Raw genomic sequence first — 224,852 nt, forward strand, 5'->3', positions numbered from 1 at the left:
CGGGCGTCGCGACGACAGTTTGCGATTGTGTTCGCGCAAGGGAGACCTTATGTCTTCGGTTCCATGCCGCGCCGGCCTGGCAGGCCGGATACCCACCCACGGGCGTTGTTTCGGGGCTTTGGCGCGAAGGGCCGTCTTTCCAGTTCGATGAATGTTCACACGACAAACAGTGCGCCGCTGATCCTTTCCGGACGCGACGTGACCGCCGTGCTCGGCCCCACCAACACCGGCAAGACCCATCTCGCCATCGAGCGCATGGTGGCGCATTCGTCCGGCGTCATCGGGCTGCCGCTGCGGCTTCTCGCCCGCGAGGTCTACGGCCGCGTCGCCGAGAGGGTGGGAACCGCCAACGTCGCGCTGATCACCGGCGAGGAGAAGATCCAGCCGCCCGGCGCGCGCTACTCCGTCTGCACCGTAGAGGCCATGCCGCGCGAGACCAGCGCCGCCTTCGTGGCCATCGACGAGGTGCAACTGGCCGGCGACCTCGAGCGCGGCCACGTCTTCACCGACCGCATCCTCCATCTGCGAGGGCGGGACGAGACGCTGTTGCTCGGCGCCGCCACCATGGCCGGCATCCTGCAGAAGCTGCTCAAGGGCGTTTCCGTCGTCACCCGGCCGCGCATGTCGCATCTCGCCTATGCGGGATCGAAGAAGATCACCCGACTGCCGCGTCGTTCGGCCATCGTCGCCTTCTCGGCCGATGAGGTCTACGGCATCGCCGAACTGATCCGCCGCCAGCGGGGCGGCGCGGCCGTCGTGCTTGGCGCCTTGTCGCCGCGCACCCGCAACGCGCAGGTCGAGATCTACCAGTCAGGCGACGTCGACTTTCTCGTCGCCACCGACGCGATCGGCATGGGGCTGAACCTCGACGTCGATCATGTCGGCTTCGCCCAGAACCGCAAGTTCGACGGTTTCCAGTACCGGCAGCTCTCCGCCGCCGAACTCGGCCAGATCGCCGGCCGCGCCGGGCGCCACATGCGCGACGGTACCTTCGGGGTCACCGGTCAGGTCGATCCCTTCGACGACGAGCTGGTCGAAAAGATCGAGGGCCACGATTTCGACCCGGTGCGCGTACTGCAGTGGCGCACGGCGCAGTTCGATTTTTCCAGTCTCGATGCGCTCAAGCGCTCCGTCGAGACGCCCGCGCCGGTGGAGGGTCTCACCAAGGCCCTGCCGGCCGTCGACGCGCAGGCGCTGGATCACGTCACGCGCGATGACGACATCCGCGCGCTTGCCGACCATCCCCAACGGGTAGCGCTCTTGTGGGAAGCCTGCGCGCTGCCGGACTATCGCCGCATCGCGCCCGCCCAGCACGCCGACCTGATTGCATCGATCTTTTCCGACCTCGCACGCCGCGGTCATGTCGACGAGACCTACATGGCCGAGCAGGTGCGCCGAGCTGACACGACCGATGGCGACATCGACACCCTGTCGCAGCGCATCGCGCAGATCCGCACCTGGACCTTCGTGTCCCACCGCCCCGGCTGGCTTGCCGATCCGGCACACTGGCAGGAAAAAACGCGTGAGATCGAGGACAGACTTTCCGATGCCCTGCATGAACGGTTGACGAAACGGTTCGTTGACCGCAGGACATCCGTGCTCATGAGGCGCCTGAGAGAAAACACGATGCTTGAGGCTGAAATCAATCCCGCCGGAGAGGTCCTCGTCGAAGGCCACCACGTCGGGGAATTGCAGGGGTTCCGCTTCACCGCCGACCAGTCGGCGGGCGGCGAGGATGCCAAGGCGGTCCGCGCGGCCGCGCAGAAGGCGCTGGCGACCGAATTCGAAAACCGCGCCGAACGCTTCGCGGCCGCCGGCAACGGCGACTTCGCGCTCGGCTCCGACGGCATCCTGCGCTGGATCGGCGCGCCGATCGCGACCCTCGTCGCAGGCGACGACGTTTTGAAGCCGCGGGTCGTGCTCTTCGCCGACGAGCAGCTGACCGGTCCCTCTCGGGACAAGGTCGTCGCCCGCATCGAGCGCTACGCCAACTACCAGATCGAGAGCCTGCTGAAGCCGCTCCTGGATCTCAGGAACGCCGAGCAGCTCTCGGGCATGGCGCGCGGCGTCGCCTTCCGCCTGGTGGAGAACCTCGGCATCATCAATCGGCGCGACATCGCCGACGAGATCAAGGGGCTCGACCAGGAAGCACGCGCCGCGCTGCGCCGGCTCGGCGTCCGCTTCGGCGCCTACCACATCTTCATCCCGTTGCTCCTGAAGCCGGGACCGGCGGGCCTCGTCACCCTTCTGTGGGCGCTCGCCAACGAGGGCAAGGACAAGCCGGGCTTCGGCGACGTGGTCAACGCGCTGGCGACCGGCCGCACTTCGCTTGTGGTCGACGCGACCTATGAGAAGGAGTTCTACCGGCTGGCCGGCTACCGGCTGCTCGGCCGCCGCGCCGTGCGGGTGGATATCCTGGAGCGTCTCGCCGATCTCATCCGTCCGGCGCTGTCCTGGCGTCCGGGCACGGGTAAGCGTCCGGAAGGCGCCTATGACGGCGCCGCTTTCATCGTCACCCCGCCGATGATGTCGATTCTTGGCGCCACCGCCGAGGACATGGAAGAGATCCTGAAGGGCCTCGGTTATCGCGGCGAGCCGAAGCCGGCGGCGGACGTGAAATCACGACTGGAATCGCTTGACGAAGCCGCCCGCAAGGCGGCGGCCGACGAAGCGGCGAAGAAGGAAGCCGATGCCGCGCAGGCGCTTGCCGATGCAGCGACGGCAGCACTTGGCGAAAACGCTGAGGGCCAGCCGCAGAACCTTGGTGAGGCCGCCCAGGCCGCTACCACGGAGACACCGGACAGTACCAGCCCGAAAAGCGACGGCATGGACGCCGCGGCCGAAGCCGCGGCGGCAGCGCTCGGAACCTCCGGCGAAGGCGAACCGCAGAACCTCGGCGAGGCCGCCGCGGAGTCGACATCGGACGCCGATGCATCGAGCGAGTCGCCTTCGGGTGAAGGCAGCCTGAGCGAAACGGCAGCCGCCGCGCTTGGCGAACATGACGAGGGCGAACCGCAGTCGCTCGGAGACGCGGCAGCCGACGCCCAGGCCGACGAGGCCTTCCCGGCGCAGGAGAATGCTCCGGCGACTGACGAGACGGCTGCTCCCGCTTCTCCCGTGCTTTCCGCCGAACCGCCGGAAGCCGTCGCCGCTCAGGCAGCGGAACCCGACCAGCCGGCCACCTCCGAAACCGCCCCCCTCGAAGCCGCCACTTGGGCGCCCGCCCCCGATGCCGCCGCGCCAGTCGCGGGCGTCGCGAGCGAACCGGCCGGCGACCCCGTGGCAGCCTCCGCTTCCGCCGTCGAGGCGCCCACGGAGGAGGTTGAAGAGGAAAAGCCGATCATCCTTTGGCGTCCCGGCCGCTTCGGCGACCGGCAGCGAAACCGCAACGACAATCGCGGGCGCAACCGGCGCAACGACCGCGAGGCCCAACCGGAGCGGCAGAGGCGCGACGGCCAGCCGGATCGGCAAAAGCCCGAGGGCGAGGGCGGCAAGGGCCGTTTCGAGCGCCGCTTCAAGGACAAGCAGGGCAGGGGAAAGCCTGACGGCCGCAACGGCGAGAAAGGCGAACGCCGCCCTGTCTTCCAGCAGAAGCCGCGCGAGGAGCGGCCCGCCAAGATCGACCCGGACTCGCCGTTCGCGAAGCTCGCCGCCTTGCGGGACAAGCTGAAGAAATAGCCTCGGATGGCCGGGCGGGAGCGCCAGCGCATCGACAAGTGGCTGTTTTTTGCGCGTGTCGTGAAGTCGCGTTCGCTGGCCGCCAAGCTGGTGCAGTCCGGCGCGGTCCGCGTCAACCGAGAGAAGATCGCGCAGCCCGCCTTTCCGGTTAAAGTCGGTGACGGGTTGACCATCTCGCTCGAACGCCGCGTGCTCGTCTGGCGCGTGCTCGATACCGGCACCCGCAGGGGACCGGCGGAAGAGGCCCGCACGCTCTATGAGGATCTGGCGCCGCCGACCCCGCGCTCGGACAAAGCGCCGATCGAGCCCGCCCCCGCCGCGGAGCGGGAGGCAGGTGCGGGCCGCCCCACGAAGAAGGAACGCCGGCAGACCGACCGCTGGCGCGAGATGGACTGAGAGGCGCGCCCCTGGCCGTCCTCGGCCGGGGCTGGAAAACCATTCCTCCGGCGGCCGCTCGCGCGGCAAACCGCCCCTTGCGCGGTCTATGCAAAGGGGTTACCTCACCGGAAATTCCGCCGAAAACCGCTCTCGGGACCCTCCGCATGACCTATGTCGTCACCGACAACTGCATCAAGTGCAAGTACATGGACTGCATCGAGGTGTGTCCGGTCGATTGCTTCTACGAAGGCGAAAACATGCTCGTCATCCATCCCGACGAGTGCATCGACTGCGGCGTGTGCGAACCGGAATGCCCCGCCGACGCGATTAAGCCGGACACCGAGCCCGGTCTGGAGAAGTGGCTTCAGGTCAACACCGAGTACGCCGACAAGTGGCCGAACATCACGGCCAAGAAGGAGCCGCCGGCCGACGCCAAGGAGTTCGACGGCGTCGAGGGGAAGTTCGAGAAGTACTTCTCGGCGGAAGCGGGCGAAGGGGACTGACGCCGCGCGTTGACGTTGTGTTCACCATGTCATGAATCTGCCGGAAGGCCCGCTCAGGCGCGCGGACGGGGCTTCGCGCATGCAGCAAGTTGTTGATTCTTGCACATATTTGTGGTACACATCCTCGTCATGCAGGTGATAACACGTCTGTTTGCGGCGCAAACACCCTAATCTTCGAAAGGTGTCAACGGTTTCCGGCCCAAGGCAACTTGGCTCAGGCGGCGAGAACTTGCGTCTGACGTGGCCTTTCCCATCCTCACCGGAAACTGTCTTATCGCGCTTGCTTGGGATCGCGCGGCATTCCGCCGCAGCATGATTGCGGCCGCAAAGAGCCGCTGCCGATAAAAGGAGTTCAGGGCGTATGGCAACCCAGCAGAAAAAGACAGCAGCTCGCAACGGCTTCAAGACCGCGGAGTACATCGTCTATCCGGCGCACGGTGTCGGGCAGATCGTCGCGATCGAGGAGCAGGAAGTTGCGGGTCACAAGCTGGAACTGTTCGTGATCGACTTCCAGAAGGACAAGATGCGCCTGAAGGTCCCGGTCGCCAAGGCCGCTTCCATCGGCATGCGCAAGCTTTCGGAGACAGACTACGTCGACCGAGCGCTCAAGGTCGTGCAGGGCCGCGCCCGCGTGAAGCGCACCATGTGGTCGCGCCGCGCCCAAGAATACGATGCCAAGATCAATTCAGGCGACCTGATCTCGATTTCGGAGGTCGTACGTGATCTCTATCGTGCCGACAACCAGCCGGAGCAGTCCTATTCGGAGCGCCAGCTCTATGAAGCCGCGCTCGACCGGATGGCCCGCGAGATCGCGGCGGTCAACCGCATGTCGGAGACGGAAGCCGTCCGCCTGATCGAGGTCAACCTCAACAAGGGCCCGCGCCGCGGTGTGAAGGCCGACAACGAGGGCGAGCCGGAAGCCGAGCAGGAAGTGGCCGCCTAAGAATCGATCGGGGCAATAAGCCTCGACTGGACCCGGTCTGGAAACAGGCCGGGTCTTTTTCTTGCGGGCAATGCTAATCGCTGGGTAGCCCGGCGTAAGCTACTCTTCCGGCTCGGTCCCGAAGAGCAGCGGGAAACCCATCTTGCGCCCCGCATCCGTCGCTCGGGTCGCCTTGGTTTCGGCGACGTCCTTGGTAAAGACGGCCACCACGCAGGCGCCGCGCCGGTGCGCGGTGATCATCACCTGCTGCGCCTGGTCGGCATTCATCCCGAATTCGGCCTTGAGCACCATCACGACGAATTCGCGCGGCGTGAAGTCGTCGTTGAACAGGATCACCTTGTGCAGGCGCGGCCGTTCGATCTTCGGCTTGACCTTGGTTCGCGATTTGGTGTCGACGTCGTTCATCGCAGGCCCTTGGGCGGACGGCGGAAGAAGAATGGACCGCTTATGCCATGCGCGCTCGGCCGGCGTCCATGAGCAAACCGAAATGGAAGATCACAAATGACGGAAGGTGGTTCGATGGTCCTGCAACGCGTGCTGATCTTTTCGGGCGGTCTCGCCGGGGCAGCGGGCGTCGGCCTGTCCGCCGCCGCAGCCCATGCAGGCGGCGCCAACACCGGCACGGCCGCATCCTTCCTCCTTGCGCACGCGGCGCTCCTCGTCGCGGTCGGGCTCCTGCCGTGGAACGCCGTCTTGCGAATCGGCGCGCTGATCGTGCTCGCGGGCCTCGTCTTTTTCGCGGGCAATCTCCTGATGCGCGATTTCGCCGGCACCCGGCTCTTCCCCATGGCAGCGCCATCGGGCGGCATGCTCATGATCGCCGGCTGGCTCGTCGTGGGGGTAGGCGGTCTGATGGCAACCCGAGCGGAACGGAACCTCCCGTAGATCCGCGCGGCTGCCGCCGGACGAGCGTCAGAACCAGTCCGGCCGCATGGAAAGCGTCGTGTCATCCAGACTGTTGAGCAGTTCGCGCTGCGCCTTCGTCCTGGGAAGTTCGTAGGCGAAGAAGTAGCGGCAGGCGGCAAGCTTGCCGTTCAGGAACGCCGTGTCGGCCGCGCCCGCCTCGAGCTTGCGTGAGGCGACCAACGCCTGCCGCAGCCACATCCACGCGATGACGACGTGCCCGAACATATCGAGGTAGATCGTCGCGTTCGCGAGTCCGAGCCGTGGGTTCTCCGAGGCGGCAACCGCCAGCTTGCGCGTCGTGGCGACCGTCTCCGCCAGATGGTTCGCCAGCGCCTCGGCGTGCAGGGACAGCGCCTCGAAACCGTGCGCCTGCGAGACGTCGGCCATGATGCGCCCGGCCAGTGCCTTGACGCCGGCACCGTTGGCCTGTCCCACCTTGCGGCCGAGCAGGTCGAGCCCCTGGATGCCATGCGTTCCCTCGTGGATCGGGTTCAGCCGGTTGTCCCGGTAGATGCGCTCCAGCGGAAAATCGCGCGTGTAGCCGTAGCCGCCGAGGATCTGGATCGCGTGCTTGTTGGCTTCGAGGCAGAACTCCGAAGGCCACGATTTGGCGACCGGCGTCAGGAGATCGAGCAGGAGCTCGTTCTCGCGCCGCGCGGTCTCGTCGGTTTCGACGCGCAGCGTGTCGACGAGATCGGCGCAATAGAGCCCCAGCGCGAGCGAGCCCTCGACGGCGGCCTTCTGCGCCAGGAGCAGCCGGCGGATGTCGGCATGTTCGATGATCGGCACCTGCGCGCTCGAAGGATCCTTCCCGTCCGGCTGGCGCCCCTGCGGCCGCTCCCGGGCATAGGCGAGCGATGCCTGGTAGCCGGCCGCGCCCAGCGCCGTCGCGCCGAGACCCACACCGATGCGCGCCTCGTTCATCATCTGGAACATGTAGGACAGGCCCTTGTGCGGCTCGCCCAGGAGGTAGCCGACACAGGGACTGTCTTCACCCAGATGCAGGAGTGTGTTGGTGGTGCCGCGGTAGCCCATCTTGTGGTTCAGGCCGGCAAGCGTCACGCCGTTGCGCTCGCCGATCCCTCCCCCCTCCAGAACCTCGTGCTTGGGCACGATGAACAACGATATGCCCTTCACGCCGGCCGGGCCGCCGGGGATCTTGGCCAGCACCAGGTGGACGATGTTCTCGGAGATCTCCTGATCGCCGCCCGATATCCACATCTTCCTGCCGAACAGGCGGTAGGTCCCGTCCTCGGCCGGCTCGGCACGCGTCGTGATGTCGGAGAGCGAGGACCCCGCCTGCGGCTCGGACAGGCACATGGTGCCGAAGAAGCGGCCCTCGATCATGGGCCTCAGGAAGCGCTGCTTCTGTTCGTCCGTGCCGAAGGTGGCGATGAGATTGGCCGCGCCGATGGTGAGGAACGGATAGCCGGAGGTCGAAACGTTTGCGGCCGAGAACATGAAGGCGGTCGCAACCCTCACCGATTCCGGCATCTGCGCTCCGCCCCATTCATGGTCGAACCCCGCGCCAAAGAAGCCCGCCTCGCGGTAGACGGCGAGTGCCGCGCCCACTGCCGGATCCATCTCCACCTCCCCGTCGACGAATTTCGGCTCGTTGCGATCGAGCAGCGCGGCATGCGGGAGGAAGTGCTCGATGGCGATCCGCTCGGCCGTGTCGAGCACGCCGTCGATGGTCTCGCGGTCGTAGTCGGCGTAGCGCGGCATGAATCGCAGCCGCTCCGTCCCGATAACGTCGTGAAGCTGGAACGACAGATCGGCGCGATCGATTGAAATCATTGGAACGTTCCCCGGTTCCTGGAGTTTGAAGCTAAACCGTAGCCGTGTTCGCGCTTCGGGCCGCATCTGGAGCGCAGCTGAATGGCAGCGAGGTTGATCCGGGATGCCGCGCGGAACGTAATGGGTGGTGCAAGCCGTAGCAAGTTCAGGAGCGGGCCATGAACGCCGAACCAGCCGGAAGCTCGATGATCAGCGCAGCCAGGAAGGCGCCGTATCTCGACCGCGTTGAAGAACACGACCTTGCAGTCCGCTGGCGCGACGACCGCGACCAGGAAGCGCTCCACCGGATAACTATGGCGCATATGCGTCTTGTCATCTCCATGGCGGGAAAATTCCGTTACTTCGGCCTTCCAATGAGCGATCTCGTGCAAGAAGGCCATGTCGGCCTTCTGGAAGCCGCCGCACGCTTCGAGCCCGAACGCGACGTGCGGTTCTCGACCTACGCGACCTGGTGGATCCGCGCATCAATGCAGGACCACATCCTGCGAAATTGGTCGATCGTGCGCGGCGGGACGAGTTCCGCCCAGAAGGCGCTGTTCTTCAATCTCCGCCGCCTTCGCGCGCGGCTGGCACAGGGCACCGAGCCGCTGAAGGGTGCTGCGGTCTACCAGGAGATCGCCGATGCGATCGGCGTGTCGGTGGCCGATGTCGCGCTGATGGATTCGCGGCTTTCGGGTCCGGACTCCTCGCTCAATGCCCCGGTGGCCGATGGCGGCGAATCCACCTCCGAGCGCATGGATTTTCTCGTTTCGGAGGATCCGACGCCCGACGAAGTGGTGAGCGCCTCGATCGATGACGAACGACGTACCATGTGGCTGAACCGCGCGCTCGGCGTTCTGAACGACCGAGAACTGCGGATTATCCGCGAACGCCGGCTGCGCGACGAGGGCGCCACGCTGGAGTCGCTGGGTGCGAAGCTCGGCATCTCCAAGGAACGCGTACGCCAGATCGAGAACCGGGCGCTCGAGAAACTCCGGTCGGCGCTCCTGAAGAACAATCCGGAACTCGGCTCCGCGACCGCCTGATATCCGAGATCTCTCAGAGATCGACAGCGCCTACTCGTCGGTGATGATCTTCACCCTGTCGCCGGCCGAAACCGTTCCGCCGGGCGGCAACGCGTTGAGCAGCCGGAACAGGTCGAAGGCACGTCCCACGCCCTTCATGCGCGCTGCCAGCATGCCGAGTGTTTCGCCCGGCTTCACGGTGACCACCCGCACGCGCAGCGGCTTCAGGCTCCGCTTCTCCGCTTCGCTCAGCACCTTGAAACTTGCAAGAACCGATTGAGCCGCCGGCTGCAACGTATTGGCCTGTGCCGGGGCGGCCGTCAGCAGCCTGTAGACCTGTCCTCCGGCGCGGACCACCGCGATGTGGAACTGCCATCCGTCGGCACGCGCCAGGGCGACCGCGGCCTCCTGTCCGTTGACCGACGTCGTTCTGACCGAGCCTGCATCGAGACCGGCCACCCATCCGCTGCGCAGGTAGTTTTCGAGCGTGATGTTGCGGTCGAGCGCCACGCCATCGAAGCGTATGGCGACGTCGCCCGGACCCGCCGCCGTGACCGCGCTCGCGGAATTGTCGATCACGAAGCCTTCGGGCACGGTGAAGGTCACGCCGAGCGTCGGATGCAGGAAGGCGCGGCCGCGCACGTATCCCTCCTCCGGCGTGTCGCCGAACAGCATGCCGTCCACGCCCTCCAGGAAAGAATCGCGGTCGCGCGTACCCACGCCCGGCGCGCCGAATTGGCGGGCATGCCGCTGGGCAAGCTCGATGCGCTGAGGAGCGTTCGGGTGCGAAGCCAGAAAATCGAGGCTCGCATCCGTGGCGCCGCTGACGCTCCTGAAATCCGCGTAGGACGCCATGGACTGAAGGAAACGCGCCGCGGAGAAGGGATCGTAGCCGGCATTGCCGATGGTCTTGATGCCCACCGCATCGGCTTCGAGTTCCTGATTGCGCGAGAACTGCGCCAGCCGCAGCTTGCCGCGAACCACCGCGGCACGGGCGATCTGGCTCTCGCTGAGCACGTCGCTGACCACGCGAGAGGCGAGTTGCTCCTCGGCTTCCTTCTGCTGCCGCTGGACGCCGTGATTCGCCGTGACGTGCCCCATCTCGTGCGCGATGACGGCGGCGAGTTCGGCTGAATCATTGGCGAGCGCCAGAAGGCCGCGCGTGACGTACAGAAACCCGCCCGGCAGCGCGAAGGCGTTCACGTTCGGCGAGTTCAGGATCGTGATCTGGTAGGTCTGGTCGGGATATCCCGCAGCGACGGTGAGGCTGCCGACCACCTTGGCGACCATCCGCTCGAGCTTCGGGTCGGAATATTCCCCGCCGTAGGTGGCGAGAATGCGCGGATGCTGGGCGCGCGCCAGTTCCACCATCCGGTCGTTGCGGGTGACCGAATCGACCGTGACAGGGTTCGCCGAGGGCACGAATGCCTGTTCGCTGATGCCCGGATCCAGGGTCGTGCAGGAGGAGACGAACACCGCCGCGAGGGCAACAAGCAGGGCCCGCGGCAGCTTCCGGATAGAAACCGCCCCGCCCGCACTCTTTCGGTCCTGCGCTGTTGCCTCGTTCAGGACTTTTCCTTTCCGGCCCCGCCGCTCGCGACGACGGCAACCGTGATGGCTGGATATCGCATGGGAACTGGCCGACCGCCCGATTCTCCGCCGCGTCGGTTACCAAATAGCTTCTATTTCAGTGGAGCGGTTTTACGGAAGAAATATGTCTTGATCCGGGCAATTCTTTTTTACCGGCCGCGCGAGCCGGCGCCGAGGTAGCGCCGCAACGCGTCGGACCGCGCCTGCGAGAACATCGCCGCGGTTTCACCGACCTCGCGCACCTGCCCCTCCTCGACGAAGGCGGTCCTGCCGGAAATGCGCAGCGCGTCCTGCGGATCGTGCGTGACCATGATCACCGTCATGCGCGTCCTCGCCTGGAGATCCGTCAGGAGGTCGAGCATCTGCTCGCGCAGGGCCGGGCCGAGCGACGCGAAGGCCTCGTCGAGCAACAGCACCGGCCGGTTGCGCACCAGCACCCGCGCGAGAGCCACGCGCTGGCGCTCGCCGCCCGACAGTTCGCGAGGCAGCCGCAGCGCCTTGTCGCCAAGGCCGACGCCAGCCAGCGCGTCGGCCACGTGCTCGCGGTCCTCCGGCTTGAGGCGCAGCGAGGGAGAGCGGCCGAGACCGACATTCGCCGCGACGTCGAGATGGGCGAAGAGATTGTTCTCCTGAAAGATCATGGAGACGGGCCGGGGGGCCGGCGGCAGCTCCGTCACGTCCGCTCCTCCGATGAAGATGCGCCCCGCAGCCGGCGTCTCAAAGCCGGCGATCAGCGACAGCAGGGTCGATTTGCCCGAGCCGCTCGGCCCCATCACCGCGACGATCTCTCCGGCATCGACCGAAAGATCGAACAGCATCGGCGCGCCACCCGGGTGGCTGAACGCCACCTTCTCCAGCACCACGCCGGCACCCGACCCTTCGTTTCCTCCCCCCGTCATCGCCGCCTGCCGCCCGCCGCCTCGGCGACCATCATCAAGAGAAAGCACAGCATCGCAAGGATGAGAGCGAGACCGGCGGCGTCGGCCGTGCGGTAGCTGCCCATCCGTTGCATGAGCAGGTACGGCAAGGTCTGCACCGCGTCGCTGCCGAAGAGCGCGATGACGCCGAGATCGCCGAGCGAGAGCGCCATGGCGAAGGCGAAGCCGGTCAAAAGCGGGCGCCGGAGCACGGGCCAGTCGACGAGCCGCAGCCGGTCGAAGCCGGCGATGCCGAGCTGCGCGCAGAGCCGGTCGTGCCGGGCCGCCGCCTCGTCATGCGCGGGCCGGATCGCCCGCACCGCGAAGGGGATCGCCATCGCGGCATTGACCGTCACGACCATGACGGGTGCCAGCGCGAAGACGTCCGCGAACCTGCGCACGAGGATGAACCAGCCGGCGCCGATGACGATCGGCGGCACGACGAGGATCAGGCTCGCGCCGCCATCGAGCGCTTTTTCAAGGAAGGATGGATCGGGATGCCGACGCCGCGACGCGAGCCTCTGCCGCGCCGCGACCAACATGGTGGTGAGCGCCACGCACAGCAGCGCCGCCAGCGCCGAGAGCACCAGGCTGGTTGCGAGCGCCTGATGAACCCGCGCCTCGCCCGCCAGGCGCGACAGGTCAGCCTGCAGGCCCGCGGCGACGATCGCAGCGATCGGCCCAGCCACCAGCACCAGCGCCAGGACGACGACCAGCCCGTTGAGAACGGTCTCCACGCTCCCCGGTCTGGCATGGCGGCGGGCGGACACCGACAGCGCGGCATCGCTCGTCATCTCGGCGCCGAGGCGGAACAGCATCGCAAGCACCGCGGCGGTGAGCGCAAGCTGGAGCACCGTCAGCGAAAGCGCGCGCGCCGGATCGAAGTCGAAGCGCAGCGACTGATAGATCGCCACCTCCAGCGTGGTCGCGGCGGGTCCGCCGCCGAGCATCAGGACGATGGTGAAGGAGGTGATGCACAGCATGAAGACGAGGCCGGCAACGCCGGGGAGGCTCGCGCGGATGGCGGGCCATTCGATGAAGCGGAAACGCGGCCAGGCCCCCATGCCGAGCTGACCCGCCAGCCGCCACTGGTCGGCCGGAACCGCGTCGAGCGCCTGCAGGAAGAGCCGCGTCGCGAGCGGCAGGTTGAAGAAGGCGTGCGCCACTAGAATGCCAGACAGGCCGTAGATGCCCGGCCACCGATCGCCTCCAAGCGCAGCGACCAGATCGGCGAAGTATCCCGCGCGTCCGAGCAGCGCCAGCACGCCGAGTGCGGCGACAAGCGCCGGCAGCGCCAGCGGCACGGCAAAGAGGCGCAGCAGCGCGCTTCGGCCCAAGAAGGTCGGATGCCGGGACAAGGCACGCGCCACGATGATCGCCGGCACCACCGAAACCGCCGTCGACAACACCGCCTGCAGCAGCGTGAAGCGGGCGACCCGGAACAGATAGGCGTCGAAGGCCGCGAGCGCGCCTTGCCAGTCGCGGGCGCCTTCGATCAGCAATCCGAGGAAGGCGCCGCCGGCGAGCAGCGCGACGAAGGAGAGCGCCGCGATGCCGAGCGGGATCGTACCCACGCGTGCCACGGCGCTTTCCCGCGCCTCCTCCTCAGTCGCTCATCACCGAGAGCCACTCGTCGACCCAGGCCTTCCGGTTGTCGGCTACCTCCTCGGGGCTGAAGACGAGCGTCTCGTCCGGCTCGACCAGCTTGTCGAAAGCCGGATCGAGCGGCTCCGACGTCTCGCCCGCCGGATACATCCAGTTCGCTTCCGGAATGGCGTCCTGAAAGCCGGGTCCGGTCATGAATTCCATGAACTCCTTCGCCAGCGGATTGTCCGCGCCATGCGCGGTGATCCCCGCCACCTCGACCTGGAGGTAATGCCCCTCCGAGAATTCCGCCGCCTGGTAGCGTTCCGTGTCCTCGGCGATCATGTGGTAGGCCGGCGAGGTCGTGTAGGAAAGCACCATCGGCGCCTCGCCGCTGGTGAAGAGCCCGTAGGCCTCGCTCCAGCCCGGCGTCACCGTCAGCACGCGGTCCTTCAGCTTTCCCCAGGCCTCGCCCGCTCCGTCGCCGTAGACGGCCTTCATCCAGAGAAGCAGACCCAGCCCTGGCGTCGAGGTGCGCGGATCCTGGATGACGATCTTCTGTTCGGGATCGCCCTCGACCAGTTCCTTCAGGCTGGAGGGCGGCGTCTCGATCGCCTGGGTGTCGTAGATCACGGCGAAGTAGCCGTAGTCGAAGGGCAGGAACACATCGTCCGTCCAACCGCCCGGCACGTCGACCTTGGGCGCCTCGACGCCATGAGGCGAAAACAGCCCGATCTCCTTGGCGTCTGCGGTCAGGTTTGTGTCGAGGCCGAGCACGATGTCGGCCTCGGTCTGGTCGCCTTCCAGCTTCATCCGGTTGAGCAGCGCCACGCCGTCCGCGACGGAGACGAATTCGAGATCGCAGCCGCATTCGGCCTCGAAGGCCTTCTCGACCTGCGGCCCCGGCCCCCAGTCGGCGGTGAAGCTCTCGTAGGTGTAGACGGTGAGCGTATCCTTGCCGTACTGCGCGAGGGCGGGAACGGAAGAGACGGAAGCGGCGAGTGCCGCGGCGAAGATTCGGGTGGTCGTGCGCATGGAGCGCCTCCTCTGGTTTCGAAATGAAAGGAATTGAGGCGCCATTTGCGAGCGTCTAATCCCTCCGCCGGTACAAACCGGATCAGGTTCAGCGGGTTGGCAGGGAAAACCCTTCGCCTCTCAGCCGGAAAGTCCAAGGACCTCCGGCACCCCGTTAGAGCGAGCGGGAACTTAAGGCGGGCGGGAGCAGACGGCAAGGCCCTTCGGGCGACGAAGTCCGCCTGCCGGTCCCGAGCGCCGGCCTTCCTTTCCGCATCGGCGGCGTGATAGAGGCGGCGCGCATGAGCAAATTCGTCATCCTTCTCGGCGGCGACCTCGTCCGGACGCCGCGCCTCGACGCCGCGCTGTCCGGCGCCCGGGTGATCGCGGCCGATTCCGGCATCCGGCACGCGACGGCGCTCGGCGTGACGCCGGAGCTGTGGATCGGCGACTTCGATTCCATCGGTGGGATCGACGTCGAGCCCCACGTGGACGTCCCGAGGGACGTCTACCCGCCGGAAAAGGACAGCACCGACGGCGAACTGGCGGCCGACGCGGCGCTCGTGCGCGGAGCAACCTCCCTCGTGCTGGCCGGCGCCTTTGGCGGGCCGCGCGCCGACCACGCCTTCCTCCACATGACCGCCGCCATCAGGCTCGCGGAATCCGGCATGCCGGTCCTTCTGACAAGCGGTCTGGAGGAAGGCATGCCCCTGATGCCCGGACAGCGCGGGTACGATTATGCCGACGGCACGATGTTCAGCATCCTGGCCTTCTCGCCGCTGTCGGGCCTCAGCGTCGAAGGCGCCAAGTGGCCGCTCGACGCCGTCGCGATCGCGTTCGGCTCGTCGCTCATCATGTCGAACGAGGTCCGCGGGAAGCTGCGCATCACCTTGCGCGCCGGCCGCGCCCTGCTGCTCGCCCGCCCCGAAACACACCTCCCGTCCGCAGGTTAGAGCCGCATGGCGCCACCGCTTCTCCGTCTCGACGACATCCGCCTCACCTTCGGCGGCACGCCGCTCTTGGACGGCGCCTCGCTGTCGCTGTCGCCCGGCGAGCGCGTCGCGCTGGTCGGCCGCAACGGTTCGGGCAAGTCGACGCTGCTGAAGATCGCCGCCGGCATGGTCGAGCCGCAGGACGGCGAGGTCTTCAACCAGCCGAGCGCGACGGTCCGATACCTGCGCCAGGCGGCCGACATGGAGGGCTTCGCCACCGTGCGCGCCTATGTCGAGGCGGGGCTGGGACCGGCCGACGATTCCTACCGCGCCACCTACATCCTCGAAAACCTCGGGCTGACCGGCGAGGAGACGCCACAGACGCTTTCCGGTGGCGAAGCCCGACGAGCCGCGCTGGCGCGGGTGCTCGCCCCGCAGCCGGACGTGCTCCTGCTCGACGAGCCGACCAACCATCTCGATCTTTCGGTAATCGAGTGGCTGGAGGAGGAACTGGCACGCACCTCCTCGGCCTTCGTCGTCATCTCGCACGACCGGCGCTTCCTGGAGCGGGTGACCCGCGCCACCGTCTGGCTCGACCGCGGCCAGACCCGCCGCCTCGACAAGGGCTTCGGCCATTTCGAGGAATGGCGCGATCAGGTGCTGGAGGAGGAAGAGCGCGAGCAGCACAAGCTCGGCCGCCAGATCGTGCGAGAGGAGCACTGGCTGCGCTACGGCGTGACCGCGCGGCGCAAGCGCAACATGCGCCGCCTCGGCGACCTCCAGTCGATGCGGGCGAAGTTCCGCAGCCATCGCGGCGCGGAAGGCGTAGCCAAGATGACCGCAAGCGAGGCGGCCGAGAGCGGCAAGCTCGTCATAGAGACGAAAGGCATCTCGAAGCGCTTCGGCGAGCTTGCCATCGTGAACGACTTCTCCACCCGCATCCAGCGCGGCGACCGCATCGGCCTCGTGGGACCGAACGGCGTCGGCAAGACGACGCTGCTGAAGATGTTGACCGGCGAACTCGCGCCAGACAAGGGCAGCGTCCGGCTCGGCGTCAACCTCGAGATCGCGACGCTCGACCAGCGCCGCGCCGCACTCGATCCCGAGGAAACGCTGGCGCACTTCCTGACCGACGGGCGCGGCGAGACGGTGGTCGTCAACGGCGAAGAGCGTCACGTCGTCTCCTACATGAAGGACTTCCTGTTCAAGCCCGAGCAGGCGCGCACGCCGGTGCGCGAACTCTCGGGCGGCGAGAAGGCGCGGCTGCTCCTTGCCCGCGTCCTGTCGCGCCCAGCCAACCTGCTGGTGCTCGACGAGCCGACCAACGACCTCGACATGGAGACGCTCGACCTGTTGCAGGAACTCGTCTCGGGTTTCCCGGGCACCGTGATCCTTGTCAGCCACGACCGCGACTTCCTCGACCGGACGGTCACCAGCACCATCGCGCCGGAGGGCGACGGGCGCTGGGTCGAATATGCCGGCGGATACACCGACCTGCTCGCCCAGCGCGGCAGCGCCCGCTTCGAGCGACGCGGCGGACAGGCCAAGGCGCCGGAGCCGAATTCCTCCGCGGGCGCCAAGCCGGAGGCTCCGGCGAAAGCCGCGTCGAAGAAGCTCTCTTACAAGCAGAAGTTCGCGCTGGAGACCCTGCCGGGGAAGATGGAAACAGCCACCGCCGCCATAGCGAAGCTGGAAGCGAAGCTCGCCGATCCGCAGTTCTTCGCCCGCGACGCGGCGGGGTTCAACAGGATCGCCGGGGAACTCGACAAGGAGCGCGAAGCCCTTTCCGCCATGGAAGAGGAATGGCTGGAGCTGGAGATGCTGCGCGAGGAGATCGAGGGCGGGTAGCGACGGCGCTTCCGTCCGGGCCAAGGCTAAACGAAGAGCGCCCTCGCCTTCTCCACTTCGGCGCTGATGAAGGCCGAGACGATCTGGATGCGGCGGAGCGGCCGCACCGTCTCGTGGTAGACCAGCCAGTAGGCGCGGCGGATCGGCGGCGCGGCGGCGACCGGGACGAGGTCGTCGTGCATGCGCGCGATGAAGGTGTGCAGGATGCCGATACCGGCGCCAGCGCGCACAGCCTCGGTCTGGCCGATAGCCGAAGAGACCTGGAACCGCGCGTCCCAGGCGGGATCGAACTCGGCGGCGTAGTCGAGGCTCGGGCTGACGGTCAGGTCGCCGACATAGCCGACGAGGCGGTGGCGGGTCAGTTCGCCGGGCGAAGACGGGAGCCCGTTCTCCTCCGCGTATGTCCGGGAGGCGAAGAGCCCGAGCGAGTAGTCGACCAGCTTCGCCGCGACGAGCCGGCCTTCGGTCGGGCGCTCGACGGTGATGGCGATGTCGGCCTCCCGCCGCGACAGGGAGAAGGAGCGCGGCACCGGAACGAGCTGGATCGAGAGATCCCGGTGCAATGTCGTGAGTTCGCCAAGCCGCGGCGCGAGGAAGGCGACGCCGAAACCGTCCGGCGCGCCGATGCGCACCGTTCCGGCGATCTCGTCGCCCTCGCCCGCGATCTCGGCGCGCGCGGCGATCATGTCGGCTTCCATTCGCTCGGCGATGACGAAGAACCGCTCGCCGGCCTCGGTGAGTTCGCTGCCCGTCGTCAGCCGCCGGAACAGCTTGGTCTTCAGGCTCTCCTCCAGGGCTGCGACGCGGCGCGACACCGTCGCATGGTTGAGTTCGAGCCGCCGCGCCGCGCCGAGAATCTGGCCGGCCCGCGCCACGGCGAGGAAGACCCTCACGTCGTCCCAGTTCATGCGCGTCGTCCTCCCATCGGGGAAACCTGCCATTTGCGGGAATTGAAGTCCACTCGCCGGCGCGCACTATTTGACGCACAACCGATACGGCGGCGCTCGCATTGCATTCGCGAGCGCAAAGCGGGACACTGCGACAAATCATTCCAAGGGAGCGAAACATGCAGGAAGTCGGCCATTTCATCGGCGGCAAGCACGTCGCCAGCACCAGCGGGCGCAACCAGAACATCATGCAGCCCATGGACGGCAGCGTCCGAGGCACCGTCGCGCTGGGTTCGAAGAAGGAACTGCGCGACGCAGTGGAGAACGCCAAGGCAGCGCAGCCGGCCTGGGCGGCGACCAACCCGCAGCGGCGCGTGCGCGTGCTGATGAAGTTCCTCGAACTGGTGCACAAGGAGTACGATTCGCTCGCTGAACTCCTGGCGCGCGAGCACGGCAAGACGATCGCCGACGCCAAGGGCGACATCCAGCGCGGCCTCGAAGTCGTGGAAGTCTGCGTCGGCGCGCCGCACATGCTGAAGGGCGAATATACCGACGGCGCTGGCCCCGGCATCGACATCTACTCCATGCGCCAGCCGCTCGGCGTGGTCGCCGGCATCACGCCGTTCAACTTCCCCGCCATGATCCCCCTGTGGAAGATCGGCCCGGCGATCGCCAGCGGCAACGCCTTCATCCTGAAGCCGTCGGAGCGCGATCCGGGCGTCCCGATGCGCATCGCCGAACTCTTCCTCGAAGCTGGGCTGCCGGCCGGCATCCTCAACGTCGTCAACGGCGACAAGGAAGTGGTCGACGCCATCCTCGACGATCCCGACATCAAGGCGATCGGCTTCGTCGGATCGACCCCGATCGCGCAGTACATCTATTCGCGCGCCGCGGCGACCGGCAAGCGGGCGCAGTGCTTCGGCGGCGCCAAGAACCACATGATCATCATGCCCGACGCCGACATGGACCAGACGGTCGACGCCCTGATCGGCGCCGGCTACGGCTCGGCCGGTGAGCGCTGCATGGCGGTCTCGGTCGCGGTTCCGGTCGGACAGGAAACCGCAGACCGGCTGGTGGAAAAGCTGATCCCGCGCGTCGAGAGCCTCAAGGTCGGTCCGTCGACCGACAGTTCCGCCGATTTCGGGCCGCTGGTGACCCAGCAGGCGCTGGAGCGCGTGAAGGGCTACGTCGATCTCGGCGTCAAGGAAGGCGCAAAGCTCGTCGTCGACGGCCGCGGCTTCAAGATGCAGGGCTACGAGAACGGCTACTACATGGGTGGCTGCCTCTTCGACGAGGTGACGCCGGACATGCGCATCTACAAGGAAGAGATTTTCGGCCCCGTGCTCTCGGTGGTGCGCGCCAAGACCTACGAGGACGCGCTGAAGCTGCCCAACGAGCATGAGTACGGCAACGGCGTCGCGATCTTCACGCGCGACGGCGATGCCGCGCGCGATTTCGCTTCGCGGGTGCAGGTCGGGATGGTCGGCGTCAACGTGCCGATCCCGGTGCCGATCGCCTACTACACGTTCGGCGGCTGGAAGGGCTCGGCCTTCGGTGATCTGAACCAGCACGGCCCGGACGCTTTCCGCTTCTACACCAAGACCAAGTCTGTCACCGCCCGTTGGCCGAGCGGCATCAAGGACGGCGCGGAGTTCGTCATCCCGACGATGAACTGATCCGGCGGTCGGAAGAGCGGGGCCGGCTCATGCCGGCGGCGGTCATGATCGACCGCCCGCTCGATCTGCCCCTATGAGGTGTCGTTGGGCTTCGGTGTAGTGCCGCCTGGGCGGCAGCCGGAGCCCGGAATGGCGTGCGACCTGAGGCCGGGCCGCTCCCGTTGGCGGTCGAACAGGTCTCCGAGTGGCAATAGAGTGCAGAGCGCAGCGGCCAGCGCGTAGAAGCGCGCGGCGAGCCGCAGCGCATCATCCGGGTCGTTCCCGACCAGCGCGATCGCCTCGATTTCCGAGAGCGGCAAGCCCACCGTCTCGAAGACGTAGTCTTCCGACACCGCCTCCGCGTAGCGCAAGAGGCAAAGCACAAACCAGCGGACCGGCGCGGACCGCGTGGCGGCCTGCTCGGCCATGGCGGCGAAAGAGACGAGCAGCGCAATGACGCGCCGAAGCATCTTTTCATCCACCATTGCCGCCTGCACGTGCATCTCGTGTCCTTCGCTGACCGAGGGGCAGTGTGGCGCGGGTGGCGGGTGCGTGGATGGAATTCGAGGAAGCCGTTGATCCGGCTGGGGTGGGTGCCCGTCCGATCCACGCCGCCTCCCTCCGCTTCGTCATCCTCGGCCGACCGCGCGAAGCGGAGTGAGAGCCGGGGATCCAAGCCTGAGAGGCGGTGGAGGATGAGGTGGCGGAGATCAAGCTGCGGGACCGGGACAGACGCCTCAACCCAAGCGCCGTCCCTCTCCGCTTAGTCATCCTCGGCCGACCGCAGCGAAGCGCAGGTAGAGCCGAGGATCCAGGCCTGAGAGGCAGTCACGGGCGAGGTGGTGGAGAAGGAGGGGTGGTTTCCTGCACCACCTCACGCGGCCGACAAAGATGGCGCTTCCTGCGCCATCTCACGCTGCCGATAGGCTCAGGCATGGATCCCAGGGTCTACGCGACGCCGCTTCGCGGCTGCTCCGCCCTGGGATGACGAAGCTGGGGGGTGACGGCGCTAACCGCTCGCTGCAGGGGAGCGCATGAGGACCGAGGATCAAGCGGCGGGACGGACTAGACGCCGATCCCACGCGCTGCCTCTCTCCGCTTCGAACAGAACTCCGATCGGAGCGACGCCTCCCTCCGCTTCGTCATCCTCGGCCGACCGGAGCGAAGCGGAGGGAGTGCCGAGGATCCAAACCTGAGAACTGGTTACGGGTGAGGTGGAGGAGGGCGAGAGCGATTGCGACGCCTCACGCCGGGCGGCGAGAGCGGCTTCCTGAACCACCTCACGCTCCCGGTACGCTCAGACCTGGATCCTAGGGTCTGCGCGACGCCGCTTCGCGGCTGCTTCGCCCTGGGATGACGAAGGTGGGGTAGCGACGACAACCGTCGGCGTCAGCGGTGGCGCGAGCGTTAGCGTCGCGCCAGCACGTTCATCTCCGACATCGTTCCCGGTCGCCGCCTCGCGTTTCCCGTCGTCATCATTTCGTGAAGGCCGTTGTGGAACCCGTTTGGGCCCTGCGACTTAATTCTCCAATCGCCTGCGGGCGAAGGTTCAAGGAAAAGCCAATCGCGCCTCCGGAAGGAGGCACAACGTCTCGTGCTCGCGAGATGAAGGAGAAGTATTCCCATGGCAAAGCTCCCCGTCACTCTCGCCGCGATCGCCGCAGCCATCACCCTCACTGCAATCCCGATCGCTTCGATGGCCGGCTCCGGCTCCCCGATGGATGGCATTAGCCCGCCGCCGCTGGCGGCTTCCCCGGAGGCGCGGGTGCAGGCGTCGCAGGCGCCGAGCCTCGAACTCTGCGGCAAGCGCGACTCCATGGTTGCCGATCTCGGCCAGCAGTTCCGCGAACAGTCCCTGGCGACGGGCCTCGTGGACGAGAACGCCATGATGGAGATATTCGTGTCGCCATCCGGCACCTGGACGATTTTGGCCACCGGCACGGACGGCATTAGCTGCGTGCTGGCCGTCGGCGAAGGTTTCGAGGCCAATACCCAGATCGCCGGGCTAGGCGTCTGACGTTCTGCGTCAGCGCCGCAGAGCCTCCTCGGCCCGTCGGCGCAGGGTGAGCATCAGCCGGTCGGCCTCCTGGCCGGCTTTTTCCTCGTCTCCGGCCATGATGGCCCGCACCATCGACAGATGGCGGTCGGCCGCCTCTGCGAGGCCGGTTTCGGCCTGATACCGGAACCAGAAGCGGCGGCTATGGCTCTGCAATGGCGCGGCTAGGCGCGACGCGAAGGCATTGTCTGCGCCCAGCGCCAAGGCTTCGTCGAGGCTCTTGTCTGCTTCGAGGAAAGACAGCACGTTGTCCTTGATAACGGCCTTCTGCATCCACAGCGCCGCATTACTGAATTTCTCCGCCGCCTCGCGCGTCGCGTTGCGCGTCGCCGCTCGAGCCAGAAGCACCTCGACGGCGCGGCGGGCGTCGATCACCCTCAGCCAGTCCCCGGGATGAAGCGGCGCCACGGCGACGCCGGCGCGCGGCCTGATCTCCAGAAGACCTTCCCAGGCGAGCCGCTGCATCGCCTCTCGCACCGGCGTGCGACCGAGGCCTAGCCGTTCGATGAGCGCGCCTTCCGTGGTCGTGGAGCCCGGCGCGAGTTCCAGCGTCACAATCATGCGCTCCAGCGCGCGGTAGGCCCGGGCTGCGGCCGGCTCAGCGGCGGTTTCGGGAGGGATCATTGGTCCTGCCACTTGATATATCACTTGCATATCAGGCTTCGGTTGCGATTGACAGGCCCGACTGCTCCAGATATATCACAGATATATCAGAAGGAGAGTGGCCATGTGGGCAGGTGTTTTCCCCGCGGTGACGACGAAGTTCACCGAGAGCGACGAACTGGATCACGCGGAGATGGAGCGCTGCTTCGCGCTGCAGATGGAGGCGGGCTGCGACGGCATCATCGTGGCGGGATCGCTCGGCGAAGGTCCGATGCTGTCGCATGAGGAGAAGCTGGAGGTGCTAAAGACCGCCCGCGGGGTCGCCGGCGGAAAGCCAGTGCTCCTGACCGTCAACGAGCCCGGCACGCGCGAGGCGCGCGCCATGGCGACGAAGGCGGCGGCTGCCGGCGCCGACGGGCTGATGGTCGTGCCGAGCCCGATCTACCACACCAATCCGGAAGAGACCGTCGCCGCGCTTTCGGCGGTCGCGGCCGCGGGCGATCTGCCGGTTATGATCTATTCCAACCGGCTCGCCTACCGGGTGGACGTGACCATCCCGATCATGGAGGAACTGGCGGCCGACGCGCGCTTCGTCGCGGTCAAGGAATCCTCGGACGACATCCGCCGCTCCACCGACATCGTCAACGCATTCGGCGACCGGTTCGACCTCTTCACCGGCGTCGACAACCTCGCCTTCGAGGCGCTGTCGGTGGGCGCGATCGGTTGGGTGGCCGGGCTGGTCACGGCGTTTCCGGCCGAGACGGTGGCGATCTACCGGCTGATGAAGGCGGGGCGCCGCGACGAGGCGCTCGCCATCTACCGCTGGTTCCGGCCGCTGCTCGACCTCGACGTCTCGACCTATCTGGTCCAGAACATCAAGCTGGCGGAAGTCTTCGCCATCGGCACCAACGACCGCGTTCGCATGCCGCGCAAGCCGCTGTCCGGCGAGCGCCGGGCGATGGTGGAAAAGGTAGTCAAGGACGCCATGGCGACGCGCCCGGATCTGCCGAAGCTCTGAAGGTATCAGAAAGGCGCCTAAGGTCCGTGGATGAGCGCTTCAGCCGCACCTGAGGAAGACCACGACGTCATTGTCGTCGGTGCCGGGATCGTCGGCGTGTGCTGCGCGGCGGCGCTGGCCGAAGGCGGCTTTCGTCCACTGGTGATCGACCGCACCGGCATCGTGGAGGAGACGAGTTCCGGCAATGCCGCGGCACTCGCCTTTTCCGACGTGCTGCCGCTGGCGCAGAAAGGCATGATGCGCCATTTGCCGCGCTGGCTTTCCGATCCGCTCGGGCCGCTCTCGATCCCGCCTTCGTACCTGCCGAGCCTCCTGCCCTGGCTCTACCGGTTCTGGCGCGCGGGGCGCGGGTCCGCCTACGAGGGCGCGCTCGCCGCGCAGGCCTCGCTGATGCGGCTCGCCGAGGCCGAGTGGATGGGGCTGATGGAGCGCAGCGGTACGGGGCCGATGCTGCGCGAGGACGGTTCGCTGGAGCTTTACGAGAGCGAGGCGGAGTTTGAGGCGTCGCTGCCCGGCTGGGCCGCGCGCGACCGCTTCGGCATCGCCTACCGCCATGTGAAGCGGGACGGCATCGCGGAAATCCAGCCGGGCCTGTCGCCGCAATTCGTCAAGGGAACCTTCGTGCCGGGATGGAAGACGGTCTCCGATCCGCAGGAACTCGGCAAGGCGATCTGGGCGCATGCGGAGCGGAACGGGGCGCGGTTCCGGAAAGGCGCCGTCGAGAATGTCGGCCAGTCCGGAGAGATGCCGGAGGTCCGTCTCGCCGACGGCCAGTGGCTGCGGGCCGGGCGGATCGTGATCGCCTGCGGAGCCTGGTCGCACCTTCTTGCGCGCGGGCTCGGCGACCGCATCCCGCTGGAGACCGAGCGCGGCTACAACACCACGCTTCCTCCGTATGCCTTCGACCTGAAGCACCAGCTGATCTTTTCCGCGCACGGCTTCGTGGTGACGGCGCTGTCGACCGGCATCCGGATCGGCGGCGCGGTGGAACTGGCGGGCCTGAAGGCGCCGCCGAACCATGCGCGCTCGAAGGCGATGCTTCGCAAGGCGCAGCGCTTCATGCCGTCGCTTAAGACGGAGGGCGGGCGCGAATGGATGGGCTACCGCCCTTCCCTGCCGGATTCGCTGCCGGTGATCGGCCGCGCGGCGGGCGACGAACGCGTCATCTACGCCTTCGGCCACGGGCATCTCGGTCTCACCCAGGCCGCGGCCACCGGACGGCTTGTCCGCGACCTCGCGGCGGGGCAGTCTGCGGCGATCGATCTTTCCCCGTTCAGTCCGCAGAGGTTTTGAGTTTCCGCCATGGCGCGCCATTCCTTCCACTGCATTGACGGGCACACCTGCGGCAATCCCGTCCGCCTCGTGACGGGCGGCGGGCCGCTACTCGACGGTTCGACCATGATGGAGCGGCGGGCGCATTTCCTGGCCGAGTACGACTGGATCCGCACCGGGCTGATGTTCGAACCGCGCGGCCACGACATGATGTCCGGCTCGATCATCTATCCGCCAACGCGCGAGGACTGCGATGTCGCGATCCTCTTCATCGAGACCTCGGGCTGCCTGCCGATGTGCGGGCACGGGACGATCGGAACGGTGACCATGGCGATCGAGCACGGGCTGATCCGGCCGAAGACGCCGGGTGTGCTGCGGCTCGACACGCCGGCAGGTCTCGTGACGGCCGAGTATCGCCAGGAAGGCGAGTACGTCGAGGAAGTGCGCATCACCAACGTGCCGGCCTTCCTGCATTCGGAAGGCCTGGAGGTTGAATGCCCTGACCTCGGCCGGCTGCGGGTGGACGTCGCCTATGGCGGGAACTTCTATGCCATCGTCGAGCAGCAGGAAAACTACCGCGACATGGCGGATCATTCCGCCGGGCAACTGATCGGCTGGAGCCCGGTGCTGCGTGCACGGCTCAACGAGGCCTACCGCTTCGAGCATCCGGAGAACCCGGCGATCTCGGGCCTGTCGCACATCCTGTGGACGGGCGCGCCGACGGTTGAGGGCGCCGACGCGCGCAATGCCGTCTTCTACGGCGACAAGGCGATCGACCGCTCGCCATGCGGCACCGGCACCTCGGCCCGCATGGCGCAGCTTCACGCCAAGGGCAAGCTGAACGCCGGCGACGGCTTCGTGCATGAATCGATCATCGGGTCGCTGTTCAAGGGGCGGATCGAGCGGGAGACGGAGGTCGCGGGCCGACCGGCCATCGTGCCGTCGGTCGGTGGCTGGGCGCGAACGACCGGCTACAACACCATCTTCATCGACGACCGCGATCCGTTTGCCCACGGTTTCGTGGTGCGGTGAATATCTGACGATGCTGATAGACCCAGAGTTATCGTACGCAAGGAAATCCGGGAAGAGCGCCGTTGGCGCAAGGATTTTCCTGTCTGCGACGGAGTGCGCGTGGAACTAGGCAAGGACTTTGCGTTGTGCCAATGCTAGCTTCGAATCTGGCCTAGCCGCGGGAAAGCCGCCACGAGCGGCAGTCGCGGGTCCCCGAAGGTGGACGCAAGGGAACCATTTTTCCCGTTGCAATCCACCTTCGAAGGGATAAGGAACGAAGGGGAACAAAGAAGGGCGCGCCACCGGCGACGCTCCAGGGGAACCACCGACGATGGAATATTTCGTCCAGCAGCTTATCAACGGGCTGACTCTGGGATCGATCTACGGACTGATCGCGATCGGCTACACGATGGTTTACGGCATCATCGGCATGATCAACTTCGCCCATGGCGACATTTTCATGGTCGGGTCGTTCATCGCGCTGGCGACCTTCCTGATCCTGACGACGGTCTTCGGCTTCGTCTTCCTTCCGGTCGTCCTGCTCATCGTGCTGATCGTGGCAATGCTGTTCACCTCCGCATGGGGCTGGACGGTGGAGCGCCTCGCCTACCGACCGCTGCGGGGATCCTTCCGGTTGGCGCCGCTCATCACCGCCATCGGCATGTCAATCGTGCTGCAGAACTTCGTCCAGGTGACGCAGGGCGCCCGCAACAAGCCGATCCCGCCGCAGATCCAGGGCGGCATCACCATCATGGACGGCATGACGGAGAACGGCCGGATGGTGGTGCAGCTCTCCTACATCCAGATGATCATCATCCTGACGACGCTGGTGCTCATGGTCGGCTTCACGCTGCTCATCTCGCGCACGCCGCTCGGCCGCGCGCAGAGAGCCTGCGAGCAGGACCGCAAGATGGCCGCGCTGCTCGGCGTCAACGTCGACCGCACCATCTCGCTCACCTTCGTCATGGGTGCGGCGCTCGCCTCCGTGGCGGGCCTGATGTTCCTGCTGCTCTACGGCGTGATCGACTTCTACATCGGCTTCCTCGCCGGCGTTAAGGCGTTCACCGCCGCGGTGCTGGGCGGCATCGGGTCGCTGCCCGGCGCCATGCTCGGCGGTCTGCTGATCGGCCTCATCGAGGTCTTCTGGTCGGGCTACTTCACCATCGAATACAAGGACGTGGCCGCCTTCTCGATCCTCGCGATCGTGCTGATCTTCCTGCCCTCCGGCCTGCTCGGCAAACCGGAAGTGGAGAAGGTCTGATGGCGGCCGACAGCACGGGCGCGCCGACCTCCGACATGCGTCCGGAGGGTGCGCAGAGGAACCTCGAGGAGCGCGGCAAGGCGCCGCTGATCGTTCCCGGCGACGACCCGAACTCGACCAGGAACTCGGTCAGGGACGCGCTCGTCGCAGCCGCGCTGACCTTCGTGCTCGGCTTCTTCTTCCTCGGCGTGCGGTCCGACATCGCTCCGGGCGGGCTCGCGCTCGAGTTCCGCTGGGGACTGCTCTTCACCGCGGTGGCGATCGTCTTCGTCGGCCGCATGCTCCTGAACGTGCTGGTCTTCCGCACCACGGCCCCGCTGACGGACCGCATGTCGCGGAGCTTCAGCAGCGCAGGGCGAAAGTATTCGGGCGTCGGCACCTGGCTCGGACGGTTCCTCTTCGCCTTCGCGGTCATCCTGCCCTTCTTCTTCACCTATTTCTTTCCTGGTCAGGACCGCCAGTACATCGACCTCGCCATCCTCATCATGACCTACATCATGCTGGGGTGGGGCCTGAACATCGTCGTGGGCCTCGCCGGCCTGCTCGATCTCGGTTATGTCGCCTTCTACGCCGTGGGCGCCTACTCCTTCGCGCTGCTGGCGACCCATTTCGAGTTCATCGGTTTCTGGACGGCGCTGCCGTTGGCCGGCTGTCTCGCGGCATTCTGGGGCATCGTCCTCGGCTTTCCGGTGCTCAGGCTGCGCGGAGACTATCTCGCCATCGTGACGCTCGCCTTCGGCGAGATCATTCGTGTCGTGCTCCTGAACTGGTACGAGTTCACCGGCGGCCCGGACGGCATTTCCGGCATTCCGAAGCCCACGCTGTTCGGCCTGGAGTTCTCGCGCGGCGAGGGCGGTTTCGCCGATTTCTTCGGCTTGGAATACGACAACATCCACCGCTTCATCTTCCTCTACTACATCATCTTCATCCTCGCGATCATCACCAACCTGGTGACCCTGCGGCTGCGCAAACTGCCGGTCGGGCGGGCATGGGAAGCGCTGCGCGAGGACGAGATCGCCTGCCGTTCGCTGGGGATCAACACGACCAACACCAAGCTGACAGCCTTCGCCCTCGGGGCGATGTTCGGCGGCATCGCCGGCTCGTTCTTCGCCACCCGGCAGGGCTTCATATCGCCGGAGAGCTTCACCTTCCTGGAATCGGCGATCATCCTAGCGATCGTGGTGCTGGGCGGGCTCGGCTCCCAGATCGGCGTCGTGATTGCCTCCGTCGTGATGATCGGCGGCATCGAGATGCTGCGCAACCTCGGCTTCCTCAGCAACGTCTTCGGCGCCGGCTTCGATCCGACGCAGTACCGCATGCTGATTTTCGGGCTAGCCATGGTGCTCATCATGGTGTGGAAGCCGCGCGGCCTCGTGTCGACCCGCGAGCCCACGGCCGTACTCAGGGAGAAGAAACGGATCGGCGCCGACATGGTCGCGCAGGGTGAAGGTCACTGATGGTTTCGGCGATGGACAAGACCGCGACGGCCGGCGGCGCACATCGGTGGGATGTCGATCCCGTGCTCACCGTCGAACACCTGACCATGCGCTTCGGCGGCCTCGTTGCCGTCAGCGACCTCTCCTTCAACGTCGGGCGCGGCGACATCACGGCGCTGATCGGGCCCAACGGCGCGGGCAAGACCACCGTCTTCAACTGCGTCACCGGCTTCTACAAGCCGACCGAGGGACGCACGGTGATGCGCCACGGGGCGGGCCTGCAGCAGGACGTCATCGACGAGGTGACCGACAGCGGCCTGCGCTGGAAGCAGGACGCCAACAGCGCCGTCTTCCTGCTCGAGCGCATGCCCGACTTCGAGATCTCGCATCGCGCCAAGGTGGCGCGCACGTTCCAGAACATCCGGCTCTTCGGCGGCATGACGGTGCTGGAGAACCTCCTGGTGGCGCAGCACAATCCGCTGATGAAGGCGTCCGCCTTCACCTTCGGCGGCATCGTGGGCATTCCCGCCTACAAGCGCGCCGAGCGGGAAGCGATCGATCGGGCCGTCTACTGGCTGGAACAGGTCCGCCTGATCGAGCGCGCGGACGATCCCGCCGCCGATTTGCCCTACGGCGACCAGAGGCGCCTCGAGATCGCCCGCGCCATGTGCACGGAACCGCTGCTCCTGTGCCTCGACGAGCCGGCGGCCGGTCTCAATCCGCGCGAATCGCAGGAACTCAACGAACTCCTGAAGTTCATCCGCGAAAACCACGGCACGTCCGTGCTCCTCATCGAGCACGACATGGGCGTGGTCATGGAGATATCGGATCACATCGTGGTGCTGGACTACGGCGTGAAGATTTCCGACGGCGACGCCGACCACGTGAGAAACGACCCGAAGGTGATCGCCGCCTATCTCGGCGTCGACGACGAGGAGGAGATCGATATTCCCGAAGTGCTCCACGATGTGGAGGACGCCGAGGCGCGATCGGGCACCACCCTTCACGACGAGGGAGGCAAGGCATGAGCCCGAGCGAGCCGATGCTGAGCGTCCGCAAGGTCGAGACCTACTACGGCAAGATCGTCGCGCTGCGCGGCGTCGACGTCGACGTCTATCCGGGCGAGATCGTCACCCTGATCGGTGCCAACGGTGCCGGCAAATCGACGCTGATGATGACCATCTGCGGCAGCCCGCAGGCGAGGTCCGGCCAGATCGTCTATGACGGGCAGGACATTACCGCGATGCCGACCCACGAGATCATCCGTCTCGGCATCGCCCAGTCGCCCGAGGGCCGCCGCATCTTCCCGCGCATGACCGTCATGGAGAACCTCCAGATGGGCGCCTCGCTGGTGGCTGACGAGCATTTCGACGGCGACCTGAAGCGCATCTTCGAGCTCTTCCCGCGCCTGAAGGAACGGGCCGGGCAGCGCGGCGGCACGCTTTCGGGCGGCGAGCAGCAGATGCTGGCGATCGCCCGCGCGCTGATGGGCCGCCCCAAGCTGCTTCTCCTGGACGAGCCGTCCCTCGGCCTCGCACCGCTGATCGTCAAGCAGATCTTCGAGGTCATCAAGGAGCTGAACCGCACCGACGGGCTGACGGTGTTCCTCGTCGAGCAGAACGCCTTCCACGCGCTCAAGCTCGCGCATCGGGGCTATGTGATGGTGAACGGCTCCATCACGATGAGCGGAACCGGCGCGGAGCTCCTGAAACGCGAAGAGGTGCGCGCGGCCTATCTCGAAGGCGGGAGGCACTGAGCGGGAACATGGAAAAGGCAAACGGTCTTCTGTGGGAAGTCTCGGCGTGGGAGTTCGTCTTCGTCACGATCATCCTGGCCGGCGCGGCGGCTTTCATGACGGGACGCTCGGCGGCGAACGTCTGGCTGGAGAAGCGACAGCTCGTCGTCTATCTCGTGCTGCTCGCCGCCGCGACGCGGTTCATCCATTTCGCGCTGTTTTCCGGCAGCCTCCTGACCATCTACTATTACGTGATCGATCTCGCGGTCCTGCTCGTCATCGGCTTCGCCGGCATGCGCATGACGCGGTCGAAGCAGATGGCCACGCAATACGGCTTCGCGTTCGACCGCGCAGGACCCTTCGGATGGAAGCGGCGCTGAGCGCGACGGCGGAGCAGCGACCACACGGCTGTTTACGAAGTTCGACCTGAAGCCTTTATTTCGCTCAAGAAGTGGGCTTTTATGTCGGCAAGCGGGAAAGGGAACACCCGCACACAACCGGTCCGGAAAGACCAAACACCCTCACGGCCGGTTCAGGCATTCCTCAGGTGTTTAAGGGAGTTACCATGAAGAAATCACTCTTGGCAGGCGTTGCGCTGACGTTCGCGATGTCTTCCGCCGCCTATGCGGACATCCTCATCGGGACCGCCGGGCCGATGACCGGGCAGTATGCGTCGTTCGGCGCGCAGATGAAGGCGGGCGCCGAGCAGGCCGTCGAGGACATCAACGCGGCCGGCGGCGTCAACGGCGAGATGCTCAAGCTGTTCATCGGCGACGATGCCTGCGATCCCAAGCAGGCCGTGGCCGTGGCCAACCAGGCGGCCGGCGAAGGCGTTGCCTTCATGGCCGGCCACTTCTGCTCGGGTTCCTCGATCCCGGCTTCGGCCGTCTACGCCGAGGAAGGCATCGTCCAGATCTCGCCGGCATCGACCAATCCGAAGTTCACCGACGAGCGTCCGGGCGAAGGCATCTTCCGCGTCTGCGGCCGCGACGACCAGCAGGGCGCTGTCGCCGGCCAGTTCCTGGTCGACAACTTCGCCGACAAGAAGGTCGCGTTCGTCCACGACAAGACCGCCTACGGCAAGGGTCTCGCCGACGCCACCATGGCGGCCTACGAGGCAGCCGGCGGCAAGCCCGCGATGTACGAAGCCTACACCGCCGGTGAAAAGGACTACACCGCGCTGGTCTCCAAGCTGAAGTCGGAAGGCGTCGGCGTTCTCTATGTCGGCGGCTACCACACCGAAGCCGGCCTCATGGCCCGCCAGATGCGCGAGCAGGGCATGGACACCGTGCTGGTGTCGGGCGATGCGCTCGTGACCGACGAGTACTGGGCGATCACCGGCGATGCCGGCGAAGGCACGCTGATGACCTTCTCGCCCGATCCGCGCAAGAACGAGACCGCGGCTCCGCTGGTCGAGAAGTTCCGCGCCAAGGGCATCGAGCCGGAAGGCTACGTGCTCTACACCTACGCCGCGATCCAGGCGTGGGCGGATGCGGTGAAGACCGCCGGTTCGACCGACTTCGAGCCCGTGGTCAAGGCGCTGGACGACGGCACGTTCGAGACCGTGCTCGGCTCGCTCGAGTTCGACGACAAGGGCGACGTGACCCTGCCGGGCTACGTGTTCTACGAGTGGAAGGACGGCAACTACGACTATCTGGTGCAGTAAGCTCCAGACCTAGTCCTTCACTGGATTTCGGGCCCGGCGCAGCGATGCGCCGGGCCTTTTTCTTGCCCGCGGCCTCCGGGATTTCGTTTGCACTGCAGCATTTCCGGGCTAAACATTGGAGTGCCTCATTATTCCCCATTGCGGAGCCGGACTTTGCCGATTTCCAAGATCCTCGTCGCCAACCGTTCCGAAATCGCGATCCGCATCTTCCGGGCAGCCAACGAACTCGACATCCGAACGGTCGCCATCTGGGCGGAGGAGGACAAGTACTCGCTGCACCGGTTCAAGGCGGACGAATCCTATCCGATCGGCCGCGGGCCGCATCTGGCGAAGGACATGGGGCCGATCGAGAGCTACCTGTCGATCGAGGAGGTGATGCGGGTCGCCAAGCTGTCGGGCGCGGACGCGATCCATCCCGGCTACGGACTCCTGTCGGAAAGCCCCGAATTCGCGGAAGCGTGCGCCGAGAACGGCATCGTCTTCATCGGCCCGAAGGCGGAAACGATGCGCCGGCTGGGCAACAAGGTCGCCGCGCGCAACCTTGCCATCGAGATCGGCGTGCCGGTCGTACCGGCGACCGGGCCGCTCCCGGACGATCCCGAAGCCATCAAGGCACTGGCGGCAGACGTGGGATATCCCGTCATGCTCAAGGCTTCCTGGGGTGGCGGCGGCCGCGGCATGCGCTCGATCCGCTCGGAGGCCGACCTCCTGCGAGAGGTGACCGAGGGCAAGCGCGAGGCCAAGGCGGCATTCGGCAAGGACGAGGTCTACCTGGAAAAGCTCATCGAGCGCGCGCGCCACGTCGAAGTGCAGGTGCTGGGCGACACGCACGGAAACGCCGTCCACCTGTTCGAGCGCGATTGCTCCATCCAGCGGCGCAACCAGAAAGTCGTTGAGCGCGCCCCCGCCCCCTACCTCTCGCAGGACCTGCGCGACGAACTCTGCGGCTACGCCCTGAAGCTCGCCAAGGACACGGCCTACATCGGCGCCGGAACGGTCGAGTTCCTCCAGGACGCCGATACCGGGAAGTTCTACTTCATCGAGGTCAACCCGCGCATCCAGGTCGAGCACACGGTCACGGAGGAAGTGACCGGCATCGACATCGTCAAGGCGCAGATCCACATCCTCGACGGCTTCGCCATCGGCACGCCGGAATCGGGCGTTCCCGCGCAGGCCGACATCAAGCTCAACGGCCATGCGCTCCAGTGCCGCATCACCACGGAAGACCCCGAGCAGAACTTCATCCCCGACTACGGCCGCATCACCGCCTATCGAGGCGCGACCGGCTTCGGCATCCGGCTCGACGGCGGCACGGCCTATTCCGGCGCGGTCATCACCCGCTTCTACGATCCGCTGCTGGAGAAGGTGACCGCCTGGGCGCCGACGCCGCAGGAGGCGATCGCCCGCATGGACCGGGCGCTGCGCGAATTCCGCATCCGCGGCGTGGCGACCAACCTGACCTTCCTCGAAGCGATCATCACCCACCCGCAGTTCCGCGACAACAGCTACACGACGCGCTTCATCGACTCCACGCCGGAGCTCTTCAATCAGGTGAAGCGGCGGGACCGCGCGACCAAGCTCCTCAATTATCTCGCCGACGTCACCGTCAACGGCCATCCGGAAGCGCGCGGGCGGCCGCGGCCGAACCCGGACGCAGCGGCCCCCGTCGTGCCCTTCGTCGGCGGCGAGGTTCCCGAGGGCAGCAAGCAGCTGCTCGACCGGCTCGGCCCCGAGAACTTCGCGAAATGGATGCGACTCGAACAGCGGGTCCTCGTCACCGACACGACGATGCGCGACGGCCATCAGTCGCTTCTGGCGACCAGGGTGCGGACCTACGACATCGGCCGCATCGCCGGCGCCTATGCCCGCGCGCTGCCGCAGCTCCTGTCGCTCGAATGCTGGGGCGGCGCCACGTTCGACGTCGCCATGCGCTTCCTCACCGAGGATCCTTGGGAACGGCTGGACAAGGTCCGCAAGGGCGCGCCGAACCTGCTGCTCCAGATGCTGCTCCGAGGCGCCAACGGCGTCGGCTACACGAACTATCCCGATAACGTCGTCCGGCACTTCGTCAAGCAGGCGGCGGCGGGCGGCATCGACCTCTTCCGCGTCTTCGACTGCCTGAACTGGGTCGAGAACATGCGCGTCGCCATGGACGCGGTGATCGAGGAAGGCAAGCTCTGCGAGGCGACGATCTGCTACACGGGCGACATCCTGGACCCCGCCCGGTCGAAGTACGATCTCAAGTACTATGCGGCGCTGGCCAAGGAGCTGGAGGCCGCGGGCGCCCACATCATCGCGGTCAAGGACATGGCGGGGCTCCTGAAGCCGGGCGCCGCGCGGGTCCTCTTCAAGGCGCTGCGCGAGGAGACCGGGCTTCCGATCCATTTCCACACGCACGACACGTCCGGCATTTCCGCCGCCACCGTGCTCGCCGCCATCGAGAGCGGCGTGGACGCGGTCGACACGGCCATGGACGCGCTGTCGGGCGACACCTCGCAGCCCTGCCTCGGCTCGATCGCGGAGGCGCTCAAGGGAAGCGACCGCGATCCGGGGCTCGATCCGGCCTGGATTCGCAGGATCTCCTTCTACTGGGAGGCGGTGCGCAACCAGTACGCCGCCTTCGAGAGCGACCTCAAGGGACCCGCCTCGGAGGTCTACCTGCACGAAATGCCGGGTGGCCAGTTCACCAATCTCAAGGAACAGGCCCGCTCGCTCGGCCTGGAAACGCGGTGGCACGAGGTGGCGCAGGCCTATCACGACGTCAACCTGATGTTCGGCGACATCGTCAAGGTCACGCCGTCGTCCAAGGTGGTCGGCGACATGGCGCTGATGATGGTGAGCCAGGACCTGACGGTGGCCGACGTCGAGAATCCGGCCAAGGACATCGCTTTCCCCGATTCGGTCGTCTCCATGCTGCGCGGCGATCTCGGGCAGTCGCCCGGCGGTTGGCCCGAAGCGTTGCAGAAGAAGGCGCTGAAGGGCGAGAAGCCGATCACGGTGCGGCCCGGCTCGCTGCTGAAGCCGGCCGACCTTCCGGCCGTCCGCGCCGAGGCGGAAGAGAAGCTCGGCCGCGAGATCAGCGAGTTCGAGTTCGCATCGTCGCTCATGTATCCGAAGGTGTTCGCCGATTTCGCCGCCGCGCAGGAGGCGTACGGCCCCGTCAGCGTGCTGCCGACGCCGACCTACTTCTACGGCATGACGCCCGAGGAGGAGATCTTCGTCGACATCGAGCGCGGCAAGACGCTGGTGATCCGCTGCCTCGCCATCGGCGAGCCGGACGAAAAGGGCATGGTGACCGTCTTCTTCGAGCTCAACGGCCAGCCGCGTCGCGTCAAGGTGCCGGACCGTGCTCACGGCGCCTCGAACGGCAAGGCGCGGCGCAAGGCCGAGCCCGGCAACGACCTGCATGTCGGTGCGCCCATGCCGGGCGTCGTCTCGACGCTCGCGATCGCCGCCGGCCAGGAGGTCAAGGCCGGCGACGTGCTCCTGTCGATCGAGGCCATGAAGATGGAGACGGCGCTGCACGCCGAACGCGACGGCAAGATCGCCGAAGTGCTGGTGCACGCCGGGGACCAGATCGACGCCAAGGACCTGCTCGTCGTCTACGCGGAATGAAAAGGGGCCGCGCGAGGCGGCCCCTGATATGCGTCGTTCGAGCGCGGCGGCTCGTCAGCCGTCGATCTGCTGCGCCATGATGGCGATCGCCTTCTGGTAGACCGTGGCCGCGTTCCAGCCTTGGATGGCGCGATAGTTCGGCTGGCCGGGCTGGTAGCCCGCGCCCGCGCGCCAGCCATGGGCGCGCAGGAAATTCGCGGTCGAAGCAAGCGCATCGGCGGTCGAGCCGACGAGATCGATGCGGCCGTTGCCGTCGCCGTCCACCCCGTAGCGCAGGATGCTGCCAGGCAGGAACTGGGTCTGGCCGAGTTCGCCATGCTTGGCGCCGACGGAATTCCCCGACACGACGCCACGGTCCACGAGTTGCAGCGCCGCGATCAGATGTCCGGTGAAGAACTCCGAGCGCCGGCAATCATATGCGAGCGTGGCGGTGGCGGAGATCAGGTTCGTGTCGCCCATGAAGCCACCGAAGGCCGTTTCCATGCCCCAGATGGCGATCAGCGGACCGGCGGGAACGCCGTAGCGAGCCTCGAGATTGGCGAAGAGTTTCGCATTCTGCGCCTTCAGCCGCTTGCCCTTGGCGACGATGGTGGTGGCGCCGCGAACCTGCATGAACTTCTCGAGCGAGTACTTGAAGCTCTTCTGGCCGCGATCGGCGTTGATCGTGCTTTGCGAATAGCGCGCGCCCTGCAACGCCGCCAATCCGCGCTGTCCGACGCCGGCCCTGGCGGCCTCCCCCGCCATCTGTTGTTTCCAGTTGTCGAACCCGGCCGAAGTATTGCCGCAAGTGGCCGCGTGCGCAGTTCCTGTCGCCAGTCCCAGCGCCAGGAGCGCTGCCGCGAAAATTCCGCCTTTCGGCATTTATGCCATCTCCATCTTTCGCAAGATGCACCTGACCGGGACGCGCCCGTCGCAGTGCATCCGATGATAAAACCGGTGCGGAATACTGTTTGCCCATTCCCGCACGTGCGCCAATGGCACACAATCACGTCCAATCTTTGTCATATCGAAACGGGAATGGCGAGATGGGCGATGTCGACGTGGTTATCGTGGGAGCGGGCTCGGCAGGCCTGTCGGCAGCGAAAGCGGTACGGGCCGCAGGGCGGAGTTTCATCGTCGTCGAGGCGATGGACCGGATCGGCGGCCGCGCCTGGACCACGAGCGATGATTTCGGCGTTCCCTTCGACATAGGTTGCGCTTGGCTCCATGCCGGCGACCGCAACCCCTACTACGCGGATGCCCAGGCGGCGAAATGGACGCTCTACCATCACGACATGAACCTCGATCACCTCTACTACGGCAACCGCAAGGCAAGCGAGGAGGAAGAGGCCGAGGTGCGCAAGGCCGATGGCACGCTCTCGCAACTGCTCGAAAGCCATTCTTCCGACGACGACCGGCTGTCTTCGCTCCTGGCGAAGGGGCATGCGGTGCGGGCGGCGGCCACTTTCTCCGGCCCCATGGACTTCGGCAAGGACGACGACGAGATCTCGATCGCCGACTTTCGCGCGGCGGCCGATCTCGATCCGAACTATTTTACCAAAGAAGGATTCGGGGCGCTGGTGGCGCAGTTCGGAGCGGACGTGCCGGTGGAGCTTTCGGCCCCCGTCACGAAAATCCGCTGGGACCTGCCTGGCGTGGCGGTGGAAACCGCCAAGGGCACGATCCGGGCAAAGGCGGCAATCGTGACAGCTTCCCCGGCGGTCCTGGCCTATGAAGAGATCGCGTTCGATCCGGCCCTGCCAGACGCCTACGAGGAAGCATTCTTCGACCTGCCGATGGGCATGCTCACCAAGATCCCGATCGAGATCAAGGACACGCGGCTCGGTTTGGCCGCCTTCGACGACCTGCTCATCGAGCGCCATGCGCGCCATGACATCTTCTTCCTGTGCTTTCCCTTCGACCTCGACCTGATGGTTGGTTTCGTCGGCGGCGATTTCGCCTGGGAGATGTCCGTTGCAGGAGAGGCCGCGGGCGTCGATTTCGTCGTCGACCGGCTTTGCAGCATCTTCGGCAGCGACGTGAAGATGCATGTCGGTCGCTCGATGATGACCAATTGGGGCGCCGAGAAGTATGTCCGCGGCGCCTATGCCGCGGCACGGCCCGGTAAGGCGAAGGCGCGCGAGACGCTGTCGCGGCCCCTCGCCGATCGTATCTGGTTCGCAGGCGAGCACCTGGCCGGACCGCTGATCCAGACGTGCGGCGGCGCGCGGCTGTCGGGCGAGGCGGTGGCGCGCGAGGTTCTGAGGACGCTCGGCTGACGAGTTTTCGCGGCGGGAGGATTGGCGCGGCCCAGATTCAGCGGGGGCCACTCGTCGGCGAAATCATCTCCTCCACGGCGAATTGGCCACACCCGTCTTGCACAGGCGGCGCAGCCGGCGCTATGGTTAACGAATTATGAAGACGAAGCTTACCATCGACATCCGCCGTGCCGAGGAAAAGGACGCCTCGGCGATCGCGGACGTGCATATGGAAGCATGGCTCGGCGCCTATTCAGGCATCATCCCGCATCGCGCCCTGACGAAGATGGTGAACCGGCGCGGCAGCGACTGGTGGCGCAACGCGATTCGTCGCGCCTCGGCCATCCTGGTCGTCGAGATCGGCGACGTGGTGGCCGGCTATGCCACGATGGGCCGCAACCGGGCTCGTGAACTGCCGCAGCAGGGCGAGATCTACGAACTCTATCTCCGGCCGGAGTATCAGGGCGTCGGCCTGGGCACGCGGCTGTTCGACGCCGCGCGCGAAAAGCTCTCCCGCCACGGGCTGAAGGGGCTGGTCGTCTGGGCGCTTGAGGAAAACGACGGCGCGCTATCCTTCTATCAGGGCACCGGCGGCCGCGACGTCGCCGAGGGGATCGAAGTCTTTGACCAGAAGGCTCTCAAGAAGGTCGCCTTCGTCTGGGAATGAGTCCGGCCGCGGACTGACCGCAACCGAAATCCTCCCGTTCGCCAGCTTGCGCTGCACTGCACAAAAGGCTATGCGCCTGCGCATTCCCCTGGAGTTCGCACCATGCGCATAGAAGCCATCTCGATCGGCAACAATCCCCCCGAAGACGTCAACGTCATCATCGAAGTGCCGGTCGGCGGGCAGCCGATCAAGTACGAGATGGACAAGAAGGCCGGAACGCTGATCGTCGACCGCTTCCTCTATACCCCTATGACCTATCCGGGGAACTACGGCTTCGTGCCCCACACGCTGTCGGGCGACGGCGATCCGATCGACGTGCTGGTCTGCAATACGCGCGAACTGATCCCGGGCTGCGTCATCAACGTGCGGCCGATCGGCGTCCTGATCATGGAGGACAATGCAGGCCAGGACGAGAAGGTAATCGCGGTCCCTTCCGCTCATCTGACGCGCCGCTACGAGAAGGTCTTCAACTACACCGACCTGCCGGAGATCACTCTGCAGCAGGTCGAGCACTTCTTTGAGCACTACAAGGATCTGGAGCCCGGCAAATGGGTGAAGATCGGTGGCTGGCACGATGCCGAGACGGCGAAGACCATGATCGTCGAGGCGATCGAGCGGGCGAAGACCGCGGCCTGACCGCGTCGCTCAGTTCGCAGTCCGGTTGAACGAGGGGACCGGCACGGTCCCCTGGTCGATCGTCGGCTGGTCGGCATCGCAGATGAAATCCCGAACCACGTTGTCGGCGATGTAGCGCGCCTTCTCGTTGGCGTTCTCGTTTCCGGTCGCCACCACGTAACCGACCGCGCAGCCCTGTCGCTCGGCGGGCTGTCCGACTTTTGCGACCACGAGGACCTCGATCTGCCCGCCCCCGTCGTCCGGTTCGCTGACGAACCAGCGATGGATGGTGGCGAAGGGCATCCGACGCTCTCCCGCAGTTTCGATGCGCCATTCCACCGTCGGTCCCGTCGAGTTGAAGGCGTCGAAGCTTTCCCAGGCGGGGGCGAGGTCGCCGGCCGGCGGAAAGCCGTAGAAGAGGGATTCCCGGGCGTCGCCGTAATAGAGGAAGATAGGATAGCCCCGGTATCCGTCGCACACCATGTTCGCCCAATCTCCGCCTTCGTCGGGCTCGGCGGCCGCGAAGGTGGTGCATGTCGTTTCCGGATCTAGTTTGGTGTAGGCGCTGACGATGCCGTCCGCTGACGCCGGCAAGACGCCGAGAAACAGGACGGCGAGCGCGGCTGCGTATCCTGCCTCTCGTGCGACCATGAGACGTTCCTCCCTTCCTGCGTTCACGAAGACTATTCGGGAACGGGGACGTTGAGAAGCGGGACCGTCGCTATCTTCCGGATGACGCCGCCAAGGCTCTCAGCTTGCGGACGATATCGCCTTCGTCGCCCGTGACCCTCAGCGTCTTCAGGCGCGCGGTGGCGCCGCTGGCGACCGAGACCTGCCCCTTGGGGATACCCAGCGCATGCGCCAGAAGTTTTTCGAGCGCCTTGTTCGCCGCGCCCTTCTCGGGAGCCGCGCGCACGCGCGCCTTCAGATGGGCACGTCCGTCCGCCGTCTCCTCGACCCCTTCGATCGCGTCGGCGCCGCCGCGCGGCGTCAGCCGGATGAAAACATCCGCGCCGCCGGAGGCTGTTCGGAAGAAATCCGGCAAGGCGCCTCAGATGATGGCCGGGGCCAGGGTCGTCAGAATGAACTGCCGGACGAAGAACAGGATCAGAAGCAGGATGATCGGCGAGATGTCTATGCCGCCGAGATCGGGGAGGATGCGCCGGATTGGCCGCAGCGCCGGTTCGGTGACCCGGAAGAGGAAATCGCCGATCGTCGCGACGAACTGGTTGCGGCCGTTGATCACGTTGAATGCGAAAAGCCAGGAGAAGATCGCGGATGCGATGATCATCCACCAGTAGATGTCGATCGCGAGGACGAGGGTCTGGATAAGCGCAACCATGCCGGTCTCCGATGATTTGCCGTGATGTAGACACTGGGCGGCGTCCGGGCAAGTCCGCAGCCGTTTCCGGACTCTCACTTGCCCCCTTCGGCGCGAGGCTTCGCATTGACTTTTTCGAGAAAAGGGCGCTAGAAGCGGCACGTTTTCGGAGCAGACAATGCGCGGCCTCACCATGGCTCTTCTTTCGTTCGGCGGCACCGGCTGGTTTTCCGGCGGCGGTCGCGCGCGCATCGTTTCCACCACGAAAAAATCCCCGGCCAAAACGACCGTCACCACGGTCTGACCACCCTCGGCCTGCTCGCCCTCTCCCGGGTCCGGCCCGGGGAGAAGCCCGCAAGGCCAGCGGGCGCCATCCAAGCCAGGCAGCGGAGAGGGACAGGAGTTCAAGACATGGGTTTCAAGATCGCAGTCGCCGGCGCGACCGGCAATGTCGGCCGCGAGATGCTCAACATCCTCGAGGAGCGCGGCTTCCCCGCCGACGAGGTGGTGGCGCTCGCCTCCCGCCGCTCGTTCGGCACGGAAGTCTCCTACGGCGACCGGACGCTGAAGGTGAAGACGCTCGACACCTACGACTTTTCCGACACCGACATCTGCCTGATGTCGGCCGGCGGCAACGTCTCCAAGGAGCATTCGCCGCGCATCGGCAGGCAGGGCTGCGTGGTGATCGACAACTCCTCGGCCTGGCGCTACGACCAGGACGTGCCGCTGGTCGTGCCGGAGGTCAATCCGGACGCCATCGACGGCTTCACCCGCAAGAACATCATCGCCAATCCCAACTGCTCGACCGCGCAGCTGGTGGTGGCGCTGAAGCCGCTGCATGACGCCGCCAAGATCACGCGCGTGGTGGTGTCGACCTACCAGTCCGTCTCCGGCGCGGGCAAGGACGGCATGGATGAACTTTTCACCCAGACCCGCGCCGTCTACGTCGCCGATCCGGTGGAATCGAAGAAGTTCACCAAGCGCATCGCCTTCAACGTCATTCCGCACATCGACGTCTTCATGGAGGACGGCTACACCAAGGAAGAGTGGAAGATGATGGCGGAGACGAAGAAGATCCTCGACCCGAAGATCAAGCTCACCGCGACCTGTGTGCGTGTGCCGGTCTTCATCGGCCACTCCGAGGCAGTCAACGTCGAGTTCGAGAGGCCGATCTCCGCCGAGGAGGCACGCGACATCCTGCGCGACGCGCCGGGCTGCCTCGTGATCGACAAGCGCGAGGACGGCGGCTACATCACCCCGCTTGAATCGGCGGGCGAGGACGCGACCTACATCTCGCGCATCCGCGAGGACATCACGGTTGAGAACGGCCTGTCGATGTGGGTGGTCTCGGACAATCTGCGCAAGGGCGCGGCGCTCAACGCCATCCAGATCGCCGAACTCCTGGTCGCGCGCGGACTGATCCAGCCGAAGAAGCAGGCGGCCTGAGAGGGGCGGCGCCGGCTACGGCCTCTCGCAGGTCTCGGTCGCCGCCGCTGCCAACCCCTCGATCTAGCAGATCTACCCGACAGGCACTTTGAGGTTGATTCCTCCACCCAGTCGACCACAAGATTGAACGTCCAACGTATCGTTCTTCTTGGAGGGGGGAAGGATGACGGCCAGCCAATCCGACTCTGTGTTTGTCGACCGCGTCTACGAGGCATCCGTCATTCCGGAGTACTGGCCGCAGGTGCTGCGGGATTTCGCACGGATGGCAGGTGCGCAGGAAGCGGCTCTCCTTGCGACAGACAGCGAGGGTTCGAAACTGGTCGGTTCGTCACCGGCGGTCGACGAACTCGCAGCGAAGGTCTACAGCTATCCTGCGGGAATTGAACGAACCCGTCGCCTCGTCGCCCTTCGTCATGCCGGTTTCGTCACCGATCGCGACGTGTTCACGCAGGAGGAAATCCTGAGCGAACCCATGTTTGCCGACTATCTGATACCGAGCGGCTATGGGCGGGGAATAGCAACGGCGATATGCGTTCCCAACGGAGACACGATCGTCCTCCACGCGGAGGGAAACTATCGGGACGGTCCGTTCGATTCCCGGACGATCCAGGCGCTCGACATACTTCGCCCGCATCTGGCGCGGGCCTCGCTCCTGTCGGCGCGGCTCGGGATAGAGCGGGCGCGCGCCGCGGCGGAAGCGCTCGCGACCATCGGCCTGCCGGCGGCGGTGCTGGGGCGCGGCGGCCGCACGCTGGCCGCCAACGACCTGCTCGTCGCCCTGATGCCGCATGTCGTCCAGGACCGGCCGGCTCGCCTGGCACTTGCCGATCCGAGCGCGGATGCGCTGCTCCGCACGGCCCTCGAAGCCGTCGCTGGATCAGCGGGGCTGGATGCGGTGCAATCCATCCCGATCCGCGGCACCCAGGAGCATCCGCCGGTCATCATCCATCTGATTCCTGTGAGGGGCACGGCGCACGATTTCTTCGCGTCGTCCAGCGCCATCCTGCTGGCGACGCCCGTGGTGCCGAAAGAGGTCCCCGGCGCAAACGTCCTTCAGGCACTCTTCGACCTCACTCCGGCCGAGGCAAAGGTGGCGCAATCCATCGGCAATGGCGAGACGACGGCGAGCATCGCCGCTTCCAGCGGCGCATCGCTTGCCACCGTACGTAACCAGCTTGCCGCCGTGCTCACAAAGTCCGGACTGCACCGGCAGGCCGAACTGGTCGGGTTGCTGCGTGGGATCGGGCTGGATTTCGTCCCCAAGCCCTAGCAGCGGCTCCGCCGGACGGTGCATGGCGGCATCCGCGGGATATCACGCCATCCCCATCCCTGCCGCGTTGCCCTTCGTATCGATGAGGGCCCCACTCGCCGTGAGGAACGCAAAAGGCGGCGAGCCGGATGGCCCGCCGCCCGATATTCTCGACAGCCGTGTTCGTCAGGACGCGGCGGCTTCCTCTGCCGGGGCTTCGCGCTCGGCGGCCAGCTTGGCCGCGGCTTCTTCCTCGGCCTTCTTCAGGAAGGCGGCACGCTCCTGGGCCTTCTTGCCCGGCTCGGCCTTGGTGGGGTTGCTGCGCGCCGGGCGCTTGGCGATGCCGGCCTGATCGAGGAAGCGCAGCACGCGGTCCGTCGGCAGGGCGCCGTGGGAGAGCCAGTGCTTGACGCGCTCCTCGTCGATCTTCACGCGGTCGCCGTCCTTCGGCAGCATCGGGTTCCACGCGCCGACCGTCTCGATGAAACGGCCGTCGCGCGGGCTGCGCACGTCGGCGATGACGATGTGGTAGTAGGGACGCTTCTTGGAGCCCGCGCGGGCCAGTCTGATCTTCAGTGCCATTTCCGTTTCTCCTGATGTCTCACTGATCGTTTGGCCTCGTCGGCCGGTTCTCACGCGCCCGTCGGGGCGCTTTCCTTTTCGCCGCCGCTGGCGGCGGCAATGGCTTCGTGGTGGCGGATCACTTCCTTCACGATGAAGTTCAGGAATTTCTCCGCGAAATCCGGGTCGAGATGAGCATCCTTCGCCAGCCGGCGCAGACGCTCGATCTGCTGCTGCTCGCGGGCCGGATCGGCCGGCGGCAGGCCGTGCTCGGCCTTGAGCACGCCGACAGCCTTGGTGCAGCGGAAACGCTCGGCCAGCATGTGGATCAGCGCCGCGTCGATGTTGTCGATCGAGGCGCGGTAGCCGGCCAGGGTTTCCCTTACGTGCACGGTGTCGGCCGTATCGCTCAACTTCGCCCTCCCGCTCACTTCTTCTTCGGCAGCCCGGGCAGGCCGCCGCCCATGCCGGGCAGACGAGGTCCGCCGGGCAATCCGGGAAGCCCTCCTCCCGGCAGGCCGCCGAGGCCTTTCGGAAGACCGCCGCCGCCCATGCCGGCTGCCTCGGCCTGCTTGCGCAGCTCCTCGAGCTGCCTGGGGTCTATCTTGGAGAGGTCGGGCATCCCGCCCATGCCGGGCATCATGCCGCCGAGGCCCATCTTCTGGGCCATGCCGCCCATCAGGCCGCGCATCATGCCGCCGCCCTTCCCCTTGCCGCCCATGGCCTTCATCATGTCGGCCATCTGGCGGTGCATCTTCAGGAGCTTGTTGATCGCGGCGGCGTCCGTGCCGGAACCGGCGGCGATGCGCTTCTTGCGGCTGTGCTTAAGCAGGTCGGGATTGCCCCGCTCGGCCTTGGTCATCGAGCCTATGATGGCGAGCTGCTGCTTGAACATCTTGTCGTCGAAGCCGGCGGAGGCCATCTGGTCCTTCATCTTGCCCATGCCCGGCATCATTCCCATTATGCCGCCCATGCCGCCCATCGACTGCATCTGCCGAAGCTGATCGGCGAGATCGTTCAGGTCGAACTTGCCCGACTGCATCTTCTTGGCCATCGCCGCGGCCTTTTCCGCGTCGATGGTTTCGGATGCCTTCTCGACCAGCGAGACGATGTCGCCCATGCCGAGGATGCGGTTGGCGATGCGCTTGGGATGGAATTCCTCTAGCGCGTCCATCTTTTCGCCGACGCCGATCAGCTTGACCGGCTTGCCGGTGACGGCGCGCATCGACAGCGCCGCGCCACCGCGCCCGTCGCCGTCCATGCGCGTCAGCACGAGACCGGTGATGCCAACGCGTTCGTCGAAGTTGCGGGCGAGGTTGACGGCGTCCTGGCCGGTCAGCGCGTCGGCGACCAGCAGGATCTCGTGCGGCGACGACACCTTGCGGATGTCGGCCATCTCGACCATCAGCGGCTCGTCGATATGCGTGCGGCCGGCGGTGTCGAGGATGACGACGTCGTGGCCGCCGAGACGTCCTGCCTGGACGGCGCGCTTCGCAATGTCGACCGGCGACTGGCCGGCGACGATCGGCAGCGTGGCGACCTTCACCTGCTCGCCGATCTGGCGCAGCTGCTCCTGGGCGGCGGGGCGGCGCGTGTCGAGCGACGCCATCAGGACCTTCTTGCCCTGGCGATCGGTGAGCCGTTTCGCGATCTTGCCGGTGGTCGTCGTCTTGCCCGAACCCTGCAGGCCGACCATCATGACAACGACGGGCGCCGGCGCGTTGAGGTCGATCGCCTTGCCCTCGTCGCCCAGCATGGCGACCAGTTCGTCATGGACGATCTTGACCACCATCTGGCCGGGCTTGATCGACTTGACCACCGCCGCGCCTACGGCCTTCTCGCGCACCTTTTCGACAAAGGAGCGCACCACTTCCAGCGCCACGTCCGCCTCGAGCAGCGCCCGGCGGACCTCGCGCAGCGCCGCCGAGACGTCCGCTTCGGAGAGCGCTCCGCGGCCGGTCAGTCCGTTCAGGATGGAGCCAAGGCGCTCCTGAAGCGATTCAAACATACATCCACCCCCGACGCTGCCGCGCCTTGGTCAAACCTCTTTCCCGGTCGGGCCTGCGGCCCTCCTCGCCTCTTGTGCGCTCCTGAAGCGATTCGAACATCCGTTTTCCTTCGTCTCTCGCATCGACGTGATGCCAGAGAGGTAGTGGTTCCGCGTCGGCGATGAAACGCCGTGCGAGCACAAAGCCAAAAAGCACCCGGGGGCGCATCGCGCTGCCGGGTGTTGGCCTCCGGGATCGATTTATACCACTTGGGGTCCCGGTCGGCTGCTCGGAGTCAAGGCTCGTCGCTGAAGTCTGGCCGCTCTAGACAGGAAACGGCCGCGCGAGTCAAGGTCCGGATCGCTTCGATGCTTCCGACGGGGGCCTAGGCGCCCTGCAGGAGCCGGCGCACGTAATCCAGCTTCTCGGCCACCTTCGGCGTGATGACGAAGGGGTATAGATCCCTCAGCCCCATGCAGCGGTTGATGCCGTTGACGATCTCCGTCAGCGCCAGCCAGCGCGAGACCACGCCGTCGATGTCGCTGTCGGGATCGGTCTCCCGGACGGCGGGCGCGGCGGCGACGTCCAGCCTGTGCAGCGGGATTCGGAATTCCTCGGCCATCTCCAGCGTGTCGGCGATGTGGAGGTAGTGTGCCCAGGTCTCGGCCCAGTCCTCCCAGGCATGGCTGGCCGCATAGGCCGAGATGTGCCGCTGCTCCCAGTCCGGAGGCGCGGCGTTTTCGTAGTGACGCTGCAATGCCTGCGCATAGTCATCGCGCTCGTCGCCGAAGAGCGCGCGGAAGGCCTCGAGCCTCTCGGGATCGTCGCGCACCAGGCGGTCCCAATAGTAGTGGCCGAGTTCGTGGCGGAAATGGCCGAGAAGCGTGCGGTAATTCTCGCCCATGGCGATGCGCATGCGCTCCCGCTCCGGCGAATCCGCCTCCGCCACGTTGAGCGTGATCAGCCCGTTGTCGTGGCCGGTCAGGATACGTTCGCCTCCCGGACCCGCGCCCTTAGGGTCAGCCAGGAAATCGAAGGCGAGGCCTTCCTCGTCCTCGGGACGCTCCTTGGGCCACACCGGCAGCTCGAATTCCAAAAGCGCGAAGACGACGCGCCGCTTCGCCCGCTCGACGCGGGCCCAGCGGTCACGGTTTTCCGGCACGGAAAGATCGGGGATCGTCCGGTTGAGCGCGCAGGCCCGGCAATAGCCGCCGAAACGCTGGTCGCCCACCCAGTTGCAGGCGCATTCGTCCGCGTTCACGCAGTTGGGGCTTTCCGGACCGACAAGGTCGAAACCCTGCCGTTCCGGCGCGTAGACGACGGAGCTGTTGCAGGCAAGACAGCGCGAGTTCTCGAAATAGAGACGGCTCGCGCACGCGGGGCAGGCGAAGAGTTTCATCAGAAGGATCCGGAAATGCGTGGAGGCGGAGGCAAACGCCGCTCGCGCAACATGGTTCCGGCGATCATTTGGTTGACTTTGTCAAATTGTTATATGACGATGTCAACAAAGAGGCACCCATGGCAAACGACGATCCACGGCACGAGGAAGCCATCGCGCAGGTGCGCGATTTCAACCGCTTCTATACCCGTTTTCTCGGGGCATTGAACGAGGGGCTGCTGAAATCGCCTTACAGCCTGTCGGAAAGCCGCATTCTCTACGAACTCGGCACCCGGGACCGCGTCACCGCCAGCCAGCTTTCGGCGGAGCTTGGCATGGACCCGGCCTATCTCAGCCGCCTCCTGAAGAAACTGCGCGAGGCGGGGCTCGTGCTCGCCGCGGCGAGCGCGGAGGACGGCCGGGCAACGGAACTATCCCTTGCGCCGGCCGGGCGAAAGGCCTTCGAGAGCCTCGATAGCGCTTCGCACGACGAGATCTCGGAGATCCTTGCACCGCTGGGTCCGGACGGGGCCGGAACACTGGTCGGCGCCATGCAGCGCATCCGCGCCGCGCTCGATCCCTCGGCGACGGACAACCCGCCCTACGTCATCCGGCCACACCGGATCGGCGACATCGGCATCATCATTTCCCGTCAGGGCGCGCTCTACGCGCAGGAATACGGCTGGGACGGCACCTTCGAGGGTTTCGTGGCCGAAATCGCCGGCGCGTTTGCCAAATCCCACGATCCAAAGCGCGAGCGCTGCTGGGTGGCGGAGCGGCACGCGGAAGTCGTCGGCTCGGTCTTCCTCGTCGACGCCGGCGGCGGCACGGCCAAGCTGCGCATGCTCTGGGTCGAGCCGTCGACGCGCGGACTGGGCATCGGCGGTCGCCTAGTCGAGGAATGCATCCGCTTCGCGCGCCAGACGGGCTACCAGCGGATGACGCTCTGGACCAACGACATCCTGGTGTCGGCGCGGCGCATCTACGAGAAGGCCGGCTTCCGGCTCGTCGCCGAGGAGCGGCATCACAGCTTCGGCAAGGATCTGGTGGGGCAGAACTGGGAGATGGAGCTATAGGTGACGTTCCCCGGGGCGGCCCGGTCGTCCAGGCGGTTGACCGATATTCACCGCGATGATCGCGTCGTGTGGAACGTAATGGCGTAGCCATCAGGATCGCTGCCCACGAAGAACCTGCCGAACGGACCATCGCTCGGCGGGCTCAGGACCGTCCCGCCGCGCTCGACGATCAGGCCGTGAAGCGCGTTCGCGTCTTCACAGGCGACCCACAACACCATGCCGGTCCCCAAGGGGCCGTTTTCGGGCAGGGGCAGCAACGGTTCGCGCAGTGCCAGGGCAATCGGCTCGGTGGTGAAGACGACAGCGCCGGGCGGGCTCCGGTCTGCTGCGGCAAAGCCGAACACGTCCTTGTAGAACGTGGCGGAGGCCGCTAGGTCACGAACCTGCAACGCGATGAAGGATGCTCCAATCGGTATTGTCATTTTCCGCGCTCCGGCATATTATCAGGTTCCTTATACTTATATCAGGCTCCTTATATGTCAATTCGCAAAATGTCTGCTTCGAGCGGGGAGGGCTGGATCGGCTACAGTCTGAAAATCGCCCAGCATCGCCTGCGGCAACGTCTGGAGGCCGAACTGGCCGGGACGGGCGTTTCCGCGTCGCAGAATGCCGTGCTGCTTGCCATCGGCGACAATCCGCGGATCTCGAATGCGTCCCTGGCGCGCGCGGCATTCGTGACCCCCCAGTCCATGCAGGGCATGCTGGTCACGCTGGAGCGAGACGGGTTCATCGTGCGCACGCCACATCCCGACCATGGGCGGATCATCATGACGGAGCTGACCGACAAAGGCAGTGCGGCGGCACAGGCCGGCATGCTCGCGGCCGAGGCTGTGGAGCGGCAGATGCTCGCCGACCTGACCGGCGAGGAGGCCAGGTTGCTGGGCGACCTCCTGCGACGCTGCGCCGATGCGCTCGAGAGGACGTGATCGATGGCGTTCTGGATGGGTGTCGCATCGGCGCAGCATGCCCGCGGAGGACGCGATGGCGGCTTCGCGCAGCTCGGACACGGCAAGCATATCGCGGTAAAGTCGCTCAGGAAGGGTGACTGGATTGTCTACTACTCCCCACGCGAGGGCATGGGTGAAGGCGAGGTTGTGCAGGCGTTCACCACCATTGGCCGCGTGTCATCGGACGCACCCTATCGCGCCGAGCAGGCAATGAACTTCAATCCCTATCGGGTCGACGTGGACTATCTGAAGGACGCCCGGCCCGCTCCGATCAAGCCGCTTCTGGACAGGCTCCGACTGACCCGCGATCAAGGCGCCCACTGGGGCATGGTACTGCGCGGGCCGAAACACAGGCTCGACGAAGAAGACATGCGACTGATCGCCGAAGCCATGGGCGTTCTGGTGGAGTTCGAGAGTTTCCAGGACTGATATCGCGAAGTTCGCGACGCCCTTCAGATTTCAACGATATGGTCGTCGAGTTCGTTGGGGTTGGTCGCGCCCGGCGGAAAATGCTCGGCGAGCAGCGCGCCGACACTTTCCACCGCGTTCGCAAACCCCTCGCCCAGCCGGTCGCCGCGCGCATCCTCGACGAGGCGGGCGACGATGTCGTTCCAGGTCGACTGGTCGACCTTGTCGTCGATCCCCGAATCCGCGACGACCTCGGCGTAGCGTTCGGCCAGCGAGACGAAGATCAGGACGCCGGTGCGCGCCTGCGTGGCGTGGACGTTGTGGGCGAGGAACTGCCGCGCCGCGTTGTCGTGCGCGCGCCGGTAGCGCAGCCGCGGCGGCACGAGATGCACGCGCAGGTCGGGCACGACCCGCAGCACCAGCAGTGCGGAGGCGAACGCCCCCGCCTGGGCCAGCACCAGCGATACCGGCGCGACCTCCACCCACAACCAGTGCGCGGCGAGGGCGGCGACGAGGCTCGTCGCCAGCATCCCGAGGGTGAGCATAAGCGCCGAGGCGAAGAAATAGTCGTCGCTCCGGCGGGCAAGCACGCAGTAGATCTCGCCCGACGTCTTTGCCTCCGCGATGCGGATGGCCTCGGCGACGCGCTGCCTGTCTTCGGGTGAAAGGCCGGATGTCATCGCCCTGTCCTACCAGCTTCCCGAGGCACCGCCGCCTCCCGACGATCCGCCGCCGCCGGAAAAGCCGCCGCCGCTGCTTCCCGACGACCAGCCCGAACCGGACGAGCCGCCGACCCAGCCGGTACCGGAGCGGCGGCGGCCGCGCGAGCCCGAACCGCCAAAGGTGAACTCCACGCCCAGCCAGCGGTAGCGCCCCGGCCCGATGCGGCGGCCGAACAGGCGCGCGCCGATGGCGAAGATGAAGGAACCGAAGAACAGCGTGCCCCAAATCGCGAAGAAGATGATGACCTCGATCGGGATGCCCTCGTCTTCCTTGCGGTTGCGCTCGGCCCTCGCCTCGAGTTCGGCGGCGTTGCCTTCCAGCACCAGGATGATGTCGTCCACCGCGCGGCTGATGCCGCCGGAAAAATCCCCGGCGCGGAAGGCCGGCACCATCGTGTCCTCGATGATCAGCTTGGAATGAAGGTCGGTCAGCGTGCCTTCGAGGCCGTAGCCGACCTCGATGCGCATCTTGCGGTCGTTGGGCGCGACCAGGAGCAGGATGCCGTTGTCCTCCCCCGCCTGCCCGAGGCCCCAGGCACGAAAAAGGCGGTTCGCGTAAGGTTCGATCGGCTCGCCGTCCAGGCTGCCAATGGTGGCGACGACGATCTGGTCGGACGATTTTTGCTCGAAGGCCTGGAGCTTCTCGACGAGCGCGGCCTCGGTGGCGGGATCGATGATGCCTGCCTGATCGACGACGCGGCCGGTGAGCGCGGGAAGCGCGGCCGCGAACGCCGCGACTGGCAACAGGATGAGGAACGCGACCAGAAGCATGCACGAACAGCGGCCGCGCACCCTCGTCATCGGTCGATTCCCCACCATGGAAAAACCAGGCTAGCCGCTCTTGCCCGTGCCGAAATTCACCTCCGGAACCTCCATCTTGTCTTCCGAGACGGTGAAGTTCTGGAACGGCTCGGCATCGGTGAACCAGAACCAGGTCCAGATCATCGAGGGGAAGGTGCGGAGCGTGGTGTTGTAGACCCGCACCGCCTCGATGTAGTCGCGCCGCGCCACCGCGATGCGGTTTTCGGTGCCTTCGAGTTGCGCCTGCAAGGCGAGAAAGTTCTGGTTCGACTTCAGGTCGGGATAGTTTTCGACCACCGCCAGAAGCCGCGACAGCGCGCCGGTGAGCCCCGCCTGGCTTTCCTGAAAGGCCTGAAAGGCCCGCGGGTCGTCCAGCATCTCGGGCGGCAGCGTGACCTGCGTCGCCTTCGACCGCGCCTCGACGACGGCCTCCAGCACGTCCTTCTCCTGCTGGGCGTAGCCCTTCACCGTCTCGACGAGATTGGGGATCAGGTCCGCCCGGCGCTGATACTGGTTGAGCACCTCGCTCCAGGCGGCCTTCGCCTGCTCTTCCGCCGTCGGGATGGTGTTGAACCCGCAGGCGGACAGGAACGGCGCGATCATCACAAGGAAGAGGAGCGTCCGCACGCGGCCCCCGGCAACGGCGGCCGCGACTGATGATGCTGGCATGGCAGAAATCTCCCGCATTGACGGCGCCAGACTAGCGCCGATCGGGTCCGTTTGGAACGGGTCGGCGCGCCGCCTGCGACGGGAGCGGCAAAAGGCCCGGCCCCGCTTGCGTTTCCTCCCCTTCAACGCACGTCCAACCGCTTGACATTCCGCCGCGCCGAACCGTAAAAGCCGCAATCCGCTGGACGGGGCTGTAGCTCAGCTGGGAGAGCGCGTCGTTCGCAATGACGAGGTCAGGGGTTCGATCCCCCTCAGCTCCACCAACGGCGGTTTTTCCATTCGCAACCTACTGATATCTTTGAATTCACAATTGATTTCGGCCTCCCCGCGCTCGATACTGGTACACAAAAGTGGTACACAAGGGGCTATCCACCGTGCGTTTCAAAGATGCCTACCTCCAGCGGCGTGGGGAGGTCTGGCAGTTCCGCATCCGCGTCCCAACCGATCTGGTCCCCACCCTCGGTAGGCACGAAATCAAGAAATCACTTCGCACCGGCGATAGGTCGCACGCGCGCGAACTGGCCCGGATCGAACTCGTGCGACTGGACGGCGAGTGGGCGAAGTTGCGTCGTTCGTTGAAACCTGTTGCAACGCCGCGCCTCACCGAAGCCGAGGTGCTTCATCTCGCGGCGACGTGGTTTGTGTCCGTCGAGAAGCGCAACGCCGCCACGGGCGGCTCCATGGGGCGCGAGCAGGCTGAGATTGAGATCGGGGACATGAACGCCGACGAGAACCTCGGCACTGCCCTCCACGAAGCCTATGTCGCGGTAACCGGCGCGGCGGGGATCAAGCTGGAGGAAGGGTCGCCGTCACAGCAGCGGCTCCTCGCGGTCCTGCGGCGCGCTATCGTCGAGAGCAACAACCGCCTCGTCGCCCGGCACCATGGGGTCGGCTCGACCTACCGCGATCCGCTGTTTCAGGACCTCTCGGAGGCGACTTCGTTGAAACCTGTTGCAACGAAATCGCTCGAACAGGTAATGGATTTGATTACCTCCGACGCGACGCGGCGGGAGCTTCGCGGCAAGTCGCTGCTTAAGCGCGAGGCCCATTGGCGGGCATTGACGGAGTTCTTCGGGGCCGAAATGCCTCTGTCGCAGATCCGGCGGGAAGATGTCCGCGCCTTCATGGACCTCCTGAAGCGGCTTCCTTCGAACGCGACCAAGCACTATCCGGGGAAGACCTTGCAGCAGGCAGCCGATCTTGCGGAGCGGGCTGGTCTACCTCGGATGTCCAGCGACACCGCGAACGGCTACCTGCGGAGCCTCGGGGCGATCTTCCGCTTTGCCGTGGACGAGGGTTACGTGGAGGCTGATCCGTCTGCCGGCATTATGCTCCCGAAAGCTCCCGGACGAGCGAAGGACAAGCGGTCTCCGTTCGACGTCTCGGATTTGCGGGCCATCTTCTCCGCACCGCTCTACACGGGCGCGGTCAACGACGAAGCGGGCTACGCTCGCCCCGGACCCAATATCGTGCGCAGGGGCCGGTTCTGGGTGCCCATCATCGCGCTGTTCTCCGGCATGCGGATGAATGAAATCTGCCAGCTTACCGTGGACGATTTCGTGGAGGAGGACGGGGTGGTGATCATCTTGATCCGCGAGGACGACGACGATGAGACGAAGCGGGTGAAGACGGAGGCGGGCATCCGCTTCGTACCCGTCCATCCAGAACTGGAGCGCATCGGACTGTTGGCCTTCGTCCAGAACCGCCGCGCGAACGGTCCAAAAGTACCGCTCTTCCCGGACCTGCCGGTGGGGAGCACAGGCTACCGTTCCGATCCGTTCTCCAAGTACTTCAACCGTTTCCGGCACAAGGTAGGGATCACCGACCGCAAGAAGGTCTTCCATTCCTTCCGGCATACCTACCGAGATGCGCTTCGCGAGGCGGATATCTCGGATCAGAAGGTTCGGGCACTCGGCGGCTGGTCCTCATCACGCACCGAGGAGAACTACGGGCGCGGGCTTCGGGCGAGTACGCTGGCTCGCGACATACAGGCGGTGAAGTACGACGGTCTCGATCTGTCGCACCTGCACGTCAAACAACTTAGCTGATCGGCGGAGGCGCCCCCCTCCGTCGGGTCCTATCTTGAGGTGGCTTCCGATTGCCCGTGCGCACGGCCATACCCGGAAAATCAACTACCAGTGGCGCACCAGTTGCATTAAATCGATTTAAAATCGGACGTATGTCGGAGTGGCTGAAATCCGTATGGATGCACGCCCCTGGGTGCGACGAAGAGTCTGTATCAGCCGTTGCCGCCACAGTACGTGTGCGGACGCCGCCAGCGGGGGCCAATCAAGAGGAACCCGCCGTGACTTGCGGGGAGCTCTAGGTCAGCTTCGCGCCCCATCGCGGCCGCTCGTCCGCATATCGCACGTTCCTGAAACCGGACATTCCTAGGCCAGCCCATAGCTGCGTTCGATGCGCGATCCCGAATTGCCGCGGCTAATCAGAAGATTTGGTACGTTATCGTTGAGGTACAATTTCACGAGGCAGGCGCGCAGTGTTAAGAAATGCCCGCAGTTGCAACCCTTAGCCGAAAGGCTGCCTGAAACGGAACGATGGACAAAGGTGTGAACGACGAACAGCCGCATTTCGTGTTCTTCATGGACGACTTTGGAACCCGCACCATGTGCAAACCAGGCGAAGCCCTTCCCATGGAGGCTCATATATTCAGTTTCGGCCTAGGGGGCATCATCGTACAGTCGGACGCAGTCGATGAATTGTCTACAAAGACGAATGACTTCTGCACAAGATGGGACGTGCCCGAACTTCACGGCAATAAGATTCGGTCCGGTAAAGGGAAGTTCGGCTTCCTGAAAACCGATCCCGAGCGACGGGACTCCTTCTTCGCTGACCTCGAGAACCTGATCATTGACGAGCGTATCGTCGCCCATGCCTGCGTAATCTGTCGACCGGGCTATCGTGACAGGTACTACGAAAAGCACGCCGAGGGATCGCGGTGGCAAATGAGTAAAACCGCCTTCGACATTGCCGTCGAGCGTGCTGCGAAGTACGCGAGGCGCTCGGGCTGCGGGCTTTCGATCGCCTACGAGCGGTGTGGCGAAAAGGAGGACCGTCTCATCGAGAGCTATTTTAAGTCGCTTCGGGAGAAAGGGACGGCCTTTGACCGGGACAACTCGGCGAAACATCAGCCGCTCACGCAGGCTGAGCTTCAAGAGTCGTTGATTTCAATATGGCCGGATGGGAAAAGCAACCCGATGCTGCAACTGGCGGATCTCGTCCTGCACCCGCTAGGACACAAACCCACGGGTTTGAAGAACCGCGCATACGATCGCATGTCGGAAGCTGGTCAGCTCATGGACGCGAGAGGCGAAGACGACAAGACCATCGCCGTCAAGTACTCATGCTATGACGAGCCTTACCAAACATGGGAGAACCCCAGAAACACAAAAGGGACCCGCGAGGATCCCTTAAGGCGGTCGGCGTAAAGCCTGACCCCGTGGCATTGCCATGGAGGCAATCTAGGACATGTCTAAAGGATTTTCAAGAGAATTCGCCGACTCACCGCTTCGGCCCTGATCCTGTCGGCGGCAAGGCGCCCCCAGGTCTGATGTTCAGGCAATCCATCCCCTCATCCTAAGACCGTCATTGCATCCAAATAGCAGATCGTCCGGGGTTCTCGTTTCTACGACAGCCTCCCAAGCGCGGTTAGGAAGCGTCGACCTGCGCGATAGATGCCCAGCCTTTGTCAAAGATAAATGTGCCCGACCGGCCGACGGGGTCCTTGATCTTGAGAATGCGGGCGCGCGTTTCATCGTCAGCATGTTCGACGACGTAAAGCCAGTATTGGTCGCCGTGCTGGCGAGCAAACTCAAACTGGACGCTGGACAGGCCGACAGGCCTGTCCTCGAGGCATCCTTTCATGGCCTTGACCTCGACCCAGCGCTCCGGTTCGGCGTTCGCATCCGTCTCAAGAAGGTCAAATCCTTTGTTGCCTGCGGGCGTCGGCTTGAGGCCAGGCTCACGCTTTCTAATGAGAGTGATTGCTTTTGCCTCCAATGCCATGCGTGCGCTGTGATCGAGACCGTCCGGATCGCGTTCTTCTTCATCATCAGGATGGGTCGCTACATAAGACACAAACTTGCGTTCTGCGGGCTTCTGATTGACAGCGGAGCGCTTGTTATCATTTTTGGTCGCATTGCCTCGGTTGGCAGCGCCCTGAGATCGGTTCGCACTTGAGGACGAGTCGCCGCGCGACGACGTGGAACTTGCGTTCTCAGACTCATCATGATCGTCATCATCATGGTGATCATCACCATCATCTTCGTTGTCGTTGTCTTCGCCGTCACCTTCAGCATCTTGATCGTCATCATCATCGCGCTCGCCGTCGTTCTCATCGCCAGCGTCGTCGGCGTCATTGTCGTCTTCCGAATCTTCGTCCTCGGACCCTTGTTCCTCGTCCGAGTCCGTGTCTTCGTATTCGTTGTCGTCAGACACCTCGTCCCGATCATCGTCCTCGTCAGAAAGTGACGCGTCGTCGCTATCCGGGCTGGACGGCTCTTCAACCTTGAGCTTGGCAAGAAGATCAGCTTTGCTGGTAACGCCAAGTTTCTTGAGCATGTCGAGCATGTCCGGCTCGAACCCGGCTTCCTTGGCAAGCTCCTCGACGATTGGCTTTTTGAAGACGATCCTCGACTGTAAAAAGGGATTTGCAGGCCAGCCGAGCGCTTCGAACAGGACGCTTGAGGGCTCGACAAGATCGCCATCTCCGTCAGTGATCCATCGTGAGCGGTTTAGAACCCGGACAAAATGTGCGTCAAAGGACGCCGACCGCCACTGGTGATATTGCCACCGATACGTCCCCGAGAAGACACCCTCGCCGCGGCGGTCCTGAAGCTCGATCAGGGCCTCCCACACAAGCCGCGCCTTCCTCTTGCGGGCTTCCACACTCAGAGAAGGGAATTGCGCAAGTATAGCGTCAAGACCGCGAAGACTTGCATCCTCCGGTGCGCTCTCGAAACTTGCCGCAACCGCGCCTCTCGCAAGTCGCAGCTCATATTTCTGAGTTTCTGTGAGGTTCGACCGGACGGGTACAGGCAGAATGTACCTTGTGGCGCCGCAAGCCTCGAGAAGCTCCCTCACCGACTCGCCGCGCAAGACAGAATCGTCTTCTGTGAGATAGACGCCCGTAATGCCTTCATACAATTCGCTGAGGCGCGCCGTCTTGATGGACACGTCGGGCGGCGCTTTCAGGCTCTCTTCGCGGGTTTTCATGTCGCGGGCACGGACAAACGGTGTCTCTGTCAAAGCCGTTATAAGGCGTAACCTCTGCGTGGCGGAATCCGTCTTGAAGGCCCGGAGAATGCGGGCGATGTCCTCGCCATAAGACTCTTGGTCGGCTTCGCCGTCCTGATAGACCGGCAAGAGGTTTCGGATCACGTCGTCCACCGGATCAGGCGGGGTCAATCCTAGCCATTTGAGGAACTTCGTTGCCTCCGCGCTCCGGCATATGTTTCTCCGGATCGTTGGAAAGCCTGTCTGAATGTCGCTCGGGAAAAACGCCTGCGGCATGTCGTTGACGAAACCCGCCACCTGGCGGCCGTCCTCAAGCCGGACCAGCGCAAGATTGCGCAGGCGCTCTGCCACGACGGGCACCTTATTGAGATACTCATAAAGGCGCACGAGCCACTGATCGGACTGCGCGCGCAGGAAATTTTGCCCGAGGCGCGGCAGAAGACTTTCGGCTGACTGCTCGGAGATGCCGAGTTCGTGGATCAGGTAATGGCGCAGCGCAGGGGTCCGGTCGGCTGTGATGTCTGCGCTGAGCCACCGCACCGGTCCGTCTGCCCTCAGGACATTGCCCAGCTGATCTGCGTCAAAGAGCTCGCGCAGGTCTTGCGTGCGCGCCAGCTGAACGTCCTGCGCTGCGGCATGCTGGCTGTCGCCACAGGGCAGCAGCGGCTCGGTCTGAAGAGCCTCCGCCAAGTGGTCATACATCGGCGCAAGAAGGTTGCCGCTAAAACGCTCCTTCTGAATCGGCAAGGCCTGCAAAGCGTTGACATCGAGCATACGCTCTGAGGCCATCCAGCGAAGGGCCTCGACCAGCAATAGGCTCGCCTCATTGACGAGGTTCCTGTTCCAGGTGTCATGGACCGGGATGTTGTCCCGGCTGGGCGTTGTGCGGAACGGGCCTTGCAGCAGGAAGCCCGTATTGGTGGAGAGGACTGTAGGAAAGAAGACGACCAGCGTTGAATCCGAGAGAGGAACGATTCGCCTCGTGGGTGCCGGCTCGGATGAAAGAGCGAAGGCGAGTTCGACAAAGCCGACATTCTGTCCTTCGTTCGCCACCTCCTTTGAGAAAACAAGCCAATTTTCTTCGATCTCCTCGCCGTCCTGTTGCCCCATGAGCGCGATTTGCCGGATGCCCGGGGCCAGGGTCTTCGGATCGTCCCTAAAATAGAGCCCGGCAGGCTCGCCATCGACTGACCAGGAAATCTCTTTGATATGCCTCAGAAAAAGCAGGGTGCGCGGACCGAGATCCTGCAGGCCTTCGGCAATCTCGGTCTGTGGGTCCTCGACGTCCCCGTTGAGGGGCAGAATGATCTTGGTCTGGCTGGGCTGCCGTTCGACGGGTGCGACCGCTTTCGGCCAGACGAAGGTCTCGATAGCGAAGTCTTCATCGCCGGAATGGATTTCCGGGCGCTTGGTGAACGAATAAACGGACTTGAAGCCGATGCCGAAGCGCCCAATCGACGTGATATCCTTGGTACTCTCATCGATCCCGCAGACACCCTGAACATCGGCGGCATTAAAGGGCTGGCCATGATGGGTGACGACGAGCTGCTCCGCTGAAAGTTCGAAGGTCACGCTGCGATCGCCGGTCCAGCCTGAAGAGCGCCGCCGAAGCGCATCCTCTGCGTTCTGGAGAAGCTCGTAGATGAAATGGGTGAGTTTGTCGTAACGGTCTGCTAGGAGCATCTTGCCGATGCGGCCGATATCCGTGCCGTAGCGCTTGATGTTGTCGGCTCTCAGGGCCGCGTAATCGACGCTCACTTGGCGGCTCCCGCCGCGGCCTTGCCCACAGCGCAGGACCCGCAGAGCCTGGAAAAGTCACAGCGCCCGCACTGGACGGCGTTTGGCGTTGCGGGAAATGCGTTGGAGCGCAGGCCGTTGGCAGCAGATTTCACCTTGCCGACAACGTCAGCAATGAGATCGGCATCGACCGCGCGCGGCTTTCGCGTCTGGGTGTCGAGTTCATAGGTTTCAACAAAGTCTGCGTCTTTGCCAGTCAGTTCGCGGTAGCCCAAGGCATAGATGTGAAGCTGCGCTTCGGTGAGCTCTTCGGCTTGGGCGCGTTCGGTCGATTTCAAATCGACGATGGCAACCGCGTTGGTATCGCGGCGGCGGACAAGGTCGATACGACCGAGAACATTGATCCCGTCCTCGAGCGCCACTTCAATGGATTTTTCGCTGAACTCGATCTTGTCGAACTCAGCCTGCCGGGCCTCGATATATTTCTCGACCGTGCGCTTGGCCGATGCGCGCATCGTGTCGCGCAGGCTTGGATAGGCGAAGGGCACATGGAGATGGCGGTCCACGAGTTCATCCGCGTCGGCGGGCTTGATCGGCACGCCGTCAATCGCGCGCTGATGCAATTCGGCCAGGGCATCGTGCAGAGTTTTCCCGTATCCAAGCGCTTCATCAAGAGGCGCGTTGAACCCATAAAGGGTGCGCATTTTGAACTGATACGGGCACTCGAAGTAGTAGCGGATGTCCGAAAAGGACAGGTTCACATTGGAAATCGAGGCCTTGGAGCGGGGGTCGCCGCGCTCGCGCGCGTCATAGCTTTGCCTCAACCGCTTCACGAATTTCGATTCCAGCACGTCGTGAAAGAAAACCGAAGGATGGACATAGCGGTTGCTGCCAGGGGTTGACGCGGTCGTCATGTGAAGGTGTTTCTGGCTGCGGGTTACTGCCACATAGAAAAGGCGCCGTTCATCGGCTTCCGAGCCCCGGAACCGCCCTTGCCCTGCGACGGCTGCGGAGGGGATGAGGTGCCAGACATTGCGCCCGCCACGCGGGCTTGCCGGAAACTGGTTGCGGACAAGCTGCGGGATAAACACCACGGGCCATTGCAGCCCCTTGGCGCGATGGATGGTCAGGATTTGCACGGCGTCGAAGGACGCTAACTTGTCTTCCGCGCCGCTGGACTGGCCGTAGGCATCCTCGGCCTGGTGCTCGAGGAAGCCCGCAAAGGATTCGTATTTTTGGAGGGGCCGCGAGTGGAAATAGATGCTCTCGAAATCCGAGATGGCCTGGCTGAACTTGCCCAGGTTGTAGAAAACCTGCGGGCCCCGGCCACCAGGGACAAGCTCTTCCTTGAGGCCGATCTCCTCGAGGAATCCCATGAACTGGCGCTGGATGTTGTAGACCGAGAACCGGACATCCTGATCCTCGACCGCCATTTTGGCGCGCGTGGCCTCAGCCGCTGTGATGGCCGCATCGAGCATGCCTTCAGGCACACCGAGATTGGCGGCGCGCCAAGCCTGCACAACGTCGTCCTGCGTGGCGCGGTTGGCCATAAAGTAGAAGAGCAGCCGGGCGGCTTGTCCTTCCGCGGCGTCGAACAAGGTGTCCATGCCCACAGAGACGAAGGGAATGCCCTCGCGCTCGAAAGCGCGCCGGATGGGTGCTCCCATCTTGGTGTAGCGCACGAGGACCGACATGTCCGACCAGGAGATGGGACGTTTGCCCGCCCCCTCCTCAATCATGGTGCCCCTGAGCGCTTTGCAGATCTTGGCGATGTAGTCAGCCTCTTCGTCCGGTGACGTGAACTGCAAGGCGACGATATCGCCCGCCTCGTAGCTCTGCGCGTCGGCGGACTGCATGGCTTTGTCGAGTCGGGAGGCGTTCTTCTCGATCACGAGACGCGCCACGTCGGTGATGCCGGGCGTCGAGCGGAAATTGGCTTCAAGCTTGATGGTGCTGACGGGCGCATAGCGGTCAGCGAAGCTCAGGATGTTGCCGACATCGCTGCCGCGCCACTGATAGATGGTCTGGTCGTCGTCGCCGACCACTTTGACAGCGGCGCCAAGACCATGCAGCTGGCGGACGATGCGCTCCTGGATTGGGTTCACATCCTGATATTCATCGACGATGATGATCTTGATCCGCTGCGCCATGCGGGCGCGCAGGGTTTCGTCCTTCTCGAGCGCCTCGACTGCACATTGAAGTATGGCGGAGTAGTCGAACATGTCGCGCTCGTGCAGGAGGGTTGTGTAGGCCCCAAAGCCCTCGAGAATCGTGGTTCCTTTCAGCGCCTTCCAATCGACCGCCGATTCCCTAAGGATGGACATGGCTTCGATGTAAAGGCGCGTATCGACATATCGCTTGAGTTTTGCGCCCTGGAGGGTTGAGGTGGCGGTGAGGCCGCTTTTCGCGGAGTTGCGATCGACAAAGAGCACCTGCTGCACTTCGTTGAGAACGTCATACTTCAGATATTGCGGCACTTCGGTGCGGAGCAGGTCAAGGCTAAAGCCGTGGATGGTCCCGATATACATTTCCGCCATGCCCGTGAGGCCAGGCAGGCGTTCGCGGCAACGGTCAAGGACGCGCTGCTTGAGTTCAGCCGCAGCCTTTTCAGTGAAGGTGAAGGCCACGATATTGGCAGGCTTCAGACCCATGCCGCCTTCGGCCTGCGGCGTGAGCAATCGCGTGATGTGCTGTGCCACGACTTCGGTCTTGCCTGAGCCGGCGCATGCAATGAGTTGCAGATTTCCACCTGCATGGCCTATGGCGTAGGCTTGTTCGGTTGTAAGCTTCATTTGCTTCGGCCCCTCCGCGGCAATACGGATTGTATATCCGCCACCTCAATATTTTCCCCGAAGAATGGACGATAGCAAATATTCTGCTATGGCCAAAGATTTGCTCTAGGGGCGGGTAGGGAACGACAGCTCTTGCCGCTTGCAGTCCAAAAACGGACGGCCCGGACACGGCCCCAGATGCGCCATTCGGAGCGCTCTGTAGTGCGCTTTTGCCAAGCGGTCCCACAGGACCTTGCCCCATTGAGGCATCGGCGCCTGTTCGTGGTTGCGTCCCACTGAAATCACCTTTGACTTTTGGTACGCACTGTGTCGATATGTCTTAAAGGCTATTGATACAAAGGGAAAAGGGACACTATGGGCGCGATTGTAGGCTACGCGAGGACTTCCACCACGGAGCAGGTCGCGGGGTTTGCGGCACAGCAGCGGATGCTGGAAGCCGCAGGGGTGACGAAGCTGTTTTCGGAGCGCGTCTCATCGGTGGCCGCGCGTCCCGAACTCGACCGCGCTATGGAGTACCTCCGGGAGGGCGATCAGTTCGTGGTGACGAAACTGGACCGGCTGGCGCGGTCCGTCGCCGATCTGGTCCGGATCACCGAGTTGCTCGCGACGAAAGGCGTAGTGCTCAAGATCCTAGACATGAACCTTGACACCTCGACGCCCACCGGCAAGTTGATGCTGAACCTCATCGGCAGCATCGCCCAGTTCGAGCGGGAGCTTATGCTGGAGCGGCAGCGCGAGGGGATCGCGAAGGCTAAAGTCGAGGGCAAGTACAGGGGCCGTGCGCCGACCGCGCGGGCGAAAGCCGACGAGGTCCGTAAGCTGACCGACGACGGTATAGGACCGATGGAGATCGCCCGCCGCCTCGACATCGGACGCTCCTCTGTCTACCGCATTCTGGGCACCTGATGCGCAACTGCTATTTCAGACAGCGATGCCGCGCTCGCCGAGTGTTTCCGGATCCAGAACGGAAACTCAGCCATTTTGCGGAGGAGGTTCGAGATTGCAGTGCAGGCGGTGGCGCGGCGCAAGGACCAACAAGAAACCGCGCCACCGATTGGTTTAGAAGCCGGCGAAAAGCGCCTGAGCTTCTGAGTCTGATCACCACGATATCCGTTAGAAGTCAACAAAGAACGCTTGTAAAAGGCAATGTTGTGATAGCGTGAAAATAAAAATTACGTTGGTGTCGCTACATGTAGCGGCCGAAAGGTAATTTATTCGTACTGAAACTGATATGCATGCACAGATATTTTTGAAACTGGTTGCAACGAAAAATGCGGGCGACTAAATTGGCCGCAAGGAATTCTGGATCTCTATATGTACTCATCATCGTATTCATCTCTGCATCCGAGTTCGGGGTAGTTCTCGCAGTAGTTCTGGTGAGCGACTTCGTAGTCGACCCTTCGCTTGCCACTGGCTGGCTGAGAACTGCGGCTACTGCTTTCAGGGCCTTTCAGGTGCTTCAACCGGGCGGCCTTCAATGTGTCCGAAGCTCTCTCGATCCATATCTCTAATGGCCTGAGCCGCTGGAGCATCCTCGCAGCGTTCTCTATTGCCGGGACACAATGCGGCGCGATGCCTGAGTAGGCCTCCTCTTCAGCATGAGAGCCGACGTGATTTTCAAGGAACTCCTCCCATGGCCGGGTTCCCATTCGGAAATATCGTATGCAGAACTCAAGGGGCGTTTCGGCGGGGCGCATATACTTCCGAAAGAAGTCCTCGGCTTTTTCCCGCTCCGCCTCGTCCCAGTGCTGGTTCCATGGGCGGAAGGCGGCTCCAATATCGTAGCCATTTCTTCCGTCCTTTCCGAAAATCACTTGCTCGTCGGTCCATCCGTCCGTGTGGCGGGCGTAAAGTCGATCATAAGGCTGCTTGGTCTCTTCCGCCCATACGGAGAGCGGCGCGGTCACGTCCTCATAGGTCTTCATGATCGTGCATTTGCGATTGTTCGCCTGCCCCCGCTTGCCCAACCATCTAACCTTGCCCGGTGCATACTCCGTGTCGTGGGGATCGATCCGGTCAAGCGTGCATCCCGGTTCTGGTATCGGGCCAACGATCCGCAGGAAGGAAGCGAAATCAGCGAATTCCGGATGCCACAGCCATCCATTTTTCTTGGCAGTGAACTTCCGGTTTTTGTGTGAGTTGTACTCTGCCGGAAATCGCATTTTTAGGTCTGTCGCGGACAGTGTTTCCACGTCCTTGAGGCACTGCGCCTTCGCTTCCTCACTCGCCTCTAGGACGGGATTTTCTAACTGAAAGGACTTGCGTCCTTTAAGAATGGACCAGTCAGCTAGAAAATTGGAAAACCCATGGAATGCAAGGCACTCAGCCGGGACAAGGCCAGAAAGTACCTCGTCGATGTAATCAAGCCGGATGAGATTGGCCATATGGGCGGATAGGTCCCGAGTAGTCTCGGGACGCGCCCGTCGTGTTATCGGCCCGGAGGAGGTAGCGAGCGGAGGCGGTGCGCTCTTCGACGCTGGAGGCGCGGGGGCAACTGGTTCTACTGGCGGCGCTGACGCGGCCAATTCTCCGAGGCAGCGCATGAACGCGTCGAACTCTTTGTCGGTGGCATCATATCTTGCGTACCGCCCCGGCATATGCTCGTGCAGGGATACGACTTCGCCCCCAATATGACTGTCACCATCGAAAGCTTTGTTGCCGTCGACAGATGGCGCGCGGAATGGGACTACGTTTTCCATAATGTTGGTCCTAGCTGTTGGTGATTTCCTCACCAGCGAGCCGCCTAGCATGCTGCGGCGAGAAAAAACAGCTACTTACGCTCACTGATCCTAGACGACGAAGAAAGAGTACTTTGCCTACGGCTATGGGTGCTGACGCATATCGCGCCGTTGCAACCGGCTTCAAAACTAAGACAGCAATGTCCGCATGAATTTTGGAAAGAATGCTTCGAATATGGTTCTGGAGGCCCGCTTGATTTCACGAAAGAGACTCCGTGGCAGGTCGGGTGAATAAGAGCGAGCGGCGTAGGGACCACGCTGGCGGTTCGCAGAGCCGGTGCTTCTGGTACAAAGTACTCGCCTCATCTTGCTGGCACGGGCAGTTCGTTCATTGGACATGCCATGCTGTCGCAAACTGCCGCCCCTTGAGGTGGGGGTCTTTTCCATGAGTCCCAAAGGCCTAATTCCGCATGGAGAAGGCGAAGGGCGGCGCTCAGGAGATATCGCCAGAAATCTGCCTCAGCCTCGGCGGAAAAGACGTTGACGGCATCGCCACAGTTTGCGGAAGTGGCCCGGAAATCCTTGCTCGTTGCAGTGTCCGGGATCAGCGCCTATGGCACAAATTTGAGGGTGTGATTTTAAGGAGTGTTCGGTTCTCTTCGAAGACGAAGGACGAACATGAACACGAAGTCGCCAGGCGGCAAACGCTCCGCCGAACATTTGGTCAAAGATATCCGTCGTGCGACGCGGCGGCACTTTTCATCGGAAGACAAGATCCAGATCGTTCTTGACGGCCTTCGCGGTGAGGACAGCATCGCCGAGTTGTACCCAAGGAGGGGATCGCCCAAAGCCTCTACTACACTTGGTCGAAGGAATTCCTGGAAGCCGGCAAGCGGCGGCTGGCAGGCGACACGGCCCGAGCTGCGACGAGCGGTGAAGTTCAGGACCTGCGCCGCGAAACCCGCGCGCTGAAGGAGGCGATCGCCGACCTGACGCTGGAGAACCGCCTGCTGAAAAAAGAGCATGATCGCGGATGGGGGCGACGACGAAGGAGATACCCGCATCTGAGAAGCTCGAGATCATCAGGATCGTCGAGCAGTCGCACCTTCCGGCGAAGAAGACGCTGGATCAGCTCGGCATCGCGCGGCGCACCTTCTACCGCTGGTATGACCGCTACGTCGAAGGCGGCCCGGAGGCGCTGGAGGACCGTCCGTCCCGACCGAGCCGCGTCTGGAACCGCATCGGCGCCGAGGTCCAGAGCCAGATCATCGATATGGCGCTGGAACAGTCCGAGCTGTCACCACGTGAGCTGGCGGTGCGCTTCACCGATGAGAAGCGCTACTTCGTGTCCGAAGCCACCGTCTATCGCCTGCTCAAGGCCCATGACCTCATCACCAGCCCGGCCTTCGTCGTCATCAAGGCCGCCGACGAGTTCAGGGACAAGACAACGCGGCCAAACGAGATGTGGCAGACAGACTTCACTTACTTCAAGATCATCGGCTGGGGCTGGGTCTATCTGTCGACCGTGCTCGACGACTTCTCCCGCTACATCATCGCATGGAAGCTGTGCACGACCATGCGCGCCGAGGACGTCACCGACACGCTGGAACTGGCTCTCACGGCTTCCGGCTGCGACAGCGCCAGAGTGCTGCACAAGCCAAAACTGCTCAGCGACAACCGGGCCGTCTTACATCGCGGCCGAACTCGCCGAATGGATCGATGCCAACGGCATGAGCCATGTCCGCGGCGCTCCGCTTCATCCGCAGACCCAGGGCAAGATCGAACGCTGGCATCAGACGCTGAAGAACCGCATCCCTGGAGAACTACTTCCTTCCCGGCGATCTCGAGCGTCAGATCGGCGCCTTCGTGGAACACTACAATCATCGCCGCTACCACGAGAGCCTCGGCAATGTCACGCCGGCCGACGCCTACTTCGGCAGGGCCGCTACCATCATCGAACAACGAGAAAGGGATCAAACGACAGACAATCGAACTACGCCGCTTGCAGCACCGCTCGCCGCGTAACATCAACCCGCAATCGAGGCTGGAACTCCGCTAAATCAAGCCGCCATCTGCGCCAAATGTTCTGACGACGGACAATCGAGCATCATCTGCAGCCCTTGCAACTCAGACCACCTTCCGTCACACTGTAAAACTACGACCTCAAACTGGCGCTGTTCGAGATCGGTTCGTGGAATGATCGACCGCAACCCAGTCATGTCTGCCGCGTCTGACATTGAAGAGCGGCTCCGCAGTACCTTCCGTATAGAAGGGCGTATGTTCGGAGAGATTATCGCCGAACTGCAAAGAAGGTTGCCGGTTTCTATCATCCGCAATTTGCGGCGCATCTCGGAGCTACGCGCTGCTTATGCGCATCTTTCTGATGCGGAACTTCATAAGTTTCAGATGGCTCCCGATTTCAGCGTTAGGATCGCGGAATTTCAAGACGCGGTTCTGGCGGTCCAACTACACCTCAATTCCGCCAGCGAACAAGGGAGGCAGGTTGGAGAACAGACAAACAGGTCATTGCCTGCTCATATTTCGTTTGGGCATCCCAGGATGGAGACAGGTATGTTCTCAGAATGGATAATCCGCCAACCCATCAACAGCATGCCGATCTTGATGAAGAAGCCACTTCACCGGGATTGCTTCGTCGTCTTCACGAACAAGGGAGCACCCCATAGCGTTGCCCCGGTGTCAAATGGATTCGTGGAAGCGCAGGCCAAAAGTTTCTTCTGCGACGGCGCGATCGGAATTGCAAAGGAACTTAGCTATAATGGCCACATCTCTGGGGAACTAAGCTCTTCTGACGGGATCCCGATCGCTATTGGATTCCACGCACACTTCCTTACCATCGGAAATAAGGAAGAGCCCATCCTCGAAATCGCACGCGAAAGCCAAACCATTATGGCCAACCTTTCCAGTGCCATGGACCGCAGCGTGCGAAGATACATCACGCAGACACGGTTCGATGACCTAACGAATAACACTATAATCGACCGCCATGAAGATGGAATCCGGGCGCTGCTTACTGAACCACTAAGGATGTTGCGCACCGTAGAGCTGCATCGTTTCACGTTAACTGAGCTTCAATCCGGAACTCCATCTGTAAAGTCTCAGTCCATGATGGAGTTCGAGAAGAGAAGGCGGAGTGTTGAGGAGGAAGAGGCCGAACGGCTCCGCTCAATACGGCTAGCCCAAGAACGTCAAATGCTTGAAATAGGGCAAGAAGCACGCCTCTCCGAGGCCGAAGTTGAAGCTGCCGTTATCAGCGTTCGTGCGGAGGCGATGCGGAAATCGGGGGAATATTCACTCTCGCAAGATCAGATATTTGAGATTTTCCGCGATCGCCTGAAATATGAAGCTCGAGTTGAGGTTGCCAAGCAGGGACGTGAGCAATGGATTGCGGTAGGTGCTTTAGGCATGCTGGATAGGATCGGCCTCGGTGACTCTAGAGTACGTGTTCTCGAAGAAAAGCTCTTGAGATCAGGCGATAAAGATGAGGAAGACGACGAACGCGAAGCGTTCTGACACCTCACTGTACGACGGTTTTGCAATGGTAATCAAAGTAGAACGGCCTACTGCGGCTCAGCGGCCAAATACCCGTGCCGATATAGTTTTCTGTATCGATGCGACAACCTCTATGAAGCCATGCTTCGAGGCGCTTGTCGCTAATTTAGACACGTTCATCGCTTCCTTACAAACTGAAGCGAGCGTTGATATTCGGCTTCGGCTGGTCGGATTTCGTGACTTGCACGACCCGACTTGCGAATATGGCTGGGACATTCATGAATTCACGGAGAACGTCGCCCAGTTTCGGTCACAACTCAGCAAATTGGAGGCAAAATGCGGGCAGAAATCTAGGGGCGCCGAGAGTTCTCTGGATGCACTTTTTTTCGCCATACATTCTGACTGGCGGAAAAGCAAAACTCATCGAACAATAATATTGATAACCGACGACGATGCATACGACAAACTGCATGCATCACTTTATAATAGGCCAGACAACGGGGTAGAGAGAGTTATACAAGACATTCAGGAGATGAGGCATTCGATGCTTTTCATGGTGTGCCCCCGTTTTGCTATATATCGGCGAATTGCGGACTCCATGGTTTCGGCAGACCGGAAAATCGCCGCCGTTTGGGTTTCCAATAAGGATGGTGAGACCTATCAGGAACTAGCGAATTTAAACTGGGCTTCTTTGCTAAAGATGCTAGGCCAGTCGATATCCAAAACAAGCATTACGGTTACATAAGGAAAATGGATGTTGCGCTGGGTTACCGCCTCCTTCAGCCACACCGGAACGAGAGAATGCAATGATGACGCGGTCTGTGTGCGAAGAATAACCGCGACGAAGCGGCGGTATGGGTTGTTAATCGTGGCCGATGGAGTTGGATCCATTGCCGGGAGTGGTCAGCTCGCGAGGAGAATCTGCGATATTGTCCCCACTTTCGTAGAAAAATATTTACTGTCCCGCTATACCAAGCGAGACATTGCGCCGGGTGAAATCGCGGACCTCGCTCATGCAATAAAGATGGGACTAAATAATACAGATAACCTCGAAATGTTATGCAGTACCTTTGCTTGTGCGATCGTAGGCAGAAGAACGGTAGCTATATATTGGGCGGGTGATAGTCGAATCTACGCATTATACGAAGATGGTAGAGTATTACAGGCTTCTGAAGACGACGTTGACATAAATGGAGCGCTGACACGTTACGTAAAAGGGGACGTCGGTGTTGTAGGGAATCTAAACGGAAGAATTATTACAGCAGATCATTTGCAACTTATTGCTGTTGCTACAGATGGTGTTTATCAGTCTTGCACAAAACAAGAGCTAACGTCTTTTTTATTATATCTGGCTTCGAATCCCGACATTCTTAAAAAGCACTTGGCATCAGATTTCGAGGCTTTCGCTGGTGGAAACATAAGCGACAATGCTACTATGGCGGTTTTGGCCAGTCCCAAGCATACGTTGCGCGTCAAGAGGGCCGCTCATGCACGTCTGCGACAGTTGCTATGAACATTTTGCGTCCCGGCCAAGTCATACACGACACAGTTAGGATTCTTGATTTCCATGGAGGCGGAGGTCAGTCTTTCACCTACATCGGCGAGTACATCGACGCCGGGGTTCCGCAGTGGAAGAAACGTGTCTTCATCAAGCAATACAACGACTTAATCGAAGGCACAGAAGATTACAGCCGAGTTGCAGGTCACTATCAGATGATGCGCGGCCGACTGGCGGAGAAGGCGCACTACCTTTGTCTACCCGATTACATCGCGCCCTTCGAAGGAGCGATAGTAGCACTCTATCCTTATCTTGAGGGCAAGAGCCTTGGAGACTGGATGGCAACTGGTCTCTCGTCGGAGTTGGCCACGAGGTTCGCATTCGGACTTACGACAGCCGTGCGAGCACTGCACGACGCGGGTATAGCGCATCTCGATCTCAAACCGGACAATGTAATAATTGAGCAGAACCTGAAGTCGCGAAAGTTCTTCGTCCATCTGATCGACGTTGATGCGGCGGTGATAGATGGAAAGGGGCTTCGTGAATTTCTGTATGGTTCAGCTGGGTACATGTCTCCTGAACATGCGTCCAAAGCTAGGAGGCATTTGATCGGCCCACCATCAGATATCTATACGTTAGGGATAATGCTGTCGGAACTACTGATCCAGCGCTACCCATTCCCTGCATTCGCTGAAGGCGAGGATGTCATCAAGCAGCGCCCGGCTATTCCGGACAATGTTCTTGATAAGCGGCTGACGGAAACGGTTCGGAGGTGCTTCTGCTTGGACCCGCTCCAACGTCCCCGAGCAGCTGACATTCTTCGTTCTCTGAATGAGAGCCCGGTGCTGAAGACGTACCGCGCGCATAAAGTTGCTTCTCCCAAAGCCCAACCGCCAGATAAATACGAGAGGGCGGGTGGTGCGAAACTGCCCGACAAGCGGACTGTGCCCAAGCTCGGCCGCCAACCCGATACCAGTCCCCAGACGAGGGTCCGTTTCAGACAGCAACAGTTTGACCACAGCTATTATTCGAGTGGTACACTTACACGACGAAATTTTGTAGGCAGTAGCGTTAACAGTAAGGATCAAGGGGGAGAATTATTGTGTATAACCCTGGCGATCGAGGGCAAAAACGTCTACATCCAGAACAGGTCGGAGGGGATTACCATTGCGGTCGGGTATCCGGGTGCACTTCGGAATCTACAAAGAAGCGAGTCCAGTGAGATATACAGCGGATATATACTAGAGATAGGCGGCTCCGGTGAGCCATTATCAATGAGGAAAGTGCATCGGATTCAGATAGAGATCGACTAGAGCACATCCGCGTGAAGGTCAGCCGGTAAGTGCTAAGTGCTGGTTCATGGAAGTGTGCGCTGCGTACAGCGCGTTGACAGCATCCGGCAATTTAATGTCATAGCCGTTGTATTGAGGATGCGAGTGCCTTTGCAAGATCGGTATTCGCTTTATCTAGTGCTGGTCAATCTTCTTCGACTGACAGATAGCGGACAACAACACCCGTCTCGCGCAGAATGCGTAACGCGGCTCTCTTTGCGTCAAGCCGTCAAGCCAACGTACTTCGCCCCTTGGAACAACGAGCCGCGCTATGTTTGACCATGCAATCGCACGTGACGTTGCCCCTGACCTGCCACTGAACTTTCATCCAGTGGCGACTAGAGCCTGGGCCGTTTCTGTTACGCCGTAGGGCGCGGTTAGAGCAACCGGTGGAGACGCGAAGCCCCTATCGACCGAAGCGTCGGAGCCGGTTGCGGCGAGGGTTCCGGCGAAGGCCGCCGCAAGCTGGCAACCTGTCACGTTCTTCCACATGCCTCTGCTACTGCAGGTGTTGAGCTACAACCCCACCTCGCCGACCACTTCCTCATGCGAGTACGTCTTCCGTGCAACCGGTGGAAAACTTCTGCATATCGAGAGGGGGTCTTCTTCACGAGTCCGTAAAGCCCATACCCATCCAGCCGAACGGTAAGGCAGCCCTCAGTTGGTTATCTCCAAAAATTTGAGGTGCTCTCGGTACACATTATCGGTACACAACTCCAGTTCAATAGTACTTATCCTGTTGTTATTATTGGCGTTTGATACGTATGGTTATCTCCCCCTCAGCTCCACCAACGGCGGTATCTCCATTCAGAGCGGGCACCGATGTCTTTTTGATGGCTGTCTCTGCGGGATCGGTTTCCGTCCCGCGCGCTGTCCGCCCATCCACCTTCCGCCACGGGGAGCAAGGGGCGGCGTCAGCCGCCGATGTCGATGTGGGCGGCGGATGCGGGGGCGCAGGTGAGGCAGCACTGGTCACAGACGAGCTCGCGGTCGGGGCCGACGCCATAGGCGGTCGTCTCGTCGCCGAAGCGCCAGGCGCCGTAGCAGATGGTCTCGCCGACGCGGCACTCGATTCGCACCGACTTTTGCTCGCCCTTCTCCAGCATGTAGACCTTGCCGCCGCCCGGCCACTGGCGATCGCCATCGGGCGACGAAAGTTCGGCTGCCACCGCATGCGGCGCGCGGTTGGCGAGATAGAGCGTCAGCTCTTCGGGCTGCGCCGGCAAGGCGAAAAAGAGGGCGATACAAGCAAGGAGGGCGGGGCGAAGCATGGCTGGATTCTGCGCCGTCGGGGCGCGGGGTTCAAGAGGGGCGTGATCCGCCTGCATGCGGCTGCGACGGCGCCGCGTTTCAGGCCGTTTCGACACAGGCGCGTAGCCATTCCTCCAACACCGGCTTGCGGAAGGTACCGGCTTCGAGATTCCGGTAGATAAAGGCGATGACGTCCCCCGGCTCGGCCTCCAGCCGCGCACCGTTCAGGCCGATGAAGATGTCCGTGCAGGCGAACGCGACGCGCTTGTTGCCGTCGACGAAGCCGCGGTTCATGGCAAGGCTTTCCCACAAGGCGGCAGCCTGTTCGACGAGATCGGCGTAGTAGCCGGTTTGTGGGCGCAGTAGCGCGGATTCCACGAGGCCGTGGTCGCGCACGCCTCCCGCACCGCCGAAGAGGCGCAACTGCTCGTCATGGATGTAGAGAGCGTCGTCCAGCGTGAGGTATTCCACCTGCTTCGCCGACCCTTCTACTTCGCGAGCGCCTCGTAGACGCTCGCCCAGCGCCTGGCGCTCTCGCCATGCAGGCGCTCGACCGCCGGATTGATCTTTCCGCGCTGGGCATCGGCCATCCGGCGGAATTCTTCCGGCGACATGACAATAGCAACGTCACGACCCTGGCGCTGTACGCGCACGGGCTCGGCCTGGGCCATGTCGATCAATTCGCCGAAGCGGTTCTTGGCGTCGGTGGCGGTGAAGGTTTTCATAGCGAGAGATTAGCTGAATTGGCTAATTCAGGCAAGGCGAAGCGCCAGATTGTCGACTGAAGCGCGAAGCGCTCTCTCTCCACCATGCTGCTCGCGCCCGTGTGCGGACGAGCCGCTCGTACGCCCGCACCGCCGACCCGGGAAGAGGAAAGGCGCCGAGGCCGGTCTCAGCCATCCCCCATCTTGAGCGCCTCGATGAAGGCGGCCTGGGGGATTTCGACCTTGCCGAACTGGCGCATGCGCTTCTTGCCCTCCTTCTGCTTCTCGAGCAGCTTGCGCTTGCGCGTCACGTCGCCGCCGTAGCACTTGGCGGTGACGTCCTTGCGCAGCGCCGAGATGGTCTCGCGGGCAATGACCTTGCCGCCGATGGCGGCCTGGATCGGGATCTTGAACATGTGCTTGGGGATCAGCTCCTTGAGCTTCTCGCACATGGCGCGGCCGCGCTTTTCGGCGGCCTGGCGGTGGACCAGCATCGAGAGCGCGTCGACCGGCTCGTCGTTGACCAGGATCGACATCTTGACCAGGTCGCCCTCGCGGTAGTCGGTGAGCTGGTAGTCGAAGGAGGCGTAGCCCTTGGAGATCGACTTCAGCCGGTCGTAGAAGTCGAACACGACCTCGTTGAGCGGCAAGTCGTATGTCGCCATGGCGCGCTTGCCGACGTAGGAGAGATCGGCCTGCACGCCGCGCCGTTCCTGGCAGAGCTTCAGGATCGCGCCGAGATAGTCGTCGGGCGTCATGATGGTGGCGCGGATCCACGGCTCCTCGATCGAGGCGATCTTGACCACGTCGGGCATGTCGGCCGGGTTGTGCAGCTCCTTGACCGTGCCGTCGGTCATGGCCAGACGATAGACGACCGAAGGCGCGGTGGCGATGAGGTCGAGGTCGAACTCGCGCTCCAGCCGCTCTTGGATGATTTCGAGATGCAGCAGCCCGAGGAACCCGCAGCGGAAGCCGAAGCCGAGCGCGGCGGAGGTCTCCATCTCGAAGGAGAAGGAAGCGTCGTTCAGGCGCAGCTTGCCCATGGCGGCGCGCAGGTCCTCGAAATCGGCCGCATCGACCGGGAAGAGACCGCAGAAGACCACCGGCTGCGCCGGCTTGAAGCCCGGCAGCATCTCGGGCGTCGGCCGCTTGTCCTCGGTGATGGTGTCGCCGACGCGGGTGTCGGCCACCTCCTTGATCGAGGCCGTGATGAAGCCGATCTCGCCGGGGCCGAGTTCGTCGGTGATGACCATCTTGGGCGTGATGACGCCGACGCGATCGACGGAATACTTCGCGCCGGTTCCCATCATGCGGATGGTCTGGTTCTTCCTGAGCTGCCCATCGATGACGCGCACCAGCACGATGACGCCGAGATAGGCGTCGTACCAGCTGTCGACCAGCATGGCCTTCAGCGGCTTTTGCGAATCGCCCTCCTTGGGCGGCGGAAGCCGCTTGACGATCGCCTCCAGCACCTGGTCGACGCCAAGACCAGTCTTGGCCGAGATCAGCACGGCGTCGGAGGCGTCGAGCCCGATCACCTCTTCGACTTGCTCACGGATGCGGTCGGGCTCGGCGGCGGGCAGGTCGACCTTGTTGAGCACCACGACGATCTCGTGGTCGGCGTCGAGCGCCTGGTAGACGTTGGCGAGCGTCTGCGCCTCAACGCCCTGGCTCGCGTCGACGACCAGCAGCGAGCCCTCGCAGGCGCGCAACGAGCGCGACACCTCGTAGGCGAAGTCGACATGGCCCGGCGTGTCGATAAGGTTCAGGACATAGTGTTCGCCGTCGGCGGCATTGTATTCCAGCCGCACGGTGTTGGCCTTGATGGTGATGCCGCGCTCGCGCTCTATGTCCATCGCGTCGAGCACCTGCTCCTTCATCTCGCGCTCTTCCAGCGATCCGGTCATCTGGATCAGCCGGTCGGCGAGCGTCGACTTGCCGTGGTCGATATGCGCGACGATGGAGAAGTTGCGTATGTTCTTCAGTGGGGTCATGGGGCGGGCATCTAGCAGGCGCGGCGCGCAAGGCAAAGCGGGAAATGGCGCGCCATCCGCCGCTGAATGCCTTCGTGCGCCGGCGCCTGAGGTCCGACGGGGCCGCCCCGGCAGTACCTTGTGGGGCGGCCGACACGATCCCAGCCTGCGTCGACTAGAACGTCAGGATCTCGAAGGCCTCGTAGGTGACTTCGCTGCCGCCGTCGCCGATGTTGCATCCCTTGAAGCCCGGGCGGTACTTGCCAGCGAATTCGGTGCCGGCCGCGCGGCAGATGTAGAGCTTGCGGCCGTCGGCTTCATACCCCCCCTCGATCGCATCGTCGGGCACGTTGCCGCCCCAGGGCAACTTCCAATTGCCGCGGCCGGTCAGGACCTGGAACTGGGTCACCCTCTGCTCCGCGCCGCCATAGCCGATGCTGCAGACGTCGCTCGACGGCAGGACCATCCCCGGGTGGAAACCACCCTGGATGTATGCCCCGCAGACGTAGACGGGCCAGCCGTCGGGCGTCTGGCCGGCTGCTACCAGATGCGGACCCTGCTGCCCCGGCTGGAAGTTGATCCAGCCGTAGCCCGTCGGCGCGCTTGCCTGGGCGACGGGAACCGGGGCGGGCGCAGCGGGAGCCTGCGCGTTCTGGAAGCAAGCATAGGTTCGCTTGGTCATCTGGTTGGAGCCGCTGAGCGAGAAGGTCGAGACTTCGAAACTGCCGCTAGGCAAGGTCAGGCCGAAGCTGACCGAACTGGCGTTGGCAAAGAGATCGAGCAGGCCGTCCGGTTCCGAATTGGAAGAAGAGTAGACCCGCCATTCGCCCGAATAGCCCATCTCGACGAACTGGGATTCGGCGCGGTTGTTGTCGAACCAGATCTCGACCTGGTTGCCCGTTCCATCATCGTTGCTGTGCGCGCTCTTGTAGCCGATCGCGGTCGAGTTGAGCTGGGTGGAGAAGAGCATCCCCGTGCCGGAATTGGCCGACATCGTGGCGTAGCACTCCTCGATCTTGCCGTCATAGGTGTCGCGATAGAGCGTCCATGGGCCGGCCGTGCCGTATTGCGTTGCCTCGGCCTTTGCGGACAGAGGCAACGAGGAGAAAAGGACGGCCGCCCCCAGCAGCCGGAACAACCTCGGGAAGAACATCTGATGACCCAATGTTATGGAGAAGCCACGTCTGATGGCATCGGCCGGGATGACCGACAGCGATTTTTATAGTAAATTTTTTGTGAACTGCCACTGGATTTTCGGCTCTTCCGAAAGCCAATTCAGGTCTTTGTTTCCAGGGCTTCCGAAGGCACCCGCCCCGGCCTGATGCCGCTCGCCGCATACGCCCTTGCCTGTCCCTCCCACCAGAACCATTTGCTCCCGAACGCTGCCGCCGGCAGTTGCGCGAGCGGCTTCGCAACCCCAAAGGGGCGGCCGATGAGATATGTCTGGCTTTCCTTTGGCGTGATCTGTGTCGGGCTCGGCATCGCCGGCGCGGTGCTGCCGCTTCTGCCGGCGACGCCGTTTCTGCTGCTCGCCGCATGGGCGTTCGCCAGGAGTTCGAACCGGTTTCACCGCTGGCTCCTGGGCCACCCGACGCTCGGTCCGCCCATCGTCGCATGGAAGACGCGGGGTGCGATCTCGCGCAGGGCCAAGATGCTCGCGATGGCGTCGCTGGCCGCCAGCCTCGCCATCTCGATCCTGGCGGGAGTATCGGCAACGATCCTGGCGATCCAGCTTGCCGCTCTCGCCGGGGTCGCGACTTTCATCCTCACCCGGCGCGAGGCCTGAGGCCACCGATCTTCTCGCGAAGGCCGGTGACCTGCCGCCCGCCCGCCTCTATTCGACCTGCTCGAACAGCTCCGCAAAGGTCTTCTTGGCCTTGCCGGTCTGCTTGACGGCCTTCGCCGCTTCGAGGTTCGCCGCGGTTCCGACCTGGACCAGAAGCACCATGCCCATGCCGTAATGCGGCATGCACTTGACGCCGTAGATGCCCTCCTCGTCGAGCGTGACCGAGATCTCCTCGTTGGTCTTGCCCTTGAAGGGCTGCGCACCCTCGGGGATCATGCCCTTGATGGTCTCGGCGTTGTGGCCCTTGTCGACGGCCACGAAATGGAGCGTGTCGCCCGGTTCCGCTCGCAGGAAATCCGGCTCGAAGACCATGGCCCCCTTGGCTCCCTTGTTGAGCATTTTGATCTCGTGCTCGGCAGCCTGAACCGCGCCGGCGATGGTCACGGCCGCGCCGACCGCCAGGATTGCAATCAGTCTCTTCATGTTCTCGAGTCCTCTCGTGTCTCAGCGCATGGGCGTGCGCCGCCGGAGGCAGGGCATAGCGAAGAAGCCGCCCGTCGGGTTTGCGCTCGGTCAAATGGCCAAGCTGGTGCGCAAGGAAAGGACAGCGCGGGGGACGAACCATCCCGGCGCGCCTCGCGGCGACGCTTTTCGGCGTGCGGTTCGTGAGCCGGCATTCTATCGTGCGATCCGAATCCCGCCGTCCGCCCCATCCCACGAGGTTCCATTGCCGTCAGGATCGATCATCGAACCCGCCCGCCGGACAGACATCGTTCACGCGACGGACGTGCTCGTCGTCGGTGCCGGCCCCGGCGGGTTGGCAGCAGCTCTGGCGGCAGCGCGGGCCGGAGCGCAGGTGGCGCTCGTGGAGCGCTTTGGCTGCTTCGGCGGCAACATCACCGTGGTGGGTGTGGAGGGTTTTGCCTGGTACCGCCACGAGGCAACCGTCGAGGCGAACGGCATCGGACGCGAGTTCGAGGAGCGCGCCCGGCAAATGGGCGCGGCGGTGCCCGAGAGCCAGTCGCTCAGCTACGAGATCGACAGCGAGGGCTTCAAGCTCGTCGCCGACCGGCTGGTCGAGGAGGCCGGCATCCATCCCATGCTGCACCGAAGCTTCGTCGCGCCCGTCATGGACGGTGACCGGGTGGCCGGGATCATCGTGGAATCCAAGGCGGGGCGCGAGGCGATCATGGCCAAGGTGGTGATCGACGCGACCGGCGATGCTGACGTCGCCCACCGCGCCGGTGCCCCGACCGTGAAGACGCCGGTCGAGGAGATGCAGGCCGCGAGTGTCATGTTCCACCTCGCGGGCGTCGACAAGAAGGCCTTCATGGCCGAGGTGAAGGCCGATCCGCAGACCTACAAGGACTGGTCGACGGGGGAATGGACGGTCGAGACCGACGGTAAGGAGGACGACATGTTCTCGCCCTTCCTCAAAAAGCCGTTCCGCAAGGCGATCGAGGAGGGGCTGATCCCGGCGCATCTCAGCACCATCGCCGGCACCTGGGGCGCCGTGCACGACAGCGGCGAACTGACCTACATGAACCTCGTCCACCTCGCCGGCGTCGACGGGACCGATCCCGACAGCATGACGCGCGGCGAAATTGAAGGCAGGCGGCAGGCCATGCTTGCCGTCGAGGCGCTCCGGCGCTTCATGCCGGGCTGCGACGGCGTCCGGCTGCGCAACTTCGGCATGAGCATCGGCATCAGGGATACGCGCAAGATCGACGCCGTCTACAACTTGACCGAGGCGGATGCGCGCAACCAGGGCCGGTTCGAGGATACGATCGGCATCTATCCGGAGTTCATCGACGGCTACGGCGTGCTGATCCTGCCCACGACCGGGCGCTACATGCACATCCCCTTCCGCGCCATGCTGCCGAAGAAGGTCAAGGGGCTTCTGGTCGCCGGCCGCGCCATCGGCGGCGACCGCATCGCGCATGCCGCGACGCGCAACATGGCCTGCTGCGCCGTGGCCGGACAGGGCGCCGGCGTGGCGGCCGCACTGGCGGTGAAGACGGGCCGCGACGTGGCGGAGGTCGACCTGGCGGCGGTCCAGGCGGAGCTCGAACGCCAGGGCGTCCGGATCCACTGAAGCCCAGGGCACCGGCGGAGCGCGGTCGTTCCACCGCCTTCACGGCTTGCGCCCCGGCGCAGGCGGGGTAAGCTCGGGGCCAGGTTCCGCCCCTTCTCGCAAGCGCCCGTTTTTCAGGAGACCCGCCGTGACGAACATCACCAGACCGCTCTTCGCCGCCATCCTCGCCGCCGCGCTTTCTCCGTTTGCCGCGATCGCGCAAGCGCTGCCCGACCTCGACGGGCGCGACGTGGTGGTGGTGACCGAGAACGCCTACCCGCCGCTGCAGTTCGTCGACCCGAAGACGGGCGAGCAGATCGGCTGGGAGTACGACGCGATGAACGAGATCGCCAAGCGGCTGAATTTCGACGTCAGCTACCAGAACACCAGCTGGGACGCGATGATCCAGGCCGTTTCCGACGGCCAGTACGATCTCGGCATGACGGGCATCACCATCAAGGAAGACCGCAAGGAAAAGGTCGACTTCTCAGACCCCTACATGCGCTCGGAGATGTTCATGCTCGTGCGCGGCGACGAAAACCGCTTCGACGACGCCAAATCCTTCGCGGTCTTCGACAAGGGGCTGGTCGGCGCGCAGGCCGGCACGACGCCGTTCTACGTGGCGGTCTACGACGTCCTGGACGGCGACGAGGCCAATCCGCGCATCAAGCTGTTCGAGACCTTCGGCGCATCGGTGCAGGCGCTGAGGACCGGCGACGTCGACGTGGTGCTGACCGACGGAACGGCCGGGCAGGGCTATGTCGATGCCTCGGACGGCGCCCTGAAGCTGGTCGGCGCGCCGCTCGGGACTGAGGATTTCGGCTTCATCTTCCCCAGGGGATCCGAACTCGTGGCGCCGATCAACGCGGCGATCGCTGCCATGCGCGCCGACGGCACGCTGGACGCCCTGAACCGGAAGTGGTTCCTCGACTACAAGATGGGCGAGTGACGCCGGCCACCGATCCGGCCGCACAGCCGAAGTCCGCCTCCGGCAAGGAGTTTCCCTACTGGCTGGCCGCTGCCACCCTGATCGCGGTGGCGGCCGCCCTGGCCATCGCCGCCAGCGATCTCTATTCGCAGGTCTTCGGCGTGGTGGCGAAAGGCATCGGCATCACGATCTTCGTCACCGTCGTGGGGTTCGCGCTCGCCTGCCTGATCGGCCTCGGGATCGCGCTAATGGCGCTCTCCGGATCGGTCGCGCTGCGGCAGGTCGCGCGCTTCTACGTCGAGATTGTCCGCGGCATTCCGATACTGGTGCTCCTGTTCTGGATCGCCTTCGTCGGCGCACCGGCGCTCGTCGCCGGCTGGAATTTCCTGGCCGCGCCCCTGCACCGGGCAGGCATCGTCGAGCCGCTGATGGTGCGCGACGTGTCTCTCCTGTGGCGCGCGATCATCGCACTGACGATCGGCTATTCGGCGTTCATCGCCGAAGTCTTCCGCGCCGGCATCCAGTCGGTCGACGCAGGGCAGGTCGAGGCCGCCAAGGCGCTCGGCCTCTCGCCGTTCCAGCGGTTCCGGCTGGTGGTGCTGCCGCAGGCGGTCCGCATCATCCTGCCGCCGCTCGGCAACGACTTTGTCGCCATGGTGAAGGACAGTTCGCTGGTCTCGGTACTGGGCGTCGCCGACATCACCCAGATGGGCAAGATCTACGCATCCGGTTCCTTCCGCTTCTTTGAGACCTATTCGATCGTCGCATATGTCTATCTGCTCCTCACCGTCGGCCTGTCGCTGGCACTGCGGGCGCTGGAAAGGCGGCTGCGGCGCGCCCAGGAATTGAAAGGATCGTCATGAACGACAAACGCGCCCTCGATCTCGTCTATGCCGCGAGCACACCGGAAGAACTGGCCGACGCCTATGCCGCCTGGGCGGCAAGCTATGACCGCGAGACGGCGGAACTCGGCTACTGCCTTCCCTTCCTGATCACGAGCTGGGTCACCCGCCACGTCGCGAAGGGCGACGGGCCGTTGCTCGACGTCGGCTGCGGGACCGGCCTGACCGGGCCGTACCTCAAGGCGCTCGGCCATGAGGCCATCGAAGGGCTCGACCTGTCGGCCGACATGCTGCGCATCGCGGAAAGCCGAGGAGCCTATACGGCTCTCAAACAAGCGGAGCTCGGCAAGGACCTCCCGTGGCAGGACGGCCATTTCCGGGCGGTGTTCTCCACCGGCGTCTTCACCGAGGGGCATGCGCCGGCGACCGCGGTCGACGAGATCGTGAGGATCACGAGACCGGGCGGCCACGTCATCCTCACGGTTCGCGACAGCATTCTCGAAACGGCCGGCTTCCTCGCCAGGTTCTCCGACCTGGAAGCGTCGGGGAAGTGGCGCTCCGTCGAGGAGAGCCCGCCGTTCCGCGCCTTCGCCATCGCGGAACCGGAGGTATTGGTGAAGGCATTCGTCTTTCGGGTTTCCTGACCTCCGTCGCTGGCCCTCATTTCGGCATTGGAAGTCCCCGCGAAGTTCGAGGGGATTTCCCCGCGGCCCGGACCGTGCATACTGGCCGCATCTCCGCGATCCTGCCGAAGGCATCCACCGATGATCACGCTCACTGCCACCATCCGCTGCAAGCCAGGAGCGGAAGACGTAGTGCGGGCGGCCCTGGTTGAGGTCGGCGACTTCGCGGCGAAGAACGAGCCGCGCACCCTTTCCTTCTTCGTCACCGCCGGCGACACGCCAGGCGTCTTCGTCACCCACGAGCGCTTCGCGGACCGTGCCGCGATGGAGGCTCACAACGCAGGCGCCGGCTCGAAGGGCTTCTTCGCAGCGACGGAGGGTTTGCTTGCCGGCGTCGACGTCGTTACCGGCTCCGAGATATTTCCCCCGACCTGAGCCTGCCGGGGAACTCGGCGCTTTCCCGGCAATTTGCCTACTCGCGCAGGTTCATGATGCAAGAACTACTCGACGACATCGGCCACACGACATGGCTCCCCTTCTCCGTGATCGCCGGGAGACTGGCCCTGGCCGCTGTCCTCGGAGGCATGGTCGGGTTCGAGCGCGAGTGGCGGGAACGGCCGGCGGGGCTGCGCACGCACATACTGGTCTGCCTCGCCGCGGCGATCGTGGCCATCCTGTCGATCGAAATCACCCATTCCAGCTATTTCGACGGCGAGAACGTCCGCATCGACCCGATCCGCCTGATCGAAGCCGTGACCGCGGGGGTAGCCTTTCTGGCGGCGGGCCTGATTGTCTTTGCGAAAGGCGAGATCCATGGGCTGACCACGGGCGCAGGCATGTGGCTTGCGGGTGCGATCGGGCTTGCCTGCGGGCTCGGATACTGGAGCATCGCGGTCTATGCGACGGTGCTGGCGCTGATCGTTCTCGTGCTTCTGCGCCTGGTGGAGAAGAAGCTCAACATGAAGGAAGAAGGCGACGGCCTCAACGGACCGTCGCGCGGCGAGACGGAGCGGCCGGCGGCCGGGAGCAGGAAGCCCAAGCGCTGACGCGAACCATTTGCTGGCGGCCCCCAATGTTGCTATGTGACGGGCCATGGAAGCACTTTTCGGCGACCCGACCTACAAGCGGTTCGTCCTGCAGGACCGGAAGCGCCTGCCGGCGCGCTTTTTCGCGCGCATCTCGGGACCGCTGAACGCGCGACTTCGTCCCGCCTGACGACGGCGCGATCGCCGCGCCGATTCCCGTTCGATACGCTTCACCGGAACAGTACAATGACCGCACCACGCACGCTCTACGACAAGATATTCGACGACCACGTCGTCGACCGCCAGGAAGACGGTACCTGCCTGCTCTACATCGACCGGCACCTCGTGCACGAGGTGACCAGCCCCCAGGCCTTCGAAGGCCTGCGCATGGCCGGGCGCCAGGTTCGCCACCCCGAAAAGACGCTCGCCGTCGTCGACCACAATGTGCCGACCTCGCCGGACCGCAAGTTCGGCATCAAGAACGAGGAAAGCCGCATCCAGGTCGATGCGCTCGCCACGAACGCCGCCGATTTCGGCATCGAGTATTACGACGCCGCCGACATGCGGCAGGGCATCGTCCACATCATCGGACCCGAGCAGGGCTTCACCCTGCCCGGCATGACGATCGTCTGCGGCGACAGCCACACCTCCACGCATGGCGCCTTCGGGGCGCTGGCGCACGGCATAGGCACGTCCGAGGTGGAGCACGTGCTCGCCACCCAGACGCTGATCCAGAACAAGGCCAAGAACATGCTGGTGCGCGTCGACGGCCAGCTGCCGGAAGGCGTCACCGCCAAGGACATCATCCTGGCCATTATCGGCGAGATCGGCACCGCCGGCGGCACGGGATACGTCATCGAGTATGCCGGCGAGGCGATCCGCTCGCTGTCAATGGAAGGCAGGATGACGGTCTGCAACATGTCGATCGAGGGCGGCGCGCGCGCCGGCTTGATCGCCCCCGACGAGAAGACCTACGAGTACATCAATGGCCGGCCCAAGGCGCCGACCGGCGCCGCCTGGGACATGGCCAAGGCCTATTGGGAAACGTTGAAGACCGACGAAGGCGCGCATTTCGACAAGGTCGTCGTGCTCAACGCGGCGGAACTGCCGCCCGTGGTGACCTGGGGCTCCTCGCCCGAGGACGTGATCTCGGTGACCGGCGTCGTGCCAAACCCCGATGACATCGCGGACGAGAACAAGCGCAACTCGAAGCGCCGCGCCTTGGAATACATGGGCCTCCAGCCGGGCACGAAGATCACCGACATCCAGCTCGACCGGGTCTTCATCGGCTCTTGCACCAACGGCCGCATCGAGGACCTGCGCGCCGCGGCAAAGATCGCCGAAGGCCGCAAGGTCGATCCGCGCGTGGATGCCATGGTCGTGCCGGGCTCCGGCCTGGTGAAGGCGCAGGCGGAGAAGGAGGGTCTCGACCGGATCTTCAAGGATGCCGGTTTCGACTGGCGCGAACCGGGCTGCTCCATGTGCCTGGCCATGAACGACGACCGGCTGAAGCCGCAGGAACGGTGCGCCTCCACCTCTAACCGGAACTTCGAGGGCCGGCAGGGCTTCAAGGGCCGCACCCATCTCGTATCGCCGGCCATGGCGGCCGCCGCCGCGATCGCCGGCCGCTTCGTGGACATCCGCGACTGGAAGTGACGATCAGGCAGGCCGCCATCTCGGCGGCCTCCCGCTTTCTCACGCGCATGATCGGGTTCGTTTTGGCGTCGGCTTTCCTGCCGATCCGTCTGGATGAGGCGGATTAACGAGTTTTTGGTCTCCCTGCCCTATTAGTCCTTACTGATAGGTGTGGGAACCACGATGAGTCAGGCCGGATACATCCTTGCCATCAACATTTTGGTGGCGGGGCTCTTTGCGAGCGCGTTCGCATGGGCGGCAACGTACGAGAAGGTTTCCCGACCTGCCCGCTGGATCGTCGCGGGCTTCCTCCTGGGCATGGCGAGCTTCGGTGCGGAGTGGCTGATCGCAGTCGCAGACGACGCGCGCTTTTTCGTCTTCGCCTCCTTTGCCCTGTCGATCACGGCGTTCGCGCTCTTCGATGCCGGCCTGGCGCGGGCCTACCGCCAGCCGATCCCGTGGACGCTGCTGCTGGGCATCCTCGCCGTTTCGCTGCCGCTGAACCTCGCGATCTACGACATGCCGCGCACGTCGCCCGTGCGCGACGTGCTCTACCAATTTCCGTACTTCCTGATGCAGATGGTCGGCGCCTGGATCGTGGCGCGCGCCAAATCGCCGCGCCCGCTCGACAAGGCGCTGGGCGTGCTGCTCGCGGTCAGCGGACTGCAGTTCCTCGTCAAGCCCTATCTGGCAGTCGCCTTCGGGACCGGTGACCGGCCGCAGGCCTATGTCGACACCTTTTATGCCGTGCTGTCGCAATCGATGGGCGCTGTGCTGATCGTGGCAGTGGGCCTGATGATGCTCGTGATCCTCTTGCGCGACGTTCTGGCCGAGGCAACGGTCAGATCGGAGACGGATCCTCTCACCGGGCTGCTCAACCGGCGTGGCTTTGAGCAGCGGGCGCGGACGATCGCACAGCGCCTGGCGACGCCGAAACTGCCGGCATCCATCGTCATCTGCGACCTCGACCACTTCAAGTCGGTGAACGACCGCTTCGGGCATGCGGTCGGCGACAAGGTGATTTCGGCATTCGCCAAACAGCTGCACGATGCAGTCTCGGAAAACCACATCGCCGGACGAATCGGCGGCGAGGAATTCGCCGTCATCCTGCCCGGTGTCGACGGTGCCTCGGCGCGGCTGTTCGCGGAGGGGATCCGCAGCGCGTTCGCCGCGGCGGCAATCGAGGGGGCGCCAACCGATCTTCGGCCGACGGCCAGCTTCGGCGTCGCGGAGCTCACCCGGACCGATACGCTCTCGGACATGCTGCGCCGCGCCGATCTGGCCCTCTACGAGGCCAAGGACGCCGGACGGGACTGCGTGCGGGTCGCACGTCCCTACTTTTCCGGCGGCTCCGAGGAGCGGCGCGCCCTTCGGGACGGCTGAAAGGTCTGCCTACCCCTACTTCGCCGCGACCTGCGCGTTGCCGGTGGCGAGACCGTAGTCGCGCATCTGGTCGGCGGACAGATAGTAGAGCGAGCGCGGCGGGGTATCGAGCGCATGCAACCAGAGCGCCGCGTCGACGCCCATGGCGGCGAGATGGCGCGAGATGCGCGCGGTGGTCGCCTGCGCGTCGGCCATTGCCTGGGCCGGATTGCCGGGATCGGCGCTGACGGAATAAAACTGGTGCACCCCGACGGCGGCCTTGGCGCTGATCGTCCGGTTCGTTCCGCCAGCGAGGATCAGCGGGCACGAGGAAGCGCACAGTGCGCCGTCCTCGACCGTGGTGGCAAGGCCGCGCTCGCGGATCAGCGTCGCCATTCCGATGGCGTCGTCCAGCGACCCGCCGGGCGAATTCAGCGAGACCGTCTCGACGTATTCGCCGCGCGCGGCGAGTTCGGTTTCGAAACGCGCCTTCGACCCGTTGTCGATGTAGCCCTCGACGGCGAGCACTCCGCCGGGCCGCAAGGTGAACGCAACCGGGGCGCGGAGCGCCGTCTCGTCGGTGGTGAGGTTATCACGTGGGTCGACCGTAAGCGAAGCGCCCTCGCCGCCGCTGACGGTAACCGCTGGGGGCAGCACCGCCGGCGCGGCCAGGTGACTGGTCGGTTCGCTGGAAAACAGCGGCTGGTTGCCCCACAGGTCCTGAAAATCGAAGACCAGCACGCCGATGGCTCCGGCGAGCAATCCGCGGAACGCCCAGCGTATCACTTCGCCCTCGTCGAAACGGGCGAAATAGCGCATCACGGCGTTTCCGCCCCCCGCCTCTCGAGGGATCGCCGGACTGCCGGCCAGGTCTGCGTCTTTGGCGCTCACGGGTCCTGCCTCTTGCGTTCGGAAAAGGGAATGGGAGTGACGTTCTCGCCAGCGGACTGGCGGCTGGGTATCGGCGCGGCGGCCGGCTCTGCCTCGTTTGGAGCCGCCACGGGGGTTTCAGCGGGCGGCGCGACGGCGGCGCGACGCGCCACCAAGGCGTCGTGGAGTTCGAGCGAGCGCAGCATGTCCGCGGCGGTGACCCGGTCGGCATCGGCGAGATGTTCGTCACCGCGCCGGATGGCGCCCTGAACGACGCCCATGATGGCGACGAGCACGCCGGGCAGGAGATCGATCGAGATGGCGCCGGCCCAGCTCGGAATGAAGTCGCCGGCGTAACGCAGCACGGCCTCGGCCGAGGAAAGGGGCACGTAGCGCCGCTCGGCGACCTTGGGCTGGGCTAGGATCTCGGCGGCGGCGTCCGACAGAGCCTTCGACTGCGCATCGACCGAAGCGCGGATCGTGGCCATCACCTGGTCCTGGCGCCCGGCGAGATCGGCGGTGCTGCCGTCGGCGACCGGTGCGATGAACCCGCCGGAAAGGTCCGCCGCGGCGCGCGCGACCGACGGCGCGATCGATGTCTGTTCGAGCGAGGCGATCACGCCGGCAAGCGCCACGGCCTCCTCGGCGAACCGGTCCGAGCGGGGAGCGATGGCGCCCGATTCGGAGACGAGGCCGCGCATGGCGGCCAGCCGTTCCTGGCCCTCTTGGAAGAGTTGCGCGACCTCCTCCTGCGTTGCGCGGATGTTGGCTTCGAGTTCGCGCATCTGCGCCGACATCTGCGTGAGGAGCTGGACGACGCTGCCTGAGCCCGAGGTGCCCGTCAGCGCCCCGGAACTGCGCTCGTCGTCGGCAAGCCGCGCGAATCGCTCTTCCGCGCGCTGGATGTCGGGCAGCAGCGACAGCGCCCCCAACGCATTGGTGTTGGCCTGGTCGAGATCGGCCGTATAGTCCTCCAGCGTCTCGGCGAGATGCTGCTCGACGGCGGCCGAACCCGCCAGTGCCGCGGCGTTGAGCCAGGACGACATGGCGATGATCATCGCCGAACCCAGCGCCATGATGCCGAGCAGCGCCATGCGCGAGGAACCGTCTCGCATCTCCGGCAGGAAACGCATGAGGTAGGTCCAGAAGCCGTAGATGCCGACCGAGACCGCCGCCGAGTAGACGACCGCCGCGAAGAACACGATCGCGGCGGTTCCGTCCAGCAGGCTGCGCACGCCGAGATAAGTGTAGACGCCCGACGCCAGCGCGAGCGTGGCGAGCACGAACCGCGTCATCGTCTCGAGCGACGCGGAGTGGTCCTTCAGGCGGCGGGCTGTCGCGGCGTCACTCATGCGATCTCCGGCTCCGGTTCATCCTTCGTTAACCTTTTCCCCCGGCGAAAAAACGGCGGGAGAGGTGTCGAAAAGAGGGCCGGCGCGGCTCCGTCCTACCGGCAGGGATGCCGCAGGACGGGCACCACGTTGTCGGCCAGCCCGTACATGTAGCTGCGCCCGTGGACGAGCACGCCGGGGGCACGGCACGGCCGCTCGTAACCGTATGCCTCGTCGGCCTCGTCGAGGTAGACGACGTCTGCGCTGCCGGTCCTCGTGTAGGCCGCCAGTTCCTGCGCGAGGTGGCCCTGCCCGACCACGATCCGCTTGTAGCCGCCCGGGCTGCGGATGATCAGGTTGCCAAAGCTGTCGGCGTAGACGTGATCGTGAAGTCCGCCGGCAAGCGCCGCGGTCGACGTCGCGAGGGACCCGGCCGTCGCCGCCAGAACGACGCCGCAAAGTCCGCCGATGATGGTTTTCAGTTTCAAGCGCATGGCTCGTATCCTTTCCTTCCAGGCTTCGAGCCTCCTCGAGCCAGAACTTAACGCTTTCTTAACCAATGTCACCGGGGAAGGTGCCGGATGCCGGCAGGCAATTGACAGACATGGTTAATATCCTCAAAGGAAGCCGGATGACCAAACAGACCGCGACACCACAGCCCGCCGTCGAGATCGCCCTGCTGCGTCTCAACGATGCCCTCGACTTCGCGCCGTTGCTGGCGGCCTATGCCCAGGCGCTGAAGCGCGGTGCGCCGCGCCGGCCCGACCAGTACTACGCGGAATCGCTGTTGCAGGACCGGACGGCCGAGGTGCTCGGCGCGCGCATGAACGGCGAACTCGTCGGCTTCGCCATCTTCACCGACCTGCCCGAGCCGGTGTCGGGCATGCGTTGCGGCGCCTGCGACCACATCTACGTCCACCACGATCACCGCAACAAGGGGATCGCCAAGGCGATGGTGGACGTGCTCGCCGACCAGGCCGAGGAGCGCGGCTGGACGAGGCTCATCCTGAACGCGCCGCGCCAGCCCGAGGACGGCAGGAAGCTCTACGAGCAGATCGCCGCACCCGCCGACTGGACGAGCTACGTCATCCGCTTCGACGGCAAGTAGGTTCGAATGCCTCCCGCTGGGTCAGCCGGCCTGTCCGTTGATTCGGCGGCCGGTTGGCCCCTACTGTCCGCCTCAGATGCCTCGTGATTCGTTCCTGCCCGCCGGTCTTGTCCTGGTGCTTCCCGTGATCCTGTCCTTGTCCGCCTGCGTCGACGGCGGCCCCGGTCGGCCGTCGGTGTCACCGGCGGCGTACACGCCGACGGTGAAGCGCTATCATTGCGAAAACGGCTCGGACGTGGTGATCGAAAACCGCGGGACTTCCGTGGTGGTCACCGACGAGACGGGTCAGCCGGTCGAACTGCCCGCGTCGCCCACCGGCTCGCGCGCCCGCTACGGATCGGGTGCCTATGCACTCGTCCTGGAGGACGGCGAGGCCTTGTGGATGAAGGCAGGCGAGGAGCCGGGCACCTGCCTGCGCTGATATGCGCCCACCCGGCGGACCGTCGGCGACGGAGTGCCCGTCCGGTTCAAACGATTGAAGCGCGGCGGCGATTAAATATCAGGCCGGCCAAGCTTTTTGCGGCTTTGACGCGGTGCGAAAAGCGCTCTAGAAAGCGCCATCCATAGGCCGCTGGCAGAGCATTTTCATGCATCCGGCCGCGCCGTCCGAACTGGGGGAGCCATGAGCAACTCGACAGCCACCCGTCCCGGCATGAAGCCACGTCCGCTCTCGCCGCACCTTTCGATCTACAAGCCGATCCCGACGATGATGATGTCGATCGTGCACCGCATTACTGGCGGCGCGCTCTATTTCGGCATGCTTATGGTCGCGTGGTGGCTGGTAGCCGCGTCGACATCGGAAGACGCTTTCGGCATCGCGCAGGGCGTCATGGGATCCTGGATCGGCATCCTCGTACTGATCGGCTTCACCTGGGCTCTCTGGCACCATCTGCTCGGCGGCATGCGGCATCTTCTCTGGGACACCGGCTACGCGATGGACAAGCACACGGCGACGACGCTCGCCTGGGCGACGCTCGCCGGTTCGCTGGCGCTGACGCTGCTCACCTGGATCGCCGTCTTCGTGATGGGAGCGTGACGATGGCCGACATGCAGACACCGCTGCGCAAGGTTCGCGGCCTCGGTTCGTCCAGGGGCGGAACGGCACATTTCTGGCGCGTGCGCGTCACGTCTGTCGCGCTGGTCCCGCTCAGCCTCTTCGCCATCTGGCTGGTGCTTTCGACATTCGGCTCGGGGTATCTCGAAACCCGAGCGACGCTCGCCCACCCGGTCGTGGCGATCCTGCTCGGACTGTTCGTCGTCATCACGCTCGACCACATGCGGTCGGGCATGGAAGAGATCATCGCCGACTACATCCACGGCGAGGGGCTCAAGCTCGCGCTCCTGATGCTAAATCTCTTCTTCGTTCTCGTCGTCGGCGGAGCCTGCCTTTTCGCTCTGCTCAAGATCGCATTCGGAGGCTGACGCTCCCATGGCCAAGGCAACATCTTCGAACGGCAAGGCCTATACCTTCGTCGATCACAAGTTCGACGTCGTGGTGGTCGGCGCCGGCGGCGCTGGACTGCGTGCCACACTCGGCATGGCCGAGCAGGGGCTGAAGACCGCCTGCATCACCAAGGTCTTCCCGACGCGCTCGCACACGGTGGCCGCGCAGGGCGGCATCGCCGCCTCCCTGCAGAACATGGGCCCCGACCACTGGCAGTGGCACCTCTACGACACCGTGAAGGGCTCCGACTGGCTGGGCGACGTGGACGCCATGGAATACCTCGCCCGCGAGGCGCCAGCCGCCGTCTACGAGCTTGAGCACTACGGCGTGCCGTTCTCGCGCACCGAGGAGGGCAAAATCTACCAGCGGCCCTTCGGCGGCCACATGCAGAACTTCGGCGACGGCCCGCCCGTGCAGCGCACCTGCGCGGCGGCCGACCGCACCGGCCACGCCATCCTGCACACGCTCTACGGCCAATCGATCAAGAACAACGCCCAATTCTTCATCGAGTATTTCGCGCTCGACCTGATCATGACGGACGGGGTCTGCACCGGCGTTGTCGCCTGGAACCTCGACGACGGCACGATCCACCGCTTCGCCGCCAAGATGGTGGTGCTGGCGACAGGCGGCTACGGACGCGCATACTTCTCCGCCACCTCGGCCCATACCTGCACGGGCGACGGCAACGGCATGATCGCGCGTGCCGGACTGCCCCTGCAGGACATGGAATTCGTACAGTTCCACCCGACCGGCATCTACGGCGCCGGCTGCCTGATCACAGAAGGTGCGCGCGGCGAGGGCGGCTATCTCGTCAACTCCGAAGGCGAGCGCTTCATGGAGCGCTATGCGCCCTCGGCCAAGGACCTCGCCTCGCGCGACGTCGTCTCGCGCTGCATGACCATGGAGATCCGCGAGGGCCGCGGCGTGGGCAAGGAGAAGGATCACATCTTCCTGCACCTCGACCACCTGGACCCGGCCGTGCTGCACGAGCGTCTGCCCGGAATCTCCGAATCGGCGAAAATCTTCGCTGGCGTCGACGTGACCAAGGAGCCGATCCCGGTGCTGCCGACGGTGCATTACAACATGGGCGGCATCCCCACCAACTACTGGGGCGAAGTGCTGAACCCGACCGAGGCCGAACCGGACCGGGTCGCGCCGGGCCTGATGGCCGTCGGCGAGGCCGGCTGCGCCTCCGTCCACGGCGCCAACCGCCTCGGCTCCAACTCGCTGATCGACCTCGTCGTCTTCGGCCGCGCCGCCGCGATCCGCGCCGGCGAAGTCGTCGACAGGGCCGCGCCGATCCCTTCGATCGACGAGGCGGCGGTCGACCGGATCATGGAGCGCTTCGACCGCATCCGCCACGCCGACGGCTCCACGCCGACGGCCGTGCTGCGCGAGAAGATGCAGAAGGCGATGCAGGAGGACGCCGCCGTCTTCCGCACCCAGGAGACGCTGGAAAGCGGCTGCGAGCGCATCTCGCAGGTCTGGAGCGAACTCGCCGACCTCAAGGTCACCGACCGCTCGATGATCTGGAACTCCGATCTGGTCGAGACGCTGGAACTCGAGAACCTGATGGCCTGCGCCATCACCACCGTCTACGGCGCGGAGGCCCGCAAGGAGAGCCGCGGCGCGCACGCCCGCGAGGATTTCGACAGCCGCGACGACGTGGACTGGCGCAAGCACACGTTGTCCTGGGTGAACGAGGCGGGCGAGGTGCGGCTCGACTATCGGCCGGTACACACCGACACGATGCTGCCGGAAAGCGACGGCGGCATCAGCCTCGCCAAGATCGCGCCCAAGGCGCGGGTGTACTGAGGAAGGATCATCATGGTCGAACTCACCCTCCCAAAAAACTCCAAGATCAATCCGGGCAAAACCTGGCCGAAGCCGGAAGGCGCGACGAATGTGCGCGAGTACCGGATTTACCGCTGGTCGCCGGACGACGACCAGAACCCGCGCGTCGACACCTATCATGTCGACATGGACGATTGCGGGCCGATGGTGCTAGACGCGCTCCTGTGGATAAAGAACAAGGTCGATCCTACGCTGACCTTGCGCCGCTCCTGCCGCGAGGGCATCTGCGGCTCCTGCGCCATGAACATCGACGGCACCAACACCCTGGCCTGCACCAAGGGCATGGACGAGATCGACGGCGCGGTGAGGGTCTACCCGCTGCCGCACATGCCGGTAGTCAAGGATCTCGTGCCCGACCTCACGGTGCCCTATGCGCAGCTCACGTCGATCGAGCCGTACCTGAAGACCGTCTCGCCCGAGCCGGCCAAGGAGTGGCTGCAGAGCCACGAAGACCGGCAGAAGCTGGACGGGCTCTACGAATGCATCCTGTGCTTCTGCTGCCAGACCTCCTGCCCGAGCTACTGGTGGAACGGCGAGCGCTATCTCGGCCCCGCCGTGCTGCTGCAGGCCTATCGCTGGCTGATCGACAGCCGCGACGAGGCGACCGGAGAGCGGCTGGACAATCTCGAAGATCCCTTCCGGCTTTATCGCTGCCACACGATCATGAACTGCACGCAGGCCTGCCCCAAGGGCCTGAACCCAGCCAAGGCGATCGCCGAGATCAAGAAGATGATGGTGGAACGGGCCGTGTGATGAACCACGTTCTGCCCCCCGACATGGAGGGTGGAGCGGTCGCTGAAATCCAGGACATCCTTGACCGCCTCGCCGCAGATAATGGCGTTGCCATTCCGTTGGCAATCGAGAGTGGCAGCAGGGCCTGGGGGTTTCCGTCGCCGGACAGCGACTACGATTGCCGGTTCGTCTACCTTCGGCCGGCGACGGAAACGTTCACGCTGTTCCCGCGACGCGACGTGATCGAACACCCGCTGTCGAGCCTGATCGACGTCGGCGGCTGGGAGCTTTCGAAAGCGCTTCGTCTTCTCATCCGTGGCAACGCGGTGATCATAGAGTGGCTCACCTCACCATTTGCCTACCGCGAACACCCCGAGTTCCGGGCCGGGTTTCTCGATCTCGCCGAAGACGTTGCCGACAGAAGCCTGGTGGCGCGGCACTACTTCCATCTCGCCGAAGGCCAGTCCGTGCGCTTTTTGGACAATCCGGATGGCGAGGTGGCACTCAAGAAGCTGCTCTATGTCCTCAGGCCCCTCATGGCGCTGAGATGGCTGTCAGCACGACCTGATGCGGCAGTAGCGCCCATGAACTTCGGCTTGCTGTTGGACGGTGTCGATCTTTCCGCGGATGTTCGCCAAGACATCAGTGACCTGCTGGAGCGGAAGCGGACGACGCGCGAACTCGGCACGGGCAAGATACCGGGGTCGATACACGAATTCATCTCCGGCACATTGCGCGATATGGAAGATTTCAGGGAAGCGCCCGCGGAAAAGGACACGGAGGCGGGCGAACGCGCTGCCGACGACTTCTGGCGCAACTGGACAGAACGTCTATCGCCAGCCTGAGCCTCTTGCTCGACGCCTCCGCCTTTGCCACATAACGGCCCATGGACACCCCCGCCTCCGACCTCCCCCTCCTCAACGCCATCGAAGCCCGCGTGCTGGGCTCGCTGATCGAGAAGAAGGAGCTGACGCCGGACGTCTATCCGCTGACGCTCAACGCCATGCTGTCGGCGGCGAACCAGAAGACGGCGCGCGAGCCAGTGATGAGCCTGGACGCAGCCGACATCCACCGCGCCTTCAAGTCGCTGCAGGACAAGGGCCTCGTGCGCCAGGTCTCGGGGTCGCGCGTGGAGCGTTTCGAGCATCTGCTCGGCCAGCGTTTTTCGCTGACGCGCGGCCAGACCTCACTGCTCGGCCTGATGATGCTGCGCGGGCCGCAGACGGCCTACGAACTCCTGTCGCGCAGCGAGCGCATGGCGCGCTACGCGTCGGTCGAGGAGCTCCTGTCCGATATGGACCTCCTGATCGGCCGCAAGTTCCCGCTGGTGCACCTGGTCCCGCGCGGCCCCGGCCAGCGCGAGGACCGCTATGCGCATCTCCTGAGCGGGCCCGTCACCGTGGCGCCGCGGGCAGCCGCCCCGCATTCTCCTTCCGCCCCGCAATCCGAACTCGAAGCCCGCGTCGCCGCCCTCGAAGAGCAGCTTGCCGAACTCAGGGCGCAGGTGGAGGCGCTGTCGGCGGGCCGCTGAAGCCCGGCGGGTATCATCTTCGCGGTTGGCGCGCTAGATTGGCGAACGCCACCAGCCGACGAGCGGATGCGATGCCGGGTCAACAGGTGCGATACGTGAGAAGTTTCGACGGCGCCCAGATCGCCTATGCGGTGAGCGGGAGCGGTCCTCCGGTCGTGCTGATGCCGAGCTGGCTGACCCACCTCGAATACCAGGGTCGGAGCGTGGCCTGGCAGCCATGGCTGGAGGCACTCACATCCCGCCATACGTTGATCCGTTACGATCCGCGCGGCTGCGGCCTGTCCGACCGGGATGTCTCGGACCTCTCCTTCGACGCCTGGGTAAAGGACTTCGCCGCTCTCGCCGACAGGCTGGAACTTCACCACTTTCCCCTCATCGGAGCCTGCCAAGGCGGGGCGGTCGCCATCGACTTTGCCGGAAGGCATCCCGGGCGTGTCAGCCACCTCGTCCTTTATGGCACATACGCGAGGGGGCGGAACCGGCGCTCGTCCATCCCGCTCGAGCCGGAGAAGGCGAAGGTGATGCTCGACATGCTCGAGCTTGGCTGGGGACAGGAGGATTCCGCCTTCATGCGATCCTTTGCTACGCAATTTCAGCCCGAAGGTTCGATGGAGCACCTTCGCTCGTGGTGCGAGCTGCAGCGCCGGGCGACGTCGCCGGCCAATGCCGCGGCACTGACGCGGATCATGTTCGATATCGACGTGAGCGACTCTGCGGCAAGAATTGCCTGTCCGACACTCGTCGCCCATCCCGATCGCGACGCGGTGGCGCCGATCGAAGAAGGGCGGCGGCTCGCGCAGATCATCCCGGACGCCCGTTTTCTCCAGCTGGACAGTCCCAATCACTTCCTGCTTGCCGACGAACCTGCGTGGAGCACGTTCCTTCAGGCACTCGATGATTTCCTACCCGCATCGGACGCAGCGATCGACGATTTCGCACTGACGCCGCGGGAGCGTGGAGTGCTCGACCTTCTTGCCGACGGGCTCGATAATCATGCGATCGGCGGGGAGCTGGGCATCAGCGAAAAGACCGTACGCAATCATGTTACGGCGATCTTCGACAAGCTCGGAGTCACCACCCGGGCACAAGCGATCGTCGTGGCGCGCGAGGCCGGACTAGGGGACAAGCCTGACGCCTCCAGGACCGGAGTCCCCGCCGGGAACCGCCAGACCGGCCGATAACCCGCGCCAGCCGGGACATCCGCCTCATGCGGGGCATGGCGGCGCGGGAATAGAGTCTCTCCTCACGCCGTATCACCGGCCTGCCGGGAGAATCACCATGATCGCGAAGGTCCGCCAGCAACTCTCATCCCCAGCACTCGTCTCATGCGCCATCGCATCCGTCTTGCTGCTCGTCCCTGCCGCCTATGCCGGCGAGGCGGGCCACCACGCCGAAACAATGTCCGTCGAGAGGCTGAAAGTCATCTATCTGGGCTGCGAGGACTCCGCGACGTCGCAGAGACTGGCGGGCGGCGACGCTATGTACTGCTCGACCGTCTACGAGGAACTCAAGGAGCGCGCATTCGACGGCAATTCGAAGAAGATCCGCGAATGGCTCGATAGCCGGTCCGGCACGCGCGGGGCGTACGGTTGACGCCGGTCGTACGCTCACGCAAGCGTGTCACGGCTTGATTTTGAAACGCTGCGCCGCTGGACTATTTCTCCGGAAAATGGAGAAGAAATCGATGTTTCGCAGCCTCGTCGCAGCTTCATTCATCCTCGCCGGCGGGTTGCTTTCGCCCGCCATGGCCCAGCAGACCGAGACCGCCATCTTCGCCGGCGGCTGCTTCTGGTGCGTGGAATCGGATTTCGACAAGGTTCCAGGGGTCGTCTCGACGACATCGGGATATTCCGGCGGGACGCTCGAGAACCCGACCTACCCGAACCATGAAGGCCACCGGGAGGTAGTCCGGATCGAATATGATCCGGCCAGGGTGGACTACGAAACGCTGGTCGACGTCTTCTTCCACACCGTCGACCCGACGGACCCCGGGGGCCAGTTCTGCGACCGCGGACATGCCTACACGACCGCCGTCTACGTGAACGGCGACGGGCAGAAGGCGGCAGCCGAGAAGGCGAAGGCCGATGCGCAGCAGTCGCTTGGCAAGAAGGTCGTGACCCCGATCGAAGCCGCCGGGCCGTTCTGGCCGGCCGAGGGCTACCATCAGGATTACTACAAGAAGAACCCGCTCAAGTATCGCTACTACCGCTTCGCCTGCGGCCGCAACGCGCGCGTCGAGGAGGTGTGGGGCAAGGCGGCGTACGAGGGCGTTCCCTCGCACTGATCCATCCGCTGACGCGATGGCGATCGCCGGTTACCGGCGTTCGCCATCTGTTTTCAGCTACGGCCGCGGCCGAGCCTTTCCTTCGCAATCGCCTCCGCGACCTCCTCGGTCGTGCGCCCCTCTGCCTCGGCGCGCCGGAAGATGGCCGTCAGCACTTCCGGTATCCTTTCGACCCGCTTCATGGTCGCGTCCGCGTCATAGCCGCCAGGCGCAAGTTCGGCGGCAACGTTCATCAGGCCGCCGGCATTGATGACGTAATCCGGCGCATAGAGGATGCCCCGCTCCCCGAGCAGATTGTCGTCCCTGTCCGTCGCCAGCTGGTTGTTGGCCGCACCGGCGATAATCGAGGCCTTCAGCAGCGGGATCGTCTCCCGCGACAGAATTCCGCCGAGCGCGCAAGGGGCGAGAATGTCGACGTCCGCCTCCAGGATCGCATCGCCCATCAGCGACTGGGCGCCCAGACGGTCGACCGCCTTCTGCGCGCGTGCCGGATCGATGTCCGAAACAGTGATGAACGCGCCTTCCTTCCTGAGCTTTTTCGCCAACGACCATCCGACGGAGCCGAGGCCCTGGATCGCGACGCGGATACCCGCCAGCCGGTCCTTGCCGCGACGATGGGCAAGCGCGGCCTTGATGCCGAGGAAAACGCCGTGCGCGGTCACGGGAGAGGGATTGCCGCTGCCGCCGCTGGTCGTGCCGGTCACGTTCGGCGTACGGGCGCGAAGGAAATCCGCATCCTCCAGCGTCAGCCCGACATCCTCTCCAGTGTAGAACTGGCCGTCGAGCGCCCGCAACATCTCCGAATAGGCCTCGAGCAGTTCGGGCGTCTTCTGCGTCTTCGAATCGGCGATGATCACCGCCTTGCCTCCGCCGAGGTCGAGCCCGGCGATGGCGGACTTGTAGGTCATGCCGCGCGACAGCCGCAACGCATCCGTCAGCCCTGCCTCGAAGCTCTCGTGGGGCCACACGCGGGTGCCGCCCAATGCCGGTCCGAGTGAGGTGTCGTGGATTGCCACGATCGCCGTGAGCCCGCGACTGTCGTCGCGGCCGAGCCAGATCTGCTCGTGTCCGTCGAAATCCGGCAGGCCTTCCGCCTGCGCGGTGATGTCTTCAAGGGAAAGCGACGATTGACGACCGGGCACCCTGACCTTGCGGGGTTCGGTGGATTGAAGCATCTTTCGGATCCTCCCGAGATCTTTGAAACGATGCTTCAGATATAGGTCGAACCGGCCGATCTTTCCTTTCGAAGATGGCCGGGCCGGCGAGCTTCCATTGCGGATTCAGGCGCCGTGGCGCCAGAATCGGGCCGAATACGTTGAAGCGCTTTCAGGCGAGACGCGCGTCCAGCGTCACGTTGATGGCGCCGAGAGCCTTCGAAACGGGGCATTCCGCCTTGGCCTTGTCGGCGAGTTCCTTGAACTTTGCCTCGTCGATGCCCGGAACGGTCCCGGTCAGGGTCAGCGCGCTGCCGGTAATGCCGGTGCCCGGCACCAGGGTCACGACCGCCTTGGCGTCGAGCTTATCGGCCGGCGTGCCGTTCTCGGCCAGGAAGTGCGACAGCTGCATGGCGAAGCAGCCGGCGTGGGCGGCGGCGATCAGCTCTTCCGGATTGCTGCCGGCCTTGCCGCTCTCGTCCTCGAAGCGCGATTTGAATGAATAGGCGAGCCCGCTGAGCGCGCCGCTCTGCGAACTGAAGGTTCCGGTCCCTTCCTTGAGGTTTCCCTCCCAGGTGGCGGTGGCTGAGCGGTCCATGCAGAATCTCCATTGTCGTGATGTTGGATTGCGTCTGACGACAATACCTTGGCGGCCGGTCGCGATCCGACAAGTTTCCGTTACCGGTGTGCCGACATCAGATCGGCTCGCCGCGCAGCAGGTTCGGGGCGGGCCCCGCGAGGCCAGCGGCCTGCCGGATGAAGAACTCCTTCAGCCACGGCATGCGGTCGACCATGCCGAGCCCAACGTCGCGGATCGTGCGCAGCGGTGCGAAGTCGTTGGAGAACATGCGGTTCAGCACGTCGGTGGTGATGCCCATCTGGACGGTGTCGAAACGGCGCCAGCGGGTGTAGCGATCGAGCACATCGATGGCGCCGATATCCTCGCCAAGGCGGTCGGCCTCCACGACGACCTGGGCCAAAGCGGCGGCGTCCTTCAGGCCGAGATTAAGCCCCTGCCCGGCGATCGGGTGGATGCCGTGCGCGGCATCGCCCGCGAGCGCGAAGCGGGGGGCGACGAATTCGCGCGCGAGCGTCAGCCCCAGCGGCCACGCCTTGCGCGGACCGTCGACACGTATCTCGCCGAGCTTGAGGCCGAAGCGAAGTTCCAGTTCCGTCTCGAACACGATGTCGTCCTCCGCCACCAGGCGGTCGGCCACCTCGGTGCGCTCGGTCCAGACGATCGAGGAGCGATTGTTGCCCTTCTCGTCGGGCTTGAGCGGAAGGATGGCGAAGGGACCGGCCGGCAGGAAATGCTCCTCCGCGCGCCCTTCGTGCGGCCGCTCGTGCGCGACAGTGCAGACGATGCCCGACTGCCCGTAATCCCAGTGCACGGTCTTGATGCCCGCCATCTGGCGCAGGCGCGACTTCACCCCGTCCGCGGCGACCAGCAGCCGCGCCTCGATGGAACCGCCGTCGGCGAGCGCGACCGTCACCGATGCGCCGTCCACGTCGAAATGGTCCACGGCCACGCCTTCGACGATGGCGATGCCCAGTTCGCCGGCGCGGCGCCGCAGCGCCGCGTTCATCGCCCGGTTGGGAACCATGTGCGCGAAGGGTTCTCCTTCCTTCACCTCGCCGTCGAAGGTGAGGAAGACAGGCCGCACCGGGTCGGTGGTGCGGGAATCGGTGACGATCATGTCCATGATCGGCTGCGCGGATGGCTCCATCTGCGACCAGCAGCCGAGCTGTTCGAGCATGCGCCGGCCAGCGGCGGCGATCGCCGAGGCGCGGGCGTCGCGCTCCCAGACGCCGGCGGGCGCCGCATCCACGACCGTGATCTTCAGGTCGGGCCGCGCCTGCACGATGGAAACCGCGGTGGCGAGACCGACATACCCCGCGCCCGCCACGACGATATCGACATTGTCCTGCATCTCTTCCGGCATCCTCGTACTCCGCTCCCGCAGCGATGCGGCCGCCGGCCGCTTGACTTATCCTGCCTAACTGTCCGAAACCGGCCTCCCGGCAAGCCGGCGCCAGCGCGAGAGGGGCCAAAGCACCATGTCTTCAGCCATGCAGGAACTCCTCCGCATTCTCGACCTGGAGCACCTGGAGCACAACCTGTTTCGAGGTCGCAGCCCCCAGACGACCTGGCAGCGGGTGTTCGGCGGCCAGACCATAGGCCAGGCGCTGGTCGCGGCGCAGCGCACCGTCGACCCCGACCGGCACGTCCATTCGCTGCACGGCTACTTCATGCGGCCCGGCGACACACAGGTACCGATCGTCTACGAGGTCGACCGCATCCGCGACGGCGGCTCCTTCACCACCCGCCGCGTCGTGGCGGTCCAGCACGGCAAGGCGATCTTCTCGCTGGAAGCTTCGTTCCAGGTCCTGGAGGACGGGCTGGACCACCAGGTCGAGATACCGGCGGACGTGCCTTTCCCGGACGAACTGAAAAGCCAGCGCGAACTCCTGGAGACGACACCCGAGGTTCCAGAAAACATCCGACGCTTCTGGGCACGCGAGAGGCCGCTGGAGATCAAGCCGGTCCACCTGGAGCACTATGTCAGCCGGGACAAGCTGCCGCCCCGTCAGAGCGTCTGGATCAGGACGACGGGGCCCGTGCCGGCGCAATGGCCGGTGCAGTCGGCGGTGCTGGCCTACCTTTCGGACATGACGCTGCTCGACACGGCGACCTTCGCCCATGGCCGGGCGATCTTCGATCCCGACCTGCAGGTGGCGAGCCTCGACCACGCCATGTGGTTCCACCGTCGCGATCCGCTCGACGACTGGCTCCTCTACACGCAGGACAGCCCGTCGTCCTCCGGCTCGAGGGGTTTCACCCGCGGCGCGCTCTATTCGCGCAACGGCACGCTGGTCGCATCGGTGGCTCAGGAAGGGCTGATCCGGGTGAGGACGCGTGCCTAATATTTAGGCATTTCGCTTTTTTTGCATATTTGTTAACCCAATCCATTGTGCAGCGCGACATAGATGCGTGACCGGGCTGCGCCATCGCCTATGGATTCCAGCAGGTTAACCCCTTCTCGCCCGAACTGGCACGGAGCTTGAATCACCTTGGGCACGCTCTGGCTGCCTAGGCGTGCCGGCGGTGTCACGTAACGCGGGGGACCCGCAAGAAAAGAGGGTGAAACCTTATGAAGATCGTGATGGCTATCATCAAGCCTTTCAAGCTCGACGAGGTGCGCGAGGCGCTCACCGCCGTCGGGATCCAGGGCCTGACCGTCACCGAAGTCAAAGGCTACGGGCGTCAGAAGGGGCATACCGAAATCTACCGCGGAGCCGAATATGCGGTGAGCTTCCTGCCCAAGATCAAGATCGAGGTCGCCGTCGGTGGCGACATGGTCGACAAGGCCGTCGACGCGATCAGCGGAGCCGCCAAGACCGGCCAGATCGGCGACGGCAAGATCTTCGTCTACGGGATCGATCAGGCCGTGCGCATCCGCACCGGCGAGACCGATGTCGACGCGCTTTGAGAGCCAATTCGATTTCAAGGAGACAGAAATGAACCTTTCGAACATTTCCAGGGCTGCGTGGCGGCCTGCATTGCTCGGCGGCCTCGGACTTGCGGCTCTCGGGGCAAGCGCGGCTTTCGCCCAGGATACCGCAGCCCCCGCGGCCGAAGCTGCCGCGACCACCATGGACAAGGGCGATACCGCCTGGATGATGTTGTCGACCATCCTCGTCCTCTTCATGGTGCTTCCGGGCCTGGCCCTCTTCTACGGCGGCCTGGTGCGCGCCAAGAACATGCTTTCGGTGCTGATGCAGTGCACGATGATCACCGCGGTCGTCATCGTCATCTGGGTGGTCTACGGCTATTCCTTCGCCTTCGGCGGCGGCACCGGCGCCTATTGGGGTGGGCTCGGCAAGCTGTTCCTGTCGGGCGTGACGGCTGAAAGCGAGGCTGCGACCTTCTCCGACGGCGTAGTGATCCCGGAATTCGTGTTCATCTGCTTCCAGATGACCTTCGCCTGCATCACGCCGGCGCTGATCATCGGCGCCTTCGCAGAGCGCATCAAGTTCTCGGCGGTCATCCTGTTCGTGGTGCTCTGGGTCACCTTCGTGTACTTCCCGATCGCACACATGGTGTGGGATGCCAACGGCCTGCTGTTCGGATGGGGCGCTCTCGACTTCGCCGGCGGAACGGTCGTCCACATCAATGCCGGCATCGCCGCGCTCGTCGGCTCCATCATGATCGGCAAGCGCGCCGGATACGGCAAGGACAACATGGCTCCGCATTCGATGACGCTGACCATGGTCGGTGCATCGATCCTTTGGGTAGGCTGGTTTGGCTTCAACGCCGGCTCCAACCTCGAGGCCAATGGCGGCGCCGCACTGGCGATGATCAACACCTTCACCGCGACCGCCGGCGCCATCATCGCCTGGGTCGTCATCGAAGGCCTCGCCCGTGGCAAGGCCTCCATGCTCGGCGCTGCCTCTGGTGTCGTCGCTGGCCTGGTGGCAGTCACTCCGGCCGCCGGCCTGATCGGACCGGTCGGCGCCATCGTGCTCGGCGCCATTGCCAGCGCGGTCTGCTACTATTTCGTGGCCGTCGTGAAGATCAAAGCCGGCTACGACGACTCGCTGGACGTGTTCGGCATCCACGGCATCGGCGGCATCGTCGGCGCCATCGGCACGGGCGTGTTTACCTCGTCCTCGCTCGGTGGCATCGGCTATGCCGAAGGCGTCAGCATGGGCGGTCAGGTTTGGATCCAGATCCTCGCCGTTCTCGTCACCGTCGTATGGTGCGGCATCGGTTCGGCGATCCTCTACAAGATCGTGGACCTGATCGTCGGCCTGCGTCCGACCGAAGAGGCCGAGCGCCAGGGGCTGGATCTCACCTCGCACGGCGAAGTGGCCTACCACTCCTAAAACTACCGCGGCGGTTCGCCCGCCGCGCCCATCCGGTGCCCCAGGGCACATCCTCCCAGGAAACGGAGCCCGGCACCGCCGGGCTCCGTTTTCTTTTCGGCCGCGGAGTTCCGCGCGCCGCTGGATGGTTAATGCCGCTTTAACCTCGCCACCCTAGTCTGACCCCGATTTCGTGACCCGCCTGCGCGTGGATTGCGAGAGGTCGATCAGAGGAAGGAAAGCATGCGCCAAGGCAACCCCGCAGCCTTCGCCATGTCCGGCATCGGATATGGCATCCAGACGTTCCTGCGCCGGCAGTTCCTGCGCGCGCTCGGTCTGGCGCTGCTCGCCTCCTGTGCCTTCGCGATCGCCGGCCTCGCGACCTGGAACGTCGCGGACCCGAGCTTCAGCCACGCCACCGCCAACGAGGTGACGAACGCGATGGGTTATCCCGGCGCGGTGTTCTCCGACCTCGCCATGCAGTTCTTCGGGCTCGCGGCGGTTGCCGGTCTGCTTCCCGCATTTTCCTGGAGCCTGTTCCTGCTCGCGGCGCGCCGGCTCGACCGGCTGCCGCGCCGCGGCCTCGCCTGGTTCGGCGCGCTGTCCCTTTCGGCCGGCATCACCGGCTGCATCGCGGCCCCGCAGACCTGGCCGCTTCCTTCCGGGCTCGGCGGTGTTGTCGGCGACATCGTCCTGAAGCTGCCCGGCGCCCTGGCCGGCGGATATCCGACCGGCTGGGTCGCAGCTCTTTGCGCGGTGGTTCTGGCCGCGCCCACCGTCTGGCTCATGCTCTTCGCAACCGGTCTCATCGGACGCGTTCCGGTCTCCGAGGAGGACTTTCCGTCCGAGGCGGACGAGATCGACGACGCGCAGCAGGACCCGGAAGAAAGCGGCGGTATCCTCGCGCTTGGCGCGGTTGTTCACTTGTGGCTCTCGCTGCGCGCCTTCGTCCGCCGCACCTTTAGCGCCGTGCGTCCTGCGCCCCGCACCGTCTACGAAAAAGACGAGCCAGAGGACGATGCGCTGCTCGACCTCGAAGTGTCGCGGGACGACCGACTGACGCCCGCTGCGCCGGCCGCCCCTCGCGCCGCGCGGATCGAACCGAAATTCACGGCCGAGCCGGCGTTCGAGCCGTCCATCGACGAGGATGACGACGCCTTCGCCGACGAACCGATGGATTTCGACGACGACGTGCCGCCCGTACCGGAACGCCGTCGGGCCGCACCGCAACAGGAGGAGACCGACCTCCAGGTTCGGAATTTCCGCTCCGTGCCGGGCCAGGCGCGCGTCGAATCCCCCGCGCCCCGGCCGCAGCCGGGAAGCCGCGTCCAGCGCGAGGCACAGACCAGCCTGATCGAGGCCGACAGCTTCGAGATGCCCTCGCTGCACTTCCTCGCCGAAGCCAAGAACGTCGTGCGCGACGCCAGCCTCTCGGCCGAGGCGCTGGAACAGAACGCGCGGCTCCTGGAAGGCGTGCTGGAAGATTTCGGCGTCAAGGGCGAGATCATCCACGTGCGTCCCGGCCCGGTGGTCACGCTCTACGAACTGGAGCCGGCGCCCGGCATCAAGTCGAGCCGCGTCATCGGCCTAGCCGACGACATCGCGCGCTCCATGAGCGCCATCGCCTGTCGCGTCGCGGTCGTTCCTGGCCGCAACGCCATCGGCATCGAGCTGCCGAACGCCAAGCGCGAGACGGTCTATCTGCGCGAGATCCTCGCCAGCCGCGATTTCGAGCAGTCGAAGGCCAAGCTGGCGCTGGCGCTCGGCAAGACCATCAACGGCGAGGCGGTGATCGCCGACATCGCCAAGTTCCCCCACTTGCTCGTCGCCGGCACCACCGGCTCGGGCAAGTCGGTGGCGATCAACACCTTCATCCTGTCCATCCTCTACCGCATGAAGCCGGAGGACTGCAGGCTGATCATGATCGATCCGAAGATGCTCGAACTCTCCGTCTATGACGGCATCCCGCATCTGCTCACCCCCGTCGTCACCGACCCCAAGAAGGCGGTCGTGGCACTGAAGTGGACAGTGCGCGAGATGGAGGACCGCTATCGCAAGATGTCGAAGGTGGGCGTCCGCAACATCGACGGCTTCAATCAGCGCGTGGCGCAGGCGCAGAAGAAGGGCGAGGGCATTTCCCGCACCGTCCAGACCGGCTTCGACCGGGAGACCGGCGAGGCGATCTACGAGACCGAGAACCTCGACCTGTCGCCCCTGCCCTACATCGTCGTCATCATCGACGAGATGGCCGACCTGATGATGGTGGCGGGCAAGGAGATCGAGGGCGCCGTGCAGCGCCTCGCGCAGATGGCGCGCGCGGCCGGCATCCACGTCATCATGGCCACGCAGCGCCCCTCCGTCGACGTCATCACCGGCACGATCAAGGCAAACTTCCCGACCCGCATCTCCTTCCAGGTCACCTCCAAGATCGACAGCCGCACCATTCTGGGCGAGATGGGCGCCGAGCAGCTGCTGGGCATGGGCGACATGCTCTACATGGCCGGCGGCGGGCGCATCCAGCGCGTCCACGGGCCCTTCGTCTCCGACGACGAGGTCGAGAAGGTCGTCGCGCACCTCAAGCTGCAGGGCGTGCCGGAATATCTCGATTCCATCACCGAGGACGATGACGACGACGAGGGCGGCTCCTCCGGCGCGGGTACCGGCGGCAGCGGCGCGGGCGGCATGGACGATTCCGACGATCCCTACGATCAGGCGGTCTCGGTGGTCTTGCGGGACGGCAAGGCCTCCACCAGTTATATCCAGAGACGGCTGGGCATCGGCTACAACCGCGCTGCCTCGATCATCGAGCGCATGGAGAAGGAAGGGATCGTCGGTCCCGCCAACCATGCCGGCAAGCGCGAGATTCTCGTGCCGACCGAGGAAGAGACCTACTGAGCCGGCGCATCAGCCAAACTAACGCCGCAGTCGCCGCCTAGGCCCGGTGGCATGAACAGGAGAATCGGAATCATGACCGCATCGTTTTCCGCGCGTGTGAACCGCTTCCGCCGCGCGGCATCGGCCTTCGTCGTTGGCGTCGCCTTGTCGGGAGCAGCCCTTCTCGCCATGCCGGTGACCGAAAGCCCGGCCCAGGCGGCAACCATCGCGGACGCGCAGAAGATCGCCGACCACTTCGCGAACGTGCGCACCATGTCGGGCGAGTTCGTCCAGTTCGGCCCGCGCGGCGAGCAGACGGGCGGCAAGTTCTTCATCGAGCGGCCCGGCAAGATCCGCTTCAACTACGAGGCGCCATCCGGTTTCAAGGTGATTTCCGACGGCGATTCCGTGGTCATCAACAACGCCAAGCTGAATACCTGGGATCTCTATCCGCTGTCGAAGACGCCGCTCAAGCTGCTCCTCGACAACCGCATCGACCTCTCGGGAAACAAGGTGCGCAGCGTCAAGCAGGACGAGGACCTCACCACGATCCAGTTGCAGGACAAGTCGGTCTTCGGCGATTCGACCATCACCATGATGTTCGATCCCAAGTCCTACGACCTGCGGCAGTGGACCATCACCGACGCGCAGGGCAAGGACACGACCGTGATGATCTTCAACGTCCAGCAGGGCGTGAACGTGGACCCGAGCGTCTTCAAGATCGACTACGACTACATCTCCGAGAACACCGGACAGGCGACGGGCAGGCGCTGAGCTCGGCCTGACTCCGGACGTTCGACAGCGAACTCGGCCGCATGACGGCGCGGATACCCTCCGCGCCGCTTGTGTTTCGGGCCGGCGGCTGACACTGCTGCTGCGACGTTCAACAGCCCCGCAGCCGCATGCCCCTTTCCATCGCCACCTGGAACATCAACTCGGTACGCCTGCGCCTCCCGATCGTGGAGAAGTTCCTGCGCGAGCATCAGCCGGACCTCCTGTGCCTGCAGGAGACGAAGTGCCCCGACGAGTTCTTCCCGGTCGAAGCCTTTCATGCGCTCGGCTATCCCTTCGTGGCGATCAGCGGACAGAAGGGCTACCACGGCGTGGCGACCATTTCCCGGCGCCCGGTCGAGGTGACCGAGAAGCGCGAGTTCTGCAGCAAGGGCGACTGCCGCCACATCGCGACGCGCTTCGAGGCAGGCGACAGGTCGGTTCTGTTGCACAATTTCTACGTTCCGGCCGGTGGCGATGAACCCGACCCGGAGATCAATCCGAAGTTCCGGCACAAGCTCGACTTCATCGAGGAGATGCGCGACATCGCCGCCGCGCGCGACGGCTCTGACGCGTCGATCCTGGTGGGCGATCTCAACATCGCTCCGCTGGAGGAGGACGTCTGGTCGCACAAGCAGCTTCTCAAGGTGGTCAGCCACACGCCCGTCGAGACCGAGGGACTGGAATCGATGCGCAAGGGCGGCGGCTGGCAGGACCTGATGCGCATCCACACCCCGCCGCCCCAAAAGATCTACACCTGGTGGAGCTACCGCGCGCGCGACTGGCAGGCGGCCGACCGCGGGCGCCGGCTCGACCACATCTGGTCGTCTGAGAACCTGGTCGAGAGCCTGCGCGGCATCGAGGTGCTGAAGGAGGCACGCGGCTGGGAACGGCCTTCCGACCACGTCCCGATCATCGCCCGGTTCGCGCTCGACTGATCCGCCTCAGCGCGTGAAGCGCGATCCTTGCGTCGGCGTCGCGATACCGCAGACCAAGCCGCTTTGCAGGCGAAGACCGCACGCCTCGACCATCCGCCGCGATGCAGCGTTGGTCGCCGAAACCAGCTCGTAGATGTGGGTCGCCGTGAGACGCTCGAACACGCGCGAGATCATCAGCGCGTTGACGTAGTTGCCTAATCCCTTGCCACGCAGGGTATCCGCGACCGCGACCAGGCCACCCCAAGCATAGCGGTGGAAGTCGCTGTGGGAATTGTGCGGCATGTAGCCATGAGCGACGGCCACGACATTCCCGTCGGCGTCTCCGATGGCCGTGGTCGTAGCGGGACCGATGGCTCCGACCAGCATGGAACCCGAGAACGGAGCCACGCCGGCGGCGCTCATGATCGACTGAATACGTTGCGTGCGTTCGCCCGTCGGATCGGTTGGGCTCTCGAGCTCGAACAGGCCGGCCGGCAGGCTACGTGACAGTATCCCTTTCGAGGCCAGGAGCGCGGTGGACCGGTCCGCCAGGAAGACGTCCCAGGTATCCAGGCGGTAGCCGCGTTCGCCCAGGCGGTCCTCAAGTTCGGCCACCCCGTCGGCGGAAATTAGTCGAAAGCCGCAGATGCCGTCGCGATCGAGATACTCGTCGATCCGTTCCCATCCGAGCTTTGCCGGATCATCGCAGCCCATCGTGCGGCCGGTCTGGCATGCCCCGGGTGTGGCCTCGATGAAGGCAGCCGCCGCTTCCGCCCGTGCTTGAAGTCGCTGCTGCGTTTCGGTGCCGAAATAGCCAGCCATCCGATAGCCCTCCGGCAGGGATCATAACGATTTCACAAGCAGCCGCCAGCCGACGGGATCTCCGTTCTCCGGACGCGCTCCCGGTTCAGTGGACCGCGGACCGCAGCGTAGCCGCCGCGGTTAGAGGAACTTGGGCGCCAGCCGCTCGATCCGTGAGGCCATCGCCGCGAAGCCTTGCGACAGCCTCTTGTGGAGCTTGGCCGCCACTTCCGGGTATTCCTCGAGGATCCGCCTAAACAGCGTGCGGTTGAGCCGCATCACCTCGGTATCGCTGGCGGCGGCGGCGCCGGTGAGGCGCCGCGTGTCGGCGATCAGTGCCAGTTCTCCGAGAATAGCGCCGGGGCCGTGCGACGACAGCATCACGCGGCCTTCGCCGGTGTCGCGAAAGAGCGTCACCGACCCCGAAACGACCACATAGGCGCATTCGGCGCGCGCGCCCTCGCGATAGAGTTCCTTGCCGGAGGAGAGTTTCAGACGCTCGGTACCGAAGGCCAGAAGGCGCAGCTGATCGGGTGTGAATTCCTCAAAAATCCCCACGCCGGCAAGGATGCCGATATCGTCTTCAAGCGCCATGAAGCAGTCCCGGCTTCCCCCGCCCCGCCGTGAGCTTGCTAGTCGTTGGCCGACTCAGGGAACGAGCTTGTATCCACCGCTTTCTGTCACAAGTATTTCGGCATTGGAAGGATCGCGCTCGATCTTCTGGCGCAGCCGGTAGACGTGGGTTTCGAGCGTGTGGGTGGTGACGCCGGAATTGTAGCCCCAGACTTCCTCCAGCAGCACGTCGCGCGTGATGACCTTCTGGCCGGCGCGGTAGAGATACTTGATGATGGAGGCTTCCTTCTCGGTGAGCCTGATCTTGCCGCCGCGCTGGTCGAGCAGCAGCTTCTGGCTCGGCTTGAAGGTGTAGGGCCCGACCGCGAACGTCGCGTCCTCGCTCTGCTCGTGCTGGCGAAGCTGCGCCCTGATGCGCGCCAGGAGCACGGCAAAGCGGAACGGCTTGGTCACATAGTCGTTGGCGCCGGCTTCCAGCCCGAGGATCGTGTCGGAATCCGTGTCCTGGCCCGTGAGCATGATGATCGGCGACTTGAAGCCGCCCTTGCGCAGGAGTTTCACCGCCTCGCGCCCGTCCATGTCGGGCAGGCCGACATCCATGATGAGGAGGTCGATCAGCCCGCCGCGCGCGGTCTGGACGCCCTTCGTGGCGGTCGATTCCTGGAGGACCCGGAATTCCTCGTAGAGGGAAAGCTGCTCGACGAGGGTCGAGCGAAGGTCGTCGTCGTCATCGACTATGAGTATCGTGCGTGAGGTCATTTCCCGATCCAGTTTCCCTATCGACAGCCCGGCGCAAGCGCCTTCTTCTAGAGAGCGCACAGAATCCGCGAAAGCCGATCACCGTGATTTGTTCGCAACCGCAGTCTTACCCGAAAAAAAGTGAACGCAATGGGGCATTAACGCAAGGGACCCCGAAGCGTACGATCATCGAGGTTCGCGCCAGGGCCGGGGACCGGTCCAGAGGCTTCCTGGCTGTCGGCGGGACGGTCTTCCCCTGCGCGCTCGGAAGAGGCGGGATTTCGTCGCGGAAACGCGAGGGAGACGGCGCAACGCCGCTGGGGTCGCTGCGGGTTCTTTGGGGATACTGCCGGCCGGGACGCGGCGCACTTCCCCCGACGCGGCTCCCCTTGCTGCCGGCCTTCGAAGCGCTCGGCTGGTGCGACGCACCGGGCGACCGCAACTACAACAGGCCGGTGCGGCTTCCCTATCGGGCCAGCCACGAGGCCATGCAGCGCGACGACCACCTCTACGACATCGTGGTGGTGCTCGACTGGAACATGCGCCCGGCGGTTCGGGGCCGCGGCAGCGCGATCTTCCTGCACCTGGCGCGCCCCGGCTACCCGCCGACGGAGGGCTGCATCGCCGTCTCGCGGCGGACGATGCTGCGGCTCCTGCCGCTTCTGCGGCCGGGAACGGAAATCAGGGTGAAGCGCTGAGCGCCGGGAACCCGATCCGTCTTCTCACCCCCACCAGCCGATGGTGGCGCCCATCAGCAGCGCCACGCCGAGCCAGTGGCCGGCATCGATCAGCGTCAAGTCCCAGCCGAACCCTTCGTAGCGCTGGTTGACGGCGAGCGTGGTGGCCATGAAGCCGAGCCAGACGAAGAAGGCCGAGGTGAGGCCGTTCGCCAGTGTCACCTGACCGGCCCCGAGATGGCCGACGATGCCGGCGAGCGTCCAGGCCATGACGAGTTCGCAAATGAAGCTGGTGATCAGCAGGCTTGCGCCTGGCATGGCGGGTCCGCCGCCCTTCGGCGCGATGCGCGCTGCCTTCATCCACGGTTTCGACAGGACGCCGTAGTAGGCCGCGCCGAAGGCGAAACCCGCGATCGCGGCAATCAGGATCGCGACGTAACTCACCCCGCCGAACTGCATGTCCTTCCCTCCGGCCGCCCCGCGCGGCGCGGTCGATGAAACCCCGAAACCCGTGTGAGGTCAATCGAACCGCCACACCGTCGTGCGCTTGACCTCTGCGTCTTCCAGGGCGCGCGTGACCGGCACTTCGTAGCGGGCCAGTTCGCTCAGCCGGTCGCGTGGGAGGTAGGAGCGGCCGGGATCGCCCACGAGCACCGTGGTGCCTGAGGCGGCGAGCGATGCGAACCATGGGCAGAGGCTCTCGGTCATGGTCCTGTCGTAGAACACGTCTCCGGCGAGGAGAACGTCCCAGCCTCCGTCGGTACCGGTCAGGTCGTCGCTGGTGAAGGGAACCGACACGCCATTGGCCTGCGCGTTGAGCGCCACCGCAGCGCGGCAGAACGGATCGATGTCGGCCGCGAGCATCCGTGCCGCGCCGGCCTTCAGCGCAGCGATGGCGACCAGCCCCGAGCCGGTGGCGAAATCGAGCACAGACTTGCCGGCCACGATACCGGGATTGTCGAGCAGGTAGCGGGCGAGCCCCTGGCCGCCGGCCCAGGCGAACGCCCAAAAGGGCGGCGGCAGGCCGATCTCTTCGAGCTCCTCCTCCGTGCGCTGCCATAGGTGGTGCGCCTCGTCGGCGAGGTGCAGGGCGATTTCCGGCACGTGCGGAGGTGCTGACAGCGCGGTGTTGGCACGGATGAAGTCTTCCGCGTGCTCCAGCGTGATCAGGCGCATCGGCGCGGGGAACGGCTCAGCGGAGGCCGCCCATCCGGCAGACCTCGGCCCATTCGGCCTCGCCGACCGGCTGCACCGACAGGCGGGAGTTCTTGACCAGCACCATCTCCGAGAGCTTCGGGTTGGCCTTGATGTCGTCGAGGGAGACCGGCTTCGGCATGTCCTCGACGGCCTTCACGTCGACGCATTCCCAGCGCTCGTCGTCGGTCGTGGTATCGCGGTGAGCGGTGGCGCAGACCTCGACGATACCGACCACCGCCTTGCCCTCGTTAGAATGGTAGAAAAAGCCGCGGTCGCCGACCGCCATGGCGCGCATGTTGTTGCGCGCCTGGTAGTTGCGCACCCCGTCCCACTGCTGGCCTGCCTCGCCCTTCGCCTTCTGCTGGTCCCAGGACCAGGCGTCCGGTTCGGACTTGAAGAGCCAGTAGGCCATCACGCGCCCTCGGGCTTGTTGAAGGTCCAGTTCCACGGCCGGATGTCGGTCGATGCGAACAGGCCGGCCATAGCATAGGGATCGCCCGCCGCGATCGCCCTCGCAGCCTCCTCGTTCTCCGCCTCCACGACGAGCATGCTGCCGTTCGGCTTGCCGTCGGGGTCGAGGAAGGGGCCGGCGATCTTCAGCACGCCCTTGTCGTTGAGGCCGGTGAGGTAGGCGACGTGGTCGGGCCGCGTGTCCATGCGCAGTTGCAGGTGTCCGGGCTTGTCGTTGCAGATCAGTGCGAACAGCATGTCGTTCCTCTCCTCAGGTCTCGCGCTTCAGGGGCCGCGCCAGAAGGTTCGATACCGCTTCGCGCACCGTGATCCTTTGGTCAAGGAGCATCACCACGCTTTGCGTGATCGGCGCGTCGAGCCTGCGCTCTTGCGCGATCGTCCAGGCGATGCCGGCAGTCGCCACGCCTTCCGCCAGCGGCAGGTTCGCGACCGGCTGGCCACGCCCGACCGCGTGCCCATAGGAGAAGTTGCGCGACTGGCCCGAGCCGCAGGTGAGGATGAGGTCGCCCAGGCCGGAAAGCCCCATCAGCGTCTCCGGCCGGGCGCCGAAGGATTCGGCGATGCGGCGCAGTTCCACGAAGCCGCGCGTCACCAGCGAGGCCTGAGCGCTGGCGCCGAGCCCCGCGCCCGCGACCGCGCCGGCCGCGATGGCGAGCACGTTCTTCAGCGCACCGCCGACCTCGACACCGACGAGATCGTCGCTGGAATAGCAGCGCAGGCTGGGGGTGGACAGCAGCGTTGCGAGCCGGTCGGCGGTGCCGAGATCCTCCGCGGCGACGGTGACGGCGGTCGGCAGTCCCGCCGCGACGTCGTGCGCGAAGCTCGGCCCCGAGAGCGCCGCGACAGGGCTTTCCGGCAGTACTTCCCGCGCAACCTCCGAAAGAAGTTGGCCAGTGCTCGCCTCGATGCCCTTGGCGCAGAGCACGACGGGCACGTCGTTTGGGAGGAGTGGCGCGACTGTTTCGAGAACGATGCGCATGGTCTGCGCCGGAACGACCGCGAGCACGCACTCGACGCCCCGCAGCGCCGACCCCGCATCGCCCGAAGCCGTCAGCGCCTCATGCAGTCCGATCCCCGGCAGATAGCGCGGGTTGGCATGGTCGTGGTTGATGGCCTCGACGTTGGCCGCGTCGCGCGCCCAGAGCCGCACCGTGTTGCCCGCCATGCAGAGCGTCTGCGCCAGCGCGGTACCCCACGCTCCGCCGCCGAGCACTGCGATGCGAGCTCCGCCGCTCATGCCTTGGCGCCCCGCTTGCCGGCACCGACCAGCGGCGCAGCGTTCGCATCCAGCGGCCAGCGCGAGCGCGGCGCCATGGCCATCGGATCGCCCTCCTCCGCGAGCCCTGCCCGCATCCGCTCGATGCCGGCCCAGGCGATCATGGCGGCGTTGTCGGTGCAGAGCGCCGGAGGCGGGGCGACGAAGTCGAAGCCCAGGCGTTCGCAGAGCGAAAGCAGTGCGGCGCGGATCGGGCCGTTGGCGGCGACGCCGCCGGCCACGATCAGCGTCGGGCTCTTCGCCTGCGGGTACTCGTTGCGGAAGCGTTCGAGGCTGCGGGCGACCCGGTCGGCCAGCGTCTCCACAACCGCGCGCTGGAAGGAAGCGGCGATGTCGGCGACGTCTTGGTCGGCGAGTGGGGCGATGGCGGTCGCGGCCTGCCTGACTGCGGTCTTCAGGCCGGAAAAGGAAAAGTCCGGCCGCGCCTCGCCCTTCAGCGGATGCGGGAAGTCGAAGCGATGCGCGTCTCCGGTCAGGGCCACGCGCTCGACGTTAGGCCCGCCGGGATAGGGCAGCCCGAGCAGCTTGGCCGTCTTGTCGAAGGCCTCGCCGATGGCGTCGTCGATGGTGGAGGCCCAGCGCGCGTAGTCGCCCGGTCCGCGCACCAGCAAGATCTGCGTATGCCCGCCCGAGACGAGCAGCATCAGGTAGGGAAATGCGACGTCGTCGAGCAGCCGCGCGGAGAGCGCATGGCCCTCAAGGTGGTTGATCGGGATCAGCCGCTTGCCCGACGCAGCGGCGATCGCCTTGGCCGACATCATGCCGACCAGCAGCCCGCCGATGAGGCCCGGACCGGCCGTTGCCGCAATGGCATCGACATCGGACAGTGCGACGCCGGCCTCGGCCAGCGCCGCCTCGACGATGCCGTCCAGCGCCTCGACATGGGCGCGCGCGGCGATCTCCGGCACCACGCCACCGAAGGCCGCGTGCTCCTCGAGCTGGCTCAGCACGATGGTGGAGAGGATGCGCGGCATCTCCCCATCGCGCCACGCGACGACGGAAGCCGCGGTCTCGTCGCAGCTCGTCTCGATGCCGAGCACCCTTATCTCGCCAATCGGAGGCAGCATGATTGCCCCAAAATCCTTTCGCCGATAGGAAGACGCGGAGGTTGGACCGCGACCGGCGCGGGTTAACACGGACGGTGACGGATGCAAACTCGGCCCTTGAGGATCGGTACGCGCGGAAGCGCCCTGGCACTCGCCCAGGCGAGCGAGACGCGCGCCCGGCTGATGGCCGCGCACGGATTGCCGGAGGAGGCGTTCGAGATCGAGGTGATCTCGACCAGCGGCGACCGCATCCAGGACCGGCCGCTGTCGGAGGCTGGCGGCAAGGGGCTCTTCACCAAGGAGATCGAGGAGGCGATGCTCGACGGCCGCATCGACATCGCCGTGCACTCCTCCAAGGACATGCCGACGATCCTGCCGACCGGCTTGAAGCTCGCCGTCTTCCTCGAACGCGAGGACGTGCGTGACGCCTTCATTGGCCGCGACGTGGCCGCGCTCGCCGACCTGCCGCGGGGCGCCACCGTCGGTTCGTCCTCGCTGCGGCGCCAGGCGCAGATCAGGCGCCTGCGTCCGGACCTGAAGGTGGTGATGTATCGCGGCAACGTGCAGACGCGGCTGAGGAAGCTCGCCGACGGCGTCGTGGACGCCACGCTCCTCGCGCAGGCCGGGCTGAGGAGGCTCGGGCTGGAGCATGTCGCGACCAGCATCTTACCGGAGACCGATTTTCTCCCTGCCCCCGGTCAGGGCGCCATCTGCATCGAATGCCGCGAGGACGACGCGCGGGTGGAGGCCATGCTGGCGCCGATCGCGCATCGCGACACGGGCATCGCGCTCGCCTGCGAGCGGGCCTTCCTCGCCGCGCTCGACGGCTCCTGCCGCACGCCGATCGCCGGCCACGCGGTGGTCGACGGCAATAAGCTGCACTTTAGAGGCATGATCCTGCGGCCGGATGGCAGCGAGGCACACGACGTCGCCGGCGAGGGCGCGAGCGCTGATGCCGAGGCGATCGGGCACGATGCCGGCATGCGCGTCCGCGCCCAGGCCGGAGCAGGGTTCTTCGAAGACTGGTCGTGAGCGCGTGGCGCGGGTCCTGGTCACACGGCCGGAGCCGGGTGCTTCGGCGACGGCGAAGCGGCTGAGAGCGCTCGGGCATGAGGCGATCGTCCTGCCGCTCAGCGAAATCCGTCCGCTCGATCCGGACCTTCCCGAACCCGCCGCCATCGATGCGGTCGCCGCGACCAGCGCCAACGCGCTGCGCCACCTCAACCCGGAACGCGCGGGATCGCTGCTGGAAAAACCCTGCTTCACGGTCGGCGGTCGAACCGGCGATGCGGCACAGCGGGCGGGCTTCTCGGACGTGCGAAGTTCGGACGCCGATGCCGCCGCGCTCGCCCGGCTCGTCGCAGCGGAACTGCCGCAACAGTCCCGCGTCCTTTACCTGTGCGGTCGCGTCCGGCGGCCAGAATTCGAAGCCGGCCTCGACACCGCGGGAATTCGCTGCCTGCCAGTGGAAATCTACGACACGACCTTCACCCAGCCGGATGCGGCGCTGCAATCGCTGGCGGCCGCACCGCCGGACATCGTCCTGGTCTACTCGGTCAAGACCGCTGAAGTGCTGCGGGACATGATGTCCCCTCCGGAACCCGCCTCGGCCCTCGCCAATGCACGCTTTTTCTGCCTTTCGGAGGCGGTGGCACGCGCGCTCGGAACCCTTGTCGAAGGCCGGACTTACTGGAACAAGGAACCTGACGAACAAGCCCTGTTCGCCCTGCTTTCAGAAGCCTGACGCAAAAGGGCTATCAAAGCCCATGTTGCACGTGCGAAAGTGGCGGGAGTCAACGAGGTAACCAATGCCCCGGAGCCAGCGATGGTAAAACCGCCGAAGATCCGCCATTCCAAGCCGCGCCGCGACCCCGTCACGATCGACCTCGATCCCGCGGATGTGAAACGCGAGTCGGCCTCCAAGGAGCCGCCGGCCACCGCGTCGGCAAAGTCTACGGCGAGCGCGGCGGAGCCCGAGAGCGCCAAGGCCGGAAGCCAGCCAGCCGCCGGCACGTCGCCTTCCAAGGCAGAGACGCCGGAAAGCACTGCTGCGAAGCCAGCCGAGGGCAGCGAGAAGGCAGCGGCCAGCAAGCCCATGGCGACCGGCTCGTCGCCGACTACGACGGGATCGAAGGACGACAAAGCCACGTCTCCCGGAACGGACACCTCTGGCACGGCCTCCCCATCCGCAGGCGGCAAGGACGACAGGATGACGACTTCCAAGTCTGCGACCATCGGATCCACTTCCACGTCGGCAAGCTTGAAGGACGACAAGGCCACATCTCCCAAGCCTGCGACGGCGGGATCCACATCGGCGGCAACGGGCGCGAAGGACGACAGGAAGCCAAGCGGTCCCTCCGTACCCGAAACCAAACCCGCGCCCGAGGCCAAGCCCGCGACCATTACCGCGGAGGCTGCTAATGCAGGAGCCGCGACGTCCGTCCCGCCGAGCGGTAGGTCCGACCCGGGCAAGACGGCTTCGCCGGGCGCAAGCTCGCCCGCTTCATCCAAACCAGCCGGCGATCCGAAGGAGCCGCCGACCTTTGGACGCGGTGCGACGAGCGGACCCCAAAAAACCGAGCGGAAGGACGATCCAGCACCAGCTCCGGCCAAACGCGACGCGTCGCGCCGTGGCGGGGTCTCCGCCATCGCAGCCGGCATCGTCGGCGCGGCCATCGCGCTTCTCGGCGCTGGCGCGCTTCAATATGCCGGTGTCCTGCCCGCGGTCCAGACCGGTGGAACGGACGGTTCCGAAGTCGCCGAACTGCGCACGCAGATCGATACGCTGCGCGAGGAGATCGCCGCGGCGGGGACGGACGGCGCGACCGCCGATACGGCGCGGGTCGAGGAACTCGCCTCCGGCCTGGAGCAGGTCAGGTCGCAGATAGCCGAGCTTCAGGCCGCTCCGCCGGAAGGCGGCGGCGCGAACACCGAAGCCTTGCAGACGCGGCTTTCCGAACTGGAAAACACGATCGCATCCCTGCAGGACGGGCAGCCGGGCGCATCGTCCGAGGATCTCGTGACGCTCCGCGAACGCGTCGCTGCGCTGGAAGGACAGGTCGCCGGCGCATCGAATGCGGCCACGGCGGCGCAGGGCGCCATATCGGGGATAGAAGAGCGGCTGGCCTCCCTGGAGACCAGAGTGCAGGAGCTTTCGGGCCAGGTCGAGGAACAGGCTTCCGATAACGGCGCGGCACTCGCCATTGCCGCCGCCGGCCTGAAGGCCGCGATCGACCGCGGCGATCCGTTCATGACCGAACTCGAGACCTTTGCCGCCGTCGCGCCCGACGCGCCCGAAGTCGCCGCGCTGCGCGACCTCGCGGCGACCGGGGTTCCGACCCGCACGGCAATCGCCGAGAAGTTCGACGACGTGGCCGAGAGGATGATCGCGGCTGCAAATCCGGCTCCCGAGAACGCGGGATACTTCGACCGGCTGCTCGACAGCATGGGTTCGCTGGTCTCGGTGCGGCCGATCGGCGAGGTCGAGGGTGAAGGCGTCGGCCCGACCGTCGCGCGGATGGAAGCCGCGATCGACGCCGGCGATTACCAGCGCGCAATTGCGGAATACGACACCCTGCCCGAGGCGGCGAAGACCGCGGGGGCGGATTACATCGCCAGCGTTCGCGCCCGTCAGTCCGCCGATGATCTGGTGGCCAAGGCGCTGGCCGGCGCCTTGCGGGCGTGAGAGAAGGAGTTCCGGGATGTTGAGAGTGCTCCTTTTCGTCGCCGTGGTCTTCCTGCTCGGCCTCGGATTCGCGTGGCTGGCGGAGCGGCCGGGCGACATGGTCATCACGTTCGGCGGCTACCAGTACGAAGTGACGCTGATGGTCGCGGCGGTGATCGTGACCGCGATCGTCGCCGCCGTGATGATCGTCTGGTGGCTGCTCAAGGCGATCTGGAACAGCCCCTACACGGTTGCCCGCTATTTTCGCGTTCGCCGCCGTGATCGCGGCTACCAGGCGCTGTCGACCGGCATGATCGCCGCCGGCGCCGGGGATGGCGTGCTCGCCCGCCAGATGAACCGGCAGGCCGCCAAGCTCATCAGTTCCGACCAGGAGCCGCTCATCCACCTGCTCGACGCCCAGGCATCGCTGCTGGAGGGCGATCACGACACCGCTCGCAAGAAGTTCGAGGCGATGCTCGAAGATCCCGAGACGCGCCTGCTCGGGCTGCGCGGCCTTTACCTGGAGGCGCAGCGGCTGGGCGACCGGGATGTCGCGCGTCACTATGCCGAGCGGGCGGCCGAAACGGCGCCGCAGCTCGGCTGGGCTTCCAATGCCACGCTCGAGGCGCGCACCGCCGAGGGCGACTGGGACAGCGCGCTGTCTCTGCTGGAGGCGCAGAAGTCGACCAAGCTCATCGATTCCGCGAAAGCGAACCGGATGCGCGCCGTGCTCCTGACGGCGAAGGCGACCTCGCTGCTCGAACGCGACGCGCTGGCCGCCAAGAACGCTGCCGTCGAGGCCAACCGCCTCGCGCCGGATCTCGTGCCGGCCGCCGTCATGGCGGCGAAGGCGCTGTTTCGGCAGGGCGACCTGCGCAAGGGCTCGAAGATCCTGGAAGCCGCGTGGCGCAAGCACGCGCACCCCGAGATCGCGGATACATACGTCCATGCCCGTCACGGCGATTCCGTTGGGGACCGCCTGTATCGCGCCAAGAAGCTGAAGTCGCAGCGCGAGAACAATGCCGAATCGTCGCTGACGGTGGCGCGCGCCGCCCTGGAAGCAGGGGACCTGACGCTCGCCCGAAAGGCGGCCGAAGAGGCTCTGCGCATCCAGCCCCGCGAGGGCGGCTATCTCCTGATGGCCGACATCGAGGAAGCGGACACGGGCGACGAGGGTCACATCCGGCAATGGCTCGCCCGCGCGGTGCGCGCGCCGCGCGATCCGGCCTGGGTGGCCGACGGCGTGGTCTCGGAACGCTGGGCGCCGGTGTCGCCGGTGACCGGCCGGCTTGACGCCTTCGAATGGCGCACACCGCTGGAGCGGCCCCTGGCGCTGATCGACCAGGAAACCCATCTCGACCTTCCCTCCCGGCCGGTCCTCATCCCCTCCGCTCCCGCCGAGGCGCCGGAAGCGCCTGCCTCCGGCACCGCCGGTGAGAGCGAGGAGATCGCGACCGCAGAGACGGTGGTGGACGAACCCGACGTCGAGGAGACAGAAAAGCCTGAGGCGCCGCCGCGGACTTCCGGCAGCGCTCCCGCGCCGGTCGCACATGCGACGGCTGTGCCGATCGACGCCCGGCCGGCCGCGGCCAACGACGACGCGACGGCAAAGAAGTCCGTGACCGGCCCCGAATTCCCCCGCCCGGACGATCCGGGCGTCGATTCGGACGACGACAACGACCCGCGCTCGAAACGGTTCCGGCTCTTCTGAGTTTGGCAAGACGTCGATGAACGCCGACCCGGGAGCCCGCGCATGTTCGAACGCCTGATTTCCTTTCTGAACGACATCCCCGGCGCAGGGTCGGGGAGCGAGCGGCGAGACGATTCCGAAGATCCCCGGCTGGCCGCAGCCGCCCTCATGGTCCATGTCATGGATGCCGATGGCGTGCGCCTGGATGAGGAGCGCGCGGCTCTTCGCGAGGCCCTGACCCGGGCTTACGGCCTGTCGGGCGCCGAACTGGAACGCTTCGTTGCACGCGCCGAGGAGGAAGCCCGCGAGGCCGTCGATCTCTATGCCTTCACCAGCGTGCTCAAACGCCATCTGGACGAACAGGCGCGGATCGAGTTCATTGGGATCATGTGGGAAATCGTCTTCGCCGACGGTGAAATGAACGAACTGGAAGACAACATCGTCTGGCGTGTGGCAGAACTCATCGGCGTCGACCGGCGCGACCGCGTGCTGATGCGGCGCAAGGCCGATCCCTCCAAGGACGACAGCGAACCGGGGCTCTGACCGAACGGGCATGCCGCAGAAGCCGAATCCGAAAATCCTCATCGTCCTGCATCAGGAACTGTCCAGCCCGGGCAGGGTCGGGCACCTGCTCCTCGAAGGCGGCTTCGATCTCGACATCCGCCGGCCGCCGCTCGGCGACCCGCTGCCGGAGACGCTCGAGCTTCATGCAGGGGCGGTCGTGTTCGGCGGACCGATGAGCGCCAACGACAAGGATGAGTTCGTGCGGCGCGAGACGGACTGGCTCGCCGTTCCGCTCAAGGAGGACAAACCATTCCTCGGCATCTGCCTCGGCGCGCAGATGCTGGTGAACCATCTCGGCGGCAACGTCGCGGGACGCGAGGACGGACTGGTCGAGATCGGTTGGTATCCCATTCGCCCCACCGAAGCCGGCGAGGAACTGCTTCAATGGCCCGAGATGGTCTACCAGTTCCACCGGGAGGGTTTCTCGCTGCCGCAGGGCGCCACGCTGCTGGCCGGCGCGGAGGCCTATCCGAACCAGGCCTTCCGCTACGGCGCGAACGCCTGGGGCATCCAGTTCCACGCCGAACTGACCCGCGCCATGATGCAGCGATGGGTGGTGCGTGGCGCGCAGCGCTTCACGCTGCCGGGCGCCCAGCAGGGGCGCGACCATCTCGGTGGCCGCTTCATCTGGGACATGCACCTGAAGCGCTGGCTGGTCGAGTTCCTCGACCTGATCTTCCACACCCCGCGCCGGCATCCCGAGGAGACCGAGAGGCGCTGAGCCTCAGGCCCGTCCGTCGAGGTGCCGGGCCTTTCGCAGGGCCGGGAAGAGCCATGCCCACAGCCCGGCGATGCCGACGGCGCCGATGCCGCCGACCACCACGGCGGGAACCGTCCCGATGACGGCCGCCATCGCGCCAGCGCGGAACTCGCCCACCTCGTTCGAGGCACCCACGAACACCATGTTGACCGCGTTGACCCGGCCGCGGACGCGGTCGGGCGTCCATAGCTGGATCAGGGTCTCGCGAACGTAGACGCTCACCATGTCGGTCGCGCCGAGGAGGGCCAGCGCGAGGATCGACAGCCACGGCACCGTGGAGACGCCGAAGACCACGGTGAAGACCCCGAACAGCGCGACGAAGAAGAGCATGGCGATGCCGGCGTGGTCGCGGATCGGATGGCTGGTCAGCCAGATCGCGACCGTGATCGCGCCGATGCCGGGCGCCGCGCGGAGCAGCCCCAGCCCCCATGGACCGAGCTCCAGAATGTCGCGCGCATAGACCGGCAGCAGCGCGACCGCGCCCGACAGGAGCACGGCAAAAAGATCGAGCGAGATGGCGCCAAGCACCACCTTCTCGCTCCAGATGTAGCGGAAGCCGGCAAACAGTGTTTCCAGCGTCGGCTTTTCGGCCTCCGTGCGCTGTGCCGGTTTCGGGATGGCGAGGATCAGCAGGGCGGCCGCGGCCATGAACAAGGCCGCGATAGTGTAGGAAACGATGGGCGAGAGGCCGTAGAGCAGGCCGCCGGCCACCGGGCCGACAATGGTCGCGGTCTGCCAGGCTGAGGAATTCCATGCCACGGCATTGGCGAAGTCCTCCGCCGGCACGAGGTTCGCGACCAGCGAGGCCGCGGCGGGACCGAATAAGGCGCGGGCGATGCCGAAGAACGCCAGCGTGACGAAGACGCCGGCCGGCGATGTGAGGCCCCGGATCGTCAGCACCAGCAGCACCACGGCACACACCGCTTCGAGAACGGCCGAGACGGCCATCACGAGCCGCCGGCCGAAGCGGTCGGAGGCCGTGCCGGTCACCAGCACGAGCAAAAGGGCGGGCGCGAACTGGATGAGCCCGACATAGCCGAGATCGAGCGGATCGCGTGTCAGGTCGTAGATCTGCCAGCCGACCGACACCGACACGATCTGGGTCGAGAAAGTGGTCAGGAACCGCGCCAGCCAGTAGCGCAGGAAGGGTCCGTGGCGGAAGGCGGCGAAGCGGTCTGCGCCGGCGGCGCCGGTGTCGGGGCTCATTGTGGTCCAGGTCTTTCGTTCGAACCGGAAGTGGCAATCGCGTGCCTCCCCGGAGCCGGTAACGCAATTCGCCCGCCGCGGGACCGTCTATCTGGCCCTGGACCAACAGGATTTTTGGCCGGCCGGCCGGCACTCGCCGATTCCATGCAAGGCCCCTCGGCCAACAAAAAAGGCGGCCGGAGCCGCCTTTCGGGATCGATTGCCGGGCGAAGCCTATTCGCCCTTGGCCTCGGCGGCCTCTTCCTCGGCGGCCTTCGCTTCGGCAGCTTCGGCCGCAGCCTTCTCGGCGGCGAGCGCCTGGGCGGCGGCGGTCTTCTCTTCCTCGATGCGCGCCTTCTCGGCGTTCATCAGCTCGCGCTCGGAATCGTTGAGCCGGCGGGCGCGCACGCCCGTGTTTTCGGAGATGCGGGCCGACTTGCCGCGACGGTCGCGCAGGTAATAGAGCTTGGCGCGGCGCACCTTGCCGCGGCGCACGATCTCAACGCCCTCGACCAGCGGCGAGTAGACCGGGAACACGCGTTCCACGCCTTCGCCGTAGGAGATCTTGCGGACGGTGAAGTTCTCGTGGAGCCCGGAGCCGGCGCGGCCGATGCAGACGCCCTCGTAAGCCTGCAGACGGGTGCGCGTGCCTTCGGTCACGCGGACCTGCACGCGGATGGTGTCGCCGGGCTGGAATTCGGGGAGCTTGCGCTTTTCTTCGATCTTCGCGGCCTGTTCGGCCTCGAGCTGACGGATGATGTCCATCGCTTCATACCTCTTCTTGCTTCTCGACAGCCAGAGCGCCCTGCACTTGCCCAAAGGTTCATGACCGCTGGGCTATGCCGTTCGCCGGATCGGCGAGAGGCAGGGGCGAATTCACCGCGCTTGTTGACGGGTCCGGAACGACGGGGTCTTCCGGTTCGGGCGCGCTATTACACCGTCCGCGGGCGTTTGTCACCACCCGCGGCAAAATTCGCGGTGCCGAGGATTACTGGACAGGCGTGGCGAGCGGCTTGCCGCGCTCGATGATGTAGATCCCGATGACCTTGACCGGCTTGTCGCCCACCGCCTTGGCATCGTGCGGCACCCCGGCGGGGATCGTGTAGGAATCGCCGGCCTTCATCGTCCGGTCCGGTTCCCCGTCGATCGACATCACGGTCTCGCCTTCGAGGACGTACCCCGTCTCGATACCGGGATGTGTGTGCCGTCCCGCCGAAACGCCAGGTTGGATCTCGGCCAGGCCGGTGATCGTCGTGTAGCCGTCGGGAAAATCGGTCTTCTGCAGCGGCGTGCGCTTGATGCCGTCCTGTGCCGTGGCGGCGGCGGTCGTCAGCACGATCGCGAACGCGGCGAGCGCGAGCTTCTTCATTCGTCATTCCTCCCGGGTGTCGCCGCGGCACCATGCGCGGCATATTAGAACGCCGAGATTAGCCGAACCCACGCCGCAGGCAAGCGGCGTCGAGCGGTCTCGGGCGGCCGAATGGATCGTCTGGACCATTGCACGAAACGCGCAATCTTCCTAAACCGCCCGGGCCTCGCCGGAAGCCCGCATCGGAACCCGCCCTTGACCCTCCTCCTCGCCTGCCTGCTCTTCCTCTCTGGCTTTCTATCCGGCGCCATCAACGCGGTAGCGGGCGGCGGTACCTTCATCACCTTTGGCGCCCTGACGCTTGCCGGCATTCCGCCGATCTCGGCCAATGCGACATCGTCCATCGCCCAGTTTCCCGGCTACGTCACCTCGACGCTCGCCTACTGGAGCGACATCAAGCGCATGTGGCGCGGCGCGCTGCTCCTGTGCCTGGTGTCGGCGCTCGGCGCCCTCCTCGGCGCGCTGCTTCTCCTGGCGCTGGACAACCCGTCCTTCCGCGCCATGGTGCCGTGGCTGCTCATCGGCGCGACGACACTCTTCGCCGGCGGCCCATGGCTGAAGCCAAAGCCGCGCAATCCCGGCGAGGCAGCTCAGGTCGGCTCGTTCGCCGGGCGCGCCGTGCAGTTCGTCACCTCGATCTATGGCGGCTTTTTCGGCGCCGGGATGGGCATCATGATGCTCGCCACGCTCGGCCTCACCGAGAGCGGCGACTATCACCGCCTGAACGCGCTGAAGAACATGCTGGCGATCGTCATCGCGGCCGTCGCCATCGTCGTCTTCGTGTCGGGCGGCGTCGTGGCCTGGCTGGAGGTGCTGTTCATGATGCCCGGCGTCGCGCTCGGCGGCTATGCCGGCGTCTGGGCCGCCAAGCGCGTCCCGCAGGTGATCGTGCGGGTTTTCGTCATCGCCATCGGCTTGTTCCTGGCAGGGTACTATTTCTGGTTGGGCTGAGCGCTTCAAGGCTCGTCGGGATTTTCTTCCTCAGATTCGGCATAGATATCCAGCAAAAGCGGAATGTTACGCAAACCGAGCGCTTTCAGACTCCGAGGTGATATCCCGAGCATCTCGTTCAACTCGCTGAGCCACAGGCCGCAAAACATGTCGAGGTGGTGGCGATTCGATATACTGTCCCATACCGACAGATCATCGGTGAGTTGATCCAGGATCTCTTTGATTTGTCCATCCAGGTCGGCGGGGCAGGCATAATCAGTTTGTATCCGCCAGATACCGGTGCGCGCGATTCGCACACGGCCGCGCGGATAGTTGCTGAGTCCGTTTTTGGGAACCGAGTAAGTCGGTCTGCCACCAAGGAGCGACGATACTTCTTCAGGATCCAAGTCATCGCCGAAGAGGCGCAACGTGACAATCGATTTTGAGACCTCGGGCAACTGATTGTCCTAGTCCGGCAGTCTGACCGCCAGCAAATCAGGCCGCCGTTCCCGCGTCAGCCTTTCGGCCTGCTCACGCCGCCATGCTGCAACTTTTGCATGATTGCCCGACGTGAGCACTTCCGGGATAGCTCGCCCTTCCCACTCCTGCGGCCGCGTGAAATGTGGATGTTCGAGCAGGCCGCCTTCGAAACTCTCTTCCGTGCCGGAGGCCTCGTTGCCCATCACGCCGGGGAGCAGGCGCACGACGGCATCGAGCAGCACGAGCGCCGCAGGCTCGCCGCCGGAGAGGATGTAGTCGCCGATCGAGACTTCCTCGAGCCCGCGGGCCTCGATCACCCGTTGGTCGACGCCTTCGAAGCGGCCGCATACGATAACCGCGCCCGGGCCGGACGCCAGTTGGCGCACACGCGCCTGGCTGAGCGGTTTTCCGCGCGGGCTCATGAGGAGCTTCGGGCGCGGATCGCCTTGCGGCGCGGCGTGGTCGATCGCCCTGGCAAGGATGTCGGCGCGCATCACCATGCCGGCGCCGCCGCCGGCAGGCGTGTCGTCGACGGTGCGGTGGCGATCGGTCGCGAAGTCGCGGATCTGCACGGTTTCGAGCGACCAGTCGCCGCGCTCCAGTGCCCGGCCCGCCAGCGAGATGCCCAGATGGCCCGGGAACATCTCCGGGTAGAGCGTGAGGACGGCAGCACAAAAACTCACCGGTTTCCTCCGGCCGAGCGCGGTCCGCGCGGACGATCCGCGCCGCCACCGGACGGCTCGTCCTCGTCCTCTTCGTCACGCAATCCGGCCGCGGCGGTGTCGATCGTCACCGTTCCGCCCGCGACATCGATCGCGGGCACCGCGGCCTTGGTGAAGGGGATGAGTTCGCTCCGCCCGCCCGAGGTCGCGACTTCTATGATGTCGCCGCCGCCGAAGTCGTGCAGCGCGCGGATCGTCCCGATCTTTCCTCCCGTCTCGTCGACGACGGCCAGGCCGATCAGGTCGGCGTGGTAGAACTCGTCCTCCTCCAGGTCGTCGGGAAGCACCGAACGGTCGACGAAGAGCTCGGTCCCGTTCAGCGCCTCGGCCACATTGCGGTCGGAGACGCACTCGAAGCGCACGACCAGCATATCCTTCTGCGGACGCAGGTCGCGGATGACGAAAGTTTGTCCGTCCGAGGCGTGGAGCGGGCCATAATCGCCGAGCGCCATCGGTTCGCCGGTGAAGGTCTTCACGCGCACCTCTCCCTTGATGCCGTGGGCGGCACCGATGGTGGCCATGAGAACCGGGTTTTTCAGCTTCGGCATGGGATGCATCCTTCGCGCCGCTCCTAGAGCCAAGGCGCGGCGATGGCAATGACGGCGTTCACGAAGCGCTAACGCCTGCGCCCCAGCATACGTCACACCCAGGGACCCGTCTCCGATGCAGGAATTCCTCGTTTCAGCCAAAGCAGACCTGATGGAGGCCCGCGCCGGCTGGCTCTCGGCGCTCGGGCGCGAACGTCGCCTGGCTGCGTTGACGCTGGAGGCTTACGAGCGCGATACGCGGCAGTTCTTCCAGTTCCTGACCGGCCACTGCGGCGGGCCGCCAGGTCTTTCCGACATCGCCGATCTGCGCCCGGCGGACCTGCGCGCCTTTCTCGCCTATCGGCGCAAGGAAGGGGTCGGCGCCCGCACGCTCGGGCGCGGGCTGGCGGCGATCCGCTCCTTCCTGCGCCATCTCGAACGGCGCGGCCTCGCCAATGCGGCCGGGGCGGCGTCGCTGCGATCGCCGAAACTTCCCAAATCCCTGCCGCGTCCGCTGACCGCCCCCGATGCGAGACGGGTCGTGTCGGCGGGCGAGCAACTCGCCGAGGAGCCCTGGATCGCCGCCCGCAACGCGGCGGTCCTCACGCTCCTCTACGGGTCCGGCTTGCGCATCTCGGAAGCGCTCGGCATCACCGCGAGCCAGATCGCGGGCAAGGGCGAAACCATTCTCAGGATCACCGGCAAGGGCGGCAAGACGCGGCTGACGCCGATGCTCCCGGTCGCCCTGCAGGCGGTCGGCGAATACCGACGGCTCTGTCCCCACCATCTTCCGCCCAACGGTCCGCTCTTCCGCGGCGCGCGCGGCGGCCCGCTCGACCCTTCCGTCGTGCAGCGCGAGATGCGCAAGCTGCGCTCGGCGCTTAACCTGCCCGACAGCGCGACCCCGCACGCCCTGCGCCACTCCTTCGCCACCCATCTTCTGGCGCGCGGTGGCGACCTCAGGACGATCCAGGAGCTTCTCGGGCACGCCAGCCTGTCGACCACGCAGCTCTACACCGGTGTCGACACCAGCCGCCTGCTCGACATCTACGACAAGGCGCATCCGCGTGCCTGAGCAAGCAGGACGCACGGCGTTTTCGGCTTCCGCTTAACGGTTTCGCCGTTTTTGGCCCTTAACATACGCCCCATGAACCGTGCGATTGCCATCTCCGACCGCGTCTGCCGCGTCGCGCTTGCCCTGGTCGCAGCGGCGAACGTGCTCTTCCTCGTCGGCTTCCTGGCGGCCGTGTTGCTCGCGATGGAGGCCGGCGCCGCCACGCCGGACTGCAAGGGTACGGATCTGCTCGAACGGATGCGGACCGAGGAGCCCGCCCTCCTGGCCAGGATCGAGGCCAAGGCGAACGCCGTGCCGAACGGGCGCGGACTGCTCTGGAAAGTGGAAAAGCCGGGTGTCGAGGCATCGTACCTTTTTGGAACCATGCACCTGACCGATGCGCGCGTGGTTGACCTCACGCCACGGGCGCGGGACGCATACCTGTCCGCCGGCACCGTGGTGATCGAGACCACAGACGTCCTGGACGAGAAGCGCATGCTGGCGACGATGATGGAGCGCCCGGAACTGACCATGTTTACGGACGGCTCGACGCTCAATTCCCATCTCGACGCGGACAAGGCGGCGCAACTCGGGGCGGCGCTCGCCGACCGCGGGATACCGCCCGCGAGCGTGCAGAAGATGAAGCCCTGGATGCTCGCCGCCGCACTTTCGCTGCCGGCCTGCGAAATGGCCCGCAAGGCAGCCGGCGCACAGGTGCTCGACGTCAAGCTCGCGAAGGAGGCGGAGGCCGACGGCAAGCGCATCGCTGGGCTCGAATCCGCCACCGACCAGCTGGAAGCCATGGCCTCGCTGCCGATTGACTTCCACATCGACGGCCTGATCGCGACGTTGAAGCTCGGCGACGAACTGGACGACCTGTTCGAGACCATGATCGTGCTCTACGAGCGCGAAGAGGTCGGCATGGTCTGGCCGCTGTTCCAGGCCGCCGTGCCGGAAGCCGCCGACCAGAGCGGCTACGCTGCGTTCGAAGAGGTGATGATCACGCGGCGCAACAGGACGATGGCGGCAGAGGCCGCGGCATTCCTCGACGAGGGAAACAGCTTCGTCGCCGTCGGCGCCCTCCATTTGCCAGGTGAGGAAGGGCTCGTCGCACTCCTGCGGAAGGCGGGCTATACCGTCACGCCGGCCGGCTGATCCCTCCGGACCAATTGGCCGATAACACGAAGCGTGATTTGGAGCCAGCGATCGGCTGCGATACCTTCCTCGGCGTCAACGATTTGAGGAGAGTGCCCATGAAGACGATCCTGGTCCTTGCCGCTTCGTTCGGACTGTCGATGTCCAGCGCCTATGCCTGCTCCGTGCACAAGACCGCCCACTCCGGCCAGATGACGGTCGCGAGCGTCCAGAGCGACGCGGTTGCAGTCGACAGGGAGGCCAGCACCGCATCCATCTCCGCGCAACCGGTCGAGAAGCCGGCCGCCGACGACGCGACGGAAGAGTAGCGACGTCTTTTCGGCGGGATCTTCCCGGATCCCGGCGCGATCACGCTCGATATGAATAAGAGTCGCATCGTGATGCAACGATGCTCTTCCTCCACACGTTCTGGTGGTCCGAAACGTTGCGAAGGAGACAAGCGCCATGACTTATCCCGGAAGACGTCCAGACGTTGACCCGGTCGACCCGGCGGGTCGAGACTATTCAGACCCCGCGGCCCCGGGTGCAATCGAGCGGGACGTGCCCGATCCGGCGGTTCCCGATCCGCGTGCCTACCCGCGCACGACGTCCAGCCCGCGCGGTATCGCGGCGGCGACGATCGCGGTGGCCATCATCCTGCTCGCCGTCATCGCCTTCAGCTTCCTCGGCAACGGACCTGACGACCAGGTGACGGTTGCCCCCGAAGCCGCGCCGGTCGAAGGCACGATCGACCAGGCCCCGACGGCCTCGATTTCGCCCGATGGCGACGCAGCCATCCCGCCGATCCAGCCGAACAATTCCGCGGAACCCGTCGAGACGGCTCCCGCGAACTAGCTCCCGCAAGTCTGTCACGGGTCAACCCGGGAGATGCGGCAAGGCCCCGGTGCGAAAGCGCCGGGGCTTAGCTCATTCCAGAATGCTACATGTGGATCGGCTTGAAGAATGTCGCCATTGCCGCTTCCTTGACCGATTCTGACATGGTCGGATGGGCATGGCAGGTACGGGCTAGATCCTCCGACGATCCACCGAATTCCATCAGCACCGCCGCCTCGTGGATCATCTCGCCCGCTCCGTAGCCGACGATGTGGACGCCCAGCACGCGGTCCGTCTTCTTGTCGGCCAGGACCTTCACGAACCCGTCCGTCTTGAGCATGGCCCGAGCCCGCGCGTTGGCGCTGAAGGGGAACTTGCCGGCCGTGTATTCGACCCCCGCCTTCTTCAGTTCTTCTTCCGTCTTCCCGACGGAGGCGACCTCAGGGCTGGTATAGACCACGCTCGGGATGACGTCGTAGTTCACGTGGCCGGCCTGACCCGCAAGGATCTCGGCCAGCGCCACGCCCTCGTCCTCGCCCTTGTGCGCCAGCATCGGGCCGACGATGACGTCGCCGATGGCGTAGATGCCCTCGACCGAAGTACGGAAATGATCGTCGGTCTTGACCCGGCCGCGCTCGTCGAGCGTAATCCCCGCCTCCTCGCAGCCGAGGCCTTCGGTGTAGGGTCGCCGACCGGTGGCGACGAGGACGACGTCGGCATCCAGCGTCTGCGCATCGCCGCCTTTCACCGGCTCGAAGGTCACCTTCGCGCCCTTCTTGGCCTTCTCAACACCGGTGACTTTGGCGCCCAGCTTGAAGTCCATGTCCTGCTTGCCGAGCATGCGCTGGAACTGCTTGGCAACTTCGCCGTCCATGCCGCCGAGGATGGTGTCGAGGAATTCGACCACCGTGACCTTCGCCCCGAGGCGGGCCCAGACCGAGCCCAGTTCCAGACCGATCACGCCGCCGCCGACGACGACGAGGTGCCCCGGAACCTTCGGCAGTTCGAGCGCGCCGGTCGAGGACACGATCACCTTCTCGTCGAACTCGACCTCCACGCCGGGGATGCCCGCAACGTCCGACCCCGTCGCGATGACGATGTTCTTGGTCTCGATCTCCTGGACCTTGCCGTCCTCCCCAGTGACGGCGACCTTGCCCTTGCCGAGGATTTTGCCGGTGCCGCGCAGCCCGTCGATCTTGTTCTTCTTGAACAAGAATTCGAGGCCTTTGGTGTTCTGGTCCACGGTCTGCTGCCGGTGCGCCATCATGCCGGCGAGATCGAGCTTCGGCTTGCCCGCGGTGAAGCCCAGCGCGTCGAAGCCGTGGCTCGCCTCGGCGAACATCTCCGAGGCGTGGAGCAGCGCCTTGGAGGGAATGCAGCCGACGTTCACGCAGGTACCACCATAGGTCGAACGTTTCTCGACGACGGCCGTCTTGAGACCGAGCTGCGCGGCCTTGATCGCGCAGACGTAGCCGCCGGGTCCGCCACCGATGACGACGACATCATAAGCCATGAGAACACCCTTTCGTTTCGCCGGTCCGCCAGCGCCGCTGACATGCGTTTTCGTGCCCGTGGTATAGGACGCCTCGGCCGAAAAAAGCCAGACCGAAGCCGTTCGAAAATCCCGATCCGTTCCATTGGCCGGCCGGCGCCGACCGCTACAGGCCCAATCCTTATACCGGCCCCGCTCATTTACTTCGATGACACGAGCGAATAGGCGGATGCCTTTCCAGCAGGTCCGGAAACCCGATGCACCGCCAAGCCTACATCTTTCTCCTTCTGACCACGCTGATGTGGGGCGGCAATACCATCGCGGGCAAACTCGCGGTCGACCATGTTTCCCCGATGCTGATGGCTACGATCCGGTGGAACATCGCATTTGCCGTCCTGTATTGCGTCGGGCGCCACAAGCTCGCGGCGGACTGGGAACGGGTCCGTCCGCGGCTTCTCTATCTCTCCGCGATGGGATTCTTCGGGTTCGCGGCATTCAACATCGCGCTGTACTGCGCGCTCCTGTTCACGTCCGCCGTCAACGCCAGCATCGAGCAGGCGGGCATCCCGATGGTCATCTTCGGCCTGAATTTCCTGATTTTCAGACAGCGCCTGTTCCTTGGCCAGATGATCGGATTCGTCCTGACCATCGCGGGCGTGGTGCTCACCGCCACCCATGGCGATCTCCGCAACCTCCTGCTGCTCGATCTCAATGCCGGCGACGCGCTCGTGCTGGTGGCGGTCATGGTCTATGCCGGCTACACGGTGGCATTGCGGTTCCGACCGGCTATCCACTGGCTGAGCTTCATGATCGTCCTTTCCGCTTCCGCGTCCATCACCTCGATCCCGTTCGCGTTGGGCGAGTACGCCGCCGGTAGCGCCATCTGGCCCGATGCCACCGGCTGGGGATGCATCCTCTATACCGCCGCCTTCCCGTCGCTGCTTTCGCAGGTCTTCTTCATACGCGGCGTGGAGGCGATCGGCGCGAACCGCGCAGGCCTGTTCATCAACCTCGTCCCGATCTTCGGAACGCTGCTTTCGATCCTCATACTCGGAGAAACGCTCCACCTTTACCACGTCGTCGCCATCGTGCTGGCGCTCGGCGGCATCTGGCTGGCGGAACTGAGCGGACGGCGCGTGCAAACCTAGTCGAACCAAGTAGACCTTCTCTCCGACGGCCGGGCCTGCTTGACAGGCGCAGAATTCCCGTACAATTGCCGCAAGGGGACGTCGGTCGAAAGCATTCGCGCCATGCGTAGATATTTCCTGGGGGTGGCGGCGGTCTGCGTCATGGCCGGCATCGAACCTGCCCTGTCCGAGGTGCTCGTACGAAAGGCGCCCCCGGCCGGCTCGGTGATCGCCCGCAAGGTCGGCGAGGAAGCCCGCTTCATCGAGATCTCCGACTGGCGCACCGTCGAACTCGACCAGGATTTGCTTCCCGGCGACGTGCTGCGGACGAATGCGCTCGGCCAGCTCGCGATCCTCTTCAGCGACCGAACGCAGGTGCGGATCGGCCGCAACACGACACTGGTCGTCAAGAACGTCGGCGGCACCGGCGATACGCTTCTGGACCTCCAGGGCGGTACCCTGTGGGCGCGCGCCGAGCGCGGCGGCGAAGGCCTCACCGTCGAGGCCCCGGCTGCCTCGGCCGCCATCCGCGGTACCGACTGGACCATGAGCGTCGACGCAGACGGCCGCACCTCGCTCGTCGTGCTGGAAGGTCTCGTGGAGTTTTCCAACGAATTCGGATCGGTCAGCGTCGCGGAGGGCGAGGGCGCGGTCGCCTCGATCGGCCAGGCGCCGTCGAAGATCGTCATCGTCGATTCCGACGACCGCGAGCAGATGCTGTTCCACCTGACGCTGCGCGGCGCGTTTGTCTGGATGCCGGCCTCCCCGCTGCGGGCTCCCGACATGCGCCAGGAACACGCGAGGCTGACCGCAGTCCCGGAAGCGGCACGCTCGGCGGAAGACTGGGTCACGCTCGCCGAGACCTCGCGCTCCTTCGGCGAACCGGCATTCTCGCGGTCGGCCGCAGATCGTGCCCGCACGCTCACGCTCACCCCGCAACAGACGGCGCGGCTCGATCTCCTCGATGCGCTGCGGGCGGGCTCCGAGCAGCGCTACGAGGAAGCCGCTCGTCTCTTCGAGCGTGCGGCACCAAGACTTTCCGGCGCCCGCCGCGCCGCTGCCCTCTACGGCGGCTATTTCGCGCGGGCGCTTGCCTATCCCGACCGGGTCGAGCAGCCCCCGGCGATAGGCGATGGAGGACCTCAGGCGGCGCTCGCGCAGGCGTGGGCCGCCGGCTTCCTTCGCGACATCGCGGCCGCGACGGACATCCTGCGCGAGGCCGAACGGCGGTTCCCGGACGACCCCACCCTGCCGGCGGCCCGCGCGTGGTTGTCCATGCTGCTCGACGACCGCGAACAGATGAAGGAGGCGATCGACCGCGCGCTTTCCATCGACCCGGACGACACCACGGCGCTGGAGGCGCGCGCGCATTACCGCGCCGACATCGAAAGCAATCTCGAAGGCGCCCTCGAAGACCTCGAGCGCGCGGCCGGTATCTCACCGGGATCGTCGACGATCTGGAACGCGATCGGTCTCGTCCAGTCGGCCCGAGATGCGAACCGCGAGGCCGAAAAGGCCTTCCTGCGGTCGATCGAGCTCGATCCCTACGATCCGGTCGGCTATGCCAACCTGGCGATCTTCTATCTCGACCATGACCGGACGCGCGACGCGAAGCGGCTGATCGACCGGGCGATCGAGATCGATCCGTCCTTCGACATCGCCCTCGTCGCCCGCGGCCGCTATCATCTCCAGACCGGCGATATTGATGCGGCGATCGAGGACCTGCTTGCCGGAACGACGGCCAACCCCGCCTATGCCCAGGGCCTGTTGCTGCTTGCGGGCGGCCACTACGAAGCCGGCGAGAGGGAGCCAGCCGAACAGGCGCTGGAAAACGCCGACCGTCTCGACCCGAACGATCCCGTGACCTCCATCGTCGAGACCGCGATCGCGATCGACGACTATGATTCGGACCGCGCTATCGCCAGCGCCCAGGAAGCCCTGCGGCGGGCCCGCGCCCGAGGGGGCGACTATTCAACGCTCAGCGCCAACCGGGACGAAGGGTCGCTGCTCAACAACGCCTTCCGCCTGCAGGGCCTCGACGCCTGGGGCCGCTTCTACGGCGACGCGGTGTTCGATCCGTTCGAGGGTGCCGCGCTGGTCGACCAGGCCGTCTCCGGTACGTCGGACCCGTTCGTCAACCAGCTGAGGTTTGGCGACAATCCGGTGGAGCCCTCTCCCGGCGATTTCGGCTTCTCGTCGCTGTTCCAGGGGCTGCTGATGTCTCCCGAGATGCTCTCGGGACGATCGCGCTCGGCAAACCTGTTCCGGCGGCCGTTCTTCGAAGGCTCCGTCGGTGCAGGCTTCACCGACACGGGCGACGACACCGGGTGGATCGGCAAAGCGGAGATACAGGGATTTTCCACGACGCCGGTGCCGTGGAGCGTTTATGCCGAGTTCGACATGCGCGAGACCGACGAGTTTCGCGAGCGCATTGAGCCCGCCGGCGACATCCCCTATGTGGGCTTCGATCTCGGCACGGACATTGTCTCCGGCCTGGGCTATGCGACCGTACGTCCGACGCTCGACGACCGCATCGTCACCTACCTGAACGTCTCGCGTCCCGAAGACAGGCTCTCCAACGCCCTCACCCTGCTCGATCGCCGGGTGTACGGGTTCGACGGGATCGCCTACGACCGCGCCATTGGCTCGGAAGGCATAGAGGGCGGCGTCGGGTGGAGCCACACCTTCGCCTACCGAAACGTCCTTAACGCCGCCTATTTCGCCTCGGACGTGAAGCAGACGAACAGCGAGGACATTCTCTCCTTCTTCGATTTCGGCCAGGGGCCGGAGCCGATCGCCCTGCGCGACTACGACGTCTCCGCACGCCAGCGCACGCATGTCGGGGCTTTGAGCCATTCGCTCGGGCTTGGCGATCTCACCCTGCGCTACGGCGTCGAGGGCGGCACGATCGGAGTCTCCCGCACCGAGAGGCTCTACGAGAATCCGCCCGACAAAGAGACCACCCTTAGTCAGGCCTACGACGTCGGCTTCGGCCGTGCCTACATCGACGCCGTCTACGAGTTCGGGCCCGACCTCAAGGCGGAGGCGGCGCTGTTCGGGACATGGTTCGGCGGCCCCTTGGACGTCGAGCGGTTGGAGCCGCGTCTTGGCGTCGCCTGGGCGCCCGCGCAGGGCCAGTGGCTTCGCGCCACCTACAGCCGCGAGAGCGAGGCGCTGACCACCACCACGCTGGCGCCCGTCGCCGTTCTCGGCCTGCAGCCGAACGCGGCTCCGCTCGACGTCGGCGGCTATGTGGACACCTTCGCCGCGCGCTGGGACGCCGAGTGGAGCCATCGGTTCTTCACCTCGGTCGACTACCAGCACCAGGAACTCTACGGCCTGTCGATCCCGGTTCCGGCTTCGCTCACGCCGATCGGCGCGGGGGACGGGTTCGAGGACGGTCGCATCGACCGGATCAGCGCCACCGCCAACCTTCACCTCGGCCACGGTTTCGGCCTGTTCGGCACCGCGGCATGGAGCGACAGCGAGAACCGGACGACCGGCGCGACCTTCGGCAGCGCCCTGCCCTTCGTGCCGGAACTGTCGGGCCGCGCGGGCATCACCTTCGTGCATCCGTCCAACCTCAAGGTCACGCTGTCTGCGACCTATGTCGGGGAGCGGGTCGGCGACGCGGCCGGCACGCGTCTGGACGACTACTGGACGGCGGACGCCGCGCTGACGTGGGAGCCGCTCGACAAGCGCTTCGCGCTCGAACTCGCCGGCTACAACCTGTTCGACGAAAAGTTCGACGCCGCGGCGAACACGCCAGGCTGGGGCCGGTCCTTCGTGGGGACCTTCAAGGTCCGCTTCTGATGCGGCAGCCGTCGGCTCGCCAGAGGCCGCGGCCGGAAAGGGAAATGCGCGCGGCGTCGCCGGACCGCAGGCGGCGCGCGGTCGCGATCACCGCGGCAATCGCCTTCGCCACGGTCACCCTGCTTTCGCTGACCTCGCCCTGGCGGCTCTTCGAGGCGCGCCTGTTCGACTATTTTTCCACTGTCATGCCGCCCCCGCTTCCAGCGGACGGACCTGTCGTCATCGCCATCGACGAACCCTCCTTCGCCGAGCTCGGCCTGCAATGGCCATGGCCACGCGACGTGCATGCCCGGCTGGTCGAAGCGTTGAGGCAGGCCGGCGCCAGCGCCATCGGGCTCGACATCATCTTCGCCGAGCCTTCGAACGAGCAGGCCGACGCCGCGCTTGCCGACGCGATGGGGTCCGACGTCACCTTGGCCGCCGACGTTACAAGGATCGAGACGGCGCAGGCCGACCAGGTGATCCGCGTCGAGCCCATCCCCTCGCTCATCGAAGGCGGCGCGCGGGCCGGACTGTCGTCGATCGTGCTCGACCGCGACGGGACGCTGCGCCGGCTCCCGCCCTATCCGGACGGTTTCGCCGCCACGATCCTGGAAAGCATCGGCGCCGATGCTCCCGCCACACCCCCGGGCGCGCTGATCCAGACTTTTGGACCATCCCGCACCTACCCCACCATCTCCTACTACCAGGCGCTCGATCCGGAGACCTTCCTGCCGCCCGACACGCTCAGAGGCCGCATCGCCATCGTCGGCCTGTCTCTCCAGTCCGCGCCGACGGTCGAGGGTGGCGGGGCGGACGCCTATGCCACGTCCTGGACGCCGAGGACGGGGCGGCTCATCGCGGGCGCGGAACTCCAGGCGACGATCCTCGACAACCTCCGGCACGGGCTGTTCATCCGGCCCGCCCCCTTCGCGGCCGTGATCGCGGCAAACCTCCTCGGCGCGATGCTCGCGGCTTACGCGGTCTGGGGCGCCACCGGCTGGCGCACCATCGCCGGCAGCCTGCTCGCCGTCGGCGTGTTCGCGGTGGGCTACTTCCTGCTCCTGCGCTTCGGCCGCATCCACTTCCCTCCGCTGGGCCCGACGCTGGCCTTCGTGGGAACGGCGCTCGCGCAGGGCGCGCAGGACTACGCATCCGAGCGCAAGCTCAGGAAGTCGGTCACCCGCGCCTTCTCCCAATACCTGTCGCCGGCGCTGGTCGAAAAGCTCGCCCGAGATCCTTCGCGCCTGAAGCTCGGCGGCGAGAAGCGCACCATCACGATCCTGTTTTGCGACGTGAGGGGGTTCACCACCATCGCGGAATCGATGAAGGACGATCCCGAAAAGCTGACAGCGCTGGTGAACCGGCTGCTCAATCCGCTTTCGGAGGCGGTGCTGGAGGCGGGCGGCACCATCGACAAGTATATTGGCGACGCCATCATGGCCTTCTGGAACGCCCCGCTGGACGACCCCGACCACGCCGTCCATGCGGTGGAGGCGGGGCTGGCAATGATCCGCGCCGTCGAGCCGCTCAACCGCGAACTGGCGGCGGAAGCCGGCAACGGCGCGCCGATCCGCTTCGCGATCGGGGTCGGCGTCAACACCGGCGAATGCGTCGTGGGCAACATGGGCTCGGACCGGCGCTTCGACTATTCGGCACTCGGCGACGCCGTGAACCTCGCCTCCCGACTGGAAGGCCGCACGAAGGACTACGGCACGCCGCTGCTTGTCGGCGATGAGACCGCGCGGCACATCCGTGACAGGATCGATCTCGTCGAGGTCGACCGGATCTCGGTGAAAGGGAAGGCCGAGGCGGTCACCGTCTGGACGGTCGCTTCGTTGATGGGTGCTCGCCCAATTGCGGCCGTCGAGACCGAGGCTCCGGGAATCGCGAACCTGAAGGCGGTTCCCTGAGCATCCGGCTCGCGTTCCCTTGCCGTGGTCGGGGACGGACAGCGGCGCTAGATGGGGCGGGGTAGTCGATCTCGATGGGGGGGTATCGCTGATGGAGTTCCTGACGAGTGGACCGGCCTCCGCACCGGTAACGATCCTGCTTGCGCACGGCGCTGGCGCCGCGATGGATTCTCCTTCGATGGAGGCGATCGCCCGGGTTCTCGCGGACGAAGGTCTGCGCGTCGCGCGGTTCGAGTTCGGCTACATGGCAGCGCGGCGCGACGGCCAGCGCAAGCCGCCGCCGCGCGCCGAGACGTTGATCCCGGAATACCGGCAAGCCGTCGAAGATCTTGATGCGGACGGGCCGCTGGTGATCGGCGGCAAGTCGATGGGCGGACGCGTCGCCTCGATGGTAGCAAACGAACTCTACGAGGCGGGCCACATCGCCGGGCTCATCTGCCTCGGCTATCCCTTCCATCCGCCGGCCAGCCCCGAAAAGCTGCGCACCGCGCACCTCGCAGACCTGAAGACGCCGACGCTGATCTGCCAGGGCACGCGTGACGGGTTCGGTACCCGGGAGGAGGTCGCCGGCTACGCGCTCTCTCCGGCCATCGAGCTCCTGTGGCTGCAAGACGGCGACCACGACCTGAAGCCGCGCAAGACCGTCTCCGGCTTCACCGCAGCCGACCATCTGCGCACGGTCGGCAATGCGGTGAGCGAATGGTGCGCGCGCCTTGCGCCGGCCGCCGGATGAAGATCGCCACCTTCAACGTCAACAACGTCAACCGCCGGCTGGCGAACCTGCTGGAATGGCTGGAGGAGGCACGGCCGGACGTCGTGTGCCTCCAGGAACTGAAGGCGACGGACCGGGACTTCCCGGCCGAGGCCATCGACAAGGCCGGCTACGGGGCCGTGTGGAAGGGGCAGAAGACCTGGAACGGCGTCGCGATCCTGGCGCGCGATGCCGATCCCGTGCTGACGCGGGACCGCCTCCCCGGCGACGCGGAAGACCAGCAGAGCCGGTACATCGAGGCGGCGGTCCGCGGCGTCCTGATCGCCTCGATCTACGCCCCGAACGGCAATCCCCAACCGGGTCCGAAATTCGACTACAAGCTCGCCTGGCTGGAGCGCATGCACAAGCACGCGACAAGCCTCAGGAAGACGGGCGCGCCGGTGGTGCTGGCCGGCGATTTCAACGTCGCGCCGACAGATCTCGACATCTACCCGACGAAATCATGGGACGACGACGCGCTCGTCCATCCGCAAAGCCGGGCGGCGTTCCGCAAGCTCGTGGGCAGAAGCTGGATCGACGCGCTGCGCCGCTTCCATCCGGACGAGCGCATCTACACCTTCTGGCACTACAAGCGGCAGCGCTGGAAGCGCGACGCGGGCCTGCGCCTGGACCACCTGCTGGTCAGCCGCAACCTGGAAGGCCGACTCGCCGGCGCCGGCGTCGACCGCGACGTGCGCGGCCGCGAGGGCGCCAGCGACCACGCACCGGCCTGGGTCGAACTGCGCTGACGCGCGCCTCAGAGCGCCTTGCAGCGCTCGTATAGATCGAAGACATCCTGCCGGCGGCAAAGCTCCGTCCCCGGCGTCATGGCCGCCGCCGCACCCGCGGCGATGCCGAACCGGAAGGCCTCGTCCTCGGAGCGCCCTTCAAGGAAGGCGCAGACCATGGCCGCGAGGAAACTGTCGCCCGCGCCGGTCGCCGAACGGACCCGTACCGGGATGGTCGGCAGTCTTGTGATCCCGCTGCGTGAGGCCAGGATCGCGCCGTCCGGGCCCAGCGTGACCGCGACCAGTTCGGCCGCGCCGCGCGCGACGATCTCCGCGGCGGCCTCGCCCGCGCTTTCGGCGTCGAGCTTGCGGCCGGCGACCTCCTCAAGTTCGCCCAGACTGGGCTTTGCCAGGAAGACCGTCGCCTTCTCCAGCGTGGCCCGCAGTGCCGGCCCCGACGTATCCACCACGAAGCGTCCGCCCCTGGCCGCCACGTCCGCTGCCAGTTCGGCATAGAAATCGACGGGCGCGCCTTCCGGCAGGCTGCCGCTTCCCACCACGTATTCCGCCGGGTGCGACCGCACGTAGTCGAACGCCTCCCGCAGGCTGGCGGCGGCGACGGGCGCGCCTTCCGGCACAAAGCGGTATTCGAGACCGGTGCTGTGTTCGTGCACGATGAATCCGAGCCGCGTCTGGCCTTCGATGGCGATCTTGTGAGTCCGCACGCCCTTTTCCGCCAGCAGCCGGTCGAGGATCTCGCCCACCTCGCCGCCGCCGAGATAGACGGCTTCGGCGTCTCCACCGAGCAGCGTGACCACCCGGGCGACGTTGATCCCGCCGCCGCCGGGATCGAAACGGGTACCGCTCGTCCTCACCTTGCGGATCGGCCGGACGGCCTCGGCCTCCCCCGAGACGTCGATGGTCGGATTGAGGGTCAGGGTGAGGACTTGCGGCATCGGATTTCCTGCTGGATCGGGTTTAGCCGGACGACCCGACGGGTTTCGACCGCGCCGACGGCAACGTGCTTGAGGCCTAGCCGATCCGCTTGACGCTGATCAATGCCCCGCCCCTCCCGCCGACGCTAAATGTCCCCGGCGTGACCGAGAGGGCGCGATCGAGAGCCGCCCCGCAACACGATCGAGGAGACACTCCCATGAAGGCAGGCGACATCATGACGGCCGGCGCCGCGACGGTGCGGCACGACGCGACCGTAGCGCACGCGGCAAGGACCATGCTGGAACATCGCGTCAGCGGTCTTCCGGTGGTCGATGCGGCCGGCAAGCTGGCCGGCATCGTTACCGAGCGCGACCTCCTGCGCCGGGCGGAGATCGGCACCGAGAAGCACCACTCGAAATGGGTCGAGCTGTGGCTCAGCCCTCGGGAATCGGCGGACGAGTATGTTCGCGCCCGCACCAGGAAGGTGAGCGACGTGATGTCGGCAGACGTCGTGACGGTCGACCCCGAGACCTCGCTCGACGACGTCGTCTCGCTCATGGAGCGCAAGGGGTTCAAGAGGTTGCCCGTCGTACGCGACGGCAGGATCGTGGGCATCATCAGCCGCGCGAACTTCCTCGTCGCACTCTCTCACCGCATCGACGAAGACCCCGCCGGGCCGGCGGACGACCTCGCCATCCGCCGCAGCATCCTCGGCGAGATCGAGGCGCAGCGCTGGAATCCGCTTGCCATGGTGGACGTCGACGTGAAGAACGGCGAGGTCCATCTTCGCGGCAGCGTCAGCGACGAGCCGGTGCGGCGCGCCGTCGTGGTCGCGGCGGAGAACACGCGTGGGGTGACGAAGGTCACCGACAGCATCAGCGTCGTCCCGTTCGTCACCACCGGCATCTGATCCGCAGTTCCTTGGTCCTCGACGCCGCCCTCTTTCGGGTGCAGGATTGCGAGGGCCTGTCATGTGCCCTGCCGTCGCTCGGCGGCGGGACCGTGACGATGCATCTCAGGAAATCTCCCGCTTGTCGCAGGACGTCGTCGAACTGAAAAATCGGAACGATCGCGCGCGGATCTCCCTGCGCGGGGCGGAGATCCGGCAGTGGAGCGTGGCCGGCCGCGAACTGATGTGGCAGCCGGACGCCCGGTTCTGGGACGCCGTGTCCCCGATCCTCTTTCCCCTGGTCGGCTGGTCGAACGGCGGCCAGATCCGGGTCGACGGCACGACCTACCCGATGGGCGTGCACGGCTTCGCCGCCTCGCTCGGCTTTCAACTCGTCGAGCACGACGAAGCCTCGGCGCTGCTGCGGCTCGCCGAAAACGCGGAGACGCTAACCCGCTATCCGTTCCGCTTCGAACTCTTTATCCGCTACCGCTTGCACGAAGGATTTCTGGAAGCTGCGTTCTGCGTCCGGAACACCGACACGCGCTCGCTTCCTTTCGCGATCGGCATCCACCCCGGCTTCCGCTGGCCCCTTTCCGCGGCATCCCGCGCCGGCCATCGCATCGAGTTCGACGAGGCGGAGGAGCCTTTCGTGCCGGAGATCTCGCCGCGCGGCCTGTTCAGGCCCACGTCCCGGACGGTGCCTCTCGACGGGCGGGACCTGCCTCTGACGGAAGAACTCCTCGCCAGCGAGGCGCTCTGCTTTCTCGACGTCCGCAGCCGCGGCCTGCGCTTCCGCGCGCCGGACGGTTGCGCGATCCGGATCGAGACGGAGGGCTTTCCCCATCTCGCCCTGTGGACCCGGCCGGGCGCGCCCTTCCTCTCGATCGAGAGCTGGACCGGCCATGGTGACCCGGAGGGTTTTGCGGGCGACATCACGGAAAAACCGTCGATCCGGCTGCTCCCGGCAGGCGGCGAGGACACCTGCCGGGTACGCTATTCGTTGGAAAACGCCGCCTGATCGAGGTCTGTCTCTACCGGTCCCGCAGATCCGGCGGCAGCAGCGCTTCCGGTATGTTCTGGTAGGCCACCGGCCGCAGGAAGCGGCGGATCGCCAGCGTGCCGACCGACGTCGTCGAGACGTTGGTGCTCGCAGGGTACGGTCCCCCATGCATCATGGAATCGACCACCTCCACGCCGGTCGGGAAGCCGTTGGCGAGCAGGCGCCCGGCCTTTCGCTCCAGGACGGGCATCAGCCGCGAGGCCAGCGGCAGGTCGCCGTCGTCCAGATGCAGCGAACAGGTGAGCTGGCCTTCCAGCCCGCGCGCAACCTCGATCATCTCGTCCTCGTCGCTGGCGCGCACGAGGATGCCGAGCGGACCGAACACCTCTTCCGCGAGCGAGGGATTGGCGAGGAACGTCTCGCCCGAGACCGCGTATAGCCACGGCCCGGCATTGCGGCCCTCCGCCTCGACCGCCACGAGTTCGCGCACGCCGTCCGTGTCGCGCACGCGGCACTGGCCGGTGCGGAATGCTCCGGCTATCCCGTCCGACAGCATCACCTGCGCCGCCATCTTGCCGAGCGCGTCGGACGCGGTCGCCTCGAAGGCGTCCGCCTCCGCGCCGTCGATGATGATGCCGACACCGGGATTGGTGCAGAATTGGCCCGCGCCCATGGTCAGCGAGCCGGCCCAGCCCGACGCAATGTCGGCGCCGCGCGCCTTCATCGCTTCGGGCAGGAGGAACATCGGGTTCACCGAGCCGAGCTCGCCGAAGAAGGGAATAGGCTCGGGGCGCGCGCAGGCGAGATCGTAGAGCGCGCGGCCGCCCTTGAGCGATCCGGTGAAGCCCACCGCCTTGATGAGCGGATGCTGGACCAGCGCCTCGCCGGCCTCGCGGGTGTTGGACTGCACGAGCGAGAAGACGCCAGGATGCACGCCGCATTTGCCGATCGCTTCGAGGATCGCCTCCGCGACGATCTCGGCCGTGCCGGGATGGCCGGGGTGACCCTTGACGACCACCGGGCAGCCGGCGGCGAGCGCGGAGGCCGTGTCGCCGCCCGCGGTGGAGAAGGCGAGCGGGAAGTTCGACGCGCCGAACACGCCGACCGGACCGATCGGCCGCTGGAGCATGCGGATTTCCGGGCGCGGCGCCGGTTTGCGGTCCGGCACGGCCGCGTCGGTGCGGCGGTCGAGGTACTCGCCCTTTTCGATGTGACTCGCGAACAGACGCAGCTGTCCGGTCGTGCGTCCGCGCTCGCCCTCCAGGCGGGCGGTTGGAAGGCCGGTCTCGGAACTGCCGATTTCAGTGATCTGCGTGCCGCGCGCTTCGATGGCATCGGCGATAGCGTTCAGGAAGGCGGCGCGCTCGGCGCGCGAGGAATAGCCATAGGACCAGAACGCCTCCTCCGCAGCCTTCGCGGCACGATCGACATGCGCGGCCGTTCCCGCGGCGAATTCGTGCGGCGCGCCCGAGGCGGGTTGCGACTGGAAAGTGGTGTCGCCACCGACCCATTCCCCGGCAATGAGATGCTTGCCGCCCGGCTTATAGCTGTCGGTCATGATATCCCTTTCGTATGCATTTCAGGCCGCCTCGCGGCAGCTACTCGTCGTGGAACGGATCCGTCACGATGCGCCGTCCCAGCATGAAGGCGTCGGCGACATGGACCAGCGGAGAGGCATCCACATCGCTACTGCCCGCCGCGAGAAGCTCGGCGAAGCGGGCGTAGATGCCGTCATACTCGGCTTCGGCCGCCTGGTCGACCGGGCGGCCGTCGATCTCCATCTTCGCGCCACCAGCCGAGAGCTTCAGCGACCCGTCTGACGTCTCGACCGCGATGTCCCAGGTCTGCGGACCGGTCTGGCGGAAGTCGAAATCGGCACTGACCGTGCCGCCCACCGCGTCCTCGAACTCCAGCCGCGCCGCGATCGGCGTCTCGCAGTTTTCGGGAAACTCCATTTCGGCGGAGGTCAGGTGCACCGGATGCGGCATGATTTCGGTCAGGATCGACAGCGCGTTGATGCCCGGATCGAAGACCCCCATGCCGCCGGCCTGCCAGATCCAGGTCTGTCCGGGATGCCACTTGCGCACGTCCTCGCGCCAGACGATCCGCGCGGTCTTCACTTCACGATGCGCGAGCCAGTCCTTCGCCGGGGCGACAGCCGGGGCGAAGCGCGAATGCCAGGTGGCGAAGAGCGTTCGCCCCTTCGCGCGGGCGAGATCGGCGAGCGCCTGGACCTCGGCGACGGTCGCGCCGGGCGGCTTTTCGAGCAGCACGTCGCGTCCCGCCTGCAGCGCCTCCCAGGCCATGCCGAACCGGACCTGCGGCGGAACGCACAGCGCCACGGCCGTCACGTCGGGCCGCGCGCCGAGCAGGTCGCCCAGCCGCCCATAGTGGTCGAACCCGGGCAGGCTCGATCCCCGGCTGACGGTCGCAGCCAGCGTGAAGGCGCGGCTGCGGCCGATCGAGGGGATGTGCTGGTCGTGCGCGATCTTGCCCAGACCGACGATGGCGATTTTGACAGGTTCAGTGGCTTTCACGGGGCACCGCATGTCCGCGCTGGCCGATGAGGAAGTCGAAATCCGCACCGGTGTCGGCTCCGCCGACGTGGAGATGGAAGAGCCGCGCATAGCCGCTCTCCGGTTCCGCGACGGGAGAGGTCCAGGCGGCGAGCCGCGCCCGGATCGTCTCTTCCGGCACGTCGAGATGAAGGCGCCGGGCCTCGACGTCGACCTCGATCATGTCGCCGTCCTGCACGATCGCCAGCGGACCACCGACCGCCGCTTCCGGCGAGGTGTGCAGGATCACCGTGCCGTAGGCCGTGCCCGACATGCGCGCGTCGGAGATGCGCACCATGTCGGTGATTCCCTTGCGCAGCACCTTGGGCGGCAAGCCCATGTTGCCGACCTCGGCCATACCCGGATAACCCCGCGGGCCGCAGTTCTTGAGCACCATCACGCAGGTCTCGTCGATATCGAGGTTCTCGTCCTCGATGCGCGCCTTGTAGTGGTCGATGTCCTCGAACACGACCGCCCGGCCGCGATGCTTCATGAGATGCGGGGTCGCGGCCGAGGGCTTCAGCACGGCGCCGTTCGGCGCGAGGTTGCCGCGCAGCACCGCGATGCCGCCCTGCGGAGTAAGCGCGCGCGCCACCGGGCGGATCACCTCCTCGTTCCAGTTGCGCACGCCCTCTATCTCCTCGGCGACCGGCTTGCCCGAGACGGTCAGCGCGTCGCCGTTCAGCTTGCCGCCGTCGAGCAGCATCTTCATGACGACCGGCAGGCCACCGGCATAGAAGAACTCCTCCATCAGGAACCGCCCCGACGGCATCAGGTCGACGATCGTGGGAACGTCGCGGCCGAGCCTGTCCCAGTCGTCGAGGCTGAGGTCGACGCCGACGCGGTGCGCGATCGCGAGCAGGTGGATGACGGCGTTCGTCGAGCCGCCGATGGCGCCATTGGTGCGGATCGCGTTCTCGAAAGCCTGGCGGGTCAAGACGTCTGAGGGCTTCAGGTCGTCCTTGACCATGTCCACGATGCGCCGGCCGGTCAGATGCGCCATGACGCGGCGGCGCGAATCGACGGCGGGGATGGCGGCGTTGCCCGACAGCGCCATGCCCAGCGCCTCGGCCATCGAGGCCATCGTGGAGGCCGTGCCCATGGTGTTGCACGAGCCCGGCGAACGCGACATGGACTGCTCCGCCTCCAGGAAGTCGGCGCGGCTCATCTTGCCGGCCTTGATGTCCTCCGACATCTGCCACAGCGCGGTGCCCGAGCCGACGCGCTCGCCGCGGAACCAGCCGTTGAGCATGGGGCCGCCCGAAACCATGATGGCCGGCAGGTCGACGCTCGCGGCCCCCATCAGAAGAGCCGGCGTGGTCTTGTCGCAGCCGGCCAGAAGCACGACCCCGTCGATCGGATTGGCCCGCAGCGCCTCCTCCACGTCCATGGCGCAGAGATTGCGGTAGAGCATGGCGGTCGGGCGCAGCGACGGCTCGCCCGGCGAGAATACCGGGAACTCGACCGGCAATCCGCCCGCCTCGTAGACGCCATGCTTCACCCGCTCCGCCAGGTCGCGCAGATGCGCGTTGCAGGGCGTGAGTTCCGACCACGTATTGCAGATGCCGATCACCGGCCGGCCGTCGAAAAGGTCGGCCGGCAGGCCCTGGTTCTTCATCCAGGAGCGGTGGTAGATCGCGTCGCGGCTGTCGCCGCCATACCACGCCTGGGACCGCAGTGTTCTTGGCCATTCGGCCTTTTTGAAACTCATGCCTTTCGCGGCCTCACAATGCATTCACGCGAACGACGTCGTCGCGCGCTGGCAACTCCGTCACCGCGTAGCCATTTCGAAGCGGCATCCCGAACGCCGCCGATTCGATCTCGAAGACGTCGCCCGGTTCGGTGCGGACGCCATCGGCGAAGGACAGCGTCGCGGTCCCGAACATGTGGACGTGCACGTCGCCCGGCTGGCGAAACACGCCATACTTGAAGTGATGGTGCTCCAGATTGGCGATGGTGTGCGACATGTTCGTCTCGCCCGACAGGAACGGCTTTTCGAAGATCGTCTCCCCGCCTCGGCGGATGCGCGAGGTGCCGCGCACGTCCCGGGGCAGGTCGCCGACGAGGATCTCGGGACCGAACGAGGCGGGGCGCAGCTTGGAATGGGCGAGGTAGAGGTAGTTTACCCGCTCCATCACGTGGTCGGAGAACTCGTTGGCCAGCGCGAAGCCGACGCGGAACGGCGTGCCGTCGTCGCCGATGACGTAGATGCCGGCGATCTCGGGCTCCTCGCCTCCGTCGTCGGCGAAAGCGGGCGAGGACAGCGCGGCGCCGGGCGCCGCCACCATGGTGCCGTTGCCCTTGTAGAACCATTCCGGCTGCACGCCTGGCTTTCCGGTGGCGGGTTTGCCGCCTTCGACGCCCATGCGGAACATGCGCATGGAATCCGTCAGCGTCGCCTCGTCGGCCTTCATGGTCTTCTGGTGCATGGCGTCGCGCGTCGACGCCGAGCCGAGATGGGTGAGCCCGGTGCCGGTCAGGTGCAGGTGCGCCGGATCGGGGTGCAGGATCGGCGGCGCCAGCCGGCCCTCCTCGTAGGCCTTGGCGAGGTCGACGGCGGACCCGAAGCCGAGCCGGCCGATGCGGTCGGCGATCTTCTCACCGTCGCGGGCGCAATCGAGCGCGAGCGCATAGACGCTTTCGGCGCCGCGCAGTTCGAACGCCTCGGTTCCCTCGCGGGCGATCACCTTCAGGTCGCCGGAAGGTGTCCGGATCTGTGATAGCAGCATGGCCGTCAGCCCTTGTTCTTGTTGTAGACGTCGAAGATCACGGCTGCGAGCAGCACGAGGCCCTTGATCATCTGCTGGTAGTCGATGCCGATGCCCATGATCGACATGCCGTTGTTGAGCACGCCCATCAGGAACGCCCCGACGACGGCGCCAATGATGGTACCGACTCCGCCCGACATTGAGGCGCCGCCGATGAAGACGGCGGCGATCACGTCGAGTTCGAGTGCGAAGCCGGCCTTCGGCGTGGCGGTGTTGAGCCGCGCGGCGAAGACCAGCCCGGCCGCCGCCGCCAGAACGCCCATGTTGGTGAAGGCAAGGAAGGTCAGCCGCTCGGTGTTGATGCCCGACAGCTTGGCGGCCTTCTGGTTGCCGCCAAGCGCATAGACGCGACGGCCGATCACCGTGTTGGAGGTGATGAAGGCGTATATCACGGTCAGCACGCCCATGGTGATCAGCACGTTGGGCAGACCGCGGAAGGTGGAGAGCTTGTAGGTGATGAACACCAGCGCCGCGGCCACGATGGCGTTGCGCGCGACGAAGAAGGCGAACGGCTCGTCCTCGATGCCGTAGGCGCGATTGCGCGACCGTTGGGTCAATCCCATCCAGACGATCGCTCCAGCCGTCACGACCCCCGCCGCCAGCGCCAGCACGTTGACCTGCCGCACGTCGAAGAAGCCGGCCAGCGCAGCCCCGAGTCCCGAGGGAAACAGGTCGGGCACGAAGCCGTTGGCGATGACCTGGAACTCTCGCGGGAAAGGACCGACGGACTGCCCTTCCAGCAGCCACAGCGAAAGGCCGCGAAACACGAGCATGCCGGCCAGCGTGACGATGAAGGAGGGAATCTTCCAGTACGCGACCCAGTAGCCCTGCGCCGCACCGATCAATCCGCCGACCGCCAGGCACACGATGATGGTCACGAACATCGACTGTCCGTGGTTGACCATCATGACGGCGGCCAGCGCGCCGATGAAGCCCATGACCGAGCCGACGGAGAGGTCGATGTTGCCCGACACGATGACGATCAGCATGCCGAGCGCCATGATGACGATGTAGCTGTTCTGGAGCAGCAGGTTGGTGACGTTGACGGCCCGAAGCAGCGTTCCGTCGGTCACGATCTGGAAGAAGAGCATGACCAGGATGAGCGCGAGCAGGAGCCCGTATTCGCGCAGGTGCGAGGCGAGATAGGCCGCGATTCCCCTCGCGGACCCCGCCTCGCTGCTCTTGTTGACGCCTTCGGCCAGAGCCATTCGATCCTCCACCCTAGTCGTTCACGATGAGCGACATGATGCGCTCCTGGCTGGCCTCGGCCGCCGTCAGTTCGCCCACCAGCGCCCCCTCGTTCATGACGTAGATGCGGTCGCACATGCCGAGCAGTTCCGGCATCTCGGACGAGATCATGACGACGCCCTTACCCTGGGCGGCCAGTTCGTTGATGATCGTGTAGATTTCGTACTTTGCGCCGACGTCGATGCCGCGCGTCGGCTCGTCGAGGATGAGCACCTCGGGCGAGGTGAACAGCCACTTCGCCAGCACCACCTTCTGCTGGTTGCCGCCGGACAGGTTCACCGCCTTCTGGAATACCGAGGGGGTGCGCGTTGCGAGAGCCTCGCGGTACTGTTCGGCGACGCGCGTCTCCTCGTTGCGCATCAGCACGCCACGCCGCGACACGCCGTCGAGGTTCGCCAGCGTCGTGTTGAAGCGGATCGTCTCGTCGAGGACCAGGCCGAGCGACTTGCGGTCCTCGGTGACATAGGAGATGCCGGCGGCGATGGCGCGCTGGACCGTCGAGACATCGATGGGGCTGCCCTTCAGTTTCACGGTGCCCGAAATGTTGCGCCCGTAGGAGCGGCCGAAGATCGACATGGCGAGTTCGGTGCGGCCCGAGCCCATGAGGCCCGCGATGCCGACGACCTCGCCCGCGCGCACGATGAAATTTGCGCCCTTGATGATCTTCCGCTCGGCGTGCTCGGGATGCCAGACCGTCCAGTCCTCGACCTCGAGCAGCACGTCGCCCGGCGTGCGGCGGTGTTCGGGAAAGCGGTGGGTCATGTCGCGGCCGACCATGTCGCGCACGATCTCGTCCTCGCTGAGCCCCGCCTTTGCGTCGAGCGTCGAGACGGTCGCGCCGTCGCGGATGACGGTCACGGTGTCGGCGACGTAGCGCACTTCGCCGAGCTTGTGCGAGATCAGGATGCAGGTGACGCCCTGCGCCTTCAGTTCCAGCATCAGGTCGAGCAGCTTGCGGCTGTCGGTCTCCTGGAGCGCCGCCGTCGGTTCGTCGAGGATCAGCAGCTTGACGTCCTTCGATAGCGCCTTGGCGATCTCGACGAGCTGCTGCTTGCCGACGCCGATGTTGTCGACCAGCGTGGTGGGCGGTTCCCTGAGACCGACCTTGGCGAGCAGGTCCTCCGTCCGCGCGTTGGTCTCGCGCCAGTCCATGACGCCGCGGCTGCTGCGCTCGTTGCCCAGAAAGATGTTCTCGGCGATCGAGAGCTGCGGGACCAGCGCCAGTTCCTGATGAATGATGATGATGCCGCGGTTCTCGCTGTCGCGGATGTCGCGGAACTGGGCGGGCGCGCCGTCATAGACGATCTCGCCCTCGAAACTGCCGGCCGGATAGACGCCGGACAGGACCTTCATCAGCGTTGACTTGCCGGCGCCGTTTTCCCCGCAGACGGCGTGGATCTCGCCCTTGCGCACGTTGAGGTCGACGCGGTCCAGCGCCTTGACGCCCGGAAACGTCTTGGTGATCTGGCGCATTTCGAGGAGGGTGTCGGCGGTCATGGCTTCTTGTCCGGGCATGCGGCGGAAGGCGCGGACGCCTTCCACCGTTCTGCCTGACGTCCGATGGCTACTTGATCTGGTCCATCGTGTAATAGCCGCTGTCGATCAGCACCTTTTCCCAGTTGCTGGCATCGACCGAGACCGGCTCGAGCAGGTAGGACGGCACGACCTTCACGCCGTTGTCGTAGGTCTTGGTGTCGTTGATCTCCGGCTCGCTGCCCTGGAGCAGCGCGTCGACCATGCCGACGGTGACGCGGGCGAGTTCGCGCGTGTCCTTGAACACGGTCGAGTACTGCTCGCCGGCAAGTATGGACTTCACCGAGGGCACCTCGGCGTCCTGGCCCGTCACGATCGGCATCTTCATGTCGCCCGAGCCGTAGCCCACGCCCTTCAGCGCCGACAGGATGCCGATCGACAGACCGTCATAGGGCGACAGCACGCCGTGCACCTGCTTGTCGGTGTAGTTGGCCGACAGGAGGTTCTCCATGCGGGCCTGCGCCACCGCGCCGTCCCAGCGCAGCGTGCCGACCTTGTCCATGCCGGTCTGGCCGGACACGATGCTGATCTTGCCGGAATCGATCATCGGCTGCAGCACGCTCATGGCGCCGTTGTAGAAGAAGAAGGCGTTGTTGTCGTCGGGCGAGCCGCCGAACAGCTCGACGTTCCAGGTTTCGACGTCGGGGAATCGCTCCTCAAGCCCGGCCACCAGCGAGTTCGCCTGCTGCACACCGACCTTGAAGTTGTCGAAGGTCGCATAGTAGTCGACATTGCCGCTGTCGCGGATCAGGCGGTCGTAGGCGATGACCTTGATGCCCGATGCGGCGGCGTTTTCCAGCGCGTTCGACAGCGTCGTGCCGTCGATGGCTGCGATCACCAGCACATCGACGCCCTTGGTGATCATGTTCTCGATCTGGTTGAGCTGGTTCGGGATGTCGTCCTCGGCATATTGCAGGTCGGTCTCGTAGCCCGCGGCCTTGAACTGCTCGACCATCGAGTTGCCGTCCGAAATCCAGCGCGCCGAGGACTTGGTCGGCATGGCGATGCCGATGGTGCCCTTGTCCTGCGCGAAGGACGGAACGGTGAATCCGGCCGCGAGCAACGCGCCCGCTGCCAGCGCGACGTTCAAAAATCTCATTGCACTTCCTCCCTTGGAAATCGGCCCGGGGCAGAACCCGAAACCGTCGATAGGTTGCACGAGGATAGGCGGGCATTGGTCCCGGCCAGCCTCCTCCCTCGGTCGCCGGGAGCGGGATGCCTTCGCGCCTCGCCCTGCAGCGGGCGGACTCGTGGACCCGCCGAGCCATGATCGTCAAATGCAATTGTGCATGGTAGTCATACCACAATTGTTATAATTGTTCGGAGGTCCCAATGCCCGAGCGCCACACGCTTGGCATCATACCGCGGCGGGACGAACTCGCCCGCAAGGGTCTCCGGCTCGCGCATCTGCGACTGATCTGCGCCCTGAAGGAGACCGGCCAGATGGGCGCCGCCGCGGCACAGCTCGGCGTCTCCCAGCCCGCCGCCTCGCGCATGGCCGCCGAGATGGAGGCGATCGTCGGCGTTCCCCTGCACACCCGCCACGCACGCGGGGTGGTGCTCACCCCCTATGGCGAGCGGCTCGCGATGCGGGCAGAGATGACGCTGCAAGGCCTCGACGATACGGCGCGTGAACTGACCGAACTGGAACGGGGCAACGAAGGCACCGTCTCGATCGGCGCGGTGACGGGCGCCGCGCTCGATCTCGTCTTGCCGATCATCAAGCGCGCCCGCGTCACCCGTCCGAACATTTCGGTGACGGTCTCGGTGGACACCAGCGACCGGCTGGCCGAGAGCCTGCTCGCCTCGCGCATCGACTTCTTTATCGGACGGCTCCTGGGAGACGTCGACCCTGCCCGGTTCTCGCTGATCGAGATCGGCCCGGAACCGCTCGCTATGATCGCCCGCAGCGGCCATCCGCTGACCCGCCGCCCGTCGGTGACGCTCGAGGACAGCGTGGTCTACGACTGGGTGCTGCAGGCGAGCGGCAACCTGATGCGGCGGACCGTGGAAGGCCATCTCATGGCGCGGCAGGTGCCGCTGCCGCGCAAGGTCCTCAGCACGTCCTCGCTGATGCTGACGCTGGCATACATCAGCCAGTCCAACGCCGTCTCGGTGGTGGCGAAGGCGGTGGCCAACTTCTACAGCAGGGAGGACGGGCTCGACGGTCGCATCGTGGTCCTGCCGCTGGACACCGTGATCGAGGTGCCGGCCTATTCCCTCATCACGCATGCAGAGCGTCCGCTTTCGCCCGCCTCGGAGGTCCTTTTCGAGATGGTGCGCGATGCGGTGGTTGCCAGCCAGGGCGACGAGGATAGCCGCGGAAGGGGCGTTTACAAAAATGATATAGTATGATTTTTTGGCTGCGGGCTCTTGCCCACTCAGTTCAAGGGAGGAATGAAATGCTTCGCAGCAAAGCACTATTCGGCGCGGGCGTACTCGCGTCTCTGACCATCATGACGTCCGGCGCCCTGGCGCAGACGATCGGGTTTTCGCAGATCGGTTCCGAATCCGGATGGCGCGCCGCCGAGACCACGCTGACGCGTCAGCAGGCCGAGGAACGCGGCATCGACCTGAAGTTCGCCGACGCCCAGCAGAAGCAGGAGAACCAGATCAAGGCCCTGCGCTCCTTCATCGCCCAGGGCGTCGACGCGATCCTGCTCGCCCCGGTCGTCGCGACCGGCTGGGACTCCGTGCTCGAGGAAGCCAAGGAAGCGGAAATCCCGGTTGTCCTGCTCGACCGCATGGTGGATTCGTCCAAGGACCTTTACCTGACCGCCGTCGGTTCCGACCTGGTGCATGAGGGCGAGGTCGCGGGCCAGTGGCTGGTCGACACCGTCGGCGACGAGCAGTGCAACGTCGTCGAGTTGCAGGGCACGACCGGATCCTCTCCGGCCATCGATCGCAAGACCGGCTTCGAGAACGCCATCAAGGGCCACGACAACATCAAGATCACCCGCAGCCAGACCGGCGACTTCACCCGCACCAAGGGCAAGGAAGTCATGGAGAGCTTCCTCAAGGCCGAAGGCGGCGGTGGCGACATCTGCGCGCTCTACGCCCACAATGACGACATGGCGGTCGGCGCGATCCAGGCGATCAAGGAAGCCGGACTGAAGCCCGGCGAAGACATCCTCGTCGTCTCGATCGACGCCGTGCCGGACATCTTCAAGGCCATGGCCGCCGGCGAGGCGAACGCCACGGTGGAGCTGACGCCGAACATGGCCGGTCCTGCCTTCGATGCGCTTGCCGCGTACATGAAGGACGGCACCATGCCGGAGAAGTTCATCCAGACGGAATCGAAGCTCTACACCCAGGCGGACGATCCGCAGGGCGAGTACGATCGCCGCAAGGATCTCGGCTACTGATATCGAATGGGAGAGGCGGCCGGGAAACCGGCCGCCTTTCGGCTCGTCTGGACTCCGGACGTCCCGTGTAGGACGTTCGCCGGGCGAGGGGGAGGAACCAGTCGAAAGGATGGACGCCGTGGCCGTCAGCCCGCCGCTTCTGTGCGCCGAGGCCGTTTCCAAGTCGTTTCCCGGGACGATCGCGCTCGATGGCGTGGACTTCACGCTTCTAGCCGGGGAAGTGCATGCCCTCCTGGGCGAGAACGGAGCGGGCAAGTCGACGCTGATCAAGTGCTTGACCGGCGCCTACCGGCGTGACGCGGGCGACATCCGCCTCGAAGGGCGGTCGATCGATCCCCGCAACACGTTGGATGCCCAGCGCCACGGGATCGGCACGGTCTACCAGGAGGTGAACCTGCTACCGAAGATGTCGGTGGCGGAAAACCTCTTCCTCGGGCACCAGCCGATGCGCTTTGGCATGGTCTCGGGCCGCCGCATGAACCGGCAGGCCAGGGAGACTCTGGCGCAGTACGGCATGTCTATCGACGTCTCGCGAAGCCTCGACAGCTATTCGGTGGCCGTGCAGCAGGTCGTCGCGATCGCGCGGGCCGTCATGCTCTCCGGCAAGGTGCTGGTGCTCGACGAACCGACCGCCAGCCTCGATTCCCACGAGGTGCACATGCTCTTCGACATCGTGCGATCGCTGAAGGAGCGTGGTCTCGGGATCGTCTTCATCTCGCATTTTCTCGACCAGGTCTTCGAGGTGTCGGACCGCATCACCGTGCTGCGCAACGGCCGGCTCGTCGGCACCAGGCCGACCGCCGATCTCGACCGCGTCGAACTGGTCAACATGATGCTGGGACGCGACCTCGAGGGCGAGACGCGAACCACCGGCCGCAAGGACCTGCCGACCGCAGAGCCGCGGCTCGCGTTCCGCGGCTTCGGCCGCAAGGGCCGCATCACGCCGTTCGACCTGGAAATCAGGCCCGGCGAGGTCGTCGGCATGGCCGGACTCCTCGGTTCGGGAAGGACCGAGACGGCGGAGACGCTGTTCGGTCTCACGCCGCACGACACTGGCACGGCCGAGCAGGACGGCAAGCCGCTGCGGCTCGCATCGCCGCGCGATGCGATCGCCGCTGGCTTCGGCTTCAGCCCCGAGGACCGCAAGAGCGACGGCATCATCGCCGATTTGAGCGTGCGCGAAAACATCGCCTTGGCGCTCCAGGCCCGCATGGGCTGGGCGCGGCGGCTGCCGCTGCGCCAGCAATACGCCATGGCAGAGGATTTTATCCGCCGCCTCGACATTCGCACCCCCGACGCGGACAAGCCGGTCGGGCTTCTCTCGGGCGGCAACCAGCAGAAGGTGATGCTGGCGCGCTGGCTGGCGACAAATCCCGTCTTCCTCATCCTCGACGAACCGACGCGTGGCATCGATGTCGGCGCGCATGCCGAGATCATCCGGCTGATTGAGGAGCTCTGCGCGGAGGGAATGTCGCTGCTCGTCATCTCCTCGGAACTCGACGAACTGGTCGCCTACAGTCACCGCGTGGTGGTCGTGCGCGATCGCCAGCACGTCGCCGAACTGGTCGGCGAGGACATCACGACCGGCAACATGGTGGAAGCGATCGCGGCTTCCGAGGTGGAGGACGCCGCTTGACCGGTTTGGCTCGATTCCTGCGCCGCATTGCGCCCCAGCTCCTGACGCTGGCAGCGGTGATCGGCCTCATCGCGCTGGTCTTCCCGGGCTTCTTCCAGATCAGCCTCGCCAACGGGCGCCTTTTCGGCAGCCCGATCGACATTTTGAACCGCGGCGCGCCGGTGGCGCTGCTGGCGATCGGCATGACGCTGGTGATTGCGACCAGGGGCATCGACCTTTCGGTCGGCGCGGTGATGGCGATCTGCGGCGCGGTCTCCGCCTGGGGCATCACCGAAGGCTACGGTCTTGCCGCGACGCTCGCCATGGCGCTGGCCGCCGGGCTTCTATGCGGCCTCTGGAACGGCTTCCTCGTGGCGGTCCTGCGCATCCAGCCGATCGTCGCGACGCTGATCCTGATGGTTGCCGGGCGCGGTATCGCGCAGCTCATCACCGAAGGCGCGATCCTCACCTTCAACGACGAGAGCCTGATCTTCTTCGGGTCCGGTTCGATCTTCGCCGTGCCGACGCCGGTCGTGATCTGGATCGTCACGGGGCTGCTGGTGGCCTTCGTCGTGCGCCGCAGCGCACTCGGCATGCTGATAGAGGCGATCGGCATCAACCTTCGGGCATCGGCGCTCGCCGGCGTCAACGCGCGGGTGCTGCTCATCGCCGTCTACATGACGTCGGGGCTGTGCGCCGCGCTCGCCGGGATCATCGCCGCCGCCGACATCCGGGGCGCCGACGCAAACAATGCCGGCCTGTGGCTAGAGCTCGACGCCATCCTCGCCGTCGTCGTCGGCGGCAATTCGCTGCTCGGCGGCCGCTTTTCCCTCTGCGCCTCGCTCATCGGCGCCATGATAATCCAGGCCATGAACACCGGCATCCTGCTGTCGGGCTTCCCGCCCGAATTCAACCTCGTCATCAAGGCGGCGATCATCCTGGTGATCCTCGTCCTGCAATCGCCGCGGGCGCACACGACCATGGTTTTCTTCCGGCGCGCGCCGCGCGAGGAGCCCGCCCAGACCCGGACGGTGCCGCAATGAACGCGCGTCTTCTGCCCCTCACCGCCACGGTGGTGATCTTTATCGCTGCCTACGCAGTCTGCTATTCGCAGTACCCCAACATGCTTTCGACCCGCGTGATCGGCAACCTGCTCACCGACAACGCCTTTCTCGGCATCGCCGCCGTCGGCATGACCTTCGTCATCCTGTCAGGCGGCATCGATCTCTCGATCGGCTCCGTGATCGCCTTTTCCGGCGTCTTCATCGCCGTGCTTCTGCGCGACACCGGGCTGCATCCGATCCCGGTCTTCATCGCGCTTCTGGCGGTCACGACACTCTTCGGGGCCAGCATGGGGGCGATCATCCATTTCCTGGAGATGCCACCCTTCATCGTCACGCTCGCCGGCATGTTCCTCGCGCGCGGCATGGCCTACGTGCTGACGATCGATTCCGTTCCGATCACGCACGCGTTCTTCGATCAGTTGCAGGGCTTCTATTGGCTGATGCCTGGCAAGGGGCGGCTGACATTTATCGGCGGCCTGATGCTCGTCACCTTCATGGCCGGCATCGTCCTGGCGCACCGGACGCGTTTCGGTGCGAACGTCTATGCGCTTGGCGGCGGCGTGCAGACCGCGCGGCTGATGGGCGTGCCCGTCGCCCAGACGACGATGGCAATCTACGCGCTGTCTGGATTCTTTGCCGGACTCGCGGGAATCGTGTTTGCGATCTACACTTCGGCGGGCTACTCGCTGGCCACGGTCGGCGTCGAGCTCGATGCGATCGCAGCCGTCGTCATCGGAGGAACGCTTCTGACGGGCGGCAGCGGTTTCGTGGCGGGAACGCTGATCGGGGTACTGATCATGGGCCTCATCCAGACCTACATCGTCTTCGACGGCTCGCTGTCGAGCTGGTGGACGAAGATCGTGATCGGATTGCTGCTCTTTGCCTTCATCCTTCTGCAGAAGGGTCTGGTCCTTGTGACCAATCGAGAGAGGACGACACCGCATCATGCACGTTGAGACAAACCCGTGCTGAAGTCAGCCATCTCGGGCCAGTTCGTCAGGAACAGCCACTCCCACGTGGTGAACGAGCTCGGGAAGTCCATCGTCAGCGGCGCCTACAAGCCGGGCACCGTGCTGCCGGGCGACGCCGAACTGGCCGCACGTTTCGACGTGTCGCGCACCGTCCTGCGGGAGGCGATGAAGACGCTGACGGCCAAGGGGCTTGTCGTCCCAAAGGCCCGCATCGGAACGCGCGTGACGCAGCGCACCACCTGGAACCTGTTCGATGCCGACGTGCTCAACTGGCACCTCGACAGCGGCGTCGACCGCACCTTCCTCAATCACCTGTCGGAAATGCGCCTGGCGTTCGAGCCGTTCGCAGCGAGGCTGGCCTGCGTCAAGGCCTCGCGGCCGGAGGTCGACGCCCTCTACGCGTGCGCGGAGGCGATGCTGCGGGCCGATTCCGTCGAGACCTTCGCGCTCGCCGACCTCGAGTTCCACATCGCCCTGCTCGACGCGTCCCGCAATCCCTTCATGTATTCGGTCGGAAACCTAATCGAGGCGGCCCTGGTGACCAGTTTCCGGATGAGTTCGCCCTTCGGACAGCCGGACCGGCACATGAAAAGCGCCGAGAATCACCGCCTGATCGTCGACGCCATCAGCAGCGGCGATGCCGACGCCGCGGCGAAGGCGGTGGAAGTGGTTATCGTGGAAGGCAGGGAGCGGGTCGGCGCGACGGTTTCGGCCGCATCGGTTTAGACACATGCGGTGGAGGGACCGCGGCGCCTGCCAATCTCCGCGGCGCGTTCGGGGCGAGCGATGACATCTCAATCATCTTCCGAAACCTTCGTGGCCGCCGTCGACTGGGGCACCACCAGCCTTCGCGTCTGGCTCCTCGACGATACCGGCGAGGTCCTCTCCGAAACCCGCTCCGACCAGGGGATGGCGAAGCTGTCGCGTGGCGAATTCGGCGCAGTGCTGGAACGGGAGCTCGCCGCCCTCAAGGCACCTGACGACCTGCCGGCGATGATCTGCGGCATGGCGGGCGCGCGGCAGGGCTGGCAGGAAGTTCCCTATCTCGACGTGCCGGTGGCGGCGGACGCGATCTTGCAGGCGGCCACGCCTATCGAGGTAGGGCGGCCGGTCTGGATCGTGCCGGGCCTCTGCCAGCGCGCGCCGGCCGCCGACGTCATGCGCGGCGAGGAGACGCAGATCGCCGGCGCGGTCGCCCGCTTCGATGGCGGCGACTCGCTGTTGTGCCTGCCAGGCACGCATTCCAAATGGGTGCGGGTGAAGGATGCTGCGGTGACCGGCTTCCGGACCTTCCTGACGGGCGAAATGTTCTCGCTTCTATGCGACCACTCGATCCTGCGCCACTCGGTCGGCTCCTCGCGGCGGACGGACGGGCAGAACCCGGTCTTCCGCGAGCGCCTGCGCGCGGTTCTCGAAAACCCCGCCGCGTTGCCGTCCAGCCTGTTCGCGATCCGCGCGGAAGGCCTGCTCGGCGACTTTCCGCCGGACGATGCCGCCGCCGCGCTGTCGGGCCTGCTGATCGGCGCCGAGATCGCCGGGACCCGCGAGCAGTTCGCGGGTGCGGGCACCGAAGTCATCCTCATCGCCTCGGGCGCCCTGGCAGACCTCTACGCGGTTGCGCTGGAGGAGGCGGGGATGTCCGCGACCGTCATCGACGCCGAGATCGCGGTGCGCGCAGCCCTGTTCGAGGCCGCGCGGTTTAAGCTCCGGGGAAATTGATCCCCCGGAACTTCAGAACGATCGCGGCGGATCAGCTGTGGCGGATTTCGGTGCCCAGCACCTTGAGGCATTCGCGGATGAAGGCCGCGAGCGCGGTCCAGCCCTTGGCCGATACCATCGTGCCATCGACATAGGCTTCGGTCGGCGACAGGTCGATGTAGGTTCCGCCCGCGAGCTGAACCTCGGGTTCGCAGGCGCCCAGTGCCCCGACCTTCTTGCCGCGTACCACACCGTCGACCGCGACCAGGATCTGCACGCCGTGGCAGATGGTGAAGATCGGCTTCTGCGCCTCGTGGAAATGCCGCACCATCGCCTGCACGCGCTTGTCGGTGCGGATGTACTCCGGCCCGCGGCCGCCGGCGCAATAGACGGCGTGGTACTGGTCGAGCTGCCGCTCGGCCTCCGAGAAGGTCTTGTTGATGTCGGCGAGGTGGCCGTACTTCTCGGTGTAGGTCTGGTGCCCCTCGAAATCGTGCAGCGAGGTCTGGATCTTGTCGCCCGCGTTCTTGTCCGGGCACACCACGTGGACCGTATGGCCGACCGCCTCCATCGCCTGCTGGAACACGAAAATCTCGTATTCCTCGGTGAATTCGCCGGTCAGCATCAGTATCTTCTTGCCAGGCATCCTATCCTCCCTTGGCGGCCCTGAGGCCATGATCGCTGTCGTTTCGGGTTCGGTTCGGAGCGCCGCCGCTAGGCGGACGCCTCGTTCATGCGGCGCGGTCCAGACCCGCGCGGATATGGCGATAGCCGTCGCGGTAGACGGCCTGCGGGCTCTCGGCCAGGTCGCGCCAGACCTTGGTGGCGGCGGCGAGATCCTTCAGCGCACGTCCGAACGCCTCGATGGTCAGCCAGCCGTCATAACCGCTGGCGCGGATGGCCGCGAAGGTCTCCTCCCACGGAATGTTGCCCGACCCCGGGACGCCACGGTCGTTCTCCGAGATGTGGACGTGGACGATGTTGCGCAGGTTGCGCGTGAAGGCCTCGACCGGTGCCTTCTCCTCGATGTTGGCATGAAAGGTGTCATACATCGCCCTGATGTTCGGGTGCCCGATCTCGTCGATGTGCGAAGACAGGCCGTCCATCGTGTTGACGAGATAACATTCGAAGCGGTTCAGCGCTTCGAGCGCCACCGTCACGCCGCGCGCGGCGGCGTGCTCGCCGATCTGCCGCTGCACGTCGACCGAGCGCCTGAGTTCGTCCGCAGTCGGTCCCTCGCCCGAAAAATGCCCGAGTGTCGAATGCAGCGGGCCGCACAGGATCTTCGCGCCCAGCGCCTCGGCGCAGTCGAGGGCCCATTTCACCTGCGCCACGCCCGCCGCCCGCTCGGAAGCGTCCGCCGAGATCAGGTTCATGGCCGGATCGCCGATCGCAGCCACCGCCGTCCGTTCGAGACCGATCTGGTCGAGCATCTGGCCGAGCCGCGCGTAGTCGTCGGGCTGTCCCTCGAATACCGGCACCTCGACGCCGTCGAAGCCGGTCGCCTTCAGGTCTTCCAGCAACGGCCGGTGATCCTGCGCGACGGAGGTCGTCCACAGGAACATGCACATGCCGATCTTCATGGATCCTCCTCCCCGCCTCCTCCCCCCCGCTAGAGCTTGGTCCAGGCCGCGTTCTTGGCTGACGACTTCACGCAGGCCTCCACGAAGGCGACACCCTCGACGCCGTCGGTGACGGTCGGGAAGACCACGTCCTTGGCGAGCTTGCCTCCCTTCTTCCTTGCCGCGCGGATCGCACGGGCGGCTTCGGCGTAGATGTTGGCGAAGCCCTCCAGATATCCCTCCGGATGCCCGGACGGCGTGCGGCTGACGCGACCCGCGGCAGCGCCCGCCCCTGCCCCGCCACGCGTGATCAGCTGCTTGGGCTGGCCGAACGGCGTGAACCAGAGATGGTTCGGCTGCTCCTGCTCCCACTCCAGCCCGCCTTTGGTGCCATAAACGCGAAGCTTGAGCGCGTTCTCGTTGCCGGGCGCCACCTGGCTCGCCCACAGCATGCCTTTTGCCCCGCCCTTGAAGCGCAGCATCACGTGGGCGTTGTCGTCGAGCGGACGGCCGTCGACGAAGGCGGTCAGGTCGGCCGACAGGCTGTCGAGTTCCAGGCCCGTGACGAATCGGGCGAGATTGTAGGCATGGGTGCCGATGTCGCCGGTGGCGCCACCAACGCCAGACTGCTTGGGGTCGGTGCGCCAGGCGGCCTGCTTCTGGCCGCTGGCCTCCAGCCGCTCGGTCAGCCAGTCCTGCGGATACTCCGCCTGCACCACCCGGATGTCCCCGAGCTTGCCGCTGGCGATCAGCTCGCGCGCCTGCCGTACCATCGGATAGCCGGTGTAATTGTGGGTGAGCACGAACAGCTTGCCGCTCTTTTCCACGAGCTTCGCCAGTTTCTTCGCGTCGCCCAGGTTGGACGTCAGAGGCTTGTCGCAGATGACGTGGATGCCTGCCTCCAGGAAAACCTTAGCCGCCGGCCAGTGCATGTGGTTGGGCGTGACGATCGCCACCGCCTCGATGCCGTCATCGCGTTTGGATTCGGCCTTCGCCATTTCCTCGAAGGACCCGTAGCTGCGCTCCGGGTCGAGGCCGAGTTCGGCGGCCGACGCCCTTGCACGCTCGGCGTCCGACGACAGTGCCCCAGCAACCAGCGCATACTCGCCGTCGATGCGTGCCGCGATGCGATGCACGCCGCCGATGAAGGCGCCCTGCCCGCCGCCGACCATTCCCAGCCGGATCGGCCCGGCACCCGTCTCGATCTGCTTTCCGCTGACCATTTTTTCCTCCCGAGATGCTCTGGCGAGGGGGAGTAGGGCAGTAAGGCAGAATGGAGCGGCGCCGCGTCCTTGAACAATTCCTCGCCGCCCGACGCTGCTACTCGCCTACTCCCCTACTCACTCACTCCCCTCAGCCCCTATTCGATTCCCATCATCTTTCTCAGCGCCGCGCGGTCCGTGGTGCCCCCGGCGAAATCGTCGAAGGCCTTTTCCGTCACGTCGATGATGTGATGCGCGATGAAGGGCGCGCCCTCGGCCGCACCCTGCTCCGGATGCTTGAGGCAGCACTCCCATTCGAGCACCGCCCAGCTGTCGTAGTTGTAGCCGGTAAGCTTGGAGAAGATGCCTGAGAAATCGACCTGCCCGTCGCCGAGCGAGCGGAAGCGGCCGGCGCGGTCGACCCAACCCTGGTAGCCCGAATAGACGCCCTGCCGGCCGGTCGGATTGAATTCCGCATCCTTCACGTGGAAGGCCGAGATGCGCTCGTGGTAGATGTCGATGAAGGCCAGGTAGTCGAGCTGCTGAAGCACGAAGTGCGAGGGATCGTAGTTGATCGTGCAACGCTTGTGGCCGCCGAGCTTTTCCAGGAACATCTCGAAGGTCGCCCCGTCGAAGACGTCCTCGCCGGGATGGATCTCGTAGCCGACATCGACGCCGACATCCTCGTAGGCGTCGAGGATCGGCTTCCAGCGGCGAGCGAGTTCCGAGAACGCCTCGTCGATGAGCCCCTCGGGGCGTTGCGGCCAGGGATAGAGATAGGGGAAAGCCAGCGCGCCCGTGAAGGAGACGGAGACGTCGAGGCCGAGATTGCGAGACGCCTTCGCCGCCAGCATCATTTGCTCGACCGCCCATTGCTGGCGCGCCTTCGGATTGTTGTGGACCTCTGCCGGCGCGAAGCCGTCGAACTGGGCGTCGTAGGCCGGATGCACGGCGACGAGCTGGCCCTGCAGGTGGGTCGACAGCTCCGTTATCTCGACGCCCGCGTCGGCGCAGACGCCCTTCATCTCATCGCAGTAATCCTTCGATTCGGCCGCCTTCTTCAGGTCGAACAGCCGCCCGTCCCAGGTCGGAATCTGGACACCCTTGTAGCCGTGCCCCGCCGCCCATTTGGCTATCGACGGCAGCGAATTGAACGGCTCGGCATCGCCCGCGAACTGGGCGAGAAAGATCGCAGGTCCCTTGATCCGCGTCGGCATGGTGAAGCTCCTCCCTCCTCAATGCGCGGCCAGCCTATTGAAGCGGCCCGGCCTGCGCAACGAACATCAACTGCTCCTGCTCTGGTATTACCAAATCTGCCCTCGCGTCAAGGATGTGGATGGGATGAGGGTGGACAACCAACGTCGGCCATTTGCGCGTTTTTCCTTGTTCATCATGCCGTTAAGCTGGGTTCTCCAGGCCTCCGAGGCGATCCTTGCGGCGGAACGGAAACTGGGATACTTGTCGTCCCACGCCTCGTTTGGTCGAACCAGTTCATTCTTGTCGGTTTGTCATTGGAGGGAGGAGGACGTCTGCGGCGCCTGCCGCCGGCGGAGCATTCGAAAACGTTAGGGAGCGAGCAATGCATCTTTCGACACACAACTGGATGCGCGCCGAACCGCTGGAAACCACGCTCAGGCGGATCAAGAAGTTCGGCTACGAGTCGATCGAGATTTCGGGCGAACCGGAACAGTACAAGACGGCCGAGACGCGCGCGCTTCTGAAGGAGCACGGCATCCGCTGCTGGGGTTCCGTCACGCTGATGCTCGGCGAGCGCAACCTCGCCGCAAAGGATCAGGGCCAGCGCGAGCGTTCGGTGCAGTACGTCAAGGACGTGCTCACCATGGTCAGCGAACTGGACGGCGAGATTATCACGCTGGTCCCCGCGACTGTCGGCAAGGTGGTGCCGGACGGCACCGAGGAGGAGGAGTGGGGATGGGTGGTCGATGCCACCCGCGAATGCTTCAGCCACGCAAAGAAAGTCGGCGTCCGCGTCGCGGTCGAACCGCTGAACCGCTTCGAGACCTACCTCTTCAATCGTGGCGAACAGGCGCTGGCGCTGGCCGACGCGGTCTCGCCCGAATGCGGCGTGTGCCTCGATGCCTATCACATCCACATGGAGGAGTTCGACGTCGAGGAGGCCATCCGCAAGGCCGGCAAGCGGCTGTTCGACTTCCACGTCGCCGACAACAACCGCTTCGCCGCAGGACTCGGCACCATCGACTGGAAGAAGCTCGTGGGTATCCTCAAGGACATCGGATACGACGGAGCGCTGACCAACGAGTTCGTCGCCCCTGTCGACCGCACGCCCGCCAACCGCTACCCCGAGATGGTCGAGCGCAACCCGGTCGACATCTCGCCCGAACAGCTGAAGTTCATCCAGGACCACGGCTCCTCGGTGCTGACCGAAAAGTTCTACACCGACCAGATGCGCATCACGGCGGAAACGCTTCTGCCGCTGATGAAGTAACCGGCTCCAGCGAGATCCCGCCCCGCCCCTTGCGGGCGGCGGCGGAGAGGCTTCCCAGATGCGCATCAAAGACGTCCAGGCATGGTGGGTGCGAATACCCATCGAAACGGCGAAACAGCACCGCAGCGATTTTGGTCGCCTGACCACCTTCGATTCCGCCATCCTGCGCATCGAGACCGACGACGGGCTCGTCGGCTGGGGCGAAGGCAAGAACGCCGCCGGGAGCGCGGGCGAATATGCCGCCCTCGTGCATCTGCTGAACAACGAGGTCGGCCCGAAACTCATCGGCCGCGACGCCGGCGACATCACCGGAACCTGGGAGATGCTCTACAACGGCGCGCGCCACGAGAGCGCGGCGGCGGCCGGCCATGCGATGCCCGGACTGTCGCGGCGCGGCCTCACCGTGGCGGCGATCAGTGCCGTCGACATCGCGCTCTGGGACATTCTGGGAAAATCCCTCGGACAGCCGGTCTGGCAACTGCTCGGCGGGCGCAAGGCCGACAGGCTTCCGGCCTATGCCTCCGGCGGATGGGCCCCGGCCGACGCCATCGGCGACCAACTGAGGTCTTACATCTCCTCGGGCGGGTTCAAGGCGGTTAAGATGCGGGTCGGCGCCATGGACGGCGCACCCCACGTTTCGGCCACCCGGGTCAAGGCGGCACGCGAGGCGCTCGGCCCGGACGTCGAGATCATGGTGGACGCCCACGGCACCTACACGGTCGGCGACGCCAAGCGTTTCATGCACTTGGCGGAAGACTGCGACCTCGCATGGTTCGAGGAGCCGGTCATCGCCGACGACAAGCCGGGAATGGCGGAGGTGCGGGCAGCCTCGACCATCCCCATCGCGGCCGGCGAATCCGAGACCACGCGCTTCGCGTTCCGCGACCTCGCGGTCCACGGCGCCGTCGACATCTTCCAGCCCGATCCGGCCTTCTGCGGCGGCATCACGGAGGCGATGCGCATCGGCGCCATCGCCAGCGCGTTCAATCTGCGCTTCGCCCCACACCTTTGGGCCGGCGCGCCGTGTTTCTTCGCCGGGCTTCACATCTGCGCGGCCTCGCCGGCCAGCTTCATCATCGAATTCTCGCTCGGCGCAAACCCGATGATCCACGATCTGGTGGAGGAAGAGGTTGCGGCACGCGACGGGATGGTGGAAATACCGGATCGTCCGGGGCTCGGCTTCACGATATCTGAGAAGTTTCTGGAGGCTCACATACACCGGGCTTGACCATGAAAGAAAACAACCTGCTGCCGGATCTGGCGGCCTACCTCTATGCCTCGTCGAGTGCCGAGAGCCGGCGTACGCCCTCGGAGCGGGAACTCGCCGAGCATTTCGCCGTCAGCCGGGGGCAGATCCGCGAGGCGCTCGCCATCCTCGAAGCCATGCGCATCGTCGAGCGCCGCGCCAAGTCGGGCATCTTCCTCACCACCAAGCAGGCGAGCGTGGAGGCGATGGCGCTCTTCGCCAAGGCCGGCTTGCCGCTCGATCCGATCCAGATCTACGAATCGGTGGAACTGAGGAAGATCCACGAGATCAAGGCCGCCGAGCTCGCCTGCACGCGGGCGACGGAGGAGAACTTCGCAAGGCTGCGTGAAATCCTGAAGACGTCGGAGGACAGGCTCGCGGCCGGCGAAGGGCTCGCCCGCGAGGACCGCGATTTCCATCTCGAGATCGTACGCGCGACCAAGAACAGCGTCTTCTACAAGGTTTGCAGCGTCTACTACGTCATGGGCGAGCAGCGCCTCCCGATCTATTTCAACGAACCCGAGCGCGGCCGCAAATCGCATGCCGAGCACATCCAGATCTACGAGGCGCTGCTGCGCCGCGACGGCAACCTGGCGCAGGCGCTGATGAGCGCGCACCTGCAAGGCGCCGAGAGCTACTGGAAGGGCATCATAGACGGCTCCGCCCTCTCCGCCGCGCGGGCCCAGGACGACCTGACGGTCGCCGCGAAATGACCGGTCCGGCCAGCCCCCCGACGATCTTCTCCACCAACGACATCCACCCCCGGGCAGTCGAGCATCTCGCCTCGGCGGCCGAATTCGTGGTCGCAAGCAGCCCCACGCGCGAAGCGATACTCGCGGAGGCGGGCTCCGCAGATGTGATCATCGTGCGTGCGCCGCTGCCGCCGGAGCTTTTCGACGCCGCGCCGCGGCTGCGCGCCGCGGTTCGCCACGGCGCCGGGCTCGACATGATCCCGATCGAGGAGGCCACGCGCGCCGGCGTGCTGGTGGCCAACGTGCCGGCCGTCAACGCGCCGACGGTCGCCGAGCACGTCGTCATGGCGATCCTCGCCCTTTTGCGACGTTTCCGGATGGTCGACCGGGACCTGCGCGGAGACGGCTGGTTCGCGGGCCGCTCGCATGCGGATCACGGCCACGATCTCTCTGGCCGACGGCTCGGCATCGTCGGGATGGGAAATGTCGGCCGCGCGGTCCATCGCATGGCGCAAGGGTTCGGGCTTTCGGTGACGGCGACGACCCGCACCCCGGGTAATCTTCCCGATGGCGTGGCGTCGGCAGACCTCGAAACACTGCTCGAAACCAGCGACGTCGTCGTGCTCTGCTGCCCCCTCACCCCGCAGACCAGAGGCCTTATCTCGCGCGAGCGGATCGCGCGAATGAAACCCGGCGCGCTGCTCGTCAACGTCTCGCGAGGCGCGGTGGTGGACGAGGCCGCGCTCATCGAGACGCTGCGGAACGGTCATCTCGGCGGCGCGGCGCTCGACGTCTTCTCCGACCAGCCGCTCGATCCGCAAAGCCCGCTGTTCTCGTTCGACAACGTGATCCTGACGCCGCACATGGCCGGCATCACGGAGGAGAGCATGCAGCGCATGGGCGAAGGTGCCGCGCGCGAAGCGCTGCGCGTGCTGTCGGGCGAATTGCCGGAGAATTTGCGCAATCCGGAGGCTGTCGCACGCTACCGGGAACGCTTCCCGGCCGGTTGAACTCTCCGGTCGTCCGACCTTAACCGACCGCCAGGTTGCGCCCGCTCGCGCGGTCGAAGAGCACCACCTTGTCGGCGTCCCAGCCGAAGCGGACGACCTCTTCGATGCGCACCTGCTCGCGCGCCGGGACCGTCGCCTTCAGCGTCGTCTCGCCGGCGTGCAGCGTGAGGATCTTTTCCACGCCGTGGTCCTCGATGTCGTGGACGGTCGCCTCGCCCGGACCGCCGCTCTCGAGCCTGATGTCCTCGGGCCTGATGCCGAAGATCAGCGGCTTTCCCGCGCTGCCGTTCACCTGTCCGGAGACGCGGCCGCTGACGGGAAATGCCGTCCCCGAGGGTGCCATCACGGCCTGGCCGTCCGCGAGGTCGCCGTCCAGGAGATTCATGGGCGGAGAGCCGACAGCGCGCGCGACGAAGGTGTTGTGCGGCCGGTTGTAGATTTCGTGCGGCGTGCCGGTCTGCACCAGCCGCCCATTGTTCAGGACGCCAATCCGGTCGCCCATCGACATCGCCTCGATCTGGTCGTGCGTGACGAACAGGAAGGTCGCGCCGAGTTCCATCTGAAGGTTCTTCAGTTCGGTCCGCAGCGATTCGCGCAGCTTGGCGTCGAGTGCCGAGAGCGGTTCGTCCATCAGGAAGACGCGCGGCTTGCGCACGATGGCGCGACCGATCGAGACGCGCTGCATCTCGCCGCCCGACAGCCGGTCGGTCTTGCGGTCGAGCAGGTGCTGGATGCGCAGTGTCTTGGCGACACGCTCCACGCGCGACGCGATCTCGCCCGCCTCGACGCGTCGGATCTTGGACTTGAGCGGGAATTCCAGGTTCTCGCGCACGGTGTAGCGCGGGTAGAGCGAATACTGCTGCAGCACGAGCGCCACGTCGCGTTCGGCCGCGCCCCATTCGCCGACGTCGACGCCGTCGATCAGCACCGTGCCCTGCGTCGGCTTGTCCAGCCCCGCCACGATGCGCAGCGTGGTGGTCTTGCCGGCCCCCGTCTCGCCGAGAAGAACGAAGAACTGTCCGTCCTCGATCTCCAGATCCAGGTTCTTCAGCGCCGACTTGGCGCCGAAGACCTTCGTGATGTTCCTGAGTTCGATATGCGACATGGTCAGAGCCTGATTCCCAGCGACTTGCCGCTGCCGGTGTCGAAGAAGTGCGCTTGCGACGGGTCGATGCGGGCGTGCACGATCTCGCCGGCACGCGGGACGTATCCCGCGACCGTTCGAGCGCGCAGCATTCCCTCACCGACCTTGAGATCGACGATGTCATGCGACCCCAGCGGCTCGATGATGTGCGCCTCGACCGGGACGTAGCCAGCCTGCGGCTCGCGCGAAACGAGGACCCCTTCCGGGCGGATACCGAGCGACAGGCCGCCCGAGCCGTGGCCGTTCAGTTTGCCGAGCAGTTCCCGGGGAAACTCGAAGCCGGAATCGGCCGGATCATAGTGCACCCGAACTGCTCCTTCGCCCTCGGCGACGGTGGCTTCGGACACGTTCATGACCGGGCTTCCGACGAACTGGGCGACGAAGAGGTTCTCCGGGCGGGTGTAGACCTCGTCGGGTGTTCCGACCTGCTGCAGCACGCCCTCGTGCATGATGACGATGCGGTCCGCCAGGCTCATCGCCTCCACCTGGTCATGCGTGACGTATACGGTGGTGGAGCCCTGCTTCACGTGCAGGCGCTTGATCTCGGCGCGCATCTGCTCGCGCAGCTTGGCATCGAGCGCGCCGATCGGCTCGTCCATCAGCATCGCCTTCGGCTTGCGCACCAGCGCGCGGCCGATGGCGACGCGCTGCATGTCGCCGCCTGACAGCGCCGACGGCTTTCGCTCCAGGAGATCGGTGATGCGCAACACGCGCGCGACCTCGCGCACCGATGTGTCGATGTCGGCCCGGCTCATCCCCGTGGCCCGCAGCGGGAACGCGATGTTCTCGTAGACGGTCATGTGCGGGTAGAGCGAGAAGGACTGGAACACCATCGCGATGTCGCGGTCGGAGGCCTTCAGGTGCTGGACCGGCTTGCCGTCGATCAGGATGTCGCCCTCGTCGATCGTCTCCAAGCCGGCGATGGCGCGCAGCGTCGTGGTCTTGCCGCAGCCGGACTGGCCCAGCATGACGATGAACTCGTTGGCGGCGATCACCAGGTTCATGTCCTTGATGACCTGGACGCTGCCGAACCATTTCTGCACGCCGCGAAGCTCGATATGCGTCATGTGCGTGCCCTGGCCTTGCCGTCGTGATGGTCGGAGACATCGAACACGTCGTCCTCGACGTCTTCCTCGGTCCCGATGGAGCCGGGGCCGATATGCGAGGTGATGAGGAAGCAGACCAGTCCGACGAGGATGATCGTCACCCCGTAGCGATGCAGGAAGAAGTTCCACGGCTGGCACAACGCCACGATGCCGAAGATCATCAGCCACATCGAGCCGGGCTCGAGATAGCGCTGGTTCATCTCGCGAAAACTCATTTGCGGATCGCTCCGAAGCTCATGCCTCTCAGGAGGTGATTGCGCAGGAGGAAGGTGAAGATGGCCACCGGAATCAGGAACAGGAAGGTTCCGGCCGCGATCACCGTCCAGTCGGGAAGTCCCGACCCCACCTGGCTCGGAATGAAGGGCGGCGCGGTCTGCGCGTCGCGGCGCGTCATGATCAGCGCGAAGGCATATTCGTTCCACGCGATCAGGAAGCAGAACACCGCGGTAGCGGCGATGCCGGTCGCGGCTTCCGGAAGTACGATCTTGAAGAAGGCTTCCATGCGCGTGTAGCCGTCGACGAGCGCCGCCTCCTCGTATTCCTTCGGAATCTCGTCGATGAAACCCTTCATCAGCCAGACGGAGAAGGACAGGTTGAACGCGGTGTAGAGGATGATCAGCCCGAGATGCGTGTCGTTCAACCCGAACCAGCGGTACATCAGGAACATCGGGATCGCCACCACCACGGGCGGCAGCATGCGTGTCGACAGGATGAAGAACAGCCAGTCCTGTTCGCCCGCGACCTTGAAGCGCGAGAAGCCGTAGGCCGTCAGCGTGCCCATGCCGACCGCCAGAACGGTCGAACTGATCGCCACGATCAGCGAATTCATGAAGCGGCTGGGATAGCCGGAGAGCTGCACGTTGCCCTGGCCGTCACGCACGATCTTTTCGCCACCGTCGAAGACGAGGCGTTCCCACCACGGCGCTTCCGCATACTCCTCCGCCGTCGGCTGCTCGCGCAGCTGCGAGCGGCGCAGGAACAGCTTCACGAAGGGCGAGATCTCCGGCTCGAAGACGACCGTCGGCGGGATCGTCGTGGCGAGGTTGCGCGGCTTGAAGGCCGTCGCAGTGATCCAGTAGATCGGCGCCAGGAAAATGATCGTGATGACCAGGACGGCGACGACCGCCATCCGGTTGAGCGCGACCTCGGAGCTTGTCTTGACGGCAGCCACCTTAGCGCTCCTTCACCTTGTTCAGGTACTTGACGTAGATGTTGGTGATGCCGACCACCATGATGAGCATGATGTAGGCGAGCGCGCTGGACATGCCGGTCTGCCACTCCTGGAACGCCATCTTGTAGAGGCGGATCGAGATCAGCTCGGCGTTCGGCTGGCTGGTGAGGATGAAGGCGAGATCGAAAGTCTTGAACGCCTCCATGGTGCGGAAGATGATCGCGATCATCAGGATCGGCGCCACCAGCGGCAGCGTGATGCGGAAGAAGGTGTAGAAGGTCCCCGCGCGGTCGATCGCGGCGGCCTCGTAGAGGTGCTTCGGCACCGCCGACAGGCCGGCCAGCGACAGCAGCATCACGAAGGGCGACCACATCCAGATGTCGGTAATGGCCACCGCGTAGAGCGCCATGTCGGGATCGGACAGCCATTCGAAGCGGCCGAGCCCGAGCGCATAGTTGATGATGCCGAAGGACGGATCGTAGAGCAGCTTCCAGAACAGACCGACCACCGCCATCGACAACATCATCGGCAGCAGGAGAAGCGTCGTGATCAGTCCCTTGAAAGGTATGGTGCGGTTGAGCAGCATCGCCACGCCGAAGCCGACCACCACCTGGCCGGTCACCGAGACGATGACGTATTTCGCCGTGATGGCGAAGTTTGACCAGATGAACGGGTCGTTCAGCAGCGCCCGGTAGTTCGCCAGTCCGACGAAGTTTGCAGGCGCATTGGTCGAGGCGCGGAAATCCGTGAAGGAGTAGCCGAGCGAATAGAGCAGCGGAAAGATGTTGAAGACGATCAGGAACACGATCGTCGGAATGATGAAGGCATTGCGGATCGTCAGATCGCTCCATCCGCGGCGCGCTGCGCGCGATTGGGGATCCAGCGTTGTCATCGCCAAGGTGGCCAAACCCTGCTCCTCTCCAGAGTTCGAACGCGGAACCGGCCCGCGAAGAAAAAAACGGGGGCGGCAAGAGACCGCCCCCTGATGTCGGATGCCTACTGCTTGTAGCGGTCGTACTTCTCGAAAGTCGCCTTCCAGTCGGCGGCGAGCGCGTCCAGCGCCTCCTTGGCGGAGCCTTCGCCGGCCGTGACGTACGGATAGATCCGCTGGTTCATCTGGATCAGCAGTTCGGCGTATTCCGGCGTCGCCCAGAAGTCCTTCACCTTGAACATGGTCTCGTAGAAGGCCTTGTTATACGGTGTTGCATTCTGGAACTCGTCCGATTCCAGGACGGCCGCGCTTGCGGTGTACCCGCCGAGTTCGGCCCAGCGCTTCTGGGTCTCGTCCTTGATGAACCATTCCAGGAACTTCATCGCCTCTTCCTGATTCTCGGAATAGGAGATGACGGAAATGCCCTGCCCGCCGAGTGCAGCGAACTGCGCGCCGCCCGGACCGGCCGGATTGGCGAAGAAGCCGGTGCTCTTGGCGTTGGGGTTCGACGCCTCGTTCACCAGCGCGGGGAAGAAGGCGAAGTAGTTCATGCTCATCGCCGCCAGGTTCTCGGTGATCGCCTGGTTGTTCTCGACGAAGAAGGTCTTGGCCCATCCCGGAGGCGTGAAGCCGTAGAGCTCGCGATACATCTCGAGCGCCTTGACGTTCTCTTCCGAATTGATGATGCCGTCGACCTCGTAGGTCTCGTAGTTCCCCAGCTCACCGCCATAGGAGAAGATCGCGTTCTCGACGCCCATGACGAGGCCGTCATAGGAGTTGTCGGTGTAGATCGCGATGCCGTAGCGGTTCTCGTCGGGGCGGTGGAAGAACTCGGCGATGTCGCGCATCTCGGCCCAGGTCTTCGGCGGAGCGAGATCGTAGCCGTACTTGGCCTTGAACGCCTCCATCTCCTTGGGGTCCTCGAACCAGTCCTTGCGGTAGGACCAGCCCACCGCATCGCCCTCAGCGGGAATGGACCAGTACTTGCCGGAGTTGGACGGATACTCGGCGTAGTATTTCACCGTCGCCGGGGCCATGACTTCCCCCAGATTGTGCTTGGTGAAGAACTCGGTCAGATCGACATAGTGACCTGCTTCCGAGGCGGCGCCGAGCCACTGCGAATCGCCGACGACCATATCGTAGGCGGAGCCGCGGGCGTTCAGCTCGGTGAAGGTCTTGGTCTGGAAATCCTGCCATGGCGTCGTCTCGACCGTGACGCGGACGCCCGTCTCGGCTTCGTATTCGTTGACGAGTTCCTGCAGGTAGTTCGCGGGATCCCATTCGGCCCAGAAGATCGTAAGTTCCTGGGCGAATGCGGACGTCGAATAGGCAAGCGAAGCTGCTAAACCGGCCACCAAGCCGGCGACTTTAATGCGCATAATGTTTTCCTCCCATCTATGCACCTACCGTCGCGAAGTGCCTGCGCGACGCGCCGGCACGGGTAGTTCCTTGTAGCATCTGCGTCGGAAGGGGTTCTCCTCCGCCCCTCCATCCGCTCACTCGAGAGCCCTGCTCCCCGGCAGACAGATACCCATCTGGTATTACCAACCCACGGGACCGTCAAGACCCTTATCGGGAAGCGAGCTCCTTCACCGGCACCGCTCAACTCCCTCCTTTCATTACATTCAACCGATTTACCGTATTCGGCTAAAAGAGCATTTTCTTTTTGGGCGCCCGGCTGTGCGGGCACCAGTCTCCGTAACTGGTCTAACCAGATTCCGCGCCGCCCAACCCGGTTTCCAGGCCCGCCCGGTCCTTCAGGACAGAGCGCACCAGCGCGCCCGCAGCCCACAGCGCCACTGCCTGCGTGCGCTCCGCGTCGAGCCCCCAGATGTCCTTCAGCACCACCAGCGCCTCTACCCCGAAGACGAGGGAAAGCGCCTGCGCAAGCCGGCGAAACTCGTCCTTGGGGATCGTCCCGCGCAGCGGCCGCAAGGCATCCTCCAGGAGGTCGATGCGATGGCCGCGCGTGAACTGCGCCTCGTCACCCAGCGATCCCGATTGGCGCTTCGCCCACTGTTCCAGCGACAGCTTCAGCGCCGCCTTGAACGTGGCCTCGAAGTCGTCCATGCGCGGCAGCGAGGTGCGGAAGAGGTCTTCGACGCGAGCGCCGACGTCGGTGGCCGAACTCTCCCACTCCAGGATTGGCCCCAGCGCCTCGTCCACGACGGCGTGGACCAGGGCGGACTGGCTCGGGAAATAGCGATAGGCGGTCGCCCGCGAGACTTCCGCCGCTTCGGCGACTTCGCTGACCGAGGGCGTCACCCCCGACTGCATCAGCCGCGTGGCCGTCTCAAGCATCAGCCGACGGGTCCGCGCGCGGGGCCCGCGCTCCAGATCGCTTTCCTGATCGATCGATTGACGTGAGACATCCATGTCAATATGATACTCGCGTCTCACGGAAACGCAATGGCCGTTTCGCGCACCGCCACGGGAGGTTGCGGGCCGAAAGTGCGGCGGGAGGATTGATGAAACGCGTCTACGTGGTCGGCACCGCCGACACGAAGGGGGAAGAACTCGACTACCTCGCCGGCCTCATCGAGGCCGCGGGCGCCGTCGCAACGCGCGTCGACGTTGGAACGCGCGAAGCGAAAACCCGCGCGGACATCTCGCCCGACCAGATCGCCGCATTCCATCCGGAAGGCGCCGGCACCGTGCTCGGACTGGACGATCGCGGTCAGGCGGTCGCGGCCATGGGCAAGGCCTTCGCCGCCTTCATCCGGTCGCGCGACGACATTGCCGGCATCGTCGGCATCGGCGGCGGCGGCGGCACCTCCATCATCACCGCCGGGATGAGGGAACTCCCCTACGGCATCCCCAAGCTGATGGTCTCGACGCTCGCGTCCGGCGACACCGCGCCCTATGTCGACATTTCCGACATCGTCATGATGCCATCGGTGACCGACCTTGCCGGTCTCAACGGCCTGAGCCGCGTCATCCTCCACAACGCCGCGCAGGCGATCGCCGGGATGGCGCTGAAGCCGGCGGAGGTTGCGGGCGGAAAGCCTTCCCTCGGGCTGACGATGTTCGGCGTCACCACCACCTGCGTCATGGCGCTCTCCGACATCCTGCGCGACCGCTACGACTGCATGGTCTTCCACGCCACCGGCACCGGCGGTCGGACGATGGAAAAGCTCGCCGACAGCGGCATGCTGTCCGGCATCCTCGACATCACCACCACCGAGGTCTGCGACCTGCTCTTCAGCGGCGTTCTGCCGGCGACCGAGGACCGCTTCGGGGCGGTCGCTCGCACGAAGCTGCCCTATGTCGGCTCCGTCGGCGCGCTCGACATGGTGAACTTCTGGGCGGTCGACACGGTGCCGGAGAAATTCCGGGACCGGAACCTCTACCGCCATAATCCGAACGTCACGCTGATGCGGACCACCGCGGACGAGTGCCGCGCCATCGGCACGTGGATCGCGGAGAGGCTGAACGCCTGTTCCGGACCGGTGCGTTTCCTCATCCCCGAGAAGGGCGTCTCGGCGCTCGACATCGAGGGTGGCGCCTTCTTCGATCCGGAGGCCGACGCGGCGCTCTTCGAGGCGATCGAAGGGACGCTCGACCAGACCCCGGAGCGGCGGCTCGTCCGGTTGCCCCTCCATATCAACGATCCGGCCTTCGCCCGTGCCGCGGCCGACGCCTTCCTTGAAATCGCACGACGCTGAGGAGCCCATGGCCGGCATTCCACGCAAGACGATCCTCGAAAAGTTCCGCGGCATGATCGCCGAAGGCCGTCCCATCGTCGGCGGCGGCGCAGGCACCGGCCTGTCGGCCAAGTCGGAAGAAGCCGGCGGCATCGACCTGATCATCATCTACAATTCCGGCCGCTACCGCATGGCGGGCCGCGGCTCGGCGGCGGGGCTGCTCGCCTACGGAAACGCCAACGAGATCGTCAAGGAGATGGCGGTCGAGGTGCTGCCGGTGGTGAAGAACACGCCAGTGCTGGCCGGGGTCAACGGCACCGATCCCTTCGTCCTGATGCCGCGCGTCCTGGCGGAGCTGAAGGATATGGGCTTTTCCGGAGTGCAGAACTTTCCCACCATCGGCCTCTTCGACGGCACCATGCGCCAGAGTTTCGAGGAGACCGGCATGGGCTATTCGCTCGAGGTCGACATGATCGCCGCCGCGCATGAACTCGACCTGCTCACCACGCCCTACGTGTTCAACCCGGAAGAGGCCGTGGCGATGACGCGCGCCGGCGCCGACATCATCGTGGCCCACATGGGCGTCACGACCGGCGGCTCGATCGGCGCGACCTCGGCCAAGACGCTCGACCAGTGCGTGACCGAGATCGACGCCATCGCGGACGCGGCGATGGGTGAGCGCGACGACGTCATCGTGCTTTGCCACGGCGGCCCGATCAGCATGCCGTCCGATGCACGGCACGTGCTTGCCAACTGCCGAATTTGCCACGGTTTCTTTGGCGCAAGCTCCATGGAGCGCCTACCAGCCGAGAAGGCGATCCGCGAGCAGACTGCCGAATTCAAGAACCTGCCGCTGCGCAGGGTCTGATCCATCAAACGGGAGGAAAGCCGATGAGCGGCGACCGGAAAATGTTCGTCTATCCGAAGAACGTCGACACCTTCGCCTTCGACTGGGGCCGTCTGGCGCTCACCGTCGCGCCGGAAGTGAACGGCGCACAGCGCTTTTCCGGTGGCGTCGTCGACCTGCCGAGCGGTCAGGGCCACACGCGCCACAACCATCCCGGCGCCGAGGAGATCATCTTCGTGATTTCGGGGCGCGGCGAACAGATGGTTGAGGACGAGAACGGCAATCCGATCACGCAGGAAGTCGGGCCGGGCTGCACGATCTACGTGCCCGAAAGCCGCTTCCACTCGACCCTCAACACCGGTTCTGAGCCGATGCAGCTTTTCGTGGTCTATTCGCCGGCCGGCCCGGAGCTCGCCCTGCGCGAACTGCCGGACTTCAAGCTAGTGAAGGCGGAAGGCTAAGCCGTCCCGCCCCGGTTCCAGCCCCGCCCGCGATCGCCGAACATTTCGTAGCCGGTTTCGGTGATCGCCAGCGTGTCTTCCAGCTTGATGAAGCCGCGTTTCGGGTGAAGCATGGTGGTTTCGACCGAGATCACCATGCCCGCCTCCAGCGGTCGCTCCGCATCGACCCCGTCGTAGGTTACCGGGTGGTTGGTCATCAGGAAGGGCGCTTCGTGGGTGATCAGCCCCATGCCGTGCGCGAAGAAGTCGGTGTAGCCTGCCACGGGCGATGATTTCAGCGCGCTCTGCCCGGCTTCGATCAGCTCGCCGCCCGGCGCGCCGGCCTTCACTTTCGCGAATGCCGCCTGCTGCACGGCGTCCACCTGTCCGAGCAAATCCTCCAGTTCGGCATCCGGCTCGCCCAGGATGCCCATGCGGCAGAGATCACCGATATAGCCCTGGTGGTTGCCGCCCGAATCGATCGACAGCACCTCTCCCGGCTTCCACGCCTGGTCCGACGCGGCACGATTGTGGCTGGAGCCGAGCGTCAGCAGGCAGTATTCGAACTGCAGCCCGCGCTTCGTCTCCTCCTGCCGCAGCCGCTCGATGATCTCGCTCTTGGTCGATCCCTCGCGCGCCGCGGCGACGGTCGCCTGCATGGAATCCGTGATCATCTCTGAGGCGTGCCTGAGCTTCTTCAGTTCGCCCGACGTCTTCACCGCGCGCATGCGTTCCATCATGCCCGTCGCGCCGACCATGGTAGCATCCGGCAGGCCGTCGACGATGATCCGGTAGGCATCGACCGGCATGAAGGCCGGCTCGAAGCCGATCCGCATATTGTGTAGCCCGAGCTTCCGGACGTGCTCCACCGCGAGCCGCGCCGCCTCATGCGACGTCCATGTCGCGGCCTGCACCGACGGCGTCCAAAACGGGTGGTTCTCGTGCTCGCCGCCTTCCATGCGGTTGCCGATGAAGGTCGAACGCTCAGGCCGCCCCTTCTCGTAAGCCACGACCGGCAGGTAGCGGCTGTGGCCAATGGCATCCATCGCCGAGAAGAAGATGAACCTGTAGCCGCCGAGCAGGTACTGCGTGTTGTGCTTGGATGTCGCGAGCAGGACGTCGATGCCGGCCTCCTCCATCAGCCGGTCCAGCTTGGCCGTGTCGAACGGCACGTCCCGTGCCATTCCAGGTTGGTGGATGGTCATCTGAAGGTCCTCCCCGCAGCAATATCGCTATCTGGTCCGACCAGTTTCGCACGATTTTCCGGCGGTCGTCTAGGGAGCAGGCAGCGCCCGGAAGCGGTCTCAGAACCGATTCTTACGCGTCATTCGGAGATGAGCGATCCGATCCGTCGGGTCATCGCCGAGACCAGCTCCGGGTTCCCGTGCGACTCCACGTTCAGCCGTAAGAGGGGCTCGGTGTTCGAGCCGCGCAGGTTGAAGCGCCACTCCTCGAAGGCCATGCTCAGCCCATCGAGATGGATGACCTCCGGCCCGTCCGCGGCGAAGGCGTCGGCGACCCTTGCGATCGCCGCGGACGTATCGGCGACGCGGAAATTGATCTCACCGGAGCACGGGAAAGCGGCAATCCTCTCCTCCACGAGATCAGCCAGGCTGCGGCCGGTCTGCGAGAGTTCGACCAGGATCATCAGCCAGGGCAGCATGCCGGTGTCGCAGCAGCTGAACTCGCGGAAATAGTGGTGGGCGCTCATCTCGCCGCCATAGATCGCGTTCTCGCGCCGCATCGCCTGCTTGAAATAGGCATGGCCGGTCTTGCACATGACCGGCCTGCCGCCGGCGGCCCGGACCAGGTCCTCCGTGTTCCAGGTGAGCCGCGGGTCGTAGAGGATCGTTCCGCCGGGCTCCGACCGCAGCATGGTCTGGGCGATCAGCCCGACCAGATAGTAGCCTTCGACGAAATTCCCCCGGTGGTCGTAGAAGAAACAGCGGTCGAAATCGCCGTCCCACGCGATTCCCAGATCGGCGCCGTTCTCGATCACCGCCGCGCGCGCCTTCGCCCGCTTCTCCGGCAGGAGGGGATTGGGGATGCCGTTGGGCAGCGCGGGATCGGGATCGTGGTCGATCTTGATCCACTCCACCGGCAGCGCGTCCTCGAGCAGGTCGATGATCGTCCCCGCGCAGCCGTTCCCGGCATGGCAGACAACCTTCATCGGCTTCAGCCGGACACCGCGCACCTGGCTCAGCAACCGGTCGATATAGGGTCCCTTCTCCAGCCGCGTCCGCAGCCGCCCGCGCTCGGCGAAGCTCGCGACGGGCGAAAACTCCGCGCCGCCGTAGACGGCAGCTTCGAGCTCGGCCAGCCCGTTCTCGCGGGTGATAGCCTCGGCATGCTTCAGGATCAGCTTGATGCCGTTGTAGTCTTCCGGATTGTGGCTGGCCGTGACCATCATGCCGAGATCGGCGCCGTGATGGTCGGTGTTGAAATAGACCTCTTCCGTGCCGCAGAGCCCGAGTGGCAGGACGGTGACGCCGCTGTCGAGAAATCCTTCCGAAAGCGCCTGCGCGAAGGCCGGGCTGTCCTGACGCATGTCGTGGCCAACGACGACCGTCTTCGGTGCGAGCACCGAGGCCGCGGCCTGCGCGATACGGTAGACCAACGGCGCGTTGAGTTCGGCCGGGATCCGCCCGCGGATGTCGTACGCCTTGAACGCGGAAGTGGTCATCTTCGGCCTGAGTTCCGATTCCAGATTGCCTGACAGGCCCGGCAAGGCGATTATCACCCACCGGCGCGGCCATCTTCGCGGATGAAGCTTAAGAAAACCCCGCCGGGAGAGCGGTTCAGATGTCCTTGATCAGGCGCAATGCGTCGTAGATCGCCGCATGCGTGTTGCGCGCCGAGACAGCGTCGCCGATACGGAAGAGCTGGAAGCCGCCATCGGGATTGCGCACCACCGACTGCGGCACGCCCGTGATCAGTTCGTCGTGCGAGACCTCGCCGAGATTGGTCGAGAACGGCTTCAGCTCGAAATATAGCTCGTCCAGCGGGATGGTGCCGTGGTTGACCACGACCTGATCGTAGGTTTGCTGCCGGGACACGCCGCCATAGTCGCTGCCGATCGTCGCGATCAGCTGGTTGCCGCTGCGTTCGACGGCCTCCAATCGGTACGTGACGGTGAAGGTGACGTCGCGCTTCTGCAGCGAGCGCATGTAGGGCACGAGGTTCATGCCCATGACCTCGGGCGAAAAAGTCCGGTCGGGCGTCATGACCTCGACCCTTGCGCCGCTGCCGGCCAGCACCTCGGCCGCCTGCAGGGCGGCATGATCGCCCGCGTCGTCGAACACCAGCACGTTGCTGCCCGGCCTGACGTCGCCCGAGATGATGTCCCAGGAGGAGACAACGAGATCGTTGCCCTGCGAGAGCATCTCGGTGTGCGGCAGCCCGCCCGTCGCGACGATCACGACATCGGGCCCTTCGGCCCGGACGGCGTCCGCTTCGGCCCAGTTGTTGAAGCGGAAGGCGACGCCGAGCCTTTGGCATTGCGCCATGCGCCAGTCGATGATGCCGATCATCTCCTTGCGGCGCGGGCTGAGCGACGTCAGCCGGATCTGCCCGCCCGGATCGCCCGCGGCTTCGAAGACGACGACCTCGTGGCCGCGCTCTCCCGCGACCCGCGCCGCCTCCAGCCCGCCGGGACCGGCCCCGACGATCACCACGTTCCGGCGCTTGTCCGCCTTGGGGATGACGTGCGGCATGGTAAGTTCCCGGCCGGTCGCCGCATTGTGGATGCAGTAGGCGGCACCGCCCTGGTAGATGCGGTCCAGGCAGTAGTTGGCGCCGACGCAGGGGCGGATCTCCTCCTCTCGCCCTTCCATCAGCTTCCGGACGATGTGCGGGTCGGTCATGTGGGCGCGGGTCATGCCCACCATGTCGAGCTTGCCCGAGGCGATCGCATGCCGCGCGGTCGCGACGTCGGGAATGCGCGCCGCGTGGAAGGTCGGAAAATCCGTGACGGTGCGGATCTCGCCCGCGAAATCCAGATGCGGCGAGGCGGCCATGCCCTGGATCGGAATGACGTCGGTCAGCGCTGCATCGGTTTCGATGTGGCCTCGGATGACGTTCAGGAAATCGACCAGGCCGCTTTCCTTGAGGCGCCGGGAGATCTCGAGACCGTCTCCCTTCGTGAGCCCGCCTTCCAGCATCTCGTCTCCCGTGTAGCGGATGCCGACGATGAAATCGGGGCCGACGCGTTCGCGGATCGCGGTCAGCACGTCGAAGGCGAAGCGCAGCCGGTTGTCGAGCGTCCCGCCATAGGGACCGTCGAGATCGTTGGTCAGCGGCGACCAGAACTGGTCCATCAGGTGCCCGTAGGCTTCCAGTTCGATGCCGTCCATGCCGCCGGCCTTCATGCGTTCGGCGGCGTCGGCATAGTCCCTGACGATGCGCTCGATGTCCCAGTCCTCAAGCTTCTTCGGAAAAGCCCGGTGCGCCGGCTCGCGCCGGTGCGAGGGCGAGACGACCGGCAGCCAGTATCCCTTGTCCCAGCGGGTACGGCGGCCGAGATGGGTGAGCTGGATCATCACCGCCGCGCCCTGCTCGTGCACGGCGTCCGTCAGGTCCTTCACCCACGGCACCACCTCGTCCTTGTAGACAAGGATGTTGTTGAAGGCCGGCGGGCTGTCCTTCGAGACAGCGGCCGAGCCCGCCGTCATGGTCAGCGCGATGCCGCCCCTGGCGCGTTCCACATGGTAGGCGCGGTAGCGCTCCTTCGGCATCCCGTCCTCGGGATACGCCGGCTCGTGCGAGGTCGTGAGAATGCGGTTTCGAAGCGTCAGGTGCTTGAGCTGGAAAGGCTGCAGGAGTGGATCATTCGCCATGCGCCGGGCTCCGTTCGGACCGTTCGCATCAGGCTAGCGGTAGATGTACATGAGTGTCAATATTGTCGACATCGATGAACCTCCAATTGACACTTATGCCCATTTCCGCATAGGAATGGCGCGATGGAGCAGGTGCTGAACGAGAGCGGCTGGCGCGGTTCTCCCGATCTCTGGCTGGAGGCGGCCTACGACGCCTTGCTGGAGTCCGGGGTCGACGCGGTCAAGATCATGCCGCTGGCCCGGAAGCTCAACCTCTCGCGGACCAGCTTCTATTGGTTCTTCAGGGATCGCGAGGAGCTGCTGGCGGCGCTAGTGGCGCGCTGGCGCGAGAAGAACACCGGCAATCTGATCGGCCGAACCGAGGCCTATGCCGAGACGATCGCCGAGGCGATGCTCAACGTCTCCGACTGCTGGCTGGATCGCGGCCTCTTCGATTCTCAGTTCGAGTTCGCCGTCAGGAGTTGGGCGCTCCAGTCGCCCGAGACGCTTGCCGAGATCCGCAAGGCCGACCAGCAGCGCATCGAGGCGCTGACTAGGATGTTCGTCCGCTTCGGCGAGCAGGAGGCCGGCGCCGACGTTAGGGCGCGCACGGTCTATCTGGTGCAGATCGGCTACATCTCCATGCAGACGATTGAAGACATCGGGGTGCGCATGAAGCGGATTCCGCAGTACGTCGAGATCTTCACCGGGCAGGCACCCGAACAGAGAGAGCTCGACCGCTTCTACGCGCGGCACGGCTATTCGGAATGACGGCGAGACTGATGTAGGCGACCCACTAAGGAGCGGCGCATGATCCCGGCAGAAGAGCAGCTTGCAACGGTCGCACCGAAACGGCAGAGGTCGGGCCGCGGCGCCAGGCGCGAACAGCGCAGCCACGGACCGCAGGGACTCGGCCGACCCTACATCCTGCGCAACATCCCGACCTACGACATCCTGTCGGAGGAAAACCTCGTCAGGATCGAGCAGACGGCCGACCGCATCCTCGCCGAGATCGGCATCGAGTTCCGCGACGATCCCGTGGCGCTCGACCACTGGAAGCGCGCCGGGGCCGATGTGGAGGGCCAGCTGGTAAAGTTCGAGCCCGGGCTCCTGAAGGAGGTCCTCAAGACCGCGCCTTCGAAATTCACCCAGCACGCCCGCAATCCGGAAAGATCGGTGGTCATCGGCGGGAAATCCGTCGTCTTCTCGCCCGCCTACGGTTCGCCCTTCGTCATGGATCTGGACCGGGGTCGCCGCTACGGCACGATCGAGGATTTCCGCAACTTCATCAAGCTGGCGCAGGCCTCGCCCTGGCTGCACCACTCCGGCGGCACGATCTGCGAGCCGGTCGACGTGCCGGTCAACAAGCGCCACCTCGACATGGTCTACAGCCATATTCGCTACTCCGACCGGCCCTTCATGGGCTCGGTGACGGCAGAAAACCGCGCGGAGGAATCGATCGAGATGGCGCGGCTGGTCTTCGGCGAGGACTTCGTCGAGCAGAACTGCGTCATCCTCGGCAACGTCAACGTCAACTCGCCGCTCGTGTGGGACGCGACCATGACGACGGCGCTGCGCGCTTATGCGCGGGCGAACCAGGCGGCGGTCATCGTGCCCTTCATCCTCGGCGGCGCCATGGGTCCGGTCACCAATGCCGGCGCCATCGCGCAGTCGCTCGCCGAAACGATGGCGGGCTGCGCGCTTACGCAGCTCGAACGGCCCGGCGCGCCGGTCATCTTCGGCAATTTCCTGTCGTCCATGTCGCTGCGCTCAGGATCGCCGACCTTCGGCACGCCGGAGCCGGCGATCGGCTCGATGGTGATCGGCCAGCTCGCGCGGCGCCTCGGCCTGCCGCTGCGCTGCTCGGGCTCCTTCACCACCTCCAAGCTGCCGGACGCGCAGGCGATGAACGAGAGCACCATGTCGATGCTGGCGGCCGTGCATTGCGGCGCGAACTTCATCCTGCATTCGGCCGGTTTCCTCGACGGGCTCCTGTCGATGTCCTACGAGAAGTTCGTGATGGACGCCGATTTCTGCGGCGCGCTGCACACCTATCTCGACGGCGTGACGATCGACGACAACCAGCTGGCGCTCGACGCCTTCCGCGAGGTCGGCCCCGGCAGCCACTTCTTCGGCTGCGCCCACACCATGGCGAATTACGAGACCGCCTTCTGGGATTCGGGCGTCGCCGACAACGAGCCGTTCGAGAAATGGGAGGCGGCGGGAAGCACCGACACCGCCTTTCGCGCCAACCGCAAGTGGAAGCAGATGCTCGCCGACTACGAAGCCCCGCCGCTCGACGAGGGCATCGACGAAGCGCTGCTCGACTACATGGCCCGCAAGAAGGCCGGGTCCGAGGACGCCTGGTACTGAGCGAACCGAAACGCGCCGCCTAGCGGCGACCCATCGACGTGACGCGCGCCGCGCTGGGCGTACCAGCGGCGATCGAAGTGTCCGTGTCGGCGCCAAGCAGCGGCGCCGGCGGCAGCGACAGCTTCTCCTCGCCCATCCAGCGGAATGCCGGCCCCACCGCGACCGGCTCGCCGGCGATGCCGATGCCTTCGGTCCGCGGGTAGACGTCGCGCAGGAACTCGCCGAGATCGCGCACCCGCGCGGCAGGCACGCCGGCGGCATTGAGCTCGGTTTCCAACGCGGCGGCGTCGCTGGCCGCGAACGCCGCCACGAGTTCTGCGCGCAGGGCATCGGTGGCGAGTCCGGCAAGGAACGAGCCGTCCGACAGCCCTTCCGGCACGTGCGGCGGACGCGCCAGCTCCGGCTTCCCGAGCAGGCGGCAGAGCGTCGCGAATTGGCCCTTGGTGTTGGCCGCGACCGAGATGTGGCCGTCGGCGGTTGCAAAGGTCTCCGCACCCGGGCTCCCCACGAACCCGCGATTGCCGACGCGGTCCGGGGCCTCGCCGCTCTCGAACGTGGCGGCCGCCGGTCCCGACATCAGCGCGAGCGCCGAATCGACCATCGAGACGTCCAGAGTGATAGGCGCGGTGTCGCCCCGCAGCCGCCTGACGACCGCGGCAAGGATCGCCTCGGCCGCGCTGATGCCGGTCGCGATATCGATCACGGGAAACCCGACCTTCACCGGCGGGTCGTCCGCACCTGAGCCCTGCAGCGCCATCATACCGGTTGCGGCCTGTACAACGTGGTCGTATGCCCCGCGCGACGAATGCGGCCCGGACTGGCCCCATCCCGAGATCGAGCAGTAGATGATGTCGGGCCTCACCGCTCGCACCGCCTCGGGTCCGAGGCCGAACCTCTTGGCCACGCCGGGGCGAAAATTCTCAACGAAGATGTCGGCCGTGGCCGCGAGCCGGAGCGCGGCCTCGCGCCCTTCCGTGGTGGCAAGATCGATGACGACCGACTTCTTGCCGGCATTGAGCGCCCGGAAGCCCGGCGGCAGGCCGCGCAACTGCGGCTGGACGCCCAGTGCGCGCATCGGATCGCCGCTTTCCGGTCGCTCGATCTTGATGACCTCGGCGCCCAGGCAGCGCAGGTGATGCGTCGCGCAGGGACCGGCCAGCACGTGGGTGAGGTCGAGCACCCGGAAGCCTTCCAGTGGCAGCATCATGGTCTCCGTTCGGGGGAAGCCGCCGCGGCGCCCACGTCCATGCCGTAGACGCGCCGCGCGGTGTCGCAAAGCAGGGCTTGGCGCGCATCGGCGGGATGTTCGGCGGCGATGCGCTTGTAGGCGTTCCACAGCACGACGTAGCCGATCGAGGTGCTGTCGACGGGAAAGTTGCTCTCGAACATGCAGCGCTCCGGCCCGAAGCAGGAGATCGCGTGGCGGAAATAGCCGCCGCGCTCCTCGACGAACTCTTCCGACGACGGCGGCGTCTCGCGCCGGTGGCCGTCATAGCCCGTCACGATCGAGGCCATCCCGCCGAGCTTCATGACGACGTTCGGAAGCCGGGCCAGAGATTCCACACTCTTCGCCCAGGAGAGGAACGCCGGCTGATCCTCCGCGCGAGCGGGGGTGTAGTCGACGGGCGCACCGAGGTGATCTACCACGATGACCGTTCCCGGAGCCGAGCGGGCGAGCACCTCGAGATCGTCGAGCTGGAAGTGGAACTGGAAGCTGTCGAAGATCAAGCCGCGTTCGCCCAGCAGCGCTAGCCCGCGCCGAAAGGCTGGATCGGCATAAAGGCCGGGTGGCGCCGCACCCGCGATCAGCCGCGCCGCCGGGTCCGCCAGCCGCGCGCCGCTCTGGCGCACGCCGCGAAACAAAGACCCTCCGGCCTCCCGGTGGGCGTCGAGCACGGTCCCTAGGTCCGGATCGCGCAAATCTGCATGCGCGACGATCGCACCGACTTGCGGGAAGCTGCCGGCCTGCTGCCGGGCGAGCCGGGCGGCGAACTCCGTCTCGCCGACGACGCGCAGGTTGGGCGGTCCTCCGGTGCGGTACTCCGATCCGCATTCCACATACACCGCTTGCGTGACCTTGTGGCCGGCGCACGCATCTTCGAGGAACTCGTCAAGCAGGTATCGGCTGGTCCTCAGCGACAGGGTGCCTTCCTGCGGGTCGGGAAACAGCTGCTCCTTCCACAGGTGGAAATGGGTGTCGACGCACTCCCAGTCCGGTTCCAGGATCGCTTCGCGGCGCAGGTCCCACCAGGCACCGCGCGCTCCCATCATCCCGATCCAGGTCTTCCGCTCCTGCGGCGTCATCGTTCCTCCCCGTGCCGCCTTCTCCCGACAGCCCGCACCTCGCGCGCGCTGGCCGGACGCGCGGCTCACGACCATAGGGTGGCTCGTGGCTTTACCGGTAGTTAAAATTCCTTAGGAGCGTGTTATGGATTGCTAACAGCAACACTCCTTCCGGAGCCGATCCCGCGATGGACCTCAGGCAGATCCGCTATTTCGTCGCCGCCTGCGAGGCCGGTTCGCTCAGTGCCGCGGCCAACCGGCTGAACTGCACGGCCTCCGGCATCAGCCAGCAAATGTCGGCGCTCGAAGGGCGCCTCGGCACCAGCCTGCTCGAACGCACGCGGCGCGGGGTCAATCCCACCCCGGCCGGTTGGCGCTTCTACCATCGCTGCCTCGCCGTCCTGAAATCGGTCTCCGAGGCGGAGATGGAGCTTGAGGATTTTTCCGCCGGCCTCAGCGGCACGGTGGCCGCGGGCTTCGTGCCTGGACTGGCGAAGGCAGTGCTGCCGGCCGCCCTCGCCCGGTTCACGCGCGAGTTTCCGCGCGTCGATTTCGAGATCGCCAGCGGCACGGCCGACACGCTGCTCGCCGAGACCTCCGGCGGCGCGCTGGATTTCTACGTCGGCCAGTTCGCCGCGCGCCAGACCGGGCTCGCCGCTACGCCGATCGGCAAGTTCCCAGTTGCGCTCATATCCGGTTCGCGGCGCGGACTGGTGCCGATGAAGCCCGTGCGGCTCAGCGAGGTCGCGCCGCTGAAGCTCTTCGTTCCCTCTGCCACCAACAGCCTGAAGCCGCGCATCGAGGCCGCGATCCGCGGCGGCGAGATCGCGGTCGAGCGGACGATCTCCATCTCCAGCCTCTCGGCGGGGCTTGAATTCCTGAGCCTGACCGACTGGTCGGGTATCCTCCCCTTCTGGATCTGCCTCAAGGAACTCGGCAACGACCGCCTGACCGTCAGCCCTATCCTCGATCCCAAGTTCGGGGTCGAACTCGCGCTCATCCATCCCGCTCAAAGGCCGCTGTCGCGTCCCTCTCAGCAGCTTTACGACTATTTCCGCCAAGAGTTGCAGCGCTGCGACGACGAATGGCAGCGCATGATGCGCCAGCTTTAAGCAGCCGTTACGAAGCTCTTTAGGAGAAATTAGTTTCCCTTAGGGTGCGGCGGCACTACCGTCGCTGGTGGAGGAGCGCGGCACCGCCCGATGGCATGGGCGGCAAGCGCACCGGACACGCGTCACGCAGCGGCCGCACGTTCGCCCATTCGTAAATGGACGGTCGGCGGCCGGTGACCCATCGGGGGCGGGAGGATAGATAATGACAAACAAAAATTCGACGACGGACGGCATGTCCAAGCACGGGCTGAGCCGCCGGGCGTTCGGCGGGCTCACCATCGCCACGCTGGCAGGCGCGCAACTGGCGAGCGGCCCCGCTGCGGCGGCCGCCGAGATCGAACTGAAGATGCAGTTCGCCTCGCCCGACGGTACGCCGTGGAACGATCTCGACCGCCGCTACGCCAAGCAGATCGAGACGATCACCGGCGGCCGCGCCGAGGTGACGTTCTTCCCGCCGAATTCGGTGACGCCGTTCAAGGACTGGCTGCAGTCGACCGGCTCCGGCCTGCTCGACATAGGCTTCGTCTGGCACCCGGTGCTGCCGGGCAAGTTCGTGCAGATGGAGCTTTTTGCGCTTCCGGGCCTGTCGAAGAACCAGACACTGGCCAGCATCGTCTACTGGCGCCTGCGCGACAAGTTCCCGGAAATGGGCAATCTGTTCACCGACAAGGACAACGTCGTCGATCTCGCGACCTTCGTCGCGATGGGCTCGCACCTGCACACCCGTGAGCCGGTCCGCACGCTGCCCGACGTCAAGGGCAAGGTCTTCGCCGCGCAGGATTCGGCCGGCGTCGCGGTTCTCGAACTGCTCGGCGCCAGCGCCAGCGTGATGGTCGGTCCCGACGCGTATCTGGCGCTCCAGCGCGGTGCGGTCGACGGGGTGCTGTGCGCCTGGGGCTGGGTCAACAACTTCAAGCTCAACGAAGTGACCACCTACCACACGCTGCTCAACCTCAACCCGGGCTCCTACAGCACTGTGATGAACAAGGACACGTTCGACCGCCTGACGCCGCAGGAGCAGAGCCACCTGACCGACCTGCGGCCGGTATACTTCTTCTACAATACGACCGATGGCGCGGCGGCGGCGATGTCGACCATCCCGGCGGAGAATATCTTCTCGCTCCAGGCCGACGAGGCCGCGGTGCTGGCCACGCAGATGCGCCCCTTCTGGGACGAGTGGGTGAAGAAGGCGGACGCAGCCGGCATTCCCGGCCAGGAAATCCTCGACGAGGCGGTTCGCCTCATGAAACTCTACGACCAGAACTAAACCTGGACCGGGCGTGGAGGGCGGCGTCCTGCTTCATCGGACGCCCCCTCGCCCCGGCGGTCTCTGTTACCGGCGGGACCTTCCGTCGACGAGAAGGAAGTGCAGGAGCGTGGGGCAGTCGATGCAGCCGGCAGCGGCCGAAAATGACATGCCGGCCCCGCGCCCGTCGCTCGCCCGAACCGCCGGGCGCATCATCGCAATTCCGAGCCGGGCGGCGATCTATGTCGGAGCCATCGCGCTGCTGGCGATGATGGGACTGACGGTCGCGGACGTCGTGCTGCGCAACCTCTTCTCCGTCGTCGTGCCGGGCGGCATGGAGATGACCGGCCTCCTGATGATCCTCGTGGCGCTCTCCACGCTCGCCGCGGTGGAGCTCGAGGGCGGCCACATCCGCGTCGACCTCGTGCTGCAGGCCCTACCCGAATACGCCCGTGCGCCGACCATCGCCGGCGGCCTGCTGCTCACCTGCGCGACAATGGTCGTGACCGGCGTGATGATCTGGGCGCAGGCGGTCTATCTCTACGAGAACGGCATCGTCACCGGCGTCCTCCTCGTGCCGGAATGGCCGTTCGTGGCCTTTGGCACCTTCTTCGTCTTCCTCTTCTCGCTGGCGTTGCTCAGGAGTTTCGCTGCCGGCGTCGGTGCCGTCGCGCGCCTTCGCGATCCGCGCGCCGTGGCGATCCTGCTCGCCTGGATCGTCGTCGTGGCGGCGATCCTGGTGATGGCGCTATATCCCCAGGCCCTGCCCTTCGACCTGCCGCGCGAAACGCGCGGGCTTGCGGCAATAGGCCTCTGCTTCGCGCTGATCTTTCTCGGCGTCCACGTCGCGGCGGCGATGGCCGTCACCTCGCTGGTCGGCATCAGCATCCTGATCAGCGCCAACGCCAGCCTGACCAGCATCGGCACCACCACCATCGACGTCGTCAGCGACCAGACCTGGAGCGTCGTGCCGCTGTTCACCTGGATGGGGCTCATCGTCGTCGCCTCCGGCTTCGCGGAGGACCTATACCGCGCCGCCTACCGCTGGATCGGGCACCTGCCCGGCGGCCTCGCCTCCGCATCGACCGTCGCCTGCGCCGGCCTGTCCTCCATCGTCGGCGACACGCTGTCGGGCGTCTATTCCATGGGCTCGATCGCGCTGCCGCAGATGCGCGCCTATGGCTACGACATGAAGCTCGCCACCGCTTCCATCGCCTGCGCGGCGACCATCGGCGTGATGATCCCGCCGAGCCTGGCTTTCATCGTCTACGGCATGATCACCGAGGTCTCGATCGGCAAGCTGTTCATGGCGGGCATCCTGCCCGGCATCCTTTTCACGATCATCCTGGTGTCGCTGATCACCATTCGGGCGAAGCTCAACCCGGCACTGGCGCCGCGCGGCGAGGTCAGCACCTGGGACGAGCGCAAGCAGGCGAGCGCCAGGGTGTGGCCGATCATCCTCCTGATGCTGCTCGTGCTCGGCGGGATTTACACCGGTATCGTCACGCCCAACGAAGCCGGCGGCCTCGGCGTGTTCGGCGCGCTGGTCATCGCCGCGGCGATGCGGCGTCTCACCTGGGCGACGCTGTGGCACTCGATCGAGCGGACGCTGCTGCTGTCGGCCGGCATCATCGTCATCTTCATGTTCGCCACCGCGTTCAGCCGCTTCATCGCCATCAGTGGCCTGACGCAGCAGCTCGCCGACCTGATCATCGGCCTGGAACTCGGCAAGTACCAGCTGATCGGCGCGATCCTGCTCTTCTACGTGCTGATCGGAATGTTCATGAACGCGCTGCCGGCGCTTGTGCTCACCGTGCCGCTGTTCTTCCCGGTCGCCATGAGCGCCGGCTTCGACCCGATCTGGTTCGGCGTGGTCGTGGTCATCATGGTGGAACTCGGCGTGGTCACCCCGCCGATCGGCGTCAATGTCTTCGCCATCGCCACGATGGCCAAGGACGTCTCGATGTACGACGTCTTCCGAGGCGTCTTCCCGTTCTGGATCGCCTTCGTGATCCTCATCGGCCTCATCGTGATATTCCCGCAGATCAGCCTCTTCTTGCCCTCGCTGATGTGAGGAAGCCTTCACCTGCGGATGAAGGCGGCAGTCCCCGCCGCGCTGTCGCGGCGGGTTCCCTCGGCAAGGCTGGCCCGGCTCCGCCCCTCAGCCGAATCCCCTTGCCTTCAGCGCTTCGGTGATCTCCTCGAGGATCGCGGGGTCATCGATCGTGGCCGGCATCTTCCAGTCCTCGTGGTCAGCGATCTTCTGCATCGTCCCGCGCAGGATCTTGCCCGAGCGCGTCTTCGGCAGCCGCTTCACCGGCACGACCGTCTTGAAGGCCGCCACCGGCCCGATGCGGTCGCGCACCAGCGCCACGACCTCCTTCTCCAGTTCGGCCGGATCGCGCGAAACGCCGGCGTTCAGCACCACGAAACCGCAGGGCACCTGACCCTTCATCGCGTCCGCGATGCCGATCACGGCGCACTCGGCCACGTCCGGATGCTCGGCCAGAACCTCCTCCATGCCGCCGGTCGACAGCCTGTGCCCGGCGACGTTGATGATGTCGTCCGTGCGCGCCATGATGAAGAGGTAGCCGTCCTCGTCGACATAGCCGGCGTCCGCCGTCTTGTAGTAGCCCGGAAACTCCTCGAGATAGGCGTCGCGGAAGCGCTGGTCGGCGTTCCAGAGCGTCGGAAGCGCGCCGGGCGGCAGCGGCAGGCTGACGACGACGTTGCCGAGCGTGCCGCGCGGCACCTCGTGCCCGGCATCGTCCAGCACGTGCATGTCGTAGCCCGGCATCGGCACGGCGGGCGAGCCGTATTTCACCGGCAACTGCCCGAGCCCGATCGGGTTCTGGCTGATCGGCGCGCCGGTCTCGGTCTGCCACCAGTGGTCGATTACCGGCACCTTCAGCTGGTTCTCGGCCCACTTGATCGTCTCGGGGTCGGCGCGCTCGCCGGCCAGGAACAGCGTGCGGAACTTCGACAGATCGTATCTGCCGACGAACTCGCCCTTCGAATCCTGCCCCTTGATGGCGCGGAAGGCCGTCGGCGCGGTGAACAGCGCCACCACCCCGTGCTCGGAGATCACGCGCCAGAAAGTGCCGGCATCGGGCGTGCCGACCGGCTTGCCCTCGAACAGGATGGTCGTGCAGCCATGCAGCAGCGGTGCATAGACGATGTAGGAGTGCCCGACCACCCAGCCGACGTCGGACGCCGCCCAGAAGACCTCGCCCGGCTTCACGCCGAACTCGTTCCACATCGACCAGGCGAGCATGACCATGTGGCCGCCATTGTCGCGCACCACGCCCTTGGGCTGGCCGGTCGTGCCCGACGTATAAAGCACGTAGAGGGGATCGGTCGCCGCCACCGGCACGCAGGGCACTTTTCGACCTGCCCGCTTGGCCTCGTCGACCGCCGAGGCGTAGTCGGTGTCGCGGCCCTCCACCAGCTCGCATTCCAGCTGCTCGCGCTGCAACACCACGCAGGTCTCCACCTTGTGCCGCGCCATCTGGATGGCGCCGTCGAGCAGCGGCTTGTAGGCGACCACGCGGCCCGGCTCGATGCCGCAGGAGGCCGAGACGATCAGCTTCGGGGTGGAATCGTCGATGCGGGTAGCGAGTTCGCGCGCCGCGAAGCCGCCGAACACCACCGAGTGGATCGCGCCGATGCGCGCGCAGGCGAGCATGGCGAAGACAGCCTCGGGAACCATCGGCATGTAGATGATGACCCGGTCGCCTTTCTCGACGCCGCAATCCCGGAGCACCGCGGCGAGCGCCTCGAGCTCCGTCTTCATCTGCGCATAGGTGTAGGTCTTCTTCGCACCGGTGATCGGACTGTCGTAGATCAGCGCCGCCTGCTCGGCCCGACCGTTCTCGACGTGCCGGTCGACCGCGTTGTGGCAGGTGTTGCAAGTCGCGCCCGGGAACCAGCGGCCGTAGACGCCCCCGGCGGGGTCGAACACGCGTTCCGCCGGAGAATGCCAGTCGATCGCATTCGCCGCCTCGGCCCAGAAGGCCTCGGGATCGCGTTTCCAGCTGTCGTAGACCTCATGATAGCGCGACACCATGCTTCCTCCCTCGCCGGCGGCCGCTTCTATCCAAACCCGCGGCCCGACGTCCATCCGACTATGTTCCCATAGGTCGCGCTCCGCGCAAGGGCTTTGACTTCCGTCAACGGGACTGGTCAATGGGTGCCATGACCAAGGCCCTCTCCATCGTCATCATCCTGATGATGGTCATCCAGATCATCAAGCCGCTGGGACTGCCCGGCCTGCGCAAGCGAAGCGACTTCTGGAAGCTCGCCCTTCTGGCGCTGGGCGCGATGTCACTCACGGTTCTCCTCAGCCACGGAACCTGAGGCGAGCATCTCGGGCGCTGCGAGTTCGATCAGCGGCAGCAGATGTTCCGCCCAGGCGCGGTAGCCGGCCTCTGAGGCGTGGAATCCGTCGGCGGCGAAGCCGAGCTGCGGGTCCTCGATCGGCAGCCGCGACGCCGGAACAGCGCCGCGTTCGAAGCAGAGCCGCGCCGCCATCGCATTGATCGCCTGCGCACGTATCTCCAGGATCTTCGCCAGCAGCGGCGGCAGCGCCGGCACCCACGTCATGTCGACCACCGGCGACCAGATGATCCGAGCGCCGGGGAATCTTGCTTTGAGCGCGTAGAGCAGCCCGCCGAAATCCTTCTTGAAGCGCGGGACCGTGTGAAAATTCTTGGCGTCGTTGGTCCCGACCGGCAGCACGATGTGCGTCCACGGCTCCCATTTCAGATTGGGCACCACATGGTCGCGGATCTGGCCGGAGGTCGCCGAATTGAAACCCGCGGCCCGCCATGTCACCGGCCGCCCGGTGTCGCGCGCAATCATGCCGGCGAGCACGGCGGCGATGCCCCCGTCCGTCCGCGTGATGCCGACGGAGGCGGCGGACGAATCGCCCAGCACCAGCAGCCGCACCGGATCGCCCGTGCCGGGGATCGTGTGCAGCACCGGTCCTTCCGCCGGCAGCAGCCGCGCCGTGCGCCGCCGCACGCCGAGCCCCTGCCAGGCATAGATCGGCAAAGCGAACCAGGAGAGAAGCGGGAGCAGGCGGGACATGGAAGGCGACCGGACGTTCTGGCGGATGCCACGTTCCTACAACCATACCCGCGTGTGGGAAAAGACCGCGAACAGCTCATCATAGGCAATACGCTGCGCGTCTGGCGTGAAATGTTTGACATTTCGGCCCATCTGTCCGACATTTGGCCCGGTTCATGGAGGACTACATGTCGGGTCGAAGAGACGTCGAGCGGGATGCCCGCAAATTCTGGCGCCGCGATATCATCATGGAGCGGCTGGCGCGGCTCGGCCTGTCGCGGGACAAATCGGCCAAGCTCGGCGGTCGCGTGAATCCCAAGCTTCTCGAACTGGCGCGCGAGCGGTCGGGCGCGGTCAGCGACAGCCAGCTTATCGAACTCGCTCTCGGCAATCTTGTCATGGAGGACGGGTTCGCGGAGGCGTTTCGCGCCGGCCGCGGTACGGTCGACCCCTCGCTCGACCTCAACGTCTGACAGCGTATGGACGTCGACAGGCTGCTGCGACGGTGCCGGGCTGCGCTGGGCAAGACCGATCTCGCCCTGCGCCCGGACGACGTCCTGGATTTCTTCACCGAAAGCGATGTGGCCGGCGAGCAGATCATGCTCGATGCCTGCGTCTACATCGACCAGCTGCAGGGACGCCTTCCGGAGGCGGTGGCCGAACGAGTCGAGGCGCGGAGCACGGTCCATTCGCCTATCGTGCTCGGCGAACTGAGCTTCCTGTTCGGAAGGCTCGATGCCGGCGACGCCCGGACCGGCGCGGCGCTGGCCGCCATCGGATCGATACTTTCAGCCATCGGCGAGCATCGCATCATGCCGCTGACCCACGAGGACACGATGCGCGGGATGATCCTGTGCGGCTGCATGGCCCGGCTACTCTGCCATTCGGCGGAAAGCCGCCGCGCCATCCAGAACGACGCGATCCTGGCTGCCCATGCTGCCCGCACCGGCAGCCTGCTCGTGACGCGCAACATCGCCGATTTCGACCGCCTGTCCCAGCTCGAACCGCGCCTGAAGGTCGCGTTCTACAGGATCGATAAAACGTAAGCCGAGCCGGGTTCGACCCGGTATGCGCCCCCGCTCAGGCCGCCTTTTTGTCCGCCCGCGAAGCCTGGAAGATGCTGTCGATGGTGGCCGCCAGCGTCGCGTTGAAATCGGCGTCGCTCTGTTCGGCTGACAGGCCTTCGGTCAGCGCGCGCGAGAAACTGGCGATCATGCCGGCGTTCTGCACCAGCTTGGCGTTGGCCTCGTCGCGGGTGTAGCCGCCCGACAGCGCCACGACGCGCATGACGCGCGGATCGTCGATCAGCGGCTTGTAGAGGTTCGGCTTGGTGGGAAGCGACAGCTTCAGCATGATCTTCTTGCCGGCCGGCACCTCGTCCAGATGCTTCTTGATCTCGGCGAGCAGCATCTCCTCGGCTTCCGCCTTGTCGGAGATCGTGATCGTCACCTCGGGCTCGAGGATCGGCACGAGGCCGTGCGACAGGATCTGCTTGCCGACCTCAAACTGCTGGTCGACGATGGTCTTGATGCCGGTCGCATTGGCGGCGTCCACCACGGAACGCATCTTGGTGCCGAAGACGCCCTTGGCGACGGCACGCTTGAGCAAATCGTCCAGACCCGCGATCGGCTTCATCAGCTTGACGCCGTCGGCGGCGTCGGCGAGGCCCTGATCGACCTTGAGGAAGGGCACCACGCCGCGCTTCTCCCACAGATACTGCGCCGTCGGTACGCCCTCGACCGCGCGGTCCATGGTCTGCTCGAAAAGGATCGCGCCCATCACCTTATCGCCGGTGAAGGCGGGCGAGGTGATGATGCGGGCCCGCATCGCGTGGATCAGGTCGAACATCTCGTCCTCGTTCGACCAGGCATCCTCGGATACGCCATAGAGCTTCAGCGCCTTGGGCGTCGAGCCGCCGGACTGGTCGAGGGCCGCGATGAAGCCGTCCTTGTTCGCGACCTGCGCCGCCATGTCTTCCACCCGTCCGCTCATTCTTCCGTGCCTCCTGAATTGGTCGTTTGGCCTCTAACAGAAGCGCGCGGGAAACGGAACGGCGGCGCAAGAGCTTGAATCGATTGAAAGAAATTCAATCGGTTTAGCGGGGCGAGGAATTTTTCGGGAGTGTTAAGGGCTTAACAGAGCAGCGCGGCGAAGGGAACTAGATAAGCGGCATACTCAATAGGCATGGGGGCACGCCTTAACGCAAGGAAACAAGACCGTGTCCGATCAATTGGGGCTGGATCATCGCCTGGAGCCTCCGATGTCCCCGCTGATGACAATGCTCTTCGCGGCCGCCGCCGCCGCCTTCTACATGACCTCGTCCTGGATCGTGCAGTCCTGGGGCCTGTCGCCCTATCTGGTGCTGGTCCCGGCGCTGATCCTGACGCTCGCCGTCGGTGCGCGCTTCGAGACGCAGATCCTGCGCGACCGCCGCCTCGCCCGGACGATCTTCGCCGTCCTCGCCGTCGAGGCCATCGCCACGGCCGCGATCGCTGTCGCCGTGATGGGAGACGCCTACACGATCCGCGAGGCCGCGGGCGCGCTCGCCGTCTTCAGCGGCATCGCGCTGGTCGGCATGGCGCCGGCCACCCGCCAGGGATGACGCCTCGTTCGCGGGTGGGCCCCACGCCTACGACTTCAGCACCTCGACGCCCGGCAGCGGCTTGCCTTCCATCCATTCCAGGAAGGCCCCGCCCGCCGTCGAGACATAGGTGAAGTCGTCGGCCACGCCGGCATGGTGGAGTGCGGCCACCGTGTCGCCGCCGCCCGCCACCGACACCAGCACGCCCTCCCTGGTTTGCGCCGCGGCATATTTCGCCGCGGCGACCGTGCCGGCATCGAAGGGTTCGATCTCGAAGGCGCCGAGCGGGCCGTTCCAGACCAGCGTCGCCGCACGGTCGATCCACTCGTTGATCGCCTCCACCGTCCGGGGGCCGACGTCGAGGATCATCGCGTCGGCAGGGACGGCATCGACACCGACCGTTTCGGATGCCGCGCCGACCTTGAACTCCCGCGCCACGACGGCGTCAACGGGCAGAACGATCGCGCAGCCGGCGGACGCGGCCTCGATCATGATCTGCTTGGCAGTCGCGGCGAGATCGTGCTCACACAGCGACTTCCCGACGTCCTCCCCGCGGGCGGCGAGGAAGGTATTGGCCATGCCGCCGCCGATCACCAGCGCGTCGACCTTCTTCACGAGGTTCATCAAAAGGTCGATCTTGCTCGAAACCTTGGCGCCGCCGACGATCGCCACGACGGGGCGTCGCGGGTTGCCAAGTCCCTTCTCCAGCGCCTCGAGCTCGGCCTGCATAGTGCGCCCGGCATAGGCCGGCATATGATGGGCGAGCCCTTCGGTCGAGGCGTGCGCCCGGTGAGCGGCGGAGAAAGCGTCGTTGACGTAGATGTCGCCGTTCGCCGCAAGGGCCGCGACGAAAGCCGGATCGTTCTTCTCCTCGCTCTTGTGGAACCGGGTGTTTTCGAGGAGTAGGATGTCGCCGTCCGCCATGGCATCGACGGCGCCCTGGGCCACGTCGCCGACGCAGTCGGGCGCGAAGTGGACCCGGCGGTCGAGCACGGCCTCGGTCGCGGCGGCGATCGGTTCGAGCGACATCGACGGATCGGGACCATCTTTCGGCCGGCCGAAATGCGCCAGCAGGATCACCTTCGCGCCCTTGTCGGAGAGTTCGGTGATCGTCGGTGCGACGCGCTCGATGCGGGTCGCATCCGAAACCTGCCCGTCCTTTACCGGTACGTTGAGGTCGACCCGCACGAGAACACGCTTTCCGGCAATGTCACCGATGTCGTCGAGGGTCCTGAATGCGGGCATGAAAAAGTCTCCGGAATTTCGGTCGGCGGGACCATACAGCCTGCCAAGCCGGGTGCAAGCGGCCAAGTCGACGCGGCAGCCGCTGGGCTAGCCATCGCGCGGCAGCACGACGTTCGGGCCTTCGCCGGCTTCCCGCTGCCGCGCCTCGGTCGCTTCCCTCTCGCGGAGCCGGCGCTGCCGCCCCGCCTCGCGCCAGCCGCGCCAGGCGCTCACCGTCTGGTCCCACATCTCGCCCGGACTCAGGAAGACCGGTACCTTCGGCGCCACATAGTGCGGCTCCACCGAGAGGCCGAGGTCCCGGATCGCGCCATGCTCGTCGACGTCCCGCACGATGAGTTCGATCGGCCCGATGGTCAGGCGGTCGGCATACTCTGCCCTGCCGCCGAGGCGGGCCACGACGAGGTCGGCGATCGACATCGCCGCCTCCTCCTCCTTCAGGATCAGCCCGTAGGCCGAATCGAGATCGGCGGCGGGGCGGGAGCCGTCGATGGCGAACTCGCCGAAAAAGTCGGCATCGTCCTCGTCGAGATCGGCGCGACTGGCGAACAGCCGGTCGAGCAGTGGGGGGTAGCGGTCCGGAACGAAGATGTAGACGTGGTCGTCTGCCATCAGCCGGCCGGCATACTGGTAGGTGAGCGAACGCCCCTCGCGCACGACCAGCGACGGCCGCGCCCAGCGCGGAATGCGCACGCCATTGGCAACCGGGCTGCCGGCGGCGACGCGGTAGGCGAGGAGTTCGTGGTGGGCCGCGCCCGGCAGTTCGAGCTCCACCTTGTCGAGCGGCCCCACCCGCGGCGGCACGACGAGCCCGAGACGGCGCGCCAGCGGGCCGATCGTCCATCCCTGCACCACCAGCGAGACGAGCACGATGATGAAGGCAGTGTTGAAGATGACCTGCCCATTCTCCAGCCGCCCCAGGATCGGTGTCAGCGCAAGCAGGATCGAGACTGCGCCGCGCAGGCCGACCCATGCCACGAAGGCCGTCTCTGCTCGGGTGAAGCGGAAGGGCGCGAGGCAGAGCCACACGCCGACCGGTCGCGCCACGAAGATCAGGAAAAGCCCCAATGCGACGGCGGGGATGGCAACGGAGGGAAACTGCGACGGCGTGGCGAAGAGCCCGAGCACCAGGAACATGATGATCTGCGCCAGCCAGGAGATGCCGTCCTGGAAGCGCTTCAGCCGCGCCGCCGACCGCACACCGGAATTGCCGGCGATCAGGCCGGCCACATAGACCGCGAGGAAGCCCGAGCCGCCGATCGCGCCGGCGATGCCGAACAGGAGCAGCGCCAGCGTGATGACGAAGATCGGCAGGAGACCGACGTCGAGCTGTAGCCGTTCCACCAGCCGCGCGATCAGGAACCCGCCGGTCACGCCTGCCGCGAGGCCTAGCCCCATCTGGACGGCGAAGCCGATCAGGATGTCGGTCACGAGTACCTCGGCCTGCGGCTGGCTGCCCGTGGCGATCACCGAGACCAGGGTGATGGTGAGGAAGATGGCGATCGGGTCGTTAGATCCCGATTCGACTTCGAGCGTCGAGCGCACCCGGTCGCGCAGGTTGAGATTGCCGGCCCGAAGCAGGAAGAACACGGCGGCCGCGTCCGTCGAGGCGATCGTGGCGCCGAGCAGGAAGGATTCCAGCCAGGAGAGCGGCGTGACGTAATAGGCCCCGACACCGAAGATCGACGCGGTGATCGCCACCCCGACTGTCGCCAGCACGAGCGAGGGCAGCGCCGATTGCCGGAACGAAGCCAGCGACGTGCCGAACCCCGAATCGAACAGGATCACCGCCAGCGCCAGAGAGCCGACGAAGTAGGCCACGCCCGCATTGTCGAAATCGAGCCCCATCCCGTCGACGCCGGCGACGAGGCCGATTCCCAGGAAGAGCAGCAACAGCGGGGCGCCGAAGCGGAAGGCGATCAGGCTGGAGAAAGCGGCGGCGATGATCAGCGCGGTGCCGACCATAATCGCCAGATAGATGCTTTCCATTCCCGCCTCCGGTCAGCCCTCCCGATGTTTTTCAGCCAGAGTGCGGCGAAGCGATGGCCCAAGGCAAGGAAGAATATGCCTTTTTACCCGCGCCCACTCCTTTCCGCGCCGGAACGGAAAACGCCCGGGACCATGCCCGGGCGTTCCGATCCGAAAAAGCTGAGGCGATATCAGCCGATGGTCTTGGCGAAGGCGGCTGCGGTATCCGCCATGCGGTTGGAGAAGCCCCACTCGTTGTCGTACCAGGACATGACGCGCACGAGATCGCCTTCGATCACCTTGGTCTGGTCGAGCGCGAAGGTGGACGAGGCCGGGTTGTGGTTCATGTCGATGGAGACCAGCGGCTCCTTGGTGTAGGCGAGAATGCCCTTCAGCGCGCCGTCGGCGGCGGCCATCAGCGCCTTGTTCACCTCGTCGACCGTCACCGTCCTCTTGGCGACGAACTTGAAGTCGATGACCGAGACGTTCGGGGTCGGCACGCGGATCGAAACGCCGTCGAGCTTGCCCTTCAGTTCCGGCAGCACGAGGCCGACGGCCTTGGCGGCACCCGTCGACGTCGGGATCATCGACATAGCCGCCGCGCGGGCGCGGTAGAGGTCCTTGTGCATGGTGTCGAGCGTCGGCTGGTCGCCGGTGTAGGAGTGGATCGTCGTCATGAAGCCCTTCTCGATGCCGAAGGCTTCGTTGACGACCATGGCGACGGGGGCGAGACAGTTCGTGGTGCACGAGGCGTTCGAGACGACGACGTGCTCCTTCGACAGCTTGTCGTGGTTCACGCCGTAGACCACCGTCAGGTCGGCGCCGTCGGCCGGAGCCGAGACCAGAACGCGCTTGGCGCCCGCCGTGAGATGCGCCGAGGCCTTCTCCTTGGAGGTGAAGATGCCGGTGCACTCCATGACGATGTCGATGCCGAGCTCGCCCCAGGGCAGCTTGGCAGGGTCGCGCTCGGCGAAGACCTTGAAGCTGTCGTCGCCGACGCGGATCTCGTCGCCCGCCACCGTCACCTCGGAGGGGAAGCGGCCATGCACGCTGTCGTAGCGCAGCAGGTGGGCGTTGGTCTCGACCGGGCCGAGATCGTTGATCGCGACGATGTCGATGTCCTTGCGGCCCGACTCGTAGATGGCGCGGACGATGTTGCGGCCGATACGGCCGAAGCCGTTGATGGCGACTTTGACGGTCATTCAGAATACCTCCTGGCGCGGATGACGGGTGCGCGGCACCCTCTTGAAAAGGTTGCCGCTTCTTAGCGACAGCGCGAGGCGGAATCCAGACGCGGAAGGGCTCTGGCCGAACCGAAAGCGGGTTCTGCCAGGAAATTCAATCGATAAATATCCGGAACGCCTTGCCGGCCCGCGCCCAGGCGGGTCCGGGAGGCGCCGTTCAGTCGCGGTCGTGCAGCTTCTGTTCGACAGCCGAGACCACCGCTTCGGCGGTGATGCCGAAGTGCTTGTAGAGCTCCTCGTACTTGCCGCTGGCGCCGAAGCCGTGCATGCCGACGAAGATACCGTCCTGGCCGATGAGGGCGTCCCAGGCCTGACGCACGCCGGCCTCGATCGCCACCTTGACCGGGGCATTGCCGATCATGGCGGAGCGATACTCCGGCGATTGGCGCGCGAAACGCTCCATGGACGGCACCGAGACCACGCGGGTCGGGTGCCCGTTCGCCTGAAGCTGCTGGCGCGCCGCCAGCGCGATCTCCACTTCCGAGCCGGTGGCGAAGATCGTCACCACCGCGTCGTCGCTCGCCGTCTCCAGCTCGTAGGCGCCGAAGCCGCAGAGATTTTCCTCGACGTGCTCGGTGCGCACCGCCGGCAGGTTCTGCCGCGTCAGCGCCAGCACCGAGGGTCCGCTTGTGTCCTCCAGCGCCAGCTGCCAGCATTCGGCGGCTTCCACCGCGTCGGCCGGGCGGAAGACCCTGAGGTTGGGGATTGCCCGCAGCGCGGCGAGCTGCTCGACCGGCTGGTGCGTGGGGCCATCTTCGCCGAGCCCGATCGAATCATGCGTCATGACGTAGATCACGCGCAGGCCCATCAGGGCGGCGAGCCGGATCGACGGACGGCAGTAGTCCGTGAAGACGAGGAACGTGCCGCCGTACGGCACGATGCCGCCGTGCAGCGCCATGCCGTTCATGGCCGCCGCCATGCCGTGCTCGCGGATGCCGTAATAGACGTAGCGCCCGGAATAGTCGCTCGGCGTGATCGGCTTGGTCTGGCTGGTCTTGGTGTTGTTCGACCCGGTCAGATCCGCCGAACCGCCGATCGTCTCCGGCACGGCGCCGTTGATCACCTCGAGCGCGTTCTCGGAGGATTTTCGCGTGGCGAGCTTCGGCTTCTCCTTGGCGAGGCGTTTCTTGTAGTCCGAAATCACGGCCTCGAAGCCGCCGGGAAGCTCGCCGCGCATGCGGCGCTCGAATTCGCTGCGCAGTTCCGCTTCGGCGGAGGCCAGCCGGCGCTCCCACTCCTTGCGATCCTTGGCAGAGCGCAGGCCGGCCAGCCGCCACATGTCGAGGATCTCGGAAGGCACCACGAACGGTTTCGCTTCCCAGCCCAGCGCCTTGCGCGCGCCGGCGATCTCCTCCGCCCCGAGCGGCGAGCCGTGCGCCTTGTTGGAGCCGGCGCGCGTCGGCGCGCCGAAGCCGATGGTGGTCTTGCAGGCGATCATACTCGGCTTGCCCGAGGCCTTGGCTGCTTCGATCGCGCCGGCGATGGCGTCCGGGTCGTGGCCGTCGCAGCGCTGAACGTGCCAGCCCGAGGCCTCGAAGCGGGCGCACTGGTCGGTGGAATCCGACAGCGACACGGGACCGTCGATCGATATTCCGTTGTCGTCGAAAAAGACGATCAGCTTGGAGAGCTTCAGATGCCCGGCGAACGCGATCGCTTCCTGGCTGATGCCTTCCATCAGGCAGCCGTCACCCGCAAGCGCATAGGTGTGGTGGTCGACCAGCGCGTCCCCGAAGCGGGCGTTCATGATGCGCTCGGCAAGCGCCATGCCGACGGCGTTGCCCAGCCCCTGGCCGAGCGGCCCGGTCGTCGTCTCGATGCCTGCCGCATGCCCGTATTCGGGATGACCGGCGGTCTTCGATCCGAGCTGCCGGAAGTTCTTGATCTCGTCGATCGTGATGTCCTCATATCCGGTCAGGTAGAGGAGCGAATAGAGCAGCATTGAACCATGGCCGGCCGACAGCACGAATCGGTCGCGGTCGGGCCAGTGCGGATGGTGCGGATCGTGCTTCATGTAACGGGTATAGAGCACCGTGGCGATGTCGGCCGCGCCCATCGGCAGGCCAGGATGCCCCGAATTGGCCTTCTCCACCGCGTCGATGGAAAGGAAACGGATCGCATTGGCCATGCGGTCATGATTTTCACGTGATGGCATGATTGCTCTCTTGTCGCGAAGCCGACGGCGGCCGTGTCTGCATGCAGGCTTCCGGGAATGCCCTCCGGAAAGGCAGGCGACACATAGCAGGTGCCGTTGGCGAGTCAACAAACCGGGCGCGCCCGCACGGCCCTCTTCCCGGGTTCTATCCGCTGCCCGCCGCCACTTTGCTGTTGAGCGGCCCCGGACTTTGTTGACGCGCCTTTCACGCGCCGTCTAATGTTTCCAAAGTAACGCGTTAGGAACGCGGGCGATTCGGGATTGCCAGGCGAAATGGCCGCGGAAGCCACACTCAAAGAGGTCATAGGCCGGCTCGGCAGAGCCATGGAGGCGCTCGAAAACGCCGTCTCCGCCAGGGCCGAAAAGGATCAGGACTACGCGGAGGCGGAGGCCGAGGTGCAGCGCATGAACGCCGACCGTTCGCGCCTCGCGCAGGAGCTCGACGCCTCCGAATCCCGCGCCGACCGGCTCGAGCAGGCCAACAAGGAAGTTTCGCGCCGCCTCGTCACCGCCATGGAAACGATCCGAGCCGTTCTCGATCGATAGGAGTATCAGCATGGCGCAGGTCACTGTCATCATCGACGGCAAGTCCTACCGCATGGCCTGCGATGAGGGTCAGGAGGAACATCTGCTCGATCTGGCGCAGCGCTTCGACCGCTATGTCGCGCACCTGAAGGAATCGTTCGGCGAGATCGGTGACCACCGGCTCGCCGTCATGGCCGGCATCATGGTCATGGACGAGCTGTCGGAACTGCAGCGCCGGGTGACGGGCCTCGAGACCGAAGTCGGGACCCTGCGCAAGACGCGCGACGAGGCGCTGGTCAAGGCCGACAAGAACGATGCCGCCCTGATCGGCGCGCTCTCGGGCCTGGCCGAGCGCATGGAAGGCCTAACCTCGCGGCTGGCCGACCGGGGCGAGCCGGCCGCCTGAGGCCTCCCCTAGACCCTCCTCTTCCCCGCTGTTGTCCACATCCGGGCGCAGGCCCCACATTTGACCATCCGGGCGCTTGACCGCGCGCCACCGGCTGATGCATCGAGACGCCTCCGAATTGACGCCGCCGGCACATCCGAGTCGCGGCGCCCAGGCACGATGCGGAGCAGGACATGGCCGAAGAGAATAGCGAACCCACAACCGAAACCGTCGCGGCGGGCCAGTTGCGCGCCTTCATCGAGCGCATCGAGCGGCTCGAGGAAGAAAAGCAGACCATCGCCGACGACATCAAGGACGTCTATGCCGAGGCCAAGGGCACCGGCTTCGACACCAAGGCCGTGCGCACCATCATCCGCCTGCGCAAGAAGGACCAGGCCGAACGCCAGGAGGAAGAGGCCATCCTCGACCTCTACAAGTCCGCGTTGGGAATGCAGTAGGGGCTGACGCCTATCGCGCCCGGCAGCGGAGCCGGGCCTTTAACGGCGGCAGGGAGTGCCGCCGCGATCAGGCCGGTGGCATAGCGTTAGCCTCGCCGCCGAGCCGGCTACGGTGCCATTCGAGCGCCGAGGCCACGATCTCCTCCAGTCCGAATCGGGGACTCCAGCCCAGTGCTTCTTTCGCTCTGGAATTGTCGGCGACGAGGGCTGCCGCGTCGCCGTCTCGCCGGCCCCTGGTCTCCACCGGAAATTCACGGCCGCTCATCCGCCTGACGGTGTCCACGAGCTGCCTGACAGTGGTGCCCTGCCCGGTTCCGAGGTTGAGGGAGAGGCTCTCCCCGCCTTCGATCAGATGGCGGACCGCGCGGCTGTGGGCGTCGGCCAGGTCCATGACGTGGACGAAGTCACGCACGCAGGTGCCGTCCGGCGTGTCGTAATCCCGCCCATTGATGAAAAACCCGTCACGCTGGCCGAGCGCGGCCTCGATCGCGATGGGCACCGCGTGGGTTTCCGGCTCGTGCCACTCGCCGATACGGCCTTCCGGATCCGCTCCCGCCGCGTTGAAATAGCGCAGCACGACGGATCTCATGCCGAGATAGCGGCCGGCATCCTTCAGCATCTCCTCGATCATGAGCTTGCTCCTGCCGTAGGGATTGACCGGGACCTGCCGGTGCTCCTCCGACATCGGCACGGATTGCGGCTCGCCATATGTCGCGCAGGTCGACGAGAAGACAAGCCTGTCGATGCCCGCCTTCCGCGCCGCTCCGAGCAGCGAGATCGTCCCCGCGACATTGTTCTCATAGAAACCGATCGGGTCCCGGGTCGATTCCCCGACCTCGATGGATGCGGCGAAATGAACGATGACGTCCGGCGAATGACGGGCGAGAACCGCTTCTAGCCGGTCGGTGTCGCGAATGTCCCCCTCCTCGAAGGGCCCCCATTGCACGAATTCGCGATGTCCGTTGCTGAGATTGTCGTAGACGACCGGCCTGTAACCCTTGTCGTGCAGATCCAGACAGGTGTGCGAGCCAATGTACCCCGCGCCTCCGACCACCAGTATGTTCTTCACGCGCACGTCTCTCCGGCAGTTCTCGCGTGTGGGCAATACATGTCGGATGCTTGCCATGCAATCGGACCCGCGACGGGCGTGGCCCGCCGGCGTCCGCCACGCCGATCACACGCGAGAGCAAACCGTCCTTCGTGTCCGACGAGATTTCCAGTTCGCGCATCGGCCGTGAGTTCCTTGACAATATCGGCCGCGTATTGCTTACAGGGGTCCGAATTGGCGGAGATTCCATGAAGGATATCGTCGAAAACCGGTCGCATATCGGCCTCGGCACGAAGTTGCGCCTGGCACGGCTCGCCGTGCAGGAAAACGGACTGCTGTGGACGATGCAGATGGGGACCTACTATCTCGCCAGCGGCCTGGCCGAATCCGTCTATTCGGCGGCCGCGGCGCGGCGCACGGCCAAGAACCTCCCCGGCGTCAACAGCGCGCGGATGAACAAGCTCATCTGGGACAGCTGGGACTGGAACGCCAAGGGCGAAGAGTGGTCGATCTCGCCCGAGTGGAAGGATTCGGTGATCAGGACGCTGCTGCGGCCCAACGTGCCCGAGCAAGGCGACGTCGTCGAGATCGGCCCGGGCGGCGGCCGCTGGACCGAGGAATTGATCGCCCGCTGTAGCAAGGTGACGGCGATCGACATTTCGGAGACCTGCGTGCGCGAATGCCGCGAGCGTTTCAAGGACGCGGCCAATGCCGAATTCATCGTCGGCAGCGGCTCGGACCTGAAGCCGATCGCGGACGAATCGGTCGATGCGGTCTGGTCGTTCGACGTGTTCGTCCACATCAACAAGCCCGAATTCAGGAACTACGCCAGGGAGTTCGCGCGGGTGCTGCGTCCCGGGGGCAAGGGCGTCCTCCAGCACGGCGCGGTCGGCGGCGAAAAAGGCGGTTGGCGGAGTGACGTGACGACGTCGGACGTCGCAATCTTCCTGACCGAAGCAGGGCTGGAGGTCGAGAGCCAGGTCACCGACTGGCACGACGAGGGCATGGAGTTCAAATCCGGGCTCTACGGCGACGTCGTCACGACCTTTCGAAAGCCGAAATGACCGTTCTGCGGTCAGTCTGGGACGGTTATCCAGGTCTGCGCTTCCTGGTCGTCGGCGGTTCGTGCGCGGTCCTCTACTTCGCGATTTGCCTGACCCTGATCGAGGTCGGCGACATGGGGCCGGCACCAGCCAGCGCGATCACCTATTTTATCTGTTTCTGGATCAGCTACGGCGCGCAGCGCGAGATCGCCTTCCGGTCGACACGCAGCCATTCGATCACGCTCGTACGCTACGCGATCTGGCACCTCTTCGGCGCCACTGCGGTATCGCTCGGAACCGCCTATGCCAGCGAGGCTTCCGATCTCTCGCCGGCTTTCGCGGCGATCGTCTCCACGGTTCTGTGCGGCATCGCCAGCTTCTTCATATCGTCCCGCTGGGTCTTCCGGCAGGGTTAGAGACATGCGACGAGCGGTCAGGGGATCACATGTCTGTCGTAACTGATGCCGAGATGCAGCCGGATACCGGACCGCGCGCGGACGCCCTCGAACTTACGGTGCTGATGCCGTGCCTCAACGAGGCCGAGACGCTCGCCACCTGCATCGACAAGGCGAAGGCCTATCTGTCGCGGGCGAACATCGCCGGCGAGGTCCTGATCGCCGATAATGGCAGCACGGATGGATCGATTGAGATCGCCAAGGCGCACGGCGCAAGGGTCGTCCATGTGCCGGTGCGCGGCTATGGTGCCGCTCTCAGGCACGGCATCGAGAACGCCCACGGAAAATTCGTCATCATGGGCGATTCGGACGACAGCTACGATTTCAGCCGTCTGGATCCGTTCGTCGAAAAGCTGCGCGAGGGTTACGACTTCGTCATCGGCAACCGGTTCAAGGGCGGAATCGCGGACGGCGCCATGCCCTTCCTGCACCGCTATCTCGGCAATCCCGTCCTCTCCTTCCTCGGCAGGCTCTTCTTCCGGTCCGACATCGGCGATTTCCATTGCGGGCTGCGCGGATTCCGGCGCGAGGCCATCAACGCGCTCGGTCTGAAGGCGCCGGGCATGGAATTCGCCAGCGAGATGGTCGTCCGCGCCTCCCTGGGCAAGCTTCGTATCGCCGAGGTGCCGACCACGCTGTCCCCCGACGGCAGGTCCCGGCCCCCGCATCTGCGCACGTGGACGGACGGGTGGCGGCATCTGCGCTACCTGCTGCTCAACAGCCCGAAATGGCTGTTCGTCTATCCGGGCGCGGCTATCCTCGCCTTCGGGGCGCTCCTGACCATTGTTCTCCTTCAGGGTCCGGTCCAGGTTCTGCCCGGCGTGGTGCTCGACACGCACAGCCTCATCGTCGGATGCATGGCCATGCTCGTCGGCGCGTCGTGCCTATCCTTCGGCGTCATCGCGCGATCCTATTCCGCGACGCGCGGCTTCCTGCCGGTGAACCCCCGCCTCGCCAGGGTCAAGGCCTATGCCACGCTGGAGCGGACGCTCATGGGTGCGGGAGCCCTGGCCCTGGTTGGGCTGACAGGGCTGGGATATGCCGTCTGGCAATGGGCGGCGGCGGATTTCGGCGCACTCGAGTACAACGGCATGGTGCGCATGCTGACCGTCTCCTGCACCTTGATCGCGCTAGGCCTGCAACTGGCGTTCGCCGCCTTCCTCGCCGCCCTGATCGACATCGAGACGTAAGCACATGGCGTCCGGCAAGCCGAACAGCCAGTATAACGTCGCGAAGCCCGACAGCCTTGCCATCCGCCTCGCGCACCGCCAGCGCGAGGTGATGTTCCAGCGCTGGATCGAGACCTGCTCGGTCGGCCCGCAGGACACGATCCTCGACGTCGGCGTCACGTCCGATACCACCTACAGTTCCTCGAACTACCTGGAAGCGTGGTATCCGCATAAATCGAAAATTGTCGCCTGCGGCATCGACGACGCTTCGTTCTTGGAAGACATGTATCCCGGCATGACTTTCGTGAAGGCCAACGGGCTCGACCTTCCCTTCGAGGACAAGTCGTTCGACGTGGTCCATTCCTCGGCGGTTCTGGAGCATGTCGGCTCCCACGAGAACCAGATTCGGTTCGTGCGCGAATGCGCGCGCGTCTGCCGCCGCGCCTTCTTCCTCACCACGCCCAACCGCTGGTTCCCGGTCGAATTCCACACCTCGCTGCCGCTCCTCCACTGGCTGCCCAAGAGCGTCTTCCGCGGCCTCCTGCGGCAAACCTCGCTCAGCTTCTTCGCCGACGAGGCAAACCTCAATCTGATGACCGGCAGCGAACTCGGCGGGATTGGCGGGTCGCTCGAGGGATGGACGACGACCGTCGAGACCGTCGCGCTCGGCGGCCTCACCAGCAACATCGTGCTGGTCGGGAACAGATGCGCCTGAACGGGTTGCACTCCCTCGGAGTGAAACAGGCGATCGGACTGTTGGCGTGCCTCCTCGCCGCCATGGCAAACATCGTCATCGCCACGCACACGCCCATGACGTTGCTCGCGGACGCTTTCGGCGACGACGCGACATTCATCCACTGGGTTGGCACCTTGCTGACGGGCAACTATCTGGGAAACTACAATGCCGGAACGCTGGCGAAGGGTCCCGGCTATTCCGTCTACCTTTCGCTCAACCACCTCTCCGGCCTGCCGATCAGTCTGTCCAACGCGTTGCTCTTCCTGGCGGCGCTCGCGGCCTTCAGCTACATGGTAGCGCGCACGTACGGCGCGTTCGTTGCCGGAGCCCTGGTCTTCGTCCTCGGCGCATTGCACCCCGTCCTGCCGATGGAACGGTTCCTGCGGGATTCGATCTATCCGGCGCAGGTGCTGTTGATTCTCGCAGGGTTCCTCGCCGCATTCTATGTCTTCTGGCAACGTCCTCTTCGCTTCGGCATTCTCGCCGGTCTCGCGCTCGGCTGGTTCTGGCTGACGCGCGAGGAGGGGCCGTGGGTGATTCCGGCTCTCGCCCTCCTCGCCATCGGCGGCTTCGGGGTCGCCTGGCGCGACGGGCGCAGTTTCAGGCAGCCGCTCTACGCGTCTCTGGCGATCGTCGGCGGGCTGCTGTTCTGCAACCTGGCCTATCTCACCGCCAACTGGACCGCCTATGGTTCCTTCGTCGGCAACGAGCTTAAGGAGAAGAACTTCAGCCGGGCGCTCTCCCTGCTTCAATCGGTGCGGGATGGAGATCAGATCCCCTATGTGCCGATTTCCAAGTCCACGCGCCGCATCGTGTACGGCGTGAGCCCAACCTTTGCGTCGCTCGAAAAGAGCCTCGATCCGACCGATCGTCCGATTGCCGATCACGGCTGTCGCTTCTACAAGCAGACATGCGGAGACCACGCTGGCGGATGGTTCATCTGGCAGTTCCGCTCCGCGGCGGCGAGCGTCGGGGCGTTCCAGTCTCCGGCGACGGCGAGCGCCTTCTTCGGAAAGATGGCCGACGAGATCGAGGCGGCATGCGAGGCGGACCGGCTGACATGCGAGCCCGGGCTCCTGTCGTTGATGCCGCAGGTTCATCCCGAACAGGTTCGCATGCTCCCGTCGAAGGTTCTCCAGGCGGCGGGCGTCGTCATGGATCCGACACGCATGCAGTATGACCAGCCTTCGCGCGGCTCGCTCGACCTCCGGGACTTCGCCCTCGACGTCCTGAATCATCCGAGGATCGAGCCGACGGAAGGTCCGGACAAGACTTTGATCCTGCGGTTCTGGTGGACGCCGAAAGCGGATGAATGGCCCTTGTTCACCGTCACCGATGCCGCAGGCATGCCGGCCATCCAGACGCTTGAATACCAAGGCGCGCGCGGCAGGCCGGCATCGGGACCGGTCGGGCTGACGATCACCACGCGGTGCGACGTGACGTGCATCCTGAGCATCGAACCGGGGCCGAACCAGGAACGCCTGACGGTTCCTCTCGCGGAGGCTTTCAATGCGCCGAGGACATTTGACACCGCCTACGGGCGGCTGCTGCTGAACGTGAAAAATACGCTTCCCGACGGACATGGATCGAAAATCATCGCCAAGATACGCGGCATGATGGCCGAGGCCTATGTGCCGCTTCTCTGGATCCTCGTGCCTCTGGGAGTGGCTGCGATGGCCGTCGCGGCACCAATGTCGCTGATCAGGCGCGCGCATCTCGAAGGCGCGTTGCTGGCGACGAGCCTTTGGGGCTTGGTGATCTGCCGGCTCGCGCTCATTGCGCTCATCGAAATCTCGGCCTTTCCCGCCATGACCAAATACTATCTCGGTCCGGCCATCGTCCTGATCATCCCGGCAGCGCTCTGTTCGATCTTCTCGCTCCTGGAAATCCTGCGCGCGCACGAGCGATTTCCGCTGCGGAGATACCTGGTCCGCACCTGATCTCCCCGTCGCCTGGCCTGCGACGGCCGCGAGATATCGTGGCAGTCCTTCCCTGAAGTCCTGTCGCGGATCGGCCCGTTGCTCCGTTTTCGCAACCGTGCAGCAAGCCCCATCCCACCGGCCTCGCCATTGACGATTTCCCCACCGACATGCATATGGTAAGTACACTTACCAATTGGCGGCATGGGGAGAAGCCCGCGATGCAGTTCCACCTCAATGGCTTCCGTCCTGGCGATCCGGAGATCTTCGATGCCGCGCCTGGCCGCGAGCCTCCCGGCGGTGACATGCCGGAGGTGGTGGACGTGCTGATCGTCGGCAGCGGACCCGCCGGCCTGACGCTCGCGGCGCAGCTCGCCGCCTTTCCGGAGATCACGACCCGGATCGTCGAACGCAGGCCGGGACCGATGGAGAAGGGCCAGGCCGACGGCATTTCCTGCCGGTCCATGGAAATGTTCAACGCCTTCGGTTTCGCGGAAAAGGTGCTGAAGCAGGGCTACTGGGTCAACGAGACGACGTTCTGGAAACCGGACCCAGAGCGGCTCGAGCGCATCGCCCGGACCGGGCGCATCCAGGACGTCGAGGACGGGCTCTCGGAGATGCCGCACATCATCCTGAACCAGGCGCGCGTCCACGACATGTATCTCGAGATCATGCGCAACGCGCCCTCGCGGCTGGTGCCCGACTATGCGCTGCAGCTTCGGAGCCTGACCGTCGATCCGGCCGGCGGCGACCATCCGGTCACGGTCACCCTCGAGCGGCTGGATCCCGGGCGCCAGAGAGAGACGGTGACCTTGCACGCCCGCTATGTCGTGGGTTGCGACGGCGCCCGCAGCGCGGTGCGAAACGCCATCGGACGCGAGCTTCGAGGCGATTCGGCCAACCACGCCTGGGGCGTCATGGATGTCCTTGCGGTCACCGACTTTCCCGACATACGCTGCAAGACGCTGATCCAGTCGGCCAGCGAAGGAAGCATCATCGTCATCCCCCGCGAGGGCGGCTATCTCGTGCGCCTCTACATCGAACTCGACAGGCTGGCCGCGGGTGAGCGCGTCGCCAGCAGGAACATCACGCTCGACACGCTGATCGCTGCGGCGCAGCGCATTTTCCGGCCCTGGTCGATCGACGTGAAGGAGGTGGCCTGGTGGTCTGTCTACGAGATCGGCCAGCGCCTGACAGACGGGTTCGACGACGTCGCCCCGGACGCCACCAGGAAGCCGCGCGTCTTCATCGCCGGCGACGCCTGCCACACGCACAGCCCCAAGGCGGGCCAGGGGATGAACGTCTCCATGGGCGACGCCTTCAATCTCGGCTGGAAGCTCGTTTCGGTCCTGAAGGGTCGCTGCACGCCAGAAATCCTGCACAGCTATTCCGCCGAGCGGCATGCCGTGGCGAAGGATCTGATCGAATTCGACCGGGAGTGGTCGCGGATCGTGAGCGAGCGGCCCGCGGACACCGCTACCGATGCCGCAGAGGCGCCAAAATTCCAGCGCTACTTCATCCAGAACGGCCGCTACACGGCGGGAATGTCGGTCAGATACACGCCATCGCTGCTGACCGGCGAGGCGACATGGCAGTCGCTCGCCAGTGGCTTCGAGATTGGAACGAGGTTCCATTCCGCCCCGGTGATACGCGTAGCGGACGCCAGACCGATGGAACTGGGCCACACCGTGAAGGCCGACGCGCGCTGGCGCCTGTTCGCCTTCTGCCCCGGCGAAGACCCGGGGGAGGATGGCTCGATGATCCAGCGCTTCTGCCGATACCTCGCCGCCTCACCGGGCTCTCCGGTGCAAAAATACACCCCGGCGGGAGCAGACGTCGATTCCGTCATCGACGTGCGTGCCGTGTTCCAGCAGGGTTACCGCGACCTGGCGCTCGAGCGCCTGCCGGATCTCCTCAAGCCGCGCAAGGGCAGGTTCGGCCTCGTCGACTACGAAAAGGCTTTCTGTTCCGATCTCAAAGGCGGGCGCGACATCTTCGACCTTCGCGGGGTCGACCGCGAACGGGGCTGCCTCGTCATCGTGCGGCCTGACCAGTACGTCGCACACGTGCTGCCGCTCGACGCCCACGACGAACTCGCGCGGTTCTTCGATGGCTTCATGCTGGCTGCTCCCGCGGCGCACGAACCGCGATCCATCCCGGCCATGGCGCAGTGAGGGCTCACCATCGCGAGGCCGCCCAACGTCACCCCGGCAAGAGACGCGAAACATCCGGAAGGCTTCTTCCAGGCACGGTGGCGCGGTCATGTGCCGCTTGCAAGGCTCTTCTGGCGCGACATGATGCTCGTCGGCAGCGCGATCAACGTCGTTGCGCTGGTCGGGGCCTTCGCGGCGCTTCAAGCCGGTGCTGCCGCCTGGATCGTGATGGCCGTTTACCTGTCGCCGATCCCCTGGAATCTCTTCCTCTTCGCAGCCGTGTGGCGAACGGCTCCGCGGGAGCCGGAGCCCTGGTGCACGGCCGCTCGGTTCGCAGCGCTCGCCTGGCTGGCGCTGGCGGTCCTGCTTTGAGCCGGCCTCAGGCGGCCGGCTCGAACTTCAGCGCGACGCCGTTGATGCAGTAACGCTGGTGGGTCGGCGGCGGGCCGTCGGGAAAGACGTGGCCGAGATGGCTGCCGCAGGTGGCGCAGTGGCATTCCGTGCGCACCATGCCGTGGCTCCGGTCCACCGTCGTCTCCACCGAGCCGGGCACCGGATCGTTGAAGCTCGGCCAGCCGGTGCCGCTCTCGAACTTCAGCGTGGATTCGAACAGCGGGCTGTCGCAACCGACGCATTTGAACGTGCCGGCGCGCTTTTCATAGAGCAAGGCGCAGCTTCCGGGCCGCTCGGTGCCGTGCTGGCGCATTATATAGTACTGCTCGGGCGTCAGCCGCTCGCGCCACTCGGCGTCGGTGCGGGTGACGGGGTAGGTATGAGTATCCATGGCGATCTCCCGTTGCGTGCCCACAATGTAGTGATTGCACGATCGCATGTCGAAGCGTCCACCGGCGCGGGGGATCGAATTTTCGTGAAACCACCGGCGAAGCCTTGCGGGAAGCGGGAACGCGCAGGCGGGCACGCCGGTTTTATCCACGGTCCTCCGACCCCGGCCATAATCCCCCGCTGAACGGGACGCGGAACATGGACAAAGCCGCAAGGGACTGGATGACAGGGGAAGCGTTGGCGCAGATTGCGGCGCTTCTGCTTGCCATCGCCGATATTGCGGACTGGGCAGCCTTCGCTCCCCGGTCCATCCGCGTCCTGGTGCTTTCAGCCCTGTCCCGGGCCGACACCGCGGCGACCGAATTCGTTCTCGACACCGCGGCCGCGCAAGGGCTGCGATGGTCGCCCCAGGTTACGCCGTCCGGCCGCGGCTTCGAACCGGCCAACGCCATGGCTCTGGCGACATCCCTGCGCACCCTCGCCCTCGCGCTGCAAACCCTGGCCGCATCGCTTCCGGAATTGCCTTTCTGCGACGACGATTTCGCTGCGGACGAATGGGCGCAGCGCCCTTCCTCGGGTCTCGGCGCAGACGCATTCACCAAGTCATGTGCGAGGAGGTATTCGGGCGAACCACGCGACACATCGTAGACGGACGCGTCGTTAGTGCTTCCTCGACAGTTCGTTCGTTGCGCTCTCCAGACCTTTCAGGGTTGGGGATACGTCCGCTATGGAAATGCGACCGGGTTATCGATGTCGGGACATCAAACGTCGCCCGCGGTGAAATTCATCGGACACGCGGGCTCAGGCCAAATCGAACCCCAATCAGCAGTAAAGCGCAAAACACGAGATATGCTGCTGAAATGATGAGCGCCGTTGTGGTCGCCTCGTCCCAAACAAGAGTCGCCTTCATTTCCAAAACGTTCGTGCGCACCAGCAGGTATGTCCAGGCATACACGGTGAGCAGACCCGCAAGCAAAGGCAACGGAAGGCTTCGCCAACGAGAACGGTCGCGACCCTTTACAAGCCGGCCGACCAAGAGGGCGGCCACCAGGAACGCTGCAAACACACCGAACGATCCGGGCAACGGAGAGGTGAAACGCGGTGCCGCACCATACATGATCAAACGTGCACTGACCAAGACCTGAACCAGAGCGTACGTCGCCCAATATATTGCCGTTGCAGCGAAAACCGACTTCATGAACACACGACGCCTGGCGTTTTCCATGCAACTAGTGCTTTCGCGACAATTCCCGCGTCGCGCCTTCGAGTCCGGACAGCGTCAGCGGGTACATACGCTCCGAAAAGATCTCGCGGATCATGCCGATCGAATGCGTGTAGCCCCAGTGTTTCTGTTGCACCGGATTGATCCAGACCGCGTTCGGCCACTGGTTGATCACCCGTTGCAGCCAGGCGATACCGGCTTCCGCGTTCCAGTGCTCCACCGATCCGCCGGCATAGGCGATCTCGTAGGGGCTCATCGATGCGTCGCCGACGAAGATCACCTTGTAGTCGTGGCCATACTTGTGCAGCACGTCGAAAGTGGGGATCACCTCCGAGTGGCGGCGCCGGTTGTCCTTCCACACCCCCTCGTAGAGGCAGTTGTGGAAGTAGAAATACTCCATGTGCTTGAACTCGACGCGGACGGCGGAAAACAGCTCCTCGACCACCTTGATGTGGTCGTCCATCGAGCCGCCGACGTCGAAGAACATCAAAAGCTTCACCGCGTTGCGCCGTTCCGGCCGCGTCTTGACGTCGAGATAGCCGTGCTCGGCGGTGGCGTGGATGGTGCCGGGGATGTCGAGTTCCTCGTCGGCTCCCTCGCGCACCCAGCGGCGGAGCCGCTTCAGCGCCACCTTGATGTTGCGCGTGCCGAGTTCGACGCTGTCGTCGAAGTTCCTGAACTCGCGCTTGTCCCAGACCTTCACAGCCCGCCGGTGCCGGCTCTCGTGCTGGCCGATGCGCACGCCCTCGGGATTGTAGCCATAGGCGCCGAAGGGCGAGGTGCCGGCAGTGCCGATCCATTTCGACCCGCCCTGATGGCGCCCCTTCTGTTCCTCCAGCCGCTTCTTCAAGGTTTCCATCAGCTTGTCGAACCCGCCAAGCGCCTCGACCAGTTTCTTCTCTTCCTCCGAAAGATGCTTTTCTGCCAGCCGGCGCAGCCACTCCTCCGGCAGGTTGGCAACGTCGACCGCGCCTTCCCCCGACACCGCCTCGATGCCCTTGAACACGTGCGAGAACACCTGGTCGAAGCGGTCGATGTGCCGCTCGTCCTTCACCAGCGCCGCGCGGGCCAGATAGTAGAAGCCCTCGACGTCGTAGTCGACGAGATGCGCGTCCATCCCTTCGAGCAGGGTCAGGTATTCGCGCAACGACACTGGCACGCGGGCGGCTTTGAGTTCGAGGAAGAAGGGAATGAACATGCGACTGATTTGAGCAGGCTCGGCACGAAATGCAAGCGTGGACCGGATGCTAGCAGAATGATAGCATCCGTACGAATGCAACAGGAGCACCCGGAATGGCCAGCCTGCACGTCCGGAACGTCGACGAGGAAATCGTCCGCAAGCTCAAGGAGCGCGCCGAGCGCAACGGCCGGTCGGCCGAGGCGGAGCACCGGGCGATCCTGGCGGAGATGCTGGCCTCGGAGCGGCCGAGCTTCGATGAACTCGCTGCCCGGCTGCGCGAGATTACGAAAGGGCGCCATCATACGCCTTCGGAAATCCTTCAGAGAGAAAGCCGTGACGAGCGCTGATGACGTGGGCCGTTGTCGATGCGAGTGTCGTCATCAAGTGGGTCTATTCGGAAGAACTGTCGCAACAGGCCGTGGCGGTTCGGAAAAAGTACCAGTTCGTCGCACCCGGTCTGATCGTCGCCGAATGGAGCAACATCCTCTGGAAGAAGGTCCGGCGAGGCGAATTCACGAGGGAGGAAGCTCTGATCGCCGCCGCGGCACTGCACCGCGCGGGATTGGAACTCGTACCGTCCGCGGAACTGGCTCTCGGCGCGCTTCGCCTCTCCCTGCAACTCGATCACCCCGCATATGATTGCTTCTATCTCGAATTGAGCAGGTTGAGAGACATTCCCATGGTCACTGCGGACGATCGGCTCGCGAGGAAGCTCGTGGCCGCAACCGACTTGCCCTTCCCTCCCGTCGTGGCGCTGAGCAGAATCTCCTGAAGAGAAGCTCCGATCGAATACCCGATCGCGCCCCACTACCCCCACGCCACCGGCATCGCCGTAATGCCGCGTATCCCGGTATGCCCCTTCGCAATCGGCGGGTCGCCCGCGAGCCTCAGCTCGGGCAGCCGCTGCGACAGCACGATCAGCGCCTCCTCCATCTCCGCGCGCGCCAACGCCTCGCCGACGCAGCGGTGCACGCCGTGCCCGAAGCTCAGCGACCAGCGTGGATGGTCCTGCCTCCCGATGTCGAAGACGTCCGGTTCGGCGAAAACCGTCTCGTCGCGCTGGCCGGAGAGGATCGAGAGGTTCACCACCGTTCCCGGCTCCAGCCGCACGCCGTCGATCTCGACCGGCACGGTCACCACCCGGCCAATCGCGCCGACGGGCGGCTCGTAGCGAAGCCCCTCCAGCACGGCGCCGGGTGCCAGCGCCGGGTCGGCTGTAAGGGCCTCCCATTGCGCGCGCCTCTGCAGCAGCTGCGAGACGGTGGATGTCAGTCCGAAGCGGGTGGTATCGCTGCCGCCGACGATGACGCTGACGATCTGCATCAGCGTCTCGATGGCCGAAAGCGTGCCGTCCTCGTCCACCCGTGCCAGGTAGGAGGACAGGAAATCCTCGCGCGGCGCGCGCCGCCGCTCCTCCAGGAGGTTTTCGACGTAGCGCACCAAATCCGCCGCCGCGGCCTCGATCGCGGGAAAATCCTCGTCGCGGAAGCCGCCCAGTCCGCGGGTCATGGTGTAGACCTTGGCCGCGAAATCCGGCGCCTCCTCGCGCGGGATGCCGAGGATGTCCGCAATCAGCCGCGCGGGAAGGGGCGAGGCGAAGGCGGCGAGGAAATCGGTCTCGCCCCGGGTGCCGATCTCGTCCAGCATCCCGCCGACAAGCGCTCTGATGTGCGGCCGCAGGTCCTGGATCAGCCGGAAGGCGAAAGCACGCGACAGCGGCGCGCGGCGCCTGGCATGCGCGGGCGCGTTGGAAAGCAGCAGGCTGTTGGCGTAGAAGTCGAAGAGCGAACCCTTGGTGATGCCGCGATGGACGAGCGCTTCCGTCTCCAATTGGCGCGTGTGGGTGTCGGTCATCAGCGCCATGATGTCGGCGTAGCGAACGACCGTCGGAAACCCTGCGCCGATCTGCAGGACGCCGCTGAGCGGACGGTGCCTTGCGAAGCCTGCATGCGGATCGGGCCGGAAATCGTCCGGATCGACCTTCGTCGGCCTCTTGCGCGTGGCCGTCGCGGTCATGTCGAAATCCTCCCATTGATCCACGCTACGCCTCCCGGCCGACGCGATGCGGGCCATCTACGACAGGTCGTATTCGATGAAACCCGTTCGCCGCGCGACATGGTCGTAGAGTTTTCGCGCGGTCGTGTTGGTCTCGTGCGTCATCCAGTAAACGTTGGTGACACCAACCGCGTTCGCCTCGCGCTTGACCTCCTCGATCAGCACCCGGCCGAGCCCCGTGCCGCGCAGTTCGGGGTCAACGTAGAGGTCCTGGAGATAGCAGTTGTTGACCTGCGACCAGCAGGTGCGGTGGAAGAGATAGTGCACGAGCCCGACGGGCTGCGTCTTTACCACGGCCAGCATGCATTTCGGCTCGAATTCGCCACCGGAATGGATGCGTTCCCAGGTGGTGCGATAGACTTCCTCCGACACCTTCGTCTCGTAAAAGTCGAGATAGGCCGTCCACAGGCGTCGCCAGTCGGCTTCGTCCTTCTGCGTCGGCACCCTCAGTTCCATGCCTTCCATGGCTTCTTCCTTCCGTCGATCGATGCCTCAGCCTTCGAACGAATCCAGCGCCGCTTTAGCCACCTCGTCGCCCCACTCCTGCACGAAGTGCCCGGCATCCTTAAGCACCAGCGGCTCGGGACAGTTCCGGATCACCTTGCGCATCGCTTCCATCACCGGAACGCCGAGCACCGGATCCTGCGCGCCGATCGCCATGAAGCTCCTGCCGCCCCAGTCCTCGCGCCAGAACCGCGCCGCCTCCCGCGAGGTATCGGCGCCTTCCATGCCTGGATCGGTCATCACCATCGCCGGAAAGCGCCGCACGCCGGCCTTGTAGGTCACGTCCGGGAACGGCGCGTCATAGGCGGCCGCCTCGGCTTCCGTCAGGTGCGGGCACGACCGCTTCATCAGCTTGCCGACCGCGAGATCCGGGTTCGCGGCGACATAGTCGCGCCACTGGACGAAGCCTTCGCTCGGCGCAGCACCGGTCGCGAGCGCCGTGTTCATGACGATCAGCCTGGAAAACCGCTCCGGCATCTCCATCGGCAGAGTCAGGCCAAGCAGGCCGCCCCAATCCTGCACGACCAGCGTGACGTTTGTCAGGTCCAGCCGCTCGATGAAGGCCAGCAGCATGCGCCGGTGGAAGTGGAACCCGTAGGTCGCGTCCTCCTCCGGCTTGTCGGAGCGGCCGAAGCCGGCGAAGTCCGGCGCCACCACGCGCCCGCCGGCCGCTGTGAAGACCGGGATCATCCTGCGATAGAGATAGGACCATGTCGGCTCGCCGTGCAGGCAGAGGAACGTGTGCCGGACATCGCGCGGACCCTCGTCGAGATAGTGGATTCGAAGTCCGTCAATGTCGGTCAGCCCCTCCGCATAATGGGGCGCGAAGGGAAAGCCGGGCAGGTTCTCGAACCGCTCCTCAGGTGTTCTCAGAATGGCCATGCGGGTTCCTCCTCCCCGGTTCGCGGCGTTTTCGCCGCAACGGTCTCGGCCTCGGGCTATCCCTGCCGTCGCGCCATGAAGGCCAGCCGCTCGAACAGGTGCACATCCTGCTCGTTCTTCAACAGTGCGCCATGCAGCCTCGGCAGCGCGTTCTTCGCATCACCGCGCAGGTCGGCCGGATCGACGTCGTCAGAGACGAGCAGACGGATCCAGTCCAGCGCCTCCGAGGTCGACGGCTTCTTCTTCAGCCCCGGCACGTCGCGCACTTCGTAGAACTGCGTCAGCGCCGCACGCACGAGGGTCTGCTTGATGCCCGGATAGTGCACGTCGACGATGCGCTGCAGCGTCTCCATCTCGGGGAAGCGGATGTAGTGGAAGAAGCAGCGGCGCAGGAAGGCGTCGGGCAGCTCCTTCTCGTTGTTGGAGGTGATGATGACGATCGGTCGCTGCGCCGCCTTCACCGTCTCGCCGGTCTCGTAGACGTAGAACTCCATGCGGTCGAGTTCCTGCAGCAAATCGTTCGGGAACTCGATGTCGGCCTTGTCGATCTCGTCGATCAAAAGCACGACCTTCTTACCGGCCGCGAAGGCCTCCCAAAGCTTGCCGCGCTTGATGTAGTTCCGGATGTCGTTGAAGCGATCGTCGCCGAGCTGGCTGTCGCGCAGCCGCGACACGGCATCGTATTCGTAGAGCCCCTGCTGTGCCTTGGTGGTGGATTTCACGTGCCACTCGATCAGGTCGAGGTCCAGCGCGGCGGCGACCTGCCGGGCGAGTTCGGTCTTGCCCGTCCCCGGCTCGCCCTTGACCAGCAGCGGCCGCTCCAGCGCGATCGCCGCATTCACCGCCACCATCAGATCCCGGTCGGCGATATAGGCCGACGTGCCTTCGAAACGCATGCGCAGATTTCCCGGATGATTGTTCAAACTTGTCGCGAACCCTAGGGAGTGACACAAGCAGGCGCAAGCCGCGAGTGCCTCACCGGCTGCCGAAGATGGCCGAGCCGACGCGCACACTGGTGGCGCCGAAGGCGATCGCGGTCTCGTAGTCGCCGGACATGCCCATCGAGAGTTTTTCCACCCCTGCCTCGCGCGAGAGCTTTTCGAGAAGCGCGAAATGCGGGCCGGGATTTTCCTCGAAGGGCGGGATCGCCATCAGGCCTTCGATGGCGAGGCCATGCAAGTCCCGGCAGCGCTCCACGAAGGCGACCGCCTCGCGCGGGTCGATCCCGGCCTTCTGCTCCTCAAGCCCGGTGTTCACCTGCACGTAGATGCGCGGGAACTTCTCCTGCTTCCTCATCTCCTTGGCCAGTTCGGCGGCGATTTTCTCCCGGTCGACGGTCTCGATGACGTCGAACAGCGCCACGGCCTCCCTGGCCTTGTTGGATTGCAGCGGCCCGATCAGGTGCAGCTCGATGTCCGGGAACCCTTCCATCAGTGCCGGCCACTTACCCTGCGCCTCCTGGACACGGTTCTCGCCGAAGACCCGCTGGCCGGCCTCGATCACCGGCCGGATCGCGTCCGCATCGAAGGTCTTCGAGACGGCGACCAGCGTCACCGCGCCAGGCTCGCGCCCGGCCTCCTTCGCGGCGCTGGCGATGCGTCGCCTGACCTCCTGGAGCCTGTCGACCGCGCTCTCCATCTTCATGTCTCCGACTGCAATTCGACCGGCAGGCGCGCTGCCCGGAGTTGACGCTCCCGGCAATCCGTGGTGAAGGTCCGCCCGGCATTTTCCGGCACCTTATCGAGCGAATTCACGGTCATGGCAACCGAACGATACAATCCCCGCGTGGCGGAGCCGCGCTGGCGGAAGGCCTGGGACGAGGCCGGGCTCTTCCGGACAAGGAACGACGATCCGGGTCCGAAGTACTACGTGCTGGAGATGTTCCCCTATCCGTCAGGGCGCATCCACATGGGCCACGTGCGCAACTACACCATGGGCGACGTTGTGGCGCGTTACAAGCGGGCCATGGGCTGCAACGTCCTGCACCCGATGGGCTGGGACGCGTTCGGGCTGCCGGCCGAGAACGCCGCGCGCGACAACAAGGTCAATCCGCGCGACTGGACCTATGCCAACATCGAGACGATGAAGGGCCAGCTAAAGACCATGGGCCTGTCGCTCGACTGGGACCGCGAGTTCGCGACCTGCGACCCGAGCTACTACAGGCACCAGCAGAAGATGTTCCTCGACTTCTGGAAGGCCGGGCTGGTGGAGCGCAAGTCGGCCAAGGTCAACTGGGACCCGGTCGACATGACGGTGCTCGCCAACGAGCAGGTGATCGACGGGCGCGGCTGGCGCTCCGGCGCGCCGGTCGAGCAGCGCGACCTGACGCAGTGGTTCTTCAAGATCACGAAGATGAGCCAGGAGCTGCTCGACAGCCTGGACACGCTCGAGCGCTGGCCCGACAAGGTCAAGCTGATGCAGGCGAACTGGATCGGCCGCTCAGAGGGTCTCCTGATCCGCTGGCCGCTGGCCACGGACACCGCGCCTGAGGGCGAGACCGAACTCGAGGTCTACACGACCCGTCCCGACACCATCTTCGGCGCCTCCTTCATGGCGGTCGCGGCCGACCATCCGCTGGCGCGGAAGGCGGCGGAAGGCAATCCCGAACTCGCCGCCTTCATCGACGAGATCCGCCACATGGGTACCTCGGCAGCCGCGCTCGAAACGGCCGAGAAGAAGGGCTTCGACACCGGCGTCCGCGTGGTCCATCCCTTCGACGAGAACTGGACGCTGCCGGTCTACGTGGCGAACTTCGTCCTGATGGAATACGGAACGGGCGCCATCTTCGGCTGCCCCTCGGGCGACCAGCGCGACCTCGACTTCGCCAACCGCTACGGCCTGCCGGTCGTGCCCGTGGTGATGCCGGAGGACGCCGACAAGGCCAGTTTCCAGATCATCGACGAGGCCTATGTCGACGACGGCGTGATGATCAATTCGCGCTTTCTCGACGGCATGAAGGCGAAGCAGGCCTTCGACGAAGTGGCCGGACGCCTGGAGGCGGTGACGATCGGCAACCGCCCGGTAGCGGAGCGCAAGGTGCAGTTCCGCCTACGCGATTGGCTGATCTCGCGCCAGCGCTACTGGGGCTGCCCGATCCCGGTCATCCACTGCGAAAAGTGCGGTTCACTGCCGGTCCCCGACGACCAGTTGCCCGTCGAGTTGCCCGGCGACGTCACCTTCGACCGGCCCGGCAACCCGCTCGACCATCATCCGAAGTGGAAGCACGTCGCCTGTCCGCAATGCGGCGGGGATGCGCGCCGCGACACCGACACGATGGACACTTTCGTCGACTCGTCCTGGTATTTCGCGCGCTTCACCGATCCGTGGAACGAGGCGGCGCCGACGACGCTGGAGTATGTCGACGGACCGAACGGCTGGCTGCCGGTCAACCAGTACATCGGCGGCATCGAGCACGCGATCCTGCACCTGCTCTATTCGCGCTTCTTCGCCCGCGCCATGAAGGCGACGGGACACCTGGACACGGTCGAGGAACCCTTCGAGGGCCTGTTCACGCAGGGCATGGTGGTCCACGAGACCTATCGGCGCGGCTCCGGTCCGAACGGCAGCTACGTAACGCCGGCCGAGGTGAAGGTCGAGGAGATCGACGGGCAGCGCCGCGCCGTGCTGATGACGACCGGCGAGGAACTCGCCATCGGCCCGATCGAGAAGATGTCGAAGTCGAAGAAGAACGTGGTCGACCCCGACGACATCATCGCGAGCTACGGCGCAGACACGGCGCGCTGGTTCATGCTGTCGGATTCGCCGCCCGACCGCGACGTGATCTGGACGGAATCGGGCGTGGAAGGCGCGCACCGCTTCGTCCAGCGCGTCTGGCGCCTCGTCTCGGAAGCAGCTCCCGTGCTGAAGGACGCGACCCCGGCGGCGGGAACCGAGGCGGATGCGCTCGAGGTCTCGCGTGCCGCCCACAAGACGGTCAAGGCCGTGAGCGAGGAGATCGAGCGGCTCGGCTTCAACAAGGCGGTCGCCCGCATCTACGAACTGGTCAACACGCTGTCTCCGCAACTGGCGAAGGCAGGCGAACCCGACGCGGCGACCAAGGGCGCTCTGCGTCAGGCGGTGGAGATGCTGGTGTTGATGATCTCGCCGATGATGCCCCACCTGGCGGAAGAATGCTGGGCCGCCATCGGCGGCCGCGGCATGGCGGCCGAGCAGGGCTGGCCCGCATACGATCCCGCGCTGGTCGTGGACGACCAGATCGCGCTTCCCGTACAGATCAACGGCAAGAGGCGCGGCGATTTGACAATTGCGCGCGACGCGGATCAAGTTGCCGTCGAATCGGCGGTGCTCGAACTCGATTTCGTCCGTAAGGCGCTCGAAGGACGGTCTCCGCGCAAGGTGATCGTCGTGCCGCAGAGGATCGTCAATGTCGTGGTCTGACCGGGTTCACCGACGCCTTTCCTGGTTCTCCCGTGCCGGTGCCATGGCCGTGCTCGGAGCAATGGCGCTTTTGGTGGGCGGCTGTACCGTGCAGCCGCTCTACGGCAACGTCTCCTCCGTGACGCCGGGTGTCGCGGACGCGCGCATCGCGTCGATCTATATCGCGGAGGTCGACACCCGCGACGCGCAGGAGGTGCGCAACCATCTGATCTTCCTGCTCAACGGCGGCGCCGGCCAGCCGGATAATCCCCAGTACCGCATGATCCTGAAGGTTACGAAGAGATCCGCCTCCACGGTGACGCTCCAGTCGGCCTCCGGCGACAATGAACCGACCGCCGGTTCGGTCCGGCTGATCGGTCGCTACCGCCTCAAGGACACCGAGACTGACAAGACCGTCATCGAGGGCGAGCGCAGCGCCACCGCGTTCTTCGACCGGCCACGGCAGCTCTTCGCAGAGAGCCGCGCAAAGCGGGACGCGGTTGACCGCGCGGCGCGCGAAGTAGCCGAGTTCATCCGTCTGGATATGATGATGGAGTTGAAGCGAGCACAGGCGCAATAGCTTTCGGGAACCCGCGCTGGTGCTGAAAGTTAAGGCATGGACGTCATTCTTGCGTCATAGTATTCGGCCAGACAGGGGCCGATCGGAGTCGATGACCATGGACCTGCAGACGTCGCCATCCTCCATTGCGAGGCTGCTGGGTGGCCGGGCCTTCTACGGGAGCACCGTCGACATCGATTCCCACATCATCGACCAGCTGATCCACGAACGGTCCCTGAAGATTTCGCGGCACCCGCTCTGGCCGCTGATGCGGCCAGTTCTGCTGCGCATGTTCCACTATGACGAGGCCGTGCGCATGGCGGACGCCATCGCGCCGCTGAGCGGGTGGGACGCACTCCAGCACCTGAGTTCGCTGCTGTCGCTCGACATCAAGGTGTCGGGGGTGGAAAACCTGCCGGAGACGGGCGGCTTCATCCTGGCGCCGAACCACCCCACCGGCATCGCCGACGGCATCGCTGTGTTTGACATCCTGAAGGACCGTCGGCGCGACCTCACCATCTTCGCCAACCGCGATGCCCTGCGTGTGGCGGCAGGCTTTCGCGATCTGATCATCCCGGTCGAATGGCGCCCGGGCGAAAAGTCCCATTCCAAGAGCCGCGATACGCTGGAGATGACTGCCCGCGCCTTCTCGCAGGAGCGGGCGGTGGTGCTCTTTCCGTCAGGCCGCATCGCGTTCTGGAACGAAGGCAGCCTCACAGAGCGGCCCTGGCAGACCTCGGCGGTGGCGCTCGCCCGCCGCTACGGCGTGCCGATCTTGCCGGCGCATATCTCCGCGCGCAATTCGGGGCTGTTCTACTTCCTGGCCAAGCACTCGACGGAATTGCGCGACATGACGCTGTTCCACGAACTTCTGAACAAGAAGCGCTTCAGCTTCACGATCACCGTCGGCAGACCTATCGAGGCCGCGCGGCTGGTCGGCGATCCGGTCGACGTCACGGCCATGCTGCAGAAGCATACGGTCGAGGCGCTGAAGGCCGACCCGCAGGCGCAGTTCGAGCCCGCCCTCGCGACGTCCGCCTGACGTTCCCGGGTCAGGAAATCGCGGCCGTCAATCCTTCAAGCGGCAAACCACCCGACACGCTGGTTGACCATTGCTGTCCCGCGAACACGGGGAAGGCGCGCGTCAAGGTTCCCGTCGTGACGATCTCGCCAGCGCGAAGCGGCGGATTGTGCGCGTCGCGGTCGAGCACCTTCGCCAGATGCATCAGCGCCTGGACCGGTCCGTCGAGCACGTTCGAGCCGCTACCGGTATCCATCACCGCGCCGTCGCAGGAGAGTTCGAGTTCCACCGCGGCGAGCCGGGCCGCCAGACCCGGCCTGTCTGCCGGCGCGATCTCCAGCTTCGGCCCGATGTGAAGCCCGCCGTGCAGGCCGCCGTCGGCGATGCAGTCGGAGGGGGCGAAGCGCCAGCCGGGGAAGATCGACTGCACGATCTCGAAGCCAAGCGCCACCCAGTCGATGGAGGCCTCGACCTCTTCCAGGCTCATGTCGGCCGTCAGGTCGCGCCCGATCCCGAGCACGATTTCCGGCTCGATGCGCGGCTCGGGCAGGTGCGAGGCGCGGATGGTGCCGCCCGACGGAATCTCGCGGAACACCGTGTCGTAGACGTCGCCCCAGATCGGCTCGAAGACCTGGTACTCGGCCCAGATGTTGCGGTTGGTGAAGCCGATCTTTCGCCCGATCGGCCTTTCGCCGCGTGCCGAGCGGAGCCGTCGCAGTTCGGCCGTGACCGCATAGGCGGCATGGTTGTCGAAGCCGGCGATCCGCCCGGAGAAGGGCTCGACCTGGCGGCCTTCATCCAGCGCGGCAAGAACCTCCACCGCGATCTCACCGGCGCCGGCCATCGTGCCTCAGCCGATCTTCTGGCCGGTCTTGGCCCAGTCCGCCAGGAAGGCGTCGAGGCCCTTGTCGGTCAGCGGATGCTTGACCAGCGCCTTGAGCGTGGCCGGCGGGGCGGTCACCACGTCGGAGCCGATCATGGCGGCCTGCTTCACGTGGTTCACGGTGCGTGCCGACGCGGCGAGGATCTCGGTGGGGAAATCGTAATTGTCGTAGATGGTGCGAATCTCTGCGATCAGCTCCATGCCGTCGAGACCGATATCATCCAGCCGGCCGATGAAGGGCGAAATGAAGCTCGCGCCGGCCTTGGCGGCGAGCAGTGCCTGGTTGGCCGAGAAGCACAGGGTGACGTTGACCATTCGCCCGTCCGAGCGGATCGCCTTGCAGGCGCGCAGGCCGTCGAGGGTCAACGGTACCTTTATGCAGACATTGTCCGCGATCTTCGAGAGGATGTTCGCCTCGCGCATCATCTCGTCGTATTCGGTGGCGACCACCTCGGCAGAGACCGGGCCGGCGACGACGGAACAGATTTCCTTCGTCACCTCGGCGATCGAGCCGCCGGACTTGAGGATCAGCGAGGGGTTCGTCGTGACGCCGTCCAGAAGGCCGAGATCGTTCAGTTCCCGGATCTCCTTCACGTCGGCGGTGTCGGCGAAGAATTTCATGACCGTCTCCTTGGGCATACGGGTGCGGCGGCGGATAGCCGCTCTTGTCGGCCTTTGC

Annotated in this window: 215 protein-coding genes, 1 tRNA gene, 2 pseudogenes and 1 riboswitch; of the genes and pseudogenes, 123 read left to right on the forward strand and 95 right to left on the reverse strand. The window is 65.4% G+C overall.

All coding sequences use genetic code 11. The annotated features are described in order from the left end of the window. The first annotated feature begins 147 nt into the window (after positions 1-147). The 4 genes from BSQ44_RS00280 to BSQ44_RS00295 all read left to right on the forward strand — a co-directional run bounded on the left by BSQ44_RS00280 (position 148) and on the right by BSQ44_RS00295 (position 5,502). On the forward strand, positions 148-3,678 hold the full coding sequence (locus BSQ44_RS00280; RefSeq protein WP_072601401.1) for a helicase-related protein: 3,531 nt from the start codon (positions 148-150) through the stop codon (positions 3,676-3,678). 6 nt (positions 3,679-3,684) lie between these two features. Further along, a complete protein-coding gene (locus BSQ44_RS00285) occupies positions 3,685-4,074 on the forward strand; it encodes an RNA-binding S4 domain-containing protein (RefSeq protein ID WP_072601402.1) in 390 nt (129 codons plus the stop codon). 146 nt (positions 4,075-4,220) lie between these two features. Continuing rightward, positions 4,221-4,559 carry a ferredoxin FdxA gene (gene fdxA / locus BSQ44_RS00290; RefSeq protein WP_072601403.1) on the forward strand — a complete coding sequence of 113 codons (339 nt, stop codon included), beginning with the start codon at positions 4,221-4,223 and terminating at the stop codon, positions 4,557-4,559. A 361-nt stretch (positions 4,560-4,920) separates the two neighbouring features. After that, a complete protein-coding gene (locus BSQ44_RS00295) occupies positions 4,921-5,502 on the forward strand; it encodes a CarD family transcriptional regulator (protein WP_072601404.1) in 582 nt (193 codons plus the stop codon). Positions 5,503-5,601: 99 nt separating this feature from the next. On the opposite strand, the gene clpS is transcribed toward BSQ44_RS00295, so the two are convergent. Next, entirely contained in the window at positions 5,602-5,907 is a 306-nt protein-coding gene (clpS, locus tag BSQ44_RS00300) for an ATP-dependent Clp protease adapter ClpS (protein WP_072601405.1), read from the reverse strand. A 96-nt stretch (positions 5,908-6,003) separates the two neighbouring features. Between clpS and BSQ44_RS00305 the strand changes: the two genes are divergently transcribed. Further along, a complete protein-coding gene (locus BSQ44_RS00305) occupies positions 6,004-6,387 on the forward strand; it encodes a DUF423 domain-containing protein (protein WP_235633315.1) in 384 nt (127 codons plus the stop codon). 27 nt (positions 6,388-6,414) lie between these two features. On the opposite strand, the gene BSQ44_RS00310 is transcribed toward BSQ44_RS00305, so the two are convergent. Further along, the gene (locus tag BSQ44_RS00310) at positions 6,415-8,205 is read right to left on the reverse strand and encodes an acyl-CoA dehydrogenase (RefSeq protein ID WP_072601406.1); all 1,791 of its coding nucleotides are present in this window, start codon (positions 8,203-8,205) and stop codon (positions 6,415-6,417) included. A gap of 158 nt (positions 8,206-8,363) precedes the next feature. Between BSQ44_RS00310 and BSQ44_RS00315 the strand changes: the two genes are divergently transcribed. After that, positions 8,364-9,230 carry an RNA polymerase factor sigma-32 gene (locus BSQ44_RS00315; RefSeq protein ID WP_072601407.1) on the forward strand — a complete coding sequence of 289 codons (867 nt, stop codon included), beginning with the start codon at positions 8,364-8,366 and terminating at the stop codon, positions 9,228-9,230. Between the two features lie 30 nt (positions 9,231-9,260). Here the strand turns inward: BSQ44_RS00315 and BSQ44_RS00320 are convergent, their stop codons facing one another. The 4 genes from BSQ44_RS00320 to thiB form a co-directional block, all read right to left on the reverse strand. Beyond that, positions 9,261-10,727 carry a M48 family metalloprotease gene (locus BSQ44_RS00320; protein ID WP_072601408.1) on the reverse strand — a complete coding sequence of 489 codons (1,467 nt, stop codon included), beginning with the start codon at positions 10,725-10,727 and terminating at the stop codon, positions 9,261-9,263. 221 nt (positions 10,728-10,948) lie between these two features. Further along, positions 10,949-11,698: a thiamine ABC transporter ATP-binding protein gene (gene thiQ, locus BSQ44_RS00325; RefSeq protein WP_072601409.1), complete on the reverse strand. Its 750-nt coding sequence runs from the start codon at positions 11,696-11,698 to the stop codon at positions 10,949-10,951. Then, positions 11,695-13,299 carry a thiamine/thiamine pyrophosphate ABC transporter permease gene (gene thiP, locus BSQ44_RS00330; RefSeq protein ID WP_072601410.1) on the reverse strand — a complete coding sequence of 535 codons (1,605 nt, stop codon included), beginning with the start codon at positions 13,297-13,299 and terminating at the stop codon, positions 11,695-11,697. The genes thiQ and thiP overlap by 4 nt, the downstream gene beginning before the upstream one ends. A gap of 22 nt (positions 13,300-13,321) precedes the next feature. Continuing rightward, the gene (gene thiB, locus BSQ44_RS00335; protein ID WP_072601411.1) at positions 13,322-14,335 is read right to left on the reverse strand and encodes a thiamine ABC transporter substrate binding subunit; all 1,014 of its coding nucleotides are present in this window, start codon (positions 14,333-14,335) and stop codon (positions 13,322-13,324) included. 42 nt (positions 14,336-14,377) lie between these two features. Continuing rightward, a riboswitch (TPP riboswitch) is annotated at positions 14,378-14,499 on the reverse strand. A gap of 117 nt (positions 14,500-14,616) precedes the next feature. Between thiB and BSQ44_RS00340 the strand changes: the two genes are divergently transcribed. Both BSQ44_RS00340 and BSQ44_RS00345 read left to right on the forward strand, forming a co-directional pair. Further along, positions 14,617-15,267 carry a thiamine diphosphokinase gene (locus BSQ44_RS00340; RefSeq protein ID WP_072601412.1) on the forward strand — a complete coding sequence of 217 codons (651 nt, stop codon included), beginning with the start codon at positions 14,617-14,619 and terminating at the stop codon, positions 15,265-15,267. 6 nt (positions 15,268-15,273) lie between these two features. Next, a complete protein-coding gene (locus BSQ44_RS00345) occupies positions 15,274-17,094 on the forward strand; it encodes an ABC-F family ATP-binding cassette domain-containing protein (protein WP_072601413.1) in 1,821 nt (606 codons plus the stop codon). Between the two features lie 26 nt (positions 17,095-17,120). Here the strand turns inward: BSQ44_RS00345 and BSQ44_RS00350 are convergent, their stop codons facing one another. Next, positions 17,121-18,002: a LysR family transcriptional regulator gene (locus BSQ44_RS00350; RefSeq protein WP_072601414.1), complete on the reverse strand. Its 882-nt coding sequence runs from the start codon at positions 18,000-18,002 to the stop codon at positions 17,121-17,123. Positions 18,003-18,160: 158 nt separating this feature from the next. Here BSQ44_RS00350 and BSQ44_RS00355 point away from each other — a divergent pair, with 158 nt between their 5' ends. Continuing rightward, on the forward strand, positions 18,161-19,657 hold the full coding sequence (locus BSQ44_RS00355; RefSeq protein WP_072601415.1) for a CoA-acylating methylmalonate-semialdehyde dehydrogenase: 1,497 nt from the start codon (positions 18,161-18,163) through the stop codon (positions 19,655-19,657). A gap of 71 nt (positions 19,658-19,728) precedes the next feature. Here the strand turns inward: BSQ44_RS00355 and BSQ44_RS00360 are convergent, their stop codons facing one another. Continuing rightward, positions 19,729-20,139, reverse strand: coding sequence for a hypothetical protein (locus tag BSQ44_RS00360; protein ID WP_072601416.1), 411 nt, complete (start codon positions 20,137-20,139; stop codon positions 19,729-19,731). Between the two features lie 1,121 nt (positions 20,140-21,260). Here BSQ44_RS00360 and BSQ44_RS00365 point away from each other — a divergent pair. Next, a complete protein-coding gene (locus BSQ44_RS00365; RefSeq protein WP_114579900.1) occupies positions 21,261-21,653 on the forward strand; it encodes a hypothetical protein in 393 nt (130 codons plus the stop codon). A gap of 9 nt (positions 21,654-21,662) precedes the next feature. On the opposite strand, the gene BSQ44_RS00370 is transcribed toward BSQ44_RS00365, so the two are convergent. After that, positions 21,663-22,316 carry a GntR family transcriptional regulator gene (locus tag BSQ44_RS00370; RefSeq protein WP_072601417.1) on the reverse strand — a complete coding sequence of 218 codons (654 nt, stop codon included), beginning with the start codon at positions 22,314-22,316 and terminating at the stop codon, positions 21,663-21,665. A 103-nt stretch (positions 22,317-22,419) separates the two neighbouring features. Between BSQ44_RS00370 and BSQ44_RS00375 the strand changes: the two genes are divergently transcribed. The 10 genes from BSQ44_RS00375 to pyc all read left to right on the forward strand — a co-directional run bounded on the left by BSQ44_RS00375 (position 22,420) and on the right by pyc (position 35,309). Continuing rightward, positions 22,420-23,313: a dihydrodipicolinate synthase family protein gene (locus BSQ44_RS00375; protein ID WP_072601418.1), complete on the forward strand. Its 894-nt coding sequence runs from the start codon at positions 22,420-22,422 to the stop codon at positions 23,311-23,313. A gap of 30 nt (positions 23,314-23,343) precedes the next feature. Next, positions 23,344-24,606 carry an NAD(P)/FAD-dependent oxidoreductase gene (locus BSQ44_RS00380; protein WP_072601419.1) on the forward strand — a complete coding sequence of 421 codons (1,263 nt, stop codon included), beginning with the start codon at positions 23,344-23,346 and terminating at the stop codon, positions 24,604-24,606. Between the two features lie 9 nt (positions 24,607-24,615). Then, positions 24,616-25,617, forward strand: a complete 1,002-nt coding sequence (locus BSQ44_RS00385) for a 4-hydroxyproline epimerase (RefSeq protein WP_072601420.1) — start codon at positions 24,616-24,618, stop codon at positions 25,615-25,617. A gap of 310 nt (positions 25,618-25,927) precedes the next feature. Then, positions 25,928-26,857, forward strand: coding sequence for an ABC transporter permease subunit (locus BSQ44_RS00390; protein WP_072601421.1), 930 nt, complete (start codon positions 25,928-25,930; stop codon positions 26,855-26,857). Beyond that, positions 26,857-28,314 (forward strand): high-affinity branched-chain amino acid ABC transporter permease LivM, encoded by a 1,458-nt coding sequence (gene livM / locus BSQ44_RS00395; protein ID WP_083534294.1) that lies wholly within the window; start codon positions 26,857-26,859, stop codon positions 28,312-28,314. Before BSQ44_RS00390 ends, livM begins: the two co-directional genes overlap by 1 nt. After that, positions 28,314-29,321, forward strand: a complete 1,008-nt coding sequence (locus BSQ44_RS00400; protein ID WP_072601422.1) for an ABC transporter ATP-binding protein — start codon at positions 28,314-28,316, stop codon at positions 29,319-29,321. The genes livM and BSQ44_RS00400 overlap by 1 nt, the downstream gene beginning before the upstream one ends. Continuing rightward, complete coding sequence (locus BSQ44_RS00405) at positions 29,318-30,049, forward strand: ABC transporter ATP-binding protein (RefSeq protein WP_072601423.1); 732 nt, start codon at positions 29,318-29,320, stop codon at positions 30,047-30,049. Before BSQ44_RS00400 ends, BSQ44_RS00405 begins: the two co-directional genes overlap by 4 nt. Positions 30,050-30,057: 8 nt before the next feature. Next, the gene (locus tag BSQ44_RS00410; protein WP_072601424.1) at positions 30,058-30,408 is read left to right on the forward strand and encodes a DUF6867 family protein; all 351 of its coding nucleotides are present in this window, start codon (positions 30,058-30,060) and stop codon (positions 30,406-30,408) included. A 185-nt stretch (positions 30,409-30,593) separates the two neighbouring features. Further along, the gene (locus tag BSQ44_RS00415; RefSeq protein WP_072601425.1) at positions 30,594-31,694 is read left to right on the forward strand and encodes a branched-chain amino acid ABC transporter substrate-binding protein; all 1,101 of its coding nucleotides are present in this window, start codon (positions 30,594-30,596) and stop codon (positions 31,692-31,694) included. A gap of 153 nt (positions 31,695-31,847) precedes the next feature. Continuing rightward, complete coding sequence (gene pyc, locus BSQ44_RS00420; protein WP_072601426.1) at positions 31,848-35,309, forward strand: pyruvate carboxylase; 3,462 nt, start codon at positions 31,848-31,850, stop codon at positions 35,307-35,309. A gap of 54 nt (positions 35,310-35,363) precedes the next feature. Here the strand turns inward: pyc and BSQ44_RS00425 are convergent, their stop codons facing one another. Further along, the gene (locus BSQ44_RS00425; protein WP_072601427.1) at positions 35,364-36,170 is read right to left on the reverse strand and encodes a lytic murein transglycosylase; all 807 of its coding nucleotides are present in this window, start codon (positions 36,168-36,170) and stop codon (positions 35,364-35,366) included. A gap of 164 nt (positions 36,171-36,334) precedes the next feature. Between BSQ44_RS00425 and BSQ44_RS00430 the strand changes: the two genes are divergently transcribed. From BSQ44_RS00430 to ppa, 3 genes are all read left to right on the forward strand, one after another. After that, positions 36,335-37,567, forward strand: a complete 1,233-nt coding sequence (locus BSQ44_RS00430) for a flavin monoamine oxidase family protein (RefSeq protein ID WP_072601428.1) — start codon at positions 36,335-36,337, stop codon at positions 37,565-37,567. 136 nt (positions 37,568-37,703) lie between these two features. Next, entirely contained in the window at positions 37,704-38,213 is a 510-nt protein-coding gene (locus BSQ44_RS00435) for a GNAT family N-acetyltransferase (RefSeq protein WP_072601429.1), read from the forward strand. A gap of 102 nt (positions 38,214-38,315) precedes the next feature. Further along, positions 38,316-38,849: an inorganic diphosphatase gene (gene ppa / locus BSQ44_RS00440; RefSeq protein ID WP_072601430.1), complete on the forward strand. Its 534-nt coding sequence runs from the start codon at positions 38,316-38,318 to the stop codon at positions 38,847-38,849. Positions 38,850-38,858: 9 nt separating this feature from the next. Here ppa and BSQ44_RS00445 read toward each other — a convergent pair whose 3' ends face one another. From BSQ44_RS00445 to BSQ44_RS00455, 3 genes are all read right to left on the reverse strand, one after another. Further along, positions 38,859-39,479 (reverse strand): hypothetical protein, encoded by a 621-nt coding sequence (locus BSQ44_RS00445; protein ID WP_072601431.1) that lies wholly within the window; start codon positions 39,477-39,479, stop codon positions 38,859-38,861. Between the two features lie 70 nt (positions 39,480-39,549). Continuing rightward, complete coding sequence (locus BSQ44_RS00450; protein ID WP_072601432.1) at positions 39,550-39,873, reverse strand: DUF167 family protein; 324 nt, start codon at positions 39,871-39,873, stop codon at positions 39,550-39,552. A gap of 6 nt (positions 39,874-39,879) precedes the next feature. Continuing rightward, the gene (locus BSQ44_RS00455; RefSeq protein WP_072601433.1) at positions 39,880-40,170 is read right to left on the reverse strand and encodes a YggT family protein; all 291 of its coding nucleotides are present in this window, start codon (positions 40,168-40,170) and stop codon (positions 39,880-39,882) included. Between the two features lie 157 nt (positions 40,171-40,327). Between BSQ44_RS00455 and BSQ44_RS27735 the strand changes: the two genes are divergently transcribed. From BSQ44_RS27735 to BSQ44_RS00465, 3 genes are all read left to right on the forward strand, one after another. After that, the gene (locus tag BSQ44_RS27735; protein ID WP_256381706.1) at positions 40,328-40,453 is read left to right on the forward strand and encodes a hypothetical protein; all 126 of its coding nucleotides are present in this window, start codon (positions 40,328-40,330) and stop codon (positions 40,451-40,453) included. A 107-nt stretch (positions 40,454-40,560) separates the two neighbouring features. Beyond that, the gene (locus BSQ44_RS00460) at positions 40,561-41,595 is read left to right on the forward strand and encodes an aspartate-semialdehyde dehydrogenase (protein ID WP_072601434.1); all 1,035 of its coding nucleotides are present in this window, start codon (positions 40,561-40,563) and stop codon (positions 41,593-41,595) included. Positions 41,596-41,758: 163 nt separating this feature from the next. Further along, complete coding sequence (locus tag BSQ44_RS00465) at positions 41,759-42,865, forward strand: helix-turn-helix transcriptional regulator (RefSeq protein WP_072601435.1); 1,107 nt, start codon at positions 41,759-41,761, stop codon at positions 42,863-42,865. Between the two features lie 165 nt (positions 42,866-43,030). Here BSQ44_RS00465 and rpsP read toward each other — a convergent pair whose 3' ends face one another. The 4 genes from rpsP to BSQ44_RS00485 all read right to left on the reverse strand — a co-directional run bounded on the left by rpsP (position 43,031) and on the right by BSQ44_RS00485 (position 46,792). Then, positions 43,031-43,426, reverse strand: coding sequence for a 30S ribosomal protein S16 (gene rpsP / locus BSQ44_RS00470; RefSeq protein WP_072601436.1), 396 nt, complete (start codon positions 43,424-43,426; stop codon positions 43,031-43,033). 50 nt (positions 43,427-43,476) lie between these two features. Beyond that, positions 43,477-43,818, reverse strand: coding sequence for a chorismate mutase (locus tag BSQ44_RS00475; RefSeq protein WP_072601437.1), 342 nt, complete (start codon positions 43,816-43,818; stop codon positions 43,477-43,479). Between the two features lie 14 nt (positions 43,819-43,832). Further along, complete coding sequence (gene ffh, locus BSQ44_RS00480) at positions 43,833-45,413, reverse strand: signal recognition particle protein (RefSeq protein ID WP_072601438.1); 1,581 nt, start codon at positions 45,411-45,413, stop codon at positions 43,833-43,835. 365 nt (positions 45,414-45,778) lie between these two features. After that, a complete protein-coding gene (locus tag BSQ44_RS00485) occupies positions 45,779-46,792 on the reverse strand; it encodes a zinc-binding metallopeptidase family protein (RefSeq protein ID WP_072601439.1) in 1,014 nt (337 codons plus the stop codon). A 119-nt stretch (positions 46,793-46,911) separates the two neighbouring features. Between BSQ44_RS00485 and BSQ44_RS00490 the strand changes: the two genes are divergently transcribed. After that, complete coding sequence (locus tag BSQ44_RS00490) at positions 46,912-47,847, forward strand: bifunctional helix-turn-helix transcriptional regulator/GNAT family N-acetyltransferase (RefSeq protein WP_072601440.1); 936 nt, start codon at positions 46,912-46,914, stop codon at positions 47,845-47,847. A gap of 47 nt (positions 47,848-47,894) precedes the next feature. Here the strand turns inward: BSQ44_RS00490 and BSQ44_RS00495 are convergent, their stop codons facing one another. Next, positions 47,895-48,269 carry a VOC family protein gene (locus BSQ44_RS00495; RefSeq protein WP_072601441.1) on the reverse strand — a complete coding sequence of 125 codons (375 nt, stop codon included), beginning with the start codon at positions 48,267-48,269 and terminating at the stop codon, positions 47,895-47,897. A 69-nt stretch (positions 48,270-48,338) separates the two neighbouring features. On the opposite strand from BSQ44_RS00495, the gene BSQ44_RS00500 reads away from it, so the two are divergent. Further along, positions 48,339-48,773: a MarR family winged helix-turn-helix transcriptional regulator gene (locus BSQ44_RS00500; protein ID WP_210187908.1), complete on the forward strand. Its 435-nt coding sequence runs from the start codon at positions 48,339-48,341 to the stop codon at positions 48,771-48,773. A 3-nt stretch (positions 48,774-48,776) separates the two neighbouring features. Continuing rightward, a complete protein-coding gene (locus tag BSQ44_RS00505) occupies positions 48,777-49,223 on the forward strand; it encodes an EVE domain-containing protein (RefSeq protein ID WP_072601443.1) in 447 nt (148 codons plus the stop codon). 23 nt (positions 49,224-49,246) lie between these two features. Here BSQ44_RS00505 and BSQ44_RS00510 read toward each other — a convergent pair whose 3' ends face one another. Genes BSQ44_RS00510 through BSQ44_RS00520 form a run of 3 tightly spaced genes read right to left on the reverse strand, consistent with a single transcriptional unit; the run spans position 49,247 to position 51,328 of the window. Then, positions 49,247-49,882: a TPM domain-containing protein gene (locus tag BSQ44_RS00510; protein ID WP_072601444.1), complete on the reverse strand. Its 636-nt coding sequence runs from the start codon at positions 49,880-49,882 to the stop codon at positions 49,247-49,249. Positions 49,883-49,891: 9 nt separating this feature from the next. Beyond that, positions 49,892-50,725, reverse strand: a complete 834-nt coding sequence (locus BSQ44_RS00515; protein WP_235633316.1) for a TPM domain-containing protein — start codon at positions 50,723-50,725, stop codon at positions 49,892-49,894. A gap of 30 nt (positions 50,726-50,755) precedes the next feature. After that, a complete protein-coding gene (locus BSQ44_RS00520) occupies positions 50,756-51,328 on the reverse strand; it encodes a LemA family protein (protein ID WP_378215161.1) in 573 nt (190 codons plus the stop codon). Positions 51,329-51,581: 253 nt separating this feature from the next. Between BSQ44_RS00520 and BSQ44_RS00525 the strand changes: the two genes are divergently transcribed. From BSQ44_RS00525 to BSQ44_RS00535, 3 genes are all read left to right on the forward strand, one after another. Continuing rightward, positions 51,582-51,657 (forward strand) — tRNA-Ala (locus tag BSQ44_RS00525). Between the two features lie 111 nt (positions 51,658-51,768). Continuing rightward, entirely contained in the window at positions 51,769-53,442 is a 1,674-nt protein-coding gene (locus tag BSQ44_RS26225; RefSeq protein ID WP_083534296.1) for a DUF6538 domain-containing protein, read from the forward strand. A gap of 519 nt (positions 53,443-53,961) precedes the next feature. Continuing rightward, positions 53,962-54,840, forward strand: coding sequence for a DUF3800 domain-containing protein (locus BSQ44_RS00535; RefSeq protein ID WP_235633317.1), 879 nt, complete (start codon positions 53,962-53,964; stop codon positions 54,838-54,840). 220 nt (positions 54,841-55,060) lie between these two features. Here BSQ44_RS00535 and BSQ44_RS00540 read toward each other — a convergent pair whose 3' ends face one another. Both BSQ44_RS00540 and BSQ44_RS00545 read right to left on the reverse strand, forming a co-directional pair. Then, positions 55,061-58,405, reverse strand: a complete 3,345-nt coding sequence (locus tag BSQ44_RS00540) for a protein NO VEIN domain-containing protein (protein WP_072601447.1) — start codon at positions 58,403-58,405, stop codon at positions 55,061-55,063. Further along, positions 58,402-61,176 (reverse strand): ATP-dependent helicase, encoded by a 2,775-nt coding sequence (locus BSQ44_RS00545; protein WP_072601448.1) that lies wholly within the window; start codon positions 61,174-61,176, stop codon positions 58,402-58,404. The genes BSQ44_RS00540 and BSQ44_RS00545 overlap by 4 nt, the downstream gene beginning before the upstream one ends. 354 nt (positions 61,177-61,530) lie before the next feature. Between BSQ44_RS00545 and BSQ44_RS00550 the strand changes: the two genes are divergently transcribed. Further along, entirely contained in the window at positions 61,531-62,082 is a 552-nt protein-coding gene (locus BSQ44_RS00550; RefSeq protein WP_072601449.1) for a recombinase family protein, read from the forward strand. Positions 62,083-62,486: 404 nt separating this feature from the next. Here BSQ44_RS00550 and BSQ44_RS00555 read toward each other — a convergent pair whose 3' ends face one another. After that, on the reverse strand, positions 62,487-63,560 hold the full coding sequence (locus BSQ44_RS00555; protein WP_072601450.1) for a hypothetical protein: 1,074 nt from the start codon (positions 63,558-63,560) through the stop codon (positions 62,487-62,489). A gap of 972 nt (positions 63,561-64,532) precedes the next feature. Between BSQ44_RS00555 and BSQ44_RS00570 the strand changes: the two are divergent. From BSQ44_RS00570 to BSQ44_RS00590, 5 genes and pseudogenes are all read left to right on the forward strand, one after another. Then, positions 64,533-65,913 (forward strand): annotated as a pseudogene (locus BSQ44_RS00570) (IS3 family transposase). A gap of 137 nt (positions 65,914-66,050) precedes the next feature. Beyond that, complete coding sequence (locus BSQ44_RS00575) at positions 66,051-67,385, forward strand: hypothetical protein (RefSeq protein ID WP_157894477.1); 1,335 nt, start codon at positions 66,051-66,053, stop codon at positions 67,383-67,385. Next, on the forward strand, positions 67,354-68,109 hold the full coding sequence (locus BSQ44_RS00580; protein WP_083534299.1) for a vWA domain-containing protein: 756 nt from the start codon (positions 67,354-67,356) through the stop codon (positions 68,107-68,109). Before BSQ44_RS00575 ends, BSQ44_RS00580 begins: the two co-directional genes overlap by 32 nt. A 9-nt stretch (positions 68,110-68,118) precedes the next feature. Beyond that, on the forward strand, positions 68,119-68,877 hold the full coding sequence (locus BSQ44_RS00585; protein ID WP_072601453.1) for a protein phosphatase 2C domain-containing protein: 759 nt from the start codon (positions 68,119-68,121) through the stop codon (positions 68,875-68,877). Further along, a complete protein-coding gene (locus BSQ44_RS00590) occupies positions 68,874-70,175 on the forward strand; it encodes a serine/threonine protein kinase (protein ID WP_072601454.1) in 1,302 nt (433 codons plus the stop codon). Before BSQ44_RS00585 ends, BSQ44_RS00590 begins: the two co-directional genes overlap by 4 nt. A 342-nt stretch (positions 70,176-70,517) precedes the next feature. On the opposite strand, the pseudogene BSQ44_RS27355 reads toward BSQ44_RS00590, so the two are convergent. From BSQ44_RS27355 to BSQ44_RS00620, 6 genes and pseudogenes are all read right to left on the reverse strand, one after another. Further along, positions 70,518-70,667 (reverse strand): annotated as a pseudogene (locus BSQ44_RS27355) (IS3 family transposase); the annotation flags it as partial. A 440-nt stretch (positions 70,668-71,107) separates the two neighbouring features. Continuing rightward, positions 71,108-71,464 (reverse strand): hypothetical protein, encoded by a 357-nt coding sequence (locus BSQ44_RS00600; protein ID WP_072601455.1) that lies wholly within the window; start codon positions 71,462-71,464, stop codon positions 71,108-71,110. Positions 71,465-71,543: 79 nt separating this feature from the next. After that, positions 71,544-71,915, reverse strand: a complete 372-nt coding sequence (locus BSQ44_RS00605) for a type II toxin-antitoxin system death-on-curing family toxin (RefSeq protein WP_072601456.1) — start codon at positions 71,913-71,915, stop codon at positions 71,544-71,546. 17 nt (positions 71,916-71,932) lie between these two features. Then, positions 71,933-72,169: a type II toxin-antitoxin system Phd/YefM family antitoxin gene (locus tag BSQ44_RS00610; RefSeq protein ID WP_072601457.1), complete on the reverse strand. Its 237-nt coding sequence runs from the start codon at positions 72,167-72,169 to the stop codon at positions 71,933-71,935. 167 nt (positions 72,170-72,336) lie between these two features. Beyond that, complete coding sequence (lepA, locus tag BSQ44_RS00615) at positions 72,337-74,142, reverse strand: translation elongation factor 4 (protein ID WP_072601458.1); 1,806 nt, start codon at positions 74,140-74,142, stop codon at positions 72,337-72,339. 154 nt (positions 74,143-74,296) lie between these two features. Then, positions 74,297-75,274 (reverse strand): DUF3421 domain-containing protein, encoded by a 978-nt coding sequence (locus tag BSQ44_RS00620; RefSeq protein ID WP_157894478.1) that lies wholly within the window; start codon positions 75,272-75,274, stop codon positions 74,297-74,299. Positions 75,275-75,553: 279 nt separating this feature from the next. Between BSQ44_RS00620 and BSQ44_RS00625 the strand changes: the two genes are divergently transcribed. Continuing rightward, positions 75,554-75,907: a YbaN family protein gene (locus BSQ44_RS00625; protein ID WP_072601460.1), complete on the forward strand. Its 354-nt coding sequence runs from the start codon at positions 75,554-75,556 to the stop codon at positions 75,905-75,907. Positions 75,908-75,955: 48 nt separating this feature from the next. Here the strand turns inward: BSQ44_RS00625 and BSQ44_RS00630 are convergent, their stop codons facing one another. Next, positions 75,956-76,390 (reverse strand): pseudoazurin, encoded by a 435-nt coding sequence (locus BSQ44_RS00630; protein WP_072601461.1) that lies wholly within the window; start codon positions 76,388-76,390, stop codon positions 75,956-75,958. Between the two features lie 244 nt (positions 76,391-76,634). Here BSQ44_RS00630 and BSQ44_RS00635 point away from each other — a divergent pair, with 244 nt between their 5' ends. The 9 genes from BSQ44_RS00635 to BSQ44_RS00670 all read left to right on the forward strand — a co-directional run bounded on the left by BSQ44_RS00635 (position 76,635) and on the right by BSQ44_RS00670 (position 84,417). Beyond that, complete coding sequence (locus BSQ44_RS00635; RefSeq protein WP_072601462.1) at positions 76,635-78,002, forward strand: FAD-dependent oxidoreductase; 1,368 nt, start codon at positions 76,635-76,637, stop codon at positions 78,000-78,002. 136 nt (positions 78,003-78,138) lie between these two features. Continuing rightward, positions 78,139-78,930, forward strand: coding sequence for a transporter substrate-binding domain-containing protein (locus BSQ44_RS00640; protein WP_072607772.1), 792 nt, complete (start codon positions 78,139-78,141; stop codon positions 78,928-78,930). Beyond that, a complete protein-coding gene (locus BSQ44_RS00645; RefSeq protein ID WP_072601463.1) occupies positions 78,927-79,772 on the forward strand; it encodes an amino acid ABC transporter permease in 846 nt (281 codons plus the stop codon). Before BSQ44_RS00640 ends, BSQ44_RS00645 begins: the two co-directional genes overlap by 4 nt. Further along, positions 79,769-80,395 (forward strand): class I SAM-dependent DNA methyltransferase, encoded by a 627-nt coding sequence (locus BSQ44_RS00650; protein ID WP_072601464.1) that lies wholly within the window; start codon positions 79,769-79,771, stop codon positions 80,393-80,395. The genes BSQ44_RS00645 and BSQ44_RS00650 overlap by 4 nt, the downstream gene beginning before the upstream one ends. A gap of 120 nt (positions 80,396-80,515) precedes the next feature. Beyond that, on the forward strand, positions 80,516-80,809 hold the full coding sequence (locus BSQ44_RS00655; protein WP_072601465.1) for a putative quinol monooxygenase: 294 nt from the start codon (positions 80,516-80,518) through the stop codon (positions 80,807-80,809). Positions 80,810-80,865: 56 nt separating this feature from the next. After that, on the forward strand, positions 80,866-81,420 hold the full coding sequence (locus BSQ44_RS00660; protein ID WP_083534930.1) for an MgtC/SapB family protein: 555 nt from the start codon (positions 80,866-80,868) through the stop codon (positions 81,418-81,420). A 46-nt stretch (positions 81,421-81,466) separates the two neighbouring features. Next, positions 81,467-81,589 (forward strand): hypothetical protein, encoded by a 123-nt coding sequence (locus BSQ44_RS27740; RefSeq protein WP_114579902.1) that lies wholly within the window; start codon positions 81,467-81,469, stop codon positions 81,587-81,589. 56 nt (positions 81,590-81,645) lie between these two features. Continuing rightward, positions 81,646-83,055, forward strand: a complete 1,410-nt coding sequence (gene leuC / locus BSQ44_RS00665) for a 3-isopropylmalate dehydratase large subunit (protein WP_072601467.1) — start codon at positions 81,646-81,648, stop codon at positions 83,053-83,055. Between the two features lie 162 nt (positions 83,056-83,217). Next, entirely contained in the window at positions 83,218-84,417 is a 1,200-nt protein-coding gene (locus tag BSQ44_RS00670) for a GGDEF domain-containing protein (protein ID WP_072601468.1), read from the forward strand. A 15-nt stretch (positions 84,418-84,432) separates the two neighbouring features. Here BSQ44_RS00670 and BSQ44_RS00675 read toward each other — a convergent pair whose 3' ends face one another. From BSQ44_RS00675 to BSQ44_RS00685, 3 genes are all read right to left on the reverse strand, one after another. Next, positions 84,433-85,215 (reverse strand): COG3904 family protein, encoded by a 783-nt coding sequence (locus tag BSQ44_RS00675; RefSeq protein WP_072601469.1) that lies wholly within the window; start codon positions 85,213-85,215, stop codon positions 84,433-84,435. 68 nt (positions 85,216-85,283) lie between these two features. Then, complete coding sequence (locus BSQ44_RS00680) at positions 85,284-86,618, reverse strand: hypothetical protein (protein ID WP_072601470.1); 1,335 nt, start codon at positions 86,616-86,618, stop codon at positions 85,284-85,286. 95 nt (positions 86,619-86,713) lie between these two features. Further along, the gene (locus BSQ44_RS00685) at positions 86,714-87,091 is read right to left on the reverse strand and encodes a hypothetical protein (protein ID WP_072601471.1); all 378 of its coding nucleotides are present in this window, start codon (positions 87,089-87,091) and stop codon (positions 86,714-86,716) included. Positions 87,092-87,228: 137 nt separating this feature from the next. On the opposite strand from BSQ44_RS00685, the gene BSQ44_RS00690 reads away from it, so the two are divergent. The 11 genes from BSQ44_RS00690 to msrA all read left to right on the forward strand — a co-directional run bounded on the left by BSQ44_RS00690 (position 87,229) and on the right by msrA (position 95,550). Next, positions 87,229-87,705, forward strand: coding sequence for a GNAT family N-acetyltransferase (locus tag BSQ44_RS00690; protein WP_072601472.1), 477 nt, complete (start codon positions 87,229-87,231; stop codon positions 87,703-87,705). Positions 87,706-87,781: 76 nt separating this feature from the next. Continuing rightward, complete coding sequence (locus BSQ44_RS00695; RefSeq protein WP_072601473.1) at positions 87,782-88,126, forward strand: hypothetical protein; 345 nt, start codon at positions 87,782-87,784, stop codon at positions 88,124-88,126. Between the two features lie 201 nt (positions 88,127-88,327). Then, the gene (gene sdhC / locus BSQ44_RS00700) at positions 88,328-88,741 is read left to right on the forward strand and encodes a succinate dehydrogenase, cytochrome b556 subunit (RefSeq protein ID WP_072601474.1); all 414 of its coding nucleotides are present in this window, start codon (positions 88,328-88,330) and stop codon (positions 88,739-88,741) included. 2 nt (positions 88,742-88,743) lie between these two features. Further along, on the forward strand, positions 88,744-89,127 hold the full coding sequence (sdhD, locus tag BSQ44_RS00705; protein WP_072601475.1) for a succinate dehydrogenase, hydrophobic membrane anchor protein: 384 nt from the start codon (positions 88,744-88,746) through the stop codon (positions 89,125-89,127). Between the two features lie 7 nt (positions 89,128-89,134). After that, positions 89,135-90,964 (forward strand): succinate dehydrogenase flavoprotein subunit, encoded by a 1,830-nt coding sequence (sdhA, locus tag BSQ44_RS00710; RefSeq protein WP_072601476.1) that lies wholly within the window; start codon positions 89,135-89,137, stop codon positions 90,962-90,964. Positions 90,965-90,976: 12 nt separating this feature from the next. After that, entirely contained in the window at positions 90,977-91,756 is a 780-nt protein-coding gene (locus BSQ44_RS00715; RefSeq protein ID WP_072601477.1) for a succinate dehydrogenase iron-sulfur subunit, read from the forward strand. Next, positions 91,756-92,580, forward strand: a complete 825-nt coding sequence (locus BSQ44_RS00720) for a nucleotidyltransferase domain-containing protein (protein ID WP_083534305.1) — start codon at positions 91,756-91,758, stop codon at positions 92,578-92,580. Before BSQ44_RS00715 ends, BSQ44_RS00720 begins: the two co-directional genes overlap by 1 nt. A 41-nt stretch (positions 92,581-92,621) precedes the next feature. Beyond that, the gene (locus BSQ44_RS00725) at positions 92,622-93,266 is read left to right on the forward strand and encodes a YceH family protein (protein ID WP_072601478.1); all 645 of its coding nucleotides are present in this window, start codon (positions 92,622-92,624) and stop codon (positions 93,264-93,266) included. A gap of 95 nt (positions 93,267-93,361) precedes the next feature. After that, on the forward strand, positions 93,362-94,447 hold the full coding sequence (locus BSQ44_RS27800) for an alpha/beta fold hydrolase (protein WP_210187909.1): 1,086 nt from the start codon (positions 93,362-93,364) through the stop codon (positions 94,445-94,447). A gap of 97 nt (positions 94,448-94,544) precedes the next feature. Continuing rightward, positions 94,545-94,859, forward strand: coding sequence for a hypothetical protein (locus BSQ44_RS00735; protein ID WP_072601480.1), 315 nt, complete (start codon positions 94,545-94,547; stop codon positions 94,857-94,859). Between the two features lie 91 nt (positions 94,860-94,950). Continuing rightward, positions 94,951-95,550, forward strand: coding sequence for a peptide-methionine (S)-S-oxide reductase MsrA (gene msrA, locus BSQ44_RS00740; protein WP_072607774.1), 600 nt, complete (start codon positions 94,951-94,953; stop codon positions 95,548-95,550). Between the two features lie 53 nt (positions 95,551-95,603). Here the strand turns inward: msrA and BSQ44_RS00745 are convergent, their stop codons facing one another. The 3 genes from BSQ44_RS00745 to BSQ44_RS00755 form a co-directional block, all read right to left on the reverse strand. Then, positions 95,604-96,725 carry a Glu/Leu/Phe/Val family dehydrogenase gene (locus BSQ44_RS00745; RefSeq protein WP_083534308.1) on the reverse strand — a complete coding sequence of 374 codons (1,122 nt, stop codon included), beginning with the start codon at positions 96,723-96,725 and terminating at the stop codon, positions 95,604-95,606. A 151-nt stretch (positions 96,726-96,876) separates the two neighbouring features. Continuing rightward, positions 96,877-97,302, reverse strand: a complete 426-nt coding sequence (locus tag BSQ44_RS00750; protein ID WP_072601481.1) for an OsmC family protein — start codon at positions 97,300-97,302, stop codon at positions 96,877-96,879. A 97-nt stretch (positions 97,303-97,399) separates the two neighbouring features. Then, on the reverse strand, positions 97,400-98,647 hold the full coding sequence (locus BSQ44_RS00755; RefSeq protein WP_072601482.1) for a ubiquinone biosynthesis hydroxylase: 1,248 nt from the start codon (positions 98,645-98,647) through the stop codon (positions 97,400-97,402). Between the two features lie 115 nt (positions 98,648-98,762). Here BSQ44_RS00755 and BSQ44_RS00760 point away from each other — a divergent pair, with 115 nt between their 5' ends. The 6 genes from BSQ44_RS00760 to BSQ44_RS00785 all read left to right on the forward strand — a co-directional run bounded on the left by BSQ44_RS00760 (position 98,763) and on the right by BSQ44_RS00785 (position 106,153). Continuing rightward, the gene (locus BSQ44_RS00760) at positions 98,763-99,629 is read left to right on the forward strand and encodes an acyl-CoA thioesterase (RefSeq protein ID WP_072601483.1); all 867 of its coding nucleotides are present in this window, start codon (positions 98,763-98,765) and stop codon (positions 99,627-99,629) included. Between the two features lie 227 nt (positions 99,630-99,856). Continuing rightward, positions 99,857-100,195 (forward strand): P-II family nitrogen regulator, encoded by a 339-nt coding sequence (locus BSQ44_RS00765; RefSeq protein WP_072601484.1) that lies wholly within the window; start codon positions 99,857-99,859, stop codon positions 100,193-100,195. Between the two features lie 28 nt (positions 100,196-100,223). Next, positions 100,224-101,591 carry an ammonium transporter gene (locus BSQ44_RS00770; RefSeq protein WP_072607776.1) on the forward strand — a complete coding sequence of 456 codons (1,368 nt, stop codon included), beginning with the start codon at positions 100,224-100,226 and terminating at the stop codon, positions 101,589-101,591. Between the two features lie 222 nt (positions 101,592-101,813). After that, on the forward strand, positions 101,814-104,465 hold the full coding sequence (locus BSQ44_RS00775; protein ID WP_072601485.1) for an FtsK/SpoIIIE family DNA translocase: 2,652 nt from the start codon (positions 101,814-101,816) through the stop codon (positions 104,463-104,465). A 72-nt stretch (positions 104,466-104,537) separates the two neighbouring features. Beyond that, a complete protein-coding gene (locus tag BSQ44_RS00780; protein ID WP_072601486.1) occupies positions 104,538-105,218 on the forward strand; it encodes an outer membrane lipoprotein carrier protein LolA in 681 nt (226 codons plus the stop codon). Positions 105,219-105,346: 128 nt separating this feature from the next. Next, positions 105,347-106,153 carry an exodeoxyribonuclease III gene (locus BSQ44_RS00785; protein ID WP_072601487.1) on the forward strand — a complete coding sequence of 269 codons (807 nt, stop codon included), beginning with the start codon at positions 105,347-105,349 and terminating at the stop codon, positions 106,151-106,153. Between the two features lie 6 nt (positions 106,154-106,159). On the opposite strand, the gene BSQ44_RS00790 is transcribed toward BSQ44_RS00785, so the two are convergent. From BSQ44_RS00790 to BSQ44_RS00800, 3 genes are all read right to left on the reverse strand, one after another. Then, positions 106,160-106,954 (reverse strand): GNAT family N-acetyltransferase, encoded by a 795-nt coding sequence (locus BSQ44_RS00790; RefSeq protein ID WP_072601488.1) that lies wholly within the window; start codon positions 106,952-106,954, stop codon positions 106,160-106,162. Positions 106,955-107,074: 120 nt separating this feature from the next. Beyond that, positions 107,075-107,527, reverse strand: a complete 453-nt coding sequence (locus tag BSQ44_RS00795; protein ID WP_072601489.1) for a cyclic nucleotide-binding domain-containing protein — start codon at positions 107,525-107,527, stop codon at positions 107,075-107,077. Between the two features lie 54 nt (positions 107,528-107,581). Next, complete coding sequence (locus BSQ44_RS00800; RefSeq protein WP_072601490.1) at positions 107,582-108,265, reverse strand: response regulator transcription factor; 684 nt, start codon at positions 108,263-108,265, stop codon at positions 107,582-107,584. 83 nt (positions 108,266-108,348) lie between these two features. Here BSQ44_RS00800 and BSQ44_RS00805 point away from each other — a divergent pair, with 83 nt between their 5' ends. Next, a complete protein-coding gene (locus tag BSQ44_RS00805; protein WP_072601491.1) occupies positions 108,349-108,942 on the forward strand; it encodes a L,D-transpeptidase family protein in 594 nt (197 codons plus the stop codon). A 24-nt stretch (positions 108,943-108,966) separates the two neighbouring features. On the opposite strand, the gene BSQ44_RS00810 is transcribed toward BSQ44_RS00805, so the two are convergent. Genes BSQ44_RS00810 through tsaD form a run of 6 tightly spaced genes read right to left on the reverse strand, consistent with a single transcriptional unit; the run spans position 108,967 to position 112,932 of the window. Beyond that, positions 108,967-109,380 carry a DUF1761 domain-containing protein gene (locus BSQ44_RS00810; protein WP_072601492.1) on the reverse strand — a complete coding sequence of 138 codons (414 nt, stop codon included), beginning with the start codon at positions 109,378-109,380 and terminating at the stop codon, positions 108,967-108,969. Between the two features lie 60 nt (positions 109,381-109,440). After that, a complete protein-coding gene (locus BSQ44_RS00815; protein ID WP_072601493.1) occupies positions 109,441-110,097 on the reverse strand; it encodes a class I SAM-dependent methyltransferase in 657 nt (218 codons plus the stop codon). A 16-nt stretch (positions 110,098-110,113) separates the two neighbouring features. After that, the gene (locus BSQ44_RS00820; RefSeq protein WP_072601494.1) at positions 110,114-110,530 is read right to left on the reverse strand and encodes an EVE domain-containing protein; all 417 of its coding nucleotides are present in this window, start codon (positions 110,528-110,530) and stop codon (positions 110,114-110,116) included. Then, the gene (locus BSQ44_RS00825) at positions 110,530-110,826 is read right to left on the reverse strand and encodes a YciI-like protein (protein WP_072601495.1); all 297 of its coding nucleotides are present in this window, start codon (positions 110,824-110,826) and stop codon (positions 110,530-110,532) included. Before BSQ44_RS00825 ends, BSQ44_RS00820 begins: the two co-directional genes overlap by 1 nt. Positions 110,827-110,839: 13 nt before the next feature. Next, entirely contained in the window at positions 110,840-111,826 is a 987-nt protein-coding gene (locus tag BSQ44_RS00830; RefSeq protein WP_072601496.1) for an NAD(P)H-dependent glycerol-3-phosphate dehydrogenase, read from the reverse strand. Beyond that, positions 111,823-112,932: a tRNA (adenosine(37)-N6)-threonylcarbamoyltransferase complex transferase subunit TsaD gene (gene tsaD, locus BSQ44_RS00835; RefSeq protein ID WP_072601497.1), complete on the reverse strand. Its 1,110-nt coding sequence runs from the start codon at positions 112,930-112,932 to the stop codon at positions 111,823-111,825. The genes BSQ44_RS00830 and tsaD overlap by 4 nt, the downstream gene beginning before the upstream one ends. An 81-nt stretch (positions 112,933-113,013) precedes the next feature. On the opposite strand from tsaD, the gene hemC reads away from it, so the two are divergent. The 6 genes from hemC (at position 113,014) to BSQ44_RS00865 (ending at position 119,550) form a co-directional block, all read left to right on the forward strand. Continuing rightward, on the forward strand, positions 113,014-113,943 hold the full coding sequence (hemC, locus tag BSQ44_RS00840; RefSeq protein ID WP_072601498.1) for a hydroxymethylbilane synthase: 930 nt from the start codon (positions 113,014-113,016) through the stop codon (positions 113,941-113,943). 4 nt (positions 113,944-113,947) lie between these two features. Continuing rightward, entirely contained in the window at positions 113,948-114,655 is a 708-nt protein-coding gene (locus BSQ44_RS00845; RefSeq protein WP_072601499.1) for a uroporphyrinogen-III synthase, read from the forward strand. A gap of 81 nt (positions 114,656-114,736) precedes the next feature. Beyond that, a complete protein-coding gene (locus BSQ44_RS00850; RefSeq protein ID WP_072601500.1) occupies positions 114,737-116,596 on the forward strand; it encodes a mitofilin family membrane protein in 1,860 nt (619 codons plus the stop codon). Between the two features lie 16 nt (positions 116,597-116,612). Further along, positions 116,613-118,286, forward strand: coding sequence for a heme biosynthesis protein HemY (locus BSQ44_RS00855; protein ID WP_072601501.1), 1,674 nt, complete (start codon positions 116,613-116,615; stop codon positions 118,284-118,286). 42 nt (positions 118,287-118,328) lie between these two features. Further along, a complete protein-coding gene (locus tag BSQ44_RS00860) occupies positions 118,329-118,808 on the forward strand; it encodes a tellurite resistance TerB family protein (RefSeq protein WP_072601502.1) in 480 nt (159 codons plus the stop codon). A 10-nt stretch (positions 118,809-118,818) separates the two neighbouring features. Then, positions 118,819-119,550, forward strand: coding sequence for a glutamine amidotransferase (locus BSQ44_RS00865; RefSeq protein WP_072601503.1), 732 nt, complete (start codon positions 118,819-118,821; stop codon positions 119,548-119,550). Between the two features lie 3 nt (positions 119,551-119,553). Here the strand turns inward: BSQ44_RS00865 and BSQ44_RS00870 are convergent, their stop codons facing one another. The 3 genes from BSQ44_RS00870 to BSQ44_RS00880 form a co-directional block, all read right to left on the reverse strand. After that, a complete protein-coding gene (locus BSQ44_RS00870; protein ID WP_072601504.1) occupies positions 119,554-120,795 on the reverse strand; it encodes an MFS transporter in 1,242 nt (413 codons plus the stop codon). Between the two features lie 213 nt (positions 120,796-121,008). Then, positions 121,009-121,539 carry a 50S ribosomal protein L19 gene (gene rplS / locus BSQ44_RS00875; protein WP_072601505.1) on the reverse strand — a complete coding sequence of 177 codons (531 nt, stop codon included), beginning with the start codon at positions 121,537-121,539 and terminating at the stop codon, positions 121,009-121,011. 223 nt (positions 121,540-121,762) lie between these two features. Then, on the reverse strand, positions 121,763-122,143 hold the full coding sequence (locus BSQ44_RS00880) for a cupin domain-containing protein (protein ID WP_072601506.1): 381 nt from the start codon (positions 122,141-122,143) through the stop codon (positions 121,763-121,765). A 195-nt stretch (positions 122,144-122,338) separates the two neighbouring features. Here BSQ44_RS00880 and BSQ44_RS00885 point away from each other — a divergent pair, with 195 nt between their 5' ends. Then, a complete protein-coding gene (locus tag BSQ44_RS00885; RefSeq protein WP_072601507.1) occupies positions 122,339-123,094 on the forward strand; it encodes a sulfite exporter TauE/SafE family protein in 756 nt (251 codons plus the stop codon). A gap of 5 nt (positions 123,095-123,099) precedes the next feature. Here the strand turns inward: BSQ44_RS00885 and BSQ44_RS00890 are convergent, their stop codons facing one another. The 3 genes from BSQ44_RS00890 to rimM are packed head-to-tail and all read right to left on the reverse strand — an operon-like array spanning position 123,100 to position 124,823. Beyond that, positions 123,100-123,531, reverse strand: a complete 432-nt coding sequence (locus BSQ44_RS00890) for a DUF4279 domain-containing protein (protein ID WP_072601508.1) — start codon at positions 123,529-123,531, stop codon at positions 123,100-123,102. A gap of 9 nt (positions 123,532-123,540) precedes the next feature. Further along, entirely contained in the window at positions 123,541-124,236 is a 696-nt protein-coding gene (gene trmD / locus BSQ44_RS00895) for a tRNA (guanosine(37)-N1)-methyltransferase TrmD (protein ID WP_072601509.1), read from the reverse strand. Next, on the reverse strand, positions 124,233-124,823 hold the full coding sequence (gene rimM / locus BSQ44_RS00900) for a ribosome maturation factor RimM (RefSeq protein WP_072607777.1): 591 nt from the start codon (positions 124,821-124,823) through the stop codon (positions 124,233-124,235). Before rimM ends, trmD begins: the two co-directional genes overlap by 4 nt. 115 nt (positions 124,824-124,938) lie before the next feature. Here rimM and BSQ44_RS00905 point away from each other — a divergent pair, with 115 nt between their 5' ends. The 4 genes from BSQ44_RS00905 to BSQ44_RS00920 all read left to right on the forward strand — a co-directional run bounded on the left by BSQ44_RS00905 (position 124,939) and on the right by BSQ44_RS00920 (position 127,845). Further along, positions 124,939-125,877, forward strand: coding sequence for a tyrosine recombinase XerC (locus BSQ44_RS00905; RefSeq protein WP_072601510.1), 939 nt, complete (start codon positions 124,939-124,941; stop codon positions 125,875-125,877). A 72-nt stretch (positions 125,878-125,949) separates the two neighbouring features. Then, positions 125,950-127,011: a TraB/GumN family protein gene (locus BSQ44_RS00910; protein ID WP_072601511.1), complete on the forward strand. Its 1,062-nt coding sequence runs from the start codon at positions 125,950-125,952 to the stop codon at positions 127,009-127,011. Positions 127,012-127,109: 98 nt separating this feature from the next. After that, the gene (locus tag BSQ44_RS00915; protein ID WP_072601512.1) at positions 127,110-127,319 is read left to right on the forward strand and encodes a hypothetical protein; all 210 of its coding nucleotides are present in this window, start codon (positions 127,110-127,112) and stop codon (positions 127,317-127,319) included. Positions 127,320-127,455: 136 nt separating this feature from the next. Then, positions 127,456-127,845, forward strand: coding sequence for a hypothetical protein (locus BSQ44_RS00920; RefSeq protein WP_157894479.1), 390 nt, complete (start codon positions 127,456-127,458; stop codon positions 127,843-127,845). 85 nt (positions 127,846-127,930) lie between these two features. Here BSQ44_RS00920 and lpdA read toward each other — a convergent pair whose 3' ends face one another. Further along, positions 127,931-129,337, reverse strand: a complete 1,407-nt coding sequence (gene lpdA, locus BSQ44_RS00925; protein WP_072601514.1) for a dihydrolipoyl dehydrogenase — start codon at positions 129,335-129,337, stop codon at positions 127,931-127,933. A 236-nt stretch (positions 129,338-129,573) separates the two neighbouring features. On the opposite strand from lpdA, the gene BSQ44_RS00930 reads away from it, so the two are divergent. The 5 genes from BSQ44_RS00930 (at position 129,574) to xth (ending at position 137,648) form a co-directional block, all read left to right on the forward strand. Continuing rightward, entirely contained in the window at positions 129,574-130,464 is an 891-nt protein-coding gene (locus BSQ44_RS00930; RefSeq protein ID WP_072601515.1) for a DMT family transporter, read from the forward strand. A gap of 102 nt (positions 130,465-130,566) precedes the next feature. Beyond that, on the forward strand, positions 130,567-134,256 hold the full coding sequence (locus BSQ44_RS00935) for a TonB-dependent receptor domain-containing protein (RefSeq protein WP_072601516.1): 3,690 nt from the start codon (positions 130,567-130,569) through the stop codon (positions 134,254-134,256). A 44-nt stretch (positions 134,257-134,300) separates the two neighbouring features. Next, positions 134,301-136,148, forward strand: coding sequence for a CHASE2 domain-containing protein (locus BSQ44_RS00940; RefSeq protein WP_072601517.1), 1,848 nt, complete (start codon positions 134,301-134,303; stop codon positions 136,146-136,148). A gap of 91 nt (positions 136,149-136,239) precedes the next feature. Further along, positions 136,240-136,881 carry an alpha/beta hydrolase family protein gene (locus tag BSQ44_RS00945; RefSeq protein WP_072601518.1) on the forward strand — a complete coding sequence of 214 codons (642 nt, stop codon included), beginning with the start codon at positions 136,240-136,242 and terminating at the stop codon, positions 136,879-136,881. Next, on the forward strand, positions 136,878-137,648 hold the full coding sequence (gene xth / locus BSQ44_RS00950; RefSeq protein WP_072607778.1) for an exodeoxyribonuclease III: 771 nt from the start codon (positions 136,878-136,880) through the stop codon (positions 137,646-137,648). Before BSQ44_RS00945 ends, xth begins: the two co-directional genes overlap by 4 nt. Positions 137,649-137,656: 8 nt before the next feature. Here xth and BSQ44_RS00955 read toward each other — a convergent pair whose 3' ends face one another. Further along, positions 137,657-138,583, reverse strand: a complete 927-nt coding sequence (locus tag BSQ44_RS00955; RefSeq protein WP_072601519.1) for a 1-phosphofructokinase family hexose kinase — start codon at positions 138,581-138,583, stop codon at positions 137,657-137,659. A gap of 197 nt (positions 138,584-138,780) precedes the next feature. On the opposite strand from BSQ44_RS00955, the gene BSQ44_RS00960 reads away from it, so the two are divergent. Then, entirely contained in the window at positions 138,781-139,473 is a 693-nt protein-coding gene (locus BSQ44_RS00960; RefSeq protein WP_072601520.1) for a CBS domain-containing protein, read from the forward strand. 121 nt (positions 139,474-139,594) lie between these two features. Continuing rightward, positions 139,595-140,473 carry an aldose 1-epimerase family protein gene (locus BSQ44_RS00965; RefSeq protein ID WP_072601521.1) on the forward strand — a complete coding sequence of 293 codons (879 nt, stop codon included), beginning with the start codon at positions 139,595-139,597 and terminating at the stop codon, positions 140,471-140,473. Between the two features lie 13 nt (positions 140,474-140,486). Here the strand turns inward: BSQ44_RS00965 and BSQ44_RS00970 are convergent, their stop codons facing one another. The 7 genes from BSQ44_RS00970 to chvE form a co-directional block, all read right to left on the reverse strand. Further along, entirely contained in the window at positions 140,487-142,013 is a 1,527-nt protein-coding gene (locus BSQ44_RS00970; RefSeq protein WP_072601522.1) for an aldehyde dehydrogenase (NADP(+)), read from the reverse strand. A gap of 40 nt (positions 142,014-142,053) precedes the next feature. Beyond that, positions 142,054-142,992 (reverse strand): Gfo/Idh/MocA family protein, encoded by a 939-nt coding sequence (locus BSQ44_RS00975; RefSeq protein ID WP_235633318.1) that lies wholly within the window; start codon positions 142,990-142,992, stop codon positions 142,054-142,056. Beyond that, positions 142,979-144,721 carry an L-arabinonate dehydratase gene (araD, locus tag BSQ44_RS00980; protein WP_072601524.1) on the reverse strand — a complete coding sequence of 581 codons (1,743 nt, stop codon included), beginning with the start codon at positions 144,719-144,721 and terminating at the stop codon, positions 142,979-142,981. The genes BSQ44_RS00975 and araD overlap by 14 nt, the downstream gene beginning before the upstream one ends. A gap of 13 nt (positions 144,722-144,734) precedes the next feature. Further along, positions 144,735-145,739 (reverse strand): AraD1 family protein, encoded by a 1,005-nt coding sequence (gene araD1, locus BSQ44_RS00985; RefSeq protein WP_072601525.1) that lies wholly within the window; start codon positions 145,737-145,739, stop codon positions 144,735-144,737. Between the two features lie 5 nt (positions 145,740-145,744). Next, entirely contained in the window at positions 145,745-146,986 is a 1,242-nt protein-coding gene (gene mmsB, locus BSQ44_RS00990; protein ID WP_072601526.1) for a multiple monosaccharide ABC transporter permease, read from the reverse strand. Between the two features lie 13 nt (positions 146,987-146,999). Beyond that, positions 147,000-148,523: a multiple monosaccharide ABC transporter ATP-binding protein gene (mmsA, locus tag BSQ44_RS00995; RefSeq protein WP_072607779.1), complete on the reverse strand. Its 1,524-nt coding sequence runs from the start codon at positions 148,521-148,523 to the stop codon at positions 147,000-147,002. Between the two features lie 67 nt (positions 148,524-148,590). Next, complete coding sequence (chvE, locus tag BSQ44_RS01000) at positions 148,591-149,658, reverse strand: multiple monosaccharide ABC transporter substrate-binding protein (RefSeq protein WP_072601527.1); 1,068 nt, start codon at positions 149,656-149,658, stop codon at positions 148,591-148,593. A 233-nt stretch (positions 149,659-149,891) separates the two neighbouring features. Between chvE and BSQ44_RS01005 the strand changes: the two genes are divergently transcribed. The 7 genes from BSQ44_RS01005 to BSQ44_RS01035 all read left to right on the forward strand — a co-directional run bounded on the left by BSQ44_RS01005 (position 149,892) and on the right by BSQ44_RS01035 (position 157,293). Next, positions 149,892-150,914: a LysR family transcriptional regulator gene (locus tag BSQ44_RS01005; protein ID WP_072601528.1), complete on the forward strand. Its 1,023-nt coding sequence runs from the start codon at positions 149,892-149,894 to the stop codon at positions 150,912-150,914. Positions 150,915-150,961: 47 nt separating this feature from the next. After that, positions 150,962-151,924, forward strand: a complete 963-nt coding sequence (gene ytfQ / locus BSQ44_RS01010; RefSeq protein ID WP_072601529.1) for a galactofuranose ABC transporter, galactofuranose-binding protein YtfQ — start codon at positions 150,962-150,964, stop codon at positions 151,922-151,924. A 109-nt stretch (positions 151,925-152,033) separates the two neighbouring features. Next, positions 152,034-153,560 (forward strand): galactofuranose ABC transporter, ATP-binding protein YtfR, encoded by a 1,527-nt coding sequence (ytfR, locus tag BSQ44_RS01015; protein WP_072601530.1) that lies wholly within the window; start codon positions 152,034-152,036, stop codon positions 153,558-153,560. Beyond that, a complete protein-coding gene (locus BSQ44_RS01020; RefSeq protein ID WP_072601531.1) occupies positions 153,557-154,582 on the forward strand; it encodes an ABC transporter permease in 1,026 nt (341 codons plus the stop codon). The genes ytfR and BSQ44_RS01020 overlap by 4 nt, the downstream gene beginning before the upstream one ends. Beyond that, on the forward strand, positions 154,579-155,559 hold the full coding sequence (yjfF, locus tag BSQ44_RS01025; protein ID WP_072601532.1) for a galactofuranose ABC transporter, permease protein YjfF: 981 nt from the start codon (positions 154,579-154,581) through the stop codon (positions 155,557-155,559). Before BSQ44_RS01020 ends, yjfF begins: the two co-directional genes overlap by 4 nt. A 9-nt stretch (positions 155,560-155,568) precedes the next feature. Then, entirely contained in the window at positions 155,569-156,300 is a 732-nt protein-coding gene (locus BSQ44_RS01030) for a FadR/GntR family transcriptional regulator (protein ID WP_072601533.1), read from the forward strand. Between the two features lie 60 nt (positions 156,301-156,360). Then, positions 156,361-157,293: a 2-dehydro-3-deoxygalactonokinase gene (locus BSQ44_RS01035; RefSeq protein ID WP_072601534.1), complete on the forward strand. Its 933-nt coding sequence runs from the start codon at positions 156,361-156,363 to the stop codon at positions 157,291-157,293. A 31-nt stretch (positions 157,294-157,324) separates the two neighbouring features. On the opposite strand, the gene BSQ44_RS01040 is transcribed toward BSQ44_RS01035, so the two are convergent. The 4 genes from BSQ44_RS01040 to BSQ44_RS01055 all read right to left on the reverse strand — a co-directional run bounded on the left by BSQ44_RS01040 (position 157,325) and on the right by BSQ44_RS01055 (position 161,253). Continuing rightward, positions 157,325-157,918 carry a DJ-1/PfpI family protein gene (locus BSQ44_RS01040; protein ID WP_072601535.1) on the reverse strand — a complete coding sequence of 198 codons (594 nt, stop codon included), beginning with the start codon at positions 157,916-157,918 and terminating at the stop codon, positions 157,325-157,327. 85 nt (positions 157,919-158,003) lie between these two features. Next, positions 158,004-158,855 (reverse strand): sugar phosphate isomerase/epimerase family protein, encoded by an 852-nt coding sequence (locus BSQ44_RS01045; protein ID WP_072601536.1) that lies wholly within the window; start codon positions 158,853-158,855, stop codon positions 158,004-158,006. A 29-nt stretch (positions 158,856-158,884) separates the two neighbouring features. Continuing rightward, positions 158,885-160,057 (reverse strand): Gfo/Idh/MocA family protein, encoded by a 1,173-nt coding sequence (locus BSQ44_RS01050; protein WP_072601537.1) that lies wholly within the window; start codon positions 160,055-160,057, stop codon positions 158,885-158,887. Positions 160,058-160,194: 137 nt separating this feature from the next. Next, a complete protein-coding gene (locus BSQ44_RS01055) occupies positions 160,195-161,253 on the reverse strand; it encodes a sugar phosphate isomerase/epimerase family protein (RefSeq protein WP_072601538.1) in 1,059 nt (352 codons plus the stop codon). A gap of 362 nt (positions 161,254-161,615) precedes the next feature. Between BSQ44_RS01055 and BSQ44_RS01065 the strand changes: the two genes are divergently transcribed. The 4 genes from BSQ44_RS01065 to BSQ44_RS01080 are packed head-to-tail and all read left to right on the forward strand — an operon-like array spanning position 161,616 to position 165,451. Beyond that, positions 161,616-162,503, forward strand: coding sequence for a sugar phosphate isomerase/epimerase family protein (locus BSQ44_RS01065; RefSeq protein WP_072601540.1), 888 nt, complete (start codon positions 161,616-161,618; stop codon positions 162,501-162,503). Between the two features lie 58 nt (positions 162,504-162,561). Next, positions 162,562-163,731, forward strand: coding sequence for a mandelate racemase/muconate lactonizing enzyme family protein (locus BSQ44_RS01070; RefSeq protein WP_072601541.1), 1,170 nt, complete (start codon positions 162,562-162,564; stop codon positions 163,729-163,731). A 2-nt stretch (positions 163,732-163,733) separates the two neighbouring features. Next, positions 163,734-164,462, forward strand: a complete 729-nt coding sequence (locus tag BSQ44_RS01075) for a FadR/GntR family transcriptional regulator (RefSeq protein WP_072601542.1) — start codon at positions 163,734-163,736, stop codon at positions 164,460-164,462. After that, positions 164,459-165,451: a hydroxyacid dehydrogenase gene (locus BSQ44_RS01080; RefSeq protein ID WP_072601543.1), complete on the forward strand. Its 993-nt coding sequence runs from the start codon at positions 164,459-164,461 to the stop codon at positions 165,449-165,451. Before BSQ44_RS01075 ends, BSQ44_RS01080 begins: the two co-directional genes overlap by 4 nt. Positions 165,452-165,470: 19 nt before the next feature. Here BSQ44_RS01080 and BSQ44_RS01085 read toward each other — a convergent pair whose 3' ends face one another. The 7 genes from BSQ44_RS01085 to BSQ44_RS01115 all read right to left on the reverse strand — a co-directional run bounded on the left by BSQ44_RS01085 (position 165,471) and on the right by BSQ44_RS01115 (position 172,179). Beyond that, positions 165,471-166,556, reverse strand: coding sequence for an ABC transporter ATP-binding protein (locus tag BSQ44_RS01085; protein WP_072601544.1), 1,086 nt, complete (start codon positions 166,554-166,556; stop codon positions 165,471-165,473). A gap of 2 nt (positions 166,557-166,558) precedes the next feature. Further along, positions 166,559-167,662, reverse strand: coding sequence for an ABC transporter ATP-binding protein (locus BSQ44_RS01090; protein WP_072601545.1), 1,104 nt, complete (start codon positions 167,660-167,662; stop codon positions 166,559-166,561). After that, complete coding sequence (locus BSQ44_RS01095) at positions 167,659-167,916, reverse strand: hypothetical protein (protein WP_072601546.1); 258 nt, start codon at positions 167,914-167,916, stop codon at positions 167,659-167,661. Before BSQ44_RS01095 ends, BSQ44_RS01090 begins: the two co-directional genes overlap by 4 nt. After that, a complete protein-coding gene (locus BSQ44_RS01100; RefSeq protein WP_083534317.1) occupies positions 167,913-168,872 on the reverse strand; it encodes a carbohydrate ABC transporter permease in 960 nt (319 codons plus the stop codon). Before BSQ44_RS01100 ends, BSQ44_RS01095 begins: the two co-directional genes overlap by 4 nt. A gap of 1 nt (position 168,873) precedes the next feature. Then, the gene (locus BSQ44_RS01105; RefSeq protein ID WP_072601547.1) at positions 168,874-169,779 is read right to left on the reverse strand and encodes a carbohydrate ABC transporter permease; all 906 of its coding nucleotides are present in this window, start codon (positions 169,777-169,779) and stop codon (positions 168,874-168,876) included. Positions 169,780-169,868: 89 nt separating this feature from the next. After that, entirely contained in the window at positions 169,869-171,182 is a 1,314-nt protein-coding gene (locus tag BSQ44_RS01110; protein WP_072601548.1) for an ABC transporter substrate-binding protein, read from the reverse strand. A gap of 328 nt (positions 171,183-171,510) precedes the next feature. Next, positions 171,511-172,179 carry a TetR/AcrR family transcriptional regulator gene (locus BSQ44_RS01115; protein WP_072601549.1) on the reverse strand — a complete coding sequence of 223 codons (669 nt, stop codon included), beginning with the start codon at positions 172,177-172,179 and terminating at the stop codon, positions 171,511-171,513. A gap of 92 nt (positions 172,180-172,271) precedes the next feature. On the opposite strand from BSQ44_RS01115, the gene BSQ44_RS01120 reads away from it, so the two are divergent. From BSQ44_RS01120 to BSQ44_RS01130, 3 genes are read left to right on the forward strand one after another with little or no spacing between them, the layout of a single operon-like run. Further along, entirely contained in the window at positions 172,272-173,468 is a 1,197-nt protein-coding gene (locus BSQ44_RS01120) for a Tm-1-like ATP-binding domain-containing protein (RefSeq protein ID WP_072601550.1), read from the forward strand. A 7-nt stretch (positions 173,469-173,475) separates the two neighbouring features. Further along, the gene (locus tag BSQ44_RS01125; RefSeq protein WP_072601551.1) at positions 173,476-174,315 is read left to right on the forward strand and encodes a phosphoenolpyruvate hydrolase family protein; all 840 of its coding nucleotides are present in this window, start codon (positions 173,476-173,478) and stop codon (positions 174,313-174,315) included. 23 nt (positions 174,316-174,338) lie between these two features. Then, entirely contained in the window at positions 174,339-174,755 is a 417-nt protein-coding gene (locus BSQ44_RS01130) for a cupin domain-containing protein (protein WP_072601552.1), read from the forward strand. Here the strand turns inward: BSQ44_RS01130 and BSQ44_RS01135 are convergent. The 3 genes from BSQ44_RS01135 to BSQ44_RS01145 form a co-directional block, all read right to left on the reverse strand. Continuing rightward, positions 174,752-175,939, reverse strand: a complete 1,188-nt coding sequence (locus tag BSQ44_RS01135; RefSeq protein ID WP_072601553.1) for a M24 family metallopeptidase — start codon at positions 175,937-175,939, stop codon at positions 174,752-174,754. The two genes, BSQ44_RS01130 and BSQ44_RS01135, sit on opposite strands and share 4 nt — an antisense overlap. A 119-nt stretch (positions 175,940-176,058) precedes the next feature. Continuing rightward, positions 176,059-177,417, reverse strand: coding sequence for a phosphohexomutase domain-containing protein (locus BSQ44_RS01140; RefSeq protein ID WP_072607781.1), 1,359 nt, complete (start codon positions 177,415-177,417; stop codon positions 176,059-176,061). A 115-nt stretch (positions 177,418-177,532) separates the two neighbouring features. Beyond that, complete coding sequence (locus BSQ44_RS01145) at positions 177,533-179,569, reverse strand: NADH:flavin oxidoreductase (protein ID WP_072601554.1); 2,037 nt, start codon at positions 179,567-179,569, stop codon at positions 177,533-177,535. 123 nt (positions 179,570-179,692) lie between these two features. Here BSQ44_RS01145 and BSQ44_RS01150 point away from each other — a divergent pair, with 123 nt between their 5' ends. Together BSQ44_RS01150 and BSQ44_RS01155 are read left to right on the forward strand one after the other, a co-directional pair. Next, on the forward strand, positions 179,693-180,319 hold the full coding sequence (locus BSQ44_RS01150; RefSeq protein WP_072601555.1) for a TetR/AcrR family transcriptional regulator: 627 nt from the start codon (positions 179,693-179,695) through the stop codon (positions 180,317-180,319). 39 nt (positions 180,320-180,358) lie between these two features. Continuing rightward, entirely contained in the window at positions 180,359-181,921 is a 1,563-nt protein-coding gene (locus BSQ44_RS01155; protein WP_072601556.1) for a trimethylamine methyltransferase family protein, read from the forward strand. A gap of 19 nt (positions 181,922-181,940) precedes the next feature. Here BSQ44_RS01155 and BSQ44_RS01160 read toward each other — a convergent pair whose 3' ends face one another. Both BSQ44_RS01160 and BSQ44_RS01165 read right to left on the reverse strand, forming a co-directional pair. Beyond that, positions 181,941-183,128, reverse strand: coding sequence for a CaiB/BaiF CoA transferase family protein (locus BSQ44_RS01160; RefSeq protein WP_083534320.1), 1,188 nt, complete (start codon positions 183,126-183,128; stop codon positions 181,941-181,943). Continuing rightward, a complete protein-coding gene (locus BSQ44_RS01165; protein WP_210187910.1) occupies positions 183,125-184,225 on the reverse strand; it encodes an amidohydrolase family protein in 1,101 nt (366 codons plus the stop codon). Before BSQ44_RS01165 ends, BSQ44_RS01160 begins: the two co-directional genes overlap by 4 nt. 167 nt (positions 184,226-184,392) lie before the next feature. Between BSQ44_RS01165 and BSQ44_RS01170 the strand changes: the two genes are divergently transcribed. The 3 genes from BSQ44_RS01170 (at position 184,393) to BSQ44_RS01185 (ending at position 188,636) form a co-directional block, all read left to right on the forward strand. After that, on the forward strand, positions 184,393-185,316 hold the full coding sequence (locus BSQ44_RS01170; RefSeq protein WP_072601558.1) for a LysR family transcriptional regulator: 924 nt from the start codon (positions 184,393-184,395) through the stop codon (positions 185,314-185,316). A gap of 202 nt (positions 185,317-185,518) precedes the next feature. Beyond that, the gene (locus BSQ44_RS01175; protein ID WP_072601559.1) at positions 185,519-186,583 is read left to right on the forward strand and encodes a TRAP transporter substrate-binding protein; all 1,065 of its coding nucleotides are present in this window, start codon (positions 185,519-185,521) and stop codon (positions 186,581-186,583) included. A 148-nt stretch (positions 186,584-186,731) separates the two neighbouring features. Beyond that, entirely contained in the window at positions 186,732-188,636 is a 1,905-nt protein-coding gene (locus tag BSQ44_RS01185) for a TRAP transporter large permease (RefSeq protein WP_162276726.1), read from the forward strand. An 87-nt stretch (positions 188,637-188,723) separates the two neighbouring features. Here BSQ44_RS01185 and BSQ44_RS01190 read toward each other — a convergent pair whose 3' ends face one another. Further along, complete coding sequence (locus BSQ44_RS01190) at positions 188,724-190,628, reverse strand: propionyl-CoA synthetase (protein WP_072607784.1); 1,905 nt, start codon at positions 190,626-190,628, stop codon at positions 188,724-188,726. A gap of 119 nt (positions 190,629-190,747) precedes the next feature. Here BSQ44_RS01190 and BSQ44_RS26720 point away from each other — a divergent pair, with 119 nt between their 5' ends. Next, positions 190,748-190,918 (forward strand): hypothetical protein, encoded by a 171-nt coding sequence (locus tag BSQ44_RS26720; RefSeq protein WP_157894480.1) that lies wholly within the window; start codon positions 190,748-190,750, stop codon positions 190,916-190,918. On the opposite strand, the gene BSQ44_RS01195 is transcribed toward BSQ44_RS26720, so the two are convergent. After that, positions 190,886-191,650 carry an SGNH/GDSL hydrolase family protein gene (locus BSQ44_RS01195; protein WP_072601560.1) on the reverse strand — a complete coding sequence of 255 codons (765 nt, stop codon included), beginning with the start codon at positions 191,648-191,650 and terminating at the stop codon, positions 190,886-190,888. The genes BSQ44_RS26720 and BSQ44_RS01195 overlap by 33 nt on opposite strands. 167 nt (positions 191,651-191,817) lie before the next feature. On the opposite strand from BSQ44_RS01195, the gene BSQ44_RS01200 reads away from it, so the two are divergent. Both BSQ44_RS01200 and BSQ44_RS01205 read left to right on the forward strand, forming a co-directional pair. Next, on the forward strand, positions 191,818-192,102 hold the full coding sequence (locus BSQ44_RS01200) for a hypothetical protein (protein ID WP_083534327.1): 285 nt from the start codon (positions 191,818-191,820) through the stop codon (positions 192,100-192,102). Positions 192,103-192,108: 6 nt separating this feature from the next. Further along, positions 192,109-192,675 (forward strand): type II toxin-antitoxin system VapC family toxin, encoded by a 567-nt coding sequence (locus tag BSQ44_RS01205; protein WP_072601561.1) that lies wholly within the window; start codon positions 192,109-192,111, stop codon positions 192,673-192,675. Positions 192,676-192,709: 34 nt separating this feature from the next. Here BSQ44_RS01205 and BSQ44_RS01210 read toward each other — a convergent pair whose 3' ends face one another. Beyond that, positions 192,710-193,621 (reverse strand): fructose bisphosphate aldolase, encoded by a 912-nt coding sequence (locus BSQ44_RS01210; protein ID WP_072601562.1) that lies wholly within the window; start codon positions 193,619-193,621, stop codon positions 192,710-192,712. A 268-nt stretch (positions 193,622-193,889) separates the two neighbouring features. Here BSQ44_RS01210 and BSQ44_RS01215 point away from each other — a divergent pair, with 268 nt between their 5' ends. Next, on the forward strand, positions 193,890-194,231 hold the full coding sequence (locus BSQ44_RS01215) for a hypothetical protein (RefSeq protein WP_072601563.1): 342 nt from the start codon (positions 193,890-193,892) through the stop codon (positions 194,229-194,231). A 27-nt stretch (positions 194,232-194,258) separates the two neighbouring features. Here BSQ44_RS01215 and BSQ44_RS01220 read toward each other — a convergent pair whose 3' ends face one another. From BSQ44_RS01220 to tkt, 4 genes are all read right to left on the reverse strand, one after another. Beyond that, the gene (locus BSQ44_RS01220; RefSeq protein WP_072601564.1) at positions 194,259-195,455 is read right to left on the reverse strand and encodes a phosphoglycerate kinase; all 1,197 of its coding nucleotides are present in this window, start codon (positions 195,453-195,455) and stop codon (positions 194,259-194,261) included. A gap of 87 nt (positions 195,456-195,542) precedes the next feature. Further along, positions 195,543-197,441: a potassium/proton antiporter gene (locus BSQ44_RS01225; protein ID WP_072601565.1), complete on the reverse strand. Its 1,899-nt coding sequence runs from the start codon at positions 197,439-197,441 to the stop codon at positions 195,543-195,545. Positions 197,442-197,611: 170 nt separating this feature from the next. Then, complete coding sequence (gap, locus tag BSQ44_RS01230) at positions 197,612-198,622, reverse strand: type I glyceraldehyde-3-phosphate dehydrogenase (protein WP_072601566.1); 1,011 nt, start codon at positions 198,620-198,622, stop codon at positions 197,612-197,614. 199 nt (positions 198,623-198,821) lie between these two features. After that, positions 198,822-200,816: a transketolase gene (gene tkt / locus BSQ44_RS01235; RefSeq protein WP_072601567.1), complete on the reverse strand. Its 1,995-nt coding sequence runs from the start codon at positions 200,814-200,816 to the stop codon at positions 198,822-198,824. A 273-nt stretch (positions 200,817-201,089) separates the two neighbouring features. On the opposite strand from tkt, the gene BSQ44_RS01240 reads away from it, so the two are divergent. From BSQ44_RS01240 to BSQ44_RS01250, 3 genes are all read left to right on the forward strand, one after another. After that, positions 201,090-201,362: a DUF4164 domain-containing protein gene (locus BSQ44_RS01240; RefSeq protein ID WP_072601568.1), complete on the forward strand. Its 273-nt coding sequence runs from the start codon at positions 201,090-201,092 to the stop codon at positions 201,360-201,362. A 10-nt stretch (positions 201,363-201,372) separates the two neighbouring features. Further along, positions 201,373-201,747: a cell division protein ZapA gene (locus tag BSQ44_RS01245; RefSeq protein ID WP_072601569.1), complete on the forward strand. Its 375-nt coding sequence runs from the start codon at positions 201,373-201,375 to the stop codon at positions 201,745-201,747. 173 nt (positions 201,748-201,920) lie between these two features. Then, positions 201,921-202,184: a DUF2312 domain-containing protein gene (locus BSQ44_RS01250; RefSeq protein WP_072601570.1), complete on the forward strand. Its 264-nt coding sequence runs from the start codon at positions 201,921-201,923 to the stop codon at positions 202,182-202,184. A 67-nt stretch (positions 202,185-202,251) separates the two neighbouring features. On the opposite strand, the gene galE is transcribed toward BSQ44_RS01250, so the two are convergent. Then, positions 202,252-203,259 (reverse strand): UDP-glucose 4-epimerase GalE, encoded by a 1,008-nt coding sequence (gene galE / locus BSQ44_RS01255; RefSeq protein WP_114579904.1) that lies wholly within the window; start codon positions 203,257-203,259, stop codon positions 202,252-202,254. A gap of 221 nt (positions 203,260-203,480) precedes the next feature. Here galE and BSQ44_RS01260 point away from each other — a divergent pair, with 221 nt between their 5' ends. The 7 genes from BSQ44_RS01260 to BSQ44_RS01290 all read left to right on the forward strand — a co-directional run bounded on the left by BSQ44_RS01260 (position 203,481) and on the right by BSQ44_RS01290 (position 211,079). After that, positions 203,481-204,296, forward strand: a complete 816-nt coding sequence (locus tag BSQ44_RS01260) for a class I SAM-dependent methyltransferase (protein ID WP_072601572.1) — start codon at positions 203,481-203,483, stop codon at positions 204,294-204,296. Next, positions 204,293-204,691 carry a GtrA family protein gene (locus BSQ44_RS01265; RefSeq protein WP_072601573.1) on the forward strand — a complete coding sequence of 133 codons (399 nt, stop codon included), beginning with the start codon at positions 204,293-204,295 and terminating at the stop codon, positions 204,689-204,691. Before BSQ44_RS01260 ends, BSQ44_RS01265 begins: the two co-directional genes overlap by 4 nt. A gap of 29 nt (positions 204,692-204,720) precedes the next feature. Beyond that, positions 204,721-205,920: a glycosyltransferase family 2 protein gene (locus BSQ44_RS01270; protein ID WP_210187911.1), complete on the forward strand. Its 1,200-nt coding sequence runs from the start codon at positions 204,721-204,723 to the stop codon at positions 205,918-205,920. 4 nt (positions 205,921-205,924) lie between these two features. After that, complete coding sequence (locus BSQ44_RS01275; RefSeq protein ID WP_072601575.1) at positions 205,925-206,614, forward strand: class I SAM-dependent methyltransferase; 690 nt, start codon at positions 205,925-205,927, stop codon at positions 206,612-206,614. A 62-nt stretch (positions 206,615-206,676) separates the two neighbouring features. Beyond that, complete coding sequence (locus tag BSQ44_RS01280) at positions 206,677-208,575, forward strand: SoxR reducing system RseC family protein (protein WP_162276727.1); 1,899 nt, start codon at positions 206,677-206,679, stop codon at positions 208,573-208,575. Positions 208,576-208,775: 200 nt separating this feature from the next. Further along, positions 208,776-210,728 carry an FAD-binding monooxygenase gene (locus tag BSQ44_RS01285; protein ID WP_072601577.1) on the forward strand — a complete coding sequence of 651 codons (1,953 nt, stop codon included), beginning with the start codon at positions 208,776-208,778 and terminating at the stop codon, positions 210,726-210,728. Positions 210,729-210,818: 90 nt separating this feature from the next. Continuing rightward, the gene (locus BSQ44_RS01290) at positions 210,819-211,079 is read left to right on the forward strand and encodes a hypothetical protein (RefSeq protein ID WP_072601578.1); all 261 of its coding nucleotides are present in this window, start codon (positions 210,819-210,821) and stop codon (positions 211,077-211,079) included. A gap of 7 nt (positions 211,080-211,086) precedes the next feature. On the opposite strand, the gene msrB is transcribed toward BSQ44_RS01290, so the two are convergent. Further along, positions 211,087-211,491: a peptide-methionine (R)-S-oxide reductase MsrB gene (gene msrB, locus BSQ44_RS01295; protein WP_072601579.1), complete on the reverse strand. Its 405-nt coding sequence runs from the start codon at positions 211,489-211,491 to the stop codon at positions 211,087-211,089. 197 nt (positions 211,492-211,688) lie between these two features. Here msrB and BSQ44_RS01300 point away from each other — a divergent pair, with 197 nt between their 5' ends. After that, complete coding sequence (locus BSQ44_RS01300; protein WP_157894482.1) at positions 211,689-212,138, forward strand: hypothetical protein; 450 nt, start codon at positions 211,689-211,691, stop codon at positions 212,136-212,138. A gap of 136 nt (positions 212,139-212,274) precedes the next feature. Here BSQ44_RS01300 and BSQ44_RS01305 read toward each other — a convergent pair whose 3' ends face one another. After that, positions 212,275-212,715: a hypothetical protein gene (locus BSQ44_RS01305; protein WP_157894483.1), complete on the reverse strand. Its 441-nt coding sequence runs from the start codon at positions 212,713-212,715 to the stop codon at positions 212,275-212,277. Between the two features lie 4 nt (positions 212,716-212,719). Next, complete coding sequence (locus tag BSQ44_RS01310) at positions 212,720-213,910, reverse strand: vWA domain-containing protein (RefSeq protein ID WP_072601582.1); 1,191 nt, start codon at positions 213,908-213,910, stop codon at positions 212,720-212,722. 95 nt (positions 213,911-214,005) lie between these two features. Between BSQ44_RS01310 and BSQ44_RS01315 the strand changes: the two genes are divergently transcribed. Continuing rightward, positions 214,006-214,239 carry a FitA-like ribbon-helix-helix domain-containing protein gene (locus BSQ44_RS01315; protein ID WP_072601583.1) on the forward strand — a complete coding sequence of 78 codons (234 nt, stop codon included), beginning with the start codon at positions 214,006-214,008 and terminating at the stop codon, positions 214,237-214,239. Then, positions 214,239-214,664: a type II toxin-antitoxin system VapC family toxin gene (locus BSQ44_RS01320; protein WP_072601584.1), complete on the forward strand. Its 426-nt coding sequence runs from the start codon at positions 214,239-214,241 to the stop codon at positions 214,662-214,664. The genes BSQ44_RS01315 and BSQ44_RS01320 overlap by 1 nt, the downstream gene beginning before the upstream one ends. 35 nt (positions 214,665-214,699) lie before the next feature. Here the strand turns inward: BSQ44_RS01320 and BSQ44_RS01325 are convergent, their stop codons facing one another. The 5 genes from BSQ44_RS01325 to BSQ44_RS01345 all read right to left on the reverse strand — a co-directional run bounded on the left by BSQ44_RS01325 (position 214,700) and on the right by BSQ44_RS01345 (position 218,971). Further along, the gene (locus tag BSQ44_RS01325) at positions 214,700-215,908 is read right to left on the reverse strand and encodes a cytochrome P450 (RefSeq protein WP_072607786.1); all 1,209 of its coding nucleotides are present in this window, start codon (positions 215,906-215,908) and stop codon (positions 214,700-214,702) included. Positions 215,909-215,965: 57 nt separating this feature from the next. Next, positions 215,966-216,412, reverse strand: a complete 447-nt coding sequence (locus tag BSQ44_RS01330) for a GNAT family N-acetyltransferase (RefSeq protein ID WP_072601585.1) — start codon at positions 216,410-216,412, stop codon at positions 215,966-215,968. A 27-nt stretch (positions 216,413-216,439) separates the two neighbouring features. Next, positions 216,440-217,333 (reverse strand): haloalkane dehalogenase, encoded by an 894-nt coding sequence (locus BSQ44_RS01335; RefSeq protein ID WP_072601586.1) that lies wholly within the window; start codon positions 217,331-217,333, stop codon positions 216,440-216,442. A gap of 56 nt (positions 217,334-217,389) precedes the next feature. Beyond that, entirely contained in the window at positions 217,390-218,229 is an 840-nt protein-coding gene (locus tag BSQ44_RS01340) for an AAA family ATPase (protein WP_072601587.1), read from the reverse strand. Between the two features lie 79 nt (positions 218,230-218,308). After that, positions 218,309-218,971, reverse strand: a complete 663-nt coding sequence (locus BSQ44_RS01345) for a YggS family pyridoxal phosphate-dependent enzyme (RefSeq protein WP_072607787.1) — start codon at positions 218,969-218,971, stop codon at positions 218,309-218,311. 120 nt (positions 218,972-219,091) lie between these two features. Here BSQ44_RS01345 and leuS point away from each other — a divergent pair, with 120 nt between their 5' ends. The 3 genes from leuS (at position 219,092) to BSQ44_RS01360 (ending at position 223,311) form a co-directional block, all read left to right on the forward strand. Next, positions 219,092-221,731 (forward strand): leucine--tRNA ligase, encoded by a 2,640-nt coding sequence (gene leuS / locus BSQ44_RS01350; protein ID WP_072607788.1) that lies wholly within the window; start codon positions 219,092-219,094, stop codon positions 221,729-221,731. Further along, on the forward strand, positions 221,718-222,290 hold the full coding sequence (locus tag BSQ44_RS01355; RefSeq protein ID WP_072601588.1) for an LPS assembly lipoprotein LptE: 573 nt from the start codon (positions 221,718-221,720) through the stop codon (positions 222,288-222,290). Before leuS ends, BSQ44_RS01355 begins: the two co-directional genes overlap by 14 nt. Before the next feature lie 97 nt (positions 222,291-222,387). Next, positions 222,388-223,311 (forward strand): 1-acyl-sn-glycerol-3-phosphate acyltransferase, encoded by a 924-nt coding sequence (locus tag BSQ44_RS01360; protein WP_072601589.1) that lies wholly within the window; start codon positions 222,388-222,390, stop codon positions 223,309-223,311. Between the two features lie 10 nt (positions 223,312-223,321). Here the strand turns inward: BSQ44_RS01360 and BSQ44_RS01365 are convergent, their stop codons facing one another. Next, positions 223,322-224,134, reverse strand: coding sequence for a 2-keto-4-pentenoate hydratase (locus BSQ44_RS01365; protein WP_072601590.1), 813 nt, complete (start codon positions 224,132-224,134; stop codon positions 223,322-223,324). A 6-nt stretch (positions 224,135-224,140) separates the two neighbouring features. Continuing rightward, a complete protein-coding gene (gene fsa, locus BSQ44_RS01370; protein WP_072601591.1) occupies positions 224,141-224,794 on the reverse strand; it encodes a fructose-6-phosphate aldolase in 654 nt (217 codons plus the stop codon). Positions 224,795-224,852 lie beyond the last annotated feature (58 nt).

It is taken from the genome of Aquibium oceanicum (assembly GCF_001889605.1).
GTDB classification, from domain to species: domain Bacteria; phylum Pseudomonadota; class Alphaproteobacteria; order Rhizobiales; family Rhizobiaceae; genus Aquibium; species Aquibium oceanicum.

Bases quoted from the DNA above. Each gene is read 5' to 3' on its own strand.
- BSQ44_RS00715 (WP_072601477.1), top strand. From the start codon at position 90,977: ATGGTCGAACTCACCCTCCCAAAAAACTCCAAGATCAATCCGGGCAAA.
- ppa (WP_072601430.1), top strand. From the start codon at position 38,316: ATGCGCATAGAAGCCATCTCGATCGGCAACAATCCCCCCGAAGACGTC.
- BSQ44_RS00910 (WP_072601511.1), top strand. From the start codon at position 125,950: ATGAACCGTGCGATTGCCATCTCCGACCGCGTCTGCCGCGTCGCGCTT.
- BSQ44_RS00345 (WP_072601413.1), top strand. From the start codon at position 15,274: ATGGCGCCACCGCTTCTCCGTCTCGACGACATCCGCCTCACCTTCGGC.
- BSQ44_RS01260 (WP_072601572.1), top strand. From the start codon at position 203,481: ATGAAGGATATCGTCGAAAACCGGTCGCATATCGGCCTCGGCACGAAG.
- BSQ44_RS01185 (WP_162276726.1), top strand. From the start codon at position 186,732: ATGCCGGCCCCGCGCCCGTCGCTCGCCCGAACCGCCGGGCGCATCATC.
- BSQ44_RS01240 (WP_072601568.1), top strand. From the start codon at position 201,090: ATGGCCGCGGAAGCCACACTCAAAGAGGTCATAGGCCGGCTCGGCAGA.
- BSQ44_RS01190 (WP_072607784.1), bottom strand. From the start codon at position 190,628: ATGGTGTCGCGCTATCATGAGGTCTACGACAGCTGGAAACGCGATCCC.
- clpS (WP_072601405.1), bottom strand. From the start codon at position 5,907: ATGAACGACGTCGACACCAAATCGCGAACCAAGGTCAAGCCGAAGATC.
- BSQ44_RS01245 (WP_072601569.1), top strand. From the start codon at position 201,373: ATGGCGCAGGTCACTGTCATCATCGACGGCAAGTCCTACCGCATGGCC.
- BSQ44_RS00285 (WP_072601402.1), top strand. From the start codon at position 3,685: ATGGCCGGGCGGGAGCGCCAGCGCATCGACAAGTGGCTGTTTTTTGCG.
- BSQ44_RS01130 (WP_072601552.1), top strand. From the start codon at position 174,339: ATGAGCGGCGACCGGAAAATGTTCGTCTATCCGAAGAACGTCGACACC.
- xth (WP_072607778.1), top strand. From the start codon at position 136,878: ATGAAGATCGCCACCTTCAACGTCAACAACGTCAACCGCCGGCTGGCG.
- BSQ44_RS01035 (WP_072601534.1), top strand. From the start codon at position 156,361: ATGACATCTCAATCATCTTCCGAAACCTTCGTGGCCGCCGTCGACTGG.
- leuC (WP_072601467.1), top strand. From the start codon at position 81,646: ATGACCGCACCACGCACGCTCTACGACAAGATATTCGACGACCACGTC.
- rimM (WP_072607777.1), bottom strand. From the start codon at position 124,823: ATGCCGAAGCTGAAAAACCCGGTTCTCATGGCCACCATCGGTGCCGCC.
- lepA (WP_072601458.1), bottom strand. From the start codon at position 74,142: ATGACCCCACTGAAGAACATACGCAACTTCTCCATCGTCGCGCATATC.
- BSQ44_RS00810 (WP_072601492.1), bottom strand. From the start codon at position 109,380: ATGCAGTTCGGCGGGGTGAGTTACGTCGCGATCCTGATTGCCGCGATC.
- BSQ44_RS00455 (WP_072601433.1), bottom strand. From the start codon at position 40,170: ATGGTTGCGCTTATCCAGACCCTCGTCCTCGCGATCGACATCTACTGG.
- BSQ44_RS01150 (WP_072601555.1), top strand. From the start codon at position 179,693: ATGGAGCAGGTGCTGAACGAGAGCGGCTGGCGCGGTTCTCCCGATCTC.
- BSQ44_RS00655 (WP_072601465.1), top strand. From the start codon at position 80,516: ATGATCACGCTCACTGCCACCATCCGCTGCAAGCCAGGAGCGGAAGAC.
- BSQ44_RS01360 (WP_072601589.1), top strand. From the start codon at position 222,388: ATGGACCTGCAGACGTCGCCATCCTCCATTGCGAGGCTGCTGGGTGGC.
- BSQ44_RS27740 (WP_114579902.1), top strand. From the start codon at position 81,467: ATGGAAGCACTTTTCGGCGACCCGACCTACAAGCGGTTCGTCCTGCAG.
- BSQ44_RS00830 (WP_072601496.1), bottom strand. From the start codon at position 111,826: ATGAGCGGCGGAGCTCGCATCGCAGTGCTCGGCGGCGGAGCGTGGGGT.
- BSQ44_RS00365 (WP_114579900.1), top strand. From the start codon at position 21,261: ATGGCAAAGCTCCCCGTCACTCTCGCCGCGATCGCCGCAGCCATCACC.
- yjfF (WP_072601532.1), top strand. From the start codon at position 154,579: ATGAACGCGCGTCTTCTGCCCCTCACCGCCACGGTGGTGATCTTTATC.
- BSQ44_RS00430 (WP_072601428.1), top strand. From the start codon at position 36,335: ATGGGCGATGTCGACGTGGTTATCGTGGGAGCGGGCTCGGCAGGCCTG.
- BSQ44_RS00550 (WP_072601449.1), top strand. From the start codon at position 61,531: ATGGGCGCGATTGTAGGCTACGCGAGGACTTCCACCACGGAGCAGGTC.
- BSQ44_RS00495 (WP_072601441.1), bottom strand. From the start codon at position 48,269: ATGACAATACCGATTGGAGCATCCTTCATCGCGTTGCAGGTTCGTGAC.
- BSQ44_RS01140 (WP_072607781.1), bottom strand. From the start codon at position 177,417: ATGACCACTTCCGCGTTCAAGGCGTACGACATCCGCGGGCGGATCCCG.
- BSQ44_RS00580 (WP_083534299.1), top strand. From the start codon at position 67,354: ATGAGGAAGACGACGAACGCGAAGCGTTCTGACACCTCACTGTACGAC.
- BSQ44_RS01215 (WP_072601563.1), top strand. From the start codon at position 193,890: ATGTCCCCGCTGATGACAATGCTCTTCGCGGCCGCCGCCGCCGCCTTC.
- BSQ44_RS00505 (WP_072601443.1), top strand. From the start codon at position 48,777: ATGGCGTTCTGGATGGGTGTCGCATCGGCGCAGCATGCCCGCGGAGGA.
- BSQ44_RS00625 (WP_072601460.1), top strand. From the start codon at position 75,554: ATGAGATATGTCTGGCTTTCCTTTGGCGTGATCTGTGTCGGGCTCGGC.
- BSQ44_RS00375 (WP_072601418.1), top strand. From the start codon at position 22,420: ATGTGGGCAGGTGTTTTCCCCGCGGTGACGACGAAGTTCACCGAGAGC.
- BSQ44_RS00905 (WP_072601510.1), top strand. From the start codon at position 124,939: ATGCAGGAATTCCTCGTTTCAGCCAAAGCAGACCTGATGGAGGCCCGC.
- BSQ44_RS00295 (WP_072601404.1), top strand. From the start codon at position 4,921: ATGGCAACCCAGCAGAAAAAGACAGCAGCTCGCAACGGCTTCAAGACC.
- araD (WP_072601524.1), bottom strand. From the start codon at position 144,721: ATGAGTTTCAAAAAGGCCGAATGGCCAAGAACACTGCGGTCCCAGGCG.
- BSQ44_RS01320 (WP_072601584.1), top strand. From the start codon at position 214,239: ATGACGTGGGCCGTTGTCGATGCGAGTGTCGTCATCAAGTGGGTCTAT.
- BSQ44_RS00500 (WP_210187908.1), top strand. From the start codon at position 48,339: ATGTCTGCTTCGAGCGGGGAGGGCTGGATCGGCTACAGTCTGAAAATC.
- BSQ44_RS00760 (WP_072601483.1), top strand. From the start codon at position 98,763: ATGTCTTCAGCCATGCAGGAACTCCTCCGCATTCTCGACCTGGAGCAC.
- BSQ44_RS00360 (WP_072601416.1), bottom strand. From the start codon at position 20,139: ATGCACGTGCAGGCGGCAATGGTGGATGAAAAGATGCTTCGGCGCGTC.
- BSQ44_RS00385 (WP_072601420.1), top strand. From the start codon at position 24,616: ATGGCGCGCCATTCCTTCCACTGCATTGACGGGCACACCTGCGGCAAT.
- BSQ44_RS01210 (WP_072601562.1), bottom strand. From the start codon at position 193,621: ATGAGCGGACGGGTGGAAGACATGGCGGCGCAGGTCGCGAACAAGGAC.
- BSQ44_RS00775 (WP_072601485.1), top strand. From the start codon at position 101,814: ATGCGCCAAGGCAACCCCGCAGCCTTCGCCATGTCCGGCATCGGATAT.
- BSQ44_RS00770 (WP_072607776.1), top strand. From the start codon at position 100,224: ATGAACCTTTCGAACATTTCCAGGGCTGCGTGGCGGCCTGCATTGCTC.
- BSQ44_RS01270 (WP_210187911.1), top strand. From the start codon at position 204,721: ATGTCTGTCGTAACTGATGCCGAGATGCAGCCGGATACCGGACCGCGC.
- BSQ44_RS00855 (WP_072601501.1), top strand. From the start codon at position 116,613: ATGTTGAGAGTGCTCCTTTTCGTCGCCGTGGTCTTCCTGCTCGGCCTC.
- BSQ44_RS00515 (WP_235633316.1), bottom strand. From the start codon at position 50,725: ATGACGAGGGTGCGCGGCCGCTGTTCGTGCATGCTTCTGGTCGCGTTC.
- mmsA (WP_072607779.1), bottom strand. From the start codon at position 148,523: ATGACCGCCGACACCCTCCTCGAAATGCGCCAGATCACCAAGACGTTT.
- thiQ (WP_072601409.1), bottom strand. From the start codon at position 11,698: ATGACGGGGGGAGGAAACGAAGGGTCGGGTGCCGGCGTGGTGCTGGAG.
- BSQ44_RS01050 (WP_072601537.1), bottom strand. From the start codon at position 160,057: ATGGTCAGCGGAAAGCAGATCGAGACGGGTGCCGGGCCGATCCGGCTG.
- BSQ44_RS00825 (WP_072601495.1), bottom strand. From the start codon at position 110,826: ATGCTGTTCGCACTGATCTGCAACGACAAGCCCGGACACCTGCAACTG.
- BSQ44_RS00960 (WP_072601520.1), top strand. From the start codon at position 138,781: ATGAAGGCAGGCGACATCATGACGGCCGGCGCCGCGACGGTGCGGCAC.
- ytfR (WP_072601530.1), top strand. From the start codon at position 152,034: ATGGACGCCGTGGCCGTCAGCCCGCCGCTTCTGTGCGCCGAGGCCGTT.
- BSQ44_RS00765 (WP_072601484.1), top strand. From the start codon at position 99,857: ATGAAGATCGTGATGGCTATCATCAAGCCTTTCAAGCTCGACGAGGTG.
- BSQ44_RS00545 (WP_072601448.1), bottom strand. From the start codon at position 61,176: ATGAAGCTTACAACCGAACAAGCCTACGCCATAGGCCATGCAGGTGGA.
- BSQ44_RS01280 (WP_162276727.1), top strand. From the start codon at position 206,677: ATGGCAAACATCGTCATCGCCACGCACACGCCCATGACGTTGCTCGCG.
- BSQ44_RS00755 (WP_072601482.1), bottom strand. From the start codon at position 98,647: ATGCCGGAAGAGATGCAGGACAATGTCGATATCGTCGTGGCGGGCGCG.
- BSQ44_RS00780 (WP_072601486.1), top strand. From the start codon at position 104,538: ATGACCGCATCGTTTTCCGCGCGTGTGAACCGCTTCCGCCGCGCGGCA.
- msrA (WP_072607774.1), top strand. From the start codon at position 94,951: ATGTTTCGCAGCCTCGTCGCAGCTTCATTCATCCTCGCCGGCGGGTTG.
- BSQ44_RS00720 (WP_083534305.1), top strand. From the start codon at position 91,756: ATGAACCACGTTCTGCCCCCCGACATGGAGGGTGGAGCGGTCGCTGAA.
- BSQ44_RS01335 (WP_072601586.1), bottom strand. From the start codon at position 217,333: ATGGCCATTCTGAGAACACCTGAGGAGCGGTTCGAGAACCTGCCCGGC.
- BSQ44_RS00575 (WP_157894477.1), top strand. From the start codon at position 66,051: ATGATCGACCGCAACCCAGTCATGTCTGCCGCGTCTGACATTGAAGAG.
- BSQ44_RS01070 (WP_072601541.1), top strand. From the start codon at position 162,562: ATGCGCATCAAAGACGTCCAGGCATGGTGGGTGCGAATACCCATCGAA.
- BSQ44_RS00465 (WP_072601435.1), top strand. From the start codon at position 41,759: ATGACGGCCAGCCAATCCGACTCTGTGTTTGTCGACCGCGTCTACGAG.
- BSQ44_RS00690 (WP_072601472.1), top strand. From the start codon at position 87,229: ATGACCAAACAGACCGCGACACCACAGCCCGCCGTCGAGATCGCCCTG.
- BSQ44_RS00675 (WP_072601469.1), bottom strand. From the start codon at position 85,215: ATGCGCTATTTCGCCCGTTTCGACGAGGGCGAAGTGATACGCTGGGCG.
- sdhC (WP_072601474.1), top strand. From the start codon at position 88,328: ATGAGCAACTCGACAGCCACCCGTCCCGGCATGAAGCCACGTCCGCTC.
- rplS (WP_072601505.1), bottom strand. From the start codon at position 121,539: ATGGACATCATCCGTCAGCTCGAGGCCGAACAGGCCGCGAAGATCGAA.
- BSQ44_RS01330 (WP_072601585.1), bottom strand. From the start codon at position 216,412: ATGGAAGGCATGGAACTGAGGGTGCCGACGCAGAAGGACGAAGCCGAC.
- BSQ44_RS00930 (WP_072601515.1), top strand. From the start codon at position 129,574: ATGCACCGCCAAGCCTACATCTTTCTCCTTCTGACCACGCTGATGTGG.
- sdhD (WP_072601475.1), top strand. From the start codon at position 88,744: ATGGCCGACATGCAGACACCGCTGCGCAAGGTTCGCGGCCTCGGTTCG.
- BSQ44_RS00490 (WP_072601440.1), top strand. From the start codon at position 46,912: ATGGCAAACGACGATCCACGGCACGAGGAAGCCATCGCGCAGGTGCGC.
- BSQ44_RS00485 (WP_072601439.1), bottom strand. From the start codon at position 46,792: ATGAAACTCTTCGCCTGCCCCGCGTGCGCGAGCCGTCTCTATTTCGAG.
- ffh (WP_072601438.1), bottom strand. From the start codon at position 45,413: ATGTTTGAATCGCTTCAGGAGCGCCTTGGCTCCATCCTGAACGGACTG.
- msrB (WP_072601579.1), bottom strand. From the start codon at position 211,491: ATGGATACTCATACCTACCCCGTCACCCGCACCGACGCCGAGTGGCGC.
- hemC (WP_072601498.1), top strand. From the start codon at position 113,014: ATGCAAACTCGGCCCTTGAGGATCGGTACGCGCGGAAGCGCCCTGGCA.
- BSQ44_RS00800 (WP_072601490.1), bottom strand. From the start codon at position 108,265: ATGACCTCACGCACGATACTCATAGTCGATGACGACGACGACCTTCGC.
- fsa (WP_072601591.1), bottom strand. From the start codon at position 224,794: ATGAAATTCTTCGCCGACACCGCCGACGTGAAGGAGATCCGGGAACTG.
- BSQ44_RS00585 (WP_072601453.1), top strand. From the start codon at position 68,119: ATGTTGCGCTGGGTTACCGCCTCCTTCAGCCACACCGGAACGAGAGAA.
- BSQ44_RS00305 (WP_235633315.1), top strand. From the start codon at position 6,004: ATGACGGAAGGTGGTTCGATGGTCCTGCAACGCGTGCTGATCTTTTCG.
- BSQ44_RS00880 (WP_072601506.1), bottom strand. From the start codon at position 122,143: ATGAAGAAGCTCGCGCTCGCCGCGTTCGCGATCGTGCTGACGACCGCC.
- BSQ44_RS00350 (WP_072601414.1), bottom strand. From the start codon at position 18,002: ATGAACTGGGACGACGTGAGGGTCTTCCTCGCCGTGGCGCGGGCCGGC.
- BSQ44_RS01075 (WP_072601542.1), top strand. From the start codon at position 163,734: ATGAAAGAAAACAACCTGCTGCCGGATCTGGCGGCCTACCTCTATGCC.
- BSQ44_RS01165 (WP_210187910.1), bottom strand. From the start codon at position 184,225: ATGACGCCGCAGGAGCGGAAGACCTGGATCGGGATGATGGGAGCGCGC.
- BSQ44_RS00725 (WP_072601478.1), top strand. From the start codon at position 92,622: ATGGACACCCCCGCCTCCGACCTCCCCCTCCTCAACGCCATCGAAGCC.
- chvE (WP_072601527.1), bottom strand. From the start codon at position 149,658: ATGAGATTTTTGAACGTCGCGCTGGCAGCGGGCGCGTTGCTCGCGGCC.
- BSQ44_RS00955 (WP_072601519.1), bottom strand. From the start codon at position 138,583: ATGCCGCAAGTCCTCACCCTGACCCTCAATCCGACCATCGACGTCTCG.
- BSQ44_RS27735 (WP_256381706.1), top strand. From the start codon at position 40,328: ATGCGCGGCCTCACCATGGCTCTTCTTTCGTTCGGCGGCACCGGCTGG.
- BSQ44_RS26720 (WP_157894480.1), top strand. From the start codon at position 190,748: ATGGGTGCCATGACCAAGGCCCTCTCCATCGTCATCATCCTGATGATG.
- BSQ44_RS01175 (WP_072601559.1), top strand. From the start codon at position 185,519: ATGACAAACAAAAATTCGACGACGGACGGCATGTCCAAGCACGGGCTG.
- BSQ44_RS00610 (WP_072601457.1), bottom strand. From the start codon at position 72,169: ATGAAAACCTTCACCGCCACCGACGCCAAGAACCGCTTCGGCGAATTG.
- BSQ44_RS01265 (WP_072601573.1), top strand. From the start codon at position 204,293: ATGACCGTTCTGCGGTCAGTCTGGGACGGTTATCCAGGTCTGCGCTTC.
- BSQ44_RS01125 (WP_072601551.1), top strand. From the start codon at position 173,476: ATGGCCGGCATTCCACGCAAGACGATCCTCGAAAAGTTCCGCGGCATG.
- BSQ44_RS01205 (WP_072601561.1), top strand. From the start codon at position 192,109: ATGGACGTCGACAGGCTGCTGCGACGGTGCCGGGCTGCGCTGGGCAAG.
- BSQ44_RS00355 (WP_072601415.1), top strand. From the start codon at position 18,161: ATGCAGGAAGTCGGCCATTTCATCGGCGGCAAGCACGTCGCCAGCACC.
- BSQ44_RS00315 (WP_072601407.1), top strand. From the start codon at position 8,364: ATGAACGCCGAACCAGCCGGAAGCTCGATGATCAGCGCAGCCAGGAAG.
- BSQ44_RS00280 (WP_072601401.1), top strand. From the start codon at position 148: ATGAATGTTCACACGACAAACAGTGCGCCGCTGATCCTTTCCGGACGC.
- BSQ44_RS00935 (WP_072601516.1), top strand. From the start codon at position 130,567: ATGCGTAGATATTTCCTGGGGGTGGCGGCGGTCTGCGTCATGGCCGGC.
- BSQ44_RS01225 (WP_072601565.1), bottom strand. From the start codon at position 197,441: ATGGAAAGCATCTATCTGGCGATTATGGTCGGCACCGCGCTGATCATC.
- sdhA (WP_072601476.1), top strand. From the start codon at position 89,135: ATGGCCAAGGCAACATCTTCGAACGGCAAGGCCTATACCTTCGTCGAT.
- BSQ44_RS01300 (WP_157894482.1), top strand. From the start codon at position 211,689: ATGGACAAAGCCGCAAGGGACTGGATGACAGGGGAAGCGTTGGCGCAG.
- BSQ44_RS00870 (WP_072601504.1), bottom strand. From the start codon at position 120,795: ATGAGCCCCGACACCGGCGCCGCCGGCGCAGACCGCTTCGCCGCCTTC.
- BSQ44_RS00435 (WP_072601429.1), top strand. From the start codon at position 37,704: ATGAAGACGAAGCTTACCATCGACATCCGCCGTGCCGAGGAAAAGGAC.
- lpdA (WP_072601514.1), bottom strand. From the start codon at position 129,337: ATGGCTTATGATGTCGTCGTCATCGGTGGCGGACCCGGCGGCTACGTC.
- BSQ44_RS00680 (WP_072601470.1), bottom strand. From the start codon at position 86,618: ATGAGTGACGCCGCGACAGCCCGCCGCCTGAAGGACCACTCCGCGTCG.
- BSQ44_RS00415 (WP_072601425.1), top strand. From the start codon at position 30,594: ATGAAGAAATCACTCTTGGCAGGCGTTGCGCTGACGTTCGCGATGTCT.
- BSQ44_RS00685 (WP_072601471.1), bottom strand. From the start codon at position 87,091: ATGCGCTTGAAACTGAAAACCATCATCGGCGGACTTTGCGGCGTCGTT.
- tsaD (WP_072601497.1), bottom strand. From the start codon at position 112,932: ATGCTGCCTCCGATTGGCGAGATAAGGGTGCTCGGCATCGAGACGAGC.
- BSQ44_RS01250 (WP_072601570.1), top strand. From the start codon at position 201,921: ATGGCCGAAGAGAATAGCGAACCCACAACCGAAACCGTCGCGGCGGGC.
- BSQ44_RS01355 (WP_072601588.1), top strand. From the start codon at position 221,718: ATGTCGTGGTCTGACCGGGTTCACCGACGCCTTTCCTGGTTCTCCCGT.
- BSQ44_RS01325 (WP_072607786.1), bottom strand. From the start codon at position 215,908: ATGACCGCGACGGCCACGCGCAAGAGGCCGACGAAGGTCGATCCGGAC.
- BSQ44_RS00370 (WP_072601417.1), bottom strand. From the start codon at position 22,316: ATGATCCCTCCCGAAACCGCCGCTGAGCCGGCCGCAGCCCGGGCCTAC.
- BSQ44_RS01045 (WP_072601536.1), bottom strand. From the start codon at position 158,855: ATGAAGATCGGCATGTGCATGTTCCTGTGGACGACCTCCGTCGCGCAG.
- BSQ44_RS01310 (WP_072601582.1), bottom strand. From the start codon at position 213,910: ATGTTCATTCCCTTCTTCCTCGAACTCAAAGCCGCCCGCGTGCCAGTG.
- BSQ44_RS00820 (WP_072601494.1), bottom strand. From the start codon at position 110,530: ATGGCCTACTGGCTCTTCAAGTCCGAACCGGACGCCTGGTCCTGGGAC.
- BSQ44_RS00735 (WP_072601480.1), top strand. From the start codon at position 94,545: ATGATCGCGAAGGTCCGCCAGCAACTCTCATCCCCAGCACTCGTCTCA.
- BSQ44_RS01145 (WP_072601554.1), bottom strand. From the start codon at position 179,569: ATGGCGAATGATCCACTCCTGCAGCCTTTCCAGCTCAAGCACCTGACG.
- BSQ44_RS00860 (WP_072601502.1), top strand. From the start codon at position 118,329: ATGTTCGAACGCCTGATTTCCTTTCTGAACGACATCCCCGGCGCAGGG.
- BSQ44_RS00750 (WP_072601481.1), bottom strand. From the start codon at position 97,302: ATGGACCGCTCAGCCACCGCCACCTGGGAGGGAAACCTCAAGGAAGGG.
- BSQ44_RS01340 (WP_072601587.1), bottom strand. From the start codon at position 218,229: ATGCGTTTCGAAGGCACGTCGGCCTATATCGCCGACCGGGATCTGATG.
- BSQ44_RS00660 (WP_083534930.1), top strand. From the start codon at position 80,866: ATGCAAGAACTACTCGACGACATCGGCCACACGACATGGCTCCCCTTC.
- BSQ44_RS01115 (WP_072601549.1), bottom strand. From the start codon at position 172,179: ATGGATGTCTCACGTCAATCGATCGATCAGGAAAGCGATCTGGAGCGC.
- BSQ44_RS00520 (WP_378215161.1), bottom strand. From the start codon at position 51,328: ATGATCGCGCCGTTCCTGTCCGCCTGCGGGTTCAACACCATCCCGACG.
- BSQ44_RS00510 (WP_072601444.1), bottom strand. From the start codon at position 49,882: ATGACATCCGGCCTTTCACCCGAAGACAGGCAGCGCGTCGCCGAGGCC.
- BSQ44_RS01040 (WP_072601535.1), bottom strand. From the start codon at position 157,918: ATGCCTGGCAAGAAGATACTGATGCTGACCGGCGAATTCACCGAGGAA.
- BSQ44_RS00795 (WP_072601489.1), bottom strand. From the start codon at position 107,527: ATGGCGCTTGAAGACGATATCGGCATCCTTGCCGGCGTGGGGATTTTT.
- BSQ44_RS01065 (WP_072601540.1), top strand. From the start codon at position 161,616: ATGCATCTTTCGACACACAACTGGATGCGCGCCGAACCGCTGGAAACC.
- BSQ44_RS00620 (WP_157894478.1), bottom strand. From the start codon at position 75,274: ATGTTCTTCCCGAGGTTGTTCCGGCTGCTGGGGGCGGCCGTCCTTTTC.
- BSQ44_RS01120 (WP_072601550.1), top strand. From the start codon at position 172,272: ATGAAACGCGTCTACGTGGTCGGCACCGCCGACACGAAGGGGGAAGAA.
- BSQ44_RS01160 (WP_083534320.1), bottom strand. From the start codon at position 183,128: ATGATGCTGCCACTGGAAGGCTTCCGGGTGCTCGACCTCACCCACGTG.
- BSQ44_RS01200 (WP_083534327.1), top strand. From the start codon at position 191,818: ATGTCGGGTCGAAGAGACGTCGAGCGGGATGCCCGCAAATTCTGGCGC.
- BSQ44_RS01055 (WP_072601538.1), bottom strand. From the start codon at position 161,253: ATGCCGACGCGGATCAAGGGACCTGCGATCTTTCTCGCCCAGTTCGCG.
- BSQ44_RS00425 (WP_072601427.1), bottom strand. From the start codon at position 36,170: ATGCCGAAAGGCGGAATTTTCGCGGCAGCGCTCCTGGCGCTGGGACTG.
- tkt (WP_072601567.1), bottom strand. From the start codon at position 200,816: ATGCCATCACGTGAAAATCATGACCGCATGGCCAATGCGATCCGTTTC.
- BSQ44_RS00850 (WP_072601500.1), top strand. From the start codon at position 114,737: ATGGTAAAACCGCCGAAGATCCGCCATTCCAAGCCGCGCCGCGACCCC.
- BSQ44_RS01005 (WP_072601528.1), top strand. From the start codon at position 149,892: ATGCCCGAGCGCCACACGCTTGGCATCATACCGCGGCGGGACGAACTC.
- BSQ44_RS00670 (WP_072601468.1), top strand. From the start codon at position 83,218: ATGAGTCAGGCCGGATACATCCTTGCCATCAACATTTTGGTGGCGGGG.
- BSQ44_RS00815 (WP_072601493.1), bottom strand. From the start codon at position 110,097: ATGCGCCTGATCACGCTGGAGCACGCGGAAGACTTCATCCGTGCCAAC.
- gap (WP_072601566.1), bottom strand. From the start codon at position 198,622: ATGACCGTCAAAGTCGCCATCAACGGCTTCGGCCGTATCGGCCGCAAC.
- BSQ44_RS00630 (WP_072601461.1), bottom strand. From the start codon at position 76,390: ATGAAGAGACTGATTGCAATCCTGGCGGTCGGCGCGGCCGTGACCATC.
- BSQ44_RS00445 (WP_072601431.1), bottom strand. From the start codon at position 39,479: ATGGTCGCACGAGAGGCAGGATACGCAGCCGCGCTCGCCGTCCTGTTT.
- BSQ44_RS01285 (WP_072601577.1), top strand. From the start codon at position 208,776: ATGCAGTTCCACCTCAATGGCTTCCGTCCTGGCGATCCGGAGATCTTC.
- BSQ44_RS00920 (WP_157894479.1), top strand. From the start codon at position 127,456: ATGACTTATCCCGGAAGACGTCCAGACGTTGACCCGGTCGACCCGGCG.
- BSQ44_RS00390 (WP_072601421.1), top strand. From the start codon at position 25,928: ATGGAATATTTCGTCCAGCAGCTTATCAACGGGCTGACTCTGGGATCG.
- BSQ44_RS01085 (WP_072601544.1), bottom strand. From the start codon at position 166,556: ATGTCGCATATCGAACTCAGGAACATCACGAAGGTCTTCGGCGCCAAG.
- BSQ44_RS01345 (WP_072607787.1), bottom strand. From the start codon at position 218,971: ATGGAGAGCGCGGTCGACAGGCTCCAGGAGGTCAGGCGACGCATCGCC.
- BSQ44_RS00745 (WP_083534308.1), bottom strand. From the start codon at position 96,725: ATGCTTCAATCCACCGAACCCCGCAAGGTCAGGGTGCCCGGTCGTCAA.
- BSQ44_RS00945 (WP_072601518.1), top strand. From the start codon at position 136,240: ATGGAGTTCCTGACGAGTGGACCGGCCTCCGCACCGGTAACGATCCTG.
- BSQ44_RS00555 (WP_072601450.1), bottom strand. From the start codon at position 63,560: ATGGCCAATCTCATCCGGCTTGATTACATCGACGAGGTACTTTCTGGC.
- mmsB (WP_072601526.1), bottom strand. From the start codon at position 146,986: ATGGCTCTGGCCGAAGGCGTCAACAAGAGCAGCGAGGCGGGGTCCGCG.
- BSQ44_RS01080 (WP_072601543.1), top strand. From the start codon at position 164,459: ATGACCGGTCCGGCCAGCCCCCCGACGATCTTCTCCACCAACGACATC.
- BSQ44_RS00410 (WP_072601424.1), top strand. From the start codon at position 30,058: ATGGAAAAGGCAAACGGTCTTCTGTGGGAAGTCTCGGCGTGGGAGTTC.
- ytfQ (WP_072601529.1), top strand. From the start codon at position 150,962: ATGCTTCGCAGCAAAGCACTATTCGGCGCGGGCGTACTCGCGTCTCTG.
- BSQ44_RS00380 (WP_072601419.1), top strand. From the start codon at position 23,344: ATGAGCGCTTCAGCCGCACCTGAGGAAGACCACGACGTCATTGTCGTC.
- livM (WP_083534294.1), top strand. From the start codon at position 26,857: ATGGCGGCCGACAGCACGGGCGCGCCGACCTCCGACATGCGTCCGGAG.
- araD1 (WP_072601525.1), bottom strand. From the start codon at position 145,739: ATGCTGCTATCACAGATCCGGACACCTTCCGGCGACCTGAAGGTGATC.
- BSQ44_RS00650 (WP_072601464.1), top strand. From the start codon at position 79,769: ATGAACGACAAACGCGCCCTCGATCTCGTCTATGCCGCGAGCACACCG.
- BSQ44_RS00865 (WP_072601503.1), top strand. From the start codon at position 118,819: ATGCCGCAGAAGCCGAATCCGAAAATCCTCATCGTCCTGCATCAGGAA.
- BSQ44_RS01305 (WP_157894483.1), bottom strand. From the start codon at position 212,715: ATGGAAAACGCCAGGCGTCGTGTGTTCATGAAGTCGGTTTTCGCTGCA.
- BSQ44_RS01155 (WP_072601556.1), top strand. From the start codon at position 180,359: ATGATCCCGGCAGAAGAGCAGCTTGCAACGGTCGCACCGAAACGGCAG.
- BSQ44_RS01090 (WP_072601545.1), bottom strand. From the start codon at position 167,662: ATGACGCATATCGAGCTTCGCGGCGTGCAGAAATGGTTCGGCAGCGTC.
- BSQ44_RS01220 (WP_072601564.1), bottom strand. From the start codon at position 195,455: ATGCCCGCATTCAGGACCCTCGACGACATCGGTGACATTGCCGGAAAG.
- BSQ44_RS00340 (WP_072601412.1), top strand. From the start codon at position 14,617: ATGAGCAAATTCGTCATCCTTCTCGGCGGCGACCTCGTCCGGACGCCG.
- BSQ44_RS00400 (WP_072601422.1), top strand. From the start codon at position 28,314: ATGGTTTCGGCGATGGACAAGACCGCGACGGCCGGCGGCGCACATCGG.
- BSQ44_RS01170 (WP_072601558.1), top strand. From the start codon at position 184,393: ATGGACCTCAGGCAGATCCGCTATTTCGTCGCCGCCTGCGAGGCCGGT.
- BSQ44_RS00590 (WP_072601454.1), top strand. From the start codon at position 68,874: ATGAACATTTTGCGTCCCGGCCAAGTCATACACGACACAGTTAGGATT.
- BSQ44_RS00970 (WP_072601522.1), bottom strand. From the start codon at position 142,013: ATGACCGACAGCTATAAGCCGGGCGGCAAGCATCTCATTGCCGGGGAA.
- BSQ44_RS00405 (WP_072601423.1), top strand. From the start codon at position 29,318: ATGAGCCCGAGCGAGCCGATGCTGAGCGTCCGCAAGGTCGAGACCTAC.
- BSQ44_RS00460 (WP_072601434.1), top strand. From the start codon at position 40,561: ATGGGTTTCAAGATCGCAGTCGCCGGCGCGACCGGCAATGTCGGCCGC.
- BSQ44_RS01095 (WP_072601546.1), bottom strand. From the start codon at position 167,916: ATGAGTTTTCGCGAGATGAACCAGCGCTATCTCGAGCCCGGCTCGATG.
- BSQ44_RS00310 (WP_072601406.1), bottom strand. From the start codon at position 8,205: ATGATTTCAATCGATCGCGCCGATCTGTCGTTCCAGCTTCACGACGTT.
- BSQ44_RS01365 (WP_072601590.1), bottom strand. From the start codon at position 224,134: ATGGCCGGCGCCGGTGAGATCGCGGTGGAGGTTCTTGCCGCGCTGGAT.
- BSQ44_RS01135 (WP_072601553.1), bottom strand. From the start codon at position 175,939: ATGACCATCCACCAACCTGGAATGGCACGGGACGTGCCGTTCGACACG.
- BSQ44_RS01315 (WP_072601583.1), top strand. From the start codon at position 214,006: ATGGCCAGCCTGCACGTCCGGAACGTCGACGAGGAAATCGTCCGCAAG.
- leuS (WP_072607788.1), top strand. From the start codon at position 219,092: ATGGCAACCGAACGATACAATCCCCGCGTGGCGGAGCCGCGCTGGCGG.
- BSQ44_RS01110 (WP_072601548.1), bottom strand. From the start codon at position 171,182: ATGCGCATTAAAGTCGCCGGCTTGGTGGCCGGTTTAGCAGCTTCGCTT.
- BSQ44_RS00940 (WP_072601517.1), top strand. From the start codon at position 134,301: ATGCGCGCGGCGTCGCCGGACCGCAGGCGGCGCGCGGTCGCGATCACC.
- BSQ44_RS00790 (WP_072601488.1), bottom strand. From the start codon at position 106,954: ATGGCTGGCTATTTCGGCACCGAAACGCAGCAGCGACTTCAAGCACGG.
- rpsP (WP_072601436.1), bottom strand. From the start codon at position 43,426: ATGGCACTGAAGATCAGACTGGCCCGCGCGGGCTCCAAGAAGCGTCCC.
- BSQ44_RS01195 (WP_072601560.1), bottom strand. From the start codon at position 191,650: ATGTCCCGCCTGCTCCCGCTTCTCTCCTGGTTCGCTTTGCCGATCTAT.
- BSQ44_RS00915 (WP_072601512.1), top strand. From the start codon at position 127,110: ATGAAGACGATCCTGGTCCTTGCCGCTTCGTTCGGACTGTCGATGTCC.
- BSQ44_RS00695 (WP_072601473.1), top strand. From the start codon at position 87,782: ATGCCTCGTGATTCGTTCCTGCCCGCCGGTCTTGTCCTGGTGCTTCCC.
- BSQ44_RS00785 (WP_072601487.1), top strand. From the start codon at position 105,347: ATGCCCCTTTCCATCGCCACCTGGAACATCAACTCGGTACGCCTGCGC.
- thiB (WP_072601411.1), bottom strand. From the start codon at position 14,335: ATGCGCACGACCACCCGAATCTTCGCCGCGGCACTCGCCGCTTCCGTC.
- BSQ44_RS01275 (WP_072601575.1), top strand. From the start codon at position 205,925: ATGGCGTCCGGCAAGCCGAACAGCCAGTATAACGTCGCGAAGCCCGAC.
- fdxA (WP_072601403.1), top strand. From the start codon at position 4,221: ATGACCTATGTCGTCACCGACAACTGCATCAAGTGCAAGTACATGGAC.
- BSQ44_RS00600 (WP_072601455.1), bottom strand. From the start codon at position 71,464: ATGCTTCGCCCCGCCCTCCTTGCTTGTATCGCCCTCTTTTTCGCCTTG.